Source organism: Mycobacterium sp. SMC-18, assembly GCF_045310895.1.
Taxonomy (GTDB): domain Bacteria; phylum Actinomycetota; class Actinomycetes; order Mycobacteriales; family Mycobacteriaceae; genus Mycobacterium.
In genome coordinates this window covers 1-225,726 of sequence record NZ_JBJIAL010000001.1, presented here as the reverse complement: position 1 = coordinate 225,726, position 225,726 = coordinate 1, and the positions used below count along the sequence as shown (strand labels likewise).

General features: G+C 67.9%; 222 protein-coding genes, 1 pseudogene and 1 riboswitch (1 of these 224 only partly in view). Of the genes and pseudogenes, 111 read left to right on the top strand and 112 right to left on the bottom strand.

Translation table 11 applies throughout. The annotated features are described in order from the left end of the window. Positions 1 to 879: the 3' portion of an osmoprotectant NAGGN system M42 family peptidase gene (locus ACJH6J_RS01115; protein ID WP_212814308.1), read on the top strand. Its footprint begins 384 nt before the window's first position; only the last 879 of its 1,263 coding nucleotides appear in the window; its start codon lies off the left edge, out of view; its stop codon occupies positions 877 to 879. Between the two features lie 87 nt (positions 880 to 966). Further along, entirely contained in the window at positions 967 to 1,350 is a 384-nt protein-coding gene (locus tag ACJH6J_RS01110; RefSeq protein ID WP_406774845.1) for a hemerythrin domain-containing protein, read from the top strand. Here the strand turns inward: ACJH6J_RS01110 and ACJH6J_RS01105 are convergent, their stop codons facing one another. Further along, positions 1,351 to 2,076 (bottom strand): cutinase family protein, encoded by a 726-nt coding sequence (locus ACJH6J_RS01105; protein WP_406774844.1) that lies wholly within the window; start codon positions 2,074 to 2,076, stop codon positions 1,351 to 1,353. Between the two features lie 133 nt (positions 2,077 to 2,209). After that, positions 2,210 to 2,464 (bottom strand): hypothetical protein, encoded by a 255-nt coding sequence (locus ACJH6J_RS01100; RefSeq protein WP_244872937.1) that lies wholly within the window; start codon positions 2,462 to 2,464, stop codon positions 2,210 to 2,212. Between the two features lie 432 nt (positions 2,465 to 2,896). Here ACJH6J_RS01100 and ACJH6J_RS01095 point away from each other — a divergent pair, with 432 nt between their 5' ends. Next, the gene (locus ACJH6J_RS01095; protein ID WP_244872884.1) at positions 2,897 to 3,691 is read left to right on the top strand and encodes a SigB/SigF/SigG family RNA polymerase sigma factor; all 795 of its coding nucleotides are present in this window, start codon (positions 2,897 to 2,899) and stop codon (positions 3,689 to 3,691) included. 112 nt (positions 3,692 to 3,803) lie between these two features. On the opposite strand, the gene ACJH6J_RS01090 is transcribed toward ACJH6J_RS01095, so the two are convergent. Then, positions 3,804 to 4,169 carry a PE-PGRS family protein gene (locus tag ACJH6J_RS01090; RefSeq protein WP_371824548.1) on the bottom strand — a complete coding sequence of 122 codons (366 nt, stop codon included), beginning with the start codon at positions 4,167 to 4,169 and terminating at the stop codon, positions 3,804 to 3,806. A gap of 233 nt (positions 4,170 to 4,402) precedes the next feature. On the opposite strand from ACJH6J_RS01090, the gene ACJH6J_RS01085 reads away from it, so the two are divergent. Genes ACJH6J_RS01085 through ACJH6J_RS01075 form a run of 3 tightly spaced genes read left to right on the top strand, consistent with a single transcriptional unit; the run spans position 4,403 to position 6,504 of the window. Next, a complete protein-coding gene (locus tag ACJH6J_RS01085; protein WP_212814313.1) occupies positions 4,403 to 5,599 on the top strand; it encodes a globin domain-containing protein in 1,197 nt (398 codons plus the stop codon). Positions 5,600 to 5,610: 11 nt separating this feature from the next. Beyond that, the gene (locus ACJH6J_RS01080) at positions 5,611 to 6,030 is read left to right on the top strand and encodes a hypothetical protein (protein WP_406803399.1); all 420 of its coding nucleotides are present in this window, start codon (positions 5,611 to 5,613) and stop codon (positions 6,028 to 6,030) included. A gap of 45 nt (positions 6,031 to 6,075) precedes the next feature. Continuing rightward, entirely contained in the window at positions 6,076 to 6,504 is a 429-nt protein-coding gene (locus ACJH6J_RS01075) for a VOC family protein (protein WP_212814318.1), read from the top strand. A 6-nt stretch (positions 6,505 to 6,510) separates the two neighbouring features. Here the strand turns inward: ACJH6J_RS01075 and ACJH6J_RS01070 are convergent, their stop codons facing one another. Together ACJH6J_RS01070 and ACJH6J_RS01065 are read right to left on the bottom strand one after the other, a co-directional pair. Then, positions 6,511 to 8,469: a YhgE/Pip domain-containing protein gene (locus ACJH6J_RS01070; protein WP_212814321.1), complete on the bottom strand. Its 1,959-nt coding sequence runs from the start codon at positions 8,467 to 8,469 to the stop codon at positions 6,511 to 6,513. A gap of 2 nt (positions 8,470 to 8,471) precedes the next feature. Then, entirely contained in the window at positions 8,472 to 9,164 is a 693-nt protein-coding gene (locus ACJH6J_RS01065) for a hypothetical protein (RefSeq protein WP_212814323.1), read from the bottom strand. Positions 9,165 to 9,430: 266 nt separating this feature from the next. Between ACJH6J_RS01065 and ACJH6J_RS01060 the strand changes: the two genes are divergently transcribed. Then, positions 9,431 to 10,717 carry a lipase family protein gene (locus tag ACJH6J_RS01060; RefSeq protein WP_406801486.1) on the top strand — a complete coding sequence of 429 codons (1,287 nt, stop codon included), beginning with the start codon at positions 9,431 to 9,433 and terminating at the stop codon, positions 10,715 to 10,717. 9 nt (positions 10,718 to 10,726) lie between these two features. On the opposite strand, the gene ACJH6J_RS01055 is transcribed toward ACJH6J_RS01060, so the two are convergent. Then, on the bottom strand, positions 10,727 to 11,893 hold the full coding sequence (locus tag ACJH6J_RS01055) for a GGDEF domain-containing protein (RefSeq protein ID WP_212814327.1): 1,167 nt from the start codon (positions 11,891 to 11,893) through the stop codon (positions 10,727 to 10,729). 113 nt (positions 11,894 to 12,006) lie between these two features. Here ACJH6J_RS01055 and ACJH6J_RS01050 point away from each other — a divergent pair, with 113 nt between their 5' ends. After that, entirely contained in the window at positions 12,007 to 14,448 is a 2,442-nt protein-coding gene (locus ACJH6J_RS01050) for a Tex family protein (protein WP_212814329.1), read from the top strand. A 127-nt stretch (positions 14,449 to 14,575) separates the two neighbouring features. Continuing rightward, complete coding sequence (locus ACJH6J_RS01045; protein WP_212814331.1) at positions 14,576 to 16,951, top strand: excinuclease ABC subunit UvrA; 2,376 nt, start codon at positions 14,576 to 14,578, stop codon at positions 16,949 to 16,951. Between the two features lie 65 nt (positions 16,952 to 17,016). On the opposite strand, the gene ACJH6J_RS01040 is transcribed toward ACJH6J_RS01045, so the two are convergent. Further along, positions 17,017 to 17,586, bottom strand: a complete 570-nt coding sequence (locus ACJH6J_RS01040) for a peptidoglycan endopeptidase (RefSeq protein ID WP_212814333.1) — start codon at positions 17,584 to 17,586, stop codon at positions 17,017 to 17,019. 350 nt (positions 17,587 to 17,936) lie between these two features. Between ACJH6J_RS01040 and ACJH6J_RS01035 the strand changes: the two genes are divergently transcribed. Both ACJH6J_RS01035 and ACJH6J_RS01030 read left to right on the top strand, forming a co-directional pair. Further along, a complete protein-coding gene (locus tag ACJH6J_RS01035; RefSeq protein ID WP_212814335.1) occupies positions 17,937 to 18,398 on the top strand; it encodes an SRPBCC family protein in 462 nt (153 codons plus the stop codon). A gap of 164 nt (positions 18,399 to 18,562) precedes the next feature. Further along, a complete protein-coding gene (locus ACJH6J_RS01030; RefSeq protein WP_212814337.1) occupies positions 18,563 to 19,966 on the top strand; it encodes an HNH endonuclease signature motif containing protein in 1,404 nt (467 codons plus the stop codon). Positions 19,967 to 20,289: 323 nt separating this feature from the next. Here the strand turns inward: ACJH6J_RS01030 and ACJH6J_RS01025 are convergent, their stop codons facing one another. Both ACJH6J_RS01025 and ACJH6J_RS01020 read right to left on the bottom strand, forming a co-directional pair. Next, a complete protein-coding gene (locus tag ACJH6J_RS01025; protein WP_212814341.1) occupies positions 20,290 to 20,712 on the bottom strand; it encodes a hypothetical protein in 423 nt (140 codons plus the stop codon). A 94-nt stretch (positions 20,713 to 20,806) separates the two neighbouring features. After that, positions 20,807 to 21,220 carry a hypothetical protein gene (locus tag ACJH6J_RS01020; protein ID WP_212814785.1) on the bottom strand — a complete coding sequence of 138 codons (414 nt, stop codon included), beginning with the start codon at positions 21,218 to 21,220 and terminating at the stop codon, positions 20,807 to 20,809. Positions 21,221 to 21,315: 95 nt separating this feature from the next. On the opposite strand from ACJH6J_RS01020, the gene ACJH6J_RS01015 reads away from it, so the two are divergent. The 3 genes from ACJH6J_RS01015 to ACJH6J_RS01005 are packed head-to-tail and all read left to right on the top strand — an operon-like array spanning position 21,316 to position 23,169. Then, the gene (locus tag ACJH6J_RS01015) at positions 21,316 to 22,128 is read left to right on the top strand and encodes a nuclear transport factor 2 family protein (protein WP_212814343.1); all 813 of its coding nucleotides are present in this window, start codon (positions 21,316 to 21,318) and stop codon (positions 22,126 to 22,128) included. Positions 22,129 to 22,179: 51 nt separating this feature from the next. Further along, positions 22,180 to 22,743 carry a hypothetical protein gene (locus ACJH6J_RS01010; RefSeq protein WP_212814345.1) on the top strand — a complete coding sequence of 188 codons (564 nt, stop codon included), beginning with the start codon at positions 22,180 to 22,182 and terminating at the stop codon, positions 22,741 to 22,743. Between the two features lie 51 nt (positions 22,744 to 22,794). Continuing rightward, the gene (locus tag ACJH6J_RS01005; RefSeq protein ID WP_212814347.1) at positions 22,795 to 23,169 is read left to right on the top strand and encodes a DUF732 domain-containing protein; all 375 of its coding nucleotides are present in this window, start codon (positions 22,795 to 22,797) and stop codon (positions 23,167 to 23,169) included. Here ACJH6J_RS01005 and ACJH6J_RS01000 read toward each other — a convergent pair. After that, the gene (locus ACJH6J_RS01000; RefSeq protein WP_212814349.1) at positions 23,152 to 23,949 is read right to left on the bottom strand and encodes an SGNH/GDSL hydrolase family protein; all 798 of its coding nucleotides are present in this window, start codon (positions 23,947 to 23,949) and stop codon (positions 23,152 to 23,154) included. The genes ACJH6J_RS01005 and ACJH6J_RS01000 overlap by 18 nt on opposite strands. A gap of 45 nt (positions 23,950 to 23,994) precedes the next feature. Next, complete coding sequence (locus ACJH6J_RS00995; RefSeq protein WP_244872885.1) at positions 23,995 to 24,789, bottom strand: LmeA family phospholipid-binding protein; 795 nt, start codon at positions 24,787 to 24,789, stop codon at positions 23,995 to 23,997. Positions 24,790 to 24,883: 94 nt separating this feature from the next. Between ACJH6J_RS00995 and ACJH6J_RS00990 the strand changes: the two genes are divergently transcribed. Continuing rightward, positions 24,884 to 25,642, top strand: coding sequence for a class I SAM-dependent methyltransferase (locus ACJH6J_RS00990; protein ID WP_406803410.1), 759 nt, complete (start codon positions 24,884 to 24,886; stop codon positions 25,640 to 25,642). Positions 25,643 to 25,649: 7 nt separating this feature from the next. Here ACJH6J_RS00990 and ACJH6J_RS00985 read toward each other — a convergent pair whose 3' ends face one another. The 7 genes from ACJH6J_RS00985 to malQ all read right to left on the bottom strand — a co-directional run bounded on the left by ACJH6J_RS00985 (position 25,650) and on the right by malQ (position 33,145). Beyond that, the gene (locus tag ACJH6J_RS00985; protein WP_212814353.1) at positions 25,650 to 26,105 is read right to left on the bottom strand and encodes a nuclear transport factor 2 family protein; all 456 of its coding nucleotides are present in this window, start codon (positions 26,103 to 26,105) and stop codon (positions 25,650 to 25,652) included. After that, entirely contained in the window at positions 26,096 to 26,983 is an 888-nt protein-coding gene (locus ACJH6J_RS00980) for an LLM class F420-dependent oxidoreductase (RefSeq protein ID WP_212814355.1), read from the bottom strand. The genes ACJH6J_RS00985 and ACJH6J_RS00980 overlap by 10 nt, the downstream gene beginning before the upstream one ends. Further along, the gene (locus ACJH6J_RS00975; RefSeq protein WP_406774841.1) at positions 26,983 to 28,299 is read right to left on the bottom strand and encodes a serine/threonine-protein kinase; all 1,317 of its coding nucleotides are present in this window, start codon (positions 28,297 to 28,299) and stop codon (positions 26,983 to 26,985) included. Before ACJH6J_RS00975 ends, ACJH6J_RS00980 begins: the two co-directional genes overlap by 1 nt. Positions 28,300 to 28,321: 22 nt before the next feature. Beyond that, a complete protein-coding gene (locus tag ACJH6J_RS00970; protein ID WP_346416265.1) occupies positions 28,322 to 29,383 on the bottom strand; it encodes a PDR/VanB family oxidoreductase in 1,062 nt (353 codons plus the stop codon). Between the two features lie 41 nt (positions 29,384 to 29,424). Then, positions 29,425 to 30,324, bottom strand: coding sequence for a metal-dependent hydrolase (locus ACJH6J_RS00965; RefSeq protein ID WP_212814360.1), 900 nt, complete (start codon positions 30,322 to 30,324; stop codon positions 29,425 to 29,427). 161 nt (positions 30,325 to 30,485) lie between these two features. Next, a complete protein-coding gene (locus ACJH6J_RS00960) occupies positions 30,486 to 30,941 on the bottom strand; it encodes a hypothetical protein (protein WP_212814362.1) in 456 nt (151 codons plus the stop codon). Between the two features lie 56 nt (positions 30,942 to 30,997). Further along, positions 30,998 to 33,145, bottom strand: coding sequence for a 4-alpha-glucanotransferase (gene malQ, locus ACJH6J_RS00955; protein ID WP_406803398.1), 2,148 nt, complete (start codon positions 33,143 to 33,145; stop codon positions 30,998 to 31,000). A 149-nt stretch (positions 33,146 to 33,294) separates the two neighbouring features. Between malQ and ACJH6J_RS00950 the strand changes: the two genes are divergently transcribed. The 6 genes from ACJH6J_RS00950 to ACJH6J_RS00925 all read left to right on the top strand — a co-directional run bounded on the left by ACJH6J_RS00950 (position 33,295) and on the right by ACJH6J_RS00925 (position 38,507). Further along, on the top strand, positions 33,295 to 34,161 hold the full coding sequence (locus ACJH6J_RS00950; RefSeq protein WP_346416264.1) for a sterol desaturase family protein: 867 nt from the start codon (positions 33,295 to 33,297) through the stop codon (positions 34,159 to 34,161). A gap of 160 nt (positions 34,162 to 34,321) precedes the next feature. Further along, entirely contained in the window at positions 34,322 to 34,936 is a 615-nt protein-coding gene (locus tag ACJH6J_RS00945; RefSeq protein ID WP_212814366.1) for a LysM peptidoglycan-binding domain-containing protein, read from the top strand. A gap of 192 nt (positions 34,937 to 35,128) precedes the next feature. Then, positions 35,129 to 35,812, top strand: coding sequence for a hypothetical protein (locus ACJH6J_RS00940; RefSeq protein ID WP_406774839.1), 684 nt, complete (start codon positions 35,129 to 35,131; stop codon positions 35,810 to 35,812). 110 nt (positions 35,813 to 35,922) lie between these two features. Continuing rightward, on the top strand, positions 35,923 to 36,255 hold the full coding sequence (locus ACJH6J_RS00935) for a helix-turn-helix transcriptional regulator (RefSeq protein ID WP_212814368.1): 333 nt from the start codon (positions 35,923 to 35,925) through the stop codon (positions 36,253 to 36,255). Then, a complete protein-coding gene (locus tag ACJH6J_RS00930; protein ID WP_406774838.1) occupies positions 36,255 to 36,899 on the top strand; it encodes an SRPBCC family protein in 645 nt (214 codons plus the stop codon). Before ACJH6J_RS00935 ends, ACJH6J_RS00930 begins: the two co-directional genes overlap by 1 nt. Before the next feature lie 129 nt (positions 36,900 to 37,028). Then, complete coding sequence (locus ACJH6J_RS00925; protein WP_406774837.1) at positions 37,029 to 38,507, top strand: FAD-binding protein; 1,479 nt, start codon at positions 37,029 to 37,031, stop codon at positions 38,505 to 38,507. On the opposite strand, the gene ACJH6J_RS00920 is transcribed toward ACJH6J_RS00925, so the two are convergent. Beyond that, a complete protein-coding gene (locus ACJH6J_RS00920; protein ID WP_212814374.1) occupies positions 38,508 to 40,427 on the bottom strand; it encodes an ABC transporter ATP-binding protein/permease in 1,920 nt (639 codons plus the stop codon). 148 nt (positions 40,428 to 40,575) lie between these two features. Here ACJH6J_RS00920 and secA2 point away from each other — a divergent pair, with 148 nt between their 5' ends. The 11 genes from secA2 to gcvP all read left to right on the top strand — a co-directional run bounded on the left by secA2 (position 40,576) and on the right by gcvP (position 52,201). Further along, positions 40,576 to 42,921, top strand: a complete 2,346-nt coding sequence (gene secA2, locus ACJH6J_RS00915; protein WP_212814376.1) for an accessory Sec system translocase SecA2 — start codon at positions 40,576 to 40,578, stop codon at positions 42,919 to 42,921. 10 nt (positions 42,922 to 42,931) lie between these two features. Next, on the top strand, positions 42,932 to 43,570 hold the full coding sequence (locus ACJH6J_RS00910; RefSeq protein WP_212814377.1) for a CDP-alcohol phosphatidyltransferase family protein: 639 nt from the start codon (positions 42,932 to 42,934) through the stop codon (positions 43,568 to 43,570). After that, positions 43,567 to 44,511 carry a DUF881 domain-containing protein gene (locus ACJH6J_RS00905; protein ID WP_212814379.1) on the top strand — a complete coding sequence of 315 codons (945 nt, stop codon included), beginning with the start codon at positions 43,567 to 43,569 and terminating at the stop codon, positions 44,509 to 44,511. Before ACJH6J_RS00910 ends, ACJH6J_RS00905 begins: the two co-directional genes overlap by 4 nt. A gap of 10 nt (positions 44,512 to 44,521) precedes the next feature. Next, positions 44,522 to 44,854: a small basic family protein gene (locus tag ACJH6J_RS00900; RefSeq protein ID WP_020100154.1), complete on the top strand. Its 333-nt coding sequence runs from the start codon at positions 44,522 to 44,524 to the stop codon at positions 44,852 to 44,854. Positions 44,855 to 44,863: 9 nt separating this feature from the next. Next, a complete protein-coding gene (locus tag ACJH6J_RS00895; RefSeq protein WP_212814381.1) occupies positions 44,864 to 45,652 on the top strand; it encodes a DUF881 domain-containing protein in 789 nt (262 codons plus the stop codon). 72 nt (positions 45,653 to 45,724) lie between these two features. Further along, positions 45,725 to 46,120, top strand: a complete 396-nt coding sequence (gcvH, locus tag ACJH6J_RS00890) for a glycine cleavage system protein GcvH (RefSeq protein ID WP_212814383.1) — start codon at positions 45,725 to 45,727, stop codon at positions 46,118 to 46,120. Between the two features lie 201 nt (positions 46,121 to 46,321). Continuing rightward, a complete protein-coding gene (garA, locus tag ACJH6J_RS00885; RefSeq protein ID WP_020100157.1) occupies positions 46,322 to 46,798 on the top strand; it encodes a glycogen accumulation regulator GarA in 477 nt (158 codons plus the stop codon). 15 nt (positions 46,799 to 46,813) lie between these two features. Beyond that, on the top strand, positions 46,814 to 47,548 hold the full coding sequence (locus ACJH6J_RS00880) for a MerR family transcriptional regulator (protein ID WP_212814385.1): 735 nt from the start codon (positions 46,814 to 46,816) through the stop codon (positions 47,546 to 47,548). A 52-nt stretch (positions 47,549 to 47,600) separates the two neighbouring features. Continuing rightward, the gene (locus ACJH6J_RS00875) at positions 47,601 to 48,095 is read left to right on the top strand and encodes a bifunctional nuclease family protein (RefSeq protein ID WP_020100159.1); all 495 of its coding nucleotides are present in this window, start codon (positions 47,601 to 47,603) and stop codon (positions 48,093 to 48,095) included. A 243-nt stretch (positions 48,096 to 48,338) separates the two neighbouring features. Beyond that, the gene (locus tag ACJH6J_RS00870; RefSeq protein WP_020100160.1) at positions 48,339 to 48,965 is read left to right on the top strand and encodes a MerR family transcriptional regulator; all 627 of its coding nucleotides are present in this window, start codon (positions 48,339 to 48,341) and stop codon (positions 48,963 to 48,965) included. Positions 48,966 to 49,071: 106 nt separating this feature from the next. Beyond that, a riboswitch (glycine riboswitch) is annotated at positions 49,072 to 49,169 on the top strand. Between the two features lie 161 nt (positions 49,170 to 49,330). Next, the gene (gcvP, locus tag ACJH6J_RS00865) at positions 49,331 to 52,201 is read left to right on the top strand and encodes an aminomethyl-transferring glycine dehydrogenase (RefSeq protein WP_212814387.1); all 2,871 of its coding nucleotides are present in this window, start codon (positions 49,331 to 49,333) and stop codon (positions 52,199 to 52,201) included. A gap of 111 nt (positions 52,202 to 52,312) precedes the next feature. Here gcvP and ACJH6J_RS00860 read toward each other — a convergent pair whose 3' ends face one another. The 11 genes from ACJH6J_RS00860 to ACJH6J_RS00810 form a co-directional block, all read right to left on the bottom strand. Then, positions 52,313 to 54,421 carry a substrate-binding domain-containing protein gene (locus ACJH6J_RS00860; RefSeq protein WP_212814389.1) on the bottom strand — a complete coding sequence of 703 codons (2,109 nt, stop codon included), beginning with the start codon at positions 54,419 to 54,421 and terminating at the stop codon, positions 52,313 to 52,315. Positions 54,422 to 54,519: 98 nt separating this feature from the next. Then, positions 54,520 to 56,733, bottom strand: a complete 2,214-nt coding sequence (locus ACJH6J_RS00855; protein WP_133427532.1) for a malate synthase G — start codon at positions 56,731 to 56,733, stop codon at positions 54,520 to 54,522. A gap of 101 nt (positions 56,734 to 56,834) precedes the next feature. Continuing rightward, complete coding sequence (locus ACJH6J_RS00850) at positions 56,835 to 58,190, bottom strand: alpha/beta hydrolase family protein (protein ID WP_212814391.1); 1,356 nt, start codon at positions 58,188 to 58,190, stop codon at positions 56,835 to 56,837. Further along, positions 58,187 to 59,554: a lipase family protein gene (locus ACJH6J_RS00845; RefSeq protein ID WP_133427530.1), complete on the bottom strand. Its 1,368-nt coding sequence runs from the start codon at positions 59,552 to 59,554 to the stop codon at positions 58,187 to 58,189. The genes ACJH6J_RS00850 and ACJH6J_RS00845 overlap by 4 nt, the downstream gene beginning before the upstream one ends. Further along, entirely contained in the window at positions 59,551 to 60,453 is a 903-nt protein-coding gene (locus ACJH6J_RS00840; protein ID WP_244872887.1) for a 3-methyladenine DNA glycosylase, read from the bottom strand. Before ACJH6J_RS00840 ends, ACJH6J_RS00845 begins: the two co-directional genes overlap by 4 nt. Further along, complete coding sequence (locus ACJH6J_RS00835) at positions 60,446 to 61,495, bottom strand: hemolysin family protein (RefSeq protein WP_212814396.1); 1,050 nt, start codon at positions 61,493 to 61,495, stop codon at positions 60,446 to 60,448. The genes ACJH6J_RS00840 and ACJH6J_RS00835 overlap by 8 nt, the downstream gene beginning before the upstream one ends. Continuing rightward, positions 61,488 to 62,849 (bottom strand): hemolysin family protein, encoded by a 1,362-nt coding sequence (locus ACJH6J_RS00830; protein WP_212814399.1) that lies wholly within the window; start codon positions 62,847 to 62,849, stop codon positions 61,488 to 61,490. Before ACJH6J_RS00830 ends, ACJH6J_RS00835 begins: the two co-directional genes overlap by 8 nt. Before the next feature lie 256 nt (positions 62,850 to 63,105). Beyond that, positions 63,106 to 64,554: a GuaB1 family IMP dehydrogenase-related protein gene (locus tag ACJH6J_RS00825; RefSeq protein WP_212814401.1), complete on the bottom strand. Its 1,449-nt coding sequence runs from the start codon at positions 64,552 to 64,554 to the stop codon at positions 63,106 to 63,108. Positions 64,555 to 64,646: 92 nt separating this feature from the next. Next, entirely contained in the window at positions 64,647 to 66,146 is a 1,500-nt protein-coding gene (gene gndA, locus ACJH6J_RS00820; RefSeq protein ID WP_371824547.1) for an NADP-dependent phosphogluconate dehydrogenase, read from the bottom strand. 71 nt (positions 66,147 to 66,217) lie between these two features. Continuing rightward, complete coding sequence (locus ACJH6J_RS00815) at positions 66,218 to 67,174, bottom strand: M56 family metallopeptidase (protein WP_212814405.1); 957 nt, start codon at positions 67,172 to 67,174, stop codon at positions 66,218 to 66,220. 14 nt (positions 67,175 to 67,188) lie between these two features. Continuing rightward, complete coding sequence (locus tag ACJH6J_RS00810) at positions 67,189 to 67,605, bottom strand: BlaI/MecI/CopY family transcriptional regulator (protein WP_029104910.1); 417 nt, start codon at positions 67,603 to 67,605, stop codon at positions 67,189 to 67,191. A 211-nt stretch (positions 67,606 to 67,816) separates the two neighbouring features. On the opposite strand from ACJH6J_RS00810, the gene ACJH6J_RS00805 reads away from it, so the two are divergent. The 8 genes from ACJH6J_RS00805 to ACJH6J_RS00770 all read left to right on the top strand — a co-directional run bounded on the left by ACJH6J_RS00805 (position 67,817) and on the right by ACJH6J_RS00770 (position 73,693). Further along, positions 67,817 to 68,587, top strand: a complete 771-nt coding sequence (locus tag ACJH6J_RS00805; RefSeq protein WP_212814407.1) for an iron reductase — start codon at positions 67,817 to 67,819, stop codon at positions 68,585 to 68,587. A 186-nt stretch (positions 68,588 to 68,773) separates the two neighbouring features. Beyond that, positions 68,774 to 69,175, top strand: a complete 402-nt coding sequence (locus ACJH6J_RS00800) for a PaaI family thioesterase (RefSeq protein ID WP_212814409.1) — start codon at positions 68,774 to 68,776, stop codon at positions 69,173 to 69,175. Between the two features lie 77 nt (positions 69,176 to 69,252). Then, positions 69,253 to 69,555: an urease subunit gamma gene (locus tag ACJH6J_RS00795; RefSeq protein ID WP_212814411.1), complete on the top strand. Its 303-nt coding sequence runs from the start codon at positions 69,253 to 69,255 to the stop codon at positions 69,553 to 69,555. Positions 69,556 to 69,597: 42 nt separating this feature from the next. Further along, complete coding sequence (locus tag ACJH6J_RS00790) at positions 69,598 to 69,909, top strand: urease subunit beta (RefSeq protein WP_212814790.1); 312 nt, start codon at positions 69,598 to 69,600, stop codon at positions 69,907 to 69,909. A 31-nt stretch (positions 69,910 to 69,940) separates the two neighbouring features. Then, positions 69,941 to 71,674: an urease subunit alpha gene (locus tag ACJH6J_RS00785; protein WP_020100177.1), complete on the top strand. Its 1,734-nt coding sequence runs from the start codon at positions 69,941 to 69,943 to the stop codon at positions 71,672 to 71,674. 18 nt (positions 71,675 to 71,692) lie between these two features. After that, complete coding sequence (locus tag ACJH6J_RS00780; protein ID WP_212814413.1) at positions 71,693 to 72,328, top strand: urease accessory protein UreF; 636 nt, start codon at positions 71,693 to 71,695, stop codon at positions 72,326 to 72,328. Positions 72,329 to 72,343: 15 nt separating this feature from the next. Beyond that, positions 72,344 to 73,030 carry an urease accessory protein UreG gene (gene ureG, locus ACJH6J_RS00775; protein ID WP_212814415.1) on the top strand — a complete coding sequence of 229 codons (687 nt, stop codon included), beginning with the start codon at positions 72,344 to 72,346 and terminating at the stop codon, positions 73,028 to 73,030. A 3-nt stretch (positions 73,031 to 73,033) separates the two neighbouring features. Beyond that, a complete protein-coding gene (locus ACJH6J_RS00770) occupies positions 73,034 to 73,693 on the top strand; it encodes an urease accessory protein UreD (protein ID WP_212814417.1) in 660 nt (219 codons plus the stop codon). Between the two features lies 1 nt (position 73,694). Here the strand turns inward: ACJH6J_RS00770 and ACJH6J_RS00765 are convergent, their stop codons facing one another. From ACJH6J_RS00765 to ACJH6J_RS00755, 3 genes are all read right to left on the bottom strand, one after another. Beyond that, positions 73,695 to 75,098 (bottom strand): NAD(P)/FAD-dependent oxidoreductase, encoded by a 1,404-nt coding sequence (locus tag ACJH6J_RS00765; RefSeq protein WP_212814419.1) that lies wholly within the window; start codon positions 75,096 to 75,098, stop codon positions 73,695 to 73,697. Between the two features lie 99 nt (positions 75,099 to 75,197). Beyond that, positions 75,198 to 76,127, bottom strand: a complete 930-nt coding sequence (locus ACJH6J_RS00760) for an LLM class F420-dependent oxidoreductase (RefSeq protein ID WP_212814421.1) — start codon at positions 76,125 to 76,127, stop codon at positions 75,198 to 75,200. An 84-nt stretch (positions 76,128 to 76,211) separates the two neighbouring features. After that, positions 76,212 to 76,883, bottom strand: a complete 672-nt coding sequence (locus ACJH6J_RS00755) for an SDR family oxidoreductase (RefSeq protein ID WP_212814791.1) — start codon at positions 76,881 to 76,883, stop codon at positions 76,212 to 76,214. A 119-nt stretch (positions 76,884 to 77,002) separates the two neighbouring features. On the opposite strand from ACJH6J_RS00755, the gene modA reads away from it, so the two are divergent. The 4 genes from modA to ACJH6J_RS00735 all read left to right on the top strand — a co-directional run bounded on the left by modA (position 77,003) and on the right by ACJH6J_RS00735 (position 80,842). Continuing rightward, positions 77,003 to 77,767: a molybdate ABC transporter substrate-binding protein gene (gene modA, locus ACJH6J_RS00750; RefSeq protein ID WP_212814792.1), complete on the top strand. Its 765-nt coding sequence runs from the start codon at positions 77,003 to 77,005 to the stop codon at positions 77,765 to 77,767. After that, entirely contained in the window at positions 77,764 to 78,567 is an 804-nt protein-coding gene (locus ACJH6J_RS00745) for an ABC transporter permease (protein WP_212814423.1), read from the top strand. The genes modA and ACJH6J_RS00745 overlap by 4 nt, the downstream gene beginning before the upstream one ends. After that, a complete protein-coding gene (locus tag ACJH6J_RS00740) occupies positions 78,564 to 79,652 on the top strand; it encodes a sulfate/molybdate ABC transporter ATP-binding protein (protein ID WP_212814425.1) in 1,089 nt (362 codons plus the stop codon). Before ACJH6J_RS00745 ends, ACJH6J_RS00740 begins: the two co-directional genes overlap by 4 nt. 167 nt (positions 79,653 to 79,819) lie before the next feature. Continuing rightward, on the top strand, positions 79,820 to 80,842 hold the full coding sequence (locus ACJH6J_RS00735; protein ID WP_213020320.1) for an APA family fibronectin-binding glycoprotein: 1,023 nt from the start codon (positions 79,820 to 79,822) through the stop codon (positions 80,840 to 80,842). 63 nt (positions 80,843 to 80,905) lie between these two features. Here ACJH6J_RS00735 and ACJH6J_RS00730 read toward each other — a convergent pair whose 3' ends face one another. From ACJH6J_RS00730 to ACJH6J_RS00685, 10 genes are all read right to left on the bottom strand, one after another. After that, positions 80,906 to 81,178 (bottom strand): GlsB/YeaQ/YmgE family stress response membrane protein, encoded by a 273-nt coding sequence (locus ACJH6J_RS00730; RefSeq protein WP_020100188.1) that lies wholly within the window; start codon positions 81,176 to 81,178, stop codon positions 80,906 to 80,908. 119 nt (positions 81,179 to 81,297) lie between these two features. Further along, entirely contained in the window at positions 81,298 to 82,056 is a 759-nt protein-coding gene (locus ACJH6J_RS00725; protein WP_212814427.1) for a CPBP family intramembrane glutamic endopeptidase, read from the bottom strand. 87 nt (positions 82,057 to 82,143) lie between these two features. After that, positions 82,144 to 82,392, bottom strand: coding sequence for an Ada metal-binding domain-containing protein (locus ACJH6J_RS00720; protein WP_406801474.1), 249 nt, complete (start codon positions 82,390 to 82,392; stop codon positions 82,144 to 82,146). 2 nt (positions 82,393 to 82,394) lie between these two features. Continuing rightward, positions 82,395 to 83,105, bottom strand: a complete 711-nt coding sequence (locus tag ACJH6J_RS00715) for a 2OG-Fe(II) oxygenase (protein ID WP_212814431.1) — start codon at positions 83,103 to 83,105, stop codon at positions 82,395 to 82,397. Continuing rightward, positions 83,102 to 83,677: a methylated-DNA--[protein]-cysteine S-methyltransferase gene (locus tag ACJH6J_RS00710; protein WP_212814793.1), complete on the bottom strand. Its 576-nt coding sequence runs from the start codon at positions 83,675 to 83,677 to the stop codon at positions 83,102 to 83,104. The genes ACJH6J_RS00715 and ACJH6J_RS00710 overlap by 4 nt, the downstream gene beginning before the upstream one ends. A 31-nt stretch (positions 83,678 to 83,708) precedes the next feature. Then, positions 83,709 to 84,260, bottom strand: coding sequence for an RNA polymerase sigma factor (locus tag ACJH6J_RS00705; protein ID WP_406803397.1), 552 nt, complete (start codon positions 84,258 to 84,260; stop codon positions 83,709 to 83,711). A 56-nt stretch (positions 84,261 to 84,316) separates the two neighbouring features. Continuing rightward, on the bottom strand, positions 84,317 to 85,579 hold the full coding sequence (locus tag ACJH6J_RS00700; RefSeq protein ID WP_406803396.1) for an HNH endonuclease signature motif containing protein: 1,263 nt from the start codon (positions 85,577 to 85,579) through the stop codon (positions 84,317 to 84,319). Positions 85,580 to 85,621: 42 nt separating this feature from the next. Further along, on the bottom strand, positions 85,622 to 86,854 hold the full coding sequence (locus ACJH6J_RS00695; RefSeq protein WP_135355731.1) for an NAD(P)/FAD-dependent oxidoreductase: 1,233 nt from the start codon (positions 86,852 to 86,854) through the stop codon (positions 85,622 to 85,624). A 40-nt stretch (positions 86,855 to 86,894) separates the two neighbouring features. Beyond that, entirely contained in the window at positions 86,895 to 87,530 is a 636-nt protein-coding gene (locus ACJH6J_RS00690) for a hypothetical protein (protein ID WP_064857617.1), read from the bottom strand. 35 nt (positions 87,531 to 87,565) lie between these two features. Next, on the bottom strand, positions 87,566 to 87,898 hold the full coding sequence (locus tag ACJH6J_RS00685) for a TfoX/Sxy family protein (protein WP_064857616.1): 333 nt from the start codon (positions 87,896 to 87,898) through the stop codon (positions 87,566 to 87,568). A 79-nt stretch (positions 87,899 to 87,977) separates the two neighbouring features. Here ACJH6J_RS00685 and ACJH6J_RS00680 point away from each other — a divergent pair, with 79 nt between their 5' ends. Together ACJH6J_RS00680 and ACJH6J_RS00675 are read left to right on the top strand one after the other, a co-directional pair. After that, on the top strand, positions 87,978 to 89,027 hold the full coding sequence (locus tag ACJH6J_RS00680) for an ABC transporter permease (RefSeq protein ID WP_064857615.1): 1,050 nt from the start codon (positions 87,978 to 87,980) through the stop codon (positions 89,025 to 89,027). A 3-nt stretch (positions 89,028 to 89,030) separates the two neighbouring features. Beyond that, a complete protein-coding gene (locus ACJH6J_RS00675) occupies positions 89,031 to 90,047 on the top strand; it encodes an ATP-binding cassette domain-containing protein (RefSeq protein WP_064857614.1) in 1,017 nt (338 codons plus the stop codon). 3 nt (positions 90,048 to 90,050) lie between these two features. Here the strand turns inward: ACJH6J_RS00675 and ACJH6J_RS00670 are convergent. From ACJH6J_RS00670 to ACJH6J_RS00650, 5 genes and pseudogenes are all read right to left on the bottom strand, one after another. After that, positions 90,051 to 90,439 (bottom strand): annotated as a pseudogene (locus ACJH6J_RS00670) (nitroreductase/quinone reductase family protein). A gap of 78 nt (positions 90,440 to 90,517) precedes the next feature. Continuing rightward, a complete protein-coding gene (gene lon, locus ACJH6J_RS00665) occupies positions 90,518 to 92,872 on the bottom strand; it encodes an endopeptidase La (protein ID WP_406803395.1) in 2,355 nt (784 codons plus the stop codon). A gap of 29 nt (positions 92,873 to 92,901) precedes the next feature. Further along, complete coding sequence (locus ACJH6J_RS00660; RefSeq protein ID WP_234785482.1) at positions 92,902 to 93,558, bottom strand: VC0807 family protein; 657 nt, start codon at positions 93,556 to 93,558, stop codon at positions 92,902 to 92,904. Positions 93,559 to 93,731: 173 nt separating this feature from the next. Next, complete coding sequence (locus ACJH6J_RS00655) at positions 93,732 to 94,211, bottom strand: nucleoside deaminase (protein ID WP_061001237.1); 480 nt, start codon at positions 94,209 to 94,211, stop codon at positions 93,732 to 93,734. 18 nt (positions 94,212 to 94,229) lie between these two features. Continuing rightward, positions 94,230 to 94,910, bottom strand: coding sequence for a LuxR C-terminal-related transcriptional regulator (locus ACJH6J_RS00650; RefSeq protein WP_162563359.1), 681 nt, complete (start codon positions 94,908 to 94,910; stop codon positions 94,230 to 94,232). A gap of 574 nt (positions 94,911 to 95,484) precedes the next feature. On the opposite strand from ACJH6J_RS00650, the gene ACJH6J_RS00645 reads away from it, so the two are divergent. Genes ACJH6J_RS00645 through ACJH6J_RS00635 form a run of 3 tightly spaced genes read left to right on the top strand, consistent with a single transcriptional unit; the run spans position 95,485 to position 97,544 of the window. Continuing rightward, on the top strand, positions 95,485 to 96,060 hold the full coding sequence (locus ACJH6J_RS00645) for a PaaI family thioesterase (protein ID WP_406803409.1): 576 nt from the start codon (positions 95,485 to 95,487) through the stop codon (positions 96,058 to 96,060). Between the two features lie 12 nt (positions 96,061 to 96,072). After that, on the top strand, positions 96,073 to 96,780 hold the full coding sequence (locus ACJH6J_RS00640) for an EthD domain-containing protein (protein WP_135355738.1): 708 nt from the start codon (positions 96,073 to 96,075) through the stop codon (positions 96,778 to 96,780). Next, positions 96,777 to 97,544 (top strand): enoyl-CoA hydratase/isomerase family protein, encoded by a 768-nt coding sequence (locus ACJH6J_RS00635; protein WP_135355739.1) that lies wholly within the window; start codon positions 96,777 to 96,779, stop codon positions 97,542 to 97,544. Before ACJH6J_RS00640 ends, ACJH6J_RS00635 begins: the two co-directional genes overlap by 4 nt. Here ACJH6J_RS00635 and ACJH6J_RS00630 read toward each other — a convergent pair. Together ACJH6J_RS00630 and ACJH6J_RS00625 are read right to left on the bottom strand one after the other, a co-directional pair. Beyond that, positions 97,541 to 97,729, bottom strand: coding sequence for a bacterioferritin-associated ferredoxin (locus ACJH6J_RS00630; RefSeq protein WP_061001233.1), 189 nt, complete (start codon positions 97,727 to 97,729; stop codon positions 97,541 to 97,543). The two genes, ACJH6J_RS00635 and ACJH6J_RS00630, sit on opposite strands and share 4 nt — an antisense overlap. Beyond that, positions 97,729 to 98,364, bottom strand: a complete 636-nt coding sequence (locus tag ACJH6J_RS00625; protein ID WP_406803394.1) for a fatty-acid--CoA ligase — start codon at positions 98,362 to 98,364, stop codon at positions 97,729 to 97,731. Before ACJH6J_RS00625 ends, ACJH6J_RS00630 begins: the two co-directional genes overlap by 1 nt. Before the next feature lie 273 nt (positions 98,365 to 98,637). Here ACJH6J_RS00625 and bfr point away from each other — a divergent pair, with 273 nt between their 5' ends. Then, positions 98,638 to 99,117 (top strand): bacterioferritin, encoded by a 480-nt coding sequence (gene bfr / locus ACJH6J_RS00620; RefSeq protein ID WP_212811326.1) that lies wholly within the window; start codon positions 98,638 to 98,640, stop codon positions 99,115 to 99,117. Positions 99,118 to 99,230: 113 nt separating this feature from the next. After that, a complete protein-coding gene (locus ACJH6J_RS00615) occupies positions 99,231 to 99,713 on the top strand; it encodes a carboxymuconolactone decarboxylase family protein (RefSeq protein WP_212811327.1) in 483 nt (160 codons plus the stop codon). Between the two features lie 7 nt (positions 99,714 to 99,720). Here the strand turns inward: ACJH6J_RS00615 and ACJH6J_RS00610 are convergent, their stop codons facing one another. Both ACJH6J_RS00610 and ACJH6J_RS00605 read right to left on the bottom strand, forming a co-directional pair. After that, positions 99,721 to 100,164, bottom strand: coding sequence for a nuclear transport factor 2 family protein (locus ACJH6J_RS00610; RefSeq protein WP_020100212.1), 444 nt, complete (start codon positions 100,162 to 100,164; stop codon positions 99,721 to 99,723). Continuing rightward, entirely contained in the window at positions 100,154 to 101,953 is a 1,800-nt protein-coding gene (locus ACJH6J_RS00605; protein ID WP_212811328.1) for an amidohydrolase family protein, read from the bottom strand. The genes ACJH6J_RS00610 and ACJH6J_RS00605 overlap by 11 nt, the downstream gene beginning before the upstream one ends. A gap of 124 nt (positions 101,954 to 102,077) precedes the next feature. On the opposite strand from ACJH6J_RS00605, the gene ACJH6J_RS00600 reads away from it, so the two are divergent. Together ACJH6J_RS00600 and ACJH6J_RS00595 are read left to right on the top strand one after the other, a co-directional pair. Next, on the top strand, positions 102,078 to 102,989 hold the full coding sequence (locus ACJH6J_RS00600; RefSeq protein WP_212811329.1) for a dienelactone hydrolase family protein: 912 nt from the start codon (positions 102,078 to 102,080) through the stop codon (positions 102,987 to 102,989). Continuing rightward, positions 102,986 to 103,372 (top strand): cupredoxin domain-containing protein, encoded by a 387-nt coding sequence (locus ACJH6J_RS00595; RefSeq protein ID WP_212811330.1) that lies wholly within the window; start codon positions 102,986 to 102,988, stop codon positions 103,370 to 103,372. The genes ACJH6J_RS00600 and ACJH6J_RS00595 overlap by 4 nt, the downstream gene beginning before the upstream one ends. A gap of 4 nt (positions 103,373 to 103,376) precedes the next feature. Here the strand turns inward: ACJH6J_RS00595 and ACJH6J_RS00590 are convergent, their stop codons facing one another. Continuing rightward, a complete protein-coding gene (locus ACJH6J_RS00590; protein ID WP_406803393.1) occupies positions 103,377 to 104,660 on the bottom strand; it encodes a cytochrome P450 in 1,284 nt (427 codons plus the stop codon). 81 nt (positions 104,661 to 104,741) lie between these two features. On the opposite strand from ACJH6J_RS00590, the gene ACJH6J_RS00585 reads away from it, so the two are divergent. Beyond that, positions 104,742 to 106,670 (top strand): NAD(P)/FAD-dependent oxidoreductase, encoded by a 1,929-nt coding sequence (locus tag ACJH6J_RS00585; protein WP_212811332.1) that lies wholly within the window; start codon positions 104,742 to 104,744, stop codon positions 106,668 to 106,670. Between the two features lie 12 nt (positions 106,671 to 106,682). Here ACJH6J_RS00585 and ACJH6J_RS00580 read toward each other — a convergent pair whose 3' ends face one another. Then, positions 106,683 to 107,099 carry a DUF6188 family protein gene (locus ACJH6J_RS00580; RefSeq protein ID WP_212811333.1) on the bottom strand — a complete coding sequence of 139 codons (417 nt, stop codon included), beginning with the start codon at positions 107,097 to 107,099 and terminating at the stop codon, positions 106,683 to 106,685. 56 nt (positions 107,100 to 107,155) lie between these two features. After that, on the bottom strand, positions 107,156 to 107,362 hold the full coding sequence (locus ACJH6J_RS00575; protein WP_212811334.1) for a hypothetical protein: 207 nt from the start codon (positions 107,360 to 107,362) through the stop codon (positions 107,156 to 107,158). Between the two features lie 406 nt (positions 107,363 to 107,768). Between ACJH6J_RS00575 and ACJH6J_RS00570 the strand changes: the two genes are divergently transcribed. Both ACJH6J_RS00570 and ACJH6J_RS00565 read left to right on the top strand, forming a co-directional pair. Then, positions 107,769 to 109,043: a hypothetical protein gene (locus ACJH6J_RS00570; protein ID WP_244872528.1), complete on the top strand. Its 1,275-nt coding sequence runs from the start codon at positions 107,769 to 107,771 to the stop codon at positions 109,041 to 109,043. A 75-nt stretch (positions 109,044 to 109,118) separates the two neighbouring features. Next, positions 109,119 to 109,883, top strand: a complete 765-nt coding sequence (locus ACJH6J_RS00565; protein ID WP_371824546.1) for a L,D-transpeptidase family protein — start codon at positions 109,119 to 109,121, stop codon at positions 109,881 to 109,883. Here the strand turns inward: ACJH6J_RS00565 and ACJH6J_RS00560 are convergent. Beyond that, entirely contained in the window at positions 109,873 to 110,622 is a 750-nt protein-coding gene (locus tag ACJH6J_RS00560) for a helix-turn-helix domain-containing protein (protein ID WP_212814796.1), read from the bottom strand. The two genes, ACJH6J_RS00565 and ACJH6J_RS00560, sit on opposite strands and share 11 nt — an antisense overlap. A gap of 168 nt (positions 110,623 to 110,790) precedes the next feature. Between ACJH6J_RS00560 and ACJH6J_RS00555 the strand changes: the two genes are divergently transcribed. Continuing rightward, positions 110,791 to 111,135: a hypothetical protein gene (locus tag ACJH6J_RS00555; protein ID WP_212811336.1), complete on the top strand. Its 345-nt coding sequence runs from the start codon at positions 110,791 to 110,793 to the stop codon at positions 111,133 to 111,135. Here ACJH6J_RS00555 and ACJH6J_RS00550 read toward each other — a convergent pair. Then, the gene (locus tag ACJH6J_RS00550) at positions 111,107 to 112,366 is read right to left on the bottom strand and encodes a cytochrome P450 (RefSeq protein WP_212811337.1); all 1,260 of its coding nucleotides are present in this window, start codon (positions 112,364 to 112,366) and stop codon (positions 111,107 to 111,109) included. The genes ACJH6J_RS00555 and ACJH6J_RS00550 overlap by 29 nt on opposite strands. Before the next feature lie 282 nt (positions 112,367 to 112,648). Between ACJH6J_RS00550 and ACJH6J_RS00545 the strand changes: the two genes are divergently transcribed. After that, positions 112,649 to 113,110: a hypothetical protein gene (locus ACJH6J_RS00545; RefSeq protein WP_212811338.1), complete on the top strand. Its 462-nt coding sequence runs from the start codon at positions 112,649 to 112,651 to the stop codon at positions 113,108 to 113,110. Here the strand turns inward: ACJH6J_RS00545 and ACJH6J_RS00540 are convergent. Next, positions 113,107 to 113,835 (bottom strand): Crp/Fnr family transcriptional regulator, encoded by a 729-nt coding sequence (locus ACJH6J_RS00540; RefSeq protein ID WP_212811339.1) that lies wholly within the window; start codon positions 113,833 to 113,835, stop codon positions 113,107 to 113,109. The two genes, ACJH6J_RS00545 and ACJH6J_RS00540, sit on opposite strands and share 4 nt — an antisense overlap. Before the next feature lie 162 nt (positions 113,836 to 113,997). Here ACJH6J_RS00540 and ACJH6J_RS00535 point away from each other — a divergent pair, with 162 nt between their 5' ends. Beyond that, a complete protein-coding gene (locus ACJH6J_RS00535; protein WP_244872529.1) occupies positions 113,998 to 114,672 on the top strand; it encodes a PAS and ANTAR domain-containing protein in 675 nt (224 codons plus the stop codon). Here ACJH6J_RS00535 and ACJH6J_RS00530 read toward each other — a convergent pair whose 3' ends face one another. The 4 genes from ACJH6J_RS00530 to ACJH6J_RS00515 form a co-directional block, all read right to left on the bottom strand. Then, positions 114,673 to 116,910, bottom strand: coding sequence for a molybdopterin-dependent oxidoreductase (locus ACJH6J_RS00530; protein ID WP_212811340.1), 2,238 nt, complete (start codon positions 116,908 to 116,910; stop codon positions 114,673 to 114,675). It lies immediately after the preceding gene. After that, positions 116,907 to 117,479, bottom strand: a complete 573-nt coding sequence (locus tag ACJH6J_RS00525) for a TetR/AcrR family transcriptional regulator (RefSeq protein WP_406803392.1) — start codon at positions 117,477 to 117,479, stop codon at positions 116,907 to 116,909. Before ACJH6J_RS00525 ends, ACJH6J_RS00530 begins: the two co-directional genes overlap by 4 nt. A 166-nt stretch (positions 117,480 to 117,645) precedes the next feature. Next, positions 117,646 to 118,779: a nitronate monooxygenase gene (locus tag ACJH6J_RS00520; protein WP_212811342.1), complete on the bottom strand. Its 1,134-nt coding sequence runs from the start codon at positions 118,777 to 118,779 to the stop codon at positions 117,646 to 117,648. Between the two features lie 136 nt (positions 118,780 to 118,915). Next, complete coding sequence (locus ACJH6J_RS00515; protein ID WP_406801468.1) at positions 118,916 to 119,695, bottom strand: HAD family hydrolase; 780 nt, start codon at positions 119,693 to 119,695, stop codon at positions 118,916 to 118,918. A gap of 59 nt (positions 119,696 to 119,754) precedes the next feature. Between ACJH6J_RS00515 and ACJH6J_RS00510 the strand changes: the two genes are divergently transcribed. From ACJH6J_RS00510 to ACJH6J_RS00495, 4 genes are all read left to right on the top strand, one after another. After that, positions 119,755 to 120,492 (top strand): glucose 1-dehydrogenase, encoded by a 738-nt coding sequence (locus ACJH6J_RS00510; RefSeq protein WP_212811343.1) that lies wholly within the window; start codon positions 119,755 to 119,757, stop codon positions 120,490 to 120,492. A 155-nt stretch (positions 120,493 to 120,647) separates the two neighbouring features. Further along, the gene (locus tag ACJH6J_RS00505; RefSeq protein WP_406803391.1) at positions 120,648 to 123,515 is read left to right on the top strand and encodes a glycosyl hydrolase 2 galactose-binding domain-containing protein; all 2,868 of its coding nucleotides are present in this window, start codon (positions 120,648 to 120,650) and stop codon (positions 123,513 to 123,515) included. A 34-nt stretch (positions 123,516 to 123,549) separates the two neighbouring features. Next, positions 123,550 to 123,768: a hypothetical protein gene (locus tag ACJH6J_RS00500; RefSeq protein ID WP_036420352.1), complete on the top strand. Its 219-nt coding sequence runs from the start codon at positions 123,550 to 123,552 to the stop codon at positions 123,766 to 123,768. Between the two features lie 24 nt (positions 123,769 to 123,792). Further along, positions 123,793 to 125,091, top strand: a complete 1,299-nt coding sequence (locus ACJH6J_RS00495; protein WP_406803408.1) for a competence/damage-inducible protein A — start codon at positions 123,793 to 123,795, stop codon at positions 125,089 to 125,091. Between the two features lie 6 nt (positions 125,092 to 125,097). Here the strand turns inward: ACJH6J_RS00495 and ACJH6J_RS00490 are convergent, their stop codons facing one another. From ACJH6J_RS00490 to yaaA, 4 genes are all read right to left on the bottom strand, one after another. Next, on the bottom strand, positions 125,098 to 126,018 hold the full coding sequence (locus ACJH6J_RS00490; protein WP_406803390.1) for an alpha/beta fold hydrolase: 921 nt from the start codon (positions 126,016 to 126,018) through the stop codon (positions 125,098 to 125,100). Between the two features lie 32 nt (positions 126,019 to 126,050). Beyond that, positions 126,051 to 127,484 (bottom strand): amidase, encoded by a 1,434-nt coding sequence (locus ACJH6J_RS00485; RefSeq protein WP_406803389.1) that lies wholly within the window; start codon positions 127,482 to 127,484, stop codon positions 126,051 to 126,053. A gap of 54 nt (positions 127,485 to 127,538) precedes the next feature. Next, a complete protein-coding gene (locus ACJH6J_RS00480; protein WP_212811346.1) occupies positions 127,539 to 128,516 on the bottom strand; it encodes a TerC family protein in 978 nt (325 codons plus the stop codon). Between the two features lie 165 nt (positions 128,517 to 128,681). Then, entirely contained in the window at positions 128,682 to 129,428 is a 747-nt protein-coding gene (gene yaaA / locus ACJH6J_RS00475) for a peroxide stress protein YaaA (RefSeq protein ID WP_406803388.1), read from the bottom strand. A 181-nt stretch (positions 129,429 to 129,609) separates the two neighbouring features. On the opposite strand from yaaA, the gene ACJH6J_RS00470 reads away from it, so the two are divergent. Further along, on the top strand, positions 129,610 to 129,831 hold the full coding sequence (locus ACJH6J_RS00470; protein ID WP_244872532.1) for a hypothetical protein: 222 nt from the start codon (positions 129,610 to 129,612) through the stop codon (positions 129,829 to 129,831). A 6-nt stretch (positions 129,832 to 129,837) separates the two neighbouring features. Here the strand turns inward: ACJH6J_RS00470 and ACJH6J_RS00465 are convergent, their stop codons facing one another. Continuing rightward, on the bottom strand, positions 129,838 to 130,989 hold the full coding sequence (locus tag ACJH6J_RS00465; RefSeq protein ID WP_406803387.1) for an alkaline phosphatase family protein: 1,152 nt from the start codon (positions 130,987 to 130,989) through the stop codon (positions 129,838 to 129,840). A 139-nt stretch (positions 130,990 to 131,128) separates the two neighbouring features. Then, the gene (locus ACJH6J_RS00460; protein ID WP_406784259.1) at positions 131,129 to 131,425 is read right to left on the bottom strand and encodes a hypothetical protein; all 297 of its coding nucleotides are present in this window, start codon (positions 131,423 to 131,425) and stop codon (positions 131,129 to 131,131) included. 205 nt (positions 131,426 to 131,630) lie between these two features. Between ACJH6J_RS00460 and ACJH6J_RS00455 the strand changes: the two genes are divergently transcribed. Further along, positions 131,631 to 132,848, top strand: a complete 1,218-nt coding sequence (locus ACJH6J_RS00455; protein ID WP_318984984.1) for an acyltransferase — start codon at positions 131,631 to 131,633, stop codon at positions 132,846 to 132,848. Between the two features lie 39 nt (positions 132,849 to 132,887). Then, positions 132,888 to 133,574 (top strand): Rv0518 family GDSL lipase, encoded by a 687-nt coding sequence (locus ACJH6J_RS00450; RefSeq protein ID WP_212811351.1) that lies wholly within the window; start codon positions 132,888 to 132,890, stop codon positions 133,572 to 133,574. On the opposite strand, the gene ACJH6J_RS00445 is transcribed toward ACJH6J_RS00450, so the two are convergent. Next, on the bottom strand, positions 133,564 to 134,643 hold the full coding sequence (locus tag ACJH6J_RS00445) for a GGDEF domain-containing protein (RefSeq protein WP_212811352.1): 1,080 nt from the start codon (positions 134,641 to 134,643) through the stop codon (positions 133,564 to 133,566). The genes ACJH6J_RS00450 and ACJH6J_RS00445 overlap by 11 nt on opposite strands. Before the next feature lie 351 nt (positions 134,644 to 134,994). Here ACJH6J_RS00445 and ACJH6J_RS00440 point away from each other — a divergent pair, with 351 nt between their 5' ends. The 4 genes from ACJH6J_RS00440 (at position 134,995) to ACJH6J_RS00425 (ending at position 139,880) form a co-directional block, all read left to right on the top strand. Then, positions 134,995 to 135,444 (top strand): Fur family transcriptional regulator, encoded by a 450-nt coding sequence (locus tag ACJH6J_RS00440; protein WP_212811353.1) that lies wholly within the window; start codon positions 134,995 to 134,997, stop codon positions 135,442 to 135,444. Between the two features lie 102 nt (positions 135,445 to 135,546). Further along, positions 135,547 to 137,673 (top strand): catalase/peroxidase HPI, encoded by a 2,127-nt coding sequence (katG, locus tag ACJH6J_RS00435; protein ID WP_406803386.1) that lies wholly within the window; start codon positions 135,547 to 135,549, stop codon positions 137,671 to 137,673. Positions 137,674 to 137,730: 57 nt separating this feature from the next. Next, on the top strand, positions 137,731 to 138,624 hold the full coding sequence (locus tag ACJH6J_RS00430) for a LysR family transcriptional regulator (protein WP_346416199.1): 894 nt from the start codon (positions 137,731 to 137,733) through the stop codon (positions 138,622 to 138,624). Positions 138,625 to 138,680: 56 nt separating this feature from the next. After that, on the top strand, positions 138,681 to 139,880 hold the full coding sequence (locus ACJH6J_RS00425; protein WP_406803385.1) for an MFS transporter: 1,200 nt from the start codon (positions 138,681 to 138,683) through the stop codon (positions 139,878 to 139,880). On the opposite strand, the gene ACJH6J_RS00420 is transcribed toward ACJH6J_RS00425, so the two are convergent. Then, a complete protein-coding gene (locus tag ACJH6J_RS00420; RefSeq protein WP_406803384.1) occupies positions 139,877 to 140,539 on the bottom strand; it encodes an MOSC domain-containing protein in 663 nt (220 codons plus the stop codon). The two genes, ACJH6J_RS00425 and ACJH6J_RS00420, sit on opposite strands and share 4 nt — an antisense overlap. 267 nt (positions 140,540 to 140,806) lie before the next feature. On the opposite strand from ACJH6J_RS00420, the gene ripD reads away from it, so the two are divergent. Further along, positions 140,807 to 141,487 carry an NlpC/P60 family peptidoglycan-binding protein RipD gene (gene ripD / locus ACJH6J_RS00415; RefSeq protein ID WP_212811358.1) on the top strand — a complete coding sequence of 227 codons (681 nt, stop codon included), beginning with the start codon at positions 140,807 to 140,809 and terminating at the stop codon, positions 141,485 to 141,487. Between the two features lie 78 nt (positions 141,488 to 141,565). On the opposite strand, the gene ACJH6J_RS00410 is transcribed toward ripD, so the two are convergent. Continuing rightward, complete coding sequence (locus ACJH6J_RS00410) at positions 141,566 to 142,525, bottom strand: type IV toxin-antitoxin system AbiEi family antitoxin domain-containing protein (protein WP_406774647.1); 960 nt, start codon at positions 142,523 to 142,525, stop codon at positions 141,566 to 141,568. Between the two features lie 173 nt (positions 142,526 to 142,698). Here ACJH6J_RS00410 and tpx point away from each other — a divergent pair, with 173 nt between their 5' ends. Both tpx and ACJH6J_RS00400 read left to right on the top strand, forming a co-directional pair. Next, positions 142,699 to 143,193: a thiol peroxidase gene (gene tpx / locus ACJH6J_RS00405; RefSeq protein ID WP_212811359.1), complete on the top strand. Its 495-nt coding sequence runs from the start codon at positions 142,699 to 142,701 to the stop codon at positions 143,191 to 143,193. 78 nt (positions 143,194 to 143,271) lie between these two features. Beyond that, positions 143,272 to 144,618, top strand: coding sequence for a HAMP domain-containing sensor histidine kinase (locus ACJH6J_RS00400; RefSeq protein ID WP_318984991.1), 1,347 nt, complete (start codon positions 143,272 to 143,274; stop codon positions 144,616 to 144,618). 1 nt (position 144,619) lies between these two features. Here the strand turns inward: ACJH6J_RS00400 and ACJH6J_RS00395 are convergent, their stop codons facing one another. Together ACJH6J_RS00395 and ACJH6J_RS00390 are read right to left on the bottom strand one after the other, a co-directional pair. Next, the gene (locus ACJH6J_RS00395) at positions 144,620 to 144,889 is read right to left on the bottom strand and encodes a hypothetical protein (protein ID WP_406803383.1); all 270 of its coding nucleotides are present in this window, start codon (positions 144,887 to 144,889) and stop codon (positions 144,620 to 144,622) included. Positions 144,890 to 145,035: 146 nt separating this feature from the next. Continuing rightward, positions 145,036 to 145,326: a hypothetical protein gene (locus ACJH6J_RS00390; protein WP_406803382.1), complete on the bottom strand. Its 291-nt coding sequence runs from the start codon at positions 145,324 to 145,326 to the stop codon at positions 145,036 to 145,038. Between the two features lie 195 nt (positions 145,327 to 145,521). On the opposite strand from ACJH6J_RS00390, the gene ACJH6J_RS00385 reads away from it, so the two are divergent. Continuing rightward, positions 145,522 to 146,388, top strand: coding sequence for a hypothetical protein (locus ACJH6J_RS00385; RefSeq protein ID WP_406803381.1), 867 nt, complete (start codon positions 145,522 to 145,524; stop codon positions 146,386 to 146,388). 20 nt (positions 146,389 to 146,408) lie between these two features. Here ACJH6J_RS00385 and aceA read toward each other — a convergent pair whose 3' ends face one another. The 3 genes from aceA to ACJH6J_RS00370 form a co-directional block, all read right to left on the bottom strand. Continuing rightward, positions 146,409 to 148,685 carry an isocitrate lyase ICL2 gene (aceA, locus tag ACJH6J_RS00380; RefSeq protein ID WP_406803380.1) on the bottom strand — a complete coding sequence of 759 codons (2,277 nt, stop codon included), beginning with the start codon at positions 148,683 to 148,685 and terminating at the stop codon, positions 146,409 to 146,411. A 74-nt stretch (positions 148,686 to 148,759) separates the two neighbouring features. Then, on the bottom strand, positions 148,760 to 149,155 hold the full coding sequence (locus ACJH6J_RS00375; protein WP_406803379.1) for a tautomerase family protein: 396 nt from the start codon (positions 149,153 to 149,155) through the stop codon (positions 148,760 to 148,762). Positions 149,156 to 149,182: 27 nt separating this feature from the next. Continuing rightward, positions 149,183 to 150,562, bottom strand: coding sequence for a glutaminyl-peptide cyclotransferase (locus ACJH6J_RS00370; protein ID WP_212811366.1), 1,380 nt, complete (start codon positions 150,560 to 150,562; stop codon positions 149,183 to 149,185). A gap of 74 nt (positions 150,563 to 150,636) precedes the next feature. Between ACJH6J_RS00370 and ACJH6J_RS00365 the strand changes: the two genes are divergently transcribed. From ACJH6J_RS00365 to ACJH6J_RS00345, 5 genes are all read left to right on the top strand, one after another. After that, a complete protein-coding gene (locus ACJH6J_RS00365) occupies positions 150,637 to 153,174 on the top strand; it encodes a DEAD/DEAH box helicase (protein WP_406803378.1) in 2,538 nt (845 codons plus the stop codon). A 26-nt stretch (positions 153,175 to 153,200) separates the two neighbouring features. Next, a complete protein-coding gene (locus ACJH6J_RS00360; RefSeq protein ID WP_212811368.1) occupies positions 153,201 to 154,358 on the top strand; it encodes an acyltransferase in 1,158 nt (385 codons plus the stop codon). A 42-nt stretch (positions 154,359 to 154,400) separates the two neighbouring features. Continuing rightward, positions 154,401 to 154,868, top strand: coding sequence for a hypothetical protein (locus tag ACJH6J_RS00355; protein WP_212814804.1), 468 nt, complete (start codon positions 154,401 to 154,403; stop codon positions 154,866 to 154,868). A 64-nt stretch (positions 154,869 to 154,932) separates the two neighbouring features. Then, complete coding sequence (locus ACJH6J_RS00350; protein ID WP_244872535.1) at positions 154,933 to 155,523, top strand: hypothetical protein; 591 nt, start codon at positions 154,933 to 154,935, stop codon at positions 155,521 to 155,523. A gap of 62 nt (positions 155,524 to 155,585) precedes the next feature. Beyond that, positions 155,586 to 155,861: a hypothetical protein gene (locus tag ACJH6J_RS00345; RefSeq protein ID WP_174557662.1), complete on the top strand. Its 276-nt coding sequence runs from the start codon at positions 155,586 to 155,588 to the stop codon at positions 155,859 to 155,861. Between the two features lie 9 nt (positions 155,862 to 155,870). Here ACJH6J_RS00345 and ACJH6J_RS00340 read toward each other — a convergent pair whose 3' ends face one another. The 11 genes from ACJH6J_RS00340 to ACJH6J_RS00290 form a co-directional block, all read right to left on the bottom strand. Then, positions 155,871 to 156,554 carry a sensor domain-containing protein gene (locus tag ACJH6J_RS00340; protein WP_212811369.1) on the bottom strand — a complete coding sequence of 228 codons (684 nt, stop codon included), beginning with the start codon at positions 156,552 to 156,554 and terminating at the stop codon, positions 155,871 to 155,873. A gap of 196 nt (positions 156,555 to 156,750) precedes the next feature. Continuing rightward, complete coding sequence (locus ACJH6J_RS00335) at positions 156,751 to 157,392, bottom strand: FKBP-type peptidyl-prolyl cis-trans isomerase (protein ID WP_212811370.1); 642 nt, start codon at positions 157,390 to 157,392, stop codon at positions 156,751 to 156,753. A 10-nt stretch (positions 157,393 to 157,402) separates the two neighbouring features. Then, the gene (locus ACJH6J_RS00330; protein ID WP_212811371.1) at positions 157,403 to 158,017 is read right to left on the bottom strand and encodes a bifunctional 2-polyprenyl-6-hydroxyphenol methylase/3-demethylubiquinol 3-O-methyltransferase UbiG; all 615 of its coding nucleotides are present in this window, start codon (positions 158,015 to 158,017) and stop codon (positions 157,403 to 157,405) included. Between the two features lie 25 nt (positions 158,018 to 158,042). Beyond that, positions 158,043 to 159,944 (bottom strand): transketolase, encoded by a 1,902-nt coding sequence (locus tag ACJH6J_RS00325; RefSeq protein WP_244881363.1) that lies wholly within the window; start codon positions 159,942 to 159,944, stop codon positions 158,043 to 158,045. 48 nt (positions 159,945 to 159,992) lie between these two features. Beyond that, complete coding sequence (locus tag ACJH6J_RS00320) at positions 159,993 to 160,532, bottom strand: cysteine hydrolase family protein (protein ID WP_212811373.1); 540 nt, start codon at positions 160,530 to 160,532, stop codon at positions 159,993 to 159,995. Between the two features lie 44 nt (positions 160,533 to 160,576). After that, positions 160,577 to 161,275, bottom strand: a complete 699-nt coding sequence (locus tag ACJH6J_RS00315; protein ID WP_244872536.1) for a hypothetical protein — start codon at positions 161,273 to 161,275, stop codon at positions 160,577 to 160,579. Further along, complete coding sequence (locus ACJH6J_RS00310) at positions 161,272 to 163,035, bottom strand: VWA domain-containing protein (RefSeq protein ID WP_212811374.1); 1,764 nt, start codon at positions 163,033 to 163,035, stop codon at positions 161,272 to 161,274. Before ACJH6J_RS00310 ends, ACJH6J_RS00315 begins: the two co-directional genes overlap by 4 nt. Then, complete coding sequence (locus ACJH6J_RS00305) at positions 163,026 to 163,502, bottom strand: hypothetical protein (protein WP_212811375.1); 477 nt, start codon at positions 163,500 to 163,502, stop codon at positions 163,026 to 163,028. The genes ACJH6J_RS00310 and ACJH6J_RS00305 overlap by 10 nt, the downstream gene beginning before the upstream one ends. Then, positions 163,492 to 164,358 (bottom strand): DUF58 domain-containing protein, encoded by an 867-nt coding sequence (locus ACJH6J_RS00300; RefSeq protein WP_212811376.1) that lies wholly within the window; start codon positions 164,356 to 164,358, stop codon positions 163,492 to 163,494. Before ACJH6J_RS00300 ends, ACJH6J_RS00305 begins: the two co-directional genes overlap by 11 nt. A gap of 7 nt (positions 164,359 to 164,365) precedes the next feature. Further along, complete coding sequence (locus ACJH6J_RS00295) at positions 164,366 to 165,367, bottom strand: MoxR family ATPase (protein ID WP_212811377.1); 1,002 nt, start codon at positions 165,365 to 165,367, stop codon at positions 164,366 to 164,368. Positions 165,368 to 165,379: 12 nt separating this feature from the next. Then, positions 165,380 to 166,561: a zinc-dependent alcohol dehydrogenase gene (locus ACJH6J_RS00290; RefSeq protein WP_212811378.1), complete on the bottom strand. Its 1,182-nt coding sequence runs from the start codon at positions 166,559 to 166,561 to the stop codon at positions 165,380 to 165,382. Positions 166,562 to 166,673: 112 nt separating this feature from the next. On the opposite strand from ACJH6J_RS00290, the gene ACJH6J_RS00285 reads away from it, so the two are divergent. The 7 genes from ACJH6J_RS00285 (at position 166,674) to ACJH6J_RS00255 (ending at position 171,036) form a co-directional block, all read left to right on the top strand. Beyond that, complete coding sequence (locus ACJH6J_RS00285; protein WP_212811379.1) at positions 166,674 to 167,174, top strand: flavin reductase family protein; 501 nt, start codon at positions 166,674 to 166,676, stop codon at positions 167,172 to 167,174. A 1-nt stretch (position 167,175) separates the two neighbouring features. Then, entirely contained in the window at positions 167,176 to 167,916 is a 741-nt protein-coding gene (locus ACJH6J_RS00280; protein ID WP_406803377.1) for an SDR family oxidoreductase, read from the top strand. A 34-nt stretch (positions 167,917 to 167,950) separates the two neighbouring features. Continuing rightward, positions 167,951 to 168,313, top strand: a complete 363-nt coding sequence (locus ACJH6J_RS00275) for a zinc ribbon domain-containing protein YjdM (RefSeq protein WP_406774622.1) — start codon at positions 167,951 to 167,953, stop codon at positions 168,311 to 168,313. A 207-nt stretch (positions 168,314 to 168,520) separates the two neighbouring features. After that, the gene (locus ACJH6J_RS00270) at positions 168,521 to 169,507 is read left to right on the top strand and encodes an NAD-dependent epimerase/dehydratase family protein (RefSeq protein ID WP_212811382.1); all 987 of its coding nucleotides are present in this window, start codon (positions 168,521 to 168,523) and stop codon (positions 169,505 to 169,507) included. 9 nt (positions 169,508 to 169,516) lie between these two features. Beyond that, positions 169,517 to 169,951 (top strand): VOC family protein, encoded by a 435-nt coding sequence (locus ACJH6J_RS00265; RefSeq protein WP_406803407.1) that lies wholly within the window; start codon positions 169,517 to 169,519, stop codon positions 169,949 to 169,951. Between the two features lie 164 nt (positions 169,952 to 170,115). Continuing rightward, a complete protein-coding gene (locus tag ACJH6J_RS00260; protein WP_212811383.1) occupies positions 170,116 to 170,388 on the top strand; it encodes a hypothetical protein in 273 nt (90 codons plus the stop codon). Positions 170,389 to 170,508: 120 nt separating this feature from the next. Further along, the gene (locus ACJH6J_RS00255) at positions 170,509 to 171,036 is read left to right on the top strand and encodes a lipoprotein LpqH (protein ID WP_406774618.1); all 528 of its coding nucleotides are present in this window, start codon (positions 170,509 to 170,511) and stop codon (positions 171,034 to 171,036) included. A gap of 3 nt (positions 171,037 to 171,039) precedes the next feature. Here ACJH6J_RS00255 and ACJH6J_RS00250 read toward each other — a convergent pair whose 3' ends face one another. From ACJH6J_RS00250 to ACJH6J_RS00215, 8 genes are all read right to left on the bottom strand, one after another. Next, a complete protein-coding gene (locus ACJH6J_RS00250; RefSeq protein ID WP_406803376.1) occupies positions 171,040 to 172,542 on the bottom strand; it encodes an amino acid permease in 1,503 nt (500 codons plus the stop codon). Continuing rightward, positions 172,542 to 173,627 (bottom strand): Glu/Leu/Phe/Val dehydrogenase dimerization domain-containing protein, encoded by a 1,086-nt coding sequence (locus tag ACJH6J_RS00245; RefSeq protein WP_318985012.1) that lies wholly within the window; start codon positions 173,625 to 173,627, stop codon positions 172,542 to 172,544. Before ACJH6J_RS00245 ends, ACJH6J_RS00250 begins: the two co-directional genes overlap by 1 nt. An 86-nt stretch (positions 173,628 to 173,713) precedes the next feature. Next, complete coding sequence (locus ACJH6J_RS00240; RefSeq protein ID WP_406803375.1) at positions 173,714 to 177,193, bottom strand: indolepyruvate ferredoxin oxidoreductase family protein; 3,480 nt, start codon at positions 177,191 to 177,193, stop codon at positions 173,714 to 173,716. 162 nt (positions 177,194 to 177,355) lie between these two features. Continuing rightward, positions 177,356 to 177,838: an Lrp/AsnC family transcriptional regulator gene (locus ACJH6J_RS00235; protein ID WP_061001308.1), complete on the bottom strand. Its 483-nt coding sequence runs from the start codon at positions 177,836 to 177,838 to the stop codon at positions 177,356 to 177,358. 29 nt (positions 177,839 to 177,867) lie between these two features. Further along, a complete protein-coding gene (locus ACJH6J_RS00230) occupies positions 177,868 to 178,347 on the bottom strand; it encodes an OsmC family protein (RefSeq protein ID WP_406803374.1) in 480 nt (159 codons plus the stop codon). Positions 178,348 to 178,409: 62 nt separating this feature from the next. Next, positions 178,410 to 179,441 carry a hypothetical protein gene (locus ACJH6J_RS00225; RefSeq protein ID WP_406803373.1) on the bottom strand — a complete coding sequence of 344 codons (1,032 nt, stop codon included), beginning with the start codon at positions 179,439 to 179,441 and terminating at the stop codon, positions 178,410 to 178,412. Positions 179,442 to 179,446: 5 nt separating this feature from the next. After that, positions 179,447 to 180,421 carry a PE-PPE domain-containing protein gene (locus ACJH6J_RS00220; RefSeq protein ID WP_406803372.1) on the bottom strand — a complete coding sequence of 325 codons (975 nt, stop codon included), beginning with the start codon at positions 180,419 to 180,421 and terminating at the stop codon, positions 179,447 to 179,449. Between the two features lie 327 nt (positions 180,422 to 180,748). Continuing rightward, positions 180,749 to 181,222 (bottom strand): GtrA family protein, encoded by a 474-nt coding sequence (locus ACJH6J_RS00215; protein ID WP_406801457.1) that lies wholly within the window; start codon positions 181,220 to 181,222, stop codon positions 180,749 to 180,751. 91 nt (positions 181,223 to 181,313) lie between these two features. Here ACJH6J_RS00215 and ACJH6J_RS00210 point away from each other — a divergent pair, with 91 nt between their 5' ends. The 6 genes from ACJH6J_RS00210 to ACJH6J_RS00185 all read left to right on the top strand — a co-directional run bounded on the left by ACJH6J_RS00210 (position 181,314) and on the right by ACJH6J_RS00185 (position 185,765). Further along, complete coding sequence (locus tag ACJH6J_RS00210; protein WP_406803371.1) at positions 181,314 to 181,919, top strand: cadmium resistance transporter; 606 nt, start codon at positions 181,314 to 181,316, stop codon at positions 181,917 to 181,919. Between the two features lie 7 nt (positions 181,920 to 181,926). Continuing rightward, positions 181,927 to 183,348, top strand: a complete 1,422-nt coding sequence (locus tag ACJH6J_RS00205; RefSeq protein WP_212811392.1) for a wax ester/triacylglycerol synthase family O-acyltransferase — start codon at positions 181,927 to 181,929, stop codon at positions 183,346 to 183,348. Between the two features lie 193 nt (positions 183,349 to 183,541). Continuing rightward, positions 183,542 to 183,766, top strand: a complete 225-nt coding sequence (locus ACJH6J_RS00200) for a hypothetical protein (protein WP_212811393.1) — start codon at positions 183,542 to 183,544, stop codon at positions 183,764 to 183,766. A gap of 7 nt (positions 183,767 to 183,773) precedes the next feature. Further along, positions 183,774 to 184,202 carry a Rieske (2Fe-2S) protein gene (locus ACJH6J_RS00195; protein ID WP_318985019.1) on the top strand — a complete coding sequence of 143 codons (429 nt, stop codon included), beginning with the start codon at positions 183,774 to 183,776 and terminating at the stop codon, positions 184,200 to 184,202. Positions 184,203 to 184,368: 166 nt separating this feature from the next. Further along, positions 184,369 to 185,103 carry a cutinase family protein gene (locus ACJH6J_RS00190; protein WP_318985020.1) on the top strand — a complete coding sequence of 245 codons (735 nt, stop codon included), beginning with the start codon at positions 184,369 to 184,371 and terminating at the stop codon, positions 185,101 to 185,103. Beyond that, entirely contained in the window at positions 185,100 to 185,765 is a 666-nt protein-coding gene (locus ACJH6J_RS00185; protein WP_406803370.1) for an alpha/beta fold hydrolase, read from the top strand. Before ACJH6J_RS00190 ends, ACJH6J_RS00185 begins: the two co-directional genes overlap by 4 nt. Here ACJH6J_RS00185 and ACJH6J_RS00180 read toward each other — a convergent pair. Then, positions 185,692 to 186,951 carry an RNA polymerase sigma factor gene (locus ACJH6J_RS00180; protein WP_318985022.1) on the bottom strand — a complete coding sequence of 420 codons (1,260 nt, stop codon included), beginning with the start codon at positions 186,949 to 186,951 and terminating at the stop codon, positions 185,692 to 185,694. The two genes, ACJH6J_RS00185 and ACJH6J_RS00180, sit on opposite strands and share 74 nt — an antisense overlap. Positions 186,952 to 186,968: 17 nt before the next feature. Further along, positions 186,969 to 187,322 carry a YciI family protein gene (locus tag ACJH6J_RS00175; protein WP_318985023.1) on the bottom strand — a complete coding sequence of 118 codons (354 nt, stop codon included), beginning with the start codon at positions 187,320 to 187,322 and terminating at the stop codon, positions 186,969 to 186,971. Between the two features lie 168 nt (positions 187,323 to 187,490). Here ACJH6J_RS00175 and ACJH6J_RS00170 point away from each other — a divergent pair, with 168 nt between their 5' ends. Beyond that, positions 187,491 to 187,973 carry a DinB family protein gene (locus ACJH6J_RS00170; protein WP_318985116.1) on the top strand — a complete coding sequence of 161 codons (483 nt, stop codon included), beginning with the start codon at positions 187,491 to 187,493 and terminating at the stop codon, positions 187,971 to 187,973. A gap of 9 nt (positions 187,974 to 187,982) precedes the next feature. Here the strand turns inward: ACJH6J_RS00170 and ACJH6J_RS00165 are convergent, their stop codons facing one another. Next, entirely contained in the window at positions 187,983 to 190,160 is a 2,178-nt protein-coding gene (locus ACJH6J_RS00165; protein WP_318985024.1) for a glutamine synthetase III, read from the bottom strand. 95 nt (positions 190,161 to 190,255) lie between these two features. Further along, a complete protein-coding gene (locus ACJH6J_RS00160; RefSeq protein ID WP_406801453.1) occupies positions 190,256 to 191,035 on the bottom strand; it encodes an alpha/beta fold hydrolase in 780 nt (259 codons plus the stop codon). 89 nt (positions 191,036 to 191,124) lie between these two features. Here ACJH6J_RS00160 and ACJH6J_RS00155 point away from each other — a divergent pair, with 89 nt between their 5' ends. Then, entirely contained in the window at positions 191,125 to 192,891 is a 1,767-nt protein-coding gene (locus ACJH6J_RS00155; RefSeq protein WP_406803369.1) for a GNAT family N-acetyltransferase, read from the top strand. Between the two features lie 8 nt (positions 192,892 to 192,899). Here the strand turns inward: ACJH6J_RS00155 and ACJH6J_RS00150 are convergent, their stop codons facing one another. From ACJH6J_RS00150 to ACJH6J_RS00140, 3 genes are all read right to left on the bottom strand, one after another. Next, the gene (locus ACJH6J_RS00150) at positions 192,900 to 194,084 is read right to left on the bottom strand and encodes an MFS transporter (protein WP_406803368.1); all 1,185 of its coding nucleotides are present in this window, start codon (positions 194,082 to 194,084) and stop codon (positions 192,900 to 192,902) included. Between the two features lie 61 nt (positions 194,085 to 194,145). Beyond that, complete coding sequence (locus tag ACJH6J_RS00145) at positions 194,146 to 194,601, bottom strand: DUF1942 domain-containing protein (RefSeq protein ID WP_406803367.1); 456 nt, start codon at positions 194,599 to 194,601, stop codon at positions 194,146 to 194,148. 664 nt (positions 194,602 to 195,265) lie between these two features. Further along, entirely contained in the window at positions 195,266 to 195,754 is a 489-nt protein-coding gene (locus tag ACJH6J_RS00140; RefSeq protein ID WP_244872940.1) for an Hsp20/alpha crystallin family protein, read from the bottom strand. Between the two features lie 275 nt (positions 195,755 to 196,029). Between ACJH6J_RS00140 and ACJH6J_RS00135 the strand changes: the two genes are divergently transcribed. From ACJH6J_RS00135 to ACJH6J_RS00125, 3 genes are all read left to right on the top strand, one after another. Further along, complete coding sequence (locus ACJH6J_RS00135) at positions 196,030 to 196,407, top strand: hypothetical protein (protein ID WP_406803366.1); 378 nt, start codon at positions 196,030 to 196,032, stop codon at positions 196,405 to 196,407. Positions 196,408 to 196,475: 68 nt separating this feature from the next. Beyond that, positions 196,476 to 196,931, top strand: coding sequence for a cellulose-binding domain-containing protein (locus ACJH6J_RS00130; RefSeq protein ID WP_406803365.1), 456 nt, complete (start codon positions 196,476 to 196,478; stop codon positions 196,929 to 196,931). 15 nt (positions 196,932 to 196,946) lie between these two features. Next, positions 196,947 to 197,921: a squalene cyclase gene (locus ACJH6J_RS00125; RefSeq protein WP_406803364.1), complete on the top strand. Its 975-nt coding sequence runs from the start codon at positions 196,947 to 196,949 to the stop codon at positions 197,919 to 197,921. A gap of 35 nt (positions 197,922 to 197,956) precedes the next feature. Here ACJH6J_RS00125 and ACJH6J_RS00120 read toward each other — a convergent pair whose 3' ends face one another. Next, complete coding sequence (locus ACJH6J_RS00120) at positions 197,957 to 198,967, bottom strand: AraC family transcriptional regulator (protein WP_212811404.1); 1,011 nt, start codon at positions 198,965 to 198,967, stop codon at positions 197,957 to 197,959. 306 nt (positions 198,968 to 199,273) lie between these two features. On the opposite strand from ACJH6J_RS00120, the gene ACJH6J_RS00115 reads away from it, so the two are divergent. The 3 genes from ACJH6J_RS00115 (at position 199,274) to ACJH6J_RS00105 (ending at position 202,168) form a co-directional block, all read left to right on the top strand. Further along, entirely contained in the window at positions 199,274 to 200,704 is a 1,431-nt protein-coding gene (locus tag ACJH6J_RS00115; RefSeq protein WP_244872540.1) for a cytochrome P450, read from the top strand. Positions 200,705 to 200,738: 34 nt separating this feature from the next. After that, positions 200,739 to 201,203, top strand: a complete 465-nt coding sequence (locus ACJH6J_RS00110) for a DinB family protein (RefSeq protein ID WP_406774611.1) — start codon at positions 200,739 to 200,741, stop codon at positions 201,201 to 201,203. 65 nt (positions 201,204 to 201,268) lie between these two features. After that, the gene (locus ACJH6J_RS00105) at positions 201,269 to 202,168 is read left to right on the top strand and encodes a phenylalanine 4-monooxygenase (RefSeq protein ID WP_212811406.1); all 900 of its coding nucleotides are present in this window, start codon (positions 201,269 to 201,271) and stop codon (positions 202,166 to 202,168) included. Here the strand turns inward: ACJH6J_RS00105 and fahA are convergent. From fahA to ACJH6J_RS00085, 4 genes are all read right to left on the bottom strand, one after another. Then, positions 202,155 to 203,468, bottom strand: a complete 1,314-nt coding sequence (gene fahA / locus ACJH6J_RS00100) for a fumarylacetoacetase (protein WP_212811407.1) — start codon at positions 203,466 to 203,468, stop codon at positions 202,155 to 202,157. The two genes, ACJH6J_RS00105 and fahA, sit on opposite strands and share 14 nt — an antisense overlap. After that, positions 203,465 to 204,769 (bottom strand): homogentisate 1,2-dioxygenase, encoded by a 1,305-nt coding sequence (gene hmgA / locus ACJH6J_RS00095; RefSeq protein WP_406784264.1) that lies wholly within the window; start codon positions 204,767 to 204,769, stop codon positions 203,465 to 203,467. The genes fahA and hmgA overlap by 4 nt, the downstream gene beginning before the upstream one ends. Next, complete coding sequence (hppD, locus tag ACJH6J_RS00090; RefSeq protein ID WP_318985038.1) at positions 204,769 to 205,986, bottom strand: 4-hydroxyphenylpyruvate dioxygenase; 1,218 nt, start codon at positions 205,984 to 205,986, stop codon at positions 204,769 to 204,771. The genes hmgA and hppD overlap by 1 nt, the downstream gene beginning before the upstream one ends. Before the next feature lie 61 nt (positions 205,987 to 206,047). After that, positions 206,048 to 207,517, bottom strand: a complete 1,470-nt coding sequence (locus ACJH6J_RS00085) for a DHA2 family efflux MFS transporter permease subunit (RefSeq protein WP_406784265.1) — start codon at positions 207,515 to 207,517, stop codon at positions 206,048 to 206,050. A gap of 213 nt (positions 207,518 to 207,730) precedes the next feature. Here ACJH6J_RS00085 and ACJH6J_RS00080 point away from each other — a divergent pair, with 213 nt between their 5' ends. The 3 genes from ACJH6J_RS00080 (at position 207,731) to ACJH6J_RS00070 (ending at position 212,323) form a co-directional block, all read left to right on the top strand. Beyond that, the gene (locus ACJH6J_RS00080; RefSeq protein ID WP_406784278.1) at positions 207,731 to 208,846 is read left to right on the top strand and encodes a glycosyltransferase family 4 protein; all 1,116 of its coding nucleotides are present in this window, start codon (positions 207,731 to 207,733) and stop codon (positions 208,844 to 208,846) included. Beyond that, entirely contained in the window at positions 208,843 to 210,969 is a 2,127-nt protein-coding gene (locus ACJH6J_RS00075; RefSeq protein WP_406803363.1) for a glycogen debranching N-terminal domain-containing protein, read from the top strand. The genes ACJH6J_RS00080 and ACJH6J_RS00075 overlap by 4 nt, the downstream gene beginning before the upstream one ends. A 199-nt stretch (positions 210,970 to 211,168) precedes the next feature. Further along, the gene (locus ACJH6J_RS00070; RefSeq protein WP_406803362.1) at positions 211,169 to 212,323 is read left to right on the top strand and encodes a serine hydrolase domain-containing protein; all 1,155 of its coding nucleotides are present in this window, start codon (positions 211,169 to 211,171) and stop codon (positions 212,321 to 212,323) included. A 5-nt stretch (positions 212,324 to 212,328) separates the two neighbouring features. On the opposite strand, the gene ACJH6J_RS00065 is transcribed toward ACJH6J_RS00070, so the two are convergent. Then, complete coding sequence (locus tag ACJH6J_RS00065) at positions 212,329 to 212,835, bottom strand: MarR family winged helix-turn-helix transcriptional regulator (RefSeq protein WP_406803361.1); 507 nt, start codon at positions 212,833 to 212,835, stop codon at positions 212,329 to 212,331. 81 nt (positions 212,836 to 212,916) lie between these two features. Between ACJH6J_RS00065 and ACJH6J_RS00060 the strand changes: the two genes are divergently transcribed. Beyond that, positions 212,917 to 213,651, top strand: a complete 735-nt coding sequence (locus ACJH6J_RS00060) for a hypothetical protein (protein ID WP_406803360.1) — start codon at positions 212,917 to 212,919, stop codon at positions 213,649 to 213,651. Beyond that, complete coding sequence (locus ACJH6J_RS00055) at positions 213,648 to 214,544, top strand: TIGR03560 family F420-dependent LLM class oxidoreductase (protein ID WP_406803359.1); 897 nt, start codon at positions 213,648 to 213,650, stop codon at positions 214,542 to 214,544. The genes ACJH6J_RS00060 and ACJH6J_RS00055 overlap by 4 nt, the downstream gene beginning before the upstream one ends. Before the next feature lie 27 nt (positions 214,545 to 214,571). Here the strand turns inward: ACJH6J_RS00055 and ACJH6J_RS00050 are convergent, their stop codons facing one another. Continuing rightward, a complete protein-coding gene (locus ACJH6J_RS00050) occupies positions 214,572 to 215,885 on the bottom strand; it encodes a cytochrome P450 (protein WP_406803358.1) in 1,314 nt (437 codons plus the stop codon). 79 nt (positions 215,886 to 215,964) lie between these two features. Beyond that, on the bottom strand, positions 215,965 to 216,393 hold the full coding sequence (locus ACJH6J_RS00045) for a nuclear transport factor 2 family protein (protein WP_406803357.1): 429 nt from the start codon (positions 216,391 to 216,393) through the stop codon (positions 215,965 to 215,967). A 242-nt stretch (positions 216,394 to 216,635) separates the two neighbouring features. On the opposite strand from ACJH6J_RS00045, the gene ACJH6J_RS00040 reads away from it, so the two are divergent. From ACJH6J_RS00040 to ACJH6J_RS00020, 5 genes are all read left to right on the top strand, one after another. Further along, complete coding sequence (locus ACJH6J_RS00040) at positions 216,636 to 217,367, top strand: alpha/beta hydrolase (RefSeq protein WP_406803356.1); 732 nt, start codon at positions 216,636 to 216,638, stop codon at positions 217,365 to 217,367. A 99-nt stretch (positions 217,368 to 217,466) separates the two neighbouring features. Next, positions 217,467 to 218,069, top strand: a complete 603-nt coding sequence (locus ACJH6J_RS00035; RefSeq protein WP_406803355.1) for an LGFP repeat-containing protein — start codon at positions 217,467 to 217,469, stop codon at positions 218,067 to 218,069. 63 nt (positions 218,070 to 218,132) lie between these two features. Continuing rightward, positions 218,133 to 218,993: a helix-turn-helix transcriptional regulator gene (locus ACJH6J_RS00030; RefSeq protein WP_406803354.1), complete on the top strand. Its 861-nt coding sequence runs from the start codon at positions 218,133 to 218,135 to the stop codon at positions 218,991 to 218,993. A gap of 60 nt (positions 218,994 to 219,053) precedes the next feature. Further along, entirely contained in the window at positions 219,054 to 220,244 is a 1,191-nt protein-coding gene (locus ACJH6J_RS00025) for an MFS transporter (RefSeq protein ID WP_406784271.1), read from the top strand. Further along, positions 220,241 to 221,173 (top strand): alpha/beta hydrolase, encoded by a 933-nt coding sequence (locus ACJH6J_RS00020; protein WP_406803353.1) that lies wholly within the window; start codon positions 220,241 to 220,243, stop codon positions 221,171 to 221,173. Before ACJH6J_RS00025 ends, ACJH6J_RS00020 begins: the two co-directional genes overlap by 4 nt. A gap of 10 nt (positions 221,174 to 221,183) precedes the next feature. Here the strand turns inward: ACJH6J_RS00020 and ACJH6J_RS00015 are convergent, their stop codons facing one another. Then, on the bottom strand, positions 221,184 to 222,869 hold the full coding sequence (locus tag ACJH6J_RS00015; protein ID WP_406803352.1) for a GMC family oxidoreductase: 1,686 nt from the start codon (positions 222,867 to 222,869) through the stop codon (positions 221,184 to 221,186). 311 nt (positions 222,870 to 223,180) lie between these two features. On the opposite strand from ACJH6J_RS00015, the gene ACJH6J_RS00010 reads away from it, so the two are divergent. Continuing rightward, positions 223,181 to 224,284: a GGDEF domain-containing protein gene (locus ACJH6J_RS00010; protein WP_318985052.1), complete on the top strand. Its 1,104-nt coding sequence runs from the start codon at positions 223,181 to 223,183 to the stop codon at positions 224,282 to 224,284. A gap of 11 nt (positions 224,285 to 224,295) precedes the next feature. On the opposite strand, the gene ACJH6J_RS00005 is transcribed toward ACJH6J_RS00010, so the two are convergent. Continuing rightward, a complete protein-coding gene (locus ACJH6J_RS00005) occupies positions 224,296 to 225,360 on the bottom strand; it encodes a cupin domain-containing protein (RefSeq protein WP_406803351.1) in 1,065 nt (354 codons plus the stop codon). Positions 225,361 to 225,726: the final 366 nt, after the last annotated feature.

Sequence of the window (225,726 nt, the reverse complement as noted above, 5' to 3'; positions counted from 1 at the left end):
ACCGGAACCGTGATGCCGCTCAAGGCGAGTGGTCACGCGTTCGGCGACGAGATCGATACGCAGCCGACCAGCTGGGACGACGTCGAGGTCCGCGTCGACCGCAGCGTGTCATCGCGCGCGGATCTCGAGAAGCTAGGCCTCAACGTCGGCGATTTCGTCGCGCTGGTCGCCAGCCCCGAGCTGACGGAGGACGGCTTCGTCGTTTCCCGCCACCTCGACGGCAAGGCCGGTGTGGCCATCGCATTGACGCTGGCCAAGGTCGTCGCCGAGGGGAACATCGTGCTGCCACACCGGACCACGCTCATGGTGACGATCACCGAGGAGGTCGGCCACGGCGCCAGTCACGGCCTGCCGCCCGATGTCGCGGAGCTGGTGTCGGTCGACAACGCCGTGTGCGCGCCCGGCCAGCAGTCCCTGGAGCACGGCGTCACCATCCCGATGGCCGACATGCACGGGCCGTTCGACTATTACCTGACCCGCAAGCTGTGCAAGCTGGCGCAGGAAAAGGGAATCACCTACGCCCGCGACATCTTTCGGTATTACCGGTCGGACGTGGCGGCGGCGATCGAGGCCGGCGCGGCCACGCGCGCCGCGCTCGTCGGATTCGGGCTCGACGGCAGTCACGGCTGGGAGCGCACGCACCTCGATTCGCTCGAAGCGACCTATCTGCTGCTGTACAGCTGGCTCCGGACACCGCTGACGTTCGCGATGTGGGACGCGCAGCCGTTCGGCGATCTGGAAGATTTCCCCGCCGAGCAGGCCGCAGCGAGCGAGCAGTGGGTGCCGTTGTCACGCGGCGACTTCCACGACCCGGGCGCGGCGTCACAGGGGCACCACTGGCCACCCGAGGAGGGCAGCGCCGACGTCTCGCAGCATTGATTCAGGCGCAATTGGTGGGTTTACTTCGCCGCGAATTGGGTAGCAGAAGCTGGAACACCGGCCGGAACGACCTTGGAGGGGATTTTCATGACACCTGCATCGACGACTGCCACCGATGCCGTCATCGACTACGTCAAGGCCCGGCACCTCATGGCACGCGAACTGTTCAGCAAGACGTTGCACGCGGCCGACACCGCTGCGCGCCGGCGGCACTTCGCGGAGCTGCGCGCGGCGCTCACCGCGCAGGAAGTGAGCGAGGAACTACTGGTTCACCCGAGGGTGCGGCGCGGGCTGGTGGTCGAGTCGTTGCGCGGCGAGACGGACGACACCAAGCAGCGGCTGGACCGCATGGCCCGGCTGGACCCGGCCTCGGCAGAATTCGAGAGCGCCCTTACCGACTTACAACAGGCCACAGAAGACCACACGCAGCGCGTCGAAGCCGAGGAGTTTCCGCTGCTGACCGGCCGCTGATCAGCGCGGCGCGGCCTGCTCGACGCGGGGTTGTGCAGGGGAGCGGCCGAGCTTGTTCATGACGAATTGTGCTGCCTGGTCGGCCATTCCGTTGTCGGAGTACGCCACATGGGCGGCATTGTCGCCGCCGGCCGTCGAGCACACCGGGTCATCGGCGATGCACAGGTCGAGGGTCTTCGACACATAACGTGAGCCGACCGTGATCGGGGGCGCACCGGTGTAGACCATCTGCAGGAAGCCGGACGAGGGCTTGCCGAACAGCACGACCGCGGCAACATGGTCTGCCACGAATGCCGGCATCGGTCCCGTGATGCCCATCGGCAGGGTGACGCCGGCGGGGACGGCGTCCTCGGTGATGTACGCGGCCACCGCCGCGCCCTGGGAATACCCGCCCAGCACGATCTTCGTGGTGGGACAGACTGATGCTGTGCTCTGGACCCTGTTCGTCGCGTCGACGACCCCGTCCGCGGCGGTCGCGAAATCGAGCGACGCCGGGTAGTCCACGGGGGCCACATCGACGGTCCGGCCCGCAGCCCGTGCGGTCAGTGCGTCGACGAAGGCCTGACCGGCCTTGCCCACGCCCGGTGGTTCCATCGTGCCCCGCGCGAAAATCACTTGAATATCGGGGCAGGGTTGCGCAGGCGCTGGAACGCTCCCGGCCGGTACGGCCAGCAACAGGGAGGTCAGCGGCACCGCCGCGGCGATACAACACGTGATGGTCTTCATGACTGAACCCACCGATCTTCGGCTCACCGGTCGGATCGCTCCATTGCGGTCGACGAATACGGCCCGTTTACCCCGGGAACCGTCGGTCTAAACCATCAGTGGCGTCACTCGTCCGGGCTGGGCCGGGAGACCGCTATCCGAATTGCCAGCGGTCGGTGTTCGCCGCCGGCCGGGCCGAGTGTTCGCCGGCCTGCGCGCAATGGTCGCAGCAATACTGGCGGCCGTCGAGTCGCAACCCGTGGCCCAGTATTCGGCATCCGCAGTGGCGGCACATCGGGGCCACCATCGTGGCCATACATTCGATGCAGTCGAAGCTCGCGCTGCGTCCGTTCCAATTGAACGTGAACGACTCGTCGCAATCCGTTCCGCAGGTAATACACACCGCCATCGAAAAGAGCCGTTCCTGTTGGGTTTTCAAGTGCTGCTCACGCCGACGGGGTGCATACCCTGGGCCATTCTCGGCCAAACCTGTTCTCGCAGAAATGTTTTTTGCCGCCTGACCAGCTGTGATGGCCGGTCGGCGCAGCGTCGCGGTGGTGCCCCGATGCGTTCGGCGGTAAGGTCGGGTACAGCGTCAAGATGGCGCAGTTGCTTAGACCGAAGCGACGGCAGCTGAGAGCTACCTGTCCGGTATGCAGCCGCGGTCCAGATGAGGGCACGGCTGTGCTGGGTGCCGTAGGTGGCGATCGGCGACGGCAGATTGCCGGTCCACCTCACTGGTGGAAACAACACGCATGCCACGGCGCCGAGTCGATACTCAGGGAGCCGAATCTCCCGATGCGTGTTGTGGGCCTGGGGAAGGCACGTCATGTCAACTTCGTTGCTGGAGAAGCGTTTACCTGAAGGAGACCGCTACGCCGACGAATATGCGGACGTACCGGAATTGGTGGTAGAGCTACGCGCCCTTCCGGCCGAATCCGACGAATTCGCCCGGCAACGCGAACAAATCGTGTTGCGGTGCTGCCCGTTGGCCGACCGGCTGGCCCGCCATTTCGACGGCAGGGGGGAAAACCTCGACGACCTGGTCCAGGTAGCGCGGGTCGGCCTGATCCAAGCGATCAACCGCTTCGATCCGGACAACGGTGCCGGGTTCGTGGCGTTCGCCGTCCCGACCATCATGGGGGAGTTGCGCCGCCATTTCCGCGACTACGGCTGGAAAGTCCACGTCCCGAGGAGCATTCGCGACATCCGCCAGCAAATCAAGGGCGCGACAACGGAATTGACGCAGCAGTTGGGGCGCACGCCGACCATCAGCGAACTGGCGGAGGCGCTGTCCGTTGCGCCGGAACAGATCACGGAAAGCCTCCTGGCGGCCAATGCTTATCAACCGCAATCACTCGACACGCCCGTCGTCGACAACGAGGACAACCCGCAGTCGCTGTCCGATCTGCTCGGTGACGTCGACGAAGGTTTCGAGCGCATCACCGACCGCGAATCGGTCAAACCGGTGCTGCAGTCCCTGCCGGTGCGTGAACAGCGGATTCTCTACCTGAGGTTCTTCAAATCCAAGACCCAGCGCCAGATCGCGGAGACGATCGGCGTCTCGCAGATGCACGTCTCGCGCATCCTGGAGCGGACGCTGCGGGAGATTCGCATGCAGGTCGCGCAGACCTGACGGCGACCGCGGCCGCCCAGCCGCTCGACGCGCTGATGCACCAAGGGCTTTCGCCCGAGAGCACCAGCGTCGTCGATCGTCTGCTGGTCGGGGAAACCGGGCTCACCGGCGGTTAGCCGTGCCCGCCGCCGCAGCCCACTCCGGGAATGCAGCCGCTACCACCGGGGACTCCGCCCGGACCGGCATTCGTGCCGCCGGAACCGCACGCCGTGCCCCATTGGGTGGGTACGCAGCCGGCACCTCCCGGGCCGCCTCCGGGACCACCATTCACGCCACCGGAACCACACTGGCCGTTGACACAACCGCCACCGCCCGGGCCAGGGCCGGGATCATCGACGGGCTGCAGCGGGTAGCTGGTCAGCACGGGGTGGGCGCCGACGGTGCTCGGCACGATATCGGCTGACACGAACGAGGCGGCCACGCCGGCCGCTGCGAACGCTCCGGCCGCCAACAGGGGAATCATTTTGTCAGTGAACATATCTCGTTCATTGCCGTCTGACGGTGGAGTCAAACCTCTGGCTGCCGGATTCGCGGGATCGGTCGTTCCGACTGCGGACCGGTGCTTACTACATGGTGTCGTAGGTCACGCAGCATAATACTTGCATCGATGATGCTTATTTAAATAGCCTGCTGGCAGGCGGCGGACCGGCCTCGACGAATCATCGATCCGGGTCGCGCCGACGCATTCACGACGAAGTGAGAGGTTCTGCCATGTTGTCCACGTCCACGTCCACGTTGTCGCCGGCCCACGCCGAGGTTGTCAAAGCCACGTTGCCTGTGGTCGGCGGTGCGATCGGCGAGATCACCCCGGTCTTCTACCGTCGCCTGTTCGCGGCGCATCCGGAGTTGGAGCGTGACCTGTTCAACCGCGGCAATCAGGCGAACGGGTCGCAGCAGAAGGCATTGGCGGGGTCGGTCGCGATGTACGCCACGCTGCTCGTGCACCCTGATGCCCCCGGGGCGGACGTCGTCGAGCGCATCGCACACAAGCACGCGTCCCTCGGCGTGGCGCCGGACCAGTACCCGGTGGTCTATGAACACCTGTTCGCGGCGATCGTCGAGGTGCTCGGTGCCGATGTCGTCACCGCCGATGTCGCCGAGGCGTGGACGGCGGTCTACTGGTCGATGGCGGACCTGCTGATCGGCCGCGAACGGGAGTTGTATGAGGCGGCCGGCACCAGTCCGGAGCATGTCTGGATGCCGGTTCGGGTGGTCGAACGGGTGCAGCAGTCGCCACTCACCGTGGCCTTCGGACTGGCTGCCGCCGATGGTGCCAAGTTGCCCGATTTCGCTCCGGGACAGTACATTTCGGTGGCGGTGCAGCTGCCCGACGGCGCGCGCCAGATTCGTCAGTACAGCCTGTCGCACGCCGGTGCCGTGGACGGGTGGCGCATCTCGGTGCGCCGCGACGGCGCGGTGTCGTCGCACCTGCACGAGTACGTTTTCGAAGGTGACGTGCTGCAGGTGTCGCACCCCTTCGGCGACATCACCCTGGACAGTCCGGCCGAGACGCCGCTGTTGCTGATCTCGGCGGGCATCGGGATCACGCCGGTGCTGGGCATGCTGTACTTCATCGCGGCCGAGCAGCCCCAACGCTCTGTGACCGTCGTGCACTGCGACCGCACCCGCGCCAGTCACGCCCACCGTGCGGAACTGGCCGATCTGGTCGCGCGGATTCCCGGTGCTGCACTGCACACCTGGTACGACGGGCTGCCCGACGGCTATCCGCTCACCGAACCGGACCGGCATGGCCGAATCGACCTGAGCGCCATCGCATTTCCGCCGGATGTCAACGCCTACATCTGCGGTCCGACGCCCTTCATGGCAGAGGTGGTCCGGCAGCTCGGGACCGCCGGTGTGGCGCGTGACCGCATCTGGTTCGAAGCGTTCAGCCCGCTGGCCGTCTAACCTCGCCGCTGATGAGTACACCGACTGCGATCCAGGTCGCCATCACCTTCGTCTGGTTTGGGATGGTGCTCGCCATCTCCTTCCTGGAGGCGCCGCTCAAATTCCGCGCGCCGAACGTCACCCTGCCGATCGGTCTCGGCATCGGGCGCCTGGTGTTCCGCGCGCTGAACACCGTCGAGCTGGTGTTCGCCGCGGCAATCGTGCTCGCAGCCTTGGTGAATCGGCCGTCGGTCACCGTCATGGTCGCGTTCGCCGTGGCCGTGGGGGCATTGGTCGTGCAGCTGGTCGCTGTCCGGCCCGGGCTCAATCGCCGGTCGGACGAGGTGCTCGCCGGCCGCGAAGGCCCGCGCTCCCGCGGTCACTACGCCTATGTCGCGCTCGAGATGACCAAGGTCATCGCGCTCCTGGTCGCCGGCGTGGGTTTGCTCTAGTCGCACCGCGCGAGAACTGTCGGTGGGCCTACGTAGCCTGGGGCCATGAAGCAGCAAGTGCACTTCTTCACCCTGGCCACGGTCGATCTCGACGCCACCCGGCAGTTCTACGGCGCGCTCGGGTGGACCCCGGCGCTCGATGTGCCGGGGGAGATCATCTTCTACCAGACGGCGCCGGGTCAGCTGCTCGGATTCTTCCTCGCGGAGAAGTTCAATGCCGACCTCGCACAGGCTGCCGACCATTCGCAGGTCAGCGGAATCACGTTGGCGCACAACGTCGACAGCCCGGACGCAGTCGTCGAGCTGGCGGCCGCGATGACCGCCGCGGGCGGCACCACACTCAAGCCGCCGCAGCCCGGTCAGTTCGGTGGCGTGTTCCACGCGCATGTCCAGGATCCGAACGGCGTGATCTGGGAAATCGCGCACAACCCGAACTGGCGCGTCAACCCGGACGGCACCGTCAGCCTGGGGTAGAAGCCGCTACATCTTGATGGCCGGCAAGAGCCGGATCAGGTTCCAGGTCCGGTTGCGGCGGGCGCACAGGCTGGAAATGCCCAGTGCGCCGAGCCAGATGCACACCAACACGATGATGGCCTGCCACAGCCGGCCGTCGATGCCGCCGAGGATCAGCTGGCGAAGTCCGTTGACACCGAACGTCATCGGATCGAACTTGTGCATCACCTGGAACGGCCTGGACGTCGTCTCGACCGGGTACATCCCGCCGGCACTGACCATCTGCAGCATCAGCAGGGCCATGATCAGCACGCGGCCGACCGCCGGCCCGACCAGTGCGTTGATGGCCTGCGTCGCGGCGACGAAGGCCAGCGAGATCAGCATCATGAAGCCGAGCATCGCCACCGGATGCGCCACCTGCATGCCGAGGGCGAACCGCACCACGCAGTACAGGATGATCGACTGGCCCAGGGCGAGGACCGCCGCGGGCAGATAGCTGGCGAACACCACGCGAATGGCCAGCACCTCGGCGGCGATCGGGCGGTTCTGCAAGGGCCGCAACACCATCCACAGGACGAGCGCACCGAAGAACAGGGCCAGCGTCAGGAAGAACGGGGCCATGCCGGTGGCGAAGTTGGGGGCACCGTTCTCGTGTGAGGACTCCAGGTTCACCGGACCGCCGATGGTGTCGGCGATGGCCTGCTTCTGCTGCTCGGTCCACGTCGGCACCTGCTTGGCGCCGTCGGCCAGCTTGGTGGCCAGTTCGTGGTTGCCGTCCTTGAGTTGAACGGTGCCCGACTTCAACTGGCGCGCCCCGTCATCGAGTTGCACGATGCCGCTTGCCAATTGCGCATTGCCGGTGGCCAACTGCTGGGCGCCGTTACGCAATTGGTTCAGTTTGTCGGTGAGCTGCTGGCCGCTGCCGCCCACCTGATCGAGAGCAGTCCGCAGCGGGCTGCCGGGGGAGCGCAGGTTCTCGGTCATCGAGATCGCGGCATTGCGGCCATCGGTGATCTGCTGGCGGATCTGTGGCGTGAACTGGTGGCCGTTCAGCTGGTCCTGGACGCCGCGCAGGGTGTTGACCGCGCCGACCGAAACCGGGTCCTGGTTCACCGAAAGTTGTTGGATCACCGAACCGATCGCTGCTGCCGCGGTGTCCTGCGCGGTGGCGAGCGCGCCGGCCTGATCGGCGGCCTGCTCCAGCGCCGTCGCGCTCTGCTGCAACTGCTCGGTGCTCCCGCCGACCTGCGACAGGGCCTTGGTCACTTTCAGCAGCGGATCGGTGGCCTGGTTGATTCCGGAGGAGAGTTGTTTGGCGCCGGCCGACAGCTTGGCCGAGCCGTTCCGGGCGTCGTCGAGGCCGCCGACCAGCTTGCCGGCGCCGGTGTCGACCTGCGCCGCGCCGTCGGCCAGCTTCTGCGCTCCGTCGGCGGCCTGCTTGATGCCGGCTCCGGACGAAACCACCACGGACAGAATCTGATTCACCGCCTGGCCGGAGATGCGCGTCGACACCGCGTTGAGCACCTGGCTGGTGGCCGTGCGTCCGATGGTCGAGGAGATGTAGTTGTTGGCGTCGTTGTACACCGCGATCAGCTGGGCCTTCTGGGGATCGCCGCTGACGGGTGAGGCGATGGCCTCGCTGAAGTTCTCCGGCAGCTCCAGCATGAAGTAGAACTTGCCGTGCTCGACGCCGTCGCGCGCCTCCTTGTCGCTGACCACATGCCAGTCGAGGCTGTGGTCCGCGGTCAGGCTCCGGGCGATCTCGTCGCCCGCGTTGACGTGGACGCCCTCGACGACGGCGCCGCGGTCGGCGTTCACCAGGGCCACTGGCATCTTGTTGACCTGGCCGAACGGGTCCCAGAACGCCCACAGGTACAGCGCGCCGTACACCAGCGGCAGCAGCATCAGCACCACGATCGCGGCGCGCGTCATGCGGCTGCGGCCGAATCGCTTGATCTCAGAGCCGAATGCGAGTCCAGCAAGCATGGTCAGGCCTTTCCGGTCAGCATGCGGCGGTCATGCAGAACGTGGTCGGGGGCGTCCTCGCCCAGCGGGTTGGTCACTCCGACGACGACGGTGCGGTGCTCGGCGAGGGCGCCGAGCCGCTGTACCGCGAGGGCACGGCGTTCGTTGTCGCGGACCTGCTCGAGGTCGCCGACGATCAGCACCGGCCGGTCGGACATCAGGGCCAGGGTGATGCGCAGCAGAAAGAGCTCGAGATCGGACAGCTCGATGATGAAGCTCTTTGGCGACAGCAGCGGAAGGTCGTCGCCGAAGACCGCCGTCATCTCCGGGACGTCCGACTGGACCGGAACCCAGGCCGGGAACGGCGACACCCAGCGGCGCTGCTCGGTGATGACCGTCTGGACCGTCACCATGTCTTCCAGGTCGTCGATGTCGGCGAACGCGGCGATGGCACAGTGCTTCCGGATGCCGCGGGGCCCCGTCGCGCCGTTGACGGTGACGGTGCCGCGCGTCGGCTTGAGCCGGCCTGCCAGCGACAGCAGGAGCGTGTGCTGCGCCGGACCGCCCGGCATCTGTATGGCGTGGAATCCGGGCCGCAGCTCCAGGTCGACATCAGAGAAGAGCGGGCCGTGCTCGCCGATGACAGCGAGCCCCTGCGCGGTGATCACCGGCGGGCTGTCCGCTGTGTCGGGGGCGGCCGTCGTCTCGTCGTCCATTGCTGCTCATCTCCGGGGTCGAAGTAACGATGGCCAGTAAATCAGCGCGCCGGGGCAGAAACTCCGATAGCGGCGTTCTCGCAGGTGTGATGTCACGCGGAATCGCTCGCGATATGCCGTGGCGGACACATCGGGCGCGCCGACTTCGTGGATCGCTTCCAGGTAATGTCTGTGCGGCCTGTCACTCGACGTCCGTCAAGAATTGAATTCTTGGTTTCAGGTATTCCTGATTTCGTGTACGAGAGTCCCATTGTTATTGTCCCGTTATGCATCGTTTCGGGGGCGTTCTGGCCGCATGTCTACTCATTGGTTCACTGCTCACGGGACTGCCCGCAGCCCACGCTGACGGCGACGAGCCGCAGTACGCCGAGTTCTATCTGCCGCCGGATCCACTGCCGCCGGGCAAGCCCGGAGATCTGATCCGGACCGAGCCGTCGCGTCTGGTGCTCGAACCGTCCGGCCAGCTCGGCGCCATCATGGCGACCGGAACGCGAATCATGTACCGCAGCACCGATGCCCGCGGAAATCCGGTCGCCGTCACCGGCACCTATTTCGAGCCGTACAACGACTGGCCCGGCAAGGGGCCACGGCCGCTCATCAGCTACGCGGTGGGCACCCAGGGCCAGGGCAATCAGTGTGCGCCGTCGCGGCAGTTCAACCAGGGCATCCACTATTCGGGTGGCTGGGACATCATGGTCAACTACGAAGAGGCGTTCATCGCCACGATGGTCGCCCGCGGTTTCGCGATCGTGATGACCGACTACGAGGGCCTCGGTACTCCCGGGATGCACACGTACGTCAACCGCGTGGCCGAGGCCGCCGCGGTGCTCGACGCCGCGCGCGCCGCCAAGAAGCTGCCGGGCACCTCACTGGATCCCGATGGGCCCGTTGCTTTCTGGGGGTACTCGCAAGGCGGAGGCGCTGCGGCGTCGGCGGCCGAGCTGGCGTCGTCCTACGCGCCTGAACTGCACGTCGTCGGCACGTACGCCGGGGCGCCGGTCGCCGATCTCAAGGAACTGTTCCCGTACACCGACGGCAGCGCGCTGGTCGGCGTGGTCGGTTACGCGCTCAACGGCGAAATCTACGCCTACCCCGAGTTCGCCGACCTGATCCGCTCCAAGCTCACCCAGCGCGGCAAGGACATGCTCGAGAGCGTCTCACGGCAGTGCGTCGGTCAGACCATCGTCGACTTCATGTTCCGGCATCTGCAGCCGTACTTCACCGAGGACATCAACGTGCTGGTCGAGGAAGAGCCCTTCAAGACGCTGTTCGACATGCAGAAGCTCGGCAAGTACAAGCCCAACGCTCCGGTCCTCATCAACAGCAACCGCTACGACCCGCTCGTGCCGTGGACCGCGGCCAACCAGCTCGGGCGGGACTGGTGCGACAAGGGGGCCGATGTCGAGTTCCGCACCAACGAGGAGCCCCCGTTCCTGAACAAACTGGTGATCAACCATGCCCTGCCGATGCTGGTCGACGGCGAGCCCGCCATGCAATGGATCGCGGCGCGCTTCAACGGTGAGCCCACGTCGCCGAACTGCGGGACGTACTGAGTCGAGAGCTCAGTCCCTGCCCGCCGCGGAGGCGCGGATCACGCGGTCGCGGCCCCGGCTCTTCGCTTCGTACATCGCCACGTCGGCGCGGCGGATCGCCGACCGCAACCCCGCCTTGTGCCCGAGCTGCGATACCCCGATGCTCACCGTTCCGGCGAGCACCGCGTCATTGTGGCTGAACGTGGCGGCGGCGAACGCCACCCGGAGCCGGTCGGCGATGACGGCCGCCTGACTTTCGTCGACACCCGGCAGCATCGCGCAGAATTCCTCGCCGCCGATCCGCGCCAACAGGTCGCCGCTGCGCAGATTCGACCGTGCCACGCATGCGAACTCGGTCAGCAGCCGGTCGCCGGCCTCGTGCCCGAAGACGTCGTTGACGGCCTTGAACTCATCCAGATCCATCACGATGACCGAGCACCGCAACTGGCGCGCGACGCACTCCTCGGCCAGCCGCTGCGCCTGGATCATGAAGCCCGCGCGGTTCAGCGTCCTGGTGAGAGAGTCGAGCATCGCCGCGTCGGCCAATTGATCCTCGAGCCGCTCCCAACCCATCAGCGACAGGCACAGGTTGATGGCCATCACGGCGAAAGCGAAGAAGAGCATCGGCACCGACACGGCCGCGCTGGTGGTGGCGAACTGCACCGCGCCGGCGTCCAGATGGAGGCTGACCGAACGCGCGACGGTCGCCGCGGCCGCGACGACGTACAGGCCGATCAGGATGCGCCGCGACGCCAGGCGCTCGACACGCTGGGCTTTGATGCCGTCGACGACGCTGAGCGCGAAATATCCGGCCAGCACGAGAGCCGTCAGGGACACCCGGGCCGGGATGCTGACGTTGAACGGCGGTATCAACTCGAACGCGGCCAGCACCACCAGCGGCCCGGCAGCCATCACCCGGCCGCGGACCGGCTGGCCGTTGAAGGCGCACAGACCACCCCAGATCAACGACCAGCACATGACGATCAGGACGTTGGAGACCGTCACCGACAACACCTCGGGCACCAGCCCGCGGGCGCTCAGCAGCCCGGCTCCGAGGGCACCCAGGAAATTGCCCGCGCCCCACAGCTGGACCGCCGGATGTCGCCGCCTACCGGCCCCCACCCAGACATGCAGCAACCCGAACAGCAGGGCGGTCATGGAGACGACCATCCACAGGGTGCGCACGTCGGGATTCATGTCGCGCTACCGGGTGCGCCCAGGGGCGTGGTGCGTCGGGATCGGCTGAGGCATAGCGCAAACTTACTCGCCGCTGCCGACGACTGTCGGCAGCATTGGGTAGGGTCCAGCCCGTGAATTTGAGCGTCAAGTCTGTCGTCAAGTCCGTGAACGCCCGCCTGGCCGAAGAGTTGGCCGTCGCCGAAGGTCAGGTCGACGCCGCGGTACGGCTGCTGGACGAAGGCGCGACCGTGCCGTTCATCGCGCGGTACCGCAAGGAAGTCACCGGCAGCCTGGACGACGGTCAGCTCCGCACCCTCGAGGAGCGGCTCCGGTATCTGCGTGAACTGGATCAGCGGCGCGACGCTGTGCTGGCCTCGATCGAAGAACAGGGCAAGCTCACCGACGACCTGAAGGCGGCGCTGCTGGCCGCCGAGACGAAGTCCAGGGTCGAAGACATCTACCTGCCGTACAAGCCCAAGCGCCGCACCAAGGCGCAGATCGCCCGCGAGGCCGGCCTGGAGCCGCTGGCGGACCGGCTGCTCGCCGACCCCACGCTCAACCCCGAGGACGTGGCCGCCGAGTTCCTGGGTGAGGAGGTGGCCGACGTCGCCGCCGCACTCGACGGCGCGCGCCACATCCTGGTGGAGCGGGTGTCCGAGGACGCCGAACTGGTCGGTGCCGTGCGCGAGAAGTTCTGGTCCGACGGCACCCTGACCACCAAGCCGTGGTCGGAGGAGGCGGCGAAAAGCCCTGCCGCCCAGAAGTTCCGCGACTACTTCGAGTACTCCGAGCCGCTCGAGGACATGCCGTCGCACCGCGTGCTGGCGGTATTGCGAGGTGAGAAGGAAGAGGCGCTGTCGCTCAACTTCGACGGCGGCGACGAGACGCTGTACCAGGCCATGATCGCGCAGTCGCTCGGTGTGGACATGGCTGCCGGGGGCGCCGCCACGCCGTGGCTGACCGCGACGGTCGGCTGGGCCTGGCGCACCAAGCTGATGTTCTCGGCGGCCGTCGACGCCCGGATCCGGCTGCGGCAGCGCGCCGAGGAGGACGCCGTCGCGGTGTTCGCCAAGAATCTCAAGGACCTGCTGCTGGCCGCGCCGGCCGGAACCCGCGCCACGCTGGGACTCGATCCCGGGTTCCGCACCGGTGTGAAGGTCGCGGTGGTGGACGGCACCGGCAAGGTCGTCGACACCTGTGCCATCTACCCGCATCAGCCGCAGAACAAGTGGAACGACGCCAAGGCGACGCTGGCCGCCCTCGTCGCGCGGCACAACGTCGAACTGATCGCCATCGGTAACGGCACCGCGTCCCGCGAAACCGATGCGCTGGCAACCGAACTCATCGCCGACCTGAAGGCGGCGGGCGCGTCCGGTCCCAAGCGGCTGCCGACCAAGGCGATCGTCAGCGAGGCCGGCGCCTCGGTGTACTCGGCATCGGCCTATGCCGCCCACGAGCTGCCCGACCTGGACGTGACGCTGCGCGGCGCGGTCTCGATCGCCCGTCGTCTGCAGGACCCGCTCGCCGAACTGGTCAAGATCGAGCCGAAGTCGATCGGCGTCGGGCAGTACCAGCACGACGTGACGCCCGGAACCCTGGCCCGCAGCCTCGACGCGGTGGTCGAGGACGCCGTGAACGCGGTCGGTGTCGACCTCAACACGGCCTCGGTGCCGCTGCTGGCCAAGGTCTCCGGCGTCACCGAATCGCTGGCCGAGTCGATCGTGTCGTACCGCGACAAGACCGGACCGTTCCGCAGCCGCAGCGGTCTGCTCGACGTTCCACGTCTGGGCCCCAAGGCTTTTGAGCAGTGCGCCGGCTTCCTGCGCATCCGGGAAGGCGACGACCCGCTGGACGCCTCGGGTGTGCATCCCGAGGCCTACCCGGTGGTGCGGCGCATCCTCGACCGCGCCGGCGTCACCCTCGCCGAACTGATCGGCGACGAGCGGAAGCTGCGCGCGCTCAAGCCGGGCGACTTCGCCGACGAACGATTCGGCATCCCGACCGTGACCGACATCCTGGGCGAGCTGGAGAAGCCGGGCCGCGACCCGCGCCCCGCGTTCTCCACCGCGACCTTCGCGGCCGGCGTCGAGAAGGTGTCCGACCTCAAGGTCGGCATGGTGCTCGAGGGCGTCGTGACGAACGTGGCCGCGTTCGGCGCTTTCGTGGACGTCGGCGTGCACCAGGACGGTCTGGTGCACGTGTCGGCGATGGCCGACCGCTTCGTCTCCGACCCGCACGAGGTGGTCAAGTCCGGCCAGGTCGTCAAAGTCAAGGTGCTCGAGGTCGATGTCGAGCGGCAGCGCATCGGACTGAGCCTGCGGCTCAACGACGACCCGCAGCGCGCCCGCGACGGCAAGCGGCCCGAGCAGGGCGGCGGAGCCCGGCGCGACGGCGGCGGGCAGCCGCGCGGACGCGATGGCGGCAACCGCGGCGGTAACGGTGGCGGACAGAACCGCGGCAATGGCCAAGATCGCGGACGTAATCCGCAGCGCGGCAATGGCGGTGGCCGCCGCGAGTCTGTGCCGTCCGGCTCGATGGCCGACGCCCTGCGCAAGGCGGGCTTCGGCAAGTAGCGGTGTTCTCGCGAGGAGACATAAAACTGTCGATATCCCAGTGATTTTCGACAGTTTTATGGCTGCTCGCGAGAAGTGATCAGGAATCGAGAAGCGACCCGGCTCGAGGCCCGGTTAGCGTGTGGGTATGCCCAGCAGAACGCATGCCGCTGACAGCCATGACCTCATCCGCGTGGTCGGTGCCCGGGAGAACAACCTCAAGGACATCAGCGTCGAGATCCCCAAGCGGCGGCTGACGGTGTTCACCGGGGTGTCCGGCTCCGGCAAGAGCTCGCTGGTGTTCGACACCATCGCCGCCGAATCGCAGCGGCTGATCAACGAGACCTACAGCGCATTCGTGCAGGGCTTCATGCCGTCGCAGGCCCGCCCCGACGTCGACGTGCTCGAGGGTTTGACGACCGCGATCATCGTCGACCAGGAGCGGATGGGCTCCGACCCACGCTCCACGGTCGGCACCGCCACCGACACCGGTGCGCTGCTCCGGATCCTGTTCAGCCGGATCGGTGAACCGAACATCGGCTCGCCGCAGGCGTTCTCGTTCAACGTCGCCTCGATCAGCGGGGCCGGGGCGGTGACCATGGAGCGCGCCGGACGCACCGTCAAAGAGCGTCGCGACTTCAACATCGTGGGCGGTATGTGTCTGCGGTGTGAGGGTCGTGGCGCCGTCAACGACATCGATCTCACCGCGCTGTACGACGACAGCAAGTCGATCAACGAGGGCGCCATCACCATTCCCGGCTTCAGCATCGACGGCTGGTACGGCCGAATCTTCAACGGCTGCGGCTTCTTCGACCCCGACAAGCCGATCAAGAAGTTCACCAAGAAGGAACTGGACGCCCTGCTGCACAAGGAGGCGACCAAGATCAAGGTCGACGGCGTCAACCTCACCTACCTGGGGCTGATCCCGCAGATCAAGAAATCGTTCCTGAGCAAGGACGTCGAGGCGATGCAGCCCCATATCCGGGCGTTCGTCGAGCGGGCGGTGACGTTCACGACTTGTCCCGAGTGCGACGGCACCCGGTTGTCGGAGCTGGCTCGCTCGTCAAAGATCAAGGGCGTCAACATCGCCGAGGCCTGCGCCATGCAGATCACCGACCTCGCGGAGTGGGTCGGGGCGCTGGCCGACGACAAGCGCCTCGGCGCCGGCGTGGCGCCCCTGTTGGCGACATTGCGGCACACGCTCGACTCGTTTGTCGCGATCGGTCTGGGCTACCTCTCCCTGGCGCGCCCCGCCGGCACACTCTCCGGCGGAGAAGCGCAGCGGGTCAAGATGATTCGCCACCTCGGCTCGGCCCTGACCGACGTCACCTACGTGTTCGACGAGCCGACCATCGGACTGCATCCGCACGACATCACCCGCATGAACGACCTGTTGATTCAGCTGCGGGACAAGGGAAACACCGTGCTGGTCGTCGAACACAAGCCGGAAGTGATCGCCATCGCCGACCACGTGGTGGACCTCGGTCCCGAGGCGGGCTCGGGTGGCGGCCAGGTGGTTTACGAAGGCACGGTGAAGGGGCTGCGCGGTAGCGGCAGTATCACCGGACGGCATCTCGACGACCGGGCGGCGCTGAAGGAGTCGGTGCGAGAAGCCAACGGGGCGTTGGAGATTCGTGGCGCAAACACCAACAATCTGCAGGACGTCGACGTGGACATCCCGCTCGGCGTGCTCGCCGTGATCACGGGCGTGGCGGGCTCGGGCAAGAGCTCCCTGATCGACGGGTCGGTGGCCGGGCGCGACGGCGTCGTCACCATCGACCAGGCGCCGATCCGGGGATCGCGACGCAGCAACCCGGCCACCTATACCGGACTGCTCGACCACATCCGCAAGGCGTTCGCCAAGGCCAACGACGTCAAACCCGCACTGTTCAGCTCGAATTCGGAAGGCGCCTGCCCGGCATGCAACGGAGCCGGAGTCATCTACACCGACCTGGGAGTGATGGCGACCGTCGAGTCGCGCTGTGAAGAGTGCGAAGGCCGGCGGTTCGGGGCCTCGGTGCTCGAATACACCCTGGGCGGGCAGAACATCGCCGAAGTGCTCGCCATGCCCGTCGCCGAGGCCGAGCAGTTCTTCTCCGACGGTGACGCGAAAGTGCCGGCCGCACAGAAAATCCTCGCCCGGATGGTGGACGTCGGGCTGGGCTACCTCACGCTCGGGCAGCCGCTGACCACACTGTCCGGCGGGGAGCGACAACGACTCAAGCTCGCCACGCAGATGGGGGAGAAGGGCGACATCTACATCCTCGACGAGCCGACCACCGGCCTGCACCTGGCGGACGTCGAGCAACTGCTCGCGCTCTTGGACCGGATCGTCGACGGCGGCAAGTCGGTCCTCGTCATCGAACATCACCAGGCCGTCATGGCGCACGCCGACTGGATCATCGACCTGGGTCCCGGCGCAGGTCACGACGGCGGCCGGGTCATCTTCGAGGGTTCTCCGGCCGACCTGGTCGCGGCCGGGAACACCCTGACCGGAACCCACCTTGCCGAAGACGTCAGATAGCAGTCAGGGCTGCCATCGCTGAGCGGTGGCAGCCCTGACTGTGAAACAGAGGGGTCGTCGAACGGTTAGACGGGCATCTCCGGGCCCTCAGGAGCCGGGGCAGGCGCCTCGGGGGCCGGCGCCGGGGCCTCGGGAGCGGGCGCGAAGTTGGCCGCCTCGATGATTTCCGGGGCCGGGAGGTCGGCCGGGTCGGCCGGAGGCGCCAGGGGCGCGTCCAGCGGGCCGTCGAGAGGCAGGTCGGCGGGGATGTCCTCACCCGGGGCCATCGGCAGGTGCATGTGGTGGGTGAACTGGCGCTGGAAGGCGCCGCCGCCACCGATGCGGACGCCACCGCCCTCACCGCTGGACACCGGAGTGCCGTCCGGCAGCGTCACGGCCGTGTGGCCGCCGTTCCAGCCGATGTTCAGGGCGCCGGGCGCGGTGCCGGGCAGGAAGCCACGAGCCCGCAGTGCGGCCTCTTCGTTGCCGGTGTTGAACCGGTTGCCGTAGATGGGGCGGCCGGTGGCCGCGTTGGCCACCCAGGAGGCCAGTCCGGAGCAGTCAGTGCCGCGTGCCGTGTCTCCGCCGGAGACGTACGGCGTACCCGAAACCTGGTTGACCAAAGCCAGCAGCGAGGCGGTCGCAATAGCAAACATGGCGATGAACGCTAGCAACGGAAAATCGCGACGGTCAAAATACTGTGTCTGCCATCACGTTTCGCGAATCCTGTGGTGTGCGTTACATCGGTGTGTATTCGCATCGTTTGGGGCAGAAGCGATTTCACGTCTTCGCAGGTGAATGCGCAAAACATACTGCCATACACAGCTTTTGCGCAAATGCAAGGTCGTGACGGTCGTTGCGAGGTCGTGACCAGCTAATTCCGAGACCGGCGTGACCGGCCTCTGCGCGGCTTTTGCGTCGGTTTCGACGTCCTGTCGGGCAGCTCATGCCGCCGATTCGGCGGATACTGGCTGACCATCTGAAACGGTCAAGTTACGGTGGGTCGATGTGGCTGTCGCGGTCCCGGTTCGAACTCAGGGAAGAGGTGCCGGGGACGCCCGACGAAGTCCGCACCTTCTATACAGATCTGGCGAATATGAAGCTGGTTCATCCGCTCGTGGTGGCGGTGGACTGTCTGGCCGATCAGCAGGATGTGCGGGGCCGCCGCCGTGACTATCGGGTGCGGGATCGCATCCCATTCGGCCCGTTGAGTCTGCGCGTGACCTACCGGGCCACGGTGCTGATCGCGCCCGACGGCGTCGTGCACACCGAGGCGCGCCAATTTCCGTCCGTGCGGCTCAGTGGCACCGTCACCTTCGCGCCTGCCGGCGCAGGCACCGCTCTCACCGAGGTAGTGGATATAGAGGCACCTTCTCCGTTCATGGCTTTCACTGCTGCGCAGGCGGAGAAGGCGCACGCGGCGATGCTCGCTGCCATTCGGCGTCATTTTGAGAAAAGCTTGGGCTGATCCAGGCTGCCGGATGGGGTGCCGCGCTGGATGGCCGGGTTTCCTTGCCTTACCGGCGACGCTCTCGAAAAAACTTTGGTCACTTTGTTAGCGCTGGTTGCAGGAGGTAACTAGTGGCCCATTCGTCACAGCGCCTTGTCGGTGATTCGAACTAATGTTCGAGTATGGCCATCGACTCCGCTACTGTCCTCAACGCCTACGCGGCGCTTGAGGATGCGATCGCCACGGTCAACGGCCTGGACTACAGCGGGTTGCCCATCAAAGTCCTGTTGGAGCTGCAGTCCCGCCGCGAAACCCTGAAGTGCGCGGCCGAGGCGGTCGACCATCAGATCCTGGCCGCGGCACAAACCCAGGCCACCGCCAAGGGGATCGGGGCCAAGGATTGGCCTGAGGTGTTGCATGTGCGGTTGCGGATCAGCCGGGAGGAGGCCCGCCGGAGGGTGCGGGACACGGACAATTTGGGTCCGCGCTCGGCGATCACGGGCGAGGCGTTGGGTCCGGTGTGGGAACTGGTGGCCGCCGCGTTGGCCGAGGGTGCGATCAATAGTGAGCACGTGCAGGTGATCGCCTGGTTTTTCGGCAAGGTGCCGTTGTGGGCGGCCGACCCGGTCACGTTGTTGCAGTGCGAGACGGATCTGGTGGCCGATGCCCGGGTCAAAACCCCCGAAGACCTCCGCAAAGTCGCGGCGGATTTGTTGTACAAGCTGGATCAGGATGGGCCCGAACCCAACGACGATGAGCCGGATCCGAAGCGGTCGTTCGTGATGGGTAAGCAGCGGCCTGACGGGCGCACCGACGTCACCGCTCAACTCGATCCGGAAGGGCGGGCTTACTGGGAGGTGTTGTTCGACAAGTACGCCGCCCCGGGCATGTGCAACCCGGCCGATCCGGAACCCTGCTTCTCCGGGACCCCGACGCAGGAGCAGATCGACAACGACACAAGGACTGTGGCGCAGCGGCAGTACGACGCCTTCAAATTCGTGGGCCGGATGATGCTGGCCACCGGAACCTCCGGGGTGCACAACGGGTTCCCCGTCGCGGTGGTCGCCACCTGCACCGTCACCGAGCTGGAAAAGCGCGCCGGGATGGCGCTCACCCACACCGGTACCAAGCTCCTGGTGAAGGATCTGGTGCGGATGGCAGCCCAGGGCTCGGACAACTACCTGGCGGTGTTCGATGAGCACACCGGCCAACCGCTCTACTTGGGCCGGGCAGCGAGAACCGCCAGTACAGCCCAACGCCTGGCGTTGTTCGCCCGCGACCACGGCTGCACCCGCCCCAACTGCATCGCCCCCGCCTCGCGCTCGCAGGCTCATCACGTCAACACCAACTGGCGCGACGACGGCCCCACCGACATCACCAACCTCACCCTGGCCTGCGGCCGCGACAACCGTCTGGTCGACACCGGCGGCTGGCACACCACCATGGGCCCCGACGGTCGCACCCAATGGACCCCACCACCCCTGCTCGACGTCGGCCAACCACGAACCAACCACTACCACCACCCCACGCTCTACCCGCCCGAGAGCGGAGATTCCGATGGTGAAACAGACAGTCCCGCAACCTGATACGACGCCCCGATGCGGCAACCCAGCCTCACCGGCGATGTCCTATGGGCGAATATCGGCCGTCCGTTCGAATCGGTCGGCTGGTCCGAAACAGAAGGCGGGATCGGGGCGCGGTGCGGGTCGCGGCGATGACGGTCAGCAGCGCGGCGGATCGCAGCGACGGCGGTCGGCAGCGATGGCGGTCAGCGACCGCGGCACTTGAGGCTACCGGTGACCCACAACCATGGAAGGCGAAAGTGCTGCGCTGCAAACGAATTGAATGCGCACTACCGCCAGTGACGAATGTCGACACCCGGCCAGCGGCTCGCGGTGCAGTGTGGGGATCAGCTCGGGAAGAACCCGTCGCCGGTCTTGAAGCCGGGCTGCCAGCCCTGCGCTCCCAGGCACAGCAGCGGTCGGCCGTCAGGAGCCTGCGCCGCGGTCTGCGGGCCCGGGCACGGAGAACCGATGTCCTTGACGCCCTGGATCGCATAGGAGTAGCCCCAGAATCCGGTGTCGACGGGCGGCCACTGGTTGGGAATCCAGTGGCAGGCCATGGATGCGCCGCCCGGACCGCGGCCGAAGATGAAGATGTCGTGGTTGTCGCACGGCGCGCCGTTGACGGCCTGGTAGTTCATGCCGGGGACGTCAGTGGGGTAGCGGCCGGGATCGTCGCTGCCGCCCAGCGCCGGATCGGCGCTCGCGAAGGGTGCCAGCCCGATGGCGGTTCCGGCGATCGCTGCGGCCACCGTCAGTACCCGAAACATCCTGGTCATCTCCCCTCGCACTACTGCCACACGACAATGTGGCAAAGCGTAGCGTGTCAGCCGCGTCGCCGGGGATATAGTCGGCAGGTCAATATCAGCGGGGTTCGTGCCCCGCCGTCTGATCGTCGTCACGCTGCGGTGCGCCGGCCTGTTCAGGCGCGTCCAGCACGCTCACCCCGATGCCGTAGGGCAGGAACCTGACCTTTCGGGACGGGTCGGTGTTGTTCTTGTTGGCCCGCAGGGCCTCCAGTTCGGAGGGGTAGACCTCTTCGACGTGCGCTCCGCCGTCCGCGGCGACGGTGTACACCACCCACACGCCGTCGCCGGTGTCGCCGGTGGTCTCGGGCTGCGTCGCGTGCCGCGGCGTCCGGGTCAGGTCGTTCACCACGTTGGCCCAGGCGGCACCGCGGCCGAGGCGGTCGAATACGCCCCGGATGCCCTCGCCCGTCTCGCGCAGGACGCGATCGAACTCTTCCGGATCGATGCCGAACGGGCCGTTGTTGCTCATACCGACCAGTGTGCGCGACATCGGCGACATCTGCCACGACGATCCGACAGGCCATCCCCTCGCAGCCGAACTCGGCGGTGGTGGACGATGGAGACATGCCGGTACCACAATCGCCGACCCGCGACGACCTCCTGGCCACCGTCGAGCGCTCGCCTGCCGCCACGGCAGCGCACGACAAGGCGGCCTGGGTGGATCTGTTCAGCGCCGACGGACGCGTCGAGGACCCTGCCGGTTCCCGGCCGCACGTCGGTCACCGTGCCATCGCACAGTTCTACGACACCTTCATCGGGCCGCGCACCATCGTGTTCCACCGCGACGCCGACATCGTGCTCGGCAACACCGTCGTGCGTGACCTCGAGCTCGAAGTGCACATGGGCACCCAGGTGCAGCTGCGCATCCCGGTCTATCTGCAGTACGACGTGGTGGCAGAGGGCTCCGACGCGTCGCTGAAAATTTCTCGGCTGCAAGCATTTTGGGAGCTGCCGGGCATGGTCGTGCAGTTCGTCCGGTGCGGCGCCGCGGCGCTGCCGGCGGGTTTGGGGCTCTCGGCGGCGCTGTTGCGCAACCAGGGCCCCGGCGGCGCGGTGGGTTTTCTCGGCGGGCTGCGCACCGGAGGGACAAGAGCAAAGCGTGCGTTGACGGGGCTGCTGGCCGATGCCGCGACGGGCGACGAGCTGGCGGTCAAGCGCCGGCTCAGTGAGCCGGTGCAGATCACCCGCGGCCCTGACGCCCGGCTCAGCGTGTCCGAACTGGTCGAAGAACTCGCCGGAACGCGCGTGCAGAAGGTCATTGCCGCAGGCCGGTACGTCCTGGCCGGCGTCCGACGGGACGGCTACCGCGGTGTGGTCATCGCGGAGCTGGGTATCGGGGGCCGGGGCATCGTCGGCCTGCGACTCTTTGCCGAATGAAGCCGCCAGTTGCCGCTGCTTCCGTCCCCGACATGAGAACGTAGTCACACCATGCCAGTGCAACCACAACACGAATACATGTCCTACGAGGAATTCGGTCGACGATTCTTCGAGGTCGCGGTCAGCGAGGAACGTGTCGCGGACGCGATCGGCGGCATCGCCGGTGAAGCCTTCGACATGGGTCCCATCGCCCAGGGCCCCGGCGGGCTCGCGAAGGTCACCGCGCGCGTGCAGATCAAACACCCCGTGGTGGCCAGGACGCTCGGTGAAGAAATCACCTTCGCAATCCGCATCCCGCTGGAAATCGACATGACGCTGGACCTGCGCATCGACCGGCCCCGGTTCATGGTGTTCGGCGAGATCAACCTGACCGCGACCGCGCGGGCCGCCCACCCGCTGCTCCTCGTCATCGACGTCAAGACGCCACGGTCGTCGGACATCGCCATCCACGTGACGTCGTCATCGATCCGGGCGGAGCTGTTGCGCATCGTTGCCAACGTCGACGGCGAGATCCGGCGCTTCATCGCCCAGCATGTGGCAGGCGAGATCAACAGCGCAGATGCCAAGGTCATCGACATCGGAACCCGGATTGCAAGCGCCTGGACGGGCGTCTGAGACGGCCGCGAGGCGGTAGCGGCAACCTGCTTCCCCTATGATGAGGACATCATGAAGAGCACATTCGGCGCCGCCATCGCAATTGCAGCTACCACCGTCGGAATCGTGGGCAGCCTCGTCGTGGCCGCTCCGGCCAGCGCAGATGCGGGCGTCGATGCCTTCAACAACGCGCTCAGCAACGCCGACATGATGCTGCCGAACGGGTCTGATCCGGTCGCGCTGGGCCAGTCGGTGTGCCCGATGCTCGCGCAGCCCGGCCAGACCCTGGCCGACGCGGCGGCCAAGGTCGCCGACACCTCGGGCATGTCGCTGGGCCCGGCCACGATGTTCACCGGCTTCGCGATCTCGTCGTTCTGCCCGGGCGTCGTCGGTGCGCTCGGACGCGGTGAATCGCCGCTGCCGCTCGGACTACTCGGCCTCGGATAACGCCGGGCTGGCGTCGAGCGGCGCCAGCACCGGGCGCTTCGGCTCGAGCCCCTTACCTCGAGAACTGCCCAGCGTGTGCCGCCACACCCACGGCATCAGCATGTTCTGGGCCCACATCAGCTGCGAATACATGCGCTCGCGCAGTCGCGGCAGGACGAGTTCACCCTCGACCTCGGCCCAGCGGTGATCGCTGCCGGGCAACTCCAGCGCCTCGGCGGCGGCGTCGGCGAACAGTTGATGGCCGTGCGGGGAGCCGTGAACCCGGTCGACGGCCCAGGTCGCGGGGTCCAGCATCGAGGTGGCCGTCGACAGGTCGACCAGCCGGAATCCGAAACGGGTCGAGTCGGCCCGGATCACCTCATTGATGCGGCGCAGCCGGCCGCTGAGCACCCGTCCCACCGGCAGGATGCGGGCGATGTCGGGAAACGTCGTCGTGACCACGGTCGCGCCGGTGGCGGCGAGTTCGGTATGCACGCGCCGCATGTCCTCGAGCGCCTTGTCGAAGCTGCGCACCGGCCGCGTGACGTCGTTCATCCCGATGCAGCTGGTGATCAGGTCGGGGTTCATGTCCCGGGCCAGCGGCAGCTGCCGGTCCAGTACGTCACTGATCCGACGGCCCCGCACCGCGAGGTTCGCGTATTGGAGTCCAGGCTGTAATGCGTTGAGTCGCCAGGCCAGGCGGTCGGCGAAACCGTGGATGCCGGTGTTGTCGTCGCCATCCAACAGGCCCTCGGTCTGGCTGTCGCCGAGCGCGACGTATCGGGAGTAGCCGATGGTCACGACCGTGACTGTAGTGAAGGATCGGCGGATCTTCAGCGCAGCGGATCAGCCTGGCCAGATCACGTCGAGCGGCCGGCCCACCACACTGAGTTGGTTGATCAGCTCGTCCAGGACGGCGCGCGGCAGGTCGAACCGCCATTCCGGCAGTGTCGCACCGACACGTACGACGCCCGGACCGACCTCCACCGAGGTCAGGGTCATGCCGTACGGCAGCTCGGGCAGCCGCACCGGGTACGCCGGGGCGAGTCCGGGCACCGGGACCCGGGCGGCGCCCAGCGTCAGGCCACGGGGCTTGAGCCACAACGTCTTGCCGTGCAGGTGAGGATCGACCTCGATGACCCCGGAGCGGAAGCGCGACAACCGGATTCGGGTGACCCCGTCGTCGCCGATCTCGGTGCGCACACGCGGTTCGGCGGCCCGGATCAGCTCGTCGAGCGAGTCGGACGGCACCTCCAACGTCACCTCGACGGGAGTGGCTGCCAACATCGGTGGCACCGAGGGCCGGATGTGCAGGTTGTTCAGCTTCGCCGAGACCGAATTCAGTTCGGTTCCCGCCCATTTCACCTTGTCCGCGGCGATGTTGACCGTGCCGATGTGGCCGACGGCGAAGATGCCGGCATCCCACCGGGAATCGAACTTGGTCACGGTGAAGGCCAGGTCGCTGGTGCTCATGCGGACGGTGATCCGGCGCCCGACCACCAGCGGCCGCACCGTCAGCAACGCCGTCCGATAGGCCGCGGCCGCCCCGGTGCTCACCGGCAGCACCGCGGCGGTCGACACCACCGAGGTGAACAGATCGAGCGGTCGGAGCGGGTCCCACCGGCGCGGCGGACGCGTCATGGGGTCCAGCATGCCCGTAGCTGCCGCCGGTGCACCACTCGGCATCCGGGGAACGGGCTCCCGGTAGCGTCGAGTCGTGGCTGAGTCTGATGAGCTGTACCGGCAGCGTGACCGAGCTGATTCGTTCGGCGGTGCCGCCCGGTCGTATGACCGGCACCGGCCCCGCTACCCGGAGGCCATGCTCGACGAACTGGTCGGGACCGGTTCGGTCCGGGTGCTCGACGTCGGCGCCGGAACCGGGATCGCGTCCCGGCAGCTGATCGCCCGCGGGGCGGAACTGGTTGCGCTGGAACCGGATCCGAGGATGGCCGAGATCGCCGCCGAGCACGGCGTCACCGTCGAGGTGGCCACTTTCGAGGACTGGGACGACGCCGGCCGGACCTTCGACGTGGTCCTGTTCGCCCAGTCGTTCCACTGGGTCGACCCGGCGGCGGCGCTGCCGAAGATTCGCCGGTTGCTCGCCCCGGGCGACCGGCTGGCGCTGGCGTGGAACCGGCTGTTCCCGGTGCAGCCGTCGCGCCAGGATTTCGCGGAGGTGTACCGCGACTTCCTCGATGCCGCTTCACCTTTGGTGACCGGGACCCCCACCGGCGGGACCGGCTCGGGCATGGACAGCGCCGACGTGGTGGCCGACCTGGAGACCGCCGGATTCGCCGTGCAGCAGCTGACCTACGCCCGCGGTGAGCAGTACACCCGCGAGCAGTGGCTGGACCTCGTGTTCACCTACTCCAACCACCTGGTGCTGCCCGCCGACCGGGCCGCCGAGCTGCGGGCTCGGCTGGCGGCGGTGATCGGCGACGGCGGCGTGCAGGTCGGCGGAGACACGCTGCTGATCGTGGCGCAGCCGGCGTAGACGACGGCTAGTCCCGGAGGCGGCGGACGGGCCGGGTCTCGATGGCGTTGAGCGTCAGGGCGCGGCGCCGGATGCGCCAGCCGTCGCCGGTCGGGGCGTACTCGTCGTCGTACCGCAGGTGCCACACCAGATCGGTGACGTCCGAGTCGGCGCCGCGGGTCCAGTGGTGGGCGACGCACGTGATGCGGCCACGAGCGTGGTCGGTGGCGTCGGTGTAGACCTCACCGACGATCTCGTGCTGGGTGCGGACGACGCCCGACAGGGCGGCCATCGCGGCCCGGACCCCGTCTGGCCCGTGCTCGGGCCGTATCGGGTCCAGCGATCGGGGCGGGTCCGGGAGGACCAATTCCGCTGTGCTGGTGAAGAGTTCGACGACATCGTCGAACCGGCGGTCGTCGACGGCCGCGGCGTAGCGGTGCACCAGGTCGGTCAGCGCCAGCCGGTCGGCCACTGTCAGCGGCACGGTGTGAGCCCGAGCCGTTCGGCGCACGCCGACAACATGTCCCTGGCCTCGTCGATGTCGGTGACGGGCGGCATCGCCAGCACGATGCGGTCGGCGCCGAGCTCCGCGAGCCGGCCGGCACGATCGGCGTCGACCTTGGGCACCAGGTGTCCGAGGGAGAGTTCGAGGGCGTCGGGGTCCCGGCCGGTCCGCTCGGCCGACTCCCGCATCAGCGCGATCAACGCCGACAGTTCCGCGCCCGCGACGCCGAGCGGCTGCAAGCCGTCACCGCGCTGGCCGGCGCGGCGGGCCGCGGCCCGGCTGTGCCCGCCGATGTGGATCGGGATCGGCGAAACCGGCTTGGGATAGCAAGCGGCATGGGCGAATTCGAAGAACTCGCCGGAATGGGTGACGCCGTCCGGCTGATCCGACCACAGCAGCCGCAATACGTCGATCTGCTCGTCGGCGCGGCGGCCACGGGCGTCGAACGGGGCCCCGCACGCCTCGATCTCCTCGCGCAGCCAGCCCATGCCGACGGCCAGGCGAACACGACCGCCGGACAAGGCGTTCAAGGTGGCGACGCGCTTGGCCAACACCACCGGGTGATGGTTCGGCAGCACCAGCACGCCCGTCGCCAGGCCCAGTGTGCTCGTCTGCCCGGCGAGGAAAGCCAGCAGTTCCAGTGGATCCGGGACCGCACAGTCGGCGGGAATCTCCACGCGGCCCGAGGCGTCGTAGGGATACACGCTCGAGTACTCGGTGAGCAGCACCGTATGTTCCACGGCCACAATGGATTCGAAGCCACAGCTCTCCAGGTGGCGGGCGAACTGCGTCATCCAGACCGGATCGGCGGTGACTCCGGCCGCGACCGGTGCGACCACGGCGAACTTGGGTGACATCAGCGCCTCCGCTCGCCGCGGCGAATCTCTTCCCAGCACTGCAGCCGTGTCATCCCGGTCCGGTCCATGCATTCGCGGATCGGCGTCTCCTGTTCTGGCGCAGGCGCTTCGGTGGTGGTCGGGGTGGTCGGCGGCGTGGTGGTCTCGACCGTGACCGTGCTGGTGACCGTCGCCTCGGTCGGCTCGGCGGGAGGCTCGGTGGGCGCGACGGCCGATGTCGGGCTCGGTGGCGCCTCGGTGGCCGACGGTGTGGTGGTCGCCGGGGGAGCCGTTGTGGTCGTCGCTGCGGGACGCGGCGGTGCCGGCTGTTCATCCTTGGCGCGGGTGAACTCGATGGCCGCGAAGACCAGTGCGGCGATCAGCAGCACCGTGAGCACCACGGGCAGGATCAGCGACCGGCGGGACCGCGTGGATTTGTCCGGCTGCAGGACCTGCGTCCGGTCCGCCGCCGCGGGAGCCAGAATGGTGGCATCCGCGCCCGTCACGCCCAGCCCGTGCTGGAGGGCGCGGGCGAAATCGGCGCACTTGTCGAACCGGTCCTTGGGATCCTTGGCGAGTGCCTTGGCCAGCACCGGGTCCAGGGCGGCGAGATCGGGCCGGCTTTGTGAGAGCGACGGCGGGGGAGCGCTGAGGTGCTTGCCGATGATCACCGCGGCGTTGGAGTTCTCGAACGGCGGCGCCCCGGTGAAGAGCTGAAAAGCGGTGGCCGCCAACGCATATTGGTCGGCGCGGCCGTCGATGACGCTGCCGGTCAGCTGCTCCGGAGCGGCGTAGAACACGGTGCCGACGGTCATGTTCGTCGCGGTCAGCCCGGCGGAGTCGTTGGCGCACCGCGCAATGCCGAAGTCGGCCAACTTGATTCGGCGGCTCGCCGGATCGGTGTCACTGATCAGGATGTTGGCCGGCTTGACGTCGCGGTGCAGCAGATCGTGCTGGTGCGCGTAGTCGAGCGCGTCGGCGACGGCGCTGATGATCGCGACCGCCTGATCGTCGGATACGCCGCCGGCGCCGCGCAGCAGGCGGCTGACGTCGATGCCGTCGACGTACTCCATCGAGATCCACAACTGGCCGTCGAACTCGCCGCGGTCGTACACCCCGACGATGTTCGGATGCGACAACGCAGCGGTCAGGTCCGCCTCACGCAGGAACCGCTCGCGGAACTCCTGATTCGTGGACATCTCGGGACGCAGCACCTTGAGCGCGTCCTGCCTGGGCAGTCGCGGATGCTGGGCGACGTAGACCTCGCCCATGCCACCGGAACCCAGGCACCGGACGATGGTGTAGCCCGCGAAATCGGTCCCCTCGGCCATTGGCATTGGGGCATCGTAAACCGGACGGCTAGAGGTCCAGGGTCAGCGGTCCGTCGCCCTGCGCGCGCGACACACAGATCAGTGCCTGACCGGCCTCGCGTTCGGTCTCGGTCAGCAGGCCGTCCCTGTGGTCGACGGCGCCGGCGAGCACCTTCACCCGGCACGTGCCGCAGAAGCCCTGCTGGCACGAATACGGTGCGTGCACACCGGCTTTGATCAGCGCCGTCAGCAACGTCTCGTCGGCCGCGACGGCAACGGTCTGGCCCGTCGAGGCGACCTCGACCTTGAACTCCTGGCCATCGGTCACCGGAGGCGCGGCGAAGCGCTCGAAGTGCAGCTCGATGTCGTCCGCCCCGACCAGCCGGGTACGGATCGCATTGAGCATCGGCGCCGGGCCGCACGTGTACACCGAGGTGCCCGGCCGGCAGTCGCCCAGCAGATCGTCGGCCGTCGGCAGGCCGTCGACGTCGTCGGTGCGGATCTGCACCTTGTCGCCGAACCGTGTCAGCTCGTCCAGGAACGGCAGGCTGTCGCGGCTGCGGCCGACGTACAGCATCGACCAGTCGATGCCGAACTGTTCGGCACGCGCCAGCATGGGCAGGATCGGCGTGATACCGATACCGCCGGCGATGAACCGCAGCGTGCGGGTCGGCGACCCGAAGCCGGGCACCGCCAGCGGGAAGGCGTTGCGCGGTCCGTTGGTGGTGATCACGTCCCCGACCGCCAGCTGGTGCGCCTCGATGGAGCCACCGCCGCCATCGGGTATGCGCCGCACGGCAATTCGGTAGGCGCCCTGCTCGTCGGGATCGCCGCACAGCGAGTACTGGCGGATCAGACCGCTGGGCAGGTGGATGTCGAGATGCGAACCCGGGTGCCAGCGGGGAAGTTCCGACCCGTCGGCGCTGACGAACGTCAACGCCACCACGTCCTGGTCGTGCGCGACGACCTCACGGCCGGCGATCTTCAGCGCGATGGTGCGCTCGACGACAGCCGGTACCGGGGGCTTGCGTACCCGCGTCGATACCCAGAACGTGCTGCTGACGACGGCGTCGGCCACGGTCACCAGCAGGTCGTGCGGCAACAGGCCCATCACGCTGGGCGGCGCCAGACGTGACCGGAAGCGGCGCGCCCTCACAGGTGTGCGGCGCGGGCAGCGGGCGAGGCGGCCAGATACGCCACGGCCTGCGCGGTCGAGCCCATGTCTTCCGGGCTGTAGTTCGGCTTGAAGTACACCAGCGTCTGGGTCAGCAGCAGGTTCCGGTACTTCGGCAGGAGCCCCAGCTTCGAGTCGCGCATCCGCAGGCGCTGCGACTTCCACCAGCCGAGCTTGAGCTGCGGGTCGCTCTTGACCAGGAACCGCATGCCGCGCTGGAAGAACACGTACATCAGGACCGCCACCACGCTCATGGCGCGGATGCGGTCGAAGTAGCTGTTGCGGAAGTACACGGCGACCTCGTGGGCCACCGAGCGGTGCTCGACCTCCTCGGCGCCGTGCCAGCGGAACAGGTCCACCATGACGGGGTCGGCGTCGTAGTTGTCCCACGTGCAGTTCAAGACGAAGTCGCCGAGCACCGCGGTGTAGTGCTCGACGGCCGCGATGAACCACAGCCGCTCGATGAGGTTGTTCATCTTGCGGCGCGGGTCGTCCGTCTTGGCCGGAGCGAGGATCTCTTCGAAGACGAACTCGACCTGATCGAGCAACGGCGTGACATTCATGCCACTGCGCACCAGGTAGTCGTTCATGACGGTGTCGTGGGCCTCGGCGTGCATGGCCTCCTGGCCGATGAAGCCGCGGACGTCGTCGGCGAGTTTCGGATCCTTGATGAGCGGCAGCGCTTCGTTGAACGTCTCGATGAACCAGCGCTCACCCGCCGGAAGCAGGATGTTCAGCAGGTTCACCACGTGCGAGGCGACAGGGTGGCCGGGAATCCAGGACATCGGCTTGTCCGCGGTCTCGAAAGCCACGTTGCGGGCCTGGATCTGCACCGGACCCGGGTCTACCTCATGGGCGAAACGTTGTGGTCGCAGCATGGAACAGCTACCTCCGGATCCTCAAGCATCGTTGCGAGTGGACCCAGTGTAAGCGTTTTATGTGGGAACGGCGGTACTGGGTTTTGCCGTGAGACGACGAAACGGCATCCCAGCAGCCAGAACCTGTGTCTTGACCTGCTGGAATGCCGTCTCGGCAAAAGTTACATACCGGGGACCGACATGCCCGGCTGCGGGCCGACAGGCGTCGCCTGCACCGTCGTCACGCCGTTGGCGCCGACGTGCGGGCCCTGCGGAGCACCGGGCGCCCCTGCGGGAGCGCCGCCACCGGCCGCCGGCGCGCCGGCGGAGGCGTTCTCGACGGCCTTGGTGGTGCAGTTCAGCATGAGGATGACGCGGCCGTGGCTGCCCATCTTCTCCTGATCGACGATGCACTGCGCCTGCGGCACATCGCTGCCGACCGAGCCGCCGAACGTGGCCCGCACACCCTGGCTCTTGAGAATCGAGACGGCGCGGGCGTAGGACTCGCCCACCACGTTCATCGAGCTCGAACCGCCCGGATCCGACGCGGCCACCGACGAGCCGAACATCGCGGTGGCACCCACCGCCACCGCACCTGCTGCCACGGCGCCTGCCGTCAGCATCTTCAGCTTCTTCACCTGACCTCCTCGAGTACAGCGAAGATAGCGCAGATGGCGGGGTGGAGAAACTCGAATCAACTCAATCCCGGTGTCACCGCGTCGGCCATCACCTGCGCCAACGCGGCCGCACGAGCGTCGGAAAACAGGTCTTCGAGGAGGATCTTCCGGCCGTCCGGACCCGCCAGCGGGACCCGCCAGTTCGGATATTCGTCCGTGGTGCCCGGCTGATTCTGGGTCCGCACGTCACCGACGGCATCGGGCAGCGCCAGCGCCAGGAGCCGCGACGGGGTGCGGGTGAGATAGCGGTACAGGGCGAGGACGGTCTGCTCGGGGTCGATCGCATCAGGGGCGTTCGGCGGCAACAACCCCGCCGCGCGCAGGACGTCCAGCCAGCGCTGCTGATCGGCACGGTCGGCCGCGACCTCTTCTTTGTACGGGCGGGTCAGCAGGCCGAGATCGCGGCGCAGCCGTAGATGCGCGCCGGCCAGGTAACCCGCTGTCGGTGGCAGGTCATGCGTCGTCACCGCAGACAGGCAGTATTCGCGCCACCGCGGCGCGGGCAGCGGTCCGCCGTCCTGGTCGGCTTCGAACCACAGGATCGAGGTGCCGAGCAGACCGCGGTCGCGCAGGTAGTCGCGAACCCATGGTTCGACGGTGCCCAGATCCTCGCCGACCACCACCGCGCCGGCTCGCTGCGCCTCCAGCGCCACGATGCCGATCATCGCCTCGTGGTCGTAGTGGACGTAGGTGCCGTCGACCGGCGTCGCGCCGTCCGGAATCCACCACAGCCGGAACAGGCCGATGATGTGGTCGATGCGGACACCGCCCGCGTGCCGCAGCACGGCCCGGACCACGGCGCGGAACGGCTCGTAGGCCCGCTCCACGAGCTCGTCCGGACGCCACGGCGGCTGCGACCAGTCCTGTCCGAGCTGATTGAACTCGTCCGGCGGCGCCCCCGCCGACACGCCGGTGGCCAGCACGTCCTGCAGGGCCCAGGCGTCGGCGCCGCCCGGGTGCACGCCGACTGCCAGATCGTGGACGATGCCGAGGGACATCCCCGCCTGCACCGCGGTGGCCTGCGCGGCGGTCAGCTGGTCATCGAGTTGCCACTGCAGCCACCGATGGAAATCGATACGGCTGCTGTGCTTTTCGGCGAACGCCCGCACCGCCGGATGGTCCGGGTGCTGAAACTCCGCCGGCCAGTCGCGCCAGTCGTCGCCGTGCTTCTCGGCCAGCACGCACCACGTCGCGAAGTCGTCGAGCGTGCGGCCGGTCCGTTGCCGGTAGCCGTCGTATGCGACGGCCCGCCCCGCCGAGCGGTGGGCCCGGTAAACCTCCTTGAGCGCATTGCGCTTGGACTTCCACGCGGCGTCGCGATCGATGAACTCGTTCTTGTCGGCGCGGGACTGGGCGTCGGCGCGGGCCTTGCGCAGCGTGGCCGGGGTGCGGACGGCGGTGTACTCGGGAACGGCCTGCACGCGCAGGTAGAGCGGGTTGGCGAACTGGCGCGACGTCGGCAGATACGGCGACGGCTCCATCGGGGCCACCGGGCCGGCGGCGTGCAACGGGTTCACCAGGATGAAGTCGGCCTGGTGCCGGGTGGCCGACCACACGGCGAGGTCGGTGAGGTCGGTGAGATCGCCGGTACCCCAGGAGTCCCGAGACCGCACGCTGTAGAGCTGGGTGGCCAGGCCCCAGGCCCGGCCGCTGCCCAGACGGCTCGGCAGCGTCAGCGCGTCGGGGGTGACGATCAGGACGGCGTCGGCGTCCGCGGCGGCGCCGGCCTGGACGTGCAGCCGGTGGTAGCCCAGCGGAAGATCGGCGGGCAGTTCGAAGCTCGCCTCGCCGACCAGGCGGCCATCGAGATCGAAGGGCGGCCGGTTGTTCTCCAGCTGGCGCAGCCCGGCCCGCACCGAACCGTCCTCCAACCGGATCCACACGCCGACGGGCGCGCCGTGGGTGACATGCACCCAGAAGCTCGACGGCTGACCGGCCCGGGCGACGATCGTGGGGGACAGGGTGCGCTGCCAGTACGCGCGCTCGTGGTCGGCCAGGGCAGCCGCGCGTGCGTCCTCGGAATCGGCCGGTACGCCGAGCGCCGCGAGCACGGCGACCAGCGTGGACGCGGCGACGGCGTGTTGCGTGCCGCTCCAGTCCAGGTACTCGGTGGCCACACCGTGGCGTCGGGCGAGCTCGACGAGCGACGCGGTGCGATCAGTCATGCGCGCCATCTTGCCGCGATTCGGAGCACGATGGGAGCTGAGTGGAGGGTGCGGGCGCATTTCCGGCCGGCGGACGGTGCGTGCCCGGATACGCTGCGCCCGGAGGTGTCGACGTGAGTTCCGATCTGCTGTCCGACGTGCTGCCGACGATGCTGCACGACCCGGTCTCGTACGCCATTCCGTTCTTCGTGGTGGCGCTGCTGCTGGAGTGGGGCGCGGCCCGCAAGCTCGCGTACGACGAACAGCGGCCGCCGTCGGGCGCCTACCTGCGCGCCGATGCCTGGGCCAGCATCTGGATGGGCGCGGTGTCGCTGTTCACCAGCGGTGTACTGAACTTCCTCGCGCTGGTCGGCTACGCGGCGCTGTATGTGTACGTCGCGCCGTGGCACCTGCCGGGTGACGCCTGGTACACGTGGGTGATCGCGATCCTCGGCGTCGACCTGATCTATTACACCTACCACCGCATGGCCCACCGGGTGCGGCTGTTCTGGGCCACGCACCAGGCGCACCATTCCAGCGAGTACTTCAATCTGTCCACCGCACTGCGGCAGAAGTGGAATCCCTCCGGCGACCTGGCGATGAAGGCGGTACTGCCGGCGCTGGGCGTGCCGCCGTGGATCGTGTTCGCCAGCTTCTCGCTGAACCTGGTGTACCAGTACTGGATTCACACCGAACGAATCGGAAAGCTCTGGCGGCCAATCGAATACATTTTCAACACGCCGTCGCACCACCGCGTGCACCACGGCCGGGACCGGCAATACCTCGACAAGAACTACGGCGGCGTCCTGATCATCTGGGACCGGATGTTCGGCAGCTTCACGCCGGAGGCCGCGCGGCCGAACTATGGTCTGACCAAACCTGTTGGTACGTACAACATCTGGAAACTTCAGACGCACGAGTATGCGTCGATTGTCCGAGATGTGCGCCAGGCCAACGGGTTCGGTGACCGAATGGGCTACGTCTTCGGCCCGCCGGGATGGCAGCCGGCGGGACCGGAGGCCGCGCCGGTTCACTGACAGGGGCGTCAACGCTGACAGAACGCTGTGATTCCTTCGCGATAACTCATTGTTCGCCAACTGTTTTGATTTCAGCGAGCGCAAACACTGGCGTTCCCCGGAACCGTCGGTACTGTCGTTGCTCGACAGGGGTGAATCGAACCAAAGGAGCTGGACTTTCATGGGTGACACACTTCAGAAGGGCGAGAAGCTCGAGGTCGGCCAGTCGCTGACGTCGAACAACGGTGCGTACCGGCTGGTGCTGCAGGACGACGGCAACCTAGTGCTGTACGCAGGGGAGCAGTCCGTGTGGGCCACCGCCACCGACGGCCAGGACGTCAAGCGCGCCGAGGTGCAGGAGGACGGCAACTTCGTGCTGTACACCCCGGACAAGCCGGTGTGGGCCAGCCAGACCGCCGGCGCCGACAACGTCCGTCTCGTGCTGCAGGACGATCGCAACCTCGTGCTCTACAGCGGCGACGACGCCAAGTGGTCGTCCGAGACCCACACCGACGAGGTGCCCCCGGCGCCGGTCGAGGCGGCTCCGGAGCCCGCGCCCGCACCCGAGCCCGAGGTGGCTGCCGAGCCGGTCGCCGAGGTCGCGCCCGAGCCCGAGCCCGCCCCGGTGCCCGAGGCGCCGGCGCCGCGCACCTACACCGTGCAGTCGGGTGACACCCTGTGGGCCATCGCCGAGCAGTTCTACGGCGACGGCAACCGCTACCCGGAGATCGCCGGGGCCAGCGGTATCGACAACCCGGACCTGATCCAGCCCGGTCAGCTCCTGACCATTCCCTGACCTGGACGGACGTTGGCGGCCTGGATCGAAAGATCCGGGCCGCCAACGCGTTTCAACGCCCGGTTCGAGGGGCAGTTTGTTTGCTGGTGCGGGGCGGCCGCCGGTCGCCCACGGCGGGGCCTTTCCCGTCCCGGGTTGGGGTTTGCGGGGTAGGCTGGCGCGACGTCCGTCCCGAGGTGATGGGAGCAAGTCATGTTTGTGGGGGGTTTGCGGGCCGTGGCAGTAGCCGCGGTCGCAGTTCCGATGGTCGCCGTGGGTGGCCCGGCGCCGGTCGCGTCGGCTGATCCCGGAGTGCTCGTCTACCCGGGTATGGAGATTCACCAGGGCACCACGCGCTGCACGCTCGGTTACGTGGACCCGGTCGCGCGGACCGGCTACACCGCAGGTCACTGCCGCGGCAACGGCCCGGTGACCGACAAGGACGGCCGCTTCATCGGCACCATGATCACGTTCCGGGACAACACACCGGACGGCGCCACCATCGCGACCGACCACCAGATCTCCGACTGGGAGTCCATCAACATCGCCGGCGACGTCATGGTGAACAACATCCTGCCCGGCGGGCGGATGCTGGTCACCGATCCCGCGGTGAATCCGCAGCGCGGCGCACCCGTCTGCCACTTCGGTGTCGTCACCGGTGAGACGTGCGGCACCGTCGACGCGGTGAACAACGGTTGGTTCACCATGTCCAACGGCATCGTCAGCCAGAAGGGCGACTCCGGCGGACCGGTCTACACCGTCACGCCGGACAACCGGGCCGTCCTCGTCGGCGTCTTCAACAGCACGTGGGGGCATTTCCCGGCGGCGGTGTCGTGGAGCGCGACCGACCAGCAGACGGGCGACGGCGTCGTGCAGCAGGCCGCCGCCGGCAACTGACCGGGGCGCGGCCCGCGTCGATCCTGCGCTGTGGGCGCGAACGTGGTTTCTGCGTCACGCCCAGATGTGTAACCCTTGACTTATATAAGTCGTGACTATAACTTTGCGATGTGCACGCCTTCGATGTCCTGGGGGACCCGGTTCGCCGACGGATCCTGGAACTGCTGGCGCACGGTGAACTGACCGCGGGCGCCATCGGGGCGACGATCCAAGCCGAGTTCTCGATCAGTCAACCGGCGGTGTCGCAGCATCTGAAGGTCTTGCGCGACAACGGTTTTGCCAGCGTGCGCCCGGACGGTCAGCGACGGCTGTACGCCGTGGACGGCCGGGGTATGCAGGACATCGACAACTGGCTGGCCGGTTTCCGCCGGTTCTGGCAACCGCATCTGGACGCGCTGGCCACCGAAGTGGCGCGCGGGAAACGCAACCGCAAGGGGGAGTGATGATCGACGTCACCGCACAGATCAACGCCGTACAACGCACGGTCGGCACGCGCACGTGGCAGGCGGGCGAAGTCCGCGTCGTCACGATCAGTCAGACATACCCGACCGATGCCGCCGATCTGTGGGACGCATGTACCAATCGGGAGCGGATTCCGCGATGGTTCCTGCCGGTCACCGGCGACCTCGTGGTCGGCGGCACGTTCCAGATCGAGGGGAACGCCGGCGGCACCGTGTTGACGTGCGATCCGCCGCATACCTTCACGGCCACCTGGGAGTGCAACGGACAGACCAGCTGGATCGAGCTGCGCATCGTCGACGGGGGCGACGGCTCGGCGCGTCTCGAGCTCGACCACATCGCCCCGGCCGACGACGACGAGTTCTGGGCGCAGTACGGCCCCAGTGCCGTGGGTATGGGCTGGGACGGCGCGCTTCTCGGGCTGGCCATCCACACCTCGACGGGGCAGGACATCGATCCGTCGTTCGGCCCGCAGTGGACCGTCAGCGACGAGGGCCGCCGGTTCACCCGCGAATCCGGCGCGGCCTGGTGCGCGGCGGATATCGCCGGTGGCGCCGACCCTGAGCAGGCGCGCGCCGCGTCGGCCCGGTGCATCGCGGCCTACCTGGGTGTCGACGAAAACGGATAGCGAACTAGAACACGTTCTAGCCATGGTCCCGTCTCGACGTTATTGTCTAGTCGATCACTGATCAGACACGTGTCCAGGTTTCCTGAATCGACCGCCCTGGACACCACCGAGACCGGCCCAGGAGAGACGATGCAAACAGTTCCCGAGACCGTCAACGCCGCCGACGTCACCGAATGGTCCGACGAGGCCGACGTCGTCGTGATCGGCTTCGGTATCGCCGGTGGCTGCGCCGCGGTCAGCGCCGCCGCCGCGGGCGCCAAGGTCCTGGTGCTGGAGAAGGCGGCCGGTGCCGGCGGCACGACGTCCATGGCCGGCGGCCACTTCTACCTGGGTGGCGGCACGGCGGTGCAGCAGGCCACCGGCCACGACGACAGTCCCGACGAGATGTACAAGTACCTGGTCGCCGTTGCCCACGACCCCGAGCACGACAAGATCCGGGCCTACTGCGACGGCAGCGTCGAGCACTTCAACTGGTTGGAGGACTTGGGTTTTCAGTTCGAGCGCAGCTACTACCCGGGCAAGGTGGTGGTGCCGCCGGGCACCGAGGGCCTGTCCTACACCGGCAACGAGAAGGTGTGGCCGTTCTGCGAGCAGGCCAAACCGGCACCCCGCGGCCACTCGGTGCCGGTGCCGGGCGAACTGGGCGGCGCCGACATGGTCATCAAGCTGCTGCTGAAGCGCGCCGACGAACTCGGTGTCGAGATGCGCTACGAGACCGGCGCGACGAACCTCGTGCTCGACGACACCGGCGCCGTCGCCGGGGTGGCATGGAAGAACTTCGGCGTGACGGGCACCGTCAAGGCCGGTGCGGTGATCATCGCCGCGGGCGGTTTCGCGATGAACCCCGAGATGGTGGCCGAGCACACGCCGGCGCTGGGCCAGAAGCGAAAGACCAAGCACCACGGCGAAGTCGAGCCCTACATCCTGGGCAATCCCAACGACGACGGGCTCGGCATCAAGCTCGGCGTGTCCGCCGGCGGCGTCGCCAAGAACCTGGACCAGTTGTTCATCACCGCTGCCGCCTACCCGCCGGAAATCCTGCTCACCGGCGTCATCGTCAACCAGAACGGCCAGCGCTTCGTCAACGAGGACTCCTACCATTCGCGCACATCGGCTTTCGTGCTCGAGCAGCCCGACCAGGTGGCCTACCTGATCGTCGACGAGGCGCACACCGAGATGCCGGCGATGCCGCTGATCCGGTTCATCGACGGCTGGGAGACGATCGCGGAAATGGAAGAGGCGCTGGGCATTCCGGCCGGCAACCTGGCGGCGACACTGGAGCGGTACAACGCCAACGCCGCGGCCGGCGCCGACCCCGACTTCCACAAGCAGCCGGATTATGTTGCGGCCCAGGACAATGGGCCGTGGGCGGCCTTCGACCTGTCCCTCGGCCGGGCCCTCTACTCGGGATTCACGATGGGCGGGCTGTCGGTCAGTATCGACGGCGAAGTGCTGCGCGCGGACGGCACCGCCGTGCCGGGCCTGTACGCGGCGGGTGCCTGCGCATCGAACATCGCGCAGGACGGCAAGGGCTATGCCAGCGGGACCCAGCTGGGCGAAGGGTCGTTCTTCGGCCGCCGGGCCGGAACCCACGCCGCCACGCGGTGATCAGACGGGGGCGGGCACGCCGTCGTCTTCGATCCGGGTGAGCCGCCAGTTGCCGTCGCCCAGCAGCTCCAGCTCCTGCTGGTGGTGCTGTTCGACGGTGCTGCGGTGGCTGACGCTGACCACGGTGGTGTCGGGCAGTTCGTTCCGAACCAGTTGGTACAGCATCATTTCCAGGCCTTCGTCGAGTGCCGAGGTGGACTCGTCGAAGAACACGGCCTTGGGCCGGGTCAGCAGCACGCGGGCGAAGGCGACGCGCTGCTGCTCGCCGGGCGAGAGGACCTTGGCCCAGTCGTCGACCTCGTCGAGGCGGTTCGCCAGGTGCGGCAGTGCGACCTTGCGCAGGACCTCCTGCAGCTGCTCGTCGGTGTGGGCGCCCACCTTGCTCGGGTAGGACACCACCGCGCGCAGATCACCCAGTGGCACATACGGGAGCTGCGACAGGAACAGCGTCTCGTTCTCCTCCATCGGGAAGTGCATGGCGCCGTGGCAGAAGGGCCACAGCTTGGCCAGGCTGCGCAGCAGGGTCGTCTTGCCGCTGCCGGACGGGCCGGTGACCACCAGCGCCTCGCCCGGGTACAGGCACAGATCCAGCGGCGCGATGAGTTCGCGGCCGTCCGGCGTGCTCACCGTGACCTGCTCCAGCGTGATGGTGTCGTCGGGGCAGTCCTCGGTGGCGAGCTCGGGCAGGTGCCGTGCCGCGTCGTTGGCCGTCACCAGGCCGTGCAGACGGATGATGGCGGCGCGGTAGCCGGCGAACTGGTCGTACACGTTACGGAAGAAGGACAGGCCGTCCTGGATGCTGCCGAACGCCGACGCCGTCTGGTTCATGTCGCCGAGCTTGATCTCGCCGGCGAGGAAGCGCGGGAACTGCAGGACGTACGGCAACGGCACGATGATCTGGCTCATCGAGAGGTTCCAGCCGTTGAGGCCGATCATCCGGTTCACGTACCGCTTGTAGTTGTCGACGACGGGCGCGAACAACCGGCGCAGGCCCGTCCGCTCGGCGAGTTCACCGTGATAGAAGGCGACGGCCTCGGCCGCGTCGCGCATCCGCACGAGCGCGTAGCGGAACGCGGCGTTGAAGCGTTCGTTGTCGAACGACAGCCAGATGATGGGGCGGCCGATCCAGAAGGCGACCACCGAAGCGACGAGGACGTAGCCGAGCCCGATCCAGAACATCGCCTTCGGGATCGTGAGGCCGGCGATGGTCAGCGTGCCGGACAGGTTCCACAGAATCGCGGTGAACGAAAGCATCGATGCGATGGCGTTGATGGCGCCGAACAACAACGTGGAGGTGGTCATGTTGTTGGGCGTGTTGGGCAGCGGGCCCACGCCGGCGGTGAAGATGTCGATATCGCTCTGGATGCGCTGGTCCGGGTTGTCGATGGTGTCGTCGATGAACCGCGACCGGTAGTACGCCTTGCCGTCCAGCCAGTCGCCCGTGAGCCGGTCGGTCAGCCAGGCGCGCCACCGCAGGATGAACCGCTGCGTCATGAACAGGTCGAGCATGATGCGGCAGACGTGCAGCACGGCCAGCAGCGAGAAGATGCCGATCGACATCCAGAAGCCGTGTGCGCCCGAGTCCTTGACGGCCTGGTCGTGACCGGCCAGGCCGGAAGCCACCACCTGGAAGCTGGTCATCAGATCGTTGCTCTGATAGCTGAAGAGCACCGTGAGCCGAACACCGGTGATCACCGACAGCAGCAGCGCCGCCAGCCACAGCCATACGACGATGCTGTCGCGGCCGACGAAGTAGGCGCCGGTGATGCGCCAGAACTGCCTTCCCCAGACCGTGAAGCGGCCGATGGCGGTCACCACCACCAGCGTCGATACCGCGGCGATCAGCCAGGCTTTCGCGATCCACCACAGCGAGGTCGTGAGCTCACTGCCCCATTCGAGGGTCGGGGTGAACAAATCCATCCCCGCAAGGTACCCGTGACCTATTGACGTTCGCGCTGCGACAGGCAATGACGTGAGACGCCGGTCACCTTCCGCGGGGCTCCGGCAGGTGGACGGGCAGGTGGACGGCTGCAGCAGAGCGGACGGACGGGACCGGTACCTTTGACCTGTGGCGAAAACCAGCACCGCGAAATCCGGCCGGCTGAGCAGCAAGTTCTGGAAGCTGCTCGGTGCTTCCACCGACAAGAACCAGAACCGATCGATGAATCAGGTTCGGGCGTCGGCCGAATTCGACGACAAGGCCGCGGGGCTGGACGACGAGCAGATCACCAAGGCCGCCAAGCTGCTCGAGCTGTCCGACCTCGCCGATGCCGCCGACATCCCGCAGTTCCTGGCCATCGCCCGGGAGGCGGCCGAACGCACCACCGGTCTGCGGCCGTTCGACGTTCAGCTCCTCGGCGCGCTGCGCATGATGGCCGGCGACGTCGTCGAGATGGCCACCGGTGAGGGCAAGACCCTGGCCGGCGCGATCGCGGCCGCCGGTTATGCGCTTGCCGGCCGGCACGTGCACGTCATCTCCGTCAACGACTACCTGGCCCGGCGCGACGCCGAGTGGATGGGGCCGCTGCTGGCCGCGATGGGCCTGACGGTCGGCTGGATCACCGCCGAGTCGACGGCCGACGAACGGCGCGCCGCCTATGAATGCGACGTCACCTACGCCTCGGTCAACGAGATCGGGTTCGACGTGCTGCGCGACCAGCTGGTCACCCATGTCGACGACCTGGTGTCGCCGCGGCCGGACGTCGCGCTGATCGACGAGGCCGACTCCGTGCTCGTCGACGAGGCGCTGGTGCCGCTCGTGCTCGCCGGCACCACGCACCGCGAGACCCCGCGCATGGAGATCATCCGGCTGGTGGGGGAGATGACCTCCGAGAACCGTGTCGACGACTCGCTGCAGTACTACGACACCGACGCCGACCGCCGCAACGTGCACCTGACCGACGCCGGCGCGCGCAAGCTCGAGAAGGCGCTCGGCGGCATCGACCTGTACTCCGAGGAGCACATCGGCACCACCCTGACCGAGGTCAACGTGGCCCTGCACGCGCACGTGCTGCTGCAGCGCGACGTGCACTACATCGTTCGGGACAACGCCGTTCACCTCATCAACGCCTCGCGCGGCCGCATCGCGTCGCTGCAGCGCTGGCCCGACGGCCTGCAGGCGGCCGTCGAGGCCAAGGAAGGCATCGAGACCACCGAGACCGGCGAGGTGCTCGACACCATCACCGTGCAGGCCCTCATCGGCCGTTACCCGACGGTGTGCGGCATGACCGGTACCGCGCTGGCCGCCGGTGAGCAGCTGCGCCAGTTCTACCGGCTCGGGGTGTCGCCGATTCCGCCGAATACACCGAACATCCGCGAGGACGAGGCCGACCGCGTCTACATCACCGCGGCCGCCAAGAACCAGGCCGTCATCGAGCACATCCAGAAGATCCACGCGACCGGTCAGCCGGTGCTGGTCGGCACCCGCGACGTCGCCGAATCCGAAGCGCTGCACGCGAAACTGGTCAAGGCCGGCGTGCCCGCCGTCGTGCTGAACGCCAAGAACGACGAGGAGGAAGCCGCCGTCATCGCCGAGGCCGGCAAGCTCGCCACCGTCACCGTCTCGACCCAGATGGCCGGCCGCGGCACCGACATCCGCCTCGGCGGATCCGACGAAGCCGACCATGACGCCGTCGCCGAACTCGGTGGCCTGCATGTCATCGGCACCGGCCGGCACCACACCGAACGCCTCGACAACCAGCTGCGCGGCCGCGCCGGCCGCCAGGGTGACCCGGGCTCGTCGGTGTTCTTCTCCAGCTGGGAGGACGACGTCGTCGTCTCGCACCTGGATCCCGAGAAGCTCCCGATGCAGACGGACGAGGACGGCCGCATCATCAGCGACCGCGCCGGCCAGATGCTCGAGCACGCACAGCGCGTCGCCGAGGGCCGGCTGCTGGACGTGCACGCCAACACCTGGCGCTACAACCAGCTCACCGCGCAGCAACGCGCGATCATCGTGGAACGCCGAGAGACGTTGCTGCGCACCACAACCGCGCGGGACGAACTCAAGGAGCTGTCGCCGGACCGGTACCAGGAACTCGTCGACGAGGTCGGTGAGGACGCGCTAGAGCGCATCTGCCGGCTGATCATGCTGTACCACCTGGACCGCGGCTGGGCCGACCACCTGGCCTACCTGTCCGACATCCGCGAGAGCATCCACCTGCGCGCGCTGGGACGCCAGGATCCGCTCGACGAATTCCACCGCATGGCGGTCGACGCGTTCGCGTCGCTGGCGGCCGACGCCATCGAGGCCGCGCAGCAGACCTTCGAGACCGCCAACGTGCTGGAGGACGAGCCCGGACTGGATCTGTCCAAGCTGGCCCGCCCGACGTCGACGTGGACGTACATGATTCACGACAACCCGCTGGCCGACGACACGATGGCAGCGCTGAGCCTGCCCGGGGTATTCCGTTAGGTTTAGCCCTATGGACCCCCAGCGAGAAGCCGGAGGCGGATCGCACACAGACGTGGAAGCCGAGTCGGGCGACCGGGTGCTGACGATTCCCAACGCGCTCAGCGCGTTGCGGTTGCTGCTGGTCCCGGTGTTCCTCTACCTGTTGTTGTCGGCGCACGCGAACGGCTGGGCCGTCGCGATCCTGATGTTCAGCGGCTTCTCCGACTGGGCCGACGGCAAGATCGCGCGCCTGGTCCCGAACCAGTCGTCGCGGCTGGGCGAGCTGTTGGACCCACTGGTCGACCGGATCTACATGCTCGTCGTGCCGGTCGCGCTGGCGATCGCGCACGTCGTGCCCTGGTGGTTCGTGCTGACCCTGATCGGCCGCGACGCCGTGCTGGCGGCCACGCTGCCGCTGTTGCGCGGCCGCGGGCTGACGGCGCTGCCCGTCACCTACATCGGCAAGGCCGCCACGTTCGCGCTGATGTCCGGCTTCCCGCTGGTGCTGCTGGGCCAATGGCCCGATGCCTGGAGCCGCGTGGTGCTGGCCTGCGGCTGGGCGTTCCTGGTGTGGGGGATCGCCATGTATCTGTGGTCCGCGGTGCTGTACCTGATCCAGGTGGCCATGGTGCGCCGAGATCTGCCGCCGGTCGCGAGGTCCGCCGCGTGACTGAAGCCGGGACACCCCGGGACCGGGCCCTGGGCGGTTACTGGCCGGAGGCCGGCCGCAACAGCCACGTCGCCGACGAGCCGGTCCGGATTCCGGTGCCGTCGCTGCTGCGCTCGCTGCTCACCGATCACCTGGACCCCGGTTATGCCGCCGCGGCCGAGCGCCGCAAAGCGGACGGCGACGGTGCCCGGCGCGGTCGCTCCCGGCGGTTGGCCGACGGTGCGTGGCTGCTGGTCGGCGTCGCCGCGGTGTCGGTGGTGTTCGTGACGGCGGCACAGCATGCGGTGTCGATGGCCCCTGCCAACGACCAGACCCAGCACGTCCTGTCGGCCAACGCGCGTACCGCGGAAGCGCGCACCCGCGACAGCACCGCCACCCGGGACGCGCTGGCCGGCCAGGTGGAGGCCGCACGCCGTGGCCGGCTGGCCGGCGACGCGAAAGGCCGTGAACTGCTGGCCGCCCTCGAGCAGGCCGAGTTCGGCGCGGGCGTGACCGCGGTGACCGGCCCCGGCCTCACCGTCACCGTCACCGAGCCCCCGCCGAGCCCGAACCTGTCCGACGTGTCGAAGCAGCGGGTCGCCGGCAGCCCGCAGATCATCCTGGACCGGGACCTGCAGCTGGCCGTCAACTCCTTGTGGGCCGCCGGTGCCGAGGCGGTGTCCGTCGGCGGCGTACGGATCGGGCCGAACGTGACCATGCGGCAGGCCGGCGGTGGCATCCTCGTCGACAACCAGCCGGTGGCCAGCCCGTACGTCGTCGTCGCCATCGGGCCGCCGCACGCCATGCAGGAGGTGTTCGAGCAGACCCCTGCCATGCAGCGGCTGATGCTGCTCGCGCAGTCGTACGGGGTGGGGATCAGCGTCCAGACCCGGGACCGGCTGACGGTGTCGGCCGCGTCGGTACGAGATGTCAACTTCGCCAAGGAGATTGGACCAAAGTGAGCAGGGCTACATGATCGGGATCGCGGCACTTGTGGTCGGCATCGTGCTGGGGTTGATCTTCCACCCCAGCGTGCCCGAGGCGGTCCAGCCGTACCTGCCGATCGCCGTGGTGGCGGCGCTCGACGCGGTGTTCGGCGGACTGCGGGCCTACCTGGAGCGCATCTTCGACGCGAAGGTCTTCGTGATCTCGTTCGTCTTCAACGTCCTGGTCGCCGCCGTGATCGTCTATGTCGGCGACCAGCTGGGCGTGGGCACCCAGCTGTCCACCGCGATCATCGTGGTGCTGGGCATCCGGATCTTCGGCAACGCGGCGGCGCTGCGGCGCAGGTTGTTCGGGGCGTGACGGTGCACCATGGCTGACGACGAACAGCACGCGGAAGAAGAACACCACGGCCGGCACGAGCTGCCCGACGGCGTTCCGGCGCGGCTGCCGCGCAGCCGGTCGCAGTTGATGTTCGGCGCGCTGGCCGTACTGCTCTGCGTGCTGCTCGGGGTGGCCATCGCGACGCAGGTGCGCCAGACAGAATCGGGTGACGCGCTCGACACCGCGCGGCCTGCCGACCTGCTGGTGCTGCTCGACTCACTGCAACAGCGCGAGGCGTCCCTCAACACCGAGGTGGCGGACCTGCAGAAGACGCTGTCGTCGTTGCAGGCGTCGGGCAACAGCGACCAGGCCGCCATCGAGAACGCGCAGGCGCGGCTGCGTGCCCTGTCGATCCTGATCGGCACGGTCGCGGCGACCGGCCCGGGCGTCACCATCACCATCGAGGACATCGCGCCCGGCGTGTCACCCGAGACCTTGCTCGACGTCATCAACGAGTTGCGCGCCGCCGGCGCCGAGGCCATGGAGATCCGGTCGGGACGCGGCGACCAGCAGACCGCGGTGCGGGTCGGCGTCGACACCTGGGTGACCGGCACCGCGGGCGCGCTGGTGGTCGACAACGTGACCATGAACCCGCCCTATTCCATTCTCGCCATTGGGGATCCGCCGACGCTCGCGGCCGCGATGAACATCCCGGGCGGGGCGATGGACAGTGTGAAACGCGTTGGCGGCACAATGTCCGTGCAACAGGCCGACACGATCGACGTGAGTGCCCTGCGGCAACCGAAACCGCGCCAATACGCTCAGCCCGTCAAGTAGACGCCGGGCCTGATCGTCGAGCCGTATCCTTACTGACCGAAAACACACTGACCTGAACTCGCAAGGAGCGTCGTGAGCGAAACGCCAGCCGATCTGCTGTACACCACCGAGCACGAATGGGTGCGCCGCACCGGCGAGGGCACCGTGCGGGTCGGAATCACCGATTTCGCGCAGGGTGCGCTGGGTGACGTCGTCTACGTCGATCTGCCCGAGGTCGGTACCACCGTGGCCGCCGGCGACGTGTTCGGTGAGGTCGAATCGCCCAAGACGACGTCGGAGCTGTACGCCCCGATCGCCGCGAAAATCGTTGCGGTCAACGGTGATCTGGAAGGCTCGCCCGACCTGGTCAACTCCGATCCGTACGACGGCGGCTGGCTCATCGAACTGCAGGCCGACGCGGCCGAACTGGATGGCCAGCTCGCCGGTCTGCTCGACGCGGACGGCTACCGGGCGACCCTGGACGAGTAACCCTTTTGTTAGGGTGCTGCGGTCCGGTTCGGCCGTGGCGACACCAAAGTCGGCGCGGCGGATCCGGTGGTGGCGGGCACACTGGCCCGCGCCGCGCGGTACGGTCAATAGTGAGACGTATGCGACATTCGATGACTGCTGGCAGCACCTGCCGGCTGGTCGTGCAAAAGAGCGCCACAGCAGCCAGTAGAGGAGCAGCGCGTGACGGATAACGACAGCGGTTCGGGGACCGATTTCGGCTCCGAGGAGGCAACGGTGGAGACCACTTCGGTCTTCCGGGCGGACTTCCTCAATGAGCTCGACGCCCCGGCTTCGACGAGCGGCACCAGTGCCGTCTCCGGAGTTGAAGGACTGCCGGTGGGCTCGGCCCTGCTGGTGGTCAAGCGCGGGCCGAATGCCGGCTCGCGATTCCTGCTGGATCAGCCGAGCACCTCGGCAGGCCGTCATCCCGACAGCGACATCTTCCTCGACGACGTGACGGTGAGCCGTCGCCACGCCGAGTTCCGGCTCGAGTCCGGTGAGTTCCAGGTGGTCGACGTCGGCAGCCTCAACGGCACCTACGTCAACCGCGAGCCCGTCGACTCGGCGGTGCTGGCCAACGGGGACGAGGTCCAGATCGGCAAGTTCCGCCTGGTGTTCCTGACCGGCCCCAAGACCGACGACAGCTCGGCTGGTTAGACCGGCGGTCAGTCGATGACGCAGCCCGACCGCAGTGCAGTGGCCGGGATGTCGATCGGAGCGGTGTTCGACCTGCTCCGGCCAGACTTCCCGGATGTGACCATCTCCAAGATCCGGTTCCTGGAGGAACAGGGTCTGGTCACGCCCGAACGCACTGGGTCGGGCTACCGTCGTTTTACGGCCTATGACTGCGCGCGGCTGCGGTTCATCCTGTCCGCGCAGCGGGACCAGTACCTGCCGCTCAAGGTCATCAAGGCCCAGCTGGACGCCCAGCCCGACGGCGCGCTGCCGTCGAACGGATCCGCTTACGGCGTACCGAAATTGGTTCCGGATCCCGACAGCGACCAGGCCGGCGGCCCGGCTGACGTCGCACCCGCCCAGGTCCGGCTCAGCCGCGAGGACCTGCTGCAGCGCTCCGGGATCAAGCCGGAGCTGTTGGCCGCGCTGGTCAAGAGCGGCGTGATCATCCCCGGCCCGGCGGGGTTCTTCGACGAACATGCCGTGGTCATCGCACAATGCGCCCATGCGCTGGGCGAATACGGTGTCGAACCGCGGCACCTGCGGGCCTTCCGGTCCGCCGCCGACCGGCAGTCGGACCTGATCGCCCAGATCGCCGGCCCCATCGGAAAAGCCGGCAACGCCGGGGCCCGGGACCGGGCCGACGAACTGGCCCGCGAGGTCGCGGCGCTCGCCATCACGCTGCACACGTCTCTGATCAAGTCTGCCGTGCGCGACGTTCTCGATCGCTGAGGACTAGACTCGAATTCGTTGATGGCACACGGATTGCGGAGGGCAGACGCAGATGGGCGAGGTTCGTGTGGTCGGCATTCGGGTGGAACAGCCGCAGAACCAACCCGTGCTCTTGCTGCGCGAATCCGACGGTGACCGCTACCTGCCGATCTGGATCGGGCAGTCCGAAGCGGCCGCGATCGCGCTCGAGCAGCAGGGCGTCTCGCCGGCTCGGCCCCTGACGCACGACCTGATCAAGGATCTGATTGCCGCGCTTGGTCATTCGCTGCGCGAGGTGCGCATCGTGGACCTGCAGGAAGGCACCTTCTACGCCGACCTGGTGTTCGACCGCGACATCACGGTGTCGGCGCGGCCGTCGGACTCGGTGGCCATCGCGCTGCGGGTGGGCGTACCGATCTACGTCGAGGAAGCGGTACTCGCAGAGGCGGGTCTGCTCATCCCGGACGAGGGTGACGAGGAGTCGTCCGGCCCCGTGCGCGAGGACGAGGTCGAGAAGTTCAAGGAGTTCCTCGACAGCATTTCGCCGGACGATTTCAAGGCGACTTAGGTCGGAGTGCGCTGTCCCGGAGGGCCCTTGTTACGGATGCATCTCAGTTAGGTCAGCGCGTGTCGACACTCGGTGCGCCGTTTGCGGATTCGCCGAATCCGCGCCACATACTTTCCTCGTTCTGGTGACGGGCTGAAGTGGCCCGGCGGGAAGCGTATGCTCGACACATTCGAGCAGCGGACATGCCCGCCGAGCAGCAGTGGCCGCCAGGCAGGTTAGTTCGATCGGCGAGAGGATCAGGCAGTGGGCGACGAGACGCCACGTCAAGAGCAGTTGGACCTGACGACCAACGGCGCGCCTGAGCAGGCCGCCCCGACACCGGCTCCCGTGCCGGTGCAGGCAGGCCTGTTCCCTGACGAGTCTGTTCCCGACGAACTGGTCGGCTACCGCGGGCCGAGCGCCTGCCAGATCGCCGGCATCACCTACCGTCAGCTGGACTACTGGGCCCGCACCTCGCTGGTCGTGCCGTCGATCCGCGGCGCCGCCGGCTCCGGCAGCCAGCGCCTGTACTCGTTCAAGGACATCCTGGTCCTCAAGATCGTCAAGCGGCTGCTGGACACCGGCATCTCGCTGCACAACATCCGCGTCGCGGTCGACCACCTGCGCCAGCGCGGCGTACATGACCTGGCGAACATCACGCTGTTCTCGGACGGCACCACGGTGTACGAGTGCACGTCGGCCGAAGAGGTCGTCGACCTGCTGCAGGGCGGTCAGGGCGTGTTCGGCATCGCGGTTTCGGGCGCCATGCGTGAGCTGACCGGCGCCATCGCCGACTTCCCGGGTGAGCGTGCCGACGGCGGCGAGTCCATCGCCGCGCCCGAGGACGAACTCGCCTCGCGTCGCAAGCAGCGCGACCGCAAGATCGGCTGAGTCCCGCCAACCCAAGCACGAGCAACGGCCCCTCTCCCCACGGAGAGGGGCCGTTTGCTGTCCATTCGTGACCATCGGTGACCGACCGGTAGACTGGCGCGCGCATCGTCCCGACGCGGGAGAGTTCTGTGGCCGCCAGCCATGGACGCCGAAGGAGCAATACCTCTCCATCAACCTCTCAGGCCCCCGGACCGCGCCGGAGCCCGATGCCTCTGGAAAGCGGCGAGCTGCGACTCGCCCGCCCATGGGGAAAGGCCGACCACGCCGTCGGGCCGAATCTCTCAGGCACCGACGACAGAGGGGGAGGAACCCCTAGCGGTTCCGTGGCAAGCCTGCCCCGAGCCTGAACGTCTGGAGAGGCCGTCATGACCGACAGCACGTCCCGTTCCTCTGCCGAGCACCACCAGCTTCGCTTCGTCGACCGGCACATCGGTCCGGATGCCGGCGCGGTGGCCACCATGCTCGAGATCATCGGCGTCGACTCGCTCGAAGAGCTCGCCGCCAAGGCCCTGCCCGCGGGCATCCTCGATGCCCTGTCCAGCGCCGGCCTGGCCCCCGGCCTCGACGAACTGCCGGCCCCGGCCTCCGAAGAGCAGTCGCTGGCCGAGCTGCGGGCGCTCGCCGAGACCAACACCGTCGCGGTGTCGATGATCGGCCAGGGCTACTTCGACACCCTGACCCCGGCCGTGCTGCGCCGCAACATCCTCGAGAACCCGGCCTGGTACACGGCCTACACGCCGTACCAGCCGGAGATCAGCCAGGGCCGGCTGGAGGCCCTGCTCAACTTCCAGACCATGGTCACCGACCTGACCGGCATGGAGATCGCCAACGCCTCGATGCTCGACGAGGCCACCGCCGCCGCCGAGGCCATGACGCTGATGCACCGCGCCGTCAAGGGCGACTGCCGCCGCCTGGCCGTCGACGCCGACATCTACCCGCAGACCGCGGCCGTGCTGGCCACTCGCGCCGAACCGCTGAACATCGAGATCGTCACCGCCGACCTGCGCGACGGCCTGCCCGAAGGCGACTTCTTCGGCGTCATCGCCCAGGTGCCGGGGGCCAGCGGCGCGGTCAACGACTGGTCCGCGCTGATCGCGCAGGCTCACGAGCGCGGTGCGCTGGTCGCCATCGGTGCGGACCTGCTGGCGCTGACGCTCGTCACCCCGCCCGGCGAGATCGGCGCCGACGTCGCCTTCGGCACCACGCAGCGTTTCGGCGTGCCGATGGGCTTCGGCGGCCCGCATGCCGGCTACCTGGCCGTGCACGGCAAGCACGCCCGGCAGCTGCCCGGGCGTCTGGTCGGCGTCTCGGTCGACGCCGACGGCGCCAAGGCCTACCGGCTGAGCCTGCAGACCCGCGAACAGCACATCCGCCGCGACCGGGCCACCAGCAACATCTGTACCGCGCAGGTGCTGCTCGCGGTGATCGCCGCGATGTACGCCAGCTACCACGGGCCGCGCGGGCTGACCGCGATCGCGCACCGCGTGCACGGCCACGCCCTCGCGGTGGCCATGGGCCTGAAGGAGGCCGGCGTCGAGGTCGTCCACTCCGGATTCTTCGACACCGTCCTGGCTCGGGTTCCCGGCATGGCCGCGCAGGTGCAGGCGGCCGCCAAGGAGCGCGGCATCAACGTCTGGCTCGTCGACGCCGACCACATCTCGGTGTCCTGCGACGAGGCCACGACCGCCGAGCACGTCGACGCGGTGCTCGCCGCCTTCGGTGCGACGCGCGGCGGCCATCACTGGGACGGCCCCGAAATCCACACCCGCACTTCGGAATTCCTCACCCACCCGGCGTTCTCGCGGTACCGCACCGAGACCGAGATGATGCGCTACCTGCGCTCGCTCGCCGACAAGGACATCGCGCTGGACCGCAGCATGATCCCGCTGGGCTCGTGCACCATGAAGCTCAACGCGGCCGCCGAGATGGAACCCATCACCTGGACCGAGTTCGCGCAGCAGCATCCGTTCGCCCCGGCGTCGGACACCCCGGGTCTGCGCAAGCTGATCGCCGACGTCCAGGCGTGGCTCGTCAGCATCACCGGCTATGACTCGGTGTCGCTGCAGCCCAACGCCGGGTCGCAGGGCGAGTACGCCGGTCTGCTCGCCATCCGCGCCTACCACGAGGCCCGTGGCGAGGCCGGCCGCAACATCTGCCTGATCCCGTCCAGCGCGCACGGCACCAACGCCGCGTCGGCCGCCATGGTCGGCATGAAGGTCGTCGTCGTGGCGTGCCGCGAGAACGGTGACGTCGACCTGGACGACCTGCGCGCCAAGGTCGCCGAGCACGCCAGTGATCTGGCCGCGCTGATGATCACCTACCCGTCGACGCACGGGGTGTACGAGCAGGACGTCGCCGACATCTGCGCCGCCGTGCACGACGCCGGCGGTCAGGTCTACGTCGACGGCGCCAACCTCAACGCCATCGTGGGCCTCGCTCGTCCGGGCAAGTTCGGTGGCGACGTCAGCCACCTGAACCTGCACAAGACCTTCTGCATCCCGCACGGTGGTGGCGGTCCGGGCGTCGGCCCGGTGGCGGTCCGGTCGCACCTCGCGCCGTACCTGCCTGGGCACCCGCTGGCCGCCGAGCTCGCCGACGACCACACCGTGTCGGCGGCGCCGTACGGCTCGGCGTCGATCCTGCCGATCACCTGGGCGTACATCCGGATGATGGGCGCGGCCGGGCTGCGCGCGGCGACGCTGACCGCGATCGCGTCGGCCAACTACATCGCGCGGCGCCTCGACGAGCACTACCCGGTGCTCTACACCGGCGAGAACGGCATGGTCGCCCACGAGTGCATCCTGGACCTGCGGGCCATCACCAAGGCCACCGGCGTCACCGTCGACGACGTGGCAAAGCGCTTGGCGGACTACGGTTTCCACGCGCCGACCATGAGCTTCCCGGTTGCCGGCACGCTGATGGTCGAGCCCACCGAGAGCGAGAGCCTGACCGAGGTCGACGCCTTCATCGCCGCGATGATCGCGATCAAGGCCGAGATCGACCAGGTCGGCTCCGGTGAGTGGCCGGCCGACGACAACCCGCTGCACAACGCGCCGCACACCGCCGAGTGCCTGCTGGTCGACGAGTGGAAGCACCCGTACACCCGCGAGCATGCCGCCTACCCGCTGGGCAAGGGTTTCCGGCCGAAGGTGTGGCCGCCCGTCCGCCGTATCGACGGCGCGTTCGGCGACCGCAACCTGGTCTGCTCTTGCCCGCCGATCGAGGCGTTCGCCTAGGTCCGTGCAAAAACGTCCCGCTCAGCGCTGCTGAGCGGGACGTTTTTGTATGTAGGTCGCGGCGTGTCGCGCGCAGACACGGCCGCTCGCGGGTGGTGAGAAAAACCCGGGTTAGGGCAGGGCCGCGGCGACGGCGTTGACCAGCTCCGGCGCCGCCGAGGTCGGCATGCTGGTGAACGTGCCGCCGGTGAGCTGCGCGACGGCCTGCCACGTCGAACCGTCCGAGTCGGACCCGATGTCGATGACGTTGACCGCCAGCGGCCGGGCCGGATCGAACGCCGACTTGATGTAGTCCTGCAGGCCCTGGCCGTCCAGCGACTGGTCGGTGTGCGGGCCCGAGGTGATCAGCAGGATCGAATTCGCCTGGCCGTCGACATATTTCGACATCGCATCGCCGTAGAGCATGCGCAGCGTCGTGAACGAGACGTGCCCGCCACCCGACGAGCTCTGGCTGTTCAGGTTCGAGATCAGCTGCGTCGAATGCGCCTGCTCGCTCAGCGGCGCCACCGGAATCTCGCTGCGCCCCGAGACGCCGTCGAACGTCCACAGACCCACCGAGCTGTTCGGCGACATCGCCTTGAGCCGGTCCATCAGCGCGGTGGTCACGTTGCCCAGGCGGGTCTTGGCGCCATCGCTGGTCGGCATCGATTGGTCCAGCATGATCGTCACGGCGCCGCTCTTCGAGGTGCCGCCGACGGCGTTCGCCAGCGTGGCGCGCGTGCCCGTGTCGCCGACGGCGAGGGCGTCGGGCAGGGAGCCGAGGTTCACCACGTCGTTCTTCGGGGGATTGCCGCCGCTGACGCGGAAGCCGGCCTTGGACAGCTCGGCGAGCTGTTCGGGCTTGCGCAGGAAGCGCTCGAACTCGCTGGCCGCGGTGACCTCCTCGTGCGACAGGCCCTCGCCGCCGAGCAGCACGGCGGGGTAGTCGGCGACCGCCGGTGCGCCGGGCGGCAGCCAGGCCGCCAGCTTGCCCTTGGCGTTGTCGGTGTGTTGCGACCGCTGGTAGAGCTGCTGTTCGGTGGTGACGACGGCGTGCACCGGCGCCGTGGCCGGGTCGCTCGCGGAGATGAGGGCATCCAGCGCCGTCGAGGCCTTGGGGTCCGCGAGTTTCGGCTGTGCGGCCGTCAACCGGTGCACGGCACCGGCGCCGGCGTTGACCGGGCCGCCGTTGGCCGCGGCCGAGGCGACGGCTTCAGCCGCCAGGTATGCCGCGTCACTGTTGTCGACGGTCGGCACGGCCAGCCGCAGCGAACCCCAGCCCGGCAGGCTCAAGCCGTCCAGCGCCGTCGGGTTCGTCTGCAGTGCCGGCAAGGTGCCCCAATTCTGTTGGGCCAGAGCGTCTTTGAGCTGTGGCCTGACAGCCAGCAGCACGGGCGAGGTCGCCAGCGACTTGGCTTCACCGCTGACAGCCTGCTCGCCGGCGCCGGCCACCAGCCGGGCCGCCGACACCGAGCTCGCCGGCACCCACAGTGCGGGCCGCGGACCCAGGTTCGACGGCCACTTGTTCACCACCCCGTCGACGACGGTGGTCGGGTCGGTCGCCTTGACCTCGACCTTGACGCACTTGTCGCCGATGGGCGCGGCGGTCTGGCTGTACTTGCCGGCCAGCGAGTTGAGCGCATCGGAGATCGACGGGTCGGCCAGCACGGGCACGCTGACCGAGCCGGACACGCACCGCGCCGAGGCCTCGCGGCTGCGGTCGGACAGCACGCTGCCGAAGAACCGCCACAGGATCACCGCGGCGACGACGACCACGACGGTCACGAGCGCGGCGATGACCCCGACGCTGACGCCGCGGCGCTTGGTCTGAATGGCCCGGTGGCTGCCGGTCCATTCGCCGCCCTCCCAGTCGCCGCCGTGCGACCGGACCGAGGCCCGGCGCGGGACGGACGGGAACGCCTGGGTGACGCTGTCGGCGCCGGTGAGGTCGGGCTGGTCCGAATAGTCGGGCTCGCCGTAGTCGGGTTCGTCGGTCTCGTACCGGTCGCCGTTGTCGGACGGCGGCGCGGCGGGGGGTGGGGTGGCAGCACGCGGGTTCTCGGCAGCAGGCATCCCGTGCATCTCGGCCCAGTCGTCGGGCACCCGGAATCCCAGCACGCCGGTCGCGGTGTCGTCGGCTTCCGGGATGTCGGGCGACAGCGCGTCGTAGTCGGAGACCGCGTCGTCGCGTGATTCGTCGGCGTTCGATTCGTCGTCGTCGGGAGCTCTGTGCCTACCCATTGGTGTCTGCTCCTGGTGTCGGCGTGCAATCGGCGGACCCGTGTCGAGTGACGCGGGCCCGCCGAATTTTAATCAACGATGATGGGGGAGTTGACCGTTCACGAACCGGCGTGTGCGGCCTTGAACTCCCGCCGGCGCCGATGCAGGATCGGCTCGGTGTAACCGTTGGGCTGGCTGCAACCCTCGAGGATCAGCTCCTGCGCGGCCTGGAAGGCGATGCTGCCCTCCGGATCCGGGGCCATCGGCAGGTACGCGGGATCACCGGCGTTCTGCTCGTCGACCACCGCGGCCATCCGGCGCAGGCTCGCCTTCACGTCGTCCTCGGTGATGACGCCGTGCCGCAGCCAGTTGGCCAGCAGCTGGCTGGAGATGCGCAGCGTGGCGCGGTCCTCCATGAGGGCGATGTTGTGGATGTCCGGCACCTTCGAGCAGCCGACGCCCTGGTCGATCCAGCGCACCACGTAGCCGAGGATCGACTGGCAGTTGTTGTCGACCTCTTCGTGGATCTCCTCGGGCGCCCAGGCCAGTTCCTTGGCCAGCGGGATGGTCAGCAGTTCGGCGCGGGTGGTGCGCTTCTTGCCGGCCAGCTCCTTCTGGACCTCGGACACGTCGACCTGGTGGTAGTGCATGGCGTGCAGCGTCGCGCCGGTGGGCGAGGGCACCCACGCGGTGGTGGCGCCGGCCTTGGGCTGACCGATCTTCTGCTCGACCATGTCGGCCATCAGGTCGGTCATGGCCCACATGCCCTTGCCGATCTGGGCGCGGCCGGCCAGGCCGCACGCCAGGCCGGTGTCGACGTTGGCGTCCTCGTAGGCCTTGATCCAGGTCTGGGTCTTCATGGCGCCCTTGCGCACCATCGGACCGGCCTCCATCGAGGTGTGGATCTCGTCGCCGGTGCGGTCCAGGAAGCCGGTGTTGATGAACACCACGCGGTCGGCGGCAGCCTTGATACAGGCCTTGAGGTTGACCGTCGTCCGGCGCTCCTCGTCCATGATGCCGACCTTGAGGGTGGCCTCGGGCAGGCCGAGGACGTCCTCGACGCGGCTGAACAGCTCGCAGGTGAAGCCGACCTCGTCGGGCCCGTGCATCTTGGGCTTCACGATGTAGACCGAGCCGGTGCGGCTGTTGGTCAGCTCGCCGTTCTCCTCGGTGGACTTCAGGCCGTGCATGGCGATCAGGCCGGTGAACAGCGCATCCTGGATGCCCTCGGGAATCTCGTTGCCCTCGGCGTCGATGATGGCGTCGTTGGTCATCAGGTGGCCGACGTTGCGGACGAACAGCAGGCTGCGGCCCGGCAGGGTCAGTTCACCCTCGCCGTCCGGCGTGGTGAACACGCGGTCGGGGTTGAGCACGCGGGTGAAGGTCTTGCCGCCCTTGCTGACCTCTTCGGACAGGTCGCCCTTGTTCAGGCCCAGCCAGTTGCGGTAACCGAGCACCTTGTCGTCGGCGTCGACGGCCGCGACCGAGTCCTCGAAGTCCATGATCGTGGTGACCGCGGACTCCAGCACGACGTCCTTGATGCCGGCCTTGTCGGTCGAGCCGACCGGCGAGGTGGGGTCGACCAGGATCTCGATGTGCAGTCCGTGGTGCTTGAGCAGCACCGACCACGAGGCATCCCCGAGCTGGCCGGTGTAGCCGACGAACTCTTCGGGGTTCGCCAGGCCGCTCGACAGTTCGTCGCCCAGTTCGGCCTGCAGCTGGTGCTCGTCGTCGATCTTCAGACCGGTGACGTCGGCCCACGAGCCGGCCGCCAGCGGGACGGCCTGGTCCAGGAAGTTGCGGGCGTAGGCGATCACCTTGTCGCCGCGCACCTTGTTGTAGCCACCCTTGCCGGCCTCGGCGCCGCCCTCGTCGGAGATGACGTCGGTGCCATACAGCGCGTCGTACAGCGAACCCCAGCGGGCGTTGGCGGCGTTGAGCGCGAACCGGGCGTTCAGGATCGGCACCACCAGCTGCGGTCCCGCGGTGCTGGTGATCTCCGGGTCGACGCCCGAGGTCGTGATGCTGAAGTCGGCCGGTTCCGGCTGCAGGTAGCCGATCTCGGACAGGAACTCCTGGTAGGAGGTCTTGAACTCGTCGGTGTCGACGGGGTCGATGACGCGGGCGCGGTGCCACTTGTCGATCTGCGCCTGGAGGTCGTCACGGCGGGCCAGCAGGTCCTGGTTCTGCGGGGTCAGGTCGGTGACAACCTTGTCGACCCCCGCCCAGAAGCTGTCCGGATCGACCCCGGTGCCGGGCAGAGCCTCGTTGGTGATGAAGTCGTGCAGTACGCGGGCCACCCGCAGATTTCCCACCGTCACACGATCAGTCATTTTCTTCTTCCTCCTAAGCAGCCCACACGGCGACCATCCACTTTACCCGTGGGTAACCGCAGCTCACCGGTGCGTCGGCCAATGAGAACCGGGTCACACCGTTATTGCGGTGTCGAGCCGGGCAAACCGATGGCCGGGACGCCGGGCGTGTGCAGGCGTCCGGCCAGCCACGGCAGGGCCGCGGTGAACACCTCTGCGGCGCTGGGGAACGTGTGGTCACCGCCGTGCGGGACGACCGAGCACTCGATGCCGGCGGCGCTGACTAACGCACACATGTAGGTCGCGACGGCGGTGTGGCTCTCCGGATTGTCCGGCGGTTGCACGTTCGTCGGCGTGCCGGCCTGTGCCGGCTGGTACACCACCGGCCCGTTCTCCGACACCGCGAACCAGCCGGCGACGCCGGTGTACGGGCCGTGCTTCCGCACCACGGTCGCGGGATCGAAATGGGCGAACGCCGCCGCGTCACCGCCGAAGAGCCGCGCGATGGTCTGGGGTTCGGAACCGGCGTTGGGGCCGACCTGGCCGTCCATGTCGACGAACGTCTGGAACAGCTCGGGGTGCATGACGGTCGTCATCACCGCGCACGTGCCGCCGGCCGACCAGCCGACGATGCCCCACCGCGACGGGTCGGCACTCGCCGAGAACGTCGACGTGACAAATGGCACAACATCTTTGGTGAGGTGATCGGCGGCCATACCGCGCGGCCCGTTGACGCATTCGGTGTCGTTGGAGAACTGCCCGCTGGTGTCGACGAACACCAGGATGGGGGCGTTGCCGCCGTGGGCGGCCGCGAAATCGTCGGCGGTGCGCTGCGCGCCGCCGGCCGTCGGCCAGTCGGCGGGCCAGCCGAACTCGCCGCCCACCATCACGACCGCCGGTAGCTGTGGGGCGTCGTGCGCGAACCACGCGGGCGGCAGGTAGACGAGCTCCGGACGGGCGCGGAAGCCCGACGCCGTCGTCGGAATCTGCACCGAGACGAGGACGCCGCGGTCCGGGCGCTCGCCGGAGCGGCGCATGGTCAGCGCGGTCTCGAGATCGATCTCGCCGCGCAGCTCGGCGCCGGTGGCGCGCTGCCACAGGGCCTCGACGGTCGGCAGGTAGCCGGTCCAGGTGTTGACCGCCAGACCCGCGCAGACCGCGCACAGCGGCACCACGGCGACGGCCACCGCCCGCCGCCACCAGTGCAGGCCGGGCCAGCCCGCGATGGCCACGACGAGCGCCACCCCGGTCAGCACGATCCACACCCACAGGGACGTCGGGGCCGGCCCGCCCGCCAGGCCCTGATCGGAGATGAACCAGCTGCACGCCAGGGCCAGGACGACGCCGGTCCCGATGGCCACCGGCAGCCACAGCCGCAGCCAGCGCGGCGACCGTCGCCCGACGGCGACGACCAGTGCCAGCACCGTCACCACTTGGATCAGGGTCGGGAGCCAGCCGTCGAGCAGGCCGATGTTCATTCGGCATCCCCGGGGTCCGCCGGCGGCGGGGCCGCGGGCTGCTGGTGGTGCGGCGCCTCGGTCTCGGCCGCGGTCTGTTCGGCGGTCGGGGTCACCTCGTCGCCACCCGAGTCCGACTGGTCGCTGTCGGAGTCGTCCGAGTGCGAACTGGCCGTCGACGTCGGTGTGGTGGAGGTCGGGGTGGCGCCGGGACACGTGTTGGGTGCGGGCACCCCGTTGAACCGGTCGGTGATCCAGCCGAGGGCGTCGGCCTCGTCGGGTTGGACGTAGTCGATGACGTCGCCCATGGCGCAGGCCCGTTCGACGGCGGCGGCGGTCTGCTCGGGCGGCACCAGGCCGTCGGGCGGCCCGGGGGTGATCAGCATCGGCGCGGCGGCCGGCGCCTGCGGCAGCGTCGCCTTGCGCAGGTAACCGCGCAACGCGTCGGCGGCTGCCGGTGTGGTCGGGCCGAGGTCGTGCGGACCCAGCGAATCCAGCACGCCGGTGCGGTCGGCGACCGCCGGGCCGCGGCACGCCGACAACGTGTCCCAGTGGTCGCGGGCGGCGCCGCGGCGGTAGTCCTCGATGGGGAATCCGGGGTAGGCCTGCGGCATGACCGCGAGGTACTGCTGCAGCATCAGCTGCTGGTCGCGGTTCAGGTTCCCCTCGGCCGAGGCGTCGGCCAGCCACTCGAGCGCCGCGGTCGGGGCCAGCGCGACGGCGCCCTGTGGACGGAGCCCGCCGCCGTAGTCGGTGGCCAGCTCGGCGGCCGCCCACGCGGCCTGACCGCCCTGCCCGGTGCCCACGGCGACCCAATTGGTGGAGGCGGCGGAGACCAGCTTGCGCGTCGCCCGCGCCAGGTCGATCAGGTTGAAGCCCTCGGTCGTGGAGTCCAGGTACGGGTGATAGGTCTCGTCGAGCCCGATGCCCTGATAGTCGGTGATCGCCACGAGATAGCCGGCGCCGACCATGAGTCGCACGGTCGGGAGCAGACCCAGCAGGCTCGGCGACGACGACGGCGCGCAGTCGGACTTGATGCCGCTGCCCGGGTTGGCCAGGGCGATGATGCGCCAGCCGCCCTCGGGCGGGTTGCCCTTCGGCAGGAACACCGAGCCCGTCACCTTGGGATGGCTGTCGTTGATGCCCGAAGTCGAGACGTAGGTGATGCGCGCGGAGATCGCGGTCAGCCCGGCCAGTTCGGGGTCGACGGTCGTCAGCGGCTGCGCGGCGACGAGCGTGCCGGGGCCGGCGCCGCTGTAGTCGCCCGGCAACACCTGACCACTGCGCTGCGGGCTGCGGCCCGGCGCATCGTCGGAGCAGCCGGCGACGGTCAGCACGGCGGCGAGGGCAGCCGCCGCGATGCGCAGCGCCGTCCGGGCCGTCACAGCATGCCGCCGTCGGTGTCGTACGCGAGCAAGGCCCGGCACTCGGACAGCAGCGAGTCCCGCAGCGGCACAGCGAGATTGGCGATGTCCTGCTGGCGGCGCACATACTCGGCGCGGCCCGACGGGTCCTCGATGGCGATCGGCTCGATGCCGTAGTCGCTCAGGTCGTACGGGCTGGCCTGCATGTCGAGGACGCGTGCGTCCGCCGCGAGGTCAAGGCAATCCATCAACAGATTCGACTCCAGCAAAGGTCCGAGCTTGTAACTCCATTTGTACAAGTCCATATTTGCGTGCACGCACCCCGGCTGCTCGGTGGCCGCTTGGGCGTGTCGGGTGAGGGCTTCGCCGTTACGCGGTACGGCCGCCTCGGTGAAGAACCGGAAGGCGTCGAAATGCGTGCACCGCAGCGGCATCGACTCGACCACGGCATCGGTGTCCGACGCGCTCAGCCGCAGCGGCACCTGGGCGTGCCGCACCTCGGGCGCGCGGTACACCATGGCCCATTCGTGCAGGCCGAAACAGTTCAGCCGCGCCGGGCGGGCCGCCGTCGCAGCCAACAGGTCGGCGACGAAGGCGACGGTCTCGCGGCGGCCGGCGAGGTACTCGGGCGTCACCGTCACGGCGTCACCGCACCGGCCGTACCCGGCCCGGTCGGTGAACCGCAGCGCGCCGGGACCACTCAGCGCCCGGCCGTATCCCGGATGCCAGCGCCGTAGCTGGCGGGGCTTGAGGCTGTAGTACGTGAACAGGAAGTCCCACACCGGGTGCGGCTCGCCCGCCCGCATCCGCCGTTCATGCGGCGCCAGGAAGGCGTCGACGCGGTCCAGGTAGCGCTGTTCCCGCGCCGCCCAGTCGTCCTCGGCCAGGACCCGCGGCGGCGCGCACACCGTCTCAGACACGGTGGGTACCGTCACGCACCACGCCGACGAGGTCCTCGACCAGGTCTTCCAGCGCCACCATCGCGGTGACGTAGCCGTCGGTGGTCACCAGGGACAGGTGACTGTTGTTGCGGCGCAGCCACGACAGCGCGTCGGCGACCGGCAGCGTCGAGGCGACCATGGGCAGCGGGCGCACCATGGACCGGTCCAGGACCGCGTCGTTGTCGTCCATGCACGGCAGCACGTCCTTGATGTGCAGGTAGCCGAGGTAGGCGCTGTGCCCGTCGGTGACCGGGAACCGGGAGTAGCCCGTCTCGCGCAGCGCCTGGGCCACCGCGCCCACCGTGGGACCGGTCCCGGGCGCGGCGATCGGCACCGCGCGGATGTCCTGCAGCGGTATCGCGACGTCCTTGACCGTCCGGGTCCGGATGTCCAGCGCGCGCTTGAGGCGGACGTGTTCCTCGGCGTCGAGCAGCCCCTCCGACAGTGATTCGGTCAGCATCTCGGACAGTTCGACCGACGAGACCGTGACGTCCAGCTCGTCCTTGGGCTCGACGCCGAGCAGCCGCAGCGTGCTGTTGGCGCACCAGTTGTAGAAGATGACGAACGGCCGGGCGACGCTCATGTAGACCAGGTACGGCGGGATCAGCAGCATCGCGGCCTTCTCTGGCCCGGCGATGGCGATGTTCTTGGGCACCATCTCGCCCAGCAGCACGTGCACCGTCACCACGATCGCCAGGGAGACGCCGAAGGACACGGTGTGCAGCACCGTATCGGGCACGCCGACCGCGTCGAAGGGCTCCTCGAGCAGGTGCGCGACGGCCGGTTCGCCGACGCGGCCCAGCAGGATCGAGCAGATCGTGATGCCGAGCTGGGCACCGGCGAGCATCATCGACAGCCGCTCACCGGCCCGCAGCACGGTGACGGCGCTGCGCTTGCCCTGTTCGGCCAGTGCCTGCAGCCGGTCGCGCCGCGCCGAGATGAGCGCGAACTCAGACCCGACGAAGAACGCGTTGGCGCCCAGCAGCACCATGGTCAGCAGGATGCCGAGGACGTCATTCATGGTCGGCTCCCGACTCGGTCGGGTCCAGCTGGGTGAGCTCCAGCTGGTCGATGCGCCGGCCGTCCATCCGGATCACCGTGGCCTTCCAGCGCACGGGGTCCAGTTCGGGATTGTCCGGGTCGAATTCGGTCAGGACGACGGTGTCGCCGACGTCCGGGATGTGGCCGAGCTCCTTGAGCACCAGGCCACCGATGGTCTCGTAATCGCCTTCGGGCGCGCGGAACGGGGTCTCGGTGTCCACCTCGTCGATGCGCATCAGACCCGACACCAGCCAGCCGTCGCGCACCTCGACGACGTCGGGGGTGGCGTCGTCGTGTTCGTCGCGGACGTCGCCGACGATCTCCTCGATGAGGTCCTCGACGGTGACCATGCCGGCGGTGCCGCCGTATTCGTCGACCACGAGGGCGGTCTGGACGCCGTTGGCCCGGATCTGGGTCATCACCGCGTCACCGTCGAGGGTCGACGGCACCGTCGGGACGGGCCGCGCCAGCTGCGCCAGCCGGGTGCCGGCGCGCAGCTCGACGGGTATCGCGAAGACCTGTTTGACGTGCACGATGCCGACGGTCTCGTCGAGGTCGCCGGCGACGATGGGGAAGCGCGAGAACCCGGTGCGGATGGCCGTCTCGATGAGGTCGGCGACGGTGTCGGTGACCTCCAGCGACTCGATCATGGACCGCGGCGTCATCAGTTCCTCGGCGGTGCGGCCGCCGAATTGCAGTGAGCGGTCGATCAATTCGGCCGTCTGCGGGTCCAGCGAGCCGCTCTCGGCGGAGTTGCGCACCAGCGCCAGCAGCTCCTGCGCGGACCGCGCCGAGCGGAGCTCGTCGGCGGGCTCGACCCCGAGCCGGCGCAGCACCCAGTTGGCGGTGCCGTTGGTCAGCTTGATGGCGGGGGAGAACAACAGGGAGAAGAACCACTGCCACGGCACGGTGGCGCGCGCGGTGGGCACCGGCCGGGCGACGGCGAGGTTCTTGGGCACCAGCTCGCCGAACACCATCGACACCGACGTGGCGATCAGCAGCGCCAGCGTCAGGGCCACCGGGTCGGTGAACCGCTCGGGCAGGCCGACGGCGTGCAGCGGGCCGTGCAGCAGCCGCGCCACGACGGGCTCGGCGAGGTAACCGGTGATCAGCGTGGTGATCGAGATGCCGATCTGGGCGCCCGACAGCTGGAAGGACAGGTTGCGGTGCGCGGTGCGGATGATGCGGTCGCGGCGGCCCCCGTCACGGGCGTTGGCCTCGACGGTGCTGCGTTCCAGCGCCGTCAGGGAGAACTCGGCCGCCACGAAGACTGCCGTCCCGAGGGTGAGCAGGATGAACGCGGCCAGGCTCGCGATGGTCAGCGCGGTGGTCACCGTGCACCACCGCTCGGGGCGCCGGGCTGACGGCCCGGCCGGCTACTGGGAGGTTCGGAGTCGATGGACTCGGCGCTCGACTCGGGGAGCGCGTGATCGGCCTGGCACGCTCCCGCCTGGCTCGGGACGGTCGACGCCCCAACAGGTGCCTGCGGCACGTGCTCCCTTTCGCTGAATCGATATCGACAGCCGTCCGACGCCTGCTGCGTGCGGCGGCCGTACGGCAATGGTAGCTGGTCGGCCCTTGCGGACCTGCTCACCAACCCGTCGGCAGCGGGTGTCCTTCGGCGAATCCGGCGGCCGACTGCACCCCGAGCACCACCTTCTCGTGCAGCTCGGCGAGGTTTGCCGCGCCGACGTACGTGCAGGTGCTGCGGACGCCGGACGTGATGTGGTCGAGCAGGTCCTCGACGCCGCCGCGCACCGGGTCCAGCGCCATCTTCGACGACGAGATGCCTTCCTCGAACAGGGCCTTGCGGGCCCTGTCGAACGCGCCATCGCTGGCCGTGCGGGCCGCGACCGCGCGCTTGGAGGCCATGCCGAAGCTCTCCTTGTAGACGCGGCCCTCGCGGTCCATCAGCAGGTCGCCCGGTGACTCGTACGTGCCGGCGAACCACGACCCGATCATCACGTTCGAGGCGCCCGCCGCCAGGGCCAGTGCCACGTCGCGCGGGTGCCGGACGCCGCCGTCGGCCCAGACGTGGCCGCCGAGTTCCTTTGCCGCCGCGGCACATTCGACGACCGCGGAGAACTGCGGGCGGCCCACCCCGGTCATCATCCGCGTGGTGCACATGGCGCCCGGGCCGACGCCCACCTTGACGATGGACGCGCCCGCGTTGATCAGGTCGCGCGTGCCGGCGCCCGACACCACGTTGCCGGCGGCCAGCGGCAGCCCGAGGTCGAGCGCGGCCACGGCGGACAGCGCGTCGAGCATCTTGGACTGGTGCCCGTGCGCGGTGTCGACCACCAGGACGTCGACACCGGCCTCGGCCAGGGCCCGGGCCTTGGCGGCGACGTCACCGTTGATGCCGACGGCGGCCGCGATGCGGAGCCGGCCCTGCGCGTCGACGGCGGGGGTGTAGATGCCGGCGCGGATGGCACCGGTGCGCGTCAGCACGCCGGCCAGCGAGCCGTCGGCATTGGTCAGGACTGCCACGCCGGTCGGGGAGTGCTCCAGCAGGTCGAACACCTTGCGCGGCTCGGTGCCCGCGGGCGCTGACACGAAGTCGGTGGTGGCCACGTCGCGGACGCGCGCGAAGCGGTCCACCCCGGCGCAGCCGGCCTCGGTGACCAGGCCCAGCGGGCGGCCGTCGTCGACGACGACCGCGGCGCCGTGCGCGCGCTTGTGGATCAGGGCCAGCGCGTCCGAGACCGAGTCGTCGGGCGCGAGCACGACCGGGGTGTCGACCACCAGGTCGCGGCTCTTGACGAAGTCGACGGTGCCCCGCACGGCATCGATGGGCAGGTCCTGCGGCAGCACCACGATGCCGCCGCGGCGGGCCACGGTCTCGGCCATGCGGCGGCCGGCGACAGCGGTCATGTTGGCGACGACGATCGGGATGGTGGTGCCCGTGCCGTCGGTGGTGGCCAGGTCGACGTCGAAGCGGGACGTCAGTTCGGAGCGCCCCGGTACCACGAAGACGTCGTTGTAGGTCAGGTCGTACGGGGGCCGGTGGCCAGCCGATTCATACTCGAGAAACTGCACACCGTCAGCCTAGTTGGCTCGCCCGACAATGCCGAGTGGACGCAGAACTGCCCCGCTGCCGGTGCAGAGGGGCAGTTCGCGTGACGGGAAACCTAGGCTTCGACCTCGGTGCGGTCGCCGCTCCACAGGGTGTGGAACTTCTTGCCCTCCGGGGCGTCGGTGCGGCCGTAGGTGTGGGCGCCGAAGAAGTCGCGCAGGCCCTGCGTCAGCGCGGCGGGCAGCCGTTCGGTGCGCAGCGCGTCGTAGTACGACAGCGACGACGCGAAGCCCGGGACCGGGATGCCCAGCTCGGTGGCGGTCACGACGACGCGGCGCCAGCTGTCGATGCCCGACTCGACCGCGCTGCGGAAGTACGGCGCGGCCAGCAGGGTGGCGAGTTCCGGTTCGGCGTCGAACGCCTCCTTGATCCGGTTCAGGAACTTGGCGCGGATGATGCAGCCGCCGCGCCAGATGGTGGCCAGGTCGCCGGGCTTGACGTTCCAGCCGTATTCGGCGCTGCCGGCCTCGATCTGGTTGAAGCCCTGCGCGTACGCGACGATCTTGGAGGCGTACAGCGCCTGCCGCACGTCCTCGATGAATTTCGTGGCGTCGCTGGGCTTTTCGCCGAGGTGGCCCGAGGCCAGGCCGACCGTCGCGCGGCGCTGCGGCACCGAGCCCGACAGGGCGCGGGCGAAAACGGCTTCGGCGATACCGGTGATCGGGATGCCGAGGTCGAGCGCGGACTTGACGGTCCAGCGGCCGGTGCCCTTCTGCTCGGCCTCGTCGACGATGACGTCGACCAGCGGCTTGCCGGTCTTGGCGTCGACCTGCTTGAGCACCTCGGCGGTGATCTCGATGAGGTAGCTGTCCAGGTCGCCCTTGTTCCATTCGGCGAACACGTCGGCGATCTCGCCGGCTGCCATGCCGAGGCCGTCGCGCAGCAGCTGGTAGGCCTCACCGATGAGCTGCATGTCGGAGTACTCGATGCCGTTGTGCACCATCTTGACGAAGTGGCCGGCGCCGTCGGGCCCGATGTGCGTGCAGCACGGCACGCCGTCGACGTGCGCGGAGATCTCTTCGAGCAGCGGCCCGAGCGAGACGTACGACTCGGCGGGCCCGCCCGGCATGATCGACGGGCCGTTGAGCGCGCCCTCTTCGCCACCGGAGATGCCGGCACCGACGAAGTGCAAGCCGCGCTCGCGGATCGCCTTCTCGCGGCGGATGGTGTCGGTGTACAGCGCGTTGCCACCGTCGATGATGATGTCGCCGGGCTCCATGGCGTCGGCGAGTTCGTTGATCACGGCGTCCGTCGGATCGCCGGCCTTGACCATGATGATCACGCGGCGCGGCTTCTCCAGCGCGTCCAGGAACTCGGCGATGGTCTCGCTGCGGACGAACTTGCCCTCCGAGCCGTGCTCGGCCAGCAGCGCGTCGGTCTTGGCGACGGAGCGGTTGTGCAGCGCGACGGTGTAGCCGTGGCGGGCGAAGTTACGGGCGAGATTGGAGCCCATGACCGCCAGGCCGGTGACCCCGATCTGGGCGGTAGCGGTGGTTGATTCCGGGTTTCCCGACGAGCTCACGGCTGGCCCTTTCGTTGTTTGGTTGTGGCGCATAGCATTTCGGACCGGCCTGGGCCGGTGCGGCGTCATCCGCCACGGAAGGGAGATGCTGCCAGTCGCAAAGTCTACGAGAAGAACAACCGGTGCAATTCAGTGAGCCAGGGCACAGCCACCGCGACGGTCGGTACGACCAGGACGGAGGCGGCCGCCAGGTAGGCGCCCGCGGCGACCCAGGAGCTGTTGGGTTCGCCGGCCAGGCGCTGCACCCGCAGGACGGTCGTCGGCCCGCCCGCGGCGAGGGCGCCCTTGGGTGCCCGGCCCGACGCGCAGGCCACCAGGGCGCGGGCCAGTGGCGTGGGGCCGGTGGCGCGGACGGCGGCGTCGTCGGCGAGCAGTTCGATCAGGAACCGGACCGCGTCGAGGGCGCTGGCGCTCCGGACGAAGCGGGGGAAGGCGGCGTGCACGGCGATGAACATCTCGAGCACGAGGTCGTGCCGGGCGCGCAGGTGGGCGTGTTCGTGGCTGAGGATGGCGGCGATCTCACTGTCGTCGAGGTGCTTGAGCGCACCTTCGCTGAGGACGACGCGGCTGCGGACGCCGGGCAGACAGTAGGCGAGGGGCTGCTGGACATCGAGGATGCGCAGGCCGTGCCCGATGAGGTGACGGGCCTGGGGTGCGGGGGCGGTGTCCCGCGAACAGTCGAGCAGGTCGACGATCATCCGGTGGTGGGCACGTCGGCGCCGCGTCGCGATGGCGACCTGGACGAAGGCGATGGCCAGCCGGGCGCTGACGACGAGGGTCAGGGCGAAGACCGCGACATGGGTGATCCACAACGGCCAGCCCATGACGCTGATCTCGCTGGTCGCGGTGGTTGTGGGACGACCGTCCGGGCCAGGCGCGAAAAGCCTGCTGGCGACGGCGATACCGGCGCTGAAGGCGGAGAGCACGGCGGCGATGGCGACGGACTGCCACAGCACGATCGCGGCCCGGGGGGCCCGCTGTGGCCACGATGCGCGCGCCAGCAGGGCGGGTACCGGCCCGACCAGCAGTAGCGCGACGATGGTGAAGGCCAGGGCGGACACGCGCTTAGTGTCTCTCAGTCGGTGCCGGAATTGCCAGTCGCCGGTGGGATTCGGTGCTTGGCTTCCAGCTCATCGAGGGCGCGCCGGAGCGCATCGGCCTCGTCGACGCCGACGCGTTCGACGAAATGCACCAGCGCCGCGACGCGGCTGCCGGAGTCCGCGGCCTGGTCGAGGGCGTCGACCATCAGGCCCGCGACCAGCTCGTCGCGGCCGTGGGTCGGTGCGTAGCGGTGCGCGCGGTCGTCACGATGCTGGACGACCAGGTTCTTCTTCGCCAGGCGCTGCAGCACGGTCATGATCGTGGTGTAGGCCAGATCCCGGCGCGTCGCGAGTGCTTCATGCACCTGACGCACGGTTTGCGGCTCGCGGGAGGACCACAGGTGGTCCATCACCTCGCGCTCCAGCTCGCCCAGTCGCGTCAATTTCGCCATGTCCTATTTCACTCTTTCGGCAGTGTTCTCAGGGTACTACGCATTTACTACCGTGCGTCGTATCCATTTCGGATGTTCTCCCCAACGCCCCGGTGGCGCGTCGTGGTTCCCGGTCAGGGCTGTTTTTCTGCTGCTTGTGAGTCCCGTCACAGCGGTTTACATCTCGCGGGTCGTCACTATAGTAAGGCTAACCTAACTTAAGGATGTGTTCATGCCCTCCGCTGTGACTGACCCGCTGATCGCCACGATGGACATCCGCCGGATGCTGCCGCTGCACGAGTCGAGTCGTCGTCTGCGCGAGTTGTGTCCCAGTGATCCCCGGGTCTACGGCGTCGCGGTGATGGACGACATCTCCCGACGCCGATGGTGGCCGCTCGCCGAAGCGGTGACGGGCGACCGCATGCAGATGATGTTCGACACGGCGACCGGCGACACCGGCAGCGAGGCGGTGGCCGCCCAGCAGGTGGCCGCAATGCTGGCGCACGTCGTGGTCGGCCGGGTCGTGCCGCTGCTGGTGCTCGAGGGCCGTGCCTGGGATCCCGGCTTGGAGAACCTGTGGGTCCACGTCGACTCGGAGGGCGGCATCGACTGGGTCGGCGTCGCCGACCCGACATTGCGGGTGCTGCCCGGGGATCCGGTGTTCGGAGGGCTGGGAGTGCCGGCGACCCGCCGGATCGGGGAGGGTGTCGTCGCGTTCCCGGGTGAGGAAGCGCTCGCGACCTGGCTCGCCCATCGTTGCCACCGTGCGCTGAACCCGCTGTTCGCGAAGCTCTTCGACGTCAGCGGCGGCATCCTCGCGGTGTCGGCGATGTGGCACATCGTCGGTGCGTCCGTGGTCAGCACGGCGACCCAGGTGCCGCTGTTGGCCGGGGTGGGCGAGGCTGACGGTATGCGCCGTGCGCAGGCGGTGCTGGACACCCTTGTTGGGTTCGGTGCGCCGGTGCGCGGCCGCGACCGGATGCAACTGGCAAGGGCTTGCTAATTAGGCAAGCCTTGCCTACTATTCAGGAGTCGAAAGACCAACGGACCGCGCCGGAATCCTGAGGGCTGCAGTGATTCCCGGTCCATTCGAAGAGCAGGCCCCGCACCATCGGTGCGGGGCCTGCTCGCTTTGGTGGCGCGTGGGTGCCGAACTCGCCGCCACCGGCGCTCGTGTAGACAGCTATTCGTGACGACATCTGTGCCCGAGGGCCTCGGCAAGGGCTTCGACAGCGAAATCGGACTGACCTATCTCGAGGTCACCCCGGACGGCGGCCGCGCCCAGCTGACCATCACCGACAAGATCCTGCAGCCGTGGGGCATCGTGCACGGTGGCGTCTACTGCGCCATCGTCGAGGGTCTGGCGAGCGTGTCCGGCCACGTCTGGCTCGCCGAGCACGGCGGCGGCACCGTCGTCGGCGTCAACAACAACACCGACTTCCTCCGCGCGCTCAAGGCCGGCACCGTCACCGCCACCTCGACGCCGATCCACCGGGGCCGGCGGCAGCAGCTGTGGCTGGTCACCATTACCGACGAGGACGATCGTCCGGTGGCGCGGGGCCAGGTGCGGCTGCAGAACCTCGAGGGCTGAGCGCCCGCCTGCGGTGAGGGGCTGAAAACCACCGCCCGACATGCCATTCCCGGCGTGCCGTGGCAATATCGCCCCTTATGCGTTTGACGCCGCATGAGCAAGAACGCCTGCTGATTTCGTACGCCGCCGAACTGGCGCGCCGACGGCAGGCCCGAGGGCTGCGCCTCAATCATCCCGAGGCGGTCGCGGTGATCACCGATCACCTGATGGAAGGCGCCCGTGACGGGCGGACCGTCGCGGAGCTCATGGTCAGCGGCCGTGAGGTGCTCAGCCGCGACGACGTCATGGAGGGGGTCCCGGAGATGCTGTCCGACGTCCAGGTCGAGGCCACCTTCCCGGATGGCACCAAACTCGTCACCGTCCACTATCCGATCGCCTGAGGCCCGACGATGACCGAACGCGCGACCGTCGAGGGGGCGGGGCTGATTCCGGGCGAAATCCTTTACGGCGACGGCGATATCGCCATCAACGCCGGTGCCGAGCGGCTGACCCTCGACGTGGTCAACGCCGGTGACCGGCCGGTGCAGGTCGGCAGCCACGTGCATTTCCCGCAGGCCAATTCCGCGTTGGAGTTCGACCGCGCCGCCGCACACGGGTACCGGCTCGACGTGCCGGCGGGCACCGCGATCAGGTTCGAACCCGGGGTCGCGCAGCGGGTTGCCCTGGTCCCGTTGGGCGGAACCCGCGAGGTGTACGGGCTGTCGCTGAATCCGCCCGGAAAGCTGGATGGCTGATGAGCGCTGGCGCGAAGAACGGACGGCACGAATGAGTTCCCTTTCCCGCTCACGGTATGCGGCGCTCTTCGGGCCGACGACGGGCGACCGCATCCGTCTGGCGGACACCGATCTGCTGATCGAGATCACCGAGGACCTCAGCGGCGGCCCGGGCCTGTCGGGCGACGAGGCGGTCTTCGGCGGCGGCAAGGTGCTGCGTGAGTCGATGGGGCAGGCGCGTACGACCCGGGCCGACGGCGCGCCGGACACCGTGATCACCGGCGCGATCATCATCGACTACTGGGGAATCATCAAGGCCGACATCGGGATTCGGGACGGCCGCATCGTCGCCATCGGCAAGGCCGGCAACCCCGACATCATGTCCGGGGTGCACCCCGATCTCGTGGTGGGCCCGTCCACCGAGATCATCGCCGGCAACGGCCGCATCCTCACCGCCGGCGGCATCGACTGTCACGTGCACTTCATCTGTCCCCAGCTGCTGGAGGAGGCGATCGGCGGCGGCATCACCACCATGATCGGTGGCGGCACCGGACCGGCCGAGGGCAGCAAGGCCACCACTGTCACGCCCGGCGCCTGGCATCTCGGGCGCATGCTGCAGGCGCTCGACGGCTGGCCGATGAACATCCTGTTGCTGGGCAAGGGCAACACCATCAACCCCGACTCGATGTGGGAGCAGTTGCGCGGCGGCGCCGCCGGTTTCAAGTTGCACGAGGACTGGGGCACCACCCCGGCCACCATCGACGCGTGTCTGCGGGTGGCCGAGGAGGCCGACGTCCAGGTGGCCCTGCACTCCGACACGCTCAACGAGATGGGGTTCGTCGAGGACACGCTGGCGGCCATCGCCGGCCGGGCCATCCACGCGTACCACACCGAGGGCGCCGGCGGCGGTCATGCGCCCGACATCATCACGGTGGCCAGTCACCCGAACGTGATGCCCAGTTCGACCAACCCGACGCGCCCGCACACCGTCAACACCCTCGACGAACACCTCGACATGCTGATGGTGTGCCACCACCTCAACGCTGCCGTGCCGGAGGATTTGGCGTTCGCGGAGAGCCGGATTCGGCCGTCCACCATCGCCGCCGAGGACCTGCTGCACGACATCGGCGCCATCTCGATGATCGGCAGTGACAGCCAGGCCATGGGCCGCATCGGCGAGGTGGTGATGCGGACGTGGCAGACGGCGCACGTGATGAAGAAGCGCCGCGGTCCGCTCGAAGGCGACCCCGGCGGCGCGCGAGGCAACGACAACAACCGGGTCCGCCGCTACGTGGCGAAGTACACCATCTGCCCGGCGGTGACGCACGGTATCGATCACGAGCTGGGCTCGGTGGAGGTCGGCAAGCTGGCCGATCTGGTGCTCTGGGAGCCCGCGTTCTTCGGCGTCCGTCCGCACCTGGTGCTCAAAGGCGGCGCGATCGCCTGGGCGGCGATGGGCGACGCCAATGCCTCGATCCCGACGCCGCAACCCGTCCTGCCGCGGCCGATGTTCGGCGCCCACCCGACGGTGGCGGCCGGCCTGGCGGTGCATTTTGTCTCGCCCACCGCCATCGAGGACGACCTCGCGGCGCGACTCGGCTTGCGGCGCAGGCTCGTTCCGGTCAAGAACGTCCGTGGCCGGGGCAAGGCCGACCTGCCGCTCAACGACGCCATGCCCGACATCCGGGTCGATCCCGACACGTTCACGGTCCGCATCGACGGCGAGGTCTGGCAGGAACAACCCGCCGCCGAGCTGCCGATGGCACAGAGATACTTCCTGTTCTGATGGACAGCGGCTGTTCTGATGGATAGTGGCCTGGCCACCCTGCTGGCACTGGCGGATTCGCGGCTGCCGACCGGCGGGCACGTCCACTCCGGCGGTGTCGAGGAGGCGGTCACCAGCGGTCTGGTGACCAACGTGGTGACGCTGCAGGCCTACCTGCGCCGGCGCATCCGGACCCAGGGGCTCGTCACCGCCTCCATCGCCGCGGCGGTCCACAGCGGGCTCGACCCGGTGGCAGCCGACCGCGAAACCGACGCGCGCACACCAGCTCCCGCGGCCCGGCAGGCCTCCCGGGCGCAGGGCCGTGGGCTGGTACGGCTGGCGCGCCGGGTCTGGCCGGACACCGACTGGAGCACCGTGGGCACCCGGCCACATCTCGCGGTGGCCTCGGGTGTGGTGGGTCGTGTCAGCGGGCTCGACCCCGAACAGACGTGCGCCACAGTCGTTTACACCACCATGACCGGCTCGGCGACGGCGGCGCAACGCCTGCTGGCACTCGATCCGGCCGACGTCGCCGCGCTGACCTTCGAGCTGTCGGGGCTGTGCGACGCCACCGCGGCCGAAGCGGCGAAAGGCATCGCGGACCTGTCCGATCCACTGCTCGACGTCCTGGCGCAACGACACGCCGGCCGCGACCGCCCCCTGTTCGCCTCCTGAACCGAAAGGTCCACCATGCCACCACATTTCATCGACGGCCAGCCGCACCATCACCACGGCCGGCCCAAGCGCGAGCGGCAGCCGGGTGAGCCGCTGCGCATCGGCGTCGGCGGCCCCGTCGGCTCCGGTAAGACGGCGCTCGTCGCGGCGCTGTGCCGGCAGCTGCGCGACGAGCTGTCCCTGGCCGTGCTGACCAACGACATCTACACCACCGAGGACGCCGACTTCCTGCGCCGGCACGCCGTGCTGCCCGACGAGCGCATCGCCGCGGTGCAGACCGGCGGCTGCCCGCACACCGCGATCCGCGACGACATCACCGCGAATCTGGACGCCATCGACGATCTCATCGAGACCAACGACAAGCTCGACCTCATCCTGGTGGAGTCCGGGGGAGACAACCTGACCGCGACGTTCTCCTCGGGTCTGGTGGACGTCCAGATCTTCGTCGTCGACGTGGCCGGTGGTGACAAGGTGCCGCGCAAGGGCGGCCCCGGCGTCACGTACTCGGACCTGTTGGTGGTCAACAAGACCGATCTCGCGCCGATGGTCGGCGCCGACCTCGACGTCATGCGGCGCGACGCCGGCCAGGTGCGCGGTGACCGCCCGACGGTGCTGATCTCGCTCACCGAGGATCCGGCCGCGTCGCTGGTGCAGGCCTGGGTGCGCGAACAGCTCGCCGGCGCCGGGGTGACGAACGCCTGAGTGATGCACACCCAGGTTCTGATCGTCGCGACCCCCGGCCGGGGCCCGCGCATCGAATGCGTCGGCGGTGTGGCCGCGCGCCGCACCGCCCCCGACGCCGTCCACCTGGTGTCCACGGCCGCAACACCATTGGGCGGTGACACCATCGACGTGCGCGTCATCGTCGAGGCCGGTGCCCGGCTGCGGGTGCGCAGCGTGGCTGCCATGGTGGTGCTGCCCGGTGCGATGACGGCGCAGTCACGCTCGGCCTGGGATCTCGAAGTGGCCGGGGAACTCGACCTGGATCCGGAGCCGACCGTCGTCGCGGGCGGCAGCAGCCACCGGGCCACGACGCGACTGCAGATCGCCGAGACGGGCCGGGTGCGGCTGCGCGAACGCGTACAGGTCGGACGGACCGGCGAGCAGCACGGCTTCTGGGAGGGCACACTGCACGTCGACCACGAGGCGCTGCCGGTGGTGCGGCACCGCGTCGAACTCGGCGCCGGCGCCGTCAGTGACGACGAGATCGCCGCTCCGCGCGCGTATGTCAGCGAATTCTGTTACCCAGAAAGCGATCTCGGCGTGATCCGTACCGCCGATGGGTACGAATCACGCCGAGATCAGGTGGTCATGCCCCTGGCCGACGGGGGTTGCCTGTCGGCGTGGCAGGGACCAAGGCTTTAGTTCAGGAAGCCACCGGGTCGGGTGTGGCTTGAACAGATGATGCGATCTCCTCGAGTTCGCCGATGCGGGTGCGGGCGTAGGCCTGCTGCTCGGTGATGGTCAGCTGACCGCGCTGGCGGCTCATGAACGTCACCGTCCACGACAGCAGCGTGGCGATCTTGGTCTTGAAGCCCACGAGGTAGATCAGGTGCAGCCCCAGCCACGCCAGCCAGGCGATGAAGCCGCCGAATTCCAGCTTGGCCTTCTCGCCGAGCGGAATCTGGGCGACGGCGTTCCACTTGGAGACCGTGGCCATCGAGCCCTTGTCGAAGTACGAGAACGGTTCGCGCGGCTTGGGCTTGGTGCCGTGCGCGCGGGCCTTGGCCTCGTTCTTCAGGATCGCGGCGACGTGCTTGCCGCCCTGGATCGCGCCCTGCGCCATGCCCGGGACGCCCTCGACGAAGGCCATGTCACCGACGACGAAAACGTTCGGGTGGCCCGGGATCGACAGGTCCGGATTCACCTTGACGCGGCCGGCCCGGTCGATCTCGGTGTCCGACTGGTTGGCCAGGTCGCGACCGAGCGGGCTGGCCTGCACACCGGCGGACCACACCTTGCAGGCCGACTCGATGCGCCGGATGGTGCCGTCCTTGTCCTTGACGGTGATGCCGTTGCGGTCGACGTCGGTGACCATCGCGTTGAGCTGAATCTCGACGCCCATCTTCTCGAGCCGGTTCTTGGCCTTCAGACCCAGCTTCTCGCCCATGGGCGGCAGCACCGCCGGCGCGGCGTCGAGCAGGATGACCTTGGCCTCGGTCGGGTCGATGTGCCGGAAACTGCCCTTGAGGGTCTGGTCCGACAGCTCCTGGATCTGCCCGGCCATCTCCACACCGGTCGGGCCGGCGCCGACGACCACGAAGGTCAGCAGCTTCTTGCGGCGCTCGGGGTCGCTGGACCGCTCGGCCTGCTCGAACGCACCGAGGATGCGGCCGCGCAGTTCGAGCGCGTCGTCGATGGTCTTCATGCCCGGCGCCCACTCGGCGAAGTGGTCGTTGCCGAAGTAGGACTGACCGGCACCGGCGGCGATGATCAGGCTGTCGTACGGCGTGCTGTAGGTGTGCCCCAGCAGGATCGAGTCGACGGTCTGGTTCTCCAGGTCGATGTGCGTCACGTCGCCGAGCAGCACCTGGGCGTTCTTCTGCTTGCGCAGGATCAGCCGGGTGGGCGGGGCGATCTCACCTTCGGAGATGATGCCCGTGGCCACCTGGTACAGCAGCGGCTGGAACAGGTGGTGCGTGGTACGGGCGATCAGCTTGATGTCGACATCAGCGTGCTTGAGGGCTTTGGCACTGGACAGGCCACCGAAGCCCGAACCGATGATGACGACCTTGTGGCGATCCGTTGCCGTAGCTCCGGGGTGGACCATGTTGAGGGGCTCCTCGACGTACTACTACAAGACTGTTTACATACACAGGCTAGTCGCAGCTGAATCGATCAATGCAGTGAGATGCCCCACCGGGCCCGGCTAGGCGCCGATCACCGAATGCAGGGCAGCTCCGAGTGCGGCGATGACGCCGGGTACGTAGCCCGTGACCTGCGTCGGGATGTTGATGATGACGCCGTCGACGCCGACGTCGAACACCTTGGCCTTCAATTGTTCGGCGACGCTTTCGGCGCTGCCGGCGACCATGTTCTGGCGGTTGGCCTCGGGGATCGCGGCGGGAGTCGCCCGGTCGTCGATGAGCGCGGTGAGCAGCATGCTGGTTTCGAGGGTCGCCGGGTCGCGGTCGATCTTCTCGCAAGCGTCGCGGACGACGCCCAGCTTGTGGGGCAGCTCTTCGAAGCCGCCGATGATGTTCAGGTGGTCGAAGTGCCGTGCCGCCAGCGGGATGGTCTTCTTCTCGCCGCGGCCGCCGATCAGCAGGGGGATGTGGTCGCGGTAGCGGGGGTTGGCCATGGCTTCGACGGTGCGGTAGTACTGGCCGCTGAAGGTCGGGCGCTCGCCCTTGAGCATCGGCAGCACGATCTGCAGTGACTCGTTCAGGCGGTTGAACCGGTCGGTGAAGGTGCCGAAGTCGAATCCGAGCTGCTCGTGCTCGAGCTCGAACCAGCCGGTGCCGATGCCGAGGATCGCGCGGCCCTGGCTCATGACGTCGAGCGTGGTGATGGCCTTGGCCAGCAGCGTCGGATTGCGGTAGGTGTTGCCGGTGACCATGGTGCCCAGCTGCACCTTCTGGGTCGCGGCCGCGAGGCCACCGAGCGCGGTGTACGCCTCGAGCATCGGCTGATCGGGGGTGCCGATCATCGGCAGCTGATAGAAGTGGTCCATCACGAAGACGGAGTCGAAGCCGGCGGCCTCGGCCTCCCGCGCCTGGGCGACGACGGTCGGGTACAGCTCGCTGACGCCGGTGCCGTAGGAGAAGTTGGGAATCTGGAGAGCGAATCGAATCGTCACGATTCGACCCTAGTCACCAACCACCTTGTCGCGTCCTGCGTTTCGCCGGGCGCGAAGCCCGGGCGAAACGGGAATAAATCCGGATCAGGCGAAGGTTGCGAGCGCACCGGCGCTCACGTGCAGCGTCTCGCCGGTGATGTGGCGGGCTGCGGGCGTGGTCAGGAAGAGCGCGAGCTTGGTCAGCTCGGACCCGACGGTCGCACCGCCGGTCTCGACGCCGTCGTAGCCCGCTTCCGAGCCGCGGCCGGCGGCGACCACGTTGATCGTGATGCCGCGGACGCCGAAGTGCTCGGCCTGGCCGGCGGTCCAGTTCGACACGGCCGCCTTGATCGCGGCGTCGGCGGTGCCGTCCTTGGGGCACTCCGGCACGACGGTCACGATGGCACCGCCCGAACGCATCTGGTCGCCGAGGATCTGGACGGTCAGGACGGCCGACAGCAGCGAGGAGTCGAGCGTGTTGCGCCATACGGCGGCGCGCTCGGCCAGGGTGTAGGTGCGCGGGTCGCCGGCGGACCAGGCGGGAGCCGGGACGTTCACGATGGTGTCGAGGTGCTGCGGCAGCTTGTCGCGCATCTGCTCCAGCGCGGCGCCGTCGGTGTTGTCCAGCACGATCGACTCGACTTCGAGTTCCTTGGCGGCCACTTCGAGCTCGTCGCGGCGGGCGCCGGCGATGGTGACGTTGTGCCCGGCGTCGCGGAATCCCGCGGCGATGACGCGGCCGAGATCGGTATCGCCTCCGGTGACCAGAACGTCCATGAACAGGGCCTCCTCGTGTGCAACGCTGAACGCGGTTGCCGCCATGTTACTGGACAGTAGCTAGCTGACGAAACTCGCCACGCGGAGGAATGACCCCTAGGGTTTTGCGCATGTGGCTCATGCGCAAGTTGATGCGCGCTGTGGCGGTATCGGTCCTGCTCGGCGGAGTCGGAGCGTTGTCCGGATGCGGTTCGGAGCACAAGACCTCGGGCCCCGTCGTCAACGTGTACGCGGCGGCGTCCCTGAAGCAGGCATTCACCGCGCTCGCCGACCGCTACAAGAAGGAGAACCCGGGCGCGGACGTGCAGTTCAACTTCGCGGGCTCGTCGTCGTTGGTCGAACAGCTGACGCAGGGCGCGAAGGCCGATGTGTTCGCCTCGGCCGACGCCAACAACATGACCAAGGCGGCCAAGGCCGGGTTGCTCGCGGGCACCCCGGTGAACTTCGCCGCCAACACGCTCGTCATCGTGACCCCGCCGGGAAACCCCAAGCATGTGGGCAACTTCGGTGATCTGGCCCGGCCCGGACTGAACGTCGTGGTGTGTGCCCGTCAGGTGCCGTGCGGCACGGCGACGCGGAAGGCCGAGAAGATCGTCGGCGTCGAACTCAAGCCGGTCAGTGAGGAGACGTCGGTGACCGACGTGCTGAACAAGGTCACCAGCGGCCAGGCCGACGCGGGGCTCGTCTATCAGACCGACGCCAAGTCGGCGGGCGACAATGTGGCCACGGTCGAGTTCCCGCAGGCGGCGTCGGCGGTGAACATCTACCCGATCGGGGTGCTGAAGTCGGCGGCCGACGCCTCGGCTGCCCAGCGGTTCGTCGACCTGGTCACGAGTGACACGGGCCGCCAGACCCTGGCGCAGTTCGGGTTCGCACAGCCTTGAACCCCGGGCTGCCGCGCTGGATCTACGTCCCGGCGGCTCTGGGTGCGGTGTTCGTCGTCCTCCCGCTGATCGCGGTCGCGGCGAAGGTCGACTGGTCGCGATTCCTGGAGCTCATCAGCAGCGACTCGTCGGTGACCGCGCTGGCCCTGAGTCTCAAGACCGCCGCGGCCAGCACCGTGCTCTGCGTGGTGCTGGGTGTGCCGATGGCGCTGGTCCTGGCGCGCAGCGGCTCCCGGGTGGTGCGCTGGACCCGCCCACTGATCCTGCTGCCGTTGGTGTTGCCGCCGGTCGTCGGCGGTATCGCGCTGTTGTACGCCTTCGGCCGGCTGGGGCTGATCGGCAGGTACCTGGACGCGGCGGGTGTGCACATCGCCTTCTCGACGACGGCGGTCGTGCTGGCGCAGACGTTCGTCTCCCTGCCGTTCCTGGTGATCGCCCTGGAAGGCGCGGCCCGTACGGCCGGGTCACAGTACGAGGCGGTCGCGGCCACGCTGGGCGCCCGACCGACCACGGTGTGGCGCCGGGTCACGCTGCCGATGCTGGCCCCGGGTCTGGTGTCGGGCTCGGTCCTGGCGTTCGCGCGGTCGCTGGGCGAGTTCGGCGCCACGCTGACGTTCGCCGGTTCCCGCGAGGGCGTGACGCGGACGCTGCCGCTGGAGATCTATCTGCAGCGCGAGGCCGACGCCGATGCCGCCGTGGCATTGTCGCTGGTGCTGGTGGTGGTCGCGGCCATCGTGGTGCTCGTGACGGGCGGCGCGCGGTTCGGTCGCGGGCCGTTCGAGGCGGAGGCCCGGCCGTGACGGGCGGTCTCGCGGTGCGCGCGGTCGTCGAAGACCGGGGCATCGACGTGGAGTTCGATGTCGCGGCCGGCGAGGTGCTGGCCGTCGTCGGGCCCAATGGCGCGGGGAAATCGAGTGTGCTGCACGTGATCGCGGGCCTGCTGCGGCCCGACGCGGGCTCCGTCACAGTGGGCGGGCGCCGACTGACGGACACGGCGGCCGGCCGGCATGTCGCGGTGCACAACCGGCGGGTCGGCCTGCTGCTGCAGGACCCGGCGCTGTTTCCCCATCTGACGGTCGCGGGCAACGTGGCATTCGGGCCCCGGGCCCGTCAGCACCGTCGCCGGGGCGTACATGCCGAGGCGCGGCGGACGGCCGCACGCTGGCTCGGTGAGGTGGGTGCCACCGAACTGGCCGATCGCCGGCCGGGACAACTGTCGGGTGGTCAGGCGCAACGGGTCGCGCTGGCCCGGGCGCTGGCCGCGGAACCCGACGTGCTGCTGCTCGACGAACCGCTGTCCGGCCTCGACGTCGCGGCGGCATCGGCGATGCGCCGGCTGCTGCGCGGTGTCCTGGCGACGGACGGACGCAGCTCGGTGCTGGTCAGCCACGACGTGCTGGACGTCGTCACGTTGGCGGACCGGGTGGCGGTCATCGAGGGCGGCCGCATCGTCGAATCAGGCGCCGTCGCCGACGTGCTGACCGCACCGCGGACGACCTTCGGGGCGCGGTTCGCGGGCGTGAATCTGGTCAGCGGGCACGCGGGCGCGGACGGAGGTTCCCTGCTGGCCGCGGGGCAGACGTGGCGCGGTGTATGGGGGCCAGAGGTGACGCCGGGCGATCCGGCGATCGCGGTGTTCGCTCCGGCGGCGGTGTCGGTGTCCCGTGAGGTGCCGGCGGCCGACGTCAACGTCGTCGCGGTTGGCGTCGCGGAACTGGATCACCGCGGCCCCGTCATCCGCGTCCGCGCCGAGGCGACGGACGACGGCGGTGGAGGTCTGGCGGCCGATATCAGCGCGGAGGCGGCGGCAGGTCTCCGGCTGATTCCGGGGGAGCAGGTGTACTTCGGCGTCGATCCGCGGGACGTGGCGATTCGGCCCGCCTGACGGCACGCCCGGCCCGTCCCGGGCCGCATCGGGGCGGCGCGACGCCTCAGCAACGGACCGATATCGCCGTGGTCTGTCCGGATGCCGGAAGCGAGCTAACCGACTCGCCGGAGAATTAGCCGCAACTCGCACTTGCGTCACGCCGGTAACACTGTATTTTCGTCCCCATGCGACACCCGGATGCGCGGACAAGTGCCCGCAAACGCCTTCCGAAATCCCTGACTGCTGCTGTGGCAGGCGCGGCGGCCGCGGCCATCGCGCTGCCGAGCGCGATCTCGTATGCCGACCCGGTGCCGCCAGCTCCTGCGCCCGCCCCGGCTCCAGCTCCGGCACCCGCCCCGGCTGGGGAACCGGCGCCTCCGGTCGACGCGCCGGCACCGCCGCCGTGGGCCCCGCCGCCGCCCGCGCCGGACCCGGCCGCACCTCCGGCTGATCCCAACGCCGCGCCGCCGCCATCGGCCGCGCCGGGTGCGCCGGCAGCTCCGGCCGCACCGGGAGCCGCGCCCGCCGCACCTGCGGCAGCTCCGGCGCCCGCGCCCGAGCCCGGACGCGTCAACAACGACGCCGGTGGCTTCAGTTACGTTGTGCCGCAAGGCTGGAAGATCGCCGATGCCACGCAGCTGTCCTACGGCCAGGCGCTGCTGACCAAGGCCCCGGCCGCGGGTTCGGAGCAGGCCCCGAGTGACACCAGCGTGCTGCTGGGTCGTCTGGACCTCAAGCTGTTCGCCGGTGCCGAATCCGACAACGGCAAGGCCGCCAACCGGTTGGCCTCGGACATGGGCGAGTTCTTCATGCCCTTCCCGGGCACCCGCGTCGGCCAGGAGACCACGGCGCTCACCGCCGGGACGCTGCCGGGCGCGGCGTCGTTCTACGAGGTCAAGTTCACCGATACGGGCAAGCCCAACGGCCAGATCTGGGCGGGCGTCGTCGGCAACCCGCCGCCGGACGCCACCATTCGCAGCCAGCGCAACCCGCAGCGGTGGTTCGTCGTGTGGCTGGGTTCGGGCAACCACCCGGTCGACAAGGCCGCAGCGGTGACGCTGGCCCAGTCGATCCGCCCGTGGAACCCGCCGCCGCCACCTCCGGTCGACCCGAACGCCCCGCCCAAGCCTGCCGATCCGGCCCACCCGATGGTCGGCGTGCCGGTGCCGGTGACGAACGCGCCGCCGGAGATGGCCCCCGCCGGATAGTCGCTCAAAAGAATCGAGGACCGTGCCCAACCGGGCGCGGTCCTCGATTCTTTGTGTCGAGTTCTACGTAGAACTCTTCGACTTCACGAAGCGGTAGAGCAGGACGAGGATCACCGCGCCGACCAGCGCACCCCAGAACGAGTGCTCGATCGGCGGGCGGAAATCGAGCTTGTGCGGTGCGTAGACGACACTGCTCAGCGTGCCGCCGACATAACCACCTGCGATACCCAGCACGCACGTGAGGATCCACCCCATGTCGTCCTTACCGGGTACGACGAACCGGGCGATGGCTCCGACGACGAGGCCGAGAAGAATCAACCAGACGATGTGCATCATTGTCATGACCTTTCGATTGACTGATACATCTCGAGGCTAGCCCGGTTCGGAGCACGACAAACACGTCTGAAACGCAGCAATCTGGTGACGGTTCGGGGGCCAGTCGCGGGGCGGGAGGCCTAGCTGAAGTGCCAGACGGCGGCCGCGGCGAGTGCGCCCATGCCGTTGAGCGACCAGTGCAGCGCGATCGGCGCAAGCAGGCTTCCGGACCGACGCCGCAGCCAGGTGAAGACGAATCCCGCGGCCGCGGTCGCGACGACGGCCATCGCGACGCCGGCGATCATGCCGGCCACCCCGCCGCCGAGCACGCGGGTGAATCCGACGTTGCTGCTGGTCAGGCCCAACGAGGTGGCGATGTGCCAGAGGCCGAACAACAGTGAGCCGGCGGCGGCGACGCCGCGGAATCCCCAGGCCCGGTCGAGCGTGCCGTGCAGTACGCCGCGGAAGGCCAGTTCCTCGGGGATGACGGTCTGCAGCGGAATGACGATCATCGACGCGAGCAGGGCGCCGGAGATCGTCGCGTAGTGGTTGTTGAGGAACATCGGGCGGGTCCAGGGCAGCAGGACGCCGACGGCGATCACCGACCCGACAAGCAGAATGGCGCCGAGCGCGTAGCGCATGCCGGTCCGCCAGTGCGCGCGGCCGAGTCCCAGCTCGGTCCACCCGAGGCCCCGTTTACGGACCAGGGCCACCAGCCCGAGCGCCGCGAGGGGCACGACGACGATGTTCGCCCAGGGGGTCGTGAAGTGGGCCAGCAGGTTGGTCGCGACCAGAACGGCCACCACCACGGCCACGTCGATGTAGACGCGCGGGTGCCGCACGGCTGGTGAGCCGGTCGGTAGGCATGGTGCAGCGGCGGCTGCCGAGGCGTCGATCATCTTTGGCGAGTGTACCGACGGGCGCCAAGGACCCAGGTCACATCGGTTGGCGGCGACCCACTGCCGGATCGATGTGTCGCGCGAGGATCAATGACGGTCCTTCCACCGCCGGTACGTCTCGGGGAGGCACACCGCGCAGGGGCGGTATCCGGCAGCGACGGCAGCGGTCTCATCGGCGAAGAACACCCGATGGGTCACGTAGCCGCCCTTGGCAATGGCCCGCAGCGCCGACGGGCAGTCCAGCCTGCCGTAGAGCTTGTTGCGCCGATGGCCGCCCAGGCGCCCCGGCGTCGCGCTGACGTAGGTGCGGCCCTGCGCATCGATGAGCGTGTACATGCTCAGGCGGCGTCGTGGAAGATCAGGCCGAGGGTCATCCGGTTTCCCGAGCGCAGCGTCGAAACACCATGGCGCACAGGGCCGACGGCCCACCCGCGTTTCGATGCCACCGGCCGTTCGCGCGTGGTGATGACCAGTCCGTGTCCGAACGGGATGGAGATCGCCGAGCCACGCGACTGCGCGCGGGGCCGCTGCTCGTACAGCAGGAATTCGCCGCCGGTGTAGTCGACCTCCGGCCGGGTCAGATTGATGACGACCTGCAGCGGAAAGACCAAGTCCCCGTACAGATCCTGGTGCAGGGCGCACCAGCCGCCGGCGCCGTACTTGAGCAACAGTGCGGTGGTGCGCGTCTGCCCGGCCCGGTGGCAGGTGTCCAGCCAGTCGTCGAAACTGTCGGGCCACGGCGGATCGCGGCGCAGCCGCGTCCACCAGTCGCGGGCGATCGGCAGCAGCCGCGGGTACAGCGCGTACTTGAGCTCGGTGACGATCTCCGGGTAGGGCCGGTGAAAATAGCGGTACTGGCCTTCGCCGAACCGGTAGCGGGCCATGTCGATGGTCGAGCGGAATCGGCTCGCGTCGGGGTAGATCGCCGCCAGCTCGGCGGCCTCGGCCGGCGTGACGAGAGGTCCGGTCAGCGCGCCGCCGACGGTCTCGAGCTCGGTGCGGACGGCTCCCCAGTCGGTGGCGGCGACACGCTGCTGCCAGACGCTCATGCCGCGGCCTCCAGGTCCAGTAGGAGGCGCTTGGCTTCCGGACCGCCGAGGTAGCCGCCCATCGCACCGTCGCTGCGGACCACGCGGTGGCACGGAACGACCACGGGCAGTGGGTTTTTCGCGCAGGCGGTGCCGACGGCGCGGACCGCCCTGGGGCTGCCGGCCAGCGCGGCGACAGCGGCATAGCTGGCCGTCTGCCCGTAGCCGATCTCCGGCAGGTGGTGCAGCACCGCGGCGCGGAATCCGGCGGCCAGCCGCCAATCCAGCGGTACGTCGAAGGTTCGGCGGGTCCGGGTGAAGTACTCGTCGAGTTCACGGGCGACCGCGTCGAGCCGGGCCGGTGCCCGCAGGATGCGCGGGCTCACCTTGTCGGCGAGCTGCTGCAGGACGGTGTCATGGTCTTCGATGGCGTAGGCGACACGGATGAGGCCCTGTTCGGTCGCCGCCAGCAGCAGCGGACCGACGGGACTGTCGACGATGCGGTAGGCGACGTCGAGGACGCCGTCGCGCTGGGCGGCCGCGGCCAGCCGGTCGTGCAATTCGGCCAACCGGTCCGGGCCGATGTCGGTCATGCGTGCCAGGTCGCCGGTGATGATTTCGCCGTTATTCATGGGTGTCTCTTTTCCCGGGCGCCGTCACTCCGATGAGTTCGGCGCGATAGGTGCGTCGTAGCGTGGCGATGCCGTCGCTGGCGGCGCGGCGTGCGGCCGCGGCGGTGCCGCCGAGAATCTCGGCGATCTCGTTGTAGGGCAGTCCCGCGAGGTAGTGGTACGCGACGGCGTGCTTCTGTTTGGGTGGGAGTGCATCGACGGCGACCGCGAGATCGACTTCGATGGCCGCGCTGTCGCGGACGTCGCGCCGAGATGCCGGCTCGGGTACGACGTCAGTGGGGATGGGCCGGCGTGTCCGGGTTCTGGTGATGTCGATGGCCTTGTGGTGCGCGATGGTCACCAGCCAGGCCTCGAGATTCGCATCCGCCGGCAGCTCGGGATAGGCCTTGAGGGCCGCCAGGAACGTCTCCGACCAGGCGTCGTCGGCGTCGTGTGCGCCGACGATGGCGCAACAGACCCGAAAGACCGTCGTGCCATGGTCACGCACCACGGTCTCGAAGGGCGGTTTGGCTTTCACACCCAGTAGACGCTCCGTCGTCGGCATTTGTGAGGTCTCGATCCTCACCGATTTACCGATGCTAGGTGGCGCGGGTGGCCCGTCTAGTTGGTCGACGGTGTGGGTGGTGGTTCGAAGGGTTGGTACCACCACCATTGGGCGCGTTCCCCGGTCGGTCCGGGGCACGGCGGCACATCAGGGCGGGCTGTGGTGGGTGGCCGCGCAAGGGATCCACCGTCCAGTTGTCGGCCCGCGGCATCGGTGACGACCAGCCGATCGGCCGGACCGGTGATGGTGATGACCCGCTGGTGATGCATCCGGTGGTGATACGGGCACACCAGCACCAGGTTGTGCAGCTCGGTTTCCCCGCCGTTCTCCCAATGAATGATGTGATGCGCGTGCAAGCCGCGGGTGGCCCCGCACCCGGGGACCCGACAGCAGCGGTCGCGATGCTCCAGCGCGCGACGCAACCGACGACTGATGGTGCGGGTGCTGCGCCCGGCCCCGATCGGCTGACCATGTTTCTCGAGCCACACCTCGCACGTGGCGTCGCACAACAGCAGCCGGCGTTCCTCATCGGTGAGCACCGACCCCAGATGCAAGGCGGCCGTGCGCTGTTCGAGGTCCATGTGCGCCACGACGGTGGTGCGCTGCCCGTGCGGCCGCCGTGCCACGTCGGCGTCCCAGCCGGCCTCGACCACACTCATGAACGCATCCACACCGTTCGGGAACGGCGGTGCCTGCTCCGACACTTCCCCTTCGGGGTCTTCGTGGTCGCGTTTCCAGTCCGCCACCAACGCATCCTGATGCGACGCCATCGCCGCATCGAACTTCGCCGCCTCCAACTTCGGCAGCCGGATCTTGTACGTGACCGAGCCGTCGTCGTGGCTGGTCTTGGCGATCGACCGCGGCGCCTCGGGCTTCGATTCCGGCTCGGGCTCGGGGCGCGGTTCCAGTTTCACCGCAGTCCGCAACTGCGTGACCGTGGCGGATTCGGCGAACTGCGCGTAATGCTCATCAGAACCCTCGCCGGCATGCTCGGCGACCACCCCGACCTGATCCAGCGACAACCGGCCCGCACGCATCGCCTCAGCGCAGCGCGGGAACTCCTCCAGCCGGTGCGCCACCGCCACCATCACTTCCGCATTACGCGGCGACACACCGGTTTTCCACGCCATCATCGACGCCATCGACCGGGCACCGGTGGCACCCCAGAGCCCGTCACGGTCGATCTCGGCGGCAATCTGCACCAGCCGTGCGTCGATCGCGTTGCGCTGACCGGTCAGCTCACCGATCTCCGCGAAGAACGCATCCATGCGCTCGCACGGCGACGACTCAACATCGAAAGCCGTTGCGGTGCTGGACATGACACCATCAAACCAGAGGGGCCCGACAAAAACGGCGACGCGCTATCCGGCCAACGTGGCCAGCGAAACCGACGGATCGGCGAGCGCCCCGACATCGACCGGCCGTCGAGACCGGATGAGCTGCTTGATGTCGTCGAGGCCTTCCCAGATGTTGACGTTCATGCCGGCGAGCACGCGGTGGCCGCCGTCGAGCCAGAACATCGTGAACTCGCGCGTCCCGAGATCGCCGCGCGTGATGGCCATCTGGTACTGCGGCGCGTATCCCACATATTCCATGCCGAGGTCGAACTGGTCGGTGAAGAAGTACGGCAATTCGTCGTAAGTGCCTGGCGTGCCGAGCATTCCGTCGACAGCTACCGCCGGCTGCTTGAGCGCGTTGGCCCAGTGTTCGGTACGGATGGGGACGCCGAACAGCGGATGCTCGGCCGCCGCGATGTCGCCGACGGCGTAGATGTCGTCATCGCTGGTCTTGAGGGATTCATCGACCGCGACGCCGCCGTCGGCGATCACCAGCCCGGAGCGTTCCGCGAACTCGACGTTCGGCTCGGCGCCGACGGCGACCAGTACCGCGTCCGCCTCGACGGTGGATCCATCGCCGAGCCGCAGCCCCGTCGCTTTGTGGTCAGCGGTGGTGATCTCGTCGACCGTGGTGCCCAAGCGCAGATCGACGCCGTGGTCCCGGTGCAGCCCGACGAACACCTCACCGGCTTCCTTGCCGAGGGAGGCCTGCAGCGGCAGCGCGGCGGTTTCCACCACCGTCACGTCGGCGCCGAGTCCGCGGGCACTGGCCGCGACTTCGAGCCCGATCCAGCCGGCTCCGATTATCGCCAGCCGCCGGCCTTCGGTGAATTGGGCCAGCAGCTCGGTGGCGTCGTCGACGGTGCGCAGGTAGTACACGCCGTCGGCGTCGGACCCCGGGATCGGAGGCTTGCGGGAGCGGGATCCGGTGGCCAGCAACAACTTGTCGTAGTGCTCGTGGTCGCCGGAGTTGAAGGCCACCATGTGCGCCGTTCGATCGAGCGTCGTGACCTCGGTGCCGAGTTTCAGATCGACGTCGTGCTCGGCGTACCAGCTCTGCGGCTGCACCGTGAACTCTTCGACGGTCTTCTTGCCGGCCATGTATTCCTTGGAGAGCGGGGGACGCTCGTAGGGGAGCCGTTCTTCGGCGCCGAACAACACCACCTGTCCGTCAAAACCCTTGCCGCGCAGGGCTTCCGCGGCTTTGGCGCCCGCCAGCCCGCCGCCGATGATCACAAAAGTGGGTGAGCCGGCCATTCGAGATTCCCTTCATCGATCTGAATTCGTGGTTGCGAAGCTAGGTTTCGATACGTTGGCGCACGCTGTCGTCGAGCGAAGCGCGCACGAGTGCCGCCGCCAGCCGGGCATTCCGGTTCGGGGCGAGACTGCTGAGCTTCCGGGCGTCCGTCGGCAGGCCCAGGTCCTTGGCGGCGGCGAGCGCGCGATCGTCGAAATATGGTTGCGCCCAAGTCCAGACGTCCTGGATCTCGCGCAGGAAGATGTCGGCGCCCGTCCGGCCGATACCGTCGAACCCCTGCAGGGCCTTGGCCGCGGCCTTCACATCGTGGTGGGCCCGGATCCGGAGGTTGCGCAGGTCGCCGCCGTACTCGTCGTTGACCCGGGTGGCGATGCGGGTCATCCGGGTCGCCGAGCTCTCGTCGTATCTGGCGTAACCGACGCGCCCGAATGCCTTGATCATCTTGCCGCGGTCGGCCTCGAGTACCGCGGCCGGCGTGCGCAGCCCCGCGCGGAACAATTCTCGCGCCGCGGCGACCGCGGTTTCCGTGGCGATGGGCTTGCTCGCGAGCATGCACAGTGACAGCAGCTTGAACAGTGGCATCGGCTTGTCGCGGAGCGTGATCCCGGCTTCTTCGGCATACGTCGTACCGGCTGCGTCGAGCAGCCGCGCGACGATCTGCCGATCCCGTGCCATAACCCCCGCATACCCAACGGCGCGGAGCGCAAACGCTACTTCGGTGGCAGGGTGCCCGCGTAATCGACGCCGCGGTCGACCCAGGTCTGCAGCTGGCGTTTGGTTTTCAGGCCGTCGGGCGCGACGCGCAGCCAACCGCGCATCTCGCGGCCGCCCATCACCATCAGCCCGACGTGCGCGCGTCCCAGCAACTTCTCGCTGTCGTCGGGCGCAACCCGCACCAGCAGGCCACTGTCGTGACTTGCGGCCACGGACATGTGGCCGTTCAGCAGGAACGCCAGCCCGCCGAACATCCGCTTCTCCTCGATGCCGCGGACCGTGCCGAGTAATTCACGGATCCGGTTGGCCAGATCCTCGTCATAGGCCATGCCGTCAGTCTGCACCAAGAAGCCGTCGGCTTTGGCTATCTTGCCGCTGCACGGTCAGCGAACACGTTAGATTCCACACGTGCTGATCGCGGCGTTACGGGACCTGCAGTGGCGGCGCCGTCGATTTCTCATCGCGGTCGTCGGCACTTCCTTCGTGTTCGCGATGACGCTGGTGCTCACCGGGCTGGCCAACGGATTCCGGGTGGAGGCCAGCAGTACCGTCAACTCACTGGGCATCGACTACTTCATGATCCAGAACGGGGCGGCCGGGCCGTTCCTGGGTTCGTCGCCGTTCGCGCAGACCGAAGTCGAACGCGCACAGCGGCTTCCGGGCGTGCAGGCGGCCGCGGCGGTCGTCTACGCGGGGACCACGGCCCTCGACAACGGAACGCCGCGCACCATGAATCTGTTCGGCGCACCCACGGGCGGGCCCGGCATGCCGGCGATGTCGCAGGGCCGCCCGCCCGCCACGCCCGACGAGATCGCGGTGTCGTCGACGCTGGGCCGCAAGATCGGTGACCAGATGCACATCGCCTCCCACAACTTGCAGGTCGTGGGGATCGTCAACAACTCCACGGTGCTGGCGCAGCAGCCGAATCTGTTCCTGACAACCGTGGGGGCGCAGCGCCTGGTGTACGGCGGTCAGCCCGTCATCGCGTCGGTGGGTATCCGCGGCAATCCGGCCAAGGCGCTCGACGGCTACCGGCTGGTGGACCGCCGTGGCGCCATCGACGACATGATGCGGCCGTTGAAGGTCGCGGTGGACGCCATCAGCATCATGGCTGTCCTGCTGTGGGTGGTGGCCGCGACGATCATCGGCATGTTCATCTACATGTCCGCGATGGAACGCACCCGCGACTTCGCGGTGTTCAAAGCCGTTGGGGTGAAGACGAAGTCGATGATGGCCGGGCTGGCGATGCAGGCCGTTTTCATCGCCGTGTTCTCCGCGGCGATCGGCGTGCTGCTGGCGATGGTGCTCGGGCCGATGTTCCCGATGCGCGTCGACGTCCCGGCGGGTGCGTACCTGTTGCTGCCGGTCGTGGCCATCACGATCGGGCTGATCGCCAGCCTGGCGGGCATGCGGAGAGCGGTGACGATAGATCCGGCGATGGCATTCGGGGGGCCATAGACCATGAGCGGCTTACAGATTCGTGACCTGGTGGTGGAGTACGGCAAGGGCGCCGACAAAGTCAGGCCCATCGACAATTTCGAACTGGAGCTGTCGGCCGGTTCGCTCGCGATCCTGCTGGGGCCCAGCGGTTGTGGGAAGACGACGCTGCTGTCGTGCATGGGCGGAATCCTCAAACCCACTTCGGGTGAGATCCTGTTCGACGGTATCGACGTCACCAGACTCGGACCCAAGGCGCTGACCGACTACCGCCGCAACACCGTCGGCATCGTGTTCCAGGCGTTCAATCTGGTGCCCAGCCTCACTGCCGCCGAGAACGTCATGGTGCCGATGCGTGCCGCGGGGATGAGCCGCGGCGCGGCCCGTCAGCGCGCCGCGGAACTGCTGGACCGGGTCGGCCTGTCGCACCGGATGACGCACCGCCCCGGTGACATGTCGGGCGGACAGCAGCAGCGCGTCGCGGTGGCCCGCGCCATCGCGCTGGATCCGCCGCTGATCCTGGCCGACGAGCCGACTGCGCACCTGGATTTCATCCAGGTCGAAGAGGTGCTGCGGCTCATCCGGGAACTCGCCGACGATCGCGTCGTGGTGGTCGCCACGCATGACAGCCGCATGCTGCCGCTGGCCGACCGCGTCATCGAACTCGTCCCGACGGTCGCCAGTACCGAGCGTGAGCCCGAGGTCTTCGAGCTCGACGCGGGCGACCTCGTGTTCGAGCAGACGACGATCGGTGACCTGATCTACGTCGTCAGGTCGGGCCGGTTCGAGATCACGCGCGAGATGCCCGACGGCGAGACGATGCTGCTGTTCACCGCCGGCCCCGGCGAGTACTTCGGCGAGATCGGGCCGCTGTTCGGGATTCCGCGCACGGCGACGGTACGCGCCCTCACCGACGGGGTCGTCGTCGGCTACACCGTCAAGGACTTCCGGGCCCGGCTGGGGCCCGACCGCATCCACGAACTCATCGAGCACCGTGCGATCCATCTGGCCGACGAACCGCCGTCGGCCGACATCGCCTGAGTCTCAGTCCAGGTCGACGCGGACCGACAGCAGGTCGGTGCCCATCACCCGCACCACGGCGCTGTTCAGCTGGGGGAGTTGCCGCGCCGCTCGACCGGGTCGTCGTCGGGGACCAGGTGCGCGGTGCCGCTGCGCCACTCACCGTTGATGCGCACGCGCACAGCGGGATTCGCCTTGATGTTGCGGACGAAATCGGCGTGGTCGCCGTGCTCGGACACCAGCCAGAACGCGCCGTCGATCACCCGGCCGCCGATCGCGGTGTGGCGTGGCTCGCCGGACTTGCGGCCGATGGTTTCCAGCATGGTCACCGGCAACTGCCGGCCCACCGGGTTGACGAGGCGACGCTGGACGGTGTGGACCACACGCCGTTTCACTTGGTTGAAGTTGGGCATGTGCCCATCTAACGCGAGCAGGCCCAAATGTCCCACCACCATGAGGTGAACAGGAACATTTGGGCCTGCGCGTTGGGGTTACGCCGCCGCCGTGACCTCAGCGGCCGGCTCCAGCGCCTGGGCGATGATGTCGGCGACGTCAGTCATGGGCCGCACATCGAGTGCGTCCAAGACCTCGGCCGGCACGTCGTCCAGGTCCGGTTCGTTGCGTGACGGGATGAAAACCGTTGTCAGCCCGGCACGTTGGGCTGCCATCAGCTTCTGCTTGACCCCGCCGATGGGCAGCACCCGCCCGTTCAGCGTGACCTCGCCCGTCATCCCGACATCGGACCGCACCTGCCGTCCGGTGGCCATGGAGACCAGCGCGGTCACCATCGTCACACCCGCGGACGGACCGTCCTTGGGCACCGCGCCCGCGGGCACGTGGACGTGGATGCGGCGATCCAGCGCCTTTGGATCGACATCCAGCTCCGCCGCGTGTGACCGGACGTAGGACAGCGCGATCTGCGCCGACTCCTTCATCACGTCGCCCAGCTGACCGGTCAGTTGCAGACCCGGTTCGCCATCGTTGGATCCGGCCTCGATGTAGAGGACGTCGCCACCCATGCCGGTGACGGCCAGGCCGGTCGCCACGCCGGGCACCGCGGTGCGCTCCGCAGACTCCGGCATGAATCGCGGACGGCCCAGGTACTCGACCAGATCCGGTTCATCAACCGTGACCGCGTCAACACCCGACGCCAGCCGCGTGGTGACCTTCCGCAGCGCCTTCGCCAGCAGTCGCTCGAACTGCCGCACACCCGGTTCGCGCGTGTAGTCCGCGGCGATCTTGCGCAGCGCCGCGTCCGTCACCGTCACCTCGTCGGTGGTCAACGCCGCCCGTTCGGCCTGCCGGGGCAGCAGGTAGTCGCGGGCGATGGCAACCTTGTCGTCCTCGGTGTAGCCGTCGATCTGCACCAGCTCCATGCGGTCCAGCAGCGCGCTGGGGATGTTCTCGATGACGTTGGCCGTCGCCAGGAACACCACATCGGACAGGTCCAGATCCAGATCCAGGTAGTGATCGCGGAACGTGTGGTTCTGCGCCGGGTCCAGCACCTCCAGCAGTGCGGCCGCCGGATCGCCGCGGTAGTCCGAGCCCACCTTGTCGATCTCGTCCAGCAGCACAACGGGATTCATGGAGCCGGCCTCGCCGATGGCCCGCACGATGCGGCCCGGCAGCGCGCCGACGTAGGTGCGCCGGTGGCCACGGATCTCGGCCTCGTCGCGCACACCGCCCAGGGCGACGCGGACGAACTTGCGGCCCAGGGCGCGTGCCACCGACTCACCCAGCGACGTCTTGCCGACACCGGGAGGGCCGGCCAGCACCATGACGGCGCCCGAGCCACGACCGCCGACGACGGCCAAGCCGCGCTGGGCGCGGCGGGCCCGCACCGCCAGGTACTCGACGATGCGGTCCTTCACGTCGTCCAGCCCATGGTGGTCGGCGTCCAGAATCTCCCGGGCGGCCGTCAGATCCGTCGAATCCTCGGTGCGCTCGTTCCACGGCAGTTCCAGCACGGTGTCCAGCCAGGTCCGGATCCAGCCGCCCTCGGGGGTCTGCTCGCTGGACCGTTCCAGCTTGCCGACCTCGCGCAGCGCCGCCTCGCGCACCTTCTCGGGCAGATCGGCGGCCTCGATGCGGGTGCGGTAGTCCGCGGGCTCCTCGGCGCCGGCGCTACCGTCCAGCTCGCCCAACTCCTTGCGGATGGCGTCGAGCTGCTGGCGCAGCAGGAATTCCTTCTGCCGCTTGTCCATTCCGGCGCGGACGTCCTCGGCGATCTTGTCGTTCACCTCGACCTCGGCCAAGTGCTCGCCCGTCCACTCGATCAGCAGGTGGAGGCGACGACTCACATCTGAGGTCTCCAGCAGCTCGCGCTTCTGCACGTCGGTCAGGTAGGACGCGTAACCCGCGGTGTCGGCCAGTGCCGACGGTTCGCTGATCTGGTTGACGGCGTCGACGATCTGCCACGCTTCGCGGCGCTGCAGGATCGCCAGCAGCAGTTTCTTGTATTCGGCTGCCAGGGTGCGGGTTTCGTCGGTCGCAGCGGTCTCGGTGATCTCGTCGACCAGGACCCACAGCGCACTGCCCGGGCCGGATGTGCCGGACCCGATGTGTGCGCGCCGCTCACCGCGGACGACGGCGGCGGTTCCGCCACTGGGCACGCGGCCGACCTGGACGATCGACGCCAGGACGCCGTGGGTGGGGTAGCGGTCGTCGAGGCGGGGCGCGATCAGCAGCTTCCCGGCCTCGCCGGCGGCTGCGGCGGCCTGGGCCGCGTCGACCGCGGCACGTGCGGCCTCATCGAGTTCGATGGGCACGACCATGCCCGGCAGGACGATCGGCTCGGTGACAAACAGGACGGGAACAGCGATGGGCGCTGTTGTGGCGTCAGACATCCGTACCTCCAAAGTTGAATCTCCTGCGCTCAACCTTTGTGGTCGGTGATTTGTTCCGCCGTCTCCAAGGCGGGTTCGTCCCGCTCGTCCCACCTGGCGCGGGCACGCTTGCCGACGATGAACGTCGCGGTCATCAGGACGCCGGTGGTCGCGAGCGAGAATGCCGAGGCCAGGGCATTGGCGACGTCCACCGACGTGGCGAAGATGATCGCCAGCTGCACGCCGGTGCCGACGATCAAGCCCGCGCCCCACATCGCTGAGAGCAGAACGTGTACCCGGCGGCGATATGTGATGGCAGCCACGCTGGTGTCCTGCGGTCCGCCCTGAAGCCGTTCTGCCACCACCTGCGTGAGCGGTGTACCGATCACGCAGCTGCCGAGGAAGACCAACCCGCCGATCCCGCCGACCAGCGTGGTGCCGGCGAGCAACAGCCGGGCGTCCGAGGTGCTCAGTCCCACTGCCAGGCTGAGCCCGAAGTTCAGCATCAGATAGCCGGCGAACGGATCGAGGCGCCGGGTCCGGATCGCGTCATAGGCGACCTTGCTGCCGGCCAGCACGGTGGCGGTGAGCAGAGCCACGTATTCCGAGAACCCCGCGGCCCGCAGCCCGTAGTACGCGGCCAGTGGCGGAGCGATGTCCAGGAGGATGCCGCGAATGATGGGTCTCATGGACTGCGCGTCGCTCACGGCGACGACACTATGCGGCGATCCTGAGTGGCAGCCAAAGCGGGAGCCTGCCGTCTCGGGGGTAACGGCAGGCTCCCGTGGTTACTAGTGAAACACCGTGACGGCACGGTTCCGCGGACCGATGCCGAAGAGAGACATCGCAATTGGCTAACGGTTATGACTCGGAACAGCGCTCATGGCCGGAAGCAGGCTGCGTACAAGCCCTTCATGGTGTCGGCCAGGTCGTCGACGGGGCCGTCGACGGGCACGCCGGGTGCCACGACCGAAATGGGCAGTGCCGCAACGGGGGAGGGCGCGACGCCCCACTCGGCGAGCCAGCCGCCCAACTGTGCCGACGACGTCGCGTACACGATGCGCCCCAGGCCGACCCAGGCGTGCGCCGCCGAGCACATCGGGCAGTGTTCGCCAGAGGTGTACGTCACCGCGGCGGCCCGCTGCGCGGCATCGAGATTGGTTGCCGCCCAACGGGCGATGGCGAATTCGGGGTGCTGGGTCTGATCTCCGCCGGAGACCCGGTTGCGGTCCTCGAAGACGACGACGTCGTCGGCGTCCACCAGGATCGAGCCGAAAGGCTGGTCGCCGTCCGCCAGTGCCTCCCGGGCCAGCTCGACACAGCGGTTCAGGTGGCGCAGATCATCGGCGGTGACGGTCATGGCGTGGAGTCTACGGAGTCACAGATCGTCGATGCTGATGATCCGATCCTGGATGGCGCGCGCCACCAGCGCGGCTTTGGTGCCGGCGGGGCGCCCGGCGGCGATGTACTTGGCCCGGATGCGCTGGAGATGCGTACGCACGGTGCTGGGCGCCAGGAACAGCTGCTGGGCGACGAGTTCCTTGCTGTCGGTCCGGAACCACGCCAGCAGCACCTCCTGCTCTCGCGGCGCCAGCACCGGCCGCAGGCAGAAGTTGCGGTCGTCGAGAGCGGCGGCGACGTTCGGGCCCACGTAGGGGAACGGGGTGACGGCGGCCCGGATCGCCTTGAGCAGGTGCTCGCGGCCCGCGGTCTGGAACAGGTAGGTCCGGGCGCCCGAGTCGATCGCGGTGCGGATTACGTCGCGGTCGGTGAGATGCGAGTACACCACGACGTGGTAGCCGCGGTTGGTGAGGTCACGCACCGCGGCCAGGCTGTTCGCGTCGTCCGCGGCCAGGCCCAGTACGACGACGTGGGCGTCGTCCGGGGGAAGGGGGTGGCGGCGCAGGAATTCTCCGGTGTCGACGTAGTAGGCCGTAGTGCTCGAACCGAGTGCGTGATCGTCGCGGAGCCAGGTCGCGATGCCGGCATGAACGACTTCGTACGAGTCGACGACGGCCACGCGCGAGACCCGGCACCCGGCGAACGGATCGATCCTCATCGGCCTGCGCTCCTCAACATCGGGATCCCACCCCCGTCGCCCGCGGTTTCGGGATCGCATTGCCGCATTGCCCAATTGAATTTGCTGCGAGTAGGCAGTCGGCGTTGGATTCAGACTCTAATCCGCAGGCTGCACGATGTACAGCATTGTTCCGCCGGAATACGCAGATTTTCGCAGTGTGCCGCGGCGCCTGTTCGGCGATCTCTCGAATTCGAGCCAATGACACTGGTAGACGTGCATCCTTGGCGGAGTGGTCCCAGGGGCAGCGCGGCGTGTCGGGTGGTCGCTTGGTCGAATCTCGCGATTCCTGGCAGGCCTGGCGTGGCGGACCGCCGGTCTCGGTAAATGCGGCCCAGGTTGCTCGTGGTCAATTTGCTGACACTGAATTGCGTGGTAGCTGTTGCCCTCGGGCGCCGCGGCGACCCCGGCCGCGCCGTGAATTGTCGTAGGCGTCCGAAACCTGTTGCCGCGCAGGCAATGGGACCCCACTCTCGACAGCCTGATTAGAACGTGTTCTAGTTCAAGGGTGCTCGAGGACACATTGCAGAAGCTGAGCGCCGACGAGGTGGCGCGAATGCGAGCCGTCTACGAACCGCTGACGCAGTCCGTACGCGAACTCATCGACGCCACCATCCGGACAGAGGTCGCCGCCGAGGCCATCGCCGCGGTGCAGGCCGAGATCGACGCCGCCACGGCCCAGCTCCGGGCGCAGCAGCTCGAAGGCTCGTTCGGGATCCGGTTCGGCGCGCACGGCAGCGAAATGCCCTGGGGCAACGCGGTGATCGGGGTCCGCAATCCGATCGCCCCGCCGGTGGAGCTGATCCGGGCCGACGACGGCAGCGTGTCCGCCGACTTTCACCTCGGCGCCGCATATGAAGGGCCGCCCGGCCACGTCCATGGCGGGGTGTCGGCGATGATCCTCGATCATGTGCTCGGCGAGGGTGCGAGCCTGCCGGGGCAACCGCGGCTCACCGGCACGCTCACCATGCGCTACCGGCGCATGACGCGGCTCGGCGACCTGCACACCGAGGCCCGCATCGTCCGGACCGAGGGCATCAAGACCTATGCCGTCGGGCACATCGCCGATGCCGAGGGCATCACGGTGGAGGCCGAGGGTGTGTTCATCACGCCGCGCTGGGCGCGGGACTGACGGGGAGATTCGATGGAGAAGGTCATGGTCACGCTGCGGCGTGACACCGCCGACGACGCCTGGTGCGAGCGTCTGCGCACCGAGGTCGCCGGCGAGTTGCTGGCGCTGGGGGTGCCCGGACTCGCGGTCAACGTCAAGGACGGCGCGGTCCGGGACTCCCTGATGCTCCTGACGACACTCGACCCGCCGGTCGTCGCGGTGGTCAGCGTCTGGACACAGCAGTACTACGGCGCGCAGATGACCGCGGTGCTGGATCGACTGCGGGCCGAATGCACCGAACTGGCCGCATATCTGGTCACCGAATCGGTGCCGATGGCCGGTCCGGCCATCGCCGTCGGTGAGCGCACCACGGGCCTGGCGAACGTGGCGCTGCTGCGGCGTCCCGACGGCATGGACGAGCGAGAGTGGTTCCGCCGCTGGCACCTCGACCACACCCAGGTCGCGATCGACACCCAATCCACGTTCGGTTACACGCAGAACGCCGTGGTGCGCGCGCTGACGTCCGACGCCCCGCAACTCGGCGCCATCGTCGAGGAGCTGTTCCCCATCGAGGCGACGACGAGCCTGCACGCCTTCTTCGGCGCCGCCGACGACGCCGATCTGGCCGACCGCGCCGGCAAGATGGCCGCCAGTACCTCGGCCTTCGGTGCCAACGTCAACGTCGACACCGTGCCCACCAGCCGCTACATCATGCGAAACCCGTTTGGAGACAACCTGTGACCGACGCCGCGCTCGTCCAGATCGACGACACCAACCGGGTCCGGACCCTGACCCTGAACCGGCCCGACGCACTCAACGCGTTCAGCGAAGCGCTGTACGACGCCACGACGATCGCACTCAAGGAGGCCGCCGCAGACCCGGACGTCTCGGTCGTCCTGCTCACCGGCGCCGGCCGGGCGTTCAGTGCCGGCAACGACCTCGTCGAGATGCAGGAGATGGTCACCAACCCCGAATACCAGATGGGGGAGTACGGATTTCCCGGCCTGATCGAAGCGCTGACGGCGTTTCCGAAGCCGCTGATCTGCGCGGTGAACGGCGTCGGCCTGGGCATCGGCACCACCATCCTCGGCTATGCCGATCTGGCGTTCATGTCGACGACGGCGCGGCTCAAATGCCCGTTCACCAGCCTGGGCGTGGCGTCGGAGGCGGCGTCGTCCTACCTGTTGCCGCGGTTGATGGGCCGGCAGAACGCCGCCTGGCTGCTGCTGTCCTCGGAATGGGTGAGCGCCGATGAAGCGCTGCGCATGGGTCTGGTGTGGCGGGTGTGTGAGCCCGACGACCTGCTGCCGGAAGCCCGCCGCCATGCGGAAATCATTGCCTCGCGGCCGCTTTCGAGCCTGATGGCAGTCAAGCACGCGATGGTCGAGCCGACGCGGGAGGCGATCGTCGCGGCGACGCAGCGCGAGTCCGGTCAGTTCGCCGAGTTGCTCGGCGGGGCTGCCAACGCCGATGCGCTGAGCGCGTTCGTGGGGCGCAAGGGCTAACCGGCCTTGTGCACCGGGCAGTCGGTGCGGGCCGCTTCGATGATGGCCCGCACGGTGCGGCGGCAGCGGCCGCAGTCGAGGCCGGCGCCGCATTTCTCGGCGATCTGCTTCGACGTGGTCGCACCATCCGCGACGAGTTCGGTGACGACCTGGCTCGTCACTCCGGTGCACAGGCAGACGAACATCAGTCGGCCGCCTCGATCGACGTGATGTGGGCCAGGGTCCCGACGAAAACCGTTGGATAGACGCCGAATCCGGCGGCCGACATCCATTCGGCGGCGGCATCGGGGTGATCGATCCAGCGCCGGGCGGCAGTCTCGTTCACGATCTGCTGCAGGATCAGCACCTCGTGGCCGTCGTCGAAGGCCCGGTACACCCAGACCTTGCACACGCCGGCGTCGCGGAACCGGGCGGCGGCGTCGTGCACCTTGTCCATGAGGGCGGGGACGTCCTCGACCGCGGTCACGACGCCGACGACGACGGACGCGACGGCATGCTGGCCCGGCGGGGGCTCGGCGATATCGACCTTCTCGACCACTTCACCGGCGAAGATCGCGGGGATGTCGTCCACGCCCGAGGCATCGAAGAATTCGAATATCGCCGGCGAACGCAGAACTTCGCGGACGGAATTTGCATTACGAATTCCGACGGTGGCCAATACCCGGCCCGGTTCCCACAGTGATGAATATACGACGACGTGGTGTGCGGAAAGCTCGGTGAGAATCGACCGATGCGATTTCACCCGCTCCCACATGGATTCCACATCGTCGACACGAAAATCAGCGGCAAGAATGAGCGAGTGCAACGGTTGCTCGCTCATCGGCTCCTGCCATTCCGGGTCGCTCGGGTCCGCGGACGGGCGCCGCGGGGGTTAGTGCAGTCTAACCTTACTTAGGGCAGCCAGTCCATAGCTGCTGGCCAGCAGTGGAGTCGTGGATCTGGATACCGGGGATTCGGGATCGAATCGGGGGGGCGAAACACCCGCCGAACCGGTCGCCGACAAAGGGTCACTCGACTAGGTTTGGAACAGGCACGTTGTTGTTCCGCGCCAGTGACACTTGACCCAGCCCGATGGTGTTTTAAAGGAGCCGAAATGCAAGGCGACCCCGAGATCCTCAAACTGCTCAACGAGCAATTGACGAGTGAACTCACTGCGATCAATCAATACTTCTTGCATTCGAAGATGCAGGACAACTGGGGCTTCACGGAATTGGCGAAGCACACGCGTGAAGAATCGTTCGAGGAAATGCGCCATGCGGAAACCCTCACCGATCGCATCCTGTTGCTGGACGGCCTCCCCAATTACCAGCGGCTGTTCTCGCTGCGGATCGGGCAGACCTTGCGCGAGCAGTTCGAGGCCGACCTGGCCATCGAGTACGAGGTGGTCACCCGCCTGAAGCCGGGCATCATCATGTGCCGCGAGAAGGGTGATGCCACGAGCGCGAACATCTTCGAGGCCATCCTCGCAGACGAGGAAGGTCACATCGACTATCTGGAGACGCAGCTGGAGCTCATGGACAAGCTCGGCGGGCAGCTCTACGCGGCACAGTGCGTGTCGCGCCCGCCGTCATAGGCGGTCCCGGTCGAACACGGCCTCGCCCTTCGGGGCGGGGCCGTTGTCGTACGCCGGGAATTTGTCCGCCGAAAAACTAGAACTTGTTTCAGTTTTGGCGTAGCGTGCGAAAAGTGAGCCGAATCGGAGATTTCACCGACGAAGACGTAACCGCCTGGGTGGTCAAGTCACCCGACATCGGCACGGCCATGGCCGGTTTCACCAACGCCGTCTACACCAAGGGCCGCCTGCCGCTGCGTGTACGTGAACTGGCCCGCGTGGTGATCGCCCTCGACAACGAGTGCGTGGTGTGCCAGAACACCCGCGATTCGGCAGCCGAGGCGGAGGGCGTCGACGAAGACCTCTACAACCACGCCGGCGTGTGGCAGACCTGGCCCGGCTACTCCGAACAGGAGCGCATCGCCGCCGAGTTCGCCTACCGTTTCGCTTCCGACCACACTGGGCTGCGCGACGACGAAGACTTCTGGGCCCGTGCCGCAGAGCATTTCAGCGACGAGCTGATGACCGACCTGGCGCTCTCGTGCGCCATGTGGCTCGGCATGGGCCGCATGCTGCGGACCCTCGACATCGGTCAGGCCTGCAAGATCACCCTCTGAGAGGGGTCTAGACCAGTCCGGTCGCGTCGAAGATCCACGACATGTCAGCGGTCGCGAAATTCTCCAGCCAGGACGGCGGCGCGAAGTTCGACAGCGCGCCCATGTCCCAGTAGTCCTTCCACAGCGTCACCTTGCCGTTCTCGACGCGGTGCACGGTGACGAACTTGAGGATCGCGGATTCGCCGGTCTCCCAATGCCATTCCTCGTGATGCTCGTACATGGCATCGGCGCCGTTGGTCAGCAGCAGGCCGTCGAAGTTCTCATACGATGCCAGCGGCTCCAGGCCGATCTTGAGCCGCTTGACGATGTCCTCGGGCCCGCGCGCGGCGGCGGCCGGGCCGACCGGCATGTCCAGGTAGATGCAGTCGTCGGACACAAAATCCTTCAGTCGCTCCCAGTCCCGCGCCGACAGCGCCTGCCACAATCCGTGGACCGTATCCTCAACCGACACTGGCGAACTCACCTTCCTTGGCGACGGGCAGGGCGGGGGTCTGACGGGCGAACCGTAGGAAGCGGCCGGTGCGGGTGGTGCCGACGAGATCGGTCGGCACCCCGTTGCGGACGACCTGCTGGCCACCGACGAACACCGCGGCGACGGTGGCGTCGTTGCGGTTGACCATGCGGGACAGTCCGCCGTACTGCGCCACGGGCTCCTCGGCGTAGGCGTCGAGCGCATCGTCCAGCCGCTCCGGGTCGATGACGACGAGGTCGGCGCGGTCACCGACGCGCAGATGTCCGGCGTCCAGGCGGTACCAGTCGGCGAGTTCGCCGGTCAGCCGGTGCACGGCCTGCTCGACGGTCAGGAAGGGCGTACCGGCGCGCTCGGCGTCGCGCACGTGCCGCAGCAGGCGCAGGCCCATGTTGTAGAAAGCCATGTTCCGCAGGTGCGCACCGGCGTCGGAGAAACCGAGCTGGATGCCGGGGTCGCGCGCCAGTTTCTTGAGCACCTCGGGGCGGTGGTTGGAAATCGTCGTGCGCCAACGGACATCGCGGCCGTATTCGAGTACCAGGTCGAGGAAGGCGTCCACCGGATGCAGCCCGCGGTCGACGCCGACCTGACCGAAGGTCTTGCCGATGAGGGACTCGTCGGGGCAGCCGACGATCTCGGCGTCGAAGAAGTCGCGGTGCCACACCCGTACGCCGAACTTGTTCTCGTAGTCCTTGCGGAACTCGCGGCGGTACTCGTCATTGCGCATGAGGTCGTTGCGCTCGACCTCGTCGCGCAGGTGCAGAGCCGCTGCGCCCGAACCGAATTCCTCGAACACCACGAGGTCGATACCGTCGGCGTACACCTCGAACGGTACGGGCAGGTGCTGCCACCGGAAGTTGCCGCCGAGCTTGTTCACCAGCCTGGCGACCGGTCCCATGATGGTGATGGCGTACGGGTTGGCCTTGATGTCGGCGGCCGACAGCAGGCTCGTCTTGAGGTTCTCGCGGAACAGGCCGAGCGACTGGGCCAACTGCGACACCAGGTTCAGCGGGTTCTGCAGGTCCGGGCCTGACTGCAGGATGCGGCCCGAGCGGCGCAGCTGCGTCTTGAGCCGGCGGAGCTCGCGGGCCTTGGCGTAGGTGGACGGCAGGGTGCGCGACCGGCAGGTGTCACCGTCGATCTTGTCGAAAAGCAGCTGCTGCGAGGACATTCCGACGAACCCGGCCTGCAGTGCGGCCGCGAGCATCTGTTCCATCTCGGCCTGCTCGCCGCGGGTGGGCCGGACGTCCTTGCGGGTGGCGCGGTCCAGGCCCATGACGGCGGTGCGCATGTCGGAGTGGCCGATGAACGCGGCCACGTTCGGTCCCAGCGGCCGGTCCTCGAGTGCGTTGATGTAACCCTCTGCGGTGTCCCAGGTCTTGTTCTCGTCGACGGCGGTGATGACGTGGTCGCGCGGGATGGCCTCCACCCGGCCGAACAGGTCACCGGCGTCTTCGCCGCCGACATGCACCGTGGACAGCGAGCAGGAGCCGAGCATCACGGTGGTCACGCCGTGCCGCAGCGACTCGGCCAGGCCGGGGCCGGCCAGTACCTCGACGTCGTAGTGCGTGTGGATGTCCAGCAGGCCCGGCGTCACCCATTTGCCGGTGGCATCGACGACGTTCGGGCATCCGGTGTCGTCGAGGTCCACGCCGATCGCCACGACGTGTCCAGCGCGGATTCCGATGTCCCGGACCGCGGAAGGCGCGCCGGTTCCGTCGAACCAACGGCCATTGCGGATGATCGTGTCGAACGTCGTTGCAGAGGTCACCTAACTATAGAAGCGTGCCGGTCAGGCCCATGTCAATGAAAAAGTGAACACTTTCTAGAAAATGTCTACTCGTCCTGGGGAAACCTTGTGACGTCGCTCAGGATCAGGGCGGATACTGGCTCGGGTGACCCCCTTGCAGCGGTACATCGCCGAGGAAATCGCCACCGACCACGTCGACGGATTGCTGTCCCGTCGTGAGGCGCTGCGCAGGCTCGCGCTCCTGGGCGTGGGTACTGCGGCCGCCAGTGCGCTGATCGCGGCCTGCGGTGAGAATCGAGGCACCACTGCGGCCACCACGTCGAGCCCGACGTCGGGCAAGCCGTCGACCGAGCCCGGCCCACCGCCCGGTATGGAGAACGCCGTCCAGCCCGCGCCCATCACCTGGGCCGACGGCAAGCTGCAGGGATCGTGGGCCGCGGCCGCCCAGCCACGCGGCGGCGTCCTGGTGATCCACGAGAACAAAGGCCTGAACGATTGGGTGCGGTCGGTCGTCGGCCGCCTCGGCGGTATCGGGTACTCGGCGCTGGGCATCGACCTGTTGTCGGCGCAGGGCGGCACCGCGGCCTTCGCCGATCCGGCCGAGGCCACCGCGGCGCTGGGCAAGATTCCGCCCGACCAGTTCGTCGCCGACCTGCGGTCCGGGCTCGACGAACTGCAGCGGCGGACGCCCGGCGGGAAACTCGCGGTGCTCGGATTCTGCTTCGGCGGTGGGCTCACGTGGCAGCTCCTGGCCGCCGGCGAGCCGAGGCTCTCGGCGGCGTTGCCGTTCTACGGTCCGCTGCCCGACCCGCACGACTTCGCCGGCTCGAAACAAGCTGCGGTGCTGGCCTTTTACGGCGCCAAGGACGCGCGCGTGACGGCGAGCAAGGACGCGGCGGCAGCCGCGCTCGAGCAGGCCGGCATGGTTCATCAGATCGTCGTGGAGCCCGACGCCGATCATGCGTTCTTCAACGACTCGGGCCAGCGGTACAACCCCACCGCGGCCGCCGACGCCTGGGCGCAGACGCAGTCCTGGCTGCAGAGGTACCTGGCATGACGACGACGCGCGTCCCGGCGGTGCTCGTGGTTGCGGCGGCACTCGCCACCGCGGTGACCGCCGCCTGTTCGGCTCCGGTCCCGGCGCCCAACAGCACTCCGACGACCAGCGCGGTGCCGGTGACCGGCCCGGTGCAGGGACCGGCCATCACCATCACCGCGCTCAACTTCGGCGACCCGCTCACCGTGCCTCCCGGCGCAAAGATCACCGTCGTCAACAGTGACGACGTCGCGCATACCGTGACGTCAAAGGTCAAGGGGCAGTTCGACGTCAAGGTCGGCGGCAACGCGCAGGCGACGTTCACCGCACCCACCACGCCGGGCCGCTACCCGTACTACTGTGTGTATCACCCGGGGATGGTCGGTGTCCTGATCGTCCAGTAAGCGGTCAGCGCGGGGGCGTCCAGCTGACCGGCAGGCGCTTGATGCCGTGGATGAACTGCGACCACAACCGGTCGGGCTCGTCGGTGGCCGTCAGATCGGGGACGCGGCGGTGAATCTCCTCGAACGCCACCGCGATCTCGCGACGGGCCAGATTCGCGCCCAGGCAGAAGTGTGCGCCACCGCCGCCGAAGCCCAGGTGCGGATTGGGGTTGCGGTGTACGTCGAACAGCCACGGGCGGTCGAATTTCGCCTCGTCCCGGTTGGCCGAGCCGTACCGCAGCGTAACCTTCTGCCCGGCTTGCATTTTCACGCCGCTCAGCTCGAAGTCCTGCGTCAGGGTCCGGCGCATGTACACGACGGGGGAGGCCCAGCGGATGATCTCCTCGACCGCCGTGGGTGCCACCGCGTCGTAATCGGACCACCACTGGTCCCGCTGCTCCGGGAACCGGCTGAGCGTCAGCACCCCGTGGCTGATCGCATTGCGTGTGGTCTCGTTCCCCGCGACCACCAGCAGGATGAAGAACGACGCCACCTCGCTCGAGGTGAGTCGTTCGCCGTCGACCTCGGCCTGCACCAGGGCGGTGGTGAGGTCGTCGTGGGGGTTGACGCGCCGGTCATCGGCCAAGGCGGTGGCATAGCCGCCGATGTCCATGGCGCAACGGAAGAACTCCTCGTAATCGGTGGTCAGATCGGGATCGCCGAAGCCGAGAATGATGTTGGTCCAGTGGAAGATCCGTTCGTGATCCGGCTCCGGGATGCCCATCATGTCGCAGATGATCTGCAGCGGCAGGGGACCGGCCAGGTCGGCCACGATGTCGCCGTGGCCGTCGGGATGGCGCTCGATCATCGACTCGACCAGACTCCGCGCCCGGTTGCGCACCGAGGCCTCCGTCCGCGCCACCACTTTCGGGGTGAACGCGCTGCGCACGATGTTCCGCAGCCGCGTGTGCCGCGGGTCGTCCATCACGATCATCGAGCCGAAATACTCGGCCAGTTCCGGCGTCTGCTCGGGGATCGTGATGCCGTCGGCGGAGCTGAAGATGTGTGGGTGGCGGCTGGCGAAGAACACGTCGTCGTAGCGCGTGAGGGCCCAGTGGCCGGGGCCCGTTTCAAATCCCTCCTGGGCCAGTTCGCCGTGGAAGGCGATGGGTGCCTCGCGCCGCAGCGTGGCGAACGCACCGTCCCGGAACCCGTCGTTCCGGCCCCAGAACCGGACCGAACCGAGGTCGATGTCGGACAGTGCGAGGTCCGCCGGCGGTGCGCCGTTGTCGAGTAACGCGATGGCCATCCTCGGAGCGTAAAGCCCGGTCGTACCGCACCGCGGGAGAATCGGCTGCGAACTGTCCACCGGACGTGATAGTTCCTTGTGGTGCGCAACCCACATGCAGGACAACCGTTTACGACCTCCGATGAGGACATCGCCCGCGCTCTGCTGGACGTCAGCATCCCCACGCTGATGCTGTCGCTGGTGCACATGTCCGGTGATCCGGAGCTGATCCGCGGTGCCCTGCGCCCTGCCGGGCTGTTCCTCAACGAGGTCCAGGGCTACATGTCCGAGGACGACAAAGCGGCGGTGCGTGCCCTGGCGCTGAAGGTGATCACCGACTACCGCGACCGCGGCTGCCCCGAGCCGGAACCGATCGGCGCCGAGCTGCTCAAGGAGATGATGGAGTGGCTGGTCTGCGAACCGGTCCCCGACGAATACGTGCCGATGGTGCTGGAGGAGATGGAGCTCGACGGTACGGACGTCCGCGCCGGCGCCGCCGGACGTGACGCCGGATCGGCCGCGGACTTTCCGGTCGTCGTCATCGGCTGCGGCGAATCCGGACTGCTCGCCGGTATCCGCTTGAAAGAGGCCGGAATTCCGTTCACCATCATCGAACGCGCCGCCGGTGTCGGTGGCACCTGGTGGCACAACAGCTATCCCGGCGCCCGTGTCGATGTCGGAAACCACTTCTACTGCTACAGCTTCGAACCCAGCGACCACTGGACGCAGTTCTTCGCCGAACAGCCCGAACTGCAGGCGTATTTCGAACGCATCCTGGACCAGTACGGCATCCGCCCGCACGTGTGGTTCGAGACCGAGGTCACCGGCGCGACATGGGACGAGGCCACCGCGACATGGCAGGTGGCCCTCCGCACCGCGGACGGGTCGGCCGAGACGGTGTCGGCGCGCGCCGTCATCAGCGCCGTCGGGCAGCTCAACCGTCCGTATCTGCCGCCCATCTCGGGACGCGACGAATTCGAGGGCCCGTCGTTCCACTCGGCGCAGTGGGATCACGACGTCGACCTCACCGGCAAGCATGTCGCGATGGTCGGCGCCGGTGCCAGCGGCTTTCAGATCGCGCCGTCGATCGCCGGGAAAGTCGCTTCGCTCAACATCTTTCAGCGCACCGCGCAATGGATGTTCCCCAACCCCAACTATCACGCCAGGGTCGGCGACGGCGTCAAGTGGGCGCTGAAGCACCTGCCGTTCTACGGCCGCTGGTACCGGTTCCTGCTGTTCTGGCCCGGCTGCGACAAGGGTCTTGCCGCAGCGCGCGTCGACCCGGACTATCCCGACCAGCAACGCGCGGTGAGCGAGATCAACGATGTCACCCGAATCATGTTCACCGAGTGGATCAAAGGGCAGATCGGTGACAACCCGGACCTGCTGGCCAAGGTCATCCCCGACTACCCGGCGACGGGCAAACGCACGTTGCAGGACAACGGAAGCTGGCTGCAGACGCTCACACAGGACCACGTCGAACTCATCCGCACGCCCATCGCGCGCATCGAACGCGACGCCGTCGTGACGGTCGACGACCAGCGCCATCAGGCTGACGTCATCGTGTACGCCACCGGATTTCACGCCGGAAAAGTGTTGTGGCCCATGACCATCATCGGGCGTGACGGCCGGGTGCTGGCCGAGCAGTGGGGTGAACGGCCCACCGCGTATCTCGGCATCACGGTCCCGGGCTTCCCGAATTTCTTCTGCATGTACGGGCCCGGCACCAATCTCGCCAGTGGCGGCAGCCTGATCTTCCATTCGGAATGCCAGATGCGTTACATCGCAGAATGTCTGGACCTGCTGCTGGCCGGCCGCGGGCGGTGGATGGAACCGCGGCCCGAGAAGCTCGACGACTGGGTGCAACGCAGCCAGGCCGAGATGCGCACCATGGTGTGGTCGCAGCCGTCCATCCGGCACTCGTTCTACAAGAACGCCGACGGCGACATCTACACGCTCAGCCCGTGGCGTCTGGTCGACTACTGGACGTGGACGCGTACCGCCGACCCGGAGGACTACACCTTCGGGTGAGCGGCCGGCGCATCAGCTGTTGACGGCCTCGTCGTCCGGCAGGTCGTGCCGGACCACCCGCACGCGCCCGTGCGGCAGGCACGCGGCGTAGCCATGGTGCTTGCCGTAGAGCTCCCACGAGGTGTGTTCCTGGTCGGTGGGCACGTCGATGCGGTGTCCGTCGGCGAACGCCAGGTGCAGGCTGCCGTTGTCCTCCCACTCGGCGTGCGTGCATTTCTGGCCGGCGAAATCGAACAACGGCCGCTCTTGCTTGCGCACGTCGGCCGGGTTGATCGCGACGACTTCCTGCGGGTCGGTCTCGGTGGCAGGCAGGGTCAGGGCCAGCGGTGCCGAGATGACGAGCTCGTTGTAGTCCTCCAGGTCCAGCACCAGTCCGTCGCGGAAGGAGATCCGCTGCACTGCGCATCCTTTAATCCACTGTTCGGTCATAATCCACTGTGTTACGACCTGGCCCGCTGCGCAAGATCGCGCGGGGCAGCGCCGCGCTAGCGGTTGACGAGGGGGAAGGCGACCGCGCAGCCGGATTCGATGGAGTGCGTCCAGGCGTCCTGCTCGGCAGAGGCCCGCAGGTGGCGGCGCCGTGCGGTCCAGCCGCAGGTGCAGGTCGCATAGGACCAGCAGAGGCCGCGAACATGTACGCCCACTTCGCCGTGGGATACCGCGGTGGGCGTGGTGAGTGCCGGTGCCGTCATGATGCTGACCTCCTGGCTGGTCTTGCCGACAATTGTCCCGCCGCCCCGCCACGGGAACCAGTAGCGACAGGTCACAACTAGGCCACTGGATTACCGCATGTGCCTGCCGTCAAACCTCACGGTGACCGGCGGGCCACGCCGAGCGGCGGCGGCGAAGATGGCTAATACTGATAACGGTTTGAACACAGCGCCGTGGACGACTGGCAAATCATCGCAGGTCGGTGGCTTGCGGACGGGTGCGTTGTGGCCCGGGTAACGGGTAAGGTCACCGGTCAAAGGGTGGCTTGTCTCACCACGATTCCGGATAGTTCCCGCACGCCGAAGCGCGCGTCATCGCCGGTCGTGCGTCGCCACCATGCGTTTTTTTGAAGGGGTTGTTTGCGTGGACGCGGTGCTCGGTTTGGCCATGACTCCGTCATCCATGGGCCTGGTCCTGGTCGAGGGCAATGACGTCGACGGGTTCACCATGGACCACGACGCCGTCGAGATCATGAACTCCGGCGACGCCACCGCCGCCGTGCTGCGCAGCGAGGCCCTGGCGGCGACGCGTGGGCTGCGGCTCAAGTCGATCGGGCTCACGTGGAGCGACGATGCCGACGCCGAGGCCTCGATGCTCATGCAGTCGCTGTCCGAGTCCGGTTTCGACAACGTGGTGCCGGTGCGGTTCCCGGAGGCCAACGAGGCAGTGGCCCGCGGCATCGCCGACGCGCTGGGCTGTGGGACCACCGCGGTGTGCACCATCGAGCCCGAATTCGCGATCACCATGATCGTGCATGCGGCGAGCGGCGCCGTTCACACGGCCGTGAACCACACCATCGGCTCCCGCGCCGGCCTGACCAGCTGGCTCAGCGCGGTGTTCGCCCGCGCGGACTGGCAGCCGGAGGCACTCGTGGTCATCGGATCCGCCGGCAACTTCGAGGCCATCCTGCCGGGGCTGCAGGACGCGCTGTCGGTGCCGGTGTTCACGCCGGAAGAAGCGGATCTGGCCCTGGCCCGCGGCGCGGCGCTGGTGTCGGTGCGGTCGGGCGACTCCGACCTGTCCGAGCCGTACTACTTCGGTGACCAGCCGCGACCCGACGAATGGGCCGGCCAGGATTTCGGCTGGGATCCGACCTTCGATGCCTTCGAGCAGGAATTCGAGGGACCCGTCTTCGCGCCGACCGGCCGGCATCGGTCGAGCGGTTCCTCGCGGTGGGAGCAGCTGTCGAGCTCGCCCGCCCTGCCCCTGACCATGCTGGCCGTCGGGTCCACGGCGTTCGTGGCGTCGGTGTCGATGGCCGTCACGATGCAGTTCCTGCCGTCGCGCGGCGCCTCGACGCCCGTCACCAAGAGCCCGCGGCCCGCGGCCGCCGAGCAGGCGGTCGCGCCGGCCGAGCCTCCGGCGGTGCACGTGGCGCCCGCTGCCGAGCCGTCGGCCGAGCTGTTGGCGCCCGTCGAGGCGCCGCTGCCCGATGCGCCGATTGTCGAGCCGCAGGCGGCTCCCGTCGTCGAACCCGAACCGGCCGTGCACCCCGACGGTGTGCCGGCAGCCGACGCGCCGCCCGCGGCCACGGATATCCCGCCGGTGGAGATGCCGGCGAATTCGGTGGCGGTCGCAGTACCGGCCGACGCCCCGGCTCCGGCGGCCCCGGCGCCTGGCGATGTCGCCCCGCCCGCCGAGCCCGTCGCTCCGCCGCAGTAAACCCCGGAGTGCGGCTAACGAAAGTAACGCCGGCGTCGAACTACGATATGTAGTGAACGTATCTCGGACCTGAGGATGGACCCCTTGCCCAAAACTGTGCGTTATGCGCTGGCCGTCGCCGCATCTGCGGTGATGATGCTGAGCGGCCCTGTGGGTGCTGCCGTCGCGGCATTGCCCGAGTCCCTCCCGGTCGCCACGATCACGCCGAGCAGCGGCGACGTGGTCGGTGTCGGAATGCCCGTCACCGTGACCTTCGGTCAGCCGGTCGCCGACCGGGGGCGCGCCGAGCGCACCATCGAGTTCTCGTCGCCGAAGATGACCAAGGCGCCCGCAGGCACGTTCGCGTGGCTGGCCGACAACAAGGTGCAGTTCACGCCCAGCACCTACTGGCCGGCGCATTCGACCATCAAGGTGTCGGTCGGCGGGGCCAAACAGTCGTTCGGGACCGGAGCGGCCACCCTCGGCGTCGCGAGCATCAGCGGGCACACCTTCACGGTGAGCATCGACGGCCAGGTCGTGAAGACCATGCCGGCGTCCATGGGCAAGCCCAAGCACCCCACCCCGGTGGGTTCGTTCACGGCCATGTCGAAAGAAAGCCCCGTGGTCATGGACTCGCGGACCATCGGCATCCCGCTCAACGACCCTGAGGGCTACAAGCTGACGGTCTACTACGCGGTCCGGGTCACCTCGGGCGGCGTCTACGTCCACGCGGCTCCGTGGTCGGTTGCGCAGCAGGGCAATTCGAACGTGAGCCACGGCTGCATCAACCTGAGCACCGACAACGCGTCCTGGTACTACAACCAGGTGAACATCGGCGACCCGATCGTCGTCAACGCGTAGCGCTCTCGCGGATCGCCTGCGCCGTCGCGTCATCGGCGGGCAGGAACGCTTCGATGCTCAACTCCGCGGCGGTCAGGTCCAGCGCGGTGCCGAATGTGGTGACGGTGCTGAGGAATGTCAGCACCGTGCCATCCGGACCGTCGATCTCCAGCGGCACCGCGACGCCGCCGAGATCGGACGATGCGACGTCCCCGCCGGGGTAGGCCTCGATCTCGGTGAGCAGATCGTGAAGCTCGGCCGACGCGCTACCGGCGACTTCACGGCGCAGTCGGCCGATCACGTGGTGCCGCCACTGCCCGAGATTGCGGATTCGGGGAGCCAGACCATCCGGGTGCAGCGAAATGCGAAGGGCGTTCGGCGGATTCAGCAACTCGGGCGCCACGCCCTCGAGCAGCACGGCGGTGCCGGCGTTGGCCGCGACGATGTTCCACAGGTGGTCGACTGCCAGGCACGGGAACGGCTCGTATGCGGCGAGGACACGATCGATCCCGGTGCGCACCGCGCTCATCTCCGGGTCGTCGAGTGAGCGCTCGGCGTACACCGGTGCGTGACCCGCGGCCATGAGCAGCCGGTTCTGTTCTCGCGCAGGAACATTCAGCACAGTACCGAGCTTGAGCACCATGGCTCGGCTCGGCGTCGACCGGCCGGTCTCGATGAAGCTGAGATGGCGGGCCGACACGTCGGCCTCGATGGCGAGGTCGAGCTGGCTGATGCGCCGCCGCTGGCGCCACTGCCGCATGAGCTCTCCGAAGGGTTGCGGCGAACGTGTCGGGGCAGCGCTGGTGACGGTCACGAATCCAGTGTCGCGGTTGTGCGTCCCCGTGGCGACTACCTGCCAGGTAATTGCGGCGATTACCTGACGGGGACAGTCTCGAATTGCCCGACAACGCAGTAGGAGGCGATCGAGATGCGCACCACCCACTCGGCAACCGAACCGGCGGCGCCGGCGCCGCCGGTCTGGCTACGGGCCGTCATGGCAGCCGACCGAACCGGATCGGCCTGGTACGTCGGTACCGGTTTCTTCTTCGCGCCGCTGCTGATGCTGGTATCGCCGTGGCCCGTGCTGACGACCGTGCTGTGGGTGGTCATCGCGGTCACCGGCTTGTGGCTCGGCCTGCTCGGCGTCGCGATGGCGACCGGCCTCGCCATGGTGCTGCGCTCCGGCCAGGAGCTGTCCGACGACTACTGGCAGTCGCTGCTCGACTATCCCGATCGGCCCAAGGTCACCGCGCGACAGCTGATTTCGCGTTAGCTCCGGTGTAGTCGACCTGCCAGTGCTTGATGCCGTTGAGCCAGCCCGACCGCAGCCGCTCCGGCTCACCGAGCGGACGCAGATCCGGCATGTGGTCGGCGATCGCGTTGAACATCAGGTCGATGGTCATGCGGGCCAGATTCGCCCCGATGCAGTAGTGGGCGCCGGTCCCGCCGAAGCCGACGTGCGGGTTGGGGTCGCGCATGATGTTGAACGTGTACGGGTCGTCGAACACCTCTTCGTCGAAGTTGGCCGACCGGTAGAACATCACCACCCGCTCGCCCTTCTTGATCGGCACGCCGCCGAGCTCGGTGTCCTGCGTCGCGGTGCGCTGGAACGAGGTGACCGGCGTCGCCCAGCGGACGATCTCGTCGGCTGCCGTCGCCGGACGTTCCCGCTTGAACAGTTCCCACTGGTCCGGGTGTTCCGCAAAGGCCATCATGCCCTGGGTGATGGTGTTGCGGGTGGTCTCGTTGCCCGCCACCGCCAGCAGGATGACGAAGAAACCGAACTCGTCGTCCGAGAGCTTGTGGCCTTCGACGTCGGCCTGCACCAGCCGGGTCACCAGGTCGTCGCGCGGGTTGGCGCCGCGGTCGGCCGCCATGGCCATGCCGTACATGATCAGTTCAACCGACGCGGTGATGGCGTCGTTGCCGGCGAATTCGGGGTCCATGTCGCCGACCATCTGATTGGACCAGTGGAACAGCTTCTTGCGGTCTTCCTGCGGCACGCCCATCAGTCCGGCGATCGCCTGGAGCGGCAGCTCACAGGACACCTGTTCGACGAAATCGCCGTACCCCTGGGTGGCTGCCTCCTGCACGATCTGCTGCGCGCGCCGGCTCAGTTCGTCCCGCAGCAGTTCGATGGCCCGCGGGGTGAACATGCGCGAGATGATCTTGCGCAGGTGGGTGTGATGCGGTGCGTCCATGTTCAGCAGCACGAACTTGCCACGCTCGATCTGCTCGGTGACCGTGCCGTCCTGGTAGCGGGGGATGGCCGTCTTCACCTGGCTGGAGAACACGTCGCTGCGGCGGGACACCTCCTTGACGTCCTTGTGCCGCGTCACCACCCAGTAGCCACCGTCGTCGAAGCCGCCCTTGCCCATGGGTTGTTCGTTCCACCAGATCGGCGCGACGTGGCGCAGTTCGGCCAGCTCCGCGACCGGGAGCCGCTGGGCGTAGATATCGGGGTCTGTGAAGTCGAATCCGGCCGGGATGTTGGGTGCCGTCATGTGACGCTCCTCACTCTGCAACGTGTTCCAATTTAGTACCGCGTGCCGGTCGGAGCCGCAAGGTTATGCCGATAATTCGGCTCGGATTCTGGGGGAATGCCGACGCGACCCGAACCGGGGAGCACTATTCGTCGTAGCCGATGCGCCCGAGGTGGGCTCGTCGCGGCGCTGGACCCGATCCCGGATTCGTACGGCCGCACCACATTGATCCGGCAAATTCCCAGCAATACCGCAGTCACCTGTAGCACCATTGGTTACCGGAGACGGACGGGAGGGCAACACATGAGAATCCTGGACAGCGTCAAATTCCGCGCCGTGGGTCTGGCCTGCGCAGCGTTGCTGCTGCCGGTCGCCCCGGCCGCCTGGGCCGACGACACCGCGGCGGTCGACCAGTCGGCCGCGCCGATCGATCCGCCGGCGGCGCCCGCGGATCCCAAGCCGGCACCGGTCGGGAAGCCCGTCCCGGTGGCGAACGCCGCGCCGGTACCGCACCTGTCCAGTCCCGAGAATCTGCCGCCGTACACCACGACCACCGCGGAGGGGTCGCAGGACACCGACCAGCTGTCGTATCTGCGCGACGTCTGGCACGCCGTCCAGGAGCGCGAGATCAGCCCCAAGCAGGCCCTCGTGCTGCTCGCGCAGCGCCCCATGGACGCCGATGCGGCACCGCCCGCGGGGCTGCCCGCCGGTCCGCAGGCGCCGGTTGCGGCTCCGCCGCCCGCTGCTGACGCTCCGGTCGGTTAGGTCGGCCGGCCCGCGTCGCGCACGGCCGTCAGCGCCTGGCTGACCACCCGGTAGCACTCACACGCGATCTGCCGGAGCGCGACGCGGTCGAGAATCTCGATGTTGCCGCGCCGGTAGATGATCAAGCCATCGCGCTGCATCCGTGCCGCCGTCTCGGAGATGGTCGGGCGCTGCACGCCCAGCATCTGCGAGAGGCTTTCCTGCGTGCTCGAGAACTGTTGGCAGTCGTACCGGTCATGCGCGGCCAGCAACCAGCGCGCCAACCGTGCGCGCACCGAGTGCGCGCTCGTGCACAGCACGTTCTGCGCCGTCTGGATCAGCAGATAGTCGGTGAACCGGTCGATCGCGTCATGCCACGGGCCGCCTTCGGTGGTCAGCTGCAGAAACTCCGCGACCGGAACGTGTGCGGTATCGCCGGCACACCAGCAGACGACGGTCTGGCGGCTGTTGCGCGCACCCAGGTGGCCGGCGACGCCGACCAGGCCCTCGGAGCCGACGGTGCCCACTTCGATCCCGGCGCCGTGCTCGGACTCGGCCAGGACCGAATAGACCGAATCGAGCGGAAAATGGATGTGACTCAACGGGTTTCCGGCCCGTTGGGCCACGTGGCCGATAGGGCTGAAGTCGATCTGGATGTGCGGCAGCAATCGGTCGAGTCGGTCGCTGTCGAAGGTTGCGAGCACGGCATTGCGGTGCAGATCGCTCAGCTGAACCTCCGTGCCCACTCAAGCAAGCTACTCGACGGGTGCGTCGTCCCGATACGAACAGTTAACGGCGCGTCGGTGATTTGCTATGTCAGAGAGCTGACATAGCGGCTACTATTTGCGGGCCGACCGTCAGCGCGGCCCGGCATAGCCCTCATAGAGATCAATGATTGGTTTTTCCGTATGCCTGATGCAGTGGCCGATGACGCCGATGCCGACAACGCGTCTGAACACTGGGAAGTCGCGGCGGTCCTGGCCGGCGGTGACTCGCCGAAAGCCGGCGGATTCACGTTCTTCGTCGCCGATCAACGGTGGGTGTGGTCCGACGAAGTGGCGCGGATGCACGGCTACGCGCCGGGGCAGGTGGAGCCCACGACCGAGTTGCTGCTGAGTCACAAGCACCCCGACGACCGGGCCCGGGTGGCCGAAATTCTCGACCGGGTGCGGTCGGGAGGGCTGTTCAGCAGCCGGCACCGGATCATCGACGTCAACGGCAAGACACATTGGATGGTGGTGGTCGGTGACCACGTGACCGACGAGTCGGGTGAAGTGATCGGGACGCAGGGCTACTACGTCGATGTCACCGAAACCATGCAGGCCGACCTGACGTCCGAGATCAAAGAGGTCGTCAAGTCCCGCGCCACCATCGAGCAGGCCAAGGGCATCCTGATGGCGGCCTACGGCATCGACGCCGACCGCGCGTTCGACATCCTCACGTGGCGCTCGCAGATGACCCACGTCAAAGTCAAGACCGTTGCGGGACAGTTTCTCGAGGCGGTCATGCGAGAGGGACTGTCGCCCGAGAGCGTCAGCACCATCGACCGGCTGCTCCTGCCGGGCGACCCGGTCGCCAGCTGATCAGGCCGTCAGCGCCTCGATCCGGGCCGGCACGTGCTTGTGCCACGGGGTACCCGCGAACGCATCGCGCCAGTCCGCCGACGTGAGGTCGTTGGGCGCCACGCCGGGCACCCGCTTCTCGCCGTCGGCTTCGGTGAAGTCCACGCCGAACCCGTTGGGCAGCGAGGCGTGGCCGGGCAGCATGACGTCGGTGACCTCCACGGAAGCTTCCGCGGTCCCGGCGGCCGTCGTGATCCGGGCCCGCCCGCCGTCGACCAACCCGAGTGCCGCGGCGTCTTCCACGCTGACCCGCAGTGCGCCGTCGGCGTCGCGCTTGCGCCAGCCCGGATCCCGGATGATGTCGTTGGCGGTGAACGCCCGGCGCTCACCGGCCGACAGCACGATGGGGTATTCGTCGGAGGTCAGCGGCGGCCGGTCGGTGGCGAGCGCACCGAGTTCGGCGAGCATCTCGGGTATCTCGAGGGCGAACCGGCGGTCGGTGTGCGTCACCAGGCTCCAGTCGTCCTCGTACTCGTGCACCGTGAACGTCACCCTGGACCGGCCTTCGAGGATCGCGGTGAACAGCGCGTTGCCGTCCGCATGGCCGGCCCGGCGGACCGCATCGGGGTACGTCATCGCGGTCTTCTGCGCCAGCCCCCACAACGCGGCCGCTCCAGCCAGTCCGTCCGGCAGCGTCGGACCCAGCGTCTCGTACAGCACATAAGGCAGCACGCGGCCCAGTGCCGGGTTGGCGCCCACCGCGCCGAAGAACGCCCCGAGATACGCGTCGAGGCCCTCGCGGGCGGCCCGGCGCAGCGGGTCGAGTTCCGCGTCGTCGACGACGCCGAGGGCGCGCACCAGCCGCGCCCAGATCTCCGGCTCGGGCAGGGTGCCGGGCAGCGGTGTCAGGAGGGGGTGGCGCAGATGAAAGGTGTTGTGCGGGAACTCGAGATTGAAGAAGGTCGCCTCGGGCTTCTCGAACTGGCTCGCCGCGGGCAGCACGTAGTGGGCCAACCGGGCGGTCTCGGTCATCGCGACATCGATGACCACCAGCAGTTCCAGCGCGCCGAGCGCGTCGCGCACCGCGTTCGAGTCCGCGATGGAGTGCGCGGGGTTGCTGCTCTCGACGATCATCGCGCGGAAGCGGTCCGGATGGTCGGTCAGGATCTCCTGCGGCACGACGTTGGACGGCAGCAGCCCGGCGATGATGGGAGCGCCCGTCACCGGCGAACGGCCGACGCCACCGGCGGCGAACAGGGGAGCGAACGACGAATGCAGGTGCTGGCCACCGCGTTTGGCGAAGTTGCCGGTGAGGATCCACAACATCTTGTTCAGGTACGAGCACAGGGTGCTGTTGGGTGCCTGCTGGACACCGAGGTCCTCGAACACCGAAACGCTTGTCGCACCGGCAATCCGGCGCGCTGCGGCGCGCAACAGCTCGGCGTCGACGCCGCAGCGCTGGGCGAACTCGTCGACGTCCACGGCGCGCAGCGCCTCCCGCACCGGCTCGACGCCCGTGACGTGTTCGGCGAGAAACGCCTCGTCGCACAGGTTTTCCTGAACCAAAACCGCGGCCAGGGCCGACAGGCACCACGCGTCCGTCCCGGGCCGTACCCGCAGGTGGAAGTCGGCCATCTTGGCGGTGTCGGTGCGGACCGGATCGATGACGATCATCGACCGCTGCGGGTCTTTCGCGATGTCCTGCAGCACGGTCCGGGCCCGCGGAAAGCTCTGTGACATCCACGGGTTCTTCCCGATGAACACCGACACCTCGGCGTGCTCGAACTCGCCGCGGGTATGTCCGCCGTAGAGCTGGGCGTCGACCCAGAACTCACCGGTCTTCTCCTGTGCCAACGCATTCGACCGGTACCGGCTGCCGAGCGCCTTGAGGAACGCGCCGCTGTAGGCGCCACCCAGGTGGTTACCCTGACCGCCGCCGCCGTAGTAGAAGATCTTGTCGCCGCCGTACTCGTCGCGGATCCGCGAGAAGCCCTCGGCGATCTCGGAAATGGCGGTGTCCCAGTCGATTTCCTCGTAGGTGCCGTCGGGGCGCCGGCGCATCGGCGAGGTGAGGCGGTCGCGGTTGTTCTGGTAGTGGTCCAGCCGCAGGGCCTTGTTGCAGGTGTAGCCCTGCGAGGCCGGATGTGCCTTGTCCCCACGGATTTTCGACAGGGTGCGGCCGTCGAGTTGGACGACGATGCCGCAGTTGCACTCGCACAGGATGCAGGCGGTCGACTGCCACTCCTGGGTCTGGGTCATGAGGACGCCTTTCGTTCCGAGTCGGTCGTGGCAGTCACGAGGGCGCGCAGCTGCCGATGCACGAGGTCCAATGGGGTGGTGGAGCCGGTGGTGCGGGCCACCAGCACGGCGCCTTCGATCGCGGTGGTGGCGAGCATGGCCAATTCGGCGGCTTGTTCGGCGGCCACACCGTCGGCCCGTAGCTGCTCTTCGAGCTGGTCGAGCCAGCGGGTGAAGGCGGCGGCGGCGCGTTCGATGACGGGCGGGTTGTCGGCCTCGACGGCGACCGCCACCACCGGGCAGCCGGCCCGGTATCCGGACTCGGTGAGTTGGGAGCGGAAGCCGTCGACCAACACATCGAGTGCCTCGAGTGCGGTGCCGGCCTTGGCGATCCGGCGGGCGATGTAGTCACCCGCGAAATCGATTGTCTCGCAGAGTAGTTGGGTGCGGCCGCCGGGGAAGTGGTGGTACGCCGAACCGCGCGGTGCCCCGCTGTGGGCGAGTACATCCGAGATGGCCGTCGACTGCGCGCCCCGCTCGCGGATGAGCAGCGCGGCAGACACGATCATGCGTTCACGAGGACCAGCCATCCGCGCCCTTCCGTCGGATTATGTATGCAACCATACATAATCCGACGGCATGGGTCTATCCCCGCGTGGCAGACACACTTACGCCTCGGATCGCAGCCGCATGGTGACTGCAATCCGAGGCGCAAATGACGTCATGCCGGCCGCCGGCGCACACCGGCGGCCTCGATCACACGGACGCGGCTTCGTTCAGCTCCTCGAGCCGGCCGGTGGCCTCCAGGTACTCCCGCACCCAGCGTTCGATCACCGCGGAGGTCTTCTCGACCTTGGTGAACTGGCCGACCACCTGGCCGACCGGGTTGAACGCGACGTCGACGCTCTCGTTCGGGTACTTGTGCGTGGCCGCCACCGCCATGCCGGAAACCATGTACTGCAAGGGCATTCCGAGCGGCTTCGGGTTGCCTTCCTTCTCCCAGGCCTCGGTCCAGTCGTTGCGCAGCATCCGCGCCGGCTTGCCGGTGAACGACCGGCTGCGCACGGTGTCCTTGCTGCTGGCCTTGGCGTACGCGGCGTGCTGCTGCTCGGAGTGCTCGCTCTCCTCGACCATCACCCACTGCGAACCGGTCCACGCGCCCTGCGCGCCGAGCGCCAGCGCCGCGGCGATCTGCTGGCCGCTGCCGATGCCACCGGCGGCCAGCACCGGGACGGGCGCGACCTCCTTGACGACCTGCGGCCACAGCACGATCGAGCCGATCTCTCCGCTGTGCCCGCCGGCCTCGCCGCCCTGGGCGATGATGATGTCGACGCCCGCGTCGGCGTGCTTACGGGCCTGCGACGGCGAGCCGCACAGCGCGGCGACCTTGCGGCCCTCGGCGTGGATGTGGTCGATCATGTCCTTCGGCGGGGTGCCCAGCGCGTTGGCGATCAGCGTGCACTTCGGGTGCTGCAACGCGACCTCGACCTGCGGGGTGGCGGTGGCCTCGGTCCAGCCCAGCAGCTGCAGGGCATCGTCGTCACTGTGGTCGACCGGCACCCCGTGATCGGCGAGCAGCTTCTTCGCGAAATCCAGGTGCTCCTGCGGCACGAGGGCGTTGAGCTGCTTCTTGAGCACCTCCGGATCCAGGTCGACCTGGTCCATGCCCTCGTACTTGTTGGGGATCACGATGTCGACGCCGTACGGATGGTCGCCGATGTTCTCGTCGATCCACTTCAGCTCGATCTCGAGCTGCTCGGGGGAGAAGCCGACGGCACCCAGGACGCCGAAGCCACCGGCTTTGCTGACTGCCACGACCACGTCGCGGCAGTGGGTGAAGGCGAAGATCGGGTATTCGATGCCGAGTTGGTCGCAGATAGCGGTGCGCATTTGGGGTTCCTTGTGCTGGTTCGAGGCAGGAGCGGCAAACTGAAACGTGTTCTAATTTAGTACCGCGTGACAGTCCGGCGCGCAAGGCTACGCGCAGATTTGGGCCCAGATTTCCGGCGACGGCCGTTCCAGAACGTCAGCGATGCACGAGTCGTCGTAGCCAGCCGGGCCGGTCGCTGGACGGGGCCGCCGCGCGGACCACGGTCCAGCCGAGCCGCTCCGCTTCGGCTGCCAGCCCGGGCCGCGGGTTCACCGGAATCGGGTGCCCCACGACGTGCATCAGCGGCAGGTCCTCGTCGCCGTCGGCGTAGAAGTAACTCTGTTGCAGGTCAACGTGATTGGCCTGGCTGAACGCCTCGACCGCCGCGGCCTTGCGGTGGCCCCAGACGATGGGCCGCACGATGTCGCCGGTGAGGGTGCCGTCGGCGTCGACGGTGAAATGGTTGCAGATGACGTGCTCGACGCCGAGGTAGCGGGCCAGCGGCATGACGTGCATGGTCAGGGCCGACGAACTCAGCACCACCGTGTGGCCGGAGCGCTGGTGGGCGCGCACGACCTCGCGCATCGTCGGGAAAATCCTGGCCTGTACGTGGCTGTGGAACAGCTGCTCGCCGAGCGACTCCTGTTCGGCGAGTGACTCGCCGCGCAGATAGCCGGCGGCGCGCACCAGCAACCGCTCGAACTCCATGCGGCCCAACTTGTATCGCACCGTCGCTTCGAGGATTCCGGTGAGCTCGCCGAAGGCCGCCTGCCGCTGCCGGAACCGGTGGGCCGCGTGCACCGTCGCGATGAAACCGGACACCAGCGTGCCGTCGACGTCGAAGAACGCGCCCACATTCGGGCTGTTCGCGCCAAGGTCACCGGCGGCGGCCGCAGCGATCGGCCCCGTGATCGGTCCGGCGTTCGGCGCAGCCATGCTGACCAGTATGCCGGGCCTCCCGGCCACCCACCGGGCGGGCGGTAGCGTGACCCGTCATGGGACGCGTGGACGGAAAAGTTGCACTGATCACTGGCGGCGCACGGGGGATGGGCGCGGCGCACGCCCGGATGCTCGTCGCCGAGGGCGCCAAGGTCGTCATCGGCGACATCCTCGATGAGCCCGGCGAGGCGCTGGCCGCCGAACTCGGGGATGCCGCACGCTACGTCCATCTCGACGTCACCGACGCCGACCAGTGGGCCGCCGCGGTCGCCACCGCCACCGAACAGTTCGGTGTGCTCAACGTTCTGGTCAACAACGCCGGCATCACCGCCCTCGGCAAAATCGGTGAGTTCGACATGGCCAAGTGGCAGAAGTGCATCGACGTCAACCTCACGGGCACGTTCCTGGGCATGCAGGCAGTGGTCGCGCCGATGCGGGAGGCCGGTGGCGGCTCGATCATCAACATCTCGTCCATCGAGGGCATGCGCGGCGCGACTCTGCTGCATCCGTACGTCGCGTCCAAGTGGGCGGTGCGCGGGCTGACCAAATCGGCGGCCATCGACCTGGGCAAGGACAAGATCCGGGTCAACTCGGTGCTGCCCGGTTTCATCCGCACGCCGATGACCAAATATTTTCCCGACGACATGATGACCGCGCCGCTGGGCCGGCCCGGACAGTCCGACGAGGTAGCGACCTTCGTGGTGTTCCTGGCCAGTGACGAATCGTCGTTTGCCACCGGCAGCGAGTTCGTCGTCGACGGCGGCCTGACGACCGACGTGCCACACAAGTTCTGACCTCAGCGATTCCGGAACTGCCGGTCTGACGGGGCACAATGAGGTGCCCCCACATCGCGCATTCGGTTGTAGAAGCGCGTTCAGATGCTGATGTTCTCGGAGGGAGCAGGGCTATATCAACCGAGTTGCGCCGCGGTGCAGTGCTGGGTGCCGTCATGTCTCTGGTGCTGCTGTTCGCGTGCACCGGTGATCTGCCGCGCCTGCTGAGGCCCATGAGCGCGGCCGCCGAAGTGGAGCTCGCGCAGGGCTGGCAGCTGTCCTCCGCGCAGGGCATGGTGGCCACCGGAGCGCAGCTCAGCGTCGACGGATTCCCGGCCGCCGGTCCCGGCTGGCACCAGGTGCGGCACATGCCGTCCACCGTGCTGCAGGCGCTGCAGGACGACGGCACCTACCCGGACCTCTACTACGGCGACAACCTGCTGACCAAGGTGCCGCAGGACCTGTACAAGCAGGACTGGTGGTACCGCACCACGTTCGTCGCACCGGCCGGGCACTCGACGTACCGGCTCAACTTTCCCGGCATCAACTACCGCGCCGAGATCTGGCTGAACGGGCATCAGATCGCCGACAGCAAGCAGATCGCAGGCATGTACGTCGACCACACCCTGGACGTGTCGAAGTGGATCGACCGCGGCCGCGCCAACACCCTCGCCGTCAAGGTCACCCCGGAGCGCGCGCTGCAGGACGTCGACGGCGTGGAGCTGGCCGACAGCTGGTTCGACTGGATCAACTGGAACTACCTCGGGTATCAGGGTCCCGGCAAGAACCCGGCCAACGGCAACTCGTTCGTGGCGGACCGCAATGCCGGCATCCTCAAGCCCGTCACCCTGAAGATGTCGGGCGACGTGGCGATCACCGACGCGACCGTGAACAGCCAGCTGCCGTTGCCGCGCACCGACAGCGCCCAGCTGAGCGTGCGGTCGGGCCTGACCAACTACTCCGACCAGCGGGTCAACGGCGTCGTGCGGGCGACCATCACCCGACCCGGCAAGGCGGACATCCACATCGAGCGGCCGGTGTCGCTCGGGCCGGGGGAGAGCCGCGACGTCACGTTCAGTCCCGGTGACTACGAAGCGTTGCGCCTGTCCCACCCGGACCTGTGGTGGCCGTACACAATGGGCCGGCCCGACCTGTACGACCTCCGTATCCAGTTCCTGCAGTACGGACAGGCCACCGATGAGCTGAAGCAGCGCTTCGGCATCCGGTCCATCGAGCAGGGCCGCGACGGCAGCGAGGAGTTCCCGCAGCTCGGCTCCGGCGGCAACTTCTATCTCAAGGTCAACGGCCGCGATTTCCTGGCGCGCGGGGCCACCTACACCCCGGACCTGCTGTACCGCGACGATCCCGACCGCGACAACGCCATCCTGCGCTACGTCAAGGATCTGGGTCTGAACATGATCCGGATGGAATCGAAGATTCCCGGTGCCCGCTTCATCGAACGGGCCGACGAACTGGGCATCCCGCTCATGGTGGGCTGGATGTGCTGCAACCAGTGGGAGAAGTGGCCGCAGTGGGGCCAGGAGGACCACCGGGTGGCGCAGGACAGCCTGCGCTCGCAGATCACGATGTTGCGATCGCATGCGTCGGCGTTCGTCTGGGCCAACGCCAGCGACGGGCACCCGCCCGCCGACATCCTCGAGCAGTACCACGAGATTCTGCGAAAGCTGCACTGGCAGAACGCCGTCGTCGACACAGTGTCGTCGTACACGACCGATTCGTCGGGCAATCGGCTGTGGGACGGCATCCAGATGGCCGGCCCGTACACCTGGCGGCCGCCCGCGTACTGGTTCGACGGCGAGTACGCCGCCGCCCGCGGCGCGTCGGCCGAACAGGGCGACAACGAGCACATCCCGCCGTTCGCGAGCCTGCGGAAGTTCATCCCGCCGGACAAGCTGTGGCCGATCAACGACATGTGGTACTTCCACGCCGGTTCCAACCCCGGCAACGAGGCCCTGGCGAGCATCCGCAACGCCGTCGTACAGCGCTACGGATCTTCCAGCGGCGCTGAGGAATTCACGCGCAAGGCCCAGCTCGCCCACTACGAGGCGACGCGGGCCCAGTTCGAGTCGTTCGCCGCGCTGGGCTGGGCGGACCACAAGATGACGATCTACTGGATGCTCAACAACCACTGGCCGTCGTTCTTCGGCAACATCTTCGACTACTACCTGCGGCCCGGTGGTGCGTACTACGGCGCGAAGAAGGGTCTGCAGCCGCTGTCGGTGACGTTCGATTCGTACGCCACGGGCGACCACAGCACCGCCAAGGTCAGCATCACCAACCAGAGCCCGGAGAACGCGGTGGGCCTGCGTGTGCGCACGCGGGTGTACGACATCAACGGGAACCTGCGCGACGACCGCACCAGTGACCCGTACGACGTGGCGTCCGGTGCCGCCGCGGTGGCACTGACGCTGCCGCGGGTGGTGCCCGATTCCCGGGTGTTCTTCGTCCGGTGCGAGCTGGTGAACCCGGTCGGCGAGGTCATCGCCGACAACGACTACTGGCAGTCGCAGCAGGACGACATCGGAGACCCCCGCAAGGACGTCGCCTTCGAGCTGCACCAGACCGCGTGGGCCGACATGGCGCCGCTGAACTACATGACGAAGGCCCGCCTCGAGGTCAGTGCCGCCGGCACCGTGAACGGGGACGGCCAGCAGGTCGTCGACATCACGCTGCGCAACCCGACCAAGCAGGTCGCGTTCTTCGAGCGGGCCGAGCTGACCACCGCGCCGGACGCCGACGAAATCCTGCCCATCGAGTACAGCGACAACTACGTCACGGTGTATCCGGGGGAGACCGCGCATGTCCGGGGGCTGGTGCCGAAGCCGGGCGTGAACGCCGGCTGGGTGCGGGTCGGCGGCTACAACACGCCGCCCGTGACGGTCCCGGTGACCGGTGGCCGGCCACCTCAGGACGCGGCGGAGGCGGCCGCGCGGGCCTCGGTGACCGACCCTGGTCTGGCCGAGCCGGACGTCCGGCCCGCGGCGCCCGACGCGGTACCGCGGGTCCCGAGACCGGGCGCATAGGACATGATGGTGAGTCGACGTGAAGGAGAAACACATGGCTGACGAACGCTCCGCACTGGCCGAGCGCACCGCCGCAAGCGGGTGGCAGCGGCACACGGACGACCGCGTCGACGTCTACCTGCGTGGCGCGTCCCGGGTCCGCGTGATCTGGCGCGGTGACGACGCGATCAGCGGCGGCACGCGGTTCCAGGACGACATCATGGAGCAGTACACGCGCGAGCTCGACACCGTGCGCGCCTGGCTGGCGGTCTGACCGAGCCCGCAGCGCCGTACCCTGATCGCCATGGGCGTGCGTGCGGGCATCGTGGTGACCGGGACCGAAGTTCTCACCGGCCGGGTCCAGGACCTCAACGGGCCGTGGCTGGCCGACCGGCTGCTCGAACTCGGCGTCGAGCTGGCCCACATCACCATCTGCGGTGACCGGCCCGAGGACATCGAAGCGCAACTGAATTTCCTTGCCGCACAAGGTGTCGACCTGATCGTCACCAGCGGCGGCCTGGGGCCGACGGCCGACGACATGACCGTCGCCGTGGTGTCGAAGTTCTGCGGCCGCGAGCTGGTGCTCGACGAAGCGCTCGAGGAGCGCATCGCCGAGATCCTGCGGTCCTTCATGGGCCGGTTCCCGGGCGCCGATTTCGAGGCGGTCCGGGCGGCCAACCGCAAGCAGGCCCTGGTGCCGGCGGGCGACGGCGTCGAGATCCTCGACCCCGTCGGCACGGCGCCGGGTGTCGTGGTGACCCGGGCCGGCGGCGCACCGACGGTGATCGTGCTCCCCGGACCGCCCCGCGAGCTGCGGCCGATGTGGAGCCGGGCCATCGAGACGGCGACGGCGCAACGTGCGATCGCCGGCCGCACCGTCTACCGCCAGGAGACCATCCGGATGTTCGGCCTGCCCGAGTCCGGGCTGGCCGAGACGCTGCGGGAAGCCGAGACCCTGGTGCCCGGTTTCGCGGGGCTGGAGATCACGACGTGCCTGCGTCGCGGCGAGTTGGAGATCGTCACCCGCTACGAACCCGACGCCACCGACAGCTACCGGCAACTGGCCGCGCTGCTGCGTGAGCGGCATCCGCACGACGTCTTCTCCGAGGACGGTGCGCTGGTCGATGACCAAGTGGCGCAACTGCTTTCGGGCCGCACCATCGCGACGGCCGAGTCGTGCACGGCGGGCCTGCTGGCGGCCCGGCTGGCCGACCGGCCCGGCTCCTCGGCCTACCTGGCCGGCGGCGTGGTGTCGTACTCGAACGAAGCCAAGGCGGACCTGCTCGGCGTCGACCCCGCGTTGATCGCGGCCCACGGTGCGGTGTCCGAACCGGTCGCCGAGGCCATGGCGGCGGGTGCACTGCAGCGGTTCGGCGCCGACGTTGCCGTGGGCATCACCGGCATTGCCGGCCCCGGTGGCGGCAGCGACGAAAAGCCGGTCGGCACAGTGTGTTTCAGTGTCGGGCTGGCCAATGGTGCGACCCACACGCGCACGATCCACCTGCCCGGCAACCGGGCCGACATCCGGGAGCGGTCGACGACCGTCGCCATGCACATGCTGCGCCGCGTACTCAGCGGTCAGCCGGTGACGGTCTGAGGGGCCTTACTGACCCGCGAGGTCGGCGTCGTCCCAGACCTCGAGAATCTTGGTCAGGATGTCCTCGGGCACACCGAGACCCGCGAGATGGCTCTCGCCCGGCAGCGTGAACATCTCCGCGTCGGCGATGCGCGCCACCGCGTGCTGACCGTGGGCGTAGGGCACGATGTGGTCGGCGTCGCCGTGCCACCAGCGCACCGGCACCTTGATGTCCTCGAGCCGGAAGCCCCAGTCGCGGGCGAACACGACGATGTCGGCGAACGGCGCGGCCAGCTGCTTGCGGCTGCCGTTCAGCAGGTCGTCGAGGAACATCGCCTTGAACTCGGGGCGGCTCAGCAGGTTCCGGTCGCCGTGGGGGGAGATGCGTGCGTACAGGTCGAGCGCGGGGGAGCCGAACGGCGCGATCACCTTCATGAGTGACCCCGCCACCCAGCGGATGGGGGTGTCGGCGACCTCGATGATAGGCCGCACGATCTTGGCCAGCTCCATCAGGCCGCTGCTGATGCCGTCCTCGCCGATCAGCGGCGCGACGCCGCCGAGCACCGCGGCCATCACCACCCTCTCGGGCATGGCGGCCGCGGTGGCCAGCGTGTAGGGACCGCCGCCGGACAGCCCGATCACCGCGAACCGGTTGATGCCCAGGGTGTCGGCGATGGTCCGCAGATCCTCGGTGAACCCGAGCACGTTCTCGTACTGGTGCGGCGTCGAGGAACCGATGCCGGGGCGGTCGATGCCGATCAGCCGGATGTTGTTGCGGGAGGCGAAGCTGCGGGCCTCGGTCGGGATCTGCCGGCGCGCGCCGGGCGTCCCGTGCAGCCAGAACACGGCGCGTCCCTGCGGGTTCCCGAACTCGGCGAAACCGATCTGGCGGTCTTCTCCGACGGCGATGTTGCCTTCGAGTTTCGGGCGATCGATCGACATGACCATGGCCGAATTGTTGCACGCCGCGGTGGGCGGACTCAGGGGCGCGGGTAGCGGTCCGCCCAGGGCGCGGCCTGCTCCAGCTGCCGGGCCAGTTGCAGCAGGATGGTCTCGTCCGGCGCCATCAGCTGGACGCCGATGGGCAGTCCGTCCGCGGTGTGGCCCAGCGGCAGGGAAATGGCGGCCCAGCCCGTCACGTTGGCCAGCGACGTCCAGCCGGTGGTGGCGAATTCGACGTCGAAGAACTCGCGGGTGCCGGCGCGGGGCTGATCGAGCAGGCCGTACGGCGGCGGTCCGGACAGCAGCGTCGGCACCAGCAGGACGTCGTGGCCGGCCATCCCGGCGGCGAACCGCCGGGTCTGGGCGTGGACGGCCGCGATGGCTTCGGCGTAGGCCAGGCCGGTGGTGGCGAATCCCTCGCGGATCATCATCCAGGTGCTCGGTTCGAATTCGTCTTCGCGTGGGGGACGGCCCAGGTGCGCCGCGGCCAGTTCATGCAGTTGGACATTGCTGACCCGGTGCAGCACCGCGATGGCGTCGGCGACAGCGTCTGGATCGATGCTCGGCGCCGACGGCTCGACATGGTGGCCCAGGCCCGCCAGCAGCGCGCCGGTGGCCTCGACGGCGGCGGCGACCTGCGGGTCGGTGCCCGGCCCCGGGAACGGCGAATCCACCGCGATCGCGATGCGCTGCGCCGCCGGGGTCTGCGCGATGGCATCGAGGAACGGCTGGGCGGGTAGGGGAGCAGAGTACGGGTCGCCCGGTGCGCTGCCGGTGACGGCATCGAGCAGCGCCGCGCTATCGCGGACGGTGCGGGTGAGGGCGTGCTCGTTGACCAACCCCTCCAGCCCGTGCCCGGCGCCGGGCGCGAACGAGGTCCGGGCGCGGCGCGGTTTGAGGCCCACGACACCGCAGCATGACGCCGGCACCCGGATCGAGCCGGTGCCGTCGCCACCGGAGGCGGCGGGGACGATGCCGGCCGCGACGGCGGCGGCGGACCCGCCGCTCGAGCCGCCTGGGCTGACCTCCGGTGACCACGGATTGACCGTCGGCCCGAACAGGGACGGCTCGGTGGTGCAGTGGTTGCCCCATTCCGGGGTGTTGGTCTTGCCGAAGATCACCAGCCCGGCGTCCAGATACCGCTGCACGATCCAGGCGGTCTGGTCGGCGACATGGCTGCGCAGCGCCCGTGACCCCATGGCCTCCGGGGCGCCGGCCAGCGACGCCCCGAGGTCCTTGAGGAGGAACGGCACCCCGGCCAGCGGTCCGGCCGTCCCGGTGCGCAGCACGCCCGACTCATCGAGCCGGCGGGCCTGTTCGCGGCCGCGGTCGAACAGATCGGTGACCACGGCGTTGAGCCGGCGCGCCGATTCGAGCCGGGTGATCGCGGCCTCCAGCAGTTCGGCGCTGCTCACCGCGCCGCTGGCCACCAGTTGCGCCTGCCCGACGGCATCGTCCACGAGATCGGTCACCAGGGCATCCTGCTGGCGCGCAAGCGATCTGGCAACCGTGACCGGTTGCCGCGGTCAGGCGGCGCCGGCCTTGCTGTCGACGCGGGTCTTCCACAGGCTCGCCACCGTCGTCACGACGAGCGTGACGATGATGACCGCCAGCGACAGCAGCGTGGGAATCTGCGGCACGTGCACGGGCTCACCGCCGTTGATGAACGGCAGCGTGTTCTCGTGCAGCGCGTGCAGCACCAGCTTCACGCCGATGAACGCGAGGATGAAGGCCAGGCCCTGCGACAGGTAGACCAGCCGCTTGAGCATGTCGCCGAGCAGGAAGTACAGCTGGCGCAGACCCATCAGTGCGAACACGTTGGCGGTGAACACCAGGTACGGCTCCTGGGTGAGGCCGTAGATCGCCGGGATCGAGTCGAGCGCGAACAGCAGGTCGGTGGTCCCCAGCGCGATGATGACCAGGATCATCGGGGTCAGGACGCGCTTGCCGTTCACCACGGTGTGCAGCTTGCTGCCGTCCCACTGGTCCGACGCCTTGAGGTACTTGCGGGCGAACCGCACCATCGAGTTCTCGGCGTCGTCGTCGTGCTCGGTGTCGCGGGCCAGCTTGATCGCGGTGTACACCAGGAACGCGCCGAACAGGTAGAAGATCCACGAGAACTTCGAAATGGCTACGGCGCCAAGGGCAATGAAGATGCCACGGAAGATCAGCGCCAGGATGATGCCGATCAGCAGCACCTCCTGCTGCAGGATTCGCGGCACCTTGAAGCTGGCCATGATGATCAGGAAGATGAACAGGTTGTCGATCGAGAGGCTGTACTCGGTCAGCCAGCCCGCGAAGTACTCGATGCCGTATTGACCGCCGTGGAACTGCCATACCCAGATGCCGAAGGCGACGGCGAGGCCGATGTACAGCGCCAGGTATCCGGCGGTTTCCCGGGTGGTGGGTTCATGCGGGCGGCGGCCGATCACCACCACGTCGAAGAGAAGTACGGCGATTGTCACCCCGAGGGTGATGGACCATTCCAGCGTCGAAACATTCATATGAGGGTGTCTCCGGGCGTCAGTGAACGACCGAGGTCTCTACCACCGTCGCCCCGATTCAGGCGGCCGGCCCACAGCACCGGCTGCCCGACATTGGACAACGTGATGACGACACCGTGGCGAAGGAATACTCCCCTCACGAACCATTATCGCAGACCGTCGGCGTCACGCCGTGACCACCACCGTCAACTGCGCCCCGTCGCGTTCGACGCGCATCCCGGCACGACGGGCAACAGCGGCAACGGCGGCGGCGTCGGTCGGTTCGGCGCGGCTGCCGGCCAGCGCTCTGGCCAACCGGCCCTTGTGGGCCTTGTTGAAGTGGCTGACGACGGTGCGCCGCCCATCGGGGCGTTCGGTGTAGACGTCGACGGTCACCGCGCCGGGGATCTTGCCGAGGGCCTCGTATGAGCCGGAGCGCAGGTCGACGATGAGCTCCTGCTGTTGCAGCTGGGCCAGTACAGGTTCCAGGACCGGCTTCCACCGGCTGGCCAGTGTCCCGCCGGCGGGCAGTTTCGATGATGCCGACAGTCGGTACGCCGGAATCGGGTCGTCGGCGCGCAGCAGGCCGAAGAGTGCCGACCCGACGGCCAGCCGGGCGCGTGCCCGGGTTGCGGTGGCGCCGCGCAGTGAGCTGATGTCCAGGGCGTCGTACAGGACCCCGGTGTAGCGGTCGATGGCCGGCATCGTCGGGGCGCTGCGCAGTTCGGCGTTGCGCTGGATTTCGGCGTCCTGCGCGGCGGAGATGGCGAGGGCCTTGCGGCTGGCTTCGGGGTCGGCAGCGAGGGTGACGAGTTCGTCGATCAGCGCTGCGCGCAGCGGCGTGAGTTCCGGCACACCGAGCGTGCCGAGCTGCAGGGGCGGTCCGTCGCCACCTGGGCGCTTGGTCTCCGAGGGCGGCAGCAGCACGATCACGGCGAAGACGGTAGCCGACGCCCGTTGGTACGACACGTACCATCTACCTGTCAATCAGGGGTGTTTGCTTTGCCGCTGTGGTCACGGTGGCCTAAAGTTCGGTACCTACTGACGTCGGGGCAGAGGTCGGTGGGCCGAGGTTCCGTACCTGCGGTGTTTACCAGGGAATGCTGGGGTGGTTATGGGTAGGAACGCCAAGTTCGCCGTTGACATGCGGGTTCGCGTCAACCGTGGCGACGCCAAAGACGTGCGTGGTGTGATCGTGGAGGACTACGGCGATCATGCGGGCTATTCGGTCGATGTCGGCGACGACCATATTGTCGACGCGGCGCGCCGCTGGGCCGTCCTGCTGGACAGTGGCACCCTCGTTTTCGCCGACGACGCACATCTGAAGCCCGAATAGTCCCGGCTAACCGGAAGCGATGAGCAGCGGAACCAGCTGCTCGGCATCTGTCCACGATCCGTGCTGCCCGATGAGGGCAGATTCAAGAGGCTCGACCGTCCGACGTACCAATCCGGCGTTGTCCCGGGCCGCTGCCACGACATCGCCGATGCGGCTGCGCGCCGCGTCACCGACCCGCGCGCCGAACCACCCCTCGGCGATGGCCTGCTCCTTGGTGCGCACCCAGGCATTCGCGCCCAACGTTTCTCGCCACGCGTCGGCGACCGCGTCCGCCGCGCCCTCGGCGACATAGACGTGCCGCGCCCGGGCCTCACCGGCGACGGCGACGACGCCGTCCAACAGCTCGGGACGCGCATCGATGTCGACGACGTCGGCGTCGTCGAGGTTGACCATGCCGTGGTCGGCGACGACGGCCAGCAGCCCGCCGGCCGGCAGGGCCTCGACGATCGATTCGACCAGCCGGTCCACCTGCCGCAGCTGCATCCGCCAGGCCGTCGAGCCGGCGCCGTACAGATGGCCGAGCATGTCCAGATCGGCGTGGTAGCCGTAGCAGAAGCCGCCGTCGGCGACGGCCTGCTGCACGCGGGCCGCGAGGTCGCCGAGTCGATGTACCCCGACGTACTGTCCGCCGCGGAGCACCGCGCGGGTCAGCCCCGAATCGGTGAATTCGGCGCCCGAGATGACGCTCACCGCGACACCGGCGGCCGACGCCTGGCCGAACGTGGTCGGCAGCGGCTGCACGTCCTCGGGCACCAGCGCGTCGCGCAGGTCCGCGCCGAAGGGATGCGGCGTCCAGCGCAGCGCGTTGACGACGCCGTGGTCGGGAATCCGGAACGAGTAGCCGACCATGCCGTGTTCGCCGGAGCGCCGTCCGGTTCCCACCGCCGCCAGCCCCGCAGCGGTGGTGGCGGGGTAGCCGACGCGCAGGTTCCGGCCGCGAAGCCCGGCCAGTACCGGAGCGTCGGCTGCGTAGGTGTCGAGGAGCTGGGCACCGAGGCCGTCGATCAGCAGCACGCACGCGCCACGAACACCGCCGGGCAGGTCGATGGGCCGGTGCACACCGTCGAGTTGGGCCCCGGGGACACCCATCGCGGCCAGCACGGCCGGTACCACGTCGGCCAGATGCGGCGCGTCGGCTCGCGGGCTCGGCAGATCCATGGCCGCGAGCTTAGGGATTTCCCGGGTGAAGTAAATCCAATTACCGCGCCGCGGACCCCATTGGCGCCGCGAGTAAATTCCTATTCAGCACCGTGAATAGGGAAAACGCAATTATCTCGCGACGCGAGCAAATGCGTTGTCAGCCGCCCCAGCCGCGGGTGCCGTCCCAGCCGCCACAGATGCCGTTGAAGCAGCCGTGTCCGAAGCCGCCGGTGACGGGGTTCCAGCCACCGCAGCCCCGCCAGTTCGCGCCGTCGCCGCAGCCACCGCCGCCACCCTGGCCATCGGGTCCGCCGTAGCCGTTGTCGGCAACCACGGTCCGATCCGTGCCGATGCTCCCGGAGAGGGTCATCGCCGCGGCCGGAGCGGCAACTATCGCTGCTGTGGCGGCCACCGCGGCGACCGCCGATGTCGTGAATTTCCGCCTAATTAGCATGTCTACAGAATGCTCCTGAGCGGCCGGATATTCCAGCCTCCCGCACTCCTCGATTCGATTCTGTGAGCAGAGTTACTACCGGACACGCCTTTCTGTGGGGAAATGCATTTCGGCCCGGAATCACGCGGTCGGGAGTGTCATCCAAGAAAAGTCACAGGTTTCCCATCAGGACCCGGGTCTTCGCCGCTGTTACCCTTTTCCCGTCATGAGTGTGGTGCCGAGCGGTGAAATCAAGGCACTGTCCGGCCTGCGCATCGTTGCGGCAGTGTGGGTGGTGCTGTTCCATTTCCGTCCGCTGTTGAAGCAGGCGTCACCGCCCCTGAGCGACGCCCTCGCCCCGATCCTCGACTGCGGCGCGCAGGGCGTCGATCTGTTCTTCATCCTCAGCGGATTCGTCCTCACCTGGAACTACCTCGAGCGCATGGGGCCGGCGTGGTCGACACGGGCGACGCTGCATTTCCTGTGGCTCCGCCTGGCCCGGGTCTGGCCCGTCTACCTGGTCACCATGCATCTCGCCGTGGCCTGGATCATCTTCACGCTCAACGTCGGCGACTTCCCGTCGCCGGAGGCGGCCACCCTCACCGGCCCCAACTACCTGCGTCAGCTGTTCCTGGTCCAGCTGTGGGTGGTGCCGTACTTCGACAACTCCAGCTGGGACGGCCCGGCCTGGTCGATCAGCGCGGAATGGCTGGCGTACCTGCTGTTCGGGTTGCTGGTCATCGTGCTGTTCCGGGTGGCCCGGGTGAGCCGCGCGCGGACCCTGCTGTGGCTCGCGTTCGCCGTGACGCTGCCGCCGCTGCTGTTCCTGGCCGCCACGGGCGAGTTCTACACGCCGTGGAGCTGGCTGCCGCGCATCGTCCTGCAGTTCACCGCGGGTGCCCTGGCGTGTGCCGCCGTCCGCAAGCTGAACCTGACCGACCGGGGCCGCACGGTCGCGGGGGTGCTGTCGGTGGTGCTGCTGGCCGTCATCGTGGGCCTCGTGTATTGGTTCGACGCACATCCGATCCCGACCATCCGTGACGACTTCGGCCTCGTCGACGTCTTCTTCCTGCCGTTGGTGGTGGCCCTTTCGGTCGGCACCGGCACCCTGCCCGCATTGTTGTCGACCCGCGTCATGGTCTACGGCGGCAAGGTGTCGTTCGGCCTGTACATGGTCCACGAACTCGTGCATCAGGGCTGGAACTGGGCCGCGGCGCAGTACCGCATCGAGATGTTGCCGAGTTGGGGCACCAAGTTCATCGTGCTGGCGCTGCTGGCCGGCTCGTTCGCCGGTGCCGTGCTGCTGTTCCACTACGTCGAAGAGCCGGCGCGGCACTGGATGCGGCGCATGGTCGGGCCGGCAGATGGCTCGAAAGCTGTTGTAACACAACGTAAACTCCAGGCGATATCTGACGACGAAGAGCCCGCCGAACGCGCAGGCTGACCGCACTACGCCGTAGTACCGACTCATCATGGGAGACCCGTGCGCCATCTGACCACCTTGTTGCTGACCGCTGCGCTGTGTGCGGTGTCCGTGGTGAGCGCGCCCGGTCCGGCACACGCGTACCGGAACGTGCGCCCGGGGATGCCCGAACGCGTCGCGGTGATCAGCGACTCGTACACCAACGGCACCAACTTCGGCGGCCAGGGCCCCCGGAGCTGGACGGCGCAGGCGGGTCGCAACCTCGATGCCTGGGGTGCCCCGATCACGGCCGACGTCGCCGCCGAGGGCCGGGCCGGTTACGTCGTGCGCGGCGACCACGGCAGCATCTTCCTGGACCTGACCAGGCGCGCCGTGCGGCCGGACGACGCCCTCGTGGTGTTCTTCGGCTCCCGTAATGACCAGGGCGCCGACCTCGTGCAGCTGTCGGGGATGGCGCACGACGCCTTCGCCCAGGCGCGGGCGACGGCGCCCGGTGCCAAGCTGCTGGTGATCGGGCCGCCCTGGCCGACGGCCGACGTACCGCCGGCGGTGCTGCAGATCCGCGACGTGCTCGGCATGCAGGCCGGGATGGCCGGTGCCACGTTCGTCGACCCGATCGCCGAGCGGTGGTTCGTCGACCGTCCGGACCTCATCGCGCCCGACGGCGTCCACCCGACCGACGCCGGACACGACTACCTGGCAGGCCTCATCGCACCGCGGATTCGCGCCGAGCTGCCTACTCGTTGATCGGCAGGTCGTCCCGCACGTCGTAGCGGACGTCGTTGCCGCCGTCCTCGCGGGCGCGTTCCATGGCTTCGGCGGCTGCCGCCAGCAGGGCGTCGATGACGATCTCGGGCGGGTGCACCGTCAGCGGCGCCAGCGGGGTGCACACCACGCCGATGCTCGCGGTCACCCGGGACGGCGTCGACTTCATGGCGCCCTGCACGCGGTCGATCAGCGGCGAGGCGTCGGGACTGGTGAAGGTGTCCGCGACGATGAAGTCGCTGTCGGAGATGTGCGCGGCGATGGCGTTGCGGCGCACCGTTTCCCGCAGGGCCTGGCTGACGTCGATACGGGCCCGGTTGGCGCGCCGCTGGCCGGACATCGAGGACAGCAGCGGAAAGCTGTCGATGCTGACGACCGCGAGCACCATGTGACGGTCGTCCTGCCGGTTGCGGGCGGCGAGCAGGTTCGCGGCGCGCGAGTACAGCCCGTCGGTGTTGAGCAGCCCGGTCAGCGGTTCGATCTCGCTGTGGTGGATGTCGGTCGAGCTGAGCCCGATCGCGACGCGGCACGTGAAGAACACGAAGACGTTGAGCAGCGCGATGATCAGGACGGCGCACGCCGCCAGCGCGGGGTCTTCGGACCCGACCCGGACGCCCAGGTATCCCAGCGTGAGCCCGCCGAGCACCCAGGGACCGGCGAGCACGCTGGGGCGGTGCAGGAAGGCCACATAACCGCTGGAGAAGATGAACGCGCTGGTGGCCAGCAGCCCGAGCATCGGGTCCGTCATGATCAGGCAGGCCGCGCTCATCGGGATCGCGCCGAGCGTCACCGAGATCGCCGAGAACCGCTGCGAGGGCCAGGAATGGCGCAGCCAGACGGCGCCGACGCCGAGCGCACAGGCGCCGACCGCGATGGCGATCGCCTGGCGTACCGGGCCATGGGGGCCCGCGGGGCTGAGCATCAGCACCACGGGAACCATGCCGAGCACCGCGTTGAGCGCGGCGATCACCCGGCAGGTTCGGGTCTGCAGGCCGCGGACGGCGAGCAGCGAGGTGAGCCAGTAATAGTGATTCTGTCCGGCAGCGGTCATGCGGGTACCCGGTGGTCTCCCGCGTCAGCCGGCCGGCGAACCGGGTGGCCTGTCACGCTGCGTCGCATATGCAGCAGATTAACAATCGCGCCGCGCGGATTCGGCGGCCGTCGGCAAACTCTGTGCATACGTTCAGCCTCGGATGCTGAATCGCCCCGCGAACTGAACGCGGCGATTCGCCGGTTCGGGCGAATTCCCTGCGGGCGCGCGGCGGGTCGCCTAAAGTGTCTGCGGAACAACGGCTTTGACCTCTGCGAATGGCATCGTCGCCGGTTTCCCTCAGTGAATTCGCGTGACACACATCACGCCAAAGTCTTGACTCAGTCCAAAAAAGCGCGTAGAAGTGAACACGTGACGACCGACTACACGGAGCAGCTGCGTTCCGCAGATCTCCGTGTGACACGGCCCCGCCTCGCAGTCCTGGAGGTGGTGGCGGGACGTCCGCATGCCGACACCGAAAGTGTCTTCGACGCGGTCCGCGCGATCCTGCCCGACGTCTCCCGTCAGGCGGTCTACGACGTGCTGGCCGCACTCACCACCGCGGGGCTCATCCGTCGCATCCAGCCTTCGGGTTCGGTGGCCCGGTACGAGACCCGCGTCGGCGACAACCACCACCACGTCGTGTGCCGTTCGTGCGGCGCCATCGCCGACATCGACTGCGCCACCGGCGAAGCGCCCTGCCTGACCCCGTCGGACACCCACGGCGTGCTCGACGGTTTCGTCGTCGACGAGGCCGAGGTCATCTACTGGGGTGTGTGCCCCGACTGCGCGGCAGCCACAACTTCACGATCACATCCGTGATCGCAACACAATTCACCACCCTCGAAAGGAAGTGCAGTGCCTGAGGAAACTCACCCTCCGATCGGAGAAGCACAGACCGAGCCTGCCGAAAGCGGTTGCCCGATGCGCATCAAGCCGCCTGTCGAGGGTGGTAGCAACCGGGACTGGTGGCCCAACGCCGTCAACCTCAAGATTTTGCAGAAGAACCCGCCGGCCATCGATCCCACGGACGAGGATTACGACTACCGCGAGGCCGTCAAGAACCTCGACTTCGAGGCCTTCCAACGCGACTTCGACGAGCTGCTGACCAACTCGCAGGAATGGTGGCCCGCCGACTTCGGCCACTACGGTCCGCTGTTCGTCCGCATGTCGTGGCACGCCGCCGGCACCTACCGCGTCGAGGACGGCCGCGGCGGCGGCGGCCGGGGCATGCAGCGCTTCGCCCCGCTCAACAGCTGGCCCGACAACGTCAGCCTGGACAAGGCCCGTCGTCTGCTGTGGCCGCTGAAGAAGAAGTACGGCAAGAACATCTCCTGGTCGGACCTCATCGTCTACGCGGGCAACCGCGCCATGGAGCACATGGGCTTCAAGACCGCCGGTTTCGCTTTCGGTCGCCCGGATTACTGGGAGCCCGAGGAGGACATCTACTGGGGTTCCGAGCACGAGTGGCTGGGTTCGCAGGACCGCTACGCCGGCACCGACCGCACCAAGCTGGAGAACCCGCTGGCCGCCAGCCACATGGGTCTGATCTACGTCAATCCCGAAGGCCCCGAAGGCAATCCGGATTACCTGGCCGCGGCCATCGACATCCGTGAGACCTTCGGCCGGATGGCGATGAACGACATCGAGACCGCCGCCCTCATCGTCGGTGGCCACACCTTCGGCAAGACCCACGGTGCCACCGACATCGAGAACGGCGTGGAGCCCGAGGCCGCCCCGCTGGAGCAGATGGGCCTGGGCTGGGCCAACCCCGGCGTCGGCAACGAGGCCGTCAGCAGCGGTCTCGAGGTGACCTGGACCCACACCCCGACCAAGTGGGACAACTCGTTCCTGGAGATCCTTTACAGCAACGAGTGGGAGCTGACCAAGAGCCCGCAGGGTGCCAACCAGTGGAAGCCCAAGGACGGCGGCTGGGCCAACTCGGTGCCGATGGCACAGGGCACCGGCAAGACCCACCCGTCGATGCTGACCACCGACCTGTCGATGCGCTTCGACCCGATCTACGGCGAGATCACCCGCCGCTGGCTCGACCACCCGGAGGAGCTGGCCGAGGAGTTCGCCAAGGCGTGGTTCAAGCTGTTGCACCGCGACATGGGTCCGGTGGTGCGCTACCTCGGCCCGCTGGTGCCGAAGCAGACGTGGCTGTGGCAGGACATCGTGCCGGCCGGCAAGACGCTGTCCGAGGCCGACGTCGCCTCGCTCAAGACCGCCATCGCCGAGTCGGGCCTGTCGGTGCAGCAGCTGGTCAACACCGCGTGGAAGGCGGCGGCCTCGTTCCGCTCCAGCGACATGCGCGGTGGCGCCAACGGTGGCCGCATCCGGCTGCAGCCGCAGCTCGGCTGGGAGGTCAACGAGCCTGACGAACTGGCTCAGGTGATCCGCAAGCTCGAGGACATCCAGCAGGCGTCGCCGACCGGTGTGTCGTTCGCCGACCTGGTGGTCCTCGGCGGTGTCGTCGGCCTCGAAAAGGCCATCAAGGACGCCGGTTTCGACGTCGCGGTGCCGTTCACCTCGGGTCGCGGCGACGCCAGCCAGGATCAGACCGACGTCGAGTCGTTCGCCTACCTGGAGCCGAAGGGCGACGGTTTCCGGAACTTCGTCGGCAAGGGCGACACCCTGCCGTCCGAGTACCGGCTGATCGACCGCGCCAACCTGCTGGGGCTGACGGCGCCGGAGCTGACCGTGCTCATCGGTGGTCTGCGCGCGCTGGGTGCCAACCACGGCGGTTCGGACCTCGGTGTGCTGACGGCCGACAAGGGCAAGCTGACGAACGACTTCTTCGTCAACCTGCTCGACATGTCCACCAAGTGGGCCCCGTCGCCGGCCGATGACGGCACCTACGTTGGCACCGACCGCAGCAGCGGCGCGCCGAAGTGGACCGCCAGCCGGGTCGACCTGCTGTTCGGCTCGAACTCGCAGCTGCGGGCACTGGCCGAGGTCTACGCGGAGGACGACAACAAGGAGAAGTTCGTCAAGGACTTCGTCGCGGCGTGGACCAAGGTGATGAACGCCGACCGGTTCGACATCTAGTCGGAACCCGACTCAGTACCCCGTGGGCCCTCGGGCGCACGGGGTACTGTGCTTTTCGTGCTCCTCGATGAACTCCGCTGGTTCGTCGTCCTGGCCGAGACCGAGCACGTCACCGCTGCCGCCGCCGAATTGGGTGTCGCACAGCCGACGCTGTCGCGGGCCCTGGCCCGGCTGGAAAACGAAGTGGGCACACCGCTTTTCGACCGCACCGGCCGGCGGCTGCGCCTGAACGGGTACGGGCGGATCATGCTCGAACATGCGCGCCGCGGCATTGCCGAGATGGATGCGGCACAGAGCCGGATCGCGGCGTTGCTGGATCCGGACAGCGGCCTGGTCCGGTTGGCTTTTCTGCATTCGACCGCGAATTGGTTTGTGCCGGAGGTGCTTCGGCAGTTCCGAGTACGGGCTCCGGCGGTGCGCTTCGAGCTGTTCCAGGGCGCGGCGCACGACATCGCGGAGCGGCTGCGCACCGGGCAGGCCGACGTCGCGATCACGTCCCCGCGGCCGACGCAGGTGCCGTGCGTCTGGCGGGTTCTGTATGTCGAACGGTTGTGCCTGGCGGTGCCCGCCGACCACCGGCTGGTGGGCCGCGCCCGCGTACGCCTGAGCGAGGTGGCCGACGAGACCTTCATCGCGCTCGGGGCGGATTTCGGGCTGCGCCAGCTGACGGATCAGGTGTGGGCCGAGAGCGGCATCACGCCGGAAATCGCGTTCGAAGCCATGGAGATTCCGACGATGGAAGGTTTGGTCGCGGCGGGATTCGGCGTCGCCGTGGTGCCGGTACCGCGGCCCGGCCGGGGTGATCCCTCGGTGATCTACATCCCATTGTCCGACACCAGGGTCAAGCGCGAGATCGGCATGGCGTGGGTCAAGGGTCGCGAATTGTCGCCTGCTGCAGCGCGATTCGCCGACCTGGTCAGCACCACCGCATCTGATGCACAAAACGTATGAAACAACTCAAACTAATGTATTGGACACATGAACGGGGCGGTTCCTAACCTGCGTTCGTGACTGTTGAAGCGCCCGTCTGGACCGGCCATGTGCGCGGTTCCACGGACTACCGCAGGCTGCTCGGCGCGCTGTTCTGCGCCGGCGTGGCGACGTTCGCGCAGCTGTATTCGCCGCAGGCGGTCCTGCCGCTGATCGCCCGCAGCCTGAACACCGGTGCCGCGGCCTCGGCGCTCATGGTGTCGGCGTCGACGATCGGTCTGGCGCTGGGGGTGATCGGCTGGTCGACCCTGGCCGACCGCATCGGCCGGGTGCGCGCGATGTCCTACTCGGTTTGTGTGGCAACGGGTTTGGCGCTGCTGGTGCCGTTCGCGCCGACATTCCAGCTGTTGCTGGCCGGACGATTCGCCGAAGGCCTGGCACTCGGGGGAGTGCCGGCCATCGCGGTGGCCTACCTGACCGAGGAGATCGAAGCCGGCCATGCCGCACGGGCCGCGGGTACCTACGTCGCCGGCACCACCATCGGCGGATTGCTCGGCCGGCTGGTGGCCGCCCCGGTGGCCGAGTTCACCGACTGGCGGTGGGCCATGTTCGTCGTCGGATTGCTCTGCAGCGCAGCAGCTGTCGGCTTCATGCGACTGGCCCCCCAACCTCGGGGATTCATCCCGGCCGATGAGGAGACCGAGGGTTCCCTGGCGCACCGATTGGCGGCCAACCTGCGCAACCCCAGGCAACTGGTGCTGTATCTGCAGGGCTTCCTGCTCATGGGCGGGTTCGTCGCGATGTACAACTTCCTCGGCTTCCGGCTGAGCGCGGCGCCGTTCGGCCTTCCGCAGACCGTCGTCAGCCTGGTGTTCGTGGCCTATCTGGCGGGTACCTGGGCGTCGGCGTGGGCCGGGGCCGCGGCCAGCCGGTACGGCCGGCGCCCGGTGCTGCTGGGCAGCGTCGCGGTGATGGGGCTGGGTGTGGTGATCACCCTGAGCCACAACGTGATCGCGGTCCTCGCCGGCCTGCTGGTCGCCACCGCGGGGTTCTTCGGCGCGCATGCCACCGCCTCGGGTTGGACCGGCCAGCTGGCCACCGTGGGCAAGGCGCAGGCCGGCTCGCTGTACAACCTGGCGTACTACGCGGGTTCGAGCGTCATCGGCTGGGTCGGCGGGATCGCCTTCGATACCGCCGGGTGGTCGGCGGTCGCCGCCGTCATCGTGGGGCTGCAGGTCGTCGCCGGACTCGCGGCGGCCGTCGTGCTGCGCGATTAGTGCTGGCTCGCCCGCTGGTGGACGCGGTCCTTGATGGCCTCCGGCAACGCGTCGGCCGGAAGCAGCCGCGGCAGTAGCTCCGGTTCGAGGGTCAGGGCGCGGAACACCATCGCGACAGTGACGTCGTGCGGCGGACGCGAGACCACCGTGATCGATGCACCGGCCCGCAGCACCCCGGGCGTCACGACGCGCAGGTAGGCGCCGGGCAGGGCCTGGGCGGTGAAAGTCTTGACCCAGCCCCGGATTTCGAGCCACTCGGCGAAGGTGCGGCACGGGATGCGGGGCCGGCTCACTTCCAGGAGCGGGCCGCCGTCGCCGATGTGCCAGCGTTCGCCGATGACGGCGCCGTTCACCTCGAGCCCCGCGGTGGTGAGGTTCTCGCCGAACGAGCCGTTGGCCAGCTCGCGGTCGAGGCGGACCTGCCAGTCGTCGAGGTCTTCACGGGCGTAGGCGTACACCGCCTGGTCGTCACCGCCGTGGAACTGCTGGTCGCCGATGGTGTCGCCGACCAGACCGCTGCCGAGACCGCCGTGCATGGGGCCGGGGGCGCGAACGGGCACCGGCTCGGACGTCGGGCGCTTGTCGATTCCGGTGCTCAGCTGATCCTTGTCGGGGCTCGGTCGGGGGACCGCCAGATTCACCGTCAGGATCGCTGCCATGGCGCAAGCCTAGAGGTGCCGTCCGGCTCCTTCGACCGGGAGTGGCCCGGGTCACCGGCAGCGGTGAAATCGACCGCCGTGGATCACCTTTCGATCACATTTTCGATAAAGATCGCGCGCTGACCTGCATTTATGTGGGATAAGGCGCGCGCGTGGGGTAAAAGTGACGTTAGTGAAATTTGTGACGAGAGGGACCACCGGGGCCACGACCCCTGCGTAGACCACGCAGCGTCGTGTGCCGGTGGCGCACGACGAGAGGTGGCCGAGATGCGGCGGATCATTGTGACGGTGGCGAGCGCGGCACTGCTGGCGGCGCCCATGGCGGTGGCGGCTCCGCTGGTGTCGGCGCCCCTCGCGTCGGCCGACACCACCTGGACCGGTGGTACCCACCGACAGGCCATCGACTTCGTCATCCAGCGCGCGCTGTCGCAGCGCGGGGTGCCGTTCGTCTACGGCGGTGGCAACGCCAACGGCCCCAGCCTGCCGCCGGCCAGCGTCACGACCGCGGCTGCGCCGGTGGCTCAGCCGGCTCCTCAGGTCGGCCTGCAACCGATGGGTGTCGCGCAGCCGGCGGCGGCGCCGCAGACCAACACGCTCATCCCGGGCCTGTCGGGTCTGTTCGGCCAATCGCCGACCGCGAGCGCCATCACGCCGGCGCCGACCACGCCGGGCTTCGATGCGTCCGGCCTCGTTCAGTACGCGTTCGCCGGCGTCGGCATCAAACTGCCGCGGTCGTCGGGTGAGCAGTACAAGGTGGGCCGGAAGATCACCGCGGACCAGGCCCTGCCGGGCGACCTGCTGTTCTACGGCCCGGCCGGCTCGCAGAGCGTCGCCCTGTTCGTGGGCAACGGCCAGATGATCGAGGGCACCGAGCCCTCCGTCACTGTGGGCCCGGTGCGCACCAACGGCATGGACCCGTACCTGAGCCGCATCATCGAGTGGCAGTAGCGGCTGCGACCACCGACAGCGCCTCGGATCGCAGTCACCTGCTGACTGTGATCCGAGGCGTAAGCGCACGGATTCGGGTCAAGCGGCGATATCGGCGGCGGGATATCCGCACCCGGGTCCGCACGGATGACCACGCACGGGGATCCCACGCCGACGCAGCACCTGTGCGATCTTCGTTGCGGTCTGACATGGCCGGTCGAATACCTGCTGATAACTGAGTCGGACCGTCCACCGGCCGTCGACCGCGGCATCCAGATCGCGTTCGATGTCGTTGTTCCGGGCGGTCGCCGAGTCGTGGAACAGCCTGCCGTCGAGCTCTACCACCAGCCGTTTCCCGTACTCGACGTCGCGGTATCGAACACCAGACGACGACGAAGACCTGTTCTGACGACTGCCTCGGGGTAACCCGTGCGCCCGCTCCACGCGATCGAGGTAGCGCTGTTCGAGGACCGAACACGTGCCTTCTGAGATGTCGAGCAGAATCGCCCGCAGCCAGCGTCGGCGAGGCACGCGCCGTCGGCTCTCGAGTACTGCCAGCAGTCGCTGTGCTGTGGTCCGTCGGGACTGGCAGGCGTCCGCCAGGATGGCGATCGCATCGAATTCTGCGGCCCGGCAGGCGACATCCAGTGCGGCCTCCTCGTAGCGCAGCCGCGGTGGTCCCACGTGCCACAGCACCCGCTGGTCCAAGTGGGCAACGTGATGGATGCGAACACCGTCGGGCTCGACCAGCGCGGTCCGGTTCCGCTCAACCGCGACGTGGACGACCGGGCTTTCGTGCTGCATCGCCGACTCCAGACACAGCGCCGCCGGCGCGGCGTAAAGCACTGCAGCCCAGGCGCGTTGCTGCCAACTCGGCGATCCGGTGTGGTCGACGTACACGCCGTCGTGCATACGAGCCCATTCGTTGCGCCGCAGCATGCGCCGGATGTAGGCGTCGTGCCTGCCGGCGTCGAGCACCTGCCGCCGCGAAATGACACCCGCCTGACGGCCGAGAACCGCGGCGATCTCCGCGTCGGCGGCTCGGCCCTTGTCATCCACGTCGTCGATCTTCGCGGCAGTGTGCGGGCCGGCACCAGACCCCGCGTTGCCCGGCTGTGGATAACCGTCTACGCCTCGGATCTCAGCCACATGTTGACTGCGATCCGAGGCGTAGCGGGCACAGCAGCACCCCAGCGCTGCGCGCGTGACGCAGTCTTGACAGACTGTCGGGTATGGCACAGATAACCCTGCGTGGAAACCCCATCAACACCGTCGGCGAGCTGCCCGCTGTCGGGTCCGCGGCCCCGGCGTTCGCCCTGACCGGCGCTGACCTGGCTCCGGTGACCAACGACCAGTTCAGCGGTAAGTCCGTGGTGTTCAACATCTTTCCGTCGGTCGACACCCCGGTGTGTGCCACCAGCGTGCGGACGTTCAACGAGCGGGCGGCCGCCGACGGCGCCACCGTCGTGAACGTGTCCAAGGACCTGCCGTTCGCCCAGAAGCGTTTCTGCGGTGCCGAGGGCATCGAGAACGTCACCACCGCGTCGGCGTTCCGGGACAGCTTCGGTGAGGACTACGGCGTCACCATCGCCGACGGCCCGATGGCCGGCCTGCTCGCCCGCGCCATCGTGGTGATCGGCGCCGACGGCAATGTCGTGTACACCGAACTGGTGCCCGAGATCGCCCAGGAACCGGACTACGACGCGGCGCTGGCCGCCGCCAAGTAACACCAGCTCTTCGACGGACGGGGTGTGTGCCAGGGGCACGCGCCCCGTCCGCTTTTTCGTATCGGGCATGATGACTTGGTGCAGCTGCGATTACCGATACCGGCTTTGTCGTTGCGAGCCATCGTCGTCGTCGCGGCGTTGTCGGTGGTCGCGACGGTGCTGATCATCGGAACCTGGGTGTGGATCGGCGTCACCAACGACCAGTACAGCCAGCTCGATCGGCGGCTGGACTCGCTGAGCAGCCTGCCCGACGTCAACACCCTGCTGAGCATCGCCCGGCAGACGCCCACCGGCACGCCGCAATCCGAGGGCTCACTGGTGCAGACCGTCCGCATCGGCGCCGCCACGGTCTCGATGCCGCCGGAGATCGTGCTGCCGCAGTTCGAGGCCGGGTATGCCAACACCACGATCAACGGCGTCGAGTACCGCGTCCGCACCGTCACCACCGGTTCGGCGTCGATCGCGCTCGGCGCACCGCTGGCCGAGGCCCAGCGGCAGATCCGCAACCTGCACATCCGCATCCTGGCCATCTGTAGCGGCGTCATCCTCGGCACGTTCGTGGTCGGCGGCTCGATGTGGTTCGTGATGATCAACCCGTTCCGCAAGCTCGCTCAGCAGGCCCGGCAGATCAACTCCCAGTCCAAGCCCGAAGAGGTCCACGTGCGGGGCGTCTCGGAAGCCGTGGAGATCGCCGAGGCGGTCGAGGGCATGTTGGCCCGCATCGGCGAGGAACAGGCACGCACCAAGGCCGCACTGGAGTCGGCCCGCGACTTCGCCTCGGTGGCATCGCACGAACTGCGCACCCCGCTGACCGCGATGCGCACCAACCTCGAGGTACTGTCCACGCTCGATCTCGAGGCGGAGCAGCGTGCCGAGGTGATCGGCGACGTCATGCGCACACAGAGCCGGATCGAGGCGACGCTGACGGCGCTGGAACGGCTCGCCCAGGGCGAGCTCACCACGGCCGACGATCTCGTGCCCGTCGACATCACCGAGCTGCTCGACCGGGCCGCCCACGACGCGGTACGGGTCTATCCCGACCTCAACGTCGCCCTCGTACCGTCCCCGACGGTGCTGATGCTGGGCCTGCCCGTCGGGCTCCGGCTGGTTGTCGACAACGCGATCGCCAACGCCGTCAAACACGGTGGTGCGACCCGGGTGCAGCTGTCGGCCGTCAGCTCGCACGACGGCGTGCAGATCGCCATCGACGACAATGGCACCGGCGTACCGGAACACGAACGTGACGCGGTGTTCCACCGGTTCGCGCGCGGGTCCACCGCGTCACATTCGGGTTCGGGTCTCGGTCTGGCACTGGTTGCCCAGCAGGCCGAACTGCATGGTGGCACAGCGTCTTTGACGCAGAGTCCGCTCGGCGGCGCGAGGCTCCTGCTGGAGCTGCCCGCGCCGCGTCCGCAAGCGGGCTGAGCTAGATGCAGGCGCCGAAGATGCAGAATCCGCCGTCAGGCTCCCAGCCGCCGTTCCACGTGCCCGGCGGGTTCCAGCCCCAGGCCGGCGGGGGCGGCGGACCCCAGCCGGGTCCGGGTCCCGGGCCGTTCCAGCCCGGGCCGTGACCCCAGCGCGCCGGGACCGGCGCCATGCCGGTATCCGCACTCGCGGTACCCGCACCCAGCCCGACGGCTCCGGCGACAACGCCGCTCGCGACAGCCAAACCAACAATGAATTTTATCGATTTCATGATCTACTCCATTCCTCGACTCAATCGATTGCTGCAACCACGTTGCGGCGCTCGCTGTTTCTCGGTCTGTAGTCATTCTCGTTAGTCAAGCTATGTATGGCCTGTGCCCGCCTTAGGCGGTGGCTTTCGGTTTCCGGGTGCCCTGCTCAGATGCAGGCGCCGAACAGGCACACCCCGCCATCCGGTTCCCAGCCTCCGTTCCAGGTGCCCGGCGGGTTTCCGGGCGGCGGCGGTCCCCAAGCAGGTGGTGGCGGCGGTCCCCATGCCGGTGGCGGCGGGCCCCAGTGGTGGTCCGGCGGCGGTGGTCCCCAGCCGGGTCCGGGTGGGGGCGGCGGTGGACCCCAGTCGGCGCTCGCGACGCCGGTGCCCAGCGTCACCAGGCCGGCGCCGAGGCTGCCGGCGATCGCCAGGCCGGCAATCATCTTGGTGTGTTTCATGATCGATCGTCTCCGTTCGTGGCGGACTGTCCGACCATGGAACGGCAGCAGGTTGTGGATCAGCTGTGCCTGACGTAAGTGGTAGGTCTCGGTTTGGCGCCGTGCGGCCGGCGCAGGAAGGCGACCGCCCGGGCCCGCTTCCTACAATTGGCCGATGTCCGCCAATTCTCGGTTCGCCGGAGCCGGAGCCGCACCATGCTGATCGGCATCCTCGCCGCCCTCGTTGCCTGCTTCAGCTACGGCACGGCGTCGGTGCTGCAGTCCCGCGCGGCCCGTCGCGACGGCGAAGCTGCCGACACCGCACCGACGTTCCGGTCGACAGTGACGGCGATCCTGGCGCCGCTGTTCCTCGCCGGCATGCTGCTGGACGGGCTGGGCTTCCTCGGCAGCCTGGTGTCGGCGCGGCTGATCCCACTGTTCCTGTCGCAGACCATCATGAGTGCCAACCTCGCGGTGACCGCCGTCCTGAGCGTGCTGGTGCTCGGGGTGCGCCTGCGCCCGCGGGACTGGGCCGCGATCGCGACAGTCCTTGTGGCACTGTGCATTCTGGGCTTCAGCGCCGGTGAACTCGGCACCGAGGTACCGGGCCGGCACATGCACTGGAGCGTGCTGGCGGCATCGGCGCTCATCTTCGTCTTCGGGGTGGTGCTCGTTCGGGTGCTCGGCAAGAAGGCCGCGGTGCCGGCCGGGCTGATCGCCGGCATCCTGTACGGCGCCATGGCGGTCGCGGTCCGGATCACCCACGGGCTCGACCCGTTCGAATGGCATGCGTTGCTCTCCGACCCGGCGGCGTGGGCGGTGGTGGTCGCCGGCGGCGGTGGCTTCTACCTGTTCACCGTCGCACTGCAGATCGGTTCGGTGAACGGCGTGGCCGCCGCTCTCGTCATGGGGGAGACGGTGATTCCCGGTGTGGTCGGCGTCCTGCTGCTGGACGATGTGGCGAAGCCGGGACTCGGATGGCTGGTCGGGGTCGCTTTCGCCACCGCGGTCGCCGGGGCGGTCGCGATCGCGGTTTTCGGTGCGGCAGAAGAGGAACCGGCGGTCGCCACGGCTCAGGCGTGAAACCGTGGCGACCCGACCGGCTAGTCCTCCTTGCGGATCAAGCGGCCGAGGGCCTCGCGGTCCGGCGCCAGCAGTTCGTCGATCCGCGCCTTGTTGACATCGGCGACGATGATCTCGCCGACCTCCTGATAGACGTTGCTGAACAGGCCGTGCGACTTCATCTTCTCGGTCTGGTAGATGTTGTCCTCCGTCGGCGTCACGTAGTAGACGATCTCCGACTTGAACCGGTGGATCAGCCACACGTGGATCAGATCCATCAGGCGCTTCTGCCGCAGCTTCTCGGCGAAGGTGTTCTGGTCGCGCACCGTGAGGATGTTGCGGCCGTAGCGGTCCTTGATCGGGTCGACGACGACGTTGGCCAGCGGCTCGTCGCCGCTGCCGTAGATGCCGAGATCCAGGACGTCGGAACCGGCGCGGCGGGGCCGCAGTTGTACGTGCAGCTGCTCGCCGATCTGGTAGTGATCGCTCCACATGGCCAGCCACTCTTCGAGGAGCTTCTTGGGCACCTCGGTCTGGACCAGGTGCTGGTGTTGCGTGGAGCCGGCACCCATCGCCTTGGTGGTCGCGGTCCGCCCCGACGACGCGGCCAGCGCGGCATCGCTGCGCGGACCGCCCACGAGCGTTTGCGGTGTGCGGTAGGGAGATTCGACGAGCCGCATCTTGCGTTGCAGGCGCGCCAGGGCCAGCATGCCCTCCTGCCGCAGGGCTGTCGCGAACTCCTCGCACGCCACACCGTCCACCTGGTGGCCGCCGTAGGTGATGAAGTTGAAGACGAACCCCATCTTGCCGAGTTCCTCTGGGAACGCCCGCATCTCGTCATCGGTCATGCCGGTGGTGTCCCAGTTGAACGACGGCGACAGGTTGTACGCCAGCATCTGGTCCGGGAATTCGGCGTGGATGGCCTCCGCGAACTCGCGGGCGTCGGCCAGGTCCGCGGTTTTCGTCTCCATCCACAGAATGTCCGCGAACGGCGCAGCCGCAAGGGATTTCGCGATCGCGTACGGGATGCCGCCGCGCACCTGGTAGTAGCCCTCGGGGGTCTTGGCGAGCTCACAGTCCCACGCCACGTCGGCGCCCAGCTCACGGGCCTTCTCCCGCGCCGCATACAGCGACGCGCGGGCCGCGAACTTGCGCCACTCCTCGGGGCTCACCGTGGTGGCCTCACCCTCCTTGGCCCGGAACTGCAGCACTTCGGCCACGGCTTCGCAGTAGGTGTTCAGGCCCGAATCCGCCTGCCACGCCTCGACGAACTTCGACTCGACCTCGTCGAACACCGCGTCGACCGACTGCCCGGAATTCTGGTCCCAGGCCGCGGCCGCCTCGTCGATGAGGCCCGCGATGCCGTGGCTGTCCAGCCAAGCGTCGGCGGCCGCGTACTGGCCCTCGGGCAACGCGTACAGCAGGTGCCCGCGCAGGTCGGTGACGCCCTTGTCGTGGAAGCGGCGCACCATCGCCAGGAAACAGGATTTGTAGGACGGGATGTTGAGGTTGGTGGCGCCCAGCAGGAACGGCTGGTCACGCTCGTCGGCTGCGCTGTCGATGAGGTTCGCGGCCTCGGCGTCGGTGCGCGCGACGATGATTCCCGGCACGCCCATCATGTCCAGCTGGAAGCGCGCGGTGTTGAGGCGCTTGAGTTGTTCATCCGACGGCACCAGCACCTTGCCACCCTGGTGGCCGCATTTCTTGGTACCGGGCCGCTGGTCCTCGATGTGGTAGCCAGGCACTCCCGACTCGACAAAACGGCGAATCAGGTTGCGTACGTGGGCATCTCCACCGTGACCGGTGTCGGCGTCGGCGATGATGAACGGCCGGTAGTCGATCGCGGGGGTCGCTGCGCGCTGTTCCTCGGTCATCTGCAGGCGCAGGTACTGCTGGTTGCGGTCCGCGGTCAGCAGCGCACGCACCAGCCCGGCGGCCTCGTCGGGCACCTGGCTCAGCGGGTAGCTGGCCAGGTCGGGCCCGGGGTCCTCGCTGATGGAGCCCTTGGCCGAGGTGGCCCAGCCACCGAGGTAGATGCCTTCGATGCCGATCCGCTTCATCACCACCGCCTGGCCGGGGGAGTACGGCCCGAACGTGGTGATGCTCTTCTTCTGCGCGAACAGTTCGCGCAGCCGCGGATAGAACGCTTCGGCGGCCTGCCGGGCCACCGGATAGTCCGACGGGATGGTGCCGCGTTGTTCGACGACCTGACGCGCGGTGTAGAGCCGCGTGATGCCGTCGAAACGCGGGCTGTCGAAATACTCCTGCACGTCGGCGACGTTCTGCTCGAACGACGTCGCCACTGCTTCGAGAGTCATGGACTGCTCCTTGCTGAGCTGGTTTCCGATGAGCTCTCCGAGCCTATCGCCGCGGGGCTGCCGTGAATACGCGATCAGACATTCACATCGAAGCCGAGGTTGACGTCGCAGGCGGCCTGTCCGCCGCGGACGCCCCAGTTCTCGAGCGCACTCTCGCGCAGCAGCATCGTGATGTGGTCGGCGGGGATGTCGAAGGCGCCGAGGCGGCCCGTGATCTCGCGGTACAGCGCGCGCTTGGCGTCCACCGACCGGCCGGCGAAACAGTCGACGGTCACCAGTGTGTACCGCTCGGGATGCCTGAGATGCGGCGCGTGCGAAAACCGGTGCGGCTCATGGACCAGGAGCCGGACGTGCTTGTCGCCGACCGGGATCTGGAACGCGGCGACCAGTGCCGCGTGGACGGCATCGATGAGGGCGACCTCGTCGGGATGGCTGTACTGACGTCGGACCTCGATCAGTGAACTCGGCATGGCGCTGATCGTCACATCCGGCAGTCGTCAGCGCACCTGAATTTCCGCCGGTGTCGCCGGTTCGAACCGCACCCGGTAGACCGCCGGCCAGTACTTGCCCGTGACCAGGAACTGCCCATTGCCGCCGGCGCCGCCGAGATGCGCGATGCCGTTGAGGACGCCGATGTCGCCCTGCCAGGCGGCGTCGCGCAGACCGGTGGCATAGACGACGGCGGTGACGACGCCCGTGTTGGCGTCGACCTCGATGATCTGGTCGGTCGGGAACACGTTGGCCCAGATCCGGTTTCCGGCGCAGTCGAGGCTGTTGAGCCCGGTGACCTGAATTCCGTTGTAGGTCACGGCGAGGGTGCCTGTTTCCCGCATGTCGTCGAGACGGTGGAAGCGCAGCACCGCGGATCCGTCGCTGCGGATCAGCCGGTCACCCGTGCGGCACAGGCCCCAGCCCTGACCGTCGAGCGGGACCTCGCGCAGCATCGTCAGCGTGGCCTTGTCCCATTCGATGGCGACGCCGTTCTCGTACGTCAGCTGCCACAGGTGCGGGCCGGCATCGGCGATGCCCTCGCCGAAATAGGCCGGCGGCAGCGGGACCGCGCGCCGCAGCTGTCCGGTGTCGGCGTCGAGTTCGCGCAGCTCGGACTTTCCTTCGAGGCCCGTGCTCTCGTACAGCGTCGGTCCGTCGACGAACATGCCCTCGGTGAACGCGACGGGGTCGTGGTCGAACCGTTCGAGCACGACGGGGCGGAGCCGGGCGACCTGATCGGCTGCGGCGGTGGGGATTCCGGCCACCACGACCAGCAGCGTGCCGACGGCCGTCAGTGTCACGGCGGTGATCGCGGCGGTGTGTTCCTGCACCCAGTGGCGCATCCGCTCCAGGCCCTTCTCGGCGTACCGCGCGGCCACCAGGTGCGCCAGGATCGGTGCGGCGGTGGTGGAGCCGGCCAGTACGACGAAAAAGCCGACGGCACCGGCCTTTTCGACGGGCGCGGTCAGCAGCGCGTCGATGGCCACGCCGCCGGCGACGCACGCCAGGATGAACTTCGGGTTCGCGACGGCGAAGACCACCCCGGTGACGCCGGTGACCAGTGGCGACGCGGACTGCAGCCGCGTCAGCCAGCCCGTCGCCTGCGCGTAGTGCGCGCGCCGCAGCCACGTGACGACACCGAGCACGATCAGCGCGATGCCGATGCCGAGCTGCAACCGCGAACTGGTCGCGGCGGCGTGCGACCGGCCGACGGGCGATACCAGCACCACCGTGCTGATGACGGCCGCCATCCCGGCGAGCCACCCGCCCAGGTAGGTCAGGCCGGTGCTGCGGGGCCGGTCCGAGTACAGCAGGAGCAGCACCGGCGGCAGGACCGCCATGGGGGACAGCGCCACGATGAGCGCGTCGGGGATCAACCACGTCACACGAGCCATCTTGCCTGCGCGCAGCCTGCCCGCCGCTGACGCGCGTCCGGTGATCGGGCAGGCTGGTGTCCACGATGGCACCCCGCATATCCCTCCTGGACGACCCCGCCGACCTGTCCGCGCTGCGCGCGACGGGCGCTGACCCCGACGAACTGCTCGCGGCGTTCGCCGAGTGGGCCGAGGCGGCGGGGACGGCGCTGTACCCGGCGCAGGAGGAGGCGCTCATCGAGTTGGTCAGCGGCGCCAACGTCGTCCTGGCGACGCCGACCGGTTCCGGCAAGTCGCTGGTGGCCACGGGCGGGGTGTACTTCGCGCTCGCGGCGAACCGGCGCAGCTACTACACCGCGCCGATCAAGGCCTTGGTCAGCGAGAAGTTCTTCGCCCTGTGCGACGTGTTCGGCGCCGCGAACGTGGGCATGCTCACCGGCGACGCGGCGGTCAACGCCAGTGCGCCGATCATCGCGTGCACGGCCGAGATCCTTGCGAACATCGCGCTGCGGGAAGGCGCCGACGCGGACATCGGTCTGGTGGTGATGGACGAGTTCCATTTCTACGGCGACCCCGACCGCGGCTGGGCGTGGCAGGTGCCGCTGCTCGAATTGCCCAGGGCGCAGTTCCTGTTGATGTCGGCGACGCTCGGCGACGTGACCGTGTTGCGCGAGGACCTCACCCGGCGTACCGGCCGCCCGACCGCGCTGGTGGCCGGCGCCGAACGCCCGGTGCCGCTGTTCTACAGCTATGCGACGACCGCGATGCACGAGACCATCGCCGACCTGTTGCAGACCAAACAGTCACCGATCTACGTCGTCCATTTCACGCAGGCGGCGGCGCTGGAGCGGGCGCAGGCGCTGATGAGCGTCAACGTGAGTACCAAGGAGGAGAAGGCCGCCATCGCCGACCACATCGGCGGCTTCCGTTTCACGACGGCGTTCGGCTCGACGCTGTCGCGGCTGGTGCGCCACGGCATCGGTGTGCACCACGCCGGCATGCTGCCCAAGTACCGGCGGCTGGTGGAACAGCTCGCGCAGGCCGGGCTTTTGAAGGTCATCTGCGGCACCGACACGCTCGGTGTGGGCATCAACGTGCCGATCCGCACCGTCGTCTTCTCGGCGTTGTCGAAGTACGACGGCACCCGTACTCGGCTGCTCAATGCCCGCGAGTTCCACCAGATCGCCGGCCGTGCCGGGCGGGCCGGCTACGACACCGCGGGCACCGTCGTCGTGCAGGCGCCCGAGCACGAGGTCGAGAACCTCAAGCAGTTCGCCAAGGTCGCCGACGACCCGAAAAAGCGCCGAAAGCTGGTGCGCCGCAAGGCACCCGAGGGCATGGTCCCCTGGGGTGAGAACACCATGAAGCGCCTCGTCGAGGCGGAGCCGGAGGCGCTCACGAGCAACATGCGGGTGTCCACGGCGATGATCCTCGACGTCGTCGACCGTCCCGGTGATCCCTGCCTGGCCATGCGCCGGTTGCTCAGTGAGAACCATGAGCCGCGCAAGAGGCAGCTGCGACACATCCGCGAGGCGGTCGGCATCGCGCGTTCGCTGCTGCAGGCCGGGGTACTGGAACGCCTGGCCGAGCCGGAACTGGACGGGCGCCGGTACCGCCTCACGGTGGACCTGCCGCCGGATTTCGCGCTGAACCAGCCGTTGTCGACGTTCGCGCTCGCGGCCGTCGAGCTGCTCGACCCGGACTCGGAAACGTTTGCGCGCGATGTGGTTTCGGTGATCGAGGCGACGCTCGAGGACCCACGCCAAATCCTCGCGGCGCAGCTGAAGAAGGCCCGGGGTGAGGCCGTCGCGGCGATGAAGGCCGAAGGCATCGAGTACGACGAGCGCATCGAACTGCTCGACGACATCACTTACCCGCGTCCGCTCGATGAACTGCTGGCGCACTGTTTCGAGGTGTACTGCCGGAGCAACCCGTGGGCGGCCGACGGCCACCCGGCGCCGAAGTCCGTCGTGCGCGAGATGTGGGAACAGGGACTTACGTTCAAGGAGTACGTCAGTGCCTATGGCCTGACCCGCACCGAGGGCGCGGTGCTGCGCTACCTGTCGGATGCCGTCAAGGCGCTGCGCTCGGGAGTGCCGGCCGCCGCCCGGACCGATGAGCTCACCGACATCGTCGAATGGCTGGGTGAGCTTGTGCGCCAGGTCGATTCGAGCCTGCTCGACGAATGGGAACAGTTGACCAGCGCTGATCAGGTCGACGAGGTGGCGGTGATGGCGCCGGTGCGGCCACTGACCGGCAACGAGCGGGCATTCACCGCGATGGTCCGCAACGCGCTGTTCCGGCGCGTCGAGCTGTGGGCCCGCCGCCGCTGGGCGGAACTCGGGGACCTGGATTCCGGGTCGGGGTGGGCGGCGCAGCGCTGGGAAGCGGTGGGGGAGCAGTACTTCGCCGAGCACGACGACATCGGCACCGGGGCCGATGCGCGGGGACCCGCGATGCTGATCTTCGACCGGGCGCCCGACGTGTGGCGCGTCCGTCAGATCCTGGACGACCCGGCGCATGACCACGACTGGGGTATCGACGTGGAAGTCGACCTGGCCGCGTCCGACGCGGACGGCGCACCGGTCATCCGGGTCGTCGATGCGGGGCTTTTCGGTAGCTGAGTGCACTTCTCGGGCACACTGGGCGCATGACCACCCCGGCCCCCGAGCCCGTCAGCGGCACTCGCGGGTTCCTGCCTGCGGTCGAGGGCCTGCGGGCGGCCGCGGCACTGGGGGTCGTGCTCACGCACGTGGCGTTGCAGACGGGCTACACCGACGGTGTCGTCGGCCGGTTGCTGGCCCGCTTCGACCTGTCGGTGGCCGTGTTCTTCGCGTTGTCGGGCTTCCTGCTGTGGCGCCCGCACGCCGCCGCGGCGCACGGGCTGCGGGCCGAACCCGAGGTGGCGCCGTACTACCGCTCCCGGCTGGTCCGGATCATGCCGGCGTATCTGCTGACGGTGGTCGCGGTGCTGACCCTGTTGCCCGACGCGCACGGCGCGGACCGGGCGGTCTGGATCGCGAATCTGACCCTGACGCAGGTCTTCGTCCCCAAGACGCTGATCGCCGGGCTCACGCAGATGTGGAGCCTGTCGGTCGAGATGGCCTTCTATCTCGTGGTGCCCCTGTTGGCGCTCCTGGTCGCGAAACTGTCGCTGCGGCTGCGAATTCCGGTCATCACCGGAGTGGCGCTGCTGAGTTTCGGCTGGGGTTATCTGCCGATCCCGGCGTATCACGGCGCCAATCCGCTCAACTGGCTACCGGCCTACGCCTCGTGGTTCGCCGTGGGGATGTTGTTGGCGGAGTGGATGTTCCGGCCGTACGGCTGGGCGCACCGGTTGGCCCGGCAACGCTCGACCCTGATGGCGGTGGCGGTCGTCGCATTCGTGGTGGCGGCCTCACCGTTGGCGATGCCGGCCGGGCACCAGCACGCGACCCTCGGCCAGTTCATCGTGCGGACGGCACTGGGGGCGGTCATTGCCGGCGCGCTGCTGGCGCCGCTGGTCCTGGACACCCCGGACAGCCCGCACCGGGTGCTGGCCAGCGCCCCGATGGTGACGCTCGGCCGCTGGTCGTACGGTCTGTTTCTCTGGCACCTCGCCGCCCTCGACATGGTGCTCGCCATGATCGGGCAGACGACGTTCCCCGGTGCGCTGCCGGTCGTGATGGTCCTGACGACGACGTTCGGCTTCGCGGTGGCCGCGGTGAGTTACGCGCTGCTGGAGGAGCCGTGCCGGGTGGCGCTGCGGCGCTGGGAAGCGCGGCGACGGGCCGCGATGGCCGATCTCGACTTGCCGACCGCGACATAGAGTTGCAGGGTGCGATTCACGCGTCAGGGGCCGCTGGACCGGATGAACGCCGCGGTGGCAGAGCTCGAGTTGCCGGACGCGGTGTACAAGACGTGCCCTTGGCAGCCACGGGATCTCGTGACGGAGGGCCTGCGGCAGTGGTTGCGGTGTTGCGGGGTGGCCATGCGCGACGGTCAGGTGATCGGCATGCCGTCGCACGCCGTCGACGAGGCCTGGCACGGGCTGATCCTCTGTACCGCAAGGTATTCGGCCTTCTGTGACACGGCCTACGGCCGGTTCCTGCACCATCATCCCGAAGGCGGGGCGCCCGCCGGCGCCGTGTCGGAGCCGATGCACGAGCAACTCCGGCGGACGGTCATCGCGTGGGAAAAAGTCGCCGGACCGGATGAGGACTGTGTGCTGTGGGACCTCGACGAACGCGTCGGGGTCGACAAACCGTGGGGGATCGCTGCGGCGCGGGTCGCGGAAATCAGGTCGGCGTACCGGGCTTTTCAGGCCCGAACGAGATGACGGAGGCCGGTACACGCGATAGCCTGACCCGTTACGGACGCCGGTTGAAAGGACGGACGAGCATTTGAAGACCGAGCGACAGCGTTTCCACGCGCCGGTGATAGTCGGCGGTGTGCTGCTGGCCGGTGCGCTCGCGGCGGCCGGTCCGGCTGCGGCGGACCCGGCCACACCGACGACACCCGCACCCGGCCAGCCCGTCGTGGAGCCTGCGAGCGGTCCCAGCGGCCCGGTGGCCGCGCCTCCGATCGGCGCTCCGACGGTCCCCGAGATCGAGAACCCGCAGTACGGCGCCGGTAGTACGCCGGGTCAGCTCGGCTATCTCCGGGACATCTGGCACACGTTCCACAGCGGCAACCCGATCGAGGCGCTCACCATGCCGCCCGAGGAGGCACCCGGACCACCGCCCGGTGCGGGGCCGGCGCCCAAGCTGCCACCAGGGTTCATTTCACTGACCGATCCGGCGTCGTCGAACCCGATCGTCGACACCGGGCCCAAGACCGGTGGACCGGCGCTGCCTCCGGGCTACTACCCGCTGAACGGCCCACCGCCGCCCGGGTACTACGACGCCCCGGGTGCGGCGCCGGCCACGCCGGCGCCGGGTGGTCCCGGCGCGCCGCCGCCGGCTGCCGGATTCGCGCCGACCCCATCGCACTGACTCGACGGCGTAATGTGATTACATACGCTAAGTAATCGCAGTCTACGCAGGGGAGCGTGTGCATGACCTCGATCAAGAAGACCTTGTCCGCCGCCGCCGTCGCGGGTTCGCTCGCCGCGGCCGCGCTCGGCTTCGGTATGCCGCTGGCTGCTGCGCAGCCGCCGCCACCGGCGCCCGGGCTGGGCGAGGAGGTTCCGCCGTGGGCCCCGAAGAAGCCGGCTGAGGTGTGGGACGGTCAGCCCGTCGTGTGGACCTCGGCCTGGGGCGGCCGGTGGGGCGTCTGGATCAACGACGGGTTCATCCCGCTGACGTCGAACCCGGTCACCAACGGCGGGTAACCACCGCGGTCACCATCGTGCCGCGACGTTGGTGCCGATCTGGGTGGCGATCTGGACCGCCGTGTCCGCCGGATTGGGACTGCACGTGTTGATGTCGATGATGACGTTGTTCTTGTGTGCCAAGGCGCGGCCGCATGCCCATCCGGGTGCGGCCGCGTCTTGTTCTGTCGCGACGACGCTGAGGGTGTCGTGCGCGTTGGTGATCGGCCCGACCGACCACTGCGACTGACTCTGCGTGTGCGTGTACTGCTTGCACGCCGGCCATAGCTGCGCTTGCGTGTTGAAGAACTCCTGCGCCTTGTCCTGCGTCGGAAACAGGACGACAGCCTGCTTGAGGTAGTGGGTGAACTTGTCCCCGTCGTTCATGCTCTGCTCGCGCTCGGCCCAGAAGCCGCTGCCCGCGTACACCGCGGCTTCCGCGGCGCCGTCGATGACGAGGCACTCCGGCGGTGCCATCGTGGCGCTGTTGTCCGACATCGTGGACTGAGCGCTGAGCACCGTCATGGCGGCCGACCCCATGGTCGCGTTGACCTGGTCGGGGTTGAGCAGCAGACCGTCCAGTTCGCGTTCGACGAGGGGCCGGGCCACCATCGGCGGCGTGGTCACCGGCACGGGTGTACCGGCGGTGCTACCACATCCGGCGGTCAGAACCGCGACCATGACGACGGTGACGGTGCCGACAGAGCTGCGCATATATCCTCCCGTCGCGGCAGCGGCGACCTACTGACATGCTGCGCTGTCGTGCTGCGCTGTCCTCCCCAGCGCGGCACTCCAACACTTCTATTGTGGCGTCAGTTGAGGTCGGGGCCACCTTTGCTCGACGGTGTTTCGCGGTAACGATGAACCAAGTTCTTGATAACAGGTTCGCCGCACCGCCGCAGCATGACGGTCAGTTCGACACGTCGAGGATCTTGATCGCGAAGACCAGCGAGTCACCCTTCTCGATGCCCGCGCTCGGCTGGCCGTCGGGGTAGCCGTCGGCCGACGTCATCGCGACGGCGACGGTGGAGCCGACCTTCTGTCCGGCGATGGCCTTCTGGAAACCGGGCACGACGCGCAGGAGGGAGAAGGTGGCCGGGGCGCCGCGGTCGTAGGCGCTGTCGAACTTCGATCCGTCACGCCCGTTGAAGCCCGCGTAGCAGACCGAGACCGTCGCGGTTTCGGGGACGACGGGTCCGGTGCCGGCCTTGAGTGTCTGCACCTGGGTCTGGTTCACGCTGAACGGGCCCTTGACGGTGACGACCGGAGCCGCGGTATCGGTGGATCCGGTGACGGCGACGCTGCCGGTGGCGCCGCTCAGGGTCCACTCGGGTGCGCCGCCCTGTCCTTCTGCCGTCGGGCAGGTGCGGGCAGCGGCGGTCGAGGAGTTGTCGAGGGCGGTCGCCGCGCTCGGGGTCGTGGTCACCAACGGCGCCTGCGTCGTGGTCGCCGCCGGTGGCTTCTCGTCCGAGCCACACGCGGTGAGGGCGACGGCGAGGGAGGCGGCGCAGGCGGTCAGGGCAACGGAGGAAGACACGCGAGAGAGGTTCACCGGTGTCACGCTACCCGGGCGGGATCGGGATGAGGACTGCGACCAGGAAGTCGGATTTGTCGGTGAACACCCGCAGATCCCAGGTGGAGAGCAGCAGATCCGGGGTGAGGCCGGCTCGGCTGGCGTCCTGGAAGAACTGATTGAATTCGTAATCGCGGCCGGCGCCGAACCCGATCACCACACGGCCGTTGTCGGCGAGGTGGGCGCGGAGCCGGGAGAGCACCTGCACGCGGGTGCTCGGGGCGACGAACGTCATCACGTTGCCGGCCGACACGATCAGGTCGAAGGGCTCCGGTATGCCGCGGGCCGGCAGGTCGAGTTCGGCGAGGTCGCCCACCAGCCAGCGCGGTCCGGGGTGATCCTCTTCGGCGGCCGCGATGAGAGCGGGGTCGACGTCCACCCCGACCACCTCGTGCCCGGCCGCGGCGAGGTAGCCGCCGATCCGGCCGGGGCCGCAGCCGGCGTCGAGGATTCGCGAGCCGCGGGCAGCCATCGCGTCGATCAGGCGGGCTTCGCCGACGAGATCCTCACCGGCGCGGGCGAGCGCCCGGAACCGTTCGATGTACCACTGCGAGTGGCCGGGATCGGCTTCGACTTTCTGCATCCACAGGCTCTGCTCGACCATGCGTCCATTGTCGCAAGCCCGAACTTCAGCGCGGCGTGCTGTCGACAACGCTCTTGGCGATCAACGTCGTCGCGGCTTCCCGGATGCGGTCCGCGTCGATGCCCGCCCAGGCGAGCAGTTCGCGTGTCGTGCCGGAACCGGGCATGCCGCGGACGGCCAGATGCGCGAGGCGGATATCGGCAAGATCGTGAGCGACGAGCGCATCGAGAACCGCCGACGCGAGACCGCCCTCGGGGTGGTGGTCCTCGGCGACGACGACGCGGCCACCGGTGGCGGCGACGGCCGCGGCGACGGTGGCGGCGTCGAGCGGTTTGATCGAGTAACAGTCGATGACCCGGGCGGTGATGCCTTTCCCGGCGAGTTCGTTTGCGGCGCTGAGGCATTCGTGCACCGTCACGCCGGCGCCGATCAAGGTGACGTCATCGTGATCGGATACGCGCAGGAGCTTGGCGCCGCCCACCGGAAACTCCTCGGTGGCGTCGTAGAGCACCGGGTAGGCGCCGCGCGTGGTGCGCAGGTAACTGATTCCCGGCGTCTCGGCCATCGACTGCACCAGTGCCACGGTGCTGGTGGCGTCACTCGGGTACAGCACGACGGCGTCGTGGACGGCGCGCATCATCGCCATATCTTCGAGTGCCATCTGCGATGGGCCGTCCGCGCCGATTTCGACGCCGGCATGGGAGCCGACAAGTTTCACATTCGCGTTCGAGATCGCGCCCATACGGATGAAGTCGTAGGCGCGCGTCAGGAACGCGGCGAACGTGGAGGCGAACGGGATGTATCCGCGGACGCTCAGGCCCGTCGCCGCGGCCACGAGCTGCTGTTCGGCGATGAACATCTCGAAGTAGCGGTCGGGGAATGCCCGCGCGAATTCGCCTGCGTGGGTGGAATTTCCGACCTCGCCGTCGAGTGCGACCACGTGCCGGTTGCGACTGCCGACCGACACCAGCGCGTCGCCGTAGGCCTTTCGCGTGGCGATGTCCGCACCGAGTTCGTAGGTGGGGAGGTCGACGGGCTCGGCCGCCTGCCATTCCTCTGCCGGAGCGGGCGTCGGTGGCTCGAGGCTGCGCACGATCAGTCTGCGCCGGCCACCGAGTTCGGCGATAGCCCGTTCGGCCATGTCGTCGGGCAACGGTTTGCCGTGCCAGTCCGGGCTGTCCTCCACCTCCGAGAACCCTTTGCCCTTGATGGTTTTGGCGATGATCACCGTCGGGCGGTCCACTGCTTCCGCAGTACCGACGCCGGCCATGGCTTCATCGATCGCGTTGAGGTCGTGGCCGTCGATGACGACCGTCCGGGCGCCGAAAGCCTGACAGCGCCGCTCGTAGGCCGCGACGTTCCAACCGAGGTCTGTCGGGCCCCGCTGTCCCAGCCTGTTCACATCGATGAGGGCGACCAGGTTGTCCAGCTTGTAGTAGGACGCTTTGTCGAGCGCTTCCCACATGGAGCCTTCGGCCATCTCGCTGTCACCGCACAGCACCCACACCCGGTACGGAAGGCCGTCGAGGTACTTCCCGGCCAGCGCGAGTCCGACGCCGTCGGGCAGTCCCTGGCCGAGCGAGCCTGTCGCGACGTCCACCCACGGCAGTACCGGTGTGGGGTGACCTTGCAGGCGCTGCCCGAACCTGCGGTAGCCGTCGACCAGTTCTTCGTCGGTGATCGCGCCGACGGCCGCGAAGGCCGAATACAACAGCGGTGACGCGTGGCCCTTCGAGAAGATGAGATGGTCGTTGGTGACGGCGGCCGGATCGCGCCAGTCATAGCGCAGGTGACGGGTGATCAGCACGGCGACGAGATCCGCGGCTGACATGCTCGACGTGGGGTGACCGGATCCGGCACTGGTGCTGGACCGGATCGAATCCACGCGCAGACGCGCCGCAACTTCGGCCACGGTGTCCATGGGGGTTATCGGTGGTGTCGTGTTCACACAGGGCGCATACCCGGTGTCACGGTCGGTACACGCGCGCCCGACGCGTCAGGGCAGACACCGCGTGGATTCGATGATCTCGGCGCCCATGTTGCGCCGCATCATCTTCAGCGCCGCGTCACCGAGTTGCGGGTCGATGTGCGCGACCGCGTCGGGTGGGACGATGACGTCGTAGTGCCGCAGGTACCCGTCGAGGGCGCTGTAGAGAATGCACTGTTCGGTGACCTGACCCGTCAGGATCAGCCTGGTGACGCCACGCTGCCGCAGCAGGTAGTCGAGGGCGGTGGCGTAGAAGACGCTGTGCCGCACCTTGGTCAGAAAGGTGCTGCCCTGTGCCGGCACCAGCGGCTTGACGAGCTCGGGATGGCTCCCGGACAACGCGACGTCGACGATGCCTTCGCCGCCGACGCTGAAATCTTCATGGTTGTCGTTGACGTACAGGACGTCCACACCCGGGTGTGATCGGGCCGCCGTCAGCAGCCGGTGCAACGGATCGAGAATCTCGGCGACATTCGCCGCAAGTTCCTCACCGTCTTCGTGCCGGTAGTCGTTGAACATGTCGATGATCAACAGAGCGGTGTCACTCATCGATGGTGCATACCCAGACGTCACCGCGGGCACACCTGCCGAAGTCACCGTGCCGCGTCGCGCAGGATCTGTTGCAGCCCTTGCATCGGGTCGGCGCCGTCCGGCGGGGGCAGCGGTGGCGGAAGGGTCGACGTGGCATCCCCGGCCGCGGGCGGCGGCGCCGGGGGCGGTGCTGCCGGAGGGGGTGGGGGCGGCGCGGCCGGCGGCGGGCCGGCCTCGGCGAGCTTGGCGTCCAGCCGGGGCAGGGCCTCTGCGCGGATCCGGCGCCGCTGCGCATCGGGGTCGGCGTTGCCCGCGAAACAGTCGGCGGGCGCGTGCGTGACCACATCCCTGGCGGCGGTGTACTGCCGGACGGCCGCGTCGCGGTCGCCCGCTGCGGCAGCTTGATCGCCGAGGGTTTCGCGGATCAGCTCGAGGTTGACCCGGACCGGGCACGACCGGTCGGCCGGGGTCTGCGCCAGGGCGCGGCCGAATTCGCGGTCGGCATCGCCGAGCCGGTGCTGCAGTACCGCGAGGCTTCCGCCGGCGTACGACGTCCGGCCCGGTTCGATCACGTTGAACTGGCGCAGGATTGCGACGTCGTCGGACAGCGCGGCGGTGTCCCGGTTCGCATAGTCGGTGACCGCCGAGTCGCCGACGACAGCGACAGTTGCCAGCTTCGCGGCGAGGATCAGCACCGCGGCGACGACGGGCGCCGAGCCCAGGAGCAGTCGGCGACGCAGCTTTCGTCGGTCGGTGTTCACAGTCGTACCCGGTCCAGTCGGGTGCGGGCCGCTTCCCGCAACGTCAGGAACAGTTCGATGAGAAGCAGCATGGCGGCGAGCCCTGAGAGCGCCCAGTAGAGTTCCGTTCCACTGTGACCCGAGCCGATGGGCGATTGGACGGGGCGGGCGACGTCGGTGAGCGCCTCGGGCGGCAGCCCGGCCGCGGGCCGCGGCACATACGGCACCCCGATCTGCTCGGCAACGGCCCGTAGCGAGGGGACCGCGTCGTCGCCGTAACCGATCACGGCCCCGCCGGCGACCACACCTTCCGGTAGATCGAATTCCCTTTGCGGAGTGGCGGATTCCGGTGTCCCCGCGCCGAGGTAATACACGAGGTTCTTGGCGTCCGGGTATTGCTGGGCTGCGCTGAGCAGCTGGTAGCGCAGCACCGTACTTGCCGCGCCGGCGTCGGTATGTGCCGGTTCCGATGTGGGGTAGGTGACGGGAGCCGTCGCGACCGGCTTCAGACTCCACGCGTCGGCCGAGAGCGGCCATTCCACTGCTGGGCCGGACGCGAATCCGACGACGGCGAACCGCGCGGTCGGATAGCGGTCGATCAGTTGCGCGATGTCGGCACTCGCCTCGGCCGCGCGTGAGCGGCCGTCGGGTCCCGGTGCCGCCATGTCCGCCGAGCGGTCGACGACCAGGAAGACACTCGGCTCGAGCGCGCCTGCGGTCTGGGGCGGCGGGGGTGTCGCCCCGATCGCCGGGCGCGTGCCGGCGGCGATCAACAGCACCACGGTCAGGCCGAATCCGGCCCAGCGCCACGTCCGCCAGCCGGCGTGTTCGGTGCTTCGCCGTCGCCACCATGCGGCACCGCAGGCGGCGAGCAGGGCGACCACGAGTGCGATGTCCGGAGTCTCTGTCGGTGTGGCGGCGACGTTCGTCCGATCGGCCGGGGGCGGATGGCGGGTGATGTCGCGCAACGACGCACCGATATCAGTGGCAGGGTGCGACCTGCCGCCGGTGTCGTGCACGAGGCCGGAAACGGTGCCCCCATCGGCGCCGACGATGAGTGCGTTCACCTGGATCTTGCTGGTGGCAGCCAGGTCTCGAAGCGCGGTGCCGTCGAACAGCCGGCCGGCCTCTCCGCTCGAAGCGTCTGGCCCGACGTAGATGAGTGACCTGCGCGTCGCCGTGCCCTTGGCGGCCGGCGGGAACCCGGTCATGCACAGCGCGAGGAGGTCTTCGATGTTCGGGGTGTAGCCGGTGTAGCGGACGGGCGCGACGAACGGTCTGGCGTCGCTGCGCTTGATCTGCCGACCATAGGCGGTGAGCTCCGCGGCCACGTACTGGTAGTCCCGGGTCAACGGGACGACACGGCGATTGGCAGACGTCAGCCCGATCCGCTCGGTGCGGTACTCCCGGGCCGCATCGGCGAAGAACTGCAGCGTCGCGTTGACGGGGGAATCGGAGACCGGGGCGCCGACGCAGATCATGATGTCCTGCGGCGCAGCGGCTTCGGACCGGCGATCGAGCGTGGGCAGTCCCGTGGGTCGTGCCGTGGCCACGACGGCGGCACCGAAACCCACCACGAGGAGCACGACGGCGGACCACACCGAGATCGTGTTCCGGCGTTGTGCCCGGCGGTATTCGGGCAGCCGTGTCAGGCGGCCGGTGTTGGCGAGCGGTCTGAGATCGCCGGGACGCTGGCGGTGTGGCCAGAGCACGGCCACCGCCACGCACGCCGCCAGCGCGACGCACCCGATGATCGCCGCAATCCGCCAGGTCAGCTCCATCGCCTGACCAGCCCTTCGGCGGTCGCGCAGGCATCGTCGACATCGACGTCCGATCGCGGATTGAATTGCACGTCGACGAGTTCGGACAGCAGCGGTGCGGCGGCGCCGGCCGGGCCGGCTGCGATGGCGCCGACGTGCATGTACTGCACGCGGAGCCCGGTCGCGGCGTGCAGGAACCGGCGGACTTCTCGGCTCAGCGCCGCCCCGGCAGCCGGCGCCGAGAGGTCGCCCGATCGATGGCGCCTGGCGATGCCGCGAATGTCCCGGATCGCGCGCAGCTTGATCATCTCGTCCCGCACGACTCGGATCAACCGCACGTCGCCGATCCGGCGGGACGCTGACATCGCCGTGAAAAGCCAGGCATACCAGGCGATTACACAGACGATCAGCGCAGCCGAAAACCACGGCCACCACCCGGAATAGGGCTCGGGGCCGATTACGTGGCGCAGCAGATCGTCATCTGGCACGTGCGTAGACCCCCGTCATCGCCGTCAGGGCGGGTTTGATCTGGGTGCTCGCGCCGATTCGCGCATGCGGTACGCCGGACAGGGTCAGGAAATCCGAAAGCTTCTGGCGCCGTTCGTCTTCCGATCGCCGGTAGGCTTCGGTGACGGCGCGGTCGAGTGCGGACGGCGGTAGCAGGAACTGTCCATCGGCGGCGTCGTAGCTGCGGCCGGTTCCGGATCCCACCGGCGGCATGTCGGTCACCAGCGCCCACAGGACGTCGTGCCGGGCGGTCAGTGAGCGCAGCACGTTCTGCAACGCGTCACTGATCTCGGGTTCGTCGGACACGATGAAGACCAGGAGCCGGTGGCGGTAATGCGTGGCCAGCCATTGCAGTTGGACCAGCAGATCGCTGCGGGCGGGGGATTCGCCGGCGAGCTGCAGGTAGTGGTGCAGCATGCGCTCGATATGCGTCTCGCCACGCCGCAGGCGGGTGTCGATACAACCACGGCGGTCTCCCGCCACCAGGCCTATCTCGTCGGAGCGGCGCAGCGTCATGAGTCCGATCGCGCCGATGACGTGCATGATGATGTCCTTCTTGAGCTCTCCCGACGGCGCGAGCGCCGACACGTTTCGGCCGGCGTCGGCGACCACCACGATCTTGTGGTGCTTCTCGGACACGAACTGCTTGATGAGGGTGTGGCCGGACCGGGAACTCGCCTTCCAATCGATGTCCCGGACGTCGTCGCCTGGGACGTAGGGGCGTAGTTCGTCGAACTCGAGGCTCCGGGTGTGGATCAGCGCGTAGCGGCCGCCTTCCAGGAGGCTGCCCGGGTCACGGCCGATGTGGATTTTCGCGGCGTCGAGGTGTTTCCCCATGGCGGCCTCACGGCACCGGGACCGTCTGCAGTACCGCGTCGACCACTGCGTCAGGCGTGATCCGCGCGCTCGCGGCCTCGAAACCGAGGATCAGCCGATGCCGCAGCACGCGGTGTGCGAGCATCGAAATATCCTCGGGCACAACGTGTCCGCGGTCGTGGATGACGGCGAGCGCGCGTGCGGCGCGGCAGAAGGCGATGGTTGCGCGGGGGCTCGCGCCGTATTCGACGAGTCGGGCGAGGTGCGACGGTAGGTGTTGGGCGGGGCTGCGCGTGACGTCGACCAGTCGGCTCGCGTACGCGACGAGCGCGCGATCGAGGTGGACCGAGCGGACGATCTCCTGCACCCGCCGGACGTCGTCGAGCGAGACCACGGGGGCCGGATGACGGGCGCGGTCGTACCGCCCGGCGTCCATGCGGTCGATGATCTCGATCTCGTCCGTGATCGACGGATATTGCACGAGCTCTTTGAGCATGAAGCGGTCGGTCTGGGCCTCCGACAGGGGATAGGTGCCTTCCTGGTCGACGGGGTTCTGGGTGGCGATGACGAGAAACGGCTCGGGTATCGGGTATTCGACGCCGGCGATCGTGGTCTGACGTTCCTCCATCGCTTCGAGCATGGCGCTCTGCGTCTTGGCGCTCGAGCGGTTGACCTCGTCGAGCAACACGATGTTGGCGTGCACCGGGCCCAGTTGGGTGGTGAACGTGTTGGTGTCGGCCTCGAAGATCTGCGTGCCGATGATGTCGCTGGGCAACAGGTCCGGCGTGCACTGGATGCGGCGGAAGCTGCCACCGACAGACGCGGCAAGAACGCGCGCCGCGGTGGTCTTGGCGAGACCGGGAACGCTCTCGATCAGCAGGTGACCGCCACCGAGCAGTGAGACGAGCATCGTCTCACGCAGGTGCTCCTGGCCCACGACCTGATGGGAGAACGCCGACGCCACGGCGCCGACGATGGCTCTCGCCTCGGCGATGGCGCCCTGGTCGGGTTGCATTCGGGGTAGTGTCATCGGTCCTTCCGCTCACGGCTTGAGCATCACCTTCACGGCACCGTCCGTTTTCTTCTGGAAGATGTCGTAGGCATGTGGTGCATCATCAAGGGGCAGAACGTGACTGGCGAAGGTGTCGACGCCCAGCGGATCGTCGTCGCCGAGCAGCGGCAGGATGTCGTCGACCCATCTCTTGACGTTGGCCTGGCCCATGCGTAGCTGGATCTGCTTGTCGAACAGCGTCATCATCGGCAGCGGGTCCGACATGCCGCCGTACACGCCGATCAACGAGATGGTCCCGCCGCGGCGGACGATGTCGATGGCCGAGTAGAGCGCATGAAGTCGATCGACCCCGAAGTTCTGCATCATCGGCTTGGCCACCATGTCGGGCAGCGTCGCCGTCATGCGCTGAAGTGCCTGGGCCACAGGCGATCCGTGGGCCTCCATGCCCACCGCATCGATCACCGAGTCGGTGCCGCGGCCGTCGGTCAGCGCCCGGATGGTGTCGCCGATGCTGCCGTCGACGGTGTCGAGGTCGACGGTGTGGATACCGCGCACCGATGCCCGCGCCAACCGTTCGGGAACCCGGTCGACGGCGATCACCCGATAGCCGAGATGCTCGGCGATGCGCGCACACATGTCGCCGATCGGCCCCAGCCCGAGCACCGTGACGCTCCCGCCGTCGGGAATGTCGGCGTAGGCGACAGCCTGCCACGCCGTGGGCAGCACGTCCGACAGGTAGACGAATCGCGAATCCGGCGGTCCCTCAGGCACTTTGATGTGGGTGAACTGGGCCTGCGGCACTCGGAGGTATTCGGCTTGGCCGCCCGGTATCTGCCCGTACAGTTCCGAATAGCCGAACAGCGCGGCACCTTTGCCGTGGTCGCGAACCTGCGTGGTCTCGCACTGGGTGTAGAGCTGCCGGCCGCACATGTAGCAGTGCCCGCAGGAAATCTGGAACGGCACGACGACCCGGTCACCGACCGCCAACCCGTCGACGTCGCTGCCGACCTCGCGAACGATGCCCATGGGTTCGTGCCCGAGAATGTCACCCTCGTGCATGAACGCCCCGAGCACCTCGTACAGGTGCAGATCCGATCCGCAGATGTTGGTCGAGGTGACTTCGATGATGGCGTCGGTGGGCGCTTCGATCTCCGGGTCGGGCACGGTGTCGACTCGGACGTCTCGTCGGCCATGCCAGGTAACTGCCTTCACGCAGGACTCCCATCTCCGGTATCGACCATCGACGGCACCCGTTGACGGTTTGCAAGAATGAGCAGTGGCTACCCCAACTCCGGTATCCCAAAACCCGAGGCCAGGACCGGTGATGAAACCAGAGACCGCATTTGATGATTTCGTCGACCTGCTCGACTACCCGATGTTCGTGGTCACGGTGCAGGCCGACGGTCAGACCGCCGGATGCCTGGTGGGCTTCGCCACGCAGGCCAGCATCGACCCGCCGAGGTTCCTCGTCGGGCTGTCCACGGCGAATCACACGACCTCGATCGCGCGGACGGCCACTCACCTTGCGGTGCACCTGCTGCCGCGCGACGAGTTGAAGCTGGCCGAGCTGTTCGGCGGTGAGACCGGCGATGCCGTCGACAAATTCGAGCGCTGCGCCTGGCATGTCGGGCCGGAAGGCTCTGCGGTCCTCGATTCCGCGCTGGCCTGGTTCGTCGGCGAGATCATCGCGAGATTCGACATGGGCGACCACGTGGGCCATCTGCTGGCACCTGTCGCGGGCGGTGATTCCGGCACCGGGGGCAAGCCGGTGTTCTTCGACGATGTGAAGGATCTCAGCCCGGGCACGGCGCGTAGACAGGGCTGAGATGACCGGTATCGCAGGCAAAGTCGTCGCCATCACGGGCGCCAGCAGTGGCATTGGCGAAGCAACAGCCCGGCTGCTCGCCGAACGGGGCGCGGTGGTGGTTCTCGGCGCCCGCCGGGGTGCCCGGCTCGACGAGTTGGGCGGTGCGATCCGCGCCGCCGGCGGGCAGGTCGTCACGTGCCCGACCGATGTGACACACCGGGCCGACGTCGACGCACTGGTGGCCGCCGCGGTGGACGCGTTCGGTCGGCTGGATGTGCTGGTGAGTAATGCCGGGATCGGCAAGATCGGTCCGGTCGCCGACCTGGACACCGACGGCTGGTCGCAGATGATCGACGTCAACCTGCGCGGCGTGCTCCACGGCATCGCCGCGGCGCTACCGGTGTTCCGGCGACAGGGTGCCGGGCACTTCATCACGACGGTGTCCACGGCAGGGCTGAAAATCGTTCCGGGGCAGGCGGTTTACGCGGCCGCGAAGAACGCGGTGCGAACCCTGATGGAAGGTCTGCGGCAGGAGTCGACGGACGGCGTCGTACGAACGACGTCGATATCGCCGGGCTTCGTCCGCACCGAGCTCGACGCCGCGATCGACGACCCGGCCCTTCGCAACCAGATCCGTCGCAACATGGATGACTTCGGGCTGCCGCCGGAGGCGGTCGCCCGCGCGATCGCCTTCGCCATGGAGCAGCCGCACGACGTCGAGATCGGGGACATCACCATCCGCCCGACTGTGCAGGGTTAGTCGACGGTGCTGACGGTGTTGCCATACTCATCGCATGACAGAGACAGCCGCGACGCCCCCGTGCCCAGAGTGTACGAGCGAGTACACCTACGAATCCGGTGCGTTGTACGCGTGTCCCATGTGCGGCCACGAGTGGGCTGACGGTGATGCCGGCGACGCCGATGCCGGGCGAGTGGTGAGGGACGCTGTGGGCAACGTGCTCGCCGACGGCGACAGCGTCACGCTCGTGAAAAGCGTCAAGGTGTCAGGCGGCGGTGGCGGTGCGATCAAGGTGGGCACCAAGGTCCGCGGCATCACGCTCATCACCGACGGCGTCGGCGACCACGACATCGACGCAAACGTGCCCGGTTTCGGGCGTCTGCAGCTCAAGTCGAGCGTGGTCAAGAAGTCGTCCTGACGCTACTGCGCTGTGTCCAGGGATAGCCGAACGCCGCGGCACTTGTTGGCCTGTTGCCTCACGTCGAGATGCGCGCGTAGGGGGTCGCGCGATTGGAATCGGGCGTGTTGTCCGAGTGCTGTCCACATCGCGCGGATCCGCCCTGCGGCGTGATGGCAGGTACTAGCGTCTGGGCAGCGGCAGTTCACTTCGGAGGGGGTAGGCGTCATGCGGGTGCTGGTCACGGGCGGGACCGGGTTCGTCGGTGGTTGGAGTGCGAAAGCCATTGCGGACAAGGGGCATTCGGTCCGGTTCCTGGTGCGCAACGCGGCTCGGTTGCAGACCAGCGTGGCCCAATTGGGCGTCGACGTCTCTGACCACGTGGTCGGCGACATCACCGATCGCGACTCGGTGCTGCGCGCGCTGGACGGGTGCGACGCCGTGCTGCACGCCGCGGCGCTGGTCGCCACCGATCCGAACCAGGCGGCGCAGATGCTGAGTACCAACATGGACGGTGCGCGCAACGTACTGGGCGGCGCTGTGGAGCTGGGCCTCGATCCGATCATCCACGTCTCGAGCATCACCGCGCTGTTCAATCCCGACGTGGACAAGCTCGAGGCCGACCTTCCGGTGTTCGGCGGTACCGACGGCTACGGACGTTCCAAAGCGCAGGTCGAGATCTACGCCCGCGGCATGCAGGACGCCGGGGCGCCGGTGAACATCACCTATCCCGGCATGGTCATGGGTCCGCCGGTCGGCAACCAGTTCGGCGAGGCCGGCGAAGGCGTGGCGCAGGCACTTCAACTCGGCGCGATTCCCGGCCGCAGCGCGGCCTGGACGGTGGTCGACGGTCGGGATCTGGCCGAGCTCCACGCGGCGTTGCTGGAGCCGGGCAAGGGACCCCGCCGCTACATGGCCGGCGGCCATCGGATCCCGGTGGACGAGCTGGCTCGGTTGTTGAGCGAAGTCGGCGACAAGACCATGTTCTCCGTTCCGGTTCCCGACACGGTGCTGCGGCTGGCCGGCCAGGTACTTGATCGGCTGGGACCATTGTTGCCGTTCCAGACGCCGTTCACCGAGGCCGCGATGCAGTACTACACCCAGATGCCCGACTCGGACGACACCCCGAGCGAGCGCGAACTAGGTGTCACCTACCGCGATCCGCGCATCACCTTGGCCGACACCGTCGCCGGCCTTCGTAAGCTGAACCACTGAGGGCGAATGATGGCTGATGTCAAGAAGTTTCAGGTCACCTTCGACTGCGCGGTACCCGAGCGGGTGGCGCGGTTCTGGTGCGACGTGCTGGGATACGTCGTACCGCCGCCACCGCCGGGATTCGCATCGTGGGACGACTTCGACCGTGCACTGCCACCCGAACATCGAGGTTCGAAGTTCGCGTGCGTCGATCCCGAAGGCGTCGGCCCGCGCCTGTTCTTCCAGCGCGTTCCCGAAGGGAAGACGGTGAAGAACCGCGTGCATCTGGATGTGCGCGTGGCCACCGGTCTGGCCGGGGACGAACGACTGGCGGCGCTCGAGGCGGAGTGCGAACGGCTGGTCGCGCTCGGTGCGGTCCGCGTGCGATTGCTTCCCGCCGACGACATCAACGAGTCGTGCATCGTCATGCAGGACGTGGAGGGCAACGAGTTCTGCCTCGACTGACCGCAGGCCCGTTTACCGCTGGCGCCGTGGGGTATTCACCAATTGCCTACGGCGCCAGGTCCGCTCGTTCGGGGGTCGGGCACGCTCGCCAGGTAGGAATGCGATGTCGCATCCGTCGCGGACCTTGACGCATGAGGCCATGCAGTCGAGGCAAGGACGAGACAATGACCATCAAACAACTGGCAGCAGCAGCCACCGTCGCCGGCAGTCTGGCGGCCGGCTTGTTCGGCGTGGCCGGCGGAATCGCGACAGTGTCGCCGAGCACCCTGGGAAGCGGCGTCGCGAGCGCCGAACCGAATGTGCCCCCGGCGATTCCGCCGCCCTGGGCGCCGGTCCAACCGAACCCGCCGTGGTGGGCTCCGGGTGCGTCCGTGGTGTGGAGCCCGGCCATCGAGCGTTGGGGCTTCTGGTGGTTCGGCAATTTCATGCCGATGTAGGCAGGTTGCCGTAGCCACCGGAATGAGCCGGTCGTCGCATTTCAGAAAAGAAATGCGGCGACCGGTTCAACGGCGTAGATGTGGTGAATCGGGATTGGCGACGACAACAAGAGGGGTGTCATGAGGCGACAGGTTGCGATCGGTGCGGTCAGCGTGGCGGTTGTCGTGGGGATCGCCGGCTGCAGTGGCGAGAAACCGCCGTCGGAGACGACGAGCTCGAGCAGCAGCACCACCACCACCAAGTCCACGTCATCGCCGGCATCGTCAACGACGGCCTCGCCCACCCAACCGCCGACCGGCAATCCGCCGCCCGGCCAGGCCGAGGTGACCGTCGACGGGGTGCGTCAGAACATCACGGGCAATGTGGTCTGTACCAACGCCGTCGGAAACTTCAACATCGCCATCGGTCAGAAGGCCTCGGGAGTGGCGGTGGTGCTGACACCGGATGCCGCCACGGTGCACTCGGTGATCCTGGGCAACGTCAACGGCGTCATTCTCGGCTATCAGCAGGGCATGTCGGGCGGCGAGGCCACGGCGTCCAAGGACGGCGACACCTACGTCATCAGCGGTAGCGCTACCGGGGTGACGGCAGCGCTACCGCCCGTGATGGTGACCAAGCCCTTCGAGATTCGCGTTACCTGCAGCTGATGCTCACGCCGCGATCTGAGTGACGTTGAGGTGCTTGTGCGCCTCGGCCTTCCGCTGCGCGAGCTTCGAGTGCGACCTGCCGTACACGAAGTACAGCGCGACGCCGACGGCCATCCACACGACGAACCGAAGCCAGGTCTCGACCTCGAGGTTGATCATCAGCCACAGGCACGACAGCGCTGCCAGGATCGGGACGAGCGGCACGAGAGGCACCCGGAAGCCGCGTTTGAGATCGGGCCGCGTGCGGCGCAGGATCGGCACTCCGATCGCCACGAGGATGAAGGCGACGAGCGTGCCGATGTTGACCATGCCTGCGAGGGTGCCGAAGTCCACGAACGCCGCCAGCACCGCGCACACCGCGCCCACGATGACCGTCAATCGCACCGGGGTGCCGTGCTTGCCGGTGTGCGAAAGCCGCTTGGGGAGCAGGCCGTCGCGGGACATGGCGAACAGGACGCGGGTCTGGCCGAGGAACATCACCATGACGACGGTCGACAGGCCCGCCAATGCGCCGATGGAGATGATGTTCTTGGCCCAGGTGTCACCGTGGAGGGCGAACGCCGTTGCGAGGGTGGCATTTTCTCCCTGCAGTTCGGTGTACGGCACCATGCCGGTGAGCACGAACGACACCGCGACGTAGCAGACCGTGACGATGGCCAGCGCGCCGAAGATGCCGCGCGGGACGTCGCGCTGCGGGTTGCGGGTCTCTTCCGCCGCGGTGGCGACCACGTCGAAGCCGATGAACGCGAAGAACGCGATGCTGGCCGCGGTCAGCAGACCCAGCCACCCGAAGCTCGTGCCGCCGGTTCCGGTGAGCCAGGCCAGCATGGACTGGTGTACGCCATCCGCCTTCGCCGAGGGCTGCGCCGCCGGGATGAAGGGGGTGAGGTTCGAGGCCTTGAAGTAGGTGGCACCGACAACGAGGATCAGCACGATCACGGACAGCTTGATCGCCACGGCGACGGCCGAAACCCGCGATGACAGCTTCGTTCCGGTCGCCAGCAGCACACCGACGATCGCGATGATCACCAGCGCACCCCAGTCGAACTTGACCGACCCCAGGTGCACCACCGGTGACACCGTCCCACCGAGGACGTGGCCGAGATACTGTGACCAGCCTTTGGCGACAACAGATACCGCGAGCGCGAACTCGAGGATCAGATCCCAACCGATGATCCACGCGACCAGCTCACCGAAGGTGGCGTAGGCGTAGGTGTAGGCGCTGCCGGCGACGGGCACAGTCGAGGCGAACTCGGCGTAGCACAGCGCGGTGAGCCCGCATGTGATCGCCGCGATGACGAAGGCGACCGACACGGCCGGCCCCGCCATGTTGCCCGCGGTCTGAGCGGTAAGGGTGAAGATGCCGGCGCCGATGACGACGGCCACGCCGAAAACAGTGAGATCCCTTGCCGTCAGATCTTTGCGGAGCTTCGAGTCGGGTTCATCGGTGTCCCGGATCGACTGCTCGACCGACTTGGTGCGGAAAAGCCCGCCGCCGGCGCCCATCAGATGGCTCCGTCGAGCCGCTGTTCGGCGAACAGGTTCGCGGCGGCGCCGATGCTGATGCCCGTCTCGCGCGCGGTGGCGATGATGTCGCGGCAGCGGTCGTAGATCCGGGTCACGTCGCCCTCGACGGCGGTGCGGTCCGCGCCGTGCAGTTCACCGGCCACCTGAATGAGGCCGCCGGCGTTGGCGACGTAGTCAGGTACCCAGGTGATCCCGCGGCGGCCGAGCAACAGCTCGACGTCCGGCGTCGCGAGCTGGTTGTTTGCGGCACCGCAAATCAGCTTCGCCTCGATGGTGTCAGCGCTCATAGGCGTCAGAGTAGACCCGAGGGCACACGGAGCATAGACATCGACCGGGGCGTCGGCAACCGAATTGAGAAGGCGCACCGACGGGTGGTCGTTCGACAGGCGCAGCAGCGCAGCGGCGTTCACGTCGGTGGCGTACACGTCCGCGCCGTCCGCGAGCAGCAGTGCGATGAGTTCCCGGCCGACCTTGCCGACACCCTCGACGCCGACGGTCCGGCCGGCCAACGTCGCTGCGCCCCAGACAGATTCGGCGCCGGCCCGCATGGCGTTGAACACGCCCAGCGCGGTGAGGCGCGCGCTGTCACCCGAGCCGCCGGCCCCGGCGCTGCGGCCGGTGACATGCGACGTGTACTTGCCCATGATGTCGAGATCGTCGGTGTTGGTGCCGACGTCACCGGCGGTGACGTAGCGTCCGCCCAGAGTGTTGACGTAGCGCGCGAACGCCGCGAACAGTGCTTCGCTCTTGTCGCTGGCGGGATCGCCGATGATCACGGACTTGCCGCCGCCCAGGTTCACCCCGGCCGCCGCGGCCTTGTACGTCATGCCCCACGACAGCCGCAGCACGTCCTCGAGTGCCTCGAATTCGTCGGCGTACGGGTACATGCGGCAGCCGCCGAGGGCCGGGCCCAGCGCCGTCGAGTGGATCGCGATGATGGCCTTGAGACCGGATTCGGCGTCCTCGCAGAACACGACCTGCTCGTGGCTACGGGAGCTCAGCTTGTGCGAACGACCGAAGACTCCGGCGGGGGTGGATACCGGGGAGTTGGACACTACTGTCACTACGGATTCCTTTCTGGTGCCGCATGTTCGGCGGCATGGTTGACGCTGCCGCGGGTGTCACGGCAGGACAGCTGGGGTGGCGCCGGTCAGGCCGGGATGCCGAGCTCGCGCAGGCGTGCCCAGTACAGCTCGACGTTGCCGAGTTTGATGTCCTCGTAACCGCGAACGATGTCGGGCAGTCCGGCTGCCTCGACAGCCGTGGCGTAGTTGTCGACAGTCAGTTCGGCGGCGAGGCGCAGCACCATGGCCGTGTAGTGAGACAGCAACTGCCGCTCCACTTTTCGCACGTGCGCGTAGCCGAACGGGTCCAGCTTGGTGCCGCGCAGCACCTTGGCCTTGGCCAGCATCTTCAGTGCCACATGCGATTTCGGTCCGAAGCCGACCTTCTTCGTGCGGCCCATGGCGCGCAGGACGGGCGGGTGCAGTTTGTAGGTGAGGTTCTCCCCACCGGGCACCTGCGCCTGCACATCGGCCAGGAACGCCGGGTCGACCAGCAGCCGGGCGACCTCGTATTCGTCCTTGTAGGCCGTGAACTTGTGCAGCCCGCGGGCGACGGCCTCGCTGAAGGCGGTGTTGTCGGTGATGGTGCGCTCCAGCTGCCACACGGCCTGCACCGTTTCGACGTACCGCCGCGCGACCTTCGTGTTCTGGTAGCGGACCAGTTCACCGGCACGCAGTTCGACCAGCCGGCGCACCTCGCCGCCGAACGTGGTGCTGGCCAGCAGCTCCGGGCTGGCCACCGCGGGCCGGGCCTTGGGCCGGGCGGCCTCGACGGCGGCGGCGAACGCGGCCGGATCGGCCACCGCAACGCGGCCCCAGCGGAACGCCGTCACATTGGCAGCGACCGCGACACCGTTGATGCCGATGGCCTCTTCGATGCTCGCCGCGGGCAGGCGCAGGCCGCCGTTCTGGAAGGCGGCGCCCACGACCAGGAAGTTGGCCGCTGCGGTGTTGCCGAACAGGGCCTGTGCCGCGGCCAGCGCGTCGAAGTGCGTCAGCGTGCGGGTGACGCCGGTCAGCCGGTCGAGCAACGACTGGGTCTCCGGGTAGGCGACGGACTTGTCGTACACCATGTCGCCGGTCGGGGTCTGGCTCGTCGAGGCGACCGCGATGGTGCGTTCGGCACTGCCGTAGGCCAGGTTCCGGTTGTCGGTCGCGGTGAGCAGGTCGATGGCGATGATGCAGTCGGCACTGCCCGAGGTGAGCCGGTTGGACGGCTCGAGGGCGGCGGTCGAGAACCGCAGGTGCGACACCACCGGGCCGGCCTTCTGACTCAGGCCGATCTGGTCGAGGCTCTCCACCTCGTAGCCCGCGCGCAGGGCGGCGGTCGCCAGCACCTGGTTCACCGTGACGATGCCGGTGCCACCGATGCCGGCGAGCAGGACGTTCTGCGTGCCGGTCGGCACACCGAACCCCGGATCGGTGACCCGCGGCGGTTCCGGCGCCTTGCGCCGGGATGTCTTGCGGCCCTTCTTCTCCGGGGTCAGCTCGACCGTGACGAACGACGGGCAGTCGCCGTCGAGGCACGTGTAGTCGGTGTTGCACGACGTCTGGTCGATGCGGGTCTTCCGGCCGAATTCGGTGTCGACCGGCTGTACCGACAGGCAGTTCGACTTGGTGCCGCAGTCGCCGCAGCCCTCGCACACCGCTTCGTTGATCACCACGCGCGTGTTGCGGGTGGGCAGCGTGCCGCGCTTGCGCTGACGGCGCGCGTCGGCAGCGCAGTGCTGGTCGTAGATGAGCACGGTCACACCCGGGATCTCTCGCAGCACCTTCTGCGCCTCATCGAGGCGGTCGCGGTGCCACAGCAGGGTGCCCTTCGCGAGAGCTTTCTTGTTGTGCCGCTTGGGTTCATCGGCGCAGATGATGATCTGCTTGACGCCCTCGGCCGTCAGCTTGTGGGTGAGCCCGGCAACGACCAGGCCGCCTTCGACGTCCTGTGCGCCGGTCATGGCGACCACTTCGTTGTAGAGCAGCTTGTAGGTGATGTTGACCCCGGCGGCGATGCAGGCCTGCACCGCGAGCTGACCTGAGTGGAAGAACGTGCCGTCGCCGACGTTCTGGAACAGGTGCGGCACGTCGGTGAACGGTGCCTGCCCGATCCACTGGCTGCCCTCGCCACCCATCTGCGTCAGACCCACCACGGCGCTGTCACTGCGGCCGGACATGGTGACCAGGGTGTGGCAGCCGATGCCACCGCCGCCGATGGAGCCCTCCGGGATCGCGGTGGAACGGTTGTGCGGGCAGCCGCTGCAGAAGTAGGCGGTTCGCTTGGCGGACAACACTTCCAGTGACAGTGGCGGGGGAGGGGTGCGCTTGAGCTCGACGTGATCGCGCAGCACCCGGCGCAGCGGCGCGAGCAGGCGGGCGGCGGTCAGCTCACCACCGAGCGGGAACAGCGGCATACCGGCGGCATCGTGCTTGCCGACGATCTGCGGGGCATCGGCGGTGCCGTACAGGATTTCACGGACCTGGGTTTCGACGAACGCCGTCTTGTCCTCGACGACGATCACCTGCTCGAGACCGCGCGCGAACGCCCGGACGGACTCCTGCCCGACGGGATACGGCATCCCGATGCGCAGCAGGCGGATTCCCGCGCGGTGCAGTGCCGCGTCGTCGACGCCGAGGTCGAGCAGCGCCTGACGGACGGCGTCGAAGGTGGTACCGGTGGCGGCGATGCCGACGTTTGCACGCACCGGATCCACCTCGAGGACGTCGAGCTGGTTGATGTCCCCGAACGCGCGGACGGTCGCCCAACGCGGACCGTAGAGGTCGGCCTCGGCGATGAGGCTGTCGGCCGGTGCGGCCATCGGTCGCTGAACGTAGGTGAACGGCTTTCCGTCCCAGAGGATTTCAGGTGCGGTGATGGTGATGTCGGCGACATCGGCGTCGACCGTCCAGGCGCCGTCGGCCACGTCGGCGACGATCTTCATCGCCACGACGCAGCCCGATGCGCGCGACAGCGCGACGCCCTGCATGCCCATGGTGATGATCTCTTCGGCGTTGCGCGGGAACAGGACCGGGATGCCGAGGGCTGCGAGGGACCGTTCGCTCACGGCGGGCACGGTCGACGATTTCGATGCCGGGTCGTCGCCGACCAGCAGCAGCACGCCGCCGCGGGGATTGACGCCGTACATGTTGGCGTGGCGCAGCGCGTCCGTCGCGCGGTCGACGCCGGGTCCCTTGCCGTACCAGACGCCGATGACCCCGTCGTGGGTGGCTTTCCCGGCGGGAAGGTCGGACTGGCTGCCCCAGACCGAGGTGGCGGCGAGCTCCTCGTTGAAGCCGGGCGTGAAGACGACGTCGTGCTCGGTCAGCACGTTCGGCATGCCCAGCAGCATCTTGTCGACGCCGCCGAGCGGGCTGCCCTGGTAGCCGGAGACGAAGGTCGCGACGCGGCGGCCGGCGCGGAGGTCACGGACATGCTGCTCGACCATCATGCGGGCGATGGCCTGGACGCCGGTCAGCAGGACGGGGCCGGCGCCGGCGCGGTACCGGTCGTCGAGGTCGTAGGGCGCGGCGGGTTCGGCCGCTGCGAGTTCGGATCGGGACAGGACACTGGTCATCGAGAACCTCCACACTTTCCGCCACTCAGATCGCCAGTCCTAGGTGCGAACTATTAGCAATCAGTGCAGCGAAATCTGCCCCTGTGGGTGATCTACGTCAACAGTCGGTCAAAATGTTGAGCAGACTGCTCAATTGTGACGTGGCACACTGTGACGCACGCATCATTTTGTTCGACGTTGCGTCACGTGCTGCACGAGAGGAAGCGATCGGTATTCGACCGGAGTCGCCATCGCGAGCATGGTTTCGGAGTGTTTGACGCCGTCGATGCGATGCACGCGCTGGATCACGCTGAGCAGTTCTTCCTGCGTCTGCGCGGCGATGCGGGCGAGCAGATCCGCCCGTCCCGTCGTGGCGTGGACCTCCAGTACATGCGGGACGTCCTGCAGAGCTTCGATGATGGCGTTCATCTTGGTCTGGTCCGTCTCGATGAAGACCAGCGCATGCACCGCGAACCCGAGCTGCGACAGGTTGATGTTGGGCGGGTAGCCACGCACCAGGCCGGATTCTTCGAGCCGCTTCATGCGCGCCTGCACGGTGTTTCGAGCGACCTTCAGCCGCGACGCCAGCTCGAGGATCGGCGTCCGCGGGTCGGCGGCCAGCTCCGACAGCAGCGCGGAATCGAGTGCGTCGAGCTTGATGGTCATGCGCCATTTTCCCACGGCGGCACCGTGGGTCACGCCGATTCGGCGACGCTCACCTGCGGTTCGCACCGCACGTCGAAGTTGACGGAATTGGCGATGAAACACAGGTGGTGGGCCCGCTCGTGGACGCTCGTGAGCGCCTCGCGGTGCCGGTCGTCGACGATCTCCACGACCGGACGCAACACCACCTCGGTGAAATATCCACCACCGTCAGGGGTCTGCGCCATGGTGCCCGACGGATGGTCGGCGTATCCGGTGACGACGATGCCCTCCTGGGAACACAGCGCAAGGACCCACAGCATGTGGCACTGCGACAGGGACGCCACCAGGAGCTCCTCGGGGTTCCAGCGCTGCGGGTCGCCGCGGAAAGCAGGATCAGCGGAGCCGGCGATCGCGGGCTTGCCGTCGGCGCTGACGTCGTGCGCGCGGTCGTACTCGCGGTAGCCCGAGGTTCCGGTGCCTGTATTGCCGGTCCACGTCACGTCGAGTTCGTAGTGGTGCGTCTTCGCCATGGCGGGCGTCCCCTTCGTCGGTGCTGGCGCGTACTTCCGTTCTAGCGCACGCCCACCGCCGCTCAGTGTTTACGCCGGCCGTGCTCGCCCTTCTCTTTGGACTCCTTGGACGAGGCGGCTTTGGCGGCGTCCGCCTTGGCCGACGAGTCGTCGCCCTTCGCGGCGCGCTTGGACTTCTTGGTGGGTGTCGCCGGCTTGGCATCCTGCTGCTCGGTGGCAGCCGTCGACGTGGCCGGTGCGGCAGCCGATTTGGGTGCGGTGGCGTGGTCACCGGGCTTCTTGGCTGCCGATTCTTCCTGCTTCGCTTTTGATTTGGTGCCCTTCGCTAGGGTCCGCGCGACAACAGCGGTCGGCTGCGCGACCGTTTGCGCCGCGGTCGCGGTCGCCCCGGCGGTCGTACCAGTCGTGCCGGTAGAGACCGACGCGGCCGGCCGCGGCGCGTGGGTGAGGACGTTGGCCAGGCTCTGGACCGAGGACACGACATTGGCGACTGCCGTCAACGGGTTGTGCCCGCTCAGCACCGTGCCGACTCCCGTGGTCGAGAGCGTGGCCACGGCGTAATAGACACCGACCGCGGCCCGCAGCACCCTGACGACGTAGATCACCGGCGTCAGTGGCGCGAGGTGGGGCGCCAGAGTGGCTGTCACGGTACGCGTGGCGCCGGCCGCGGCGGCGCCGGCCGATCCGATTCCGCTGACCAGTTGCTTCACCTGTGGCGAGGATGATGCGCCGGGAAACGCGGTGACCGCGCTGACCAGACTCTGCAGGTGCCCCGCCGTCGACGTCACCTTCTCCACGGCCTCGTACTCACCGGTGCTGGAGTCAACCTGTGCGCTCAGCACCAGCAGCGGGAAGTCCGGTGTCTGCCAGTAGATCACGTCGGTGGCGACGGCCTGGGCCGCACCTCCGACGTTGCCGACGTACCGAATCGGATTGAAGGCGGTGTCGATGGCTGCCGCCGTGAGCGCGTACCGGTATTCGGCGCTGTGCACCGTCGTCGGGTGCGCGGCCGGGAGAACCGGTGCGGCGCTGGTGACCACGACGGCTGCCGAGCACACCACCGACACGGTCACGGCCTGCGTCTTGACCCACATGCGAACTACCTCCTCGATTCCCCGCCACGGCGAGATTTCCGAAAACCGAACCCCCGCTTGGACTTCGGTGCTTTCTCTTTGTCTTCCTTCGCGCCGCCAGACTCCTTGGCGCTGGCAGCAGCCGGTTTGGCGGCCGCCGGATTCAGGGCCCTTGCCGCCAGGGCGGCGATCGACGGCCGGGGAGCCGGATCTCCAGGTGCAACCTGCGGCCGGTGGACGTAGGCGCGGTCGATCTGCGGCCGGAGCAGAGCGTCGATGAGAGACGTGTTCAGTCCGGCATCGCGCAACGGTTGAGTGAGTGGCAATCGCTTGGTGGGCACCACGTAATGCGTGGTGGTGCCGCCGGCGGCGTTGGTGCGGACGGTCTTGAGCGTTCCCGGTGTCGCCGGGTTGGCGGCCGACCCGTAGTCGGTGTGCACGAATCCGATTCCCATGACGGCGTTGAGGACGGCCAAACGCGTTGGCTTGTCCGGCCAGTCCGAGAAACCGTCGTACTCGCGAACGATCTCGGTGGTGGGGTATGCGCTCGCCCTCGGCACGTTCGGCGCGAACAGTTGCAGTGCCGGATTCTTGGTCGTGATGCCGCCGGTGGTGTTCTGCGGGTCACCGAAGGTCACGAATTGCAGATTGTCCGCACGGTGACGAGTGAACGAATCCTGCAGCGACCGCGAGAGTTTCACATAGTTCAGGACGATGGCGCCCTGGCTCAGGCCGGCGAGGGTGACGGCGGCGCCGTCCGGAACGGTGGCGAGGGTCGCGTTCACCTTGGTGCTCCCGATGACTGCGTCCGCGCCGAACAACAGGCCTGCGGGATACCCGATGCCATGGATGGTGCCGCTGGAATCCAGGTACCCGTCGGCCAGTCCCAGGGCCTCTCGGGCGGTCGGCGACACCGCGCACAAGCAGGTGCCCTGCAGATAGAAGGTGACGTCGGGGCTTTCGTCCGATGCCGCCGCCGACGGCTCCACGCCGATCGCCACGCAGAGTGCGACAACGAAACCTATTGCACTGCAGCGGTTCAGGCGGGCCACTGGGCAGTTTCCTATCTGTGCACGAGGACGGAATTTCGGTTGATACGCAGCGCGCCACGAATCGGGCGACGATGTCGCCCGTGGTGACGTACGTGGAATCTCGCTGATAAGTCAGCGGCGGTGATGGCGGCGTGGAGCGAATGATTCTCGCCGGCGCGTCTGATGTGCCCTGCCGTCCCCGACTACCCCCGTTTGGTACCTCAGTACAACTTGACCAGGCGAAATTAACACCGTCGCAGCATTCTTGCTCGCCATGAGACGCACGTCACCGCGAGCTCAGCGCCGGAACACCACCCAGCGCATCGCGGCGTACATGTAGACCGCCTCGCAAACGCCCGCGGCCATCCGGGCGACGTGGTACTCGACGCCCAGGGCCGACAACCCGGTCGACACCCCCAGGATGAACGCCAGGTAGTTGACGGCGACCACGACGACGTAGACGGCGAGCTGCGGACCCACCGCGCTGTGCGAGCTGAAGTTGAAGATTCGATTCAGCACATAACTCAGCCCGAACGCGCTCGCATAGGCCGCTGTGACTGCCGCTGCCAGTGGCAATCCCAACCCGTCGCGCAATCCGGTGAGCAACAACAGGTCGATCGCGAACGTGCAGCCGTTGATCAGTGCGAAACCCAGGAACGTCGGAGCGACAATCGATTTGAGGCCGAAGGGCAGCCGGCCGACGGCCAGCTCACAGCCCCGGTGAAATCGGTCGACGGCGCGCTGCAGGCCACTCGCCGAGTCGACGGTCACGCGGGCACTGTGTCATGGGCCGGCGTCGACCAGGTAGCGGCGAGACGAACACTGCGCTTCGGCTCGGCAGCGTCCCGTAATGTCCACGGCGATGAGCGCCACCATCATCACGTCGGCGGTAGCGACCTTCGCCGTCACCAACATCGACGATCTCGTGGTGCTCGCGGTGTTCTTCGGCCAGGCCCGGGGCCACCGCGGCGCGGCCGCGCGGGTGGCCGCCGGACAGTACCTGGGTTTCGCCGCCATCTTGGTGGTGTCGATATGTGCCGCGCTTGTCGGCGCGGCATTGCTACCGGTCACCGTCCTGCCGTACCTCGGATTGTTGCCAATCGCGTTGGGGCTCAGGGCAGCTTGGGCGGCCTGGCGGGGTCGTGGCGCCGAACCGTCGGAAGCCGACGGCGGGCCGGCGTCGTTCGCGCCGGGTGTCTGGCAGGTCGCCGCCGTGACCTTCGCGAACGGCGGCGACAACGTGGGCGTCTACGTGCCGATGTTCATGGTCGCCACTGCCGGCACCGTCGCCTGGTACGTCACGGTGTTTCTCCTCGGGGTCGGGGTGTGGTGTATCGCCGGCCGGTATTTCGCCTCGCATCCGGTCGTCGCCGACACGTTCACGCGGTGGGGACACCTCATCCTGCCCGTGGTCCTCATTGCGGTCGGAACCACGATCCTCATCGAAGGCGCCGTCTTCGCGCGGTGACCGCAGTATGTTCACCCGGGTGACCAGCAAACGACTGTCGCCGCTCGATTCGATGTTCCTGGCGGCCGAATCTCCCGAGACGATGATGCATGTGGCGGGACTCATGCAGTTCCGCCCGACATCGGGCGACGCCGGGGACATCCTGGATCAGCTGCGCGACGAGATCTACGGGTCGAACGAGATCGAGCCGCCGTGGAACATGAAGCTGCAGACGCCGTGGTTCCTGCTGAATCCACTGCAGCGGTGGGTCGAGGACCCGAAGTTCGACGTCATGTATCACGTCCGGCGGTCCGCATTGCCCCGTCCCGGCGACCAGCGTGAGTTGGGAATCCTGATCTCCCGCCTGCATGCTCGCCAGCTGGACCTGACGCGACCGCCCTGGGAACTGCACATCATCGAGGGCCTCGACGACGGAAACGTCGCCCTGTACGTCAAGATGCACCATTCCCTCGTCGACGGCTACACGGCGATGAAGACGCTCATCCGGTCGATGTCGACCGACCCGTCCGACACCGACACCCCGCTGTTCTTCCGGAACCCGGTGCCGAAGCGGGAGCGCAAGACGGACGAGAAGGACAGCAGCCTCATCCCCGACATCGGCGGGCTGCTGCGGTCCGTCACCTCGGAGTTGTCGACCGTCATCGATCTGCCTGCCGCGTTCGCCAAGCTGGCCGTGACCGCGGTCAGCAGGAGCAATCCGCTCGTCGGGCCGGGCCAGGCGCCGCACACCATCTTCAACGGTCGCATCGGCCGGAGCCGGCGGTTCGCCACACAGCAGTACGACATCGCGCGGCTGCGGGCCGTTGCGGATGCGGCCGGCGCGACTCTCAATGACGTCGCGCTCGCGATCTGTGGCGGTGGACTGCGTGACTATCTCCTCGGACTCGACGCCCTGCCCGAAAAGTCGCTGATCGCCATGCTGCCGGTCAACATCCGCCCGAAAGACGATCCCGGCGGCGGCAACGCCGTGGGCGCCATTCTCGCGACCCTGGGTACCGACCTCGCCGACGCCCGCGAGCGGATCGAGACCATCAGCGCCTCGACGAAGGCGGCCAAAGATCAGTTGTCGGGCATGACCAGCACGGCGATCCTGGCCTACACCGCGGCACTGATGGCGCCGTTCCTCGTGCAGACCGGGGCGGCGACGGTGGGTGCCCCCAAGGTGGCACCGGCGTCCTACAACGTCATCTTGTCGAATGTCCCCGGACCCGACTATCCGCTGTACTTCCGGGGCAACGAGCTGGTGTCCACCTATCCGGTGTCGATTCCCGTCCACGGTGTCGGCCTGAACATCACATGTCAAAGCTACTCGGGCACTTTGAATTTCGGTTTCACCGGGTGCCGCGACTCGATGCCGCACATGCAGAAGCTGGCCATCAAGACCGGCGAGGCGTTGCTGGCGCTCGAGCAGGCCTACGGTCTGCTGTGAAAATTGTGTGTAAACGCAATTGACTCAAGTGGCGAAACGAACAGTCACAGCGGTCTCAATGGTGCTACCTTCACCGAACCAGATAGCGCCGGAGAGTAGGTATGAAATGAGTGCAACGACCACGCGATTCGCTCGCATGTCAATGGGGGCAGCAACGTTCGGCGTTGCATCTGCGGTGGCTGCATTGATCAGCATGCCGATCGCGCACGCCGACGAACTGCAGTGCTCGGATGGCTTGGTCGCCTCCGAGGGCACCTGCGTGCCGCCGGTGGATGCGCCCGCGGCTCCGGAAGCGGCTCAAGGTCCGTTCAATGCGCCGGAATCCTCGCTCGATGACCCCAGCTTGTTCACGCCGCCCTACCAATTGACCGAAGACGAGGTGGCCTCGCCCGGATACAACGGCGGTGGTCGGCGGTAAGCCGGTCATGGCCGACGCCGGACACCCGAGCCGCCGTGGGGTACTCCTCGGCGCGGGTGCCGTCGGTGCCGGGGTGGTGCTCGCTGCCTGTGGCGGGAAAGAGTCTGCGTCGCCGGCCGGCACGTCCACCAGCAGTGAGACCAAGGCCGCAGCACCCTCGGTGAAGACTGCCGATGTGCCGGTGGGCGGGGGAGTGGTCCTCGCCGCGGCGAAGGTCGTCGTCACTCAGCCGAAGGCCGGTGAGTTCAAGGCGTTCACCGCGGTGTGCACCCACAAACAGTGCACGGTGTCGAAGGTTTCCGACGGCACCATCGACTGCCCTTGCCACGGAAGCAAATTCAGTGCGGTCGACGGCTCCGTCGTCACCGGTCCGGCAGAGGAGCCGCTGGCGCCGAAGGCGGTGTCGGTCGTCGGGGACACCGTGACCGTCGCCTGACCTCACGCCCGACGACTACACCGAGCCGTCATGGGTCAATGCTGGGGCGGCGCCCTTGGTGGATTCTTGGCAGATTCCTGTGGCTCGCGGGTATCGCTCGCCATCTGCTGTGTGTCAGCATGGAAAAACCGGTCGCAGTTAGCTGGTGCAAGGCGGTGAAGCTGGTATGGACATCATCAAGCTGTTCCGAGCCAGGCGGTTGGCCCATGTCGTCGGGGTCGCCACGGTCGTCGCTTCCGCGTTTGTGGGCGCTCCGGCACCACCGGCGTCCGCCGACCCGTGCCCCGATGTCGAGGTGGTGTTCGCCCGCGGCACCAGCGAAACCCCGGGTATCGGGATGGCCGGCCGGGCCTTCGTCGATGCCCTGCAGGCCCAGGCAGGCAACAAGTCGGTGGCGGTATACCCGGTGAACTATGCCGCCAGCAGCGATTTCGGGAACCGGCTGGATTTCGTACAGAGCGTTGTCGACGGGGTCAAGGACGCCGCCACGCACGTCGAAGCGACGGCCGCGGCCTGCCCGCAGACCAGGATCGTCCTCGGCGGATACTCGCAGGGCGCAGTGGTTTCCGGGTTCACGACCGCGAACGCGCTGCCGAAGGAGATCCCGGCGGACTTGGCGGAGTACACCTGGTACGCACCCAAGCCGATGCCGCCGGCGATCGCGAATCACGTTGCGGCACTTGTACTGTTCGGAAAGCCCTCGTCGCAGTTCATGGCGGACATCGGCGCGCCGCCAATCGCCATCGGGCCCGCGTATGTGGCCAAGACCATCGAGTTGTGCGTGCCCGACGACACCATCTGCAACGGGGCCCCCGCCGGTGGGCCGTCGTTCGCGCACATCACCTACGGCTCGAATGGCATGGCCGACCAGGCCGCGACTTTCGTCGTCGGCAGGCTGTGACGACGTTCCTGCTCGTTCCGGGTGGCGGCTGCGATCCGTCATACTGGCGATTTGTGGTGCGCGAGTTGGCTGTTCGCGGGCACCGCGGCATCGCGGTGGACCTGCCGTGCGCCGATGACGAGGCCGACCTCAACACGTACGCCGACGTGGTCGCGGCACAGCCACTCGATGACGGCGAACCGCCTGTGGTCGTGGCGCATTCGTTCGGCGGGTTCACCGGAGCGCTGGCCTGCCCGCGGGCCGGTGCCGCGGAGTTGATCTACGTCTCGGCGATGGTTCCCCAGCCGGGCGAATGCCCCGGTGATTGGTGGAGAGCCACCGGATGTGTTGCCGCGCAACGGGAAGCGGCCGCCGCGGGTGGGTACGACGTCGATGACGCCGTCGCGCTGTACTACAACGGCGTCGACCCTGTCGTGGTCGCGGAGGAGGTCGAACGCGCGCAATCGGAGACCCCGTCGCTGAAACCGTGGCCGGCCGAAGCGCTTCCGCAGGTTCCGACGCGGTTCATCCTGTTCCGCGACGACCGGTTCTTCCCTGAGCGATTCATGCGGCGCGTGGTCGCGGACCGTCTCGGGATCGAGCCCGAGGTCATGCCCGGCGGTCACATGGCGATGCTGTCGCATCCGGCCGAACTCGTCGATCTCCTGACGCTCGGCCGGTGAGGTATGCCTGTTCGACGGGGTTCGCGGTCAGGTCGGCAGCGCGGCCGTAGGCGTCGGCCGCCTCGGTTGTCCGGCCGAGACGAGACAGCAGTGCCGCGCGGACCACGTGATAGACGTGGTAGCCGGCCAGGTCGAGCGCTTCCACCAGATCCAGCGCCGTCTGCGGGTCATGGACCTCGGCGACCGCCACGGCGCGATTGAGGGCGACAACGGGTGTCGGGGCAATCGCCATCAGCTGGTCGTACAGGGCGAGAATCTGGTGCCAGTCGGTGGCGGCGGCGGTCGGCGCGTCACTGTGCACGGCGTTGATGGCGGCCTGGATCTGGTAGGGCCCGGGCTGGTTCCTGCGCAGGCATCTGCGGACCAGCGCCTGCCCTTCGGCAATGAGGCCGCGGTCCCACCGACCGCGGTCCTGGTCGGCCAGCAGAACAAGCTTGCCGTCCGCATCTGTTCGCGCCGCGCGTCGTGCATCGGTCAGCAGCATCAGCGCGAGCAGTCCCCAGACCTCGGGCTCGTCCGGCATCAGCTCGGCCAGCAGCCGGCCGAGCCGAATCGCTTCGGCGGTGAGTTCGGCCCGTACGAGGTCGTCGCCTGAGCTGGCAGTGTGTCCCTCGTTGAAGATGAGGTACACCACCGCGAGGACGCCGTGCACACGCTCGGGTAGGTCACTGTCGTGCGGCACCCGGTAGGGGATGCGGGCGTCGCGGATCTTGCGCTTGGCGCGGACCAGCCGTTGCGCGACAGTGCTTTCCGAGATCAAGAAGGCACGGGCGATCTCCTTGGTGGACAGGCCGCCGAGCAATCGCAGCGTGAGTGCGACGCGCGCGTCGAGGGCCAGCGCCGGGTGACAGCAGGTGAAGATCAGGCGTAACCGGTCGTCGGGCACGGGGCCTTCTTCGAGATTGTCGTCATCGGCCGCCGGATAGAGCAGTGCCGCCTGCGCGTGCCGTTCATCACGGACGGTTTCCCGGCGGAACCGGTCGATGATCGTGTGCGCGGCGGTGGTGATGATCCAGCCCGCGGGGCTCGGCGGCGCGCCGGTCTGCGGCCAGCGGTCCACCGCTTTGGTGAAGGCGTCCTGGACCGCCTCCTCGGCGAGGTCGATGTCGCCGAATCGACGGACCAGGACAGCCACCGCCCGCCCGTACTCCCGCCGGAACACGCCGGCGATCTCTGCGGGCTGCATCTGTGGCACGGCCGCGTTCAGCCCCTCAGATCGCCCCGGAACGGGCGCACCTCGATGGGCAGGAGCCGCACGGCTTCCGCCTGCCTGCGGGCCCAGCCGAGCGCGGAATCCAGATCGGGAACGTCGATGATGGTGAAGCCGCCCAGGTGTTCCTTGCCCTCGGCGTACGGTCCGTCCGTCGTCAGGACCGCGCCGTCGTGGACCCGGACCACGGTCGACGCGTCAGGACCGTGCAAGCCACCGGAGAACACCCACACGCCCGCTGCCTTCATGTCGTGCTCGACCGCGTCCAGGGCATCCATGATCGGCCCCAGCACCTCCGGCGGCGGCGGATCGCCGACCGGCTGATGCATGGCGAGTAGGTAGTGCATGACCGTCACTCCTCGATTTGGGGCGGCCGGTTGCCACCCTTCACCTTCTACACGAACGGCTACCCCGGATATCGACAGACAGCGGATTTTCCTGGGCCATCGGCAGAATGTCGGGATGGCCTGGCACCATCGGGAAGCGTGACTTCCGTGCAGCGGCCGGTGCCGCCCATGAATGCCGACGAGCGCGCCACACTCGAGGGTTGGCTGGACTTCTACCGCGCGACGTTGGCGGCCAAATGCGAGGGCCTCGACGACGAGCAGTTGCGCACCGCATCCGCGCCGCCGTCGGAGCTGACACTCCTGGGATTGCTGCGGCACGCCGCGGAGGTGGAGCGCAACTGGTTTCGCCGCGTGCTCGCCGGTGAGCAGGCACCACCGATCTTCGGGCCCGCGGATCACCCCGAGGGCCACGACGGCGGATTCGAGCTGTCACCGGAGTCGTCGTACCCGCTCGCGTTCCGGATCTGGCAGGACGAGATTGCCCATGCGCGCGCCAACTGCGCTGCGCGCCGGCTCGACGACACCAGCCCGTTCATGGGTGGCGAGGTGAACCTGCGCTGGATCTACACGCACATGATCGCCGAGTATGCCCGCCACTGCGGGCACGCCGACGTCATCCGCGAACGGATCGATGGTGCCACCGGCGTGTGACGTGGACGGTCAGAGGACGTAAAGCATCTCCTGATACGTCGGCAACGGCCACAGGTCGTCGGCCACCACAGTCTCCAGCGTGTCGGCCGCGGCACGGACCGCCTCCATGGCGGGCAGCAACGCAACTTGCGCGTGCTTGGCCTCGTCATAGGCCGACGCGGCCGAATGATCTGACAGCGCCGCCTTGAGCGTGGCCAACGCGTCACTGAGCGCACTGATCGGCTCCGAGACCGATTGCAGCAGCGTCAAACTCGGCGTCATCCCAGCCGCCGTCAATGCGGCGACGTTCTGTGCGAGCTCGGTCTGGTAGCGCAGCGCGGCCGGCAGCACGATGGTGGAACCGATCTCGAGCGCCAGCTTGGCCTCGACGCCGATCGTCAGCGCGTACTGCTCCAGGCGTACCTCATAGCGGCTGTGCAACTCCCGCTCGTTGAAGACGCCGTACTTCTCGAAAACCGCCACCGCCTCGGGCTTGATCAGTTCCGGGATGGCATCCAGCGTGGTCTTCAGGTTCGGCAGCCCGCGGGACGCTGCCTCGGCCTGCCAGTTCTCCGAGTAACCGTCGCCGTTGAAGACCACCGCACCGTGTTCGGTGATCACCTCGGTGAGCAGCTTCTGCACCGCCGTGTCGAAGTCTTCGCCGTCGGCCACAGCTTGCTCCAGATTGGTGGCGATGTAGTCGAACGAGTCGGCCATGATGGTGTTGAGGACGATCATCGGGACCGCCACTGTCTGGCCCGAGCCCGGTGCCCGGAACTCAAACCTGTTGCCGGTGAACGCGAACGGGCTGGTGCGGTTGCGGTCACCGGGGTCGGTCGGCAGCACCGGCAGGGTGTCGACACCGATGATCATGCTGCCCTTGCCTTTCGACGACGTCGCAGCGCCCTTGGCGATCTGCTCGAAGACATCGGCAAGCTGATCGCCCAGGAAGATCGAGATGATCGCGGGCGGTGCCTCATTGGCACCCAAGCGGTGATCGTTGGTCGCCGATGCGACCGAAACCCGCAGCAGCCCAGCGAATTTGTGCACCGCGCGGATGACGGCGGCGCAGAACACCAGGAACTGGGCGTTCTCGTGGGGCGTGTCGCCGGGCACCAGCAGCGAACCCAGCTCGGCGTTGCCGACCGAGAAGTTGACGTGCTTGCCCGAGCCGTTCACGCCGGCGAACGGCTTCTCGTGGAACAGGCATTCCATGCCGTGCTTCTTGGCGATGGTCTTGAACACGGTCATCAGCAGCTGCTGGTGGTCGGAAGCGATGTTGGCGCGCTCGAACATCGGGGCCACCTCGAACTGCCCGGGGGCGACCTCATTGTGGCGCGTCTTGGCGGGGATGCCGAGCTTGAACAGCTCCCGCTCGGTGTCCATCATGAACCCCAGCACCCGGTCGGGGACGGCACCGAAATAGTGGTCGTCGAACTCCTGGCCCTTGGGCGGTTTGGCGCCGAAAAGCGTACGGCCGGAATTGATCAGGTCGGGCCGAGCGAGGAAGAAGTGCCGGTCGACCAGGAAGTACTCCTGCTCGGGACCGCAGAACGAGACGACCTTCTCGAGGTCCTTGTGGCCGAACAGCGTCAAGATGCGTTCCGCGTGGATGCCCATGGCCTGCTGGCTGCGCAGCAGCGGCGTCTTGTAGTCCAGCGCCTCGCCGGTCATCGACACGAAAACCGTTGGGATACAGAGTGTGTTGCCGTTCGGGTTCTCGAGGATGTACGCCGGGCTGGTGACGTCCCAACCGGTGTACCCGCGGGCCTCGAACGTGGACCGCAGACCGCCGGACGGAAAGCTCGACGCGTCGGGCTCGCCCTGCACCAGCGTCTTGCCGGCGAACTCGGCCAGGGCCTGCCCGTCAGAGACCGGCTCGAGGAAGCTGTCGTGCTTTTCGGCAGTCAGGCCGGTCATCGGATAGAAGACGTGCGCGTAGTGCGTCGCGCCCTTCTCCAGCGCCCAGTCCTTCATCGCGGCGGCGACGGCATCGGCGACCGTCGGGTCCAGCTTGGCGCCCTTCTCGATGGTGGCGACCACCGATTTGTAGATCGCCTTGGGCAGGCGTGCCTGCATCTCGGCCTTGGTGAATACGTTGGTGCCGAAGATCTCGCCGGGCGCTTCGGCCGGGTCGAAGGTGTACGCCGGGGGCGTATAGGCCTGGACGCCGGCGATCGCTCGCAAGCGGGTGGTATTTCCGCTCAATGCAGTTCCTATCCCTACGTGAATGACCGCTTCACACTAGGGACGCCTCATGGCAGCAGTGTTACGTCGATGTCAAGGGCGGCGTCAAGTACCGGTCAGCCGCGGCGGCCGACATCCTGGCTCAGAATCTTGGGCCACGTCTCGACATCCTCGGGTGTGTGAGCGAGCGTCAGCGTGGACCGCGGCATCAGCGCGGCAAGGGCTTCGGCGGTCGAGAGCGGATGGGCCGGGTCGTCGATCCAGGCCAGGATCGTTGTCGGCACGTCGATCCGCGCGATGGCTTCGGGCGACGGCAGGTCGCTGAGCGCGGCACCGCGAAACAGTGACGGCAGTAGGGCGTCGGCGACATCGGGAACGGTTTCGGGTGCACCCACGGTCGCCGGCGGCCGGGGCGCGCCACGAGAGGCCGCGATGAACGCGCCGACGCCCTCGGTCTCGATGAGCGTGGCCGCGGCCTCGTAGTGCGCGGCCTGCGCGCGCCGGGTCTCCCACGCGGTGGCCGGCACCATCAGGGTCAATCCCGTGAACCGTTCTGGTTCGCGGCACGCCGCATGCAACAGCGTCCCGGTACCCATCGACGGCCCGACCCCGTGCACCGGTTCGCCGGGAAACCACCGGTCGAGCAGATTCAGCAGGTCTTGCGCGAGCTGTTCCCACCGGTAGTCCGCGGGGACTTTCCGGCCCGTCGACTTGCCATGGCCACGCGCGTCGTAGCGCAGGAGCCGCGTCCCGCTGAGCCCCCGGCCGAGGTCGAGATTGAGCACCCGATCGCGCGCGCGGCTGGAGGTGAGACCGTGGAGTTGGACAACGGGGTGGCCACCTTCGTCGCTCAGTTCAACCGCAAGCTCGGCTCCGGGAACTGCGAAAGTAGGCATCAGGCAACTCTTTCCGTAACCGATCGCCTCGTCGTGGAGTCGACCTGCTGACCGAGCATTCAGGCTAACCGGGGCGCTAGGGTACCGCCATGCGGCTCACGAACGTCTCGCACCTGCGACTGCCGTTCGGACGGCTCTGGGGCTACGACGTCGCGGTGTCGGCGCCGGGTCGGCAGCTTCCGGTGTCCTTTGACCAGCGGATTCATGTCGGCGCAGGGGCCCGGCCAGGTTCGTGGATGGCGTTGTCCATTCGCTTGCCGGAGCGCGTGAGCCGGGAATCGCTGGCCGAGGCGTGGCTGGCGGTGGTGGCCCGCCACGCCACGTTGCGGACCGCATTTTCGGCAGGACCGGACGGCGATCCGCAACTGCACGAGATCGAAGTGCGTCCGGCCGGTTGGGTCGAGCACGAGATCGCTGCCGGCCAGGCGGTGAACGACGCGCTGCGCGGTGTCCTGGATGCGGCCTGCTCGCCGTATCAGCAACCCTCACACCGGTTGTGCCTGCTGGAAACCGCCGCCGGACTGACGGTGGTGATAGCGGCGGACCACAGCCACGTCGACATGTGGTCGATGCTGGTGATCGCCCGGGATCTGCTGGTGTTGCTCGCGGCCGCGCGCACCGGGCGCGTGGTTTCGCTGCCACCGGCACCCGCTTTCGTCGAACACACCCAGGCGCTGCTCGATCGTCCCGCGGCGCCGGACCACGTCCGGGAGACGTGGGCGCGCATCATCGCCGACAGCGGCGGGGTGATGCCGCGATTCCCGCTGCCGCTGGGCGAACCTGAGCTGGGGCCCGAGCGCGTCGAAGTCCGGGATGTGTTCGATGTCGACGCCAGTGCGGCTTTCGCCGTGCAGGCCCGCAACGACGGCGTGTCGACGCTCGCGCTGGCGGTGGCCGCGATGACGGCCGTGACCCGGGAGCTGGCCGACGCGCCGCTTCGCGCCGTCTTCCCGGTGCACAGTCGCTTCGACACCACCTGGCACGACTCGGTGGGCTGGTTCATCACCAATTCGGTACTGGAGTCGACCGTCGCCGATCCATGTGCCGCGGCCGCCGCGGTCAAAGAAGCAGTGCAACTCGGGTCGTGGCCATTGGCGGACGTGCTGGCCCCATGGGGCGGCATGCCGATGTCGCCCGGGATGTTCGCGATCTCATGGCTGGATCTGCGGCGTCTTCCGGTCCGCATCGACGACGTCGGGCTGGACGCTCAGTACGTGAGCGCCGCCATCCAGACCGACGGCGTCATGCTGTGGTTCATCCTGGACGAGTCCGGCCTGCATCTGCGATGTCGCTATCCCGACACCCGTGAGGCGCGAACGAATGTCGGGGCGTGGCTGGACCTCTTGGTGACGCGTCTGCAGTCGCAAGCGCGAACCTCGGTGCGGGGACTACTGCGGGTGGGAGACCGTAGTTTCCGGGTGGAACGGGCGGCCCGTGACGATGTCGCGTCGATCGTCGCGCTGCTGTCCGACGATGAATTCGGCCAGGACCGGGAAACCGCGGACCTCGAAGACTACGAGGCGGCGTATGACGGTCTCGTCCGTGACCACTCCAACTACCTCGGGGTGGTCCGCAACTGTTCCGATGTGATCGTCGCAACCGTCCAGCTGACCGTGATTCCCGGGCTGTCCCGCGGTGGTTCGACCCGACTACAGATAGAGGGTCTGCGGGTCACCGCGGCCGAGCGTCGAAAAGGACTCGGCACGGCCCTGGTGCAGTGGGCGCACGAGTACGGCCGGGCACACGGTGCGCGCTTGGCCCAGGTGGCCACCGACGAAGCGCGCGAACAGGCCCGGGCGTTCTATGACCGCCTCGGGTACCACGCCGCGCACGTCGGCCTGAAACGCACCATCTGAGGAGGCGGTCACCGCTCGCGGAGCGGTCGACCGCCGGTGAGCAGCCCGGCGACGAGAAGTGCTGCGCCACAAGCGCCGACGGTCGCCGGCCAACCGCATGAGGCCACCGCTGCCGCGCCGAACGCCGTCCCGAGGCTTCCACCCACGAAGTAGACCAGCATGTACGCGCTGTTGAATCGGGCCGGCGCGGACGGATCGATCGCCAAGATGGTGGTCTGGTTCGCCACCTGTGCCGCGAACAGGCCGGCATCGAATGCGGCCAGGGCCGCCATGATCGCCAGTGGGTTGCCCAACCCGAAGGCGAGTACCGGGCAGGCGGCGCCCGCCACCGCGAGACCGACGAGGACCACGGGCCGGAAGCCCAATCGGTCGGTGTAGACGCCGGCGACGCGCGTCGCGAAGATCCCGGCGATACCCGCCAAGGCGTAGAGCCCGATCTGCTTGGCAGACAGGAAGTATGGCTGTTGCGACAAGGCAACCGCGATTCCGGACCAGACCGCGCAGAACGCGAAGAACCACAGTGATCCGCGCAGCGCGCCACGGCGTAACACGCGGTCACGGACGAGCAGCCGGGGCAGCGATGCCAATCCGGCGAGATAGTTCTGTTCGACCGCTCCGGTCGCGGTCGGCAGGAACAGCAGGCAGCCGGCGGCGACTCCGAAGGCCGCGGCGGCGACCACGAGAAGCATTGCGTGCCAGCCGATCACGTCGCTCAACCAGCCGCCGGCGATCCTGCCGGCCAGGATGCCGGCCGAAATCCCGGCCGTGACGATACCCAGAATTGTCGAGCGCCGGTGCGCGGGCGCGAGGCGACCGACAACGGAACTCAGACTCGCGCCCACCGCGGAGCAGGCGCCGGTCAGCAGCAATCCCAACCCGACCAGCCACACAGTGCCGGCAACGGCGGTCAGTGCGAGCGCGGCGCCGAGCGCCAGGAACTGCCAGGCGACCACCCGCCGCGGCGAGAACCTATCCACCAACGGGACCAGGAGCGCCAGCCCCAGCAGGTAGCCGATCGGACCGCAGGCCAACGCCGCACCGACCATCGCCGTGCCGGAGCCCAGCGATCGTGCGATGTCGGCGATGGCCGGCTGGAGCGGGTAGATCGTCGCGGTGCCCAAGGCGGCGGCCAGCGACATGAAAAGGACTGTGGTGCCGGTGATTACCGGACTTCGGTGTGCAGTTGTGGTCACGCGTCGACGTTATTGGCCACGTCGCGGGCAGCGCTGGCGGAAATCCGCCATCGCAGTCTGGCTAGCTCTTCCAGACCACCTTGTCACTGCCGCCGGCATCCCGGTACACGACGCTGTCGGGCGCGGTTCCGTTCCGGACATCGAAGTAGATTCGACCCGTGGCATAGCTGCCCGGGGCGATCGGCTGGTTGGGCAGGCCCTCGACCTCGTTGCCCTTCATGTCCGCATATGTCGAGCTGTTGACGGCCCGCGCGTTGAAATCGGAGATGTTCGGCGTCGGCGCACCGCTGACGGCACGCGCTGTCACATCCGAGTACCAGATGCCGTCGTTGTGTCCACTCGGCTGCAGGTTGATGACGGTGTACTCGATCGCGCCACCGGGGCTGGGAATCTCGGCTCGCTGGCCGAACATCACTGCTGTCGGGTCGGCGAGCGCCGGGGTTGCCGCCAGGATTCCGGCGGCCGCGATGCCGGTAGCGACTGCCATTGTTTTCGATGCGATCTGCGAGAACGCCACGTCGAGCTCCTTTCGTCTCCTCTTTTCAGGAGTTGGCTGTCTTTGGTCCTTCTGCAGGGGTATCCAAAGGCAGGGACGACGAAACTGGCCGACGTGAAGACCGGGCCTTGCCGCCGGGGAGGGTTTGCCTAGATTGGGCGTCGGCGCCTCCTGGTAGGCGCCCAGTGTGTGGCCCTGGCGGCGTATGGCCCAGCCTTCGGGTGGTGGAGGAACCACCGGCTCACATGACTGCTGCAGCGGCTATCGATCCCGGAGGGCTGCGCTGCACCGGCGTCATACGGCGCACCGGCCCGCGCCGCGGTCGCCGACATGTGGACTCCAAAGACCGACCAGCGCACCGGGGCCCGTATAGAGCGCACCCGACCGCTGGTGGCGTCGGTTGCTGACGGCAAGGAGCTTCAGCGGCGCAGAAGATCGCGTCGACTTCGGCGATCAGCGCTATCACCATCGTGGGGTCGTCCACACCCAGCGATTGGGCCAGCTCGTCTGGCGTGATGGTGTCAGGCGCGGCCGGCGCCGCAATCATGCTGTGCTGCATCACTTTTCACCTCCTTGCACTGTCGGCATGACACCGACCATTCAAGAATGTGCCGCAGTCGCGGAAAGTTGGCCGGCCGGTGCCGGGCTGGTCAGCGTCCAGCCCGGCACCGGCGCATCGACCCGGTCAGGCGTTCACCGGCTCCTTGGCCGCTGCCGTGTTGGTGACAGGGCTGCCGTCCTCGGTGATCACTTTGCTTTCGTCGATCGCCTTGGCGTTTCCGGTTCTGCTGACCGTGATCTTGCGCGGCTTGGCCTTCTCGGCCACCGGGATCACGAGCCGGAGCACCCCATCGCGGTAGTCCGCGGTGATCCTGCCGGTGTCAAGGTTGTTGCCCAGCACCAGCTGTCGGGAGAAGACGCCGCGCGGCCGCTCGGCGGCCAGCATTTCCCGCGACGAATCCACCGGGGACCGTTCGGCGCGCACAGTCACCACATTGTTCTCGATGTCGAGGTCGAGGGAATCGGCATTGACGCCGGGCAGGTCGAACTCGACGTGGAACTCATCGCCGTCGCGCCAGGCGTCCATGGGCATCGCCGCCGGACGGGCCGCGGTGCCGAGGACTTCTTGGGTGAAGCGATCCAGGTCTCGGAACGGGTCAGTACGCAGCAGCATCGTGGCCACCTCCATCTGTCCTTTCTCTTGTGCCATCTATGCGCTTCCAGCTCGATTATCTGTATCGGCTGGCATAGATTTGTTTTAGCACTCGCCATCGGTGAGTGCAAGCAAGTGAGAGCAGAATTTTTCCGATCGCCACGACGCGGCAGCCGATCAGATCGATGGTTACCGGTCCCGGCAGCGGGTAAATGCCCGGCATCGTCCGACGCACGGCACCCGGCTGCGATAGTCCGAGTCGCCGCCGCGAACAACGCGGGGAGGTGTGGAGACACGTGATCATCCGGTCACTCATCGTGGTGGGCGTGGCGGCAATACTGGGCGCCACGGTGGCGCTCTTCTTACCGCTGGAGTTGAAATCGGTGGACCGCGGCGGGTACCCGATTCCCTGCGGCACCGGGCTACGGCCGGAGTACTCGGTGGCGCGTGAGCAGGATCAACTCAACTTCGAACAGCATGCGATCCGCGGCCCAACGTTCCTGAGCAGCGACTACGCCGAGCAGTGCGCCGCGCTCTCGACGCTGCGCAGGTCGGTGGTTGCTCCCGTAGCCGCTGTCGGGGCCGTGTCGACACTCGCGGCCATAGGTGTGTGGATTCACATGGCACGCCGCCGCGACTGGTCTCCCGACGTCGTGAGCATGGACCAGAACTAGGACGTGGTCTCGCGCGGGTTGCAATCACGCAAAGGTATGGCAGCACCCTGCGACGCGAACAGGAGTGGGTGTCGGCGGGCCTTAGTCTGGGCTGCGATGACTGGACCGGACTCTCGTGTGAAGCGCTGCGCGCAGCGCTTCACGTCGTCGTGTCCGCATTGACGGTCGCCTTCATCGGACTCGTCGGCACTCCGGTCGCTCATGCGGCCGCGGCCGGGGCGCGGCTCGTGGTGCAACACACCTGGCAGGACGGGTTCATCGCGCGCTTTGTGGTCACCAACTACAGCACCGTGCCGATGGCGGATTGGAAGATCGAGTTCGACATGCCGGTCGGGCAGTCGATCTCGCATGCATGGAGCAGCACCTTCGCCCAGTACGGCACCCACTACGTGATCACCCCAGCCAGCTGGAACCGCGTGATTCCGCCCGGTGGTACGGCCAACGGGGGCATCCGCGGGATTCTGAGTGGCACCTACACGCCACCGTCGAACTGTGTGCTCAACGGCCAGGTCTACTGCTCCTAGCGTGATGGCGGTCTGATGACGAGCGTGGCCCTTACGGACTGGCTGCTGGACTCGGACCCGGCGCTGCGCTGGCAGGTCGAGTGCGATCTTCTCGATGCGCCGGCCGCGGTGTGGGAGGGAACCCGGTCGCGCATCGCGACCCAGGGCTTCGGTGCACGCCTGCTCGCACTGCAGGATCCCGACGGCCAGTGGGCCGGCGGCGCGTTCTTCCCGGCGGACTACGACTTCGACGACCCAGAGCGGCCCGAGGAAGGCCAGCCATGGACGGCCACGACCTGGACGCTGAATGCGCTGCGGGAGTGGGGACTTGATGCATCGGTGTTGCGGGAACGCCGCACCGCCGAGCTGCTCGACGCGCACTGCCGCTGGGAGTACGACGACCTGCCGTACTGGTCCGGTGAGGTGGACTGCTGCATCAACGCCTGGACCCTGGCCAACGGCGTGTGGCTGGGCGCGGACGTCGACGGCCTCGCCGACTGGTTTCTCGAGCATCAGTTGCCCGACGGCGGGTGGAACTGTGACTGGGTCGAAGGATCGCGGAGATCGTCGTTCCATTCCACTCTGAACTCGCTCAAGGGGCTGCTGGCTTTCGAGGCCGCCACTGGGGGCAGCACCGAGATCCGCGCGGCACGCCGGCGCGGGGAGGAGTACCTGCTCGAACGTCGGTTGCTCAATCGGCTCACCACGAACCAGCCAGTGGGGCAGTGGATCAACGACTTCAGCTATCCGATGCGGTGGTCCTACAGCGCTCTCAATGCGGGTGAGTACTTCCGCCGCGCCGCACTGCAGGATGGCAGCGCACCGGATCCCCGGTTGAGCGACGCGGTCGACATCGTTCGGGCGGCCCGGCAGCCGGACGGCACCTGGTTGCAGACCGGCCGGCAGCCGGGCCGCGTGTGGTTCGAGGTCGATGTGCCGGCCGGGGAGCCGTCAAAGTGGCTCACGCTCTACGGGACACGACTGCTCGACTGGTGGGACTGCGCCGCGTAACCGCGGACAATGGCCGGCGCCGCGCCCTTTCGCTCTCACGTGCGGGACGCCCGGAAGGCCCGCGGACTCATCCCGTGCCACCGGCGGAACGCCTGCGAAAAGCTCGACAGCTCAACATAACCGAGTCGACTCGCCGTCTCGGCCACGGTCAAGCGACCCCCGATCAGCATCTCTTCTGAAAGGCGCTGGCGGATCTCGTCGAGGAGTTCGCGGTACGACGTGCCCTCGGCGCCGAGCCGGTGGCGTAACGTCCGCGGGCTCATCAGCAGCGCTTGGGCGATCTCGTGCGCATTCGGTGGCTGCGCCGGGGACGCCAGTAGCAGGTCGCGAACCTGGCCCGAGAGTCCGGTCCGGCTGCGCCGCTCTTCGAGGAGATTGCGGCACTGCTCCTGGGTGGCGGCGGAGTTGTAGGCGTTGGCCTGCGGCAGTGGGAGATCGAGCACGTCGATGGGCAGAATCAGCAGGTTCTCGGGTGCATCGAACTCCGGCTCGGCGTCGAATGCGGCGATGTACCGCTCGAGATTGGCAGGCCGGCGGTGGGTGAACCGGACGCCCAAGGGCGGCAAGTCTGCCGACAGTTCCCGTTTGATCACTGCGACCGCCGTGGCCAACCGGTCGATTTCGAATCGGCGGACGCGGTCGGGCGTGCCCGGCGCCTCCAGGACGAAGTGGAACTCGTCGCCGACCACCCGGGTACCGAGCGTCGACGAGGCGAACGTGAGGTCGAGATAGCGCACGCCGACGTCGATCGCACTGCGTAAGGTCGGGCTGCTGATCAAGGCGAACCCGAAGATGCCGTAGGTGGCAAGCCGATAGCGCAGCCCGACCTCGACGCCGAGGTCATCGGGATAGTCCAGCGCCTCAAGCAGATTCGTGACGACAGTCAGTTCCTGGCGGGCGGTGACCTCGGCGCCCGGGCGCTGCAGACCTTGGACAGTCAGTCGAGAGCCGGTGAGGCAGGTTTCCGGGCTGACGCCGCGTTCGCCGGCCAGCCCGAGCAGCACGCCGACGCTCGTCGGCGTGCGGGGGATGTCCCAATCAACCACATTGCCGAATCTAGTAAGTCGCGTCGCCAAGATCGATTTGCTTCGCCGAATTGATAGTGGCAGTCGCGGTTGCACCGGGTGGGCGGATACGTAGGTCGGTGACCACAGATCGTCGACCCCGGCGATCTGCTCTCAGCGTTGCCACTTCGAGTAAGTATTCCGCCGCTTAGGGTCTCCCAACTGCTCATCTTGGTTCGTAGCGTCATTACCAACGAAGAGGGATGTGCGGAGGAGGCCCCGTGAATGAGAACTGGTCAGACGCCGATCCACAGCCCGAATTCCAGATCTGACAGGACGGAGAAACTCGTGAACATTCTCGATCAGGCAATCACCAAGGCGCAGGAAGCGATCCTCGACCCAGTGCGCAGCCGCGCTCAGTCGACCATCCCGATGCCTTTGCAGATCAAGGGCATGCACCTCTACCAGAAGACGAAGAAATCGGTGGTCGGCGACAAGTCGCCGGTCTTCGTCGAGGCCCCGATTCCCCCCGTCGAGGAAGTCGAGCTGGCAGACATCGACGTCAGCAACCCGTTCATGTTCCGCCAGGGCCGCTGGCAGTCCTACTTCAAGCGGCTCCGCGACGAGGCGCCGGTGCACTACCAGCCGAACAGCCCGTTCGGGCCGTTCTGGTCCATCACCCGCTACGACGACATCGTCACCGTCGACAAGGACAACGAACGCTTCTCCGCCGAGCCGCAGATCATCATCGGTGACCCGCCGGAAGGCCTGGACGTCGAGATGTTCATCGCCATGGACCCGCCGCGGCACGACGAGCAGCGGGGCGCGGTGCAGGGCGTGGTGGCGCCCCAGAACCTCCAGGAGATGGAAGCACTCATCCGGACCCGGGTGCAGGAGGTCCTCGACGGTCTGCCCGTGGACGAGCCGTTCGACTGGGTCGACACGGTCTCGATCGAACTGACCTCACGCATGCTGGCAACCCTGCTCGACTTTCCCTACGACGAGCGCCGCAAGTTGGTCTACTGGACCGACACCGTGGCCGGCAGCGCCTCGGCCACCGGCGGCGAGGCCGACATGGATGAGATGTTCAGCGCCGCAGCCGATATGGCACGCGCGTTCAGCGCCCTCTGGTACGACAAGAAGGCTCGGTTGGCGGCGGGAGAGAAGCCCGGCTTCGACCTCATCACGCTCATGCAGTCGTCCGAGGACACGAAGGACCTGATCGACCGGCCGATGGAGTTCCTCGGCAACCTGATTCTGTTGATCGTGGGCGGCAACGACACCACCCGCAATTCGATGACCGGTGGCGTGCTCGCCCTGAACCAGAACCCCGACGAGTTCGCCCGGCTGAAGGCCGATCCGGGCCTCATCACCAAAGCGGTCCACGAGATCATCCGGTGGCAGACCCCGCTGGCCTACATGCGCCGCGTCGCCAAACAGGACACCATCCTGAACGGACAGTTCATCCGCAAGGGCGACAAGCTCGTCATGTGGTACGCCTCGGCCAACCGCGACGAGCGCAAGTTCGAGAATCCGGACGACTTCATCATCGGCCGCCACAACGCCCGCCATCACCTGGCATTCGGCATCGGCATCCACCGCTGCATGGGCAGCCGCCTCGCCGAACTGCAGCTGAAGATCCTGTGGGAGGAGCTGCTGGCCCGATTCGAGGACATCGAGGTTGTGGGGGAGCCCGAGTACACCCAGTCCAACTTCGTGAAGGGCTACTCCAAGATGATGGTGAAGGTCACCAGGAAGCAGCCGGCCGCCACGGTGTGACGAGAGGACAGCGATGGGCTCGTTCGATGTACTGATGGACGACGAACGGGCCCAGCTCGACGCCTTCGTGGAGGACTACCGCCGTGCCGTCGAACTGACTCTCGACGGCCTCACCGAGGAGGAGTCCCGCCGGCGCCTCGTCCCGTCAGCGACAACGCTTCTCGGGTTGCTCAAGCACGTCACCTGGATGCAGCGCGTGTGGTTCGAGGAATGCGTCGGCGGCACATCCCGTCAGGCTCTCGGCCTGGTGCAGAGCGTCGACGAGTCCTTCCAGCTGGATGACGACGACACCATTGCGTCGGTTCTTGCGGCGCACCGTGATGTCTGTGCGACAGCGCGGGCGGCGGTCGCCGATCTACCGTTGGACACCGTCGTGACGGGGCACCGGTCCGGGCCGCGAACCCTGCGTTGGGTCATGTTGCAGGTGCTGCGGGAGCTGGCGCACCACTGCGGGCACGCCGACATCCTGCGCGAACAGGTGCTTGCCAGTCGTGCGTGATCAGCGCGCATATCCTGGGTGTTAGACGCCGCGCTGTGCGACGCCCGGACCTCCGGGAGGCAGCGATGTTCGAGGAAGCGCAGTTGTATGCGCCGGTGACGCGGTCGGGAGATGACGTCACCGTCCATCTGGCTGCGGATCATCCAGGCGCAGTCGACCCGGAGTACCGCGCCCGCCGCAACGCTATTGCCGCGCTCGCCATGGATTGGCAGCCCGGAACGCCGCCACCCGTCGCGACCTACACCGACGACGAGCAGGAGGTCTGGCGCATCGCGTGCGCCGAGCTGCACCGGCTACACCAGCGCCGGGCCTGCACCGAGTACCTGCAGGGCAGGGAACGGTTGGGGCTTCCCGAGGATCGGATTCCGCAACTGGTCGAGGTCAACGAGAAGCTCGGGCCGCTGACCGGCTTCCAGTACGTGCCGGCGGCCGGTCTGGTGCCGCTGCGCGAGTTCTACGGACTGCTCGCCGACGGCATCTTCCACTCCACCCAGTACATCCGGCATCACTCCGTGCCGCTCTACACTCCCGAGCCGGACCTGATCCACGAGGTGGTCGGCCACGGCAATTGCCTGGCGCACGAGCGGTTCGCGGCGCTGTACCGGCTGGCCGGGCAGGCGGCGCAGCGGGTGAAAACGACTGAGGCCCTTGAATTCGTCTCGAAGGTCTTCTGGTTCTCGCTGGAGTTCGGTGTGGTCCGTCAACATGGCGAGGTACGTACCTACGGTGCCGGCCTGCTGTCGTCGTACGGGGAGATCCAGCAGATCGATGTGGCTGATCTGCGGCCATTGAACATCGCCCGGATGGGGGTGCAGACCTACGACATCACGCACTACCAACCGATTCTCTTCTGCGCCAGGGGATTCGGCGAGATCGAGGATGTTGTCGGCGGGTTCTTCGCCGAGGTCGACGACGCCATGGTGGAGCGCCTGGTGCACGACGCCGCTCAGGTCACGGGTAGGTGATCGCTGGTTGGACGACCGCGACGCATTCGCCGAACCCGATGATGGCCGCCCCGGGACGATGTGCCGTTGCCTTGAGGGTGATTTCGTCGCCGTCTTCGAGGAACGTGCGCGTTTCCCCGTTGGGCAGCGTGATCGAGCCCGTGCCGCCATGACTGAGCTCCAGCAGGCTGCCTTCGGAGCCGGTGTCAGGACCGGACAGGGTGCCGCTGCCGAGCAGGTCGCCGGGCTGCAGGTTGCATCCGTTGCTCGTGTGGTGAGTGACCATTTGCGCGAAGGTCCAGTACATGTGGCGGCTGGATGAGCGTGCGATCGGGTGCGGCGGCTCGCCGTCGTCGCGCATCCGGGCCGTGCTGATACGGACCTGCAGCTCGATATCGAGCCCACCGCTCGCACGGTGCCGTGAGCTGTCGAGGTAGGGCAGGGGAGCGGGATCACCCTCGGGACGATCGAACGGAATCCGGAACGGCGCCAATGCTTCTGGAGTCATTACCCAGGGCGAGACCGTGGTGCCGAAGCTCTTCGCCAGGAACGGGCCGAGTGGCTGGTATTCCCAGGCCTGCACGTCCCGCGCCGACCAGTCGTTGAGCAGGCAGTAGCCGGCGATGTGGGATTCGGCGTCATCGAGACGCACCGGTTCGCCGAGGCGGTTTCCCGGGCCGATCCACGCGCCGAGTTCCAGCTCGAAATCCAGGCGCCGGGTGGGTGCCAGCACAGGCGCTGGTGCGTCCGGACCCTTCAATTGCCCGTGCGGTCGCGTCACGGGAGTGCCGCTGACCTGCACGCTCGAGGCACGCCCGTGATAGCCGATGGGCACCCATTTGTAGTTGGGGAGAAGGGGATTGTCGGGCCGGAACAGCGCTCCGACGTTGCGGGCGTGGTGGATGCCGACGTAGAAATCGGTGTAGTCGCCGATGCGGGCGGGCAGCAGGACATCGACGTCACGCAGTGGGGTGAGCAACGCCGCCACGGTCTGTTGTTGCGGCGCGCCTTCGGCGAGCAGTGCGTGCAGCGCCCTACGAAGTGCTACGCGGGGACCAGATCCCAAGGCGAACAAGGCGTTCAACGTTCCGTCTGCCGCGGACTCTGCGGCCGTCTGCGCCTCGCCGGTGAGCAGGCCGGACTCGGCGAGCCCCCTCAGGTGCAGGACCATGTCGCCGATCCGGACAACACCGCCCGGTTCGCCGTTTACACCGGCGACCACGCCGAACGGCAGATTCTGCAGCGGAAAGTCACTATCAGGGCCCGCGGAGGCGACCCAACTCCGCCGGCCCGGGTCGTGGGTGAAGTCGAGTGCTGTCACGGCTTGTCCGGCTGGAAGCGCTTGACCAGCCCTCTCCAGCAGTCCGCGTAATCCTGTTGCCGCTGCGGTGAATTCGCGGCGTACGCCGTCACCTGCTGCGGGAACCGCGTCTCGAACATGAAGGCCAGTGTGTGCTCCTGCTTGACCGGTTTCAGTTCTTCGGTGCTGGCGGCGTGGAATGCGTTGGCGTCCGGGCCATGTGGGGTCATGCCGTTGTGCAGGCTGACGCCGCCGGGCACGAAGCCGTTCGGCTTGGCGTCGTACACGCCGCGCACGAGTCCCATGAACTCACTCATGACGTTCACGTGGTACCACGGCGGCCGGAAAGTGTCTTCGGCGACCATCCACCGCTCGGGGAAGCAGACGAAGTCCACGTTGGCGGTTCCGGGCGTCTCGCTCGGTGAACTGAGCACTGTGAAGATCGACGGGTCGGCATGATCGAACAGAACCGGCCCGACGGGGGAGAATCGGCGCATGTCGTACTTGTACGGTGCGTAATTGCCATGCCAGGCAACGACATCCAGTGGTGACTGGGCGATATCCGCTCGCCACAGCGTGCCGCCCCATTTCACATACATCGTGGACGGGACGTCGCGATCCTCATAGGCCGCGACCGGTGTCAGGAAGTCGCGCGAGTTGGCCAGGCAGTTGGCGCCGATCGGGCCGCGCTCGGGAAGAGTGAAAGGGCCGCCGTAGTTTTCGCACAGATAGCCGCGGGCCGGACCGTCGGGCACCTCGACGCGCATCTTCACACCCCGCGGGACGACGACGATCTCACAGGGCTCGGCGTCGATGATCCCGAACTCGGTACAGAACCGAACATTGCCGTGCTCGAGCACGAACAGCATTTCGGCGTCGCCGTTGTAGAAGTAGGTGTCCACCATCGATGACGTGATGGTGTAGATGCTGTTGGCGAATCCGGTGCGGGCGTTGACGTCCCCGCCGGTGGTGATGGTACGGACGCCGGTGACGAACGTCGTGTCCTCGACCGCCGGATCCGGCATCGGTAAGGGGTTCCAGCGCATTTGGGCAATGGGGATGGCAGGAGCATCGTCGGGTGCGGACCGCCAGTGCTCGCTGGGGACGGCGGTGAAATCGCCCCAATGGGCCACGCTCGGCCGAATCCGGTACAGCCAGGACCGCTTGTTGGCGGCGCGGGGTGCGGTGAACGGCGACCCGCTGAGCTGCTCGGCATAGAGGCCGTAGGCGCACCGCTGCGGAGAGTTGCGGCCGACGGGCAATGCGCCGGGCAGTGCTTCGCTTTCGAAGCTGTTGCCGAAACCGCTTTGGTACCCGGCCATCACAGGTTCCCGCGCTTCGCCTGCTCACGCTCGATGGACTCGAAGAGCGCCTTGAAGTTGCCCTTGCCGAAACCGAGTGAGCCGTGGCGTTCGATGAGTTCGAAGAACACCGTCGGCCGGTCTCCCAACGGCTTGGTGAAGATCTGCAGCAGGTATCCGTCCTCGTCACGGTCGACCAGGATGCCGCGCCGCTGCAGTTCCTCGACCGGTACGCGCACCTCGCCGATGCGGGCACGCAGTTCCGGGTCCTCGTAGTACGCGTCCGGGGTGTCGAGGAACTGCACACCCTGCCGACGGAGCTCGTCGACGCTGGCGAGGATGTCGTTGGTGGCCAGCGCGAGGTGCTGGACGCCCGGCCCGCGATAGAACTCGAGGTACTCGTCGATCTGCGACTTGCGCTTCGCCACCGCCGGTTCGTTGAGCGGGAACTTCACCCGGTGGTTGCCGTTGGCGACCACCTTCGACATCAGTGCCGAGTAGTCGGTGGCGATGTCGTCGCCGATGAACTCGGCGAGGTTCACGAAGCCCATGACCCGGTTGTAGAAGCCGACCCACTCGTCCATCTTGCCGAGCTCGACGTTGCCGACGACGTGGTCCAGGGCCTGGAACAAGCGCGGCGGCGCGCCGTCCCGTCTGATCTGACCGCTCGTTGCCGGCTGATAGCCAGGCAGGTAGGGACCGCTGTAGCGGGCTCCGTCGGTTTCGCGTTGCACCAGGGTGTGCCGGGTCTGCCCGTAGGTCGCGATAGCGGCGAGGCGTACGGTGCCGTGGTCATCGGAGACGTTGTGCGGTTCTTCGAGGATCGTCGCACCGGCTGCCTTGGCCTGGGCAATGCACTTGTCGACGTCGGGCACCTCCAACGAGATGTCGACGACGCCGTCGCCGTGCGTGGCGTGGTGCGCGATCAGAGGGCTGTCGGGGCTCACCGCACCCTTCAGCACGAACCGCACCGACCCCGAACGCAGGACGAACGCCTTGTGGTCGCGATTGCCGTTCTCGGGCCCCGAGTAGGCGACCAGTTCCATGCCCCACGTCGATTGGAAGTAGCTCGCTGCCTCTGTGGCATTGCCGACGACGAAAACGATGGCATCCCAGCCGGTTACGGGGAATGGATCATTGCTCGGGTCGTACTCCACCAGGCCCACCAACTGCTTGAGCTGGTTGACGTCGAGCCGGGCCTGCTTCTCCTGGTCGGTCAGGGCGCTCTGGTTCGCCATGTAGACATTCTTCTCCCAAAGGCGGGATTACTCGATGAATTCGCCGCCGTGTTCAGTCGCGTCAGACGCGTTCACCGGCGGGAACCTCGGCGAGCGCACAGTGATAGTGGTGACTCGGCGGCTCCTCGTCCGGTTCCTCGGCAAGCAGGTCGTTGGAGATCGTCGCGAACGCGAGCACTCCGCCGAGGGCCGCAAGGCCCGCTGAGATCAGCATCGTGGTGTGGAAACCGGCGGTCATCGCGGCGGGCGATCCGAAAGCGTCGCCCGTCAGTCCCGACAACGGGGGTAGCAGGGCGACGGCCAGTAGCCCCGCGGTGCGTGCCACCGCGTTGTTGACTCCGGAGGCCACGCCGGCGTGGCGCTCGTCCGCTGCGGCCAGGGCGGCGGCGGTGACGGGTGCGACCGTCGCGGCGAGCCCCAACCCGAAGACGACGACGGCGGGGAGCACGACGGTGGTGTACGAAGCACCCGGGCCGATCCGCGTCATCAGCACCATGCCGGCCGCGATCACGAGCGGGCCGATGGTCAATGGCAGACGTGGACCGATGCGCTGGGCGAGTGCGCCGGACGCCGACGAGAGCGCCAGCATGATCGCCGTGACCGGGAGCGAGGCAGCGCCGGCGGCGACGGGGGAGTATCCGAGTGCGGTCTGCAGAACGACCACCAGCAGGAAGAAGACACCCCCGAGCGCGGTGTACACCACGAAGGTCACGGCGTTGGCACTCGTGAACTGTCGAGACGAGAAGATGCCCAGCGGCAGCATGGGATTCGCGGAACGTCGTTCGATCGCGACGAATGCCACCAGGGCGATGACTCCGAGCACCCCGGCCGCGAGAACGACGAGAGAATCCCAGCCACGGTTGGGTCCTTCCACGACGGCGTAGGTCACACCAGCCAGCCCCGCAGTCGCTGTCGTGGCGCCGGCGTAGTCCAGGTGGCCGGCCGTCGACGGGTCGCGGCTCTCGGGCACGTGGCGTACCGCGAGCCACGCGACCAGGCATCCCAGGGGCACATTGATGAGAAAAATCGCCCGCCAGTCGATCGCTTGTACGAGATAGCCGCCGAGCAGCGGGCCGATCGCCGCGGCGACGCCACCCAGAGCCGACCACGCGCCGATCGCCTTTGCCCGGTCGGTCGGGATGAACACCGACTGGATGATGGCGAGGCTGCCCGGCGTCAACAGCGCGCCGCCGATGCCCTGCAAAGCCCTTGCGGCGATGAGCATCTCGGCGTTGGGTGCCACCGCACAGAGCGCTGACGCCACCGCGAACCACGCCACGCCGACGACGAACACCCGCTTGCGGCCCAGACGGTCACCAAGGCTGCCCGATAGCAGGATCAACGCGGCGAGTGTCACCGAGTAGGCGCTGACCACGAGTTGCAGTCCACCGACCTCGGTGTTCAGGTCGTGACCGATCGCCGGCAGCGCGACGTTGACGACCGTTGCGTCGAGTTGCGCCATCCCAGACCCCAGCACGGTGGCGGCGAGGATCCAGCGTCCCGCCGCGCTACCGAAGCGGACACCGGGCATGTCATGCCTCCACTGAATCGCCGTCGTGCTGTGAGTGACCGCACGCGTGCGCTCTAAACCTTCGCACACGGGCCGGTACAGGGATGGCGAAGCGGCGACGGACACGCCATAATTGGCACTCGTCGGACGAGAGTGCTAACGCTGCTTAGTCGATCGTGAGGAGGGAACCTAGTGAGCAGCACTGACTTCGCCATCCCCGAGGCCAGCGAGCCGATGCGTATCGTGCTCGTCGCACCCCCATATTTCGATGTTCCGCCCAAAGGATACGGCGGGACCGAGGCCGTCGTTGCTGACCTGGCCGACGCCTTGACCGCCCGAGGACACCATGTGACGCTCCTCGGCGCGGGACAGCGCGGGACCAACGCCGCGCGCTTCGTCCCCCTCTGGCAGCGGACGCTTCCGGACCGCCTCGGCCAGCCCTACCCCGAGATCATGCACGCGGTCCGGGTGCGCCGAGCCATCGAGAAAATCGCCGCGACCGACGGGGTGGACATCATCCACGACCACACGTTCGCGGGCCCGCTCAACGCTCCGGTCTACCGGTCGCTGGGTATACCGACCGTGGTCACCATGCACGGACCGATCGATGACGACCTGTATCCGTACTACCGTGAGCTTGGCGACGACATCGGTCTGATCGCCATCAGCGACCGCCAGCGCCAGCTCGCTCCGGACCTGAATTGGATTGGCCGCGTGCACAACTCGCTGCGCATCGGCGACTGGCCGTTCCGGGCCGACAAGGAAGACTACGCGCTGTTCCTGGGACGGTACGCGCCGTACAAGGGCGCGCATCTGGCACTCGAGGCGGCCCACGCGGCGGGCGTGCCCCTGGTGTTGGCGGGCAAGTGCAATGAGCCCGAGGAGCGCGCCTACTTCGACGAACAGGTGCGTCCACTGCTGACCGAGAACGATCATGTGTTCGGCCAGGCGGACGCCGCCGCGAAGCGCAAACTACTGGCGGGCGCACGCTGTCTGCTGTTCCCCATCCAATGGGAAGAACCGTTCGGCATGGTGATGATCGAGGCGATGGCCTGCGGCACTCCCGTGGTGGCGCTGCGTGGCGGCGCGGTGCCTGAGGTCGTGACCGACTGCGTGACCGGATTCGTGTGTGAGCACCCCGACGAGTTGCCCGACGCGATCGCCAAGACGCACACCCTGGATCCCGCGGCCTGCCGACGCCATGTGGCGGCCCATTTCGCGACAGGTCAGTTCGGCGCGGGGTACGAGCGCATCTATCGAGCCGTGCTGGCGGATGCGGACTCCGCACCGAGCCCGATCACGTTGCGGCGCATCGTGGAACCCGGCGCCTCGGAACGGGCGAGCGCATGAGTGCACCGACCGCGCTGAACGCCGGTGAGCCCACCAGCATCGGCTTCGGTGGGGACACGGTGACTTTGGTGGAGGGCGGCACCTTCTGTGTGTCGGACCGTCACGGCGACGTGTTGCCCGGCGGTGCCCAGGGTCTGTTCTTCCGCGATGCGCGCGTGCTGTCTCGATGGGAGCTGCGTGTCGACGGCCGGCCGGCTGAGCCGTTGTCGGTGCAGACGCCGGAAGCCTTTGCCGCACAGTTCATCATGCGGAGGGCGCCGCTGCCCGGCTTGGCAGACAGCACGCTGTTGGTGGTGCGGGAGCGCACCATCGCCGACGGGATGCGGGAGTCCATCTCCCTCCGGAATCTGGCCGGCGAAAGCACGGTGGTGACGTTGGAACTGCACGTCGACGCCGACTTCGCCGATCTGTTCACGGTCAAGGAGGGACGCGCCGCTCATGGCGGAGCGAACCAGTCCGTGGTGAACGGCGAGCTGGTGCTGCAGGACCGTACCGACCCGGTCCGGGGCCTGACAGTGACCGCAGCCGGCGGACCCGCGGTCCTGCCGGGGGCGTTCCGTTGGCGGGTGGTGGTGCCCGCGCATCAGAGCTGGCAGGTCGAGATCGGTGTCCAGCCCACGTGGGGTGCCGGTCGCATCAACGGCCGGGCGCGTAGCGGCGATGCGGTCCAGTCGGGTACGCCGGCACAGAAGATCGAAGCGTGGCGGGAGAGCACCACGACGGTCGAGTCGGACCATGCGGGCCTGGCAGAGGTGTTGCGCCGCACCGAGAGTGATCTCGGCGCGCTGTTGATCCACGATGAAAGCGGCGAGGGTGAGCCGTTCGTCGCCGCCGGGGCACCGTGGTACATGACGCTGTTCGGTCGAGACAGCCTGCTGACCGCCTGGATGGCGCTGCCACTGGACTGCGGGCTGTCCCTCGGCACGCTGCGGCAGCTCGCCGACGCGCAAGGCCGCCGTGTCGACCCCATCACCGAGGAACAGCCCGGCCGCATCCTGCACGAAATCCGAAGGGGGCCGGCCAGTACCGACGTCTTGGGTGGGACCGTCTACTACGGTGCCGTCGACGCCACGCCGTTGTTCGTGATGCTGCTGGCCGAGAGCTGGCGGTGGGGTGCCGACGAAGACGTCGTCCGGTCGCTGCTCGGCGCAGCGGACGCTGCGCTGGCATGGGCCACCCGGTACGGGGACCGCGACGGCGACGGGTTCATCGAGTACCGCCGGGCCACCGACAGGGGACTGGTCAACCAGGGCTGGAAGGACAGCTTCGACAGCATCAACGACGCGGCGGGGCACACCGCCGAAGCGCCGATAGCGCTGTGTGAGGTACAGGGCTACCACTACGCGGCTCTGCTGGCCAGGGCCGAACTGGCGGAGGCGTTCGGTGCACCGACGACGGCGGCCCGGTTGCGTGACCGCGCGGCGACGCTGCGCGCACGATTCCACGAGGCGTTCTGGCTGCCGGAAAAAGGTTGGTATGCCATCGCTTTGGACGCCGGCAAGAACCCGGTTGACGCGCTCACGAGCAATATCGGGCACTGCCTGTGGACGGGTATCGCCGACGATGATCATGTCGAGACGCTCGTGGCACGGTTGTCGGCCGACGATATGGATTCCGGATTCGGGCTACGTACCCTGGCCGCATCCATGGGCGCATACAACCCCATGAGCTACCACAACGGGTCGGTGTGGCCGCACGATACGGCGATCGCCGTCGCCGGGCTGATGCGATATCGGCACGTGCCCGGCGCCGTGCAGCTGGCCGAGCGGCTGGCCGCCGGCCTGCTCGACGCGGCCGAGGCGTTCGGCGGCCGGCTTCCCGAATTGTATTGCGGCTTCGGACGTTCCGAATTCGGTGCCCCGGTCCCGTACCCGACGTCGTGTTCGCCGCAGGCCTGGGCGAGCGCGGCGCCGCTACTGCTGGTACGGGCGTTCCTCGGACTGGAACCCGATGTGCCGCATCGCCGGCTCGTGGTGGCGCCGCGTCTGCCTCAGCTGTGGGGTCGCACAGTGTTGGGCGATCTGCGACTCGGCGACGCGACAGTGTGTATCGAAGCTGACGGGGACACCGCGAAGGTCACCGGACTGCCCGACGATTGGGAGCTGGTCATGTCGGATGGGTGAACCGAATCCCCGACTCGGCGAGTAGTCGGGTGGCCACAACTTGACCGCCGCTCGAGCCTGCTTCGGAAAGCGATTGCTCAGCATGGATTTCCGCGTATTCGAGCGGTAGCTGCACCAGCTGGGTGCGGCAAGTTCAGGCCGACCCTGCGTTACATCATCCGGCCACATTGTCATGCCCATACATGCTCTAATGGTTGCCATGGCAGGTCTGACGGAGGGGAACGTAGATCCGGCATTCGCCGCGGTGCGCGATATCTTCGAAGCGAGCTTCGCCGACGGGCAGAACTGGGGCGCGGGCGTCTCGGTCGTGATCGACGGCCGACCCGTCGTCGATCTGTGGGGTGGGGTCGCCGACCCGCGCACCGGCCGACCGTGGCAGCGGGACACGGCTTGCGTCACCTTCTCGTGCACCAAAGCAGTAACCGCCACAGCCGCGCTCATGGTGGCGGAGCGCCACGGTGTCGACCTGACAGCGCCAGTGGTGAGTTGGTGGCCTGAGTACGGCGTGGCCGGCAAGAGCGAAACCACAAGTGAGCAGCTGCTGTCGCATGCTGCCGGGCTACCCGCTGTGGAGCGGCCTGTTTCGATCGAACAGGCTGCCGATCCCGAACTGATGGCCGATCTGCTCGCCGCTCAGCATCCGGTGTGGGAGCCGGGATCGAGACACGGCTATCACGCGTTCACATTCGGGTGGCTGGCCGGCGAGATCGTGCGTCGGCACGCCAATACGACGGTGGGGGAATTCGTTCGATCGAACGTCAGTGCAGACCTCATGATCGGGGCCGACAGAGCCGCGCTCGACGCCATCGCCCGGACCGGTTTTCCCGACGCGAGCGAACAGCAATGGGCAACGGACACAGCCACAATCCCCGCCACCACGGTCGCACGGCTCGTCGAGGCGTATCGCGATCCACAGTCCTTGTTCACCCGTGCCACCGCCAATCCACCCGCGCGCTACAACCATCCCGACGTGCTGTCAGCCGGCTGGCCGGCGAGCGGACTGATAACCACTGCGCGCGCACTGGCCGACTTCTACGCGCGCCTGACCGCCGGCAAGCTGTTGCATCCGGAGAATCTGAACGACGCAATCCGCGTGCGGCACAGCGGTTCTGATGCCGTCATGGTTCTCGAATCCAGCTACGGCCTGGGATACATGCGACCGTCTCAGCTGTTCGCTTTTCCCGACAACGTCGGACCTGGAGCCTTCGGGCATCCTGGCGCCGGTGGTGCGTTCGCGTTCGGTGACGTCGACAATCAACTGGCGTTCGCATTCGTGCCGAACCTGCGTCGTGACGCTCTCGCCGGCGATCGTCGGGCAATCGATCTCATCGAAGCGACGTACGCCGCATTGTGAGTTGCTCAGCGCTTGGTTGATTTCTCATCCCGCCGCCGGCCGATTTGCCGAAAGCCGGGGTGTACCGCCGGGGTCAGGCCCTGCTGGTCGGCGAGCGTGGCGAGCAGTTCGTTCAGCGTCTTGCGTTGTTGGGTGGTCAAGCCGGCAGTCAGCTCTTGTTCGTGCTCGCGCGCGATCTCCGAAAGCGTCTGCATCAACTTCTCGCCCGATTTGGTCAGGTACAACGCATACAGGCGCCGGTCGGTCGGGTTGCGCCGGCGCTCGACCTCACCCCGTGACTCGAGCTCGTCGAGGTACGCGACCACACGGCTGGGCAACAGGCCCAGCCGCCCACTCAGCTCCTGCTGACTGAGGCCTGGCTCGCTGGCGATCATCCGCAAGATGCCGGCGTGCGGGGGTGTCAGCTTCACGGCCACAAGGCGTTCGGCGAACAACTGAGCGGCGTGGTGGCCGAGCTGGGCGAGCAGGAACGCAACACCGCCCCGCTGCTGGGCGCTGGAAGCTGATGACATGGACGAACAATACATGGACGAAACCGTTCAATTCGTGAATGAGGTTGACGCATCCAGTTCACCAAGAATATCGTTCATGGCATGAACGATTACACCCGCGATCGACCGACCGCTACGAGCCGGGCGCCACAGCAAGGCGGGCCGCCGCTGTGGATTCTCGGCACGATTTCGCTCGGCCTGCTGCTCTGTGGCGTCATCCTGGGTGTCGTGCTGGGCGGCATGCCGCCGCTGCCGTACGGGAATTCAGCGGCGGTGCTGGACTACTTCCGCGCCCATACATCGTCCGCGCAGGTGAGTGCGGTCTTCGTCTTCGGGTCGTCGGTGCCGCTCCTGATTTACGCTGCCACGGCCAGTGCGCGGCTGCGGCAGCTCGGCGTCACCGCGCCGGGCGCCACCATCGCCCTGGCCGGCGGTGTCCTGGCCGCCGGGGGACTGGGGCTGTCGAGCTTGCTGCTGTGGACACTGTCGCGGCCGGAGATCAGCACCGACGGCCCACTGATGAACGCGCTCTACTACCTGGTGTTCCTCACCGGCGGCGTGGCACACGTCGTGATGCTCGGCCTCCTGACGGCGGGCCTCGCGGTCCCGGCGCTGATCCTGCGCTTGGTGCCGCGGACCCTGGCGTGGATCGGCCTCGGCATCGCCGCGGTGGCCGAGCTGACGACGCTGGTTCTCATCTGGCCACCGGCCGCGCCGCTCCTACCGATCGCCAGGTTCTCGGCTCTGATCTGGCTTGTCGCCGTCGGCGTCCTGCTGCCGAAGCGCCGTGCCGCCCGCAACCGGCAAGAGCGGGCCGTCCCGGGAGGAAGCGCATGAGACTCAGCGTCAGCGTCACCAACTTCTCGTGGCCGGAGGGACCAACCGCGATCCGCGCAAATCTCGCCGCGGTGGCTGAATTCCTCGATGGCACAGACGTCGACACGCTCTGGGTGGCGGATCATCTGCTGCAGGCCGACCCGGCCAGCCGACTGGACGAGCCGATGCTGGAGGCCTACACCACGCTCGGGTTCCTGGCCGCCAAGACCACAGAGCTTCGGCTCGGCACCTTGGTCACCGCAACGACGTTCCGCAACCCCGCGGTGTTGATCAAAGCCGTCACCACTTTGGACGTATTGTCCGGCGGGCGAGCATGGTTGGGACTCGGCGCCGGCTACAACGCCGACGAGGCGCGGGCGCTCGGCCTGTTCCTACCGCCGACTGGTGAACGGTTCGACCGCATGGGCGAATTGCTGCAACTCGCCCGCCGAATGTGGGACGGCGACGAATCTCCCTACGAGGGTCGCTATTACCGCCCTGAACGTCCCATCGGCCGGCCACGGCCGATCACGCGGCCGCCGGTGCTGATCGGCGGCACCGGCGAACGTCGTACCTTGCGCATGGTCGCCGAACACGCAGATGCCTGCAACCTGTTCGATATCCCGAATGGGGACAGCGTGATTCGCCGCCAACTCGACGCGCTCGGGCGACACTGCGCCGAGATCGGGCGACCGCCTCAGGCGATCGAACACACTCTCACCACCGCATTGACTCCCGGTGAGTCCGCCGACCAACTGGCCGAACGTTGCCGAAAACTGGCGGGTCTCGATATCCAGCACGTCGTCGTGATCGCCCGCGGCCGGCCGTGGACGCTCTCCGAGCTCGGTGAGGTGGTCAGTGCCGCAAGCGAACTCGTGACAGTAGAGCCCAGCGCTGCCGGTGGGTCCACGTAGAGCGTCTGGCGATGTGTCAGAGCGTAATCACATGGAGGTGACCGGTGTGGGCGCGAGTGAGACAGGCAGGTAACTGATTCCTCGCAACAGCGTGCTGTCGTTCATGGCCGGCGTCCCGGCGAGAGCCAGGCGGGGGAACCGCTCAAACAGCGCTTGCAGGCCGATCTCCAGTTCCATCCGCGCCAACGGAGCACCGAGGCAGACGTGGCTGCCGGTGCCGAAGCTGACGTGGTCGCGGGCGTTGGAGCGGGTGGCATCGAATTGGTCGGGGCGTTCGAAGACAGCTGGGTCGCGATTGGCGCCGGCAAGGAGGACGAAAACGGCCATCCCCTCGCGCACCGTCTGTCCGCCGACCTGGACTTCCTCTGTCGCCACTCTGACTCCGATCTGGGAGACCGAGTCGTAACGCAGGATCTCCTCGACAGCGTTGGCCCAGCTGTCGGGTTGCGCTTGGAGACGAGCGAGCTGGTCCGGGTGATTGACCAGGGCGACGACACCACTGCCGAATTGATGTGCGGTAGTGAGGAATCCGGCACCGAGGAGTAGACCGGCGAACGTCCTGACCTCGAAGTCGGAGAGTTCGGTGTCCTGAACAACGGCGGACAGGATGCTGCCATCGGCGCTTGCACCGCGCAGTCGCTCGATGTGGGCGGCAAGGTAGCCTTCGAGCTCGCGTAGCGCCGCGACGGCGGTCTGGAAATTTCGCCACGACGGCGCGGTGGTGGTGATCAACTTCGAGGTCGATTCACCCATTTCGTACAGGTAGGGCGCCTCCGCACGGGGAATTCCCAGCATGTCCGCGATGATCTCGATGGGGATTCGGGACGCGTAGGCGACAGTCAGATCACATTCGCTACGGCCGTCGTCGAGTTCGTTCAGCAAGCGGTCGGCGACCTCGTGGATGCGATGCCGAAGCCCGTCGGTGGCTTTCGGCGTGAAGGCCCGCGAGACCAGACGCCGCAGCCGCGCATGGTCGGGTTCGTCGACCATCAGCAGTGACGGTGGTTCGACCGGATTGATCACGTGGGGATTGGTCTTCTCGAACAGACGCTGGATGGTGCGGAACGGCGACCGATCGTATGGTTTGGCAGTGCGGAATCTATTGTCGCGCAGGATTTCTCGGGTGATTGGCAGATCGGCGGTCACCAGGGCGTTGCCGCTGAACGCCGGCGCCATGCGTCCCTGTTCGCGAATCTGCTCGATCAGGTCATACGCGCAATCATGTTGACCGTCATCGAGAAGCAGCTTGGCGAACGGGTCGCCCCGGCGCGCGAGCAGCTTCAGTGTCGCGCGGGGGAGCCCGTACCCCATCAGCCAATGTGCTCGGGTTTTCAGATCCATATTCACGTTGTTCGCCCCCCACGGATCGACTACCGCTCAGGCTAGAGGGAAACGCCGCACGGAACTACCAGGATCGAAATCATCGGTAGTAGCCATCGCTGGCCAGGATCTCGACGCCGCGCCAGCCCCAGTAGACGCGGTGCGCCTGGATCAAGCCGTCCTCGATCTCCATGACCTCCACAAAATCCATCTGCTGGCCGTCCGGTGTCTCGCGGGGGTACTCCCAGGTCGCGCGGCGGCCGTCGGTGAAGAATCCGGCACGGTAGTAGTGCCGCTCGTCCGGAGTACGTGCCACCACCTCGGTCAGGAACGGTCTGAGTTCCTCGTGTCCTCGACACACCCCCGGACCACCCAAGATGTGCGCTGCCACCGGGCTTTCCAGAGTGGCGTCCGGTGCGTAGCAAGCCAACAGTGCCTCGACATCGTGGTTCGCCAACGCCTCTTCCCAAGCATGCGTGACTGCTTCGATGCCTGAGCGATCGACTTCGTCAGTGTTTTCGGAGTTCATGGTTCCAGGATGCGCCGCCGATACTTCGGTGCTGGTCGAAGCGTGGCGGCATGGCCGAATGCCATGACGTAAATGATTGGCCGCCAAAGGCGGCCGCTGCTACTTTCGTCGGCAGGCCAGGTGAAGGACGAGGAGGTGGTACCCGTGAACGAATCGACGTGGGTGCTCCTTGCCAGGGCCACAGTCGGGCGATAGGTCGTCCCGGGAGCGCCGTCTCACAGCACTCCCGAAAGGCACGGCCAATGGACTTCATTTCCGAACAGCGTCTCGACGACGGCAGCGTCGAGCGCACATTCAGTCTCAACGACATCCCGGGCATCCTGTGGACGCCCGGCTCTTCACCCGCACCGCTGATCCTGCTGGGGCATCCCGGCGGTCTGCGGCAGATGTATCCGCGACTCGTGAATCGTGCCCGCGACGCTCTGGCGCACGGGTTCGCCGCCGCCACCATCGAGCTGCCCGGCAGTGGTGATCGTCCCCGCTTGACTGAACTCGAGCGGGCCCGCACCGATCTGCGCGGGGCGCTGGCCACGGGCCGGCCTGTCAGCGACATCGTCGACCGCCTCGTCCTCCCTTTGGTCGATGCCGCCGTCCCGGAATGGCAGTTGGCCCTTGATGTGCTCCTCTCATTGCCCGAAATCAGCGGCCCGGTCGGCTTCTCCGGCGGGGTCATGGCCATCGGCATCCGGTTGGCCGTGGTCGAGCCACGCATCGTCGCCGCTGGTCTGTTCGCCGGCAGTTTCGTGCCTCGCGTCATGTTCGACGAGGCACGTGAGGTCACCATTCCTCTGCACGTCCTGCTGCAGTGGGACGACGAATCGAATGACCGCCAGATGGCGCTCGACGTGTTCGATGCCTTCGGCTCCCGGGAAAAGACGTTGCACGCCAACATGGGTGGCCACATGGGTGTCCCAAAATTCGCGGGGGAGGACGCGGCGCGCTTCTTCACCCGGCACCTCATGCCGGCCCGGTGAGCGCGCGCGACGCCGAAGTGGCTCCGTTAGGGTCGTGACCGGGCCGGGACATCAGCTGCAACATGACGCGCACCACAGGAATGACGTGAGGGGAAACCTATGAACACGAGCACGTACCGCCGCACAACCGTCGCCGGCCTGGCCGCTGTCGCACTGACCGTTGCCGGCTGCAGCACTGACACGAACGGCGACATCTCGGCGCAGCCGCAGGTCGCGTTGGTCGTGACGTCCGAAGTCCCGGCGCCGCCCACCCAGGTGAAGCTCATCGGGGAGAGGGACGTCGAAGTCACGCTCACCGGCCCGATCGCCGCCAAGTACGCGTCCGCCACGGACAAGCAGAAGGCGGCCCTGGGCAAGCCACTGACGGGCGATCACAACGCCGGTACCCGCGACAGCGGCGTCGTCTTCCAGCAGTTCCAGGGCGGCGCGATCGTGGCCAAGAACAACCAGCCGGGCACGCCCGCCTACATCATCTGGGGCAAAATCCGCGAGGCCTGGAATGTGCAACGCGACGCGGACGGTGTGCCGTCGGTCAGCGGCACGAACGGCTCGGCAGGCCCGTTGGGCGTCGTCACCAGTGACGAGACTCCCGCCGGCGACCAGCTCGTCGCGACGTTCGAGCACGGCAAGATCGCGTACAACACGACGACCCGCCAGGTGGAGGTGACGGTCAACGGCAAGGTTGTGCCGTCCGGGCTGTAGTGGCAACTGCCTGTCACTGCCAGGGACAGGCGCGCCGCGGATCCGTCACGCACGATGGAAAACATGACGGACGCACGCGGATCAGGCGGGCAGCAGCTGGCGGACTTTCTTCGTAGTCGACGGGCAGCGGCCGACACGGCGCTACTGCCGGGGCTGGTCGGGCTGGGGCCGCGCCGGGTGCCCGGGTTGCGCCGCGAGGAACTGGCCGAAGCGGCTGGGGTGTCGTTGACGTACTACACACGCCTGGAGCAGGGACTGGCCACCAATCCCTCGACCCAGGTGCTGGACGCGCTGGCAAGGGCCCTCGGGCTGGACGAGGCCGAGCGGGCGCACTTGCAGCGGCTGGCCGCGGTCGGCGACAGGAAGGTGCCGTCGGAGCGAACCCGGCTGCGTCCCGACTGCGTCACCCTGCTGGACGCCATGCCCGACATCGCCGCCGTCGCACTGTCGCCGTTGCAAGACATCATCGCCTGGAATCGACTGGGCCATGCGCTGCTTGCACCGCACCTGCCACCGGCGGCGCCGTACACTGCCGAACCGCCCAACAAGGTCGCGATGATGTTCATCGACGCACACGCGCGCAGCCTCCATCGCGAGTGGGAGGCCGAGGCCACCTTGGCAGTGGCTTCGCTGCGCTATGTCAGCGCCGGCCATGTCGCCGAGGCCGACCTCGCCCGTCTCGTCGGCAACCTGAGTGTGGCCAGTGAGGACTTCGCGCAATTGTGGGCGGCGCAACCCGTGGCGTTGTGTACGCACGGCATCAAGCGCTACCACCACCCGGTAGTGGGGCGGCTGGATCTGCATTTCCAGATCCTTCATCTGCCCGAAGACAACGGTCACCGGCTGCTGTTGCAACACGCCGAACCCGGGTCCAGCGATGAGGCTGCCCTGCGCCTGCTGGCCAGTACGACCATCACCGAGTAGCACCGTGTAGCGAATATCGCTGCGCGGCAATAAGAAACACTCAATCCAAGGAGCTCGCCCGTGGATAGTTCCACCCTGCCCAAAAACAGTCTCCCCGCGCCGACGCGGCGACTTCATCCGGGTCTGCCCGCGCTGGCGCTCGGCGGCTTCGGCATCGGTCTGACCGAGTTCGTCATCGCCGGGCTGCTCACCGACGTGGCCGACGCACTGCACGTCAGCGTGCCCACTGCCGGCGCGCTGATCTGGGGATACGCCCTGGCGGTCGTGGTGGGCGCGTTCACCGTCACTGCCGCGCTGTCGCGCCGGCCGCCGAAAACCGCACTGCTGGTGCTGCTGACCTTGTTCGTCATCGGCAACGGATTGACCGCGCTGGCACCAGGTTTCGGCGTCGCAATGCTGGGCCGGATCATCACCGCGCTGTGCCACGGCGGATTCTTCGGCATCGGCGCCGTGGTCGCCGGCGATCTGGTCGCGCCCGAACGCAAAGCATCCGCCATCGCCGTCATGTTCGGCGGGCTGACCCTGTCGAACGTGCTCGGCGTACCGTTCGGCACGTTCGTCGGCCAGCATCTCGGCTGGCGCAGCGCGTTCTGGATCATCAGCGCACTCGGTGTGCTGGCAATCGCCGGCGTCGCCGCGCTGGTTCCCCGGTTACCGACACCAACACCGGCAGGCAACAGCCACTTCGCCGTCCTGTATCGCCGCCAGGTCATCGTGTCGATCCTGCTGACCATGATGATGTTCGGCGGCGTGTTCGGAGCGTTCATCTATGTGGAACCGCTGGTGACCCGATTGACCGGTTACGGCGACGGCGCCGTGCCATGGCTGCTGGTCCTCTTCGGAATCGGTTTGTTCATCGGCAATTTCGTCGGTGGCTGGGCCGCCGATCGTGATCTCACCTGGGCCCTGCGCATCTTGTCTCTACTGCTGCCCGTCGTGCTCATCGCATACGGGATGCTCGCGTCCTATCGGATACCAGTGGCAGTCCTGCTGGTCGTCATGGGCCTCGTCGGATTCGCTGCGACGCCCGCTCTGCAACTGCGCGTCATGCGTTTCGCCGATGACGCGCCGACCATGGCCTCGGCGGCCAACATCGCGGCGTTCAACCTCGGCAACGCCATCGCATCGGCAATCGGAGCCGCGACCATCGCCCTGGGCCTGGGCTGGCGTTCCCCGGTGTGGGTGGGCGCGGCGATGGCGCTTGTCGGCACGTTGCTGGTGTTCACCAACAGCCACGGGGAGGCACAGTGACCGAGTCGCCCGCGCTGCATCCTCAGGCGCGCGCCCACCTGGCCGCGGCGGCGACAGCGCCGGGTATCGCGACCTTGTCGGTGCCCGACGCGCGCCTGGCGATACTGAGCTACCTGGACCTGCAACGGCCGGCACCCGCGATGGTGCAGGTCCAACACCGGTTCATCCCTGGTCCGACCGCCGACCTTCCCGTTCGGATCTACCGGCCGACGCAAGATCGCGGGCCGCATCCGGTGATTGTCGTGTTGCACGGCAGTGGCTGGGTGATCGGCAACCTCGACCTCGTGGACGAACCAGCCCGGGTCCTGGCCCGCGACACCGGGTACGTCGTGCTCGCCGTCAACTATCAGAAGGCACCCGAGCATCCGTTTCCGGTTCCGCTGCAGGACTGCGTGGCCACCGTGCGCTGGGTGCATACCCACGCCACTGAACTGGGTGTCGATCCGAGCCGGCTGGCCGTGGTCGGCGACAGCGCCGGCGGCAACCTCGCCGCCGCGACCACCGCCGAGTTGGCCGGTACCGACGTCACGGTCGCCGCTCAGGCTCTGCTCTATCCGGCGCTGGATCGGCGCATGGACGCACCCTCGTATACGGCGTTCGCCCGTGGCTTCGGTCTCGACGCCGTCGATATGGCCTGGTTCTGGAACCACTATGTCGACGACGCAAGCGACGATCCGCGGGTTTCACCGTTACGCGCCAACAGCTTTGCGCATCTGCCGTCCACGTTCGTGGCGACCGCCGGCCATGACGTGCTGCGCGACGAGGCAGAGGCGTATGCCGGGCTACTCCGTGACGCCGGCGTGGACGTCGTCGCCCGGCGCTACCCCGGGATGATTCACGGTTTTTGGTGGATGGACGCTGCGCTCGACGAGTCACGCACGCTGCAAAGAGATCTCGCCGGATTCCTGGTCGACCGCCTCAGCCGCTGACCACACCGGCTTACGCCAGGATCGCCCGCGCCGCACGCTCGGCGATCAGCATGACCGGAGCGTTGGTGTTCCCGGACGTGATCGTGGGCATCGCCGAGGCGTCGACGACACGAAGGCCGGCGACGCGGTACACGCGACAGTCGGTGTCGAGCACGGCGCCCGCTGACCGCGGAACACCTTGTGCGTCAAAGGCTCCCATCGCACACGTGCCCACCGGGTGGAAGATGGTCGTGCCCAGTTCCCGGGCCGCCTGCTGCAGATCGTCGTCGCTGACCACCTGCGGGCCGGGGAGAAGCTCCTCAGGGCGATAGCGAGCCAGCGCCGGCGCCGCCATGATCTCCCGCGTCATCCGCAGGCCCTTGACGGCGGCCTGATGATCGGCGTCGGTGGACAGGTAGTTGCACATGACCTTGGGGTTGATCAGCGGGTCCGCACTGGCAATGCGCACATGCCCCCGCGAACTGGGGCGCAGATTGCAGACCGAGGGCGTGATCGCTCCGAAGCTGTGCAGCGGTTCCCCGAACTTGGGCAACGACAACGGCTGCACGTGCCATTCCAGATCGGGGCTGGCCAGCGCGGGGTCGCTCTTGGCGAAGGCGCCGAGCGTCGAGGGCGGCATCGTCATCGGCCCGGAGCGCAACATCAGGTACTGGAGCCCCATGCCGCCGCGGGTGAGCCAATTCCGGTACAGCGTGTTGACCGTCTGGGCGCCCTGCACCCGGTAGATCGTGCGGAGCTGCAAATGGTCCTGGAGGTTTTCACCGACCCCGGGCAGATCGACGGCCACGGGCACGTGGTGCTGGGAGAGCAGCTCGGCCGGCCCCAGACCCGAGGCCTGCATGAGATGCGGTGATCCGATCGCACCGGCGCTCAGGATCACCTCGCGGCGCGCGTGGACGTCGACGAGTCGGCCGTCTTTGCGGAGCCGCACACCCGTGGCACGGTGTCGAGCGGTGGTCCAGGCACCGGTCCGCTGATCCGCCCGGACTTCGTCGTCCATCAGTAGCTTCACGGCCTGGGTGTCGGTGTAGACGGTGAGGTTGGGTCGGTGGGCGATGGGATGCAGGAAAGCGTCGGCCATCGACCAGCGACGGCCACGCCGTTGGTTCACATGGAAGTACGCGCTGCCGGCATTGTCGCCGCGGTTGAACTCATCGATCGGGGCGATACCCACCTGGGCCGCGGCGGCCTGCCAGGCGTCCAGGATCTTCCAGCGCACCCGCGGTGGCTCGACGCGGATCTCGCCACCGGTGCCGTGCCAGTCGTCGGCCCCACCGAAGTAGTCCTCGAGCTGCTTGTAGATCGCGAGCGTCTCGCCGGTACTGTCCGGGCCGCCCCATCGCCATCGCTCGTCGCCGGTTGCTTGCGCCCAGAGGTCGTAATCGCTTGCCTGCCCACGCATGTGGATCATGGCGTTGATCGACGAGCACCCGCCGAGGACGCGGCCGCGCGCGTAATGAATGCTGCGGCCGGCCAGACCCGGGTCGGCCTCGGTGGTGAAGCACCAATCGGTGCGGGGGTTGGCAATGGTGTACAGGTAGCCCACCGGCACCTTGATCCAGAACCAGTTGTCCTTGCCGCCGGCCTCGATCAACAGCACCCGATGATCGGGGTTGGCGCTCAGCCGATTGGCGAGCAGGCAGCCGGCACTACCTGCTCCCACGATGACGAAGTCGAATTCGGCAGCGGGGTTCATTCCGGGATCGGTCCTCCAGGCGTCGGATTGGTGTCCCAGTGTGCGTGATCACCCGCCGGTCCGTACACATCCCCGCAGCTGAGCGCATGTCGATGTCGTGGCGCCAGTCCCGACATCGCGGTCACATGCACCGGCCCATCGAATGCTGGCTATCTCGAATATATGAGAATTCACAGTTTGCACCCCTGGCAACCTGGCCGAACATGTGATGCAATCAGGCGTCAGCAAATTAATGCCAGGGCAGCGCGCAACGGCTGCGACAGGTTTGACGACTGCGGACACCCAGGTAACCCGTTGGGGGGAGATGCACCATGCGTTGGCTCCAGCAATGGTGGCGTCAGTCCGATCACTACGACTGGCTGATGGGCTACGTCAAGTTCCGTGGACTGTCGGGGCTGGTCCGCACGATGATCGCCGGCGTGGCCATCATGACCAGCCTGGTCCCGATGGCACTGCTGACGGTCCCCGAAGGTCCGGTCGGCGTCGTCCCGCGGTTGGTCACCCGCGCGGCCATCGTCGGATTGCTGCTCGCCGGCCTCATCTGGGTCGTCGGACTGCCCAGCCGCCGGCGGTCCACGGTCTTTGCCACCCTGGTCACGACGTGTATTGCCGCCGTGGCACTGTCGTGTAGCGACCCGGCCGTCGGGATCCTGGTCTGCACCACGTTCGGCGTGCCCGCGGCGTACGTGGCGTTCACTCATCGGGCGATCCACGCGGCCTACAACTTCCAAGTGGCAATGATCGTCGCGGCGGTGGTGGCCTTGCGCCTGACAGCGTCCGGCCGCCCCGTCCTCGCGGCGTGCGCGATGTGGTTGATCTTCATTCTCACCGTCACAGTGCCGGCCAGCATTCAGATCGTCGTCCACGCGCTGGGAACCGATCTCATCCGCGCGGACTGCGACCCGCTGACATTTCTGCTGAATCGGCGTGGCTTCGGGATCAAGGCCCAGGAACTGATCCATCGGGACCGGGGTACGGCCGCGCATCTCATGGTGACGGTGATCGATCTCGACGGTTTCAAACTCCTCAACGACAGCCGCGGTCATCTCTTCGGTGACCGTGCGCTGATCGCCGTGGCCGAGATACTCCGCAAGCAGACGTCGCACGATGCCGTGATCGGTCGCACCGGAGGCGACGAATTCCTGATCGCCGAGACCACTTACCGACCCCAACAATCGTCGGCCGCCGAGCGCCTACGTACGGCGATTGCCGCGACGCCGTACGCCATCACCGCCAGCGTCGGCGTCGCGACGGTCGCCCTGGCCGATGTCGACGACGCTGCCGCCCCCACGATCATCGACGATCTGGTGATGGCGGCAGACCTCGAGATGTATGCGGCGAAACGCTTGGGCGGCAATGCTTCCCGGCACGCAGGCGGAGCGCATGGGCAGTCCGCCCTGAGGCTCGCCGAATAGCGTCACGGGCATCAACCTTGGCCGACTCCGTGGGCATCGACGGGGTTCACCCGGGGAACCACCAGTGGGTCCGCGGGAGTGAAGGGTAACGCCGGCAGATCATCGATGTGAGTGTTGAACGCGGCGGCCAAGACTTCCCGTGAATAGGCGGTGGCAGAGGCTTTGAAGCCGATGTCGGCGGGGAACGGCTGATCGAAGAAGATCAGGAAATGCCAGTCGTCGGTTCCGATGTTCTCGATGTGATGCGGGTAGGCGCGCGGGATGAAGTACATGTCTCCCGTTGTCAGGTTCCACGTGTCCAGCGAGCCGTCCGGGTTCATGATGGTCATGCGCGCATCGCCGTACTGCACGTAGCCCATCTCCGCGGTGACGGGATGCCAATGCGGTTCGCGCATACCGCTTTCGGTGACGCGAAGCGAGTACATCGAGATGTCCTTCAAGGCAGGCCAGAACTGGTCGCGGGCGAATCGTGCGTTGCCGCTGGCGTAGTTGAGACCCGGCGCTTGGGCTTCGACATCGAACTTGTGCGGATCGTTGAAGTGGGCAGCGGCGGGGATGCTGGGGTCGCCGGTGCGGGCTGCCAGTTTGTGGTCGACGGTGCTACGACGGATCTTGTTGATGTCGGACGACGGTAGGTCATAGGTGTTGCCCAACACGGCGTCGGTGAACGCGCCGAAGGTTGCGCCCAGACCGAAGTCCTCGGGACGTTCGTGGCGGAAGGCGATGATGAACTCGGCGACGTCGGTACCGATGTTCTCGATGTGGTGCAGTGCACCGGAATCGATGTGGAACATCTGCCCTGCGGTGACGATGAAGTTCGAGAACACGCTGTGGTTGTCGAGGACCGACACCAGCGCCGTTCCTGAGACGCAGTAGGTGAGTTCGTTGGCGTTTGCGTGCCAGTGGGGTGTGCGCATGGCGCCGGGGTTGAGCAGCAGTCGCTTGATCGACAGATTCTGCAGAATCGGCATGGCATCCGCGGTGACCCGACGCATCGAGCCGTGTTCGGATTCCTCGACGATCTCGCCGCCCAGGAGCGAGACGGTGTGGCTGCTGCGGGCGATGGACGTTGTCATACGGAGCCTCCTCGTTGATCAAGCCGACAGAGGTCAGTGTTGTCCGCTGGCAGCTTGCCGTCATGGACACCGGCGGTAATCCGTGGTGGCGGAAAGCGCTACTGCGTCCATACCTGCTGGCGGTAATGGCCGTATCAGCCGGAATGAGCAGAACCCTTTGTGAGCGCCCATCGACTTGCTAACTTCCGGCGGTGCGCTACATACGAGGAGCCCTCCTGCCGGTGTTGCTGCTCGTCGCCCTGGCACTGGCGGCGTGCGGGTCGCCGGCAGGCAAGAACGGCGAGAATCCGGCTCTTCACAGATGAGGGTGTAGAGGTGGTTGGCGCGTCGTTGCCGGGATAGAGGTCGAGGTCTCTCGAAAATGAG

Bases quoted from the DNA above. Each gene is read 5' to 3' on its own strand.
- ACJH6J_RS01110 (WP_406774845.1), top strand. From the start codon at position 967: ATGACACCTGCATCGACGACTGCCACCGATGCCGTCATCGACTACGTC.
- ACJH6J_RS01105 (WP_406774844.1), bottom strand. From the start codon at position 2,076: ATGAAGACCATCACGTGTTGTATCGCCGCGGCGGTGCCGCTGACCTCC.
- ACJH6J_RS01100 (WP_244872937.1), bottom strand. From the start codon at position 2,464: ATGGCGGTGTGTATTACCTGCGGAACGGATTGCGACGAGTCGTTCACG.
- ACJH6J_RS01090 (WP_371824548.1), bottom strand. From the start codon at position 4,169: ATGTTCACTGACAAAATGATTCCCCTGTTGGCGGCCGGAGCGTTCGCA.
- ACJH6J_RS01085 (WP_212814313.1), top strand. From the start codon at position 4,403: ATGTTGTCCACGTCCACGTCCACGTTGTCGCCGGCCCACGCCGAGGTT.
- ACJH6J_RS01080 (WP_406803399.1), top strand. From the start codon at position 5,611: ATGAGTACACCGACTGCGATCCAGGTCGCCATCACCTTCGTCTGGTTT.
- ACJH6J_RS01075 (WP_212814318.1), top strand. From the start codon at position 6,076: ATGAAGCAGCAAGTGCACTTCTTCACCCTGGCCACGGTCGATCTCGAC.
- ACJH6J_RS01070 (WP_212814321.1), bottom strand. From the start codon at position 8,469: ATGCTTGCTGGACTCGCATTCGGCTCTGAGATCAAGCGATTCGGCCGC.
- ACJH6J_RS01065 (WP_212814323.1), bottom strand. From the start codon at position 9,164: ATGGACGACGAGACGACGGCCGCCCCCGACACAGCGGACAGCCCGCCG.
- ACJH6J_RS01060 (WP_406801486.1), top strand. From the start codon at position 9,431: ATGCATCGTTTCGGGGGCGTTCTGGCCGCATGTCTACTCATTGGTTCA.
- ACJH6J_RS01055 (WP_212814327.1), bottom strand. From the start codon at position 11,893: ATGAATCCCGACGTGCGCACCCTGTGGATGGTCGTCTCCATGACCGCC.
- ACJH6J_RS01045 (WP_212814331.1), top strand. From the start codon at position 14,576: ATGCCCAGCAGAACGCATGCCGCTGACAGCCATGACCTCATCCGCGTG.
- ACJH6J_RS01040 (WP_212814333.1), bottom strand. From the start codon at position 17,586: ATGTTTGCTATTGCGACCGCCTCGCTGCTGGCTTTGGTCAACCAGGTT.
- ACJH6J_RS01035 (WP_212814335.1), top strand. From the start codon at position 17,937: ATGTGGCTGTCGCGGTCCCGGTTCGAACTCAGGGAAGAGGTGCCGGGG.
- ACJH6J_RS01030 (WP_212814337.1), top strand. From the start codon at position 18,563: ATGGCCATCGACTCCGCTACTGTCCTCAACGCCTACGCGGCGCTTGAG.
- ACJH6J_RS01025 (WP_212814341.1), bottom strand. From the start codon at position 20,712: ATGTTTCGGGTACTGACGGTGGCCGCAGCGATCGCCGGAACCGCCATC.
- ACJH6J_RS01020 (WP_212814785.1), bottom strand. From the start codon at position 21,220: ATGAGCAACAACGGCCCGTTCGGCATCGATCCGGAAGAGTTCGATCGC.
- ACJH6J_RS01015 (WP_212814343.1), top strand. From the start codon at position 21,316: ATGCCGGTACCACAATCGCCGACCCGCGACGACCTCCTGGCCACCGTC.
- ACJH6J_RS01010 (WP_212814345.1), top strand. From the start codon at position 22,180: ATGCCAGTGCAACCACAACACGAATACATGTCCTACGAGGAATTCGGT.
- ACJH6J_RS01005 (WP_212814347.1), top strand. From the start codon at position 22,795: ATGAAGAGCACATTCGGCGCCGCCATCGCAATTGCAGCTACCACCGTC.
- ACJH6J_RS00995 (WP_244872885.1), bottom strand. From the start codon at position 24,789: ATGACGCGTCCGCCGCGCCGGTGGGACCCGCTCCGACCGCTCGATCTG.
- ACJH6J_RS00980 (WP_212814355.1), bottom strand. From the start codon at position 26,983: ATGTCACCCAAGTTCGCCGTGGTCGCACCGGTCGCGGCCGGAGTCACC.
- ACJH6J_RS00975 (WP_406774841.1), bottom strand. From the start codon at position 28,299: ATGCCAATGGCCGAGGGGACCGATTTCGCGGGCTACACCATCGTCCGG.
- ACJH6J_RS00970 (WP_346416265.1), bottom strand. From the start codon at position 29,383: ATGGGCCTGTTGCCGCACGACCTGCTGGTGACCGTGGCCGACGCCGTC.
- ACJH6J_RS00965 (WP_212814360.1), bottom strand. From the start codon at position 30,324: ATGCTGCGACCACAACGTTTCGCCCATGAGGTAGACCCGGGTCCGGTG.
- malQ (WP_406803398.1), bottom strand. From the start codon at position 33,145: ATGACTGATCGCACCGCGTCGCTCGTCGAGCTCGCCCGACGCCACGGT.
- ACJH6J_RS00950 (WP_346416264.1), top strand. From the start codon at position 33,295: ATGCTGCACGACCCGGTCTCGTACGCCATTCCGTTCTTCGTGGTGGCG.
- ACJH6J_RS00945 (WP_212814366.1), top strand. From the start codon at position 34,322: ATGGGTGACACACTTCAGAAGGGCGAGAAGCTCGAGGTCGGCCAGTCG.
- ACJH6J_RS00940 (WP_406774839.1), top strand. From the start codon at position 35,129: ATGTTTGTGGGGGGTTTGCGGGCCGTGGCAGTAGCCGCGGTCGCAGTT.
- ACJH6J_RS00930 (WP_406774838.1), top strand. From the start codon at position 36,255: ATGATCGACGTCACCGCACAGATCAACGCCGTACAACGCACGGTCGGC.
- ACJH6J_RS00925 (WP_406774837.1), top strand. From the start codon at position 37,029: ATGCAAACAGTTCCCGAGACCGTCAACGCCGCCGACGTCACCGAATGG.
- ACJH6J_RS00920 (WP_212814374.1), bottom strand. From the start codon at position 40,427: ATGGATTTGTTCACCCCGACCCTCGAATGGGGCAGTGAGCTCACGACC.
- ACJH6J_RS00910 (WP_212814377.1), top strand. From the start codon at position 42,932: ATGGACCCCCAGCGAGAAGCCGGAGGCGGATCGCACACAGACGTGGAA.
- ACJH6J_RS00900 (WP_020100154.1), top strand. From the start codon at position 44,522: ATGATCGGGATCGCGGCACTTGTGGTCGGCATCGTGCTGGGGTTGATC.
- ACJH6J_RS00895 (WP_212814381.1), top strand. From the start codon at position 44,864: ATGGCTGACGACGAACAGCACGCGGAAGAAGAACACCACGGCCGGCAC.
- ACJH6J_RS00880 (WP_212814385.1), top strand. From the start codon at position 46,814: ATGACGCAGCCCGACCGCAGTGCAGTGGCCGGGATGTCGATCGGAGCG.
- ACJH6J_RS00875 (WP_020100159.1), top strand. From the start codon at position 47,601: ATGGGCGAGGTTCGTGTGGTCGGCATTCGGGTGGAACAGCCGCAGAAC.
- gcvP (WP_212814387.1), top strand. From the start codon at position 49,331: ATGACCGACAGCACGTCCCGTTCCTCTGCCGAGCACCACCAGCTTCGC.
- ACJH6J_RS00860 (WP_212814389.1), bottom strand. From the start codon at position 54,421: ATGGGTAGGCACAGAGCTCCCGACGACGACGAATCGAACGCCGACGAA.
- ACJH6J_RS00855 (WP_133427532.1), bottom strand. From the start codon at position 56,733: ATGACTGATCGTGTGACGGTGGGAAATCTGCGGGTGGCCCGCGTACTG.
- ACJH6J_RS00850 (WP_212814391.1), bottom strand. From the start codon at position 58,190: ATGAACATCGGCCTGCTCGACGGCTGGCTCCCGACCCTGATCCAAGTG.
- ACJH6J_RS00835 (WP_212814396.1), bottom strand. From the start codon at position 61,495: ATGAATGACGTCCTCGGCATCCTGCTGACCATGGTGCTGCTGGGCGCC.
- gndA (WP_371824547.1), bottom strand. From the start codon at position 66,146: ATGCGCCACAACCAAACAACGAAAGGGCCAGCCGTGAGCTCGTCGGGA.
- ACJH6J_RS00810 (WP_029104910.1), bottom strand. From the start codon at position 67,605: ATGGCGAAATTGACGCGACTGGGCGAGCTGGAGCGCGAGGTGATGGAC.
- ACJH6J_RS00805 (WP_212814407.1), top strand. From the start codon at position 67,817: ATGCCCTCCGCTGTGACTGACCCGCTGATCGCCACGATGGACATCCGC.
- ACJH6J_RS00795 (WP_212814411.1), top strand. From the start codon at position 69,253: ATGCGTTTGACGCCGCATGAGCAAGAACGCCTGCTGATTTCGTACGCC.
- ACJH6J_RS00785 (WP_020100177.1), top strand. From the start codon at position 69,941: ATGAGTTCCCTTTCCCGCTCACGGTATGCGGCGCTCTTCGGGCCGACG.
- ACJH6J_RS00780 (WP_212814413.1), top strand. From the start codon at position 71,693: ATGGATAGTGGCCTGGCCACCCTGCTGGCACTGGCGGATTCGCGGCTG.
- ureG (WP_212814415.1), top strand. From the start codon at position 72,344: ATGCCACCACATTTCATCGACGGCCAGCCGCACCATCACCACGGCCGG.
- ACJH6J_RS00770 (WP_212814417.1), top strand. From the start codon at position 73,034: ATGCACACCCAGGTTCTGATCGTCGCGACCCCCGGCCGGGGCCCGCGC.
- ACJH6J_RS00765 (WP_212814419.1), bottom strand. From the start codon at position 75,098: ATGGTCCACCCCGGAGCTACGGCAACGGATCGCCACAAGGTCGTCATC.
- ACJH6J_RS00755 (WP_212814791.1), bottom strand. From the start codon at position 76,883: ATGGACGTTCTGGTCACCGGAGGCGATACCGATCTCGGCCGCGTCATC.
- modA (WP_212814792.1), top strand. From the start codon at position 77,003: ATGCGCAAGTTGATGCGCGCTGTGGCGGTATCGGTCCTGCTCGGCGGA.
- ACJH6J_RS00735 (WP_213020320.1), top strand. From the start codon at position 79,820: ATGCGACACCCGGATGCGCGGACAAGTGCCCGCAAACGCCTTCCGAAA.
- ACJH6J_RS00730 (WP_020100188.1), bottom strand. From the start codon at position 81,178: ATGATGCACATCGTCTGGTTGATTCTTCTCGGCCTCGTCGTCGGAGCC.
- ACJH6J_RS00725 (WP_212814427.1), bottom strand. From the start codon at position 82,056: ATGATCGACGCCTCGGCAGCCGCCGCTGCACCATGCCTACCGACCGGC.
- ACJH6J_RS00720 (WP_406801474.1), bottom strand. From the start codon at position 82,392: ATGTACACGCTCATCGATGCGCAGGGCCGCACCTACGTCAGCGCGACG.
- ACJH6J_RS00715 (WP_212814431.1), bottom strand. From the start codon at position 83,105: ATGAGCGTCTGGCAGCAGCGTGTCGCCGCCACCGACTGGGGAGCCGTC.
- ACJH6J_RS00710 (WP_212814793.1), bottom strand. From the start codon at position 83,677: ATGACCGACATCGGCCCGGACCGGTTGGCCGAATTGCACGACCGGCTG.
- ACJH6J_RS00705 (WP_406803397.1), bottom strand. From the start codon at position 84,260: ATGCCGACGACGGAGCGTCTACTGGGTGTGAAAGCCAAACCGCCCTTC.
- ACJH6J_RS00700 (WP_406803396.1), bottom strand. From the start codon at position 85,579: ATGTCCAGCACCGCAACGGCTTTCGATGTTGAGTCGTCGCCGTGCGAG.
- ACJH6J_RS00695 (WP_135355731.1), bottom strand. From the start codon at position 86,854: ATGGCCGGCTCACCCACTTTTGTGATCATCGGCGGCGGGCTGGCGGGC.
- ACJH6J_RS00690 (WP_064857617.1), bottom strand. From the start codon at position 87,530: ATGGCACGGGATCGGCAGATCGTCGCGCGGCTGCTCGACGCAGCCGGT.
- ACJH6J_RS00685 (WP_064857616.1), bottom strand. From the start codon at position 87,898: ATGGCCTATGACGAGGATCTGGCCAACCGGATCCGTGAATTACTCGGC.
- ACJH6J_RS00675 (WP_064857614.1), top strand. From the start codon at position 89,031: ATGAGCGGCTTACAGATTCGTGACCTGGTGGTGGAGTACGGCAAGGGC.
- lon (WP_406803395.1), bottom strand. From the start codon at position 92,872: ATGTCTGACGCCACAACAGCGCCCATCGCTGTTCCCGTCCTGTTTGTC.
- ACJH6J_RS00655 (WP_061001237.1), bottom strand. From the start codon at position 94,211: ATGACCGTCACCGCCGATGATCTGCGCCACCTGAACCGCTGTGTCGAG.
- ACJH6J_RS00650 (WP_162563359.1), bottom strand. From the start codon at position 94,910: ATGAGGATCGATCCGTTCGCCGGGTGCCGGGTCTCGCGCGTGGCCGTC.
- ACJH6J_RS00645 (WP_406803409.1), top strand. From the start codon at position 95,485: ATGCGAGCCGTCTACGAACCGCTGACGCAGTCCGTACGCGAACTCATC.
- ACJH6J_RS00640 (WP_135355738.1), top strand. From the start codon at position 96,073: ATGGAGAAGGTCATGGTCACGCTGCGGCGTGACACCGCCGACGACGCC.
- ACJH6J_RS00630 (WP_061001233.1), bottom strand. From the start codon at position 97,729: ATGTTCGTCTGCCTGTGCACCGGAGTGACGAGCCAGGTCGTCACCGAA.
- ACJH6J_RS00625 (WP_406803394.1), bottom strand. From the start codon at position 98,364: ATGAGCGAGCAACCGTTGCACTCGCTCATTCTTGCCGCTGATTTTCGT.
- bfr (WP_212811326.1), top strand. From the start codon at position 98,638: ATGCAAGGCGACCCCGAGATCCTCAAACTGCTCAACGAGCAATTGACG.
- ACJH6J_RS00595 (WP_212811330.1), top strand. From the start codon at position 102,986: ATGACGACGACGCGCGTCCCGGCGGTGCTCGTGGTTGCGGCGGCACTC.
- ACJH6J_RS00590 (WP_406803393.1), bottom strand. From the start codon at position 104,660: ATGGCCATCGCGTTACTCGACAACGGCGCACCGCCGGCGGACCTCGCA.
- ACJH6J_RS00580 (WP_212811333.1), bottom strand. From the start codon at position 107,099: ATGACCGAACAGTGGATTAAAGGATGCGCAGTGCAGCGGATCTCCTTC.
- ACJH6J_RS00575 (WP_212811334.1), bottom strand. From the start codon at position 107,362: ATGACGGCACCGGCACTCACCACGCCCACCGCGGTATCCCACGGCGAA.
- ACJH6J_RS00570 (WP_244872528.1), top strand. From the start codon at position 107,769: ATGACTCCGTCATCCATGGGCCTGGTCCTGGTCGAGGGCAATGACGTC.
- ACJH6J_RS00565 (WP_371824546.1), top strand. From the start codon at position 109,119: ATGGACCCCTTGCCCAAAACTGTGCGTTATGCGCTGGCCGTCGCCGCA.
- ACJH6J_RS00560 (WP_212814796.1), bottom strand. From the start codon at position 110,622: ATGCGGCAGTGGCGCCAGCGGCGGCGCATCAGCCAGCTCGACCTCGCC.
- ACJH6J_RS00555 (WP_212811336.1), top strand. From the start codon at position 110,791: ATGCGCACCACCCACTCGGCAACCGAACCGGCGGCGCCGGCGCCGCCG.
- ACJH6J_RS00550 (WP_212811337.1), bottom strand. From the start codon at position 112,366: ATGACGGCACCCAACATCCCGGCCGGATTCGACTTCACAGACCCCGAT.
- ACJH6J_RS00545 (WP_212811338.1), top strand. From the start codon at position 112,649: ATGAGAATCCTGGACAGCGTCAAATTCCGCGCCGTGGGTCTGGCCTGC.
- ACJH6J_RS00535 (WP_244872529.1), top strand. From the start codon at position 113,998: ATGCCTGATGCAGTGGCCGATGACGCCGATGCCGACAACGCGTCTGAA.
- ACJH6J_RS00530 (WP_212811340.1), bottom strand. From the start codon at position 116,910: ATGACCCAGACCCAGGAGTGGCAGTCGACCGCCTGCATCCTGTGCGAG.
- ACJH6J_RS00525 (WP_406803392.1), bottom strand. From the start codon at position 117,479: ATGGCTGGTCCTCGTGAACGCATGATCGTGTCTGCCGCGCTGCTCATC.
- ACJH6J_RS00520 (WP_212811342.1), bottom strand. From the start codon at position 118,779: ATGCGCACCGCTATCTGCGACCAACTCGGCATCGAATACCCGATCTTC.
- ACJH6J_RS00515 (WP_406801468.1), bottom strand. From the start codon at position 119,695: ATGGCTGCGCCGAACGCCGGACCGATCACGGGGCCGATCGCTGCGGCC.
- ACJH6J_RS00510 (WP_212811343.1), top strand. From the start codon at position 119,755: ATGGGACGCGTGGACGGAAAAGTTGCACTGATCACTGGCGGCGCACGG.
- ACJH6J_RS00505 (WP_406803391.1), top strand. From the start codon at position 120,648: ATGTCTCTGGTGCTGCTGTTCGCGTGCACCGGTGATCTGCCGCGCCTG.
- ACJH6J_RS00500 (WP_036420352.1), top strand. From the start codon at position 123,550: ATGGCTGACGAACGCTCCGCACTGGCCGAGCGCACCGCCGCAAGCGGG.
- ACJH6J_RS00490 (WP_406803390.1), bottom strand. From the start codon at position 126,018: ATGGTCATGTCGATCGATCGCCCGAAACTCGAAGGCAACATCGCCGTC.
- ACJH6J_RS00480 (WP_212811346.1), bottom strand. From the start codon at position 128,516: ATGAATGTTTCGACGCTGGAATGGTCCATCACCCTCGGGGTGACAATC.
- ACJH6J_RS00470 (WP_244872532.1), top strand. From the start codon at position 129,610: ATGGGTAGGAACGCCAAGTTCGCCGTTGACATGCGGGTTCGCGTCAAC.
- ACJH6J_RS00465 (WP_406803387.1), bottom strand. From the start codon at position 130,989: ATGGATCTGCCGAGCCCGCGAGCCGACGCGCCGCATCTGGCCGACGTG.
- ACJH6J_RS00460 (WP_406784259.1), bottom strand. From the start codon at position 131,425: ATGCTAATTAGGCGGAAATTCACGACATCGGCGGTCGCCGCGGTGGCC.
- ACJH6J_RS00455 (WP_318984984.1), top strand. From the start codon at position 131,631: ATGAGTGTGGTGCCGAGCGGTGAAATCAAGGCACTGTCCGGCCTGCGC.
- ACJH6J_RS00445 (WP_212811352.1), bottom strand. From the start codon at position 134,643: ATGACCGCTGCCGGACAGAATCACTATTACTGGCTCACCTCGCTGCTC.
- katG (WP_406803386.1), top strand. From the start codon at position 135,547: ATGCGCATCAAGCCGCCTGTCGAGGGTGGTAGCAACCGGGACTGGTGG.
- ACJH6J_RS00420 (WP_406803384.1), bottom strand. From the start codon at position 140,539: ATGGCAGCGATCCTGACGGTGAATCTGGCGGTCCCCCGACCGAGCCCC.
- ripD (WP_212811358.1), top strand. From the start codon at position 140,807: ATGCGGCGGATCATTGTGACGGTGGCGAGCGCGGCACTGCTGGCGGCG.
- tpx (WP_212811359.1), top strand. From the start codon at position 142,699: ATGGCACAGATAACCCTGCGTGGAAACCCCATCAACACCGTCGGCGAG.
- ACJH6J_RS00395 (WP_406803383.1), bottom strand. From the start codon at position 144,889: ATGAAATCGATAAAATTCATTGTTGGTTTGGCTGTCGCGAGCGGCGTT.
- ACJH6J_RS00390 (WP_406803382.1), bottom strand. From the start codon at position 145,326: ATGAAACACACCAAGATGATTGCCGGCCTGGCGATCGCCGGCAGCCTC.
- ACJH6J_RS00385 (WP_406803381.1), top strand. From the start codon at position 145,522: ATGCTGATCGGCATCCTCGCCGCCCTCGTTGCCTGCTTCAGCTACGGC.
- aceA (WP_406803380.1), bottom strand. From the start codon at position 148,685: ATGACTCTCGAAGCAGTGGCGACGTCGTTCGAGCAGAACGTCGCCGAC.
- ACJH6J_RS00375 (WP_406803379.1), bottom strand. From the start codon at position 149,155: ATGCCGAGTTCACTGATCGAGGTCCGACGTCAGTACAGCCATCCCGAC.
- ACJH6J_RS00365 (WP_406803378.1), top strand. From the start codon at position 150,637: ATGGCACCCCGCATATCCCTCCTGGACGACCCCGCCGACCTGTCCGCG.
- ACJH6J_RS00360 (WP_212811368.1), top strand. From the start codon at position 153,201: ATGACCACCCCGGCCCCCGAGCCCGTCAGCGGCACTCGCGGGTTCCTG.
- ACJH6J_RS00355 (WP_212814804.1), top strand. From the start codon at position 154,401: ATGAACGCCGCGGTGGCAGAGCTCGAGTTGCCGGACGCGGTGTACAAG.
- ACJH6J_RS00345 (WP_174557662.1), top strand. From the start codon at position 155,586: ATGACCTCGATCAAGAAGACCTTGTCCGCCGCCGCCGTCGCGGGTTCG.
- ACJH6J_RS00340 (WP_212811369.1), bottom strand. From the start codon at position 156,554: ATGCGCAGCTCTGTCGGCACCGTCACCGTCGTCATGGTCGCGGTTCTG.
- ACJH6J_RS00330 (WP_212811371.1), bottom strand. From the start codon at position 158,017: ATGGTCGAGCAGAGCCTGTGGATGCAGAAAGTCGAAGCCGATCCCGGC.
- ACJH6J_RS00320 (WP_212811373.1), bottom strand. From the start codon at position 160,532: ATGAGTGACACCGCTCTGTTGATCATCGACATGTTCAACGACTACCGG.
- ACJH6J_RS00310 (WP_212811374.1), bottom strand. From the start codon at position 163,035: ATGGAGCTGACCTGGCGGATTGCGGCGATCATCGGGTGCGTCGCGCTG.
- ACJH6J_RS00300 (WP_212811376.1), bottom strand. From the start codon at position 164,358: ATGGGGAAACACCTCGACGCCGCGAAAATCCACATCGGCCGTGACCCG.
- ACJH6J_RS00295 (WP_212811377.1), bottom strand. From the start codon at position 165,367: ATGACACTACCCCGAATGCAACCCGACCAGGGCGCCATCGCCGAGGCG.
- ACJH6J_RS00285 (WP_212811379.1), top strand. From the start codon at position 166,674: ATGAAACCAGAGACCGCATTTGATGATTTCGTCGACCTGCTCGACTAC.
- ACJH6J_RS00280 (WP_406803377.1), top strand. From the start codon at position 167,176: ATGACCGGTATCGCAGGCAAAGTCGTCGCCATCACGGGCGCCAGCAGT.
- ACJH6J_RS00275 (WP_406774622.1), top strand. From the start codon at position 167,951: ATGACAGAGACAGCCGCGACGCCCCCGTGCCCAGAGTGTACGAGCGAG.
- ACJH6J_RS00270 (WP_212811382.1), top strand. From the start codon at position 168,521: ATGCGGGTGCTGGTCACGGGCGGGACCGGGTTCGTCGGTGGTTGGAGT.
- ACJH6J_RS00265 (WP_406803407.1), top strand. From the start codon at position 169,517: ATGGCTGATGTCAAGAAGTTTCAGGTCACCTTCGACTGCGCGGTACCC.
- ACJH6J_RS00260 (WP_212811383.1), top strand. From the start codon at position 170,116: ATGACCATCAAACAACTGGCAGCAGCAGCCACCGTCGCCGGCAGTCTG.
- ACJH6J_RS00255 (WP_406774618.1), top strand. From the start codon at position 170,509: ATGAGGCGACAGGTTGCGATCGGTGCGGTCAGCGTGGCGGTTGTCGTG.
- ACJH6J_RS00250 (WP_406803376.1), bottom strand. From the start codon at position 172,542: ATGGGCGCCGGCGGCGGGCTTTTCCGCACCAAGTCGGTCGAGCAGTCG.
- ACJH6J_RS00240 (WP_406803375.1), bottom strand. From the start codon at position 177,193: ATGACCAGTGTCCTGTCCCGATCCGAACTCGCAGCGGCCGAACCCGCC.
- ACJH6J_RS00235 (WP_061001308.1), bottom strand. From the start codon at position 177,838: ATGACCATCAAGCTCGACGCACTCGATTCCGCGCTGCTGTCGGAGCTG.
- ACJH6J_RS00230 (WP_406803374.1), bottom strand. From the start codon at position 178,347: ATGGCGAAGACGCACCACTACGAACTCGACGTGACGTGGACCGGCAAT.
- ACJH6J_RS00225 (WP_406803373.1), bottom strand. From the start codon at position 179,441: ATGTGGGTCAAGACGCAGGCCGTGACCGTGTCGGTGGTGTGCTCGGCA.
- ACJH6J_RS00210 (WP_406803371.1), top strand. From the start codon at position 181,314: ATGAGCGCCACCATCATCACGTCGGCGGTAGCGACCTTCGCCGTCACC.
- ACJH6J_RS00205 (WP_212811392.1), top strand. From the start codon at position 181,927: ATGTTCACCCGGGTGACCAGCAAACGACTGTCGCCGCTCGATTCGATG.
- ACJH6J_RS00200 (WP_212811393.1), top strand. From the start codon at position 183,542: ATGCCGATCGCGCACGCCGACGAACTGCAGTGCTCGGATGGCTTGGTC.
- ACJH6J_RS00195 (WP_318985019.1), top strand. From the start codon at position 183,774: ATGGCCGACGCCGGACACCCGAGCCGCCGTGGGGTACTCCTCGGCGCG.
- ACJH6J_RS00190 (WP_318985020.1), top strand. From the start codon at position 184,369: ATGGACATCATCAAGCTGTTCCGAGCCAGGCGGTTGGCCCATGTCGTC.
- ACJH6J_RS00180 (WP_318985022.1), bottom strand. From the start codon at position 186,951: ATGCAGCCCGCAGAGATCGCCGGCGTGTTCCGGCGGGAGTACGGGCGG.
- ACJH6J_RS00175 (WP_318985023.1), bottom strand. From the start codon at position 187,322: ATGCACTACCTACTCGCCATGCATCAGCCGGTCGGCGATCCGCCGCCG.
- ACJH6J_RS00170 (WP_318985116.1), top strand. From the start codon at position 187,491: ATGAATGCCGACGAGCGCGCCACACTCGAGGGTTGGCTGGACTTCTAC.
- ACJH6J_RS00160 (WP_406801453.1), bottom strand. From the start codon at position 191,035: ATGCCTACTTTCGCAGTTCCCGGAGCCGAGCTTGCGGTTGAACTGAGC.
- ACJH6J_RS00155 (WP_406803369.1), top strand. From the start codon at position 191,125: ATGCGGCTCACGAACGTCTCGCACCTGCGACTGCCGTTCGGACGGCTC.
- ACJH6J_RS00140 (WP_244872940.1), bottom strand. From the start codon at position 195,754: ATGCTGCTGCGTACTGACCCGTTCCGAGACCTGGATCGCTTCACCCAA.
- ACJH6J_RS00125 (WP_406803364.1), top strand. From the start codon at position 196,947: ATGACGAGCGTGGCCCTTACGGACTGGCTGCTGGACTCGGACCCGGCG.
- ACJH6J_RS00110 (WP_406774611.1), top strand. From the start codon at position 200,739: ATGGACGACGAACGGGCCCAGCTCGACGCCTTCGTGGAGGACTACCGC.
- ACJH6J_RS00105 (WP_212811406.1), top strand. From the start codon at position 201,269: ATGTTCGAGGAAGCGCAGTTGTATGCGCCGGTGACGCGGTCGGGAGAT.
- hmgA (WP_406784264.1), bottom strand. From the start codon at position 204,769: ATGGCCGGGTACCAAAGCGGTTTCGGCAACAGCTTCGAAAGCGAAGCA.
- hppD (WP_318985038.1), bottom strand. From the start codon at position 205,986: ATGGCGAACCAGAGCGCCCTGACCGACCAGGAGAAGCAGGCCCGGCTC.
- ACJH6J_RS00085 (WP_406784265.1), bottom strand. From the start codon at position 207,517: ATGCCCGGTGTCCGCTTCGGTAGCGCGGCGGGACGCTGGATCCTCGCC.
- ACJH6J_RS00080 (WP_406784278.1), top strand. From the start codon at position 207,731: ATGCGTATCGTGCTCGTCGCACCCCCATATTTCGATGTTCCGCCCAAA.
- ACJH6J_RS00075 (WP_406803363.1), top strand. From the start codon at position 208,843: ATGAGTGCACCGACCGCGCTGAACGCCGGTGAGCCCACCAGCATCGGC.
- ACJH6J_RS00070 (WP_406803362.1), top strand. From the start codon at position 211,169: ATGGCAGGTCTGACGGAGGGGAACGTAGATCCGGCATTCGCCGCGGTG.
- ACJH6J_RS00065 (WP_406803361.1), bottom strand. From the start codon at position 212,835: ATGTCATCAGCTTCCAGCGCCCAGCAGCGGGGCGGTGTTGCGTTCCTG.
- ACJH6J_RS00060 (WP_406803360.1), top strand. From the start codon at position 212,917: ATGAACGATTACACCCGCGATCGACCGACCGCTACGAGCCGGGCGCCA.
- ACJH6J_RS00055 (WP_406803359.1), top strand. From the start codon at position 213,648: ATGAGACTCAGCGTCAGCGTCACCAACTTCTCGTGGCCGGAGGGACCA.
- ACJH6J_RS00050 (WP_406803358.1), bottom strand. From the start codon at position 215,885: ATGGATCTGAAAACCCGAGCACATTGGCTGATGGGGTACGGGCTCCCC.
- ACJH6J_RS00045 (WP_406803357.1), bottom strand. From the start codon at position 216,393: ATGAACTCCGAAAACACTGACGAAGTCGATCGCTCAGGCATCGAAGCA.
- ACJH6J_RS00040 (WP_406803356.1), top strand. From the start codon at position 216,636: ATGGACTTCATTTCCGAACAGCGTCTCGACGACGGCAGCGTCGAGCGC.
- ACJH6J_RS00035 (WP_406803355.1), top strand. From the start codon at position 217,467: ATGAACACGAGCACGTACCGCCGCACAACCGTCGCCGGCCTGGCCGCT.
- ACJH6J_RS00030 (WP_406803354.1), top strand. From the start codon at position 218,133: ATGACGGACGCACGCGGATCAGGCGGGCAGCAGCTGGCGGACTTTCTT.
- ACJH6J_RS00015 (WP_406803352.1), bottom strand. From the start codon at position 222,869: ATGAACCCCGCTGCCGAATTCGACTTCGTCATCGTGGGAGCAGGTAGT.
- ACJH6J_RS00010 (WP_318985052.1), top strand. From the start codon at position 223,181: ATGCGTTGGCTCCAGCAATGGTGGCGTCAGTCCGATCACTACGACTGG.
- ACJH6J_RS00005 (WP_406803351.1), bottom strand. From the start codon at position 225,360: ATGACAACGTCCATCGCCCGCAGCAGCCACACCGTCTCGCTCCTGGGC.